This window comes from Bradyrhizobium sp. BRP20 (assembly GCF_020194215.1).
GTDB lineage: Bacteria > Pseudomonadota > Alphaproteobacteria > Rhizobiales > Xanthobacteraceae > Bradyrhizobium > Bradyrhizobium yuanmingense.
In genome coordinates, this window is record NZ_JADYVY010000006.1 from 1 (window position 1) to 227,146 (window position 227,146).

A 227,146-nucleotide genomic window follows, 5' to 3' on the forward strand; every position below is an offset into this window, starting at 1 on the left:
GGTGGTGCTGGCGGAGCCGGCGGCGCAGGGGGGGCAGGAGGTGCAGGCGGAGCGGGCGGCGCTGGAGGGGCCGGTGGGGCGATAATTGGCACGCTCGGCGACGTCTGGGCCAATCCCATCATGGTGGATGCACTCATCCACGCTCGCGAAGGGACAATCGTTGTTCCGGAGCGACCGACCTCTCCGTATTTTTACTACTACGCGCCGGCCTTGCCGGCGATCGAAGACCCAGCCCAATTGGATCGCTGGGAGCCGTGGGTGCGCGCCTACACGGCGGTCGGGGAGATGCTGCAGGGCATCACCCTTCAGGTGTCGGGCGCCGATCCGAACGCATTCCTGGTTCGCTCGCCCGCATACGTGATTGCGGAGTTAGGGCGTCCGGTCCAATCGACGTTTCAAGACCAGATTGAGATGGTCGTGAGCTGGGCCGAGCTGCGCAACGAACGCGCCACAGAAATCATAGCGCAGATCGATCCCCAGTATGCCTTCTGGTCCTCGATCGTCTACCTGCATCCCGAGAGGACCAGGCGGACATTCGAGCTCATCAACATGGTCCTGCAATTCTGCGTTTACGTGGAAATGCGCTTCAAGCATGCGCTGGGGTGCTCGCGTCCCGTGGAATACAACGCCCAGGTTCAGCCGATGATCACGACGCCGGGACACGGAAGTTTCCCGAGCGGACATGCGACGCAGGCTTACGCGGTAGCCTACGTGCTGAAACGGCTATTGAGCCTGCACAAGACGACATCCGGATTCCCGGAGATCGTCGAGCAGCTCGACCGGCAGGCCGCACGAATCGCAACCAATCGGGTCGTGGCCGGAGTCCATTTTCCAGTCGACAGCATGGCAGGGCGGATGCTGGGTATCGCCTTGGGCGAGTACTTCGTCGGCCGTTGTCTCGGGAGCACGGCAACCAAGAGCCGCAAATTCAACGCCAGCCACGCCGACAGTAACTCTCGCACGGATTTCAATCCCTTCCACGCTGACCAGGCGCTCAATGCCAACAAGTTCTATTCGGAAACCACAGGAGGGACTGTTACGCAGTCCCTCCTGATGAAGGAACTATGGGACAAGGCCTACTACGAAGTTTCGACAAGATTTCCGTAGGAAACACGTCCCTGCAACCGAAGTGGAGAGCATTCCATGGCCGAGGAATTGCCGAGATGCTTCGACCCGTACCTCCGGTACGCAATCGCGAGCGAATTTAAGAACTTCGATTTTTTCGACGAGCAGGAGTCCAAGCTATTCCTGTTCGTGGAGCTTAAGCACGCCGGGCTGGCCGATAATTTTGTGAGAGCCATGAGTCCTAGTGACTTCGGCGCCGAATTCGGGCTGACCAGCCCGAACTCGCGATATCTGACCATGCGGGCTTACATAAGGGCTGTCGAGAAGGACAGTTTCCGGGCGTGGGACGACAACGTATCCCGGGTCGAGCTGTCCCTCCCGTTGAAGCCGACGGCCATACAAAAGGGTGCGCAGCGCAACAGGTCCGCGAGCGAACAACCACCGACACCTCTCCTCATCGGCGTGATCGACGATGGCTGTCCGTTCGCGGCCGCTCAGTTTGTCAAAAGGATCGCGGGTGTCGCATCCGGGACACGCGTGCGCGGTGTCTGGGATCAGAACGAGCACGCAGGCCGAGTCCCGATCCCGGTAGGTGCCGACGTCTTTGGCGAGAAGCCGTTCGATTTCAATTACGGCCTCGAGTTCCTTCGAGACTCCATATCCGGCGTGGTTGGGCTCAACGACTGGATCCAGTTGCACAAGAGGGCAAACACGATCGACGAGGATGGCTGCTACGCGCGTGGAGGTTTCAAGACCCTCAAGCATCAGGCCTCGCATGGTGCACATGTAATGGATGTCCTCGCCGGACGCATTCCGCTCTCGGCACGCATCGCGCGCCGCGATCCGCCAAGTTGGCAGCCCGGAGATCCCCTGACCGATCCCGCTTGCGAAGCAGATATCGTGTTCGTGCAGTTTCCCGAGAGCTGCCTTCGTGACGCGACCGGCGTCTGGCTGAAGGGTTACGTCGCCGATGCAGTCGATTACATCATGTCATTTGTCGATTCTGGCACAACGAACGTGGTGATCAATGTCAGCTACGGGCCGACAACCGGACCTCACAACGGCACGTCGGAGCTCGAGGGCAAGCTGAGGGAGCTTGTCACCCACTATGACGGCGTTTCCGTAAGTCCAAAGCTCGACGTCTTCCTGCCTGCCGGCAACAACTATCTGAGCGATGGGCACATCCATTTCGTCAGGCAAACCATGGCAGAGCCCGACCATGTCGAATGGACGTGGCGCCTTCCCCCCGACAATACCGTGCTCTGCTTTGCCGAAGTCTGGATGAAGAAGAACTGCACGGACAATGTCATTGTTACGCTCACCTCGCCCGGCGGTCGTAGCTCCTCGTCGACTGCCGGTCCAGCGCCTCCCGGTCCCCCACCCCCGCCGCCCGCTGCACCGGCGCTTCCGCCCTATACCGGTGCGTATGCCCCCGTTGACTGGGGTGACAATAGGGTGTGGCTGATTGCGGTCGAGCCCACCATCGCGGGAGCCGGCATGGTGCCCGAGCATGGGAATTGGAAGATCAAGGTGGAGGGCATCGAGTTGGGGAGCGAGGTTCATGCCTATGTGGCACGTACCGATCCGAACATGAACATGCGCACGGGTGCGAAGCGTTCGTACTTCATCGACGCCGGATGGGAGGCGGGCCGCGCGGCCGAGGCCGGCTGCACGTATGCCGGTGGGGAATTTGACAAGACCGGCTCGCTTGTTTCTCGCCTGGGCACCCTCAACGGGATCGGTACGGACAGCGTCGCGGGTGTGCAGGTGGCCGGCGGCTACATTCTGTCGGCGCCGAAACGCAAGTCGCCTTATTCGTCGGCGGGCCCCGCACGAACCGGGCCGCTCCCACGGCGAGTTGGTCCCGACTATGCGCTGTTCTGCGACGAGTCAGATGCTCTGCAGGGTGTACGTGCCGGGGGCAATCGAAGCGGCGTGGTGTTTCGGCTCATCGGTACCAGTGCCGCCGCGCCGCAGCTGGCGCGATTGGTTGCGGATCGGCGACCGTTGACGGTGCACGATGCTCCAGCCAGTCCTCCGGACGAGAAGCGAGGTGATGGCGATCTCTATCCGCCGTGATGTGGGCGAAGAGCGCGCCAGCTGGAAGGGCATCCGGTCGGGGCAAGCTTCCGGCCGCCGCCGGCCTCGATGCAGAAGATCGCAGACACGCTCGCCAAGGAGAAGGCGCAGCTCTGGATCAACCACGACAACCGCCCAGCGCGACAGCCAGAGGATGGCGCCGGAGTTTTACCGACTGACCTTTCCCTGAGGCCGCTGCCACAAGGGTGGCAACAGCATCATGCTAGGGCCCGCGAAAGCTCCGTGACAGGAGAAGGTCGTGGGCGAGTGGGGCGGAGTTACGATCGCGCTTGTCTCGAGCAGCTTCGGCGGGACTGCCGCGGCCGTCACCCGCTACCTCATCGGCGGCGCCGATCCCGTCCTGCTCGCGGCCCTGCGTTGGGGGATCGGCTTTCTCTGCCTGTTGCCTTGCGCGTTTCTGCTCCGCGTGCGCTGGCCGCAGCGGCCGGACTGGCCCGCCGTGGCGCTGCTCGGCATCTGCTTCTTCGGCTTGTTCTTCACCCTCTACAACATTGCGCTGTCCTACACGACGGCCGCCCGCGCCAGTCTCGCGCTCGCGACGCTGCCGCTGCACACCATGTTGGTGGGCGCAGTCCTCGGCGTGGAGCGATTGACGGCGCGCAAGATGACGGGCGTGGGTATCGCTGTGCTCGGCGTGTCGGCGGCGCTGGCGGCTGGCCTCGCGCAAAGCCCACCGGGCGCATGGCGCGGCGAGTTGATCATGACCGGTGCGGTGTTCTGCATGGCGTTCTACAACGTGCTGTCGCGACCGCTGATGCAGCGCTCGAGCGCGCTCGGTTTTCTCACCGTCGGCATGGGCGTGGGCGCCGTCGTACTGGTGCTGGCGGGGTTGGCGAAAGGCAGCTTTGCAGCGCTCGAGCACTTCACGGCGGCGCAATGGATTGCCGGCGTTTATCTCGGCATCGGCGGCGGCGCGCTCGCCTTCATCCTCTGGGTCATGGCGCTGGCGCGGGCGACGCCGACCAGGGTCGCCAATACGATGACGGTCAATCCGATCGCCGCCGCTCTGTTGGCGGCGCTGCTGATCGGCGAGCCGATCACGCCCAATCTTCTAGCGGGGCTGGTCGCAGTGTTCGCCGGCATCGGGATTGCGACCAGCGAGTCGAAGGTGGCTTAGCCCTTCGGCGCGGTTGCTGTCGGCGGGCTCGCCTCCGGCGTCTTCTTCGGTTTCAGCGTGCCGGCATAGAACGAGATCAGCCAGACCAGGAGAATCGCGAGCAGATAAACGCCCCAGGCCTGCGGCGGCCTGGTCGCCCAGCGCAGGAGGCCGTTAAACGTGCGGGGCGGGCTGTCGTCGTCGCTCATGGCCCGCTTGTGCGCGAAAGCTCAGGTCTGGTCAATCCGGCCGCCGGCCGGCGCGGATCAGGAACAGCGCGGCCAGCGCCGAGAGGCTGAGCGCGGATGAGACGATCAGCACCTTGGCGCCCATGAGGTCGATGAGCAGGCCAAAGGCGAGCGGCGCCACCGCCTGCGCCATCCGTGCCGGCGCGCCGATGATGCCGAGGCGATAGCCGAAATCCTTCGGGCCGAAGATCGACAGCGGCAGGGTGCCGCGGGCGATCGTCAGAATGCCGTTGCCGGAGCCGTGGAACAACGCGAACGCGCTCGCCGCAGCGCCACCGAAAATCGCAACGATCACGGCGCCGAGCGGGTGGGTGAGGCTGGCGAGCCGCGTCGACCACAGCGGATGGAAACGGCTGAGGAAGCCGGCCTCCAGCATGCGGGCACCAACTTGCGCCGGCCCGATCAATGCGCCGGCCGCGATCGCCTCGGCTGGCGTTGCCCCCATCGTTTCCAGGATGCGCGGGAAATGCGCGGCCATCGCGCCGGTGACAGTCCAGACCGCCGCGAAGATGAAGGCCAGCAACATCATGGTGCGGTCGAGCGGCACATGCGGCTTCGCGGCCGCGGCTGCCGCCTGCTTGGCGCCCTTGATGACCGGCAGCATGAAGAAATTGAGCGGCAGGCCGATCAGGATATTGGCGGCGGCCCAGGCAAAACAGGTTTCGCGCCAGCCGATATGCGACAGGCCCCAGGCGGTGAGCGGCCAGCCGACGGTGGAGGCGAAGCCCGCCATCAGCGTGATGCCGGTGATCGGCCTGCGCGCCTCGGTGCCGTAGATGCGCCCCAAAGCGGCGAAGGCGGCATCGTAGAGCCCCATTGCCATGCCGATGCCAAGCACCAGCCAGGCGATCGCCATCACCATCACCGACTGCGAGATGCCAAGCAGCACGAGGCCGGCGGCAATGGTCACGTTGGACGCCGACAGCACCTGACGGCCGCCGACGAGATCGATCTGCCGTCCAATGCCCGGTCCCAGCATTGCGGAGATCACCAGCGCGGCCGAAAACGCACCGAAGATCCAGTTGGAGGAGACACCGAGCTCGCGTCCCATGGGATCGGCGAGTAGCGCCGGTAGATAATAGCTGGAGGCCCAGGCGAGGGTCTGCGTGGTGCCGAGCGCCAGGATGATCGGGAGCTGGTGCCGGGTCATGTCCCCGTATTTCTGATCGGCCGTGTCATCGGCGCATTTGCAGCTCGCGGCGAGAGCGCGTCAACCGGGTCTGCGGCATATTCGACCTGCTGCCCGCGGGGAGCCTTTGGGTTGTATGCAGATACCCCGCTTCCGCTCGTCACGAATGCACGCCATAATGGCGCATGCAATTGACCTCGCGCCTTACGCTGATGAACTGGCTGACCGGCCAGGGGCTCACGGGCCTGCCTGAAATTGAACTGCTCCGCGGCTTCTGCGAGCGTTGCTGCGCCGAGGGGCTGGAACTGTCGCGTGGCCTCGTCGTCATCGACACGCTGCATCCGATCTATGAAGGCCGCGGCTTCCGCTGGAGCGATCGTCCCAGCAACGAGAGCGATGCCTTCGAATACGGCTCGACCGCCGACGGCGACGCCGCCAAGAGCTGGCGCCGCTCGGTGTTCTTCCACATGCTCGAGAATGGCCACGACGAGATGGTGATCGATCTCGCCGATGCGCCGTCGATGGATTTCTCGCAGATCGGCGAGCTCGCCGAGAAGGGCCACAAGCACTATCTCGCCTTCGTCCACCGCTTCGGCGAGAACGGGGCGCTCGGCCTGATGGATTGCCTCTATTCCTGCTGGACCACCCGCCGCGCGAGCGGGTTCTCCGGACTGGAGCTGGAAGCGCTGCGCGATCTGGTTCCGGTGTTGGGGCTCGCGATCAAGTCGGCGCAGCAGGTCGACATCGCGCGCACGCTCGGCCGGGTCTATCTCGGCCGCGACGCCTCCGAGCAGGTGCTGCGCGGGCGCATCTCGCGCGGCGTCACCGAGCGCATCAATGCCGTGCTTTGGTATTCGGACCTGCGCGGCTCGACTGGCATCAGCGAGAGCATCGGTCCCGACGAGATCATCCCGTTCCTCAACGACTATGCGCAGGCCGTGATCGATCCGATCCACGAAGCCGGCGGCGACGTACTGAAGCTGATCGGCGACGGCGTGCTCGCGATGTTCTGGGGCGAGGACATGGCGGATGCGCGGCGGGCCGCGCTCCGCGCCGAGCACCTGTTCCGCAAGAATGTCGCTGCGCTGAACGAACGGCGGGCGGCGGAGGGCCGTCCGACCACGTCAGCCTATATCGGCCTGCATGTCGGCGAGGTCTTCTACGGCAATATCGGCAGCGAGGACCGGCTTGATTTCACCGTGGTCGGCCCGACCGTCAACGAGGTCAGCCGCATCGCCTCGATGAGCCGCTCGGTGGATCGCGAGCTCTTGGCCTCGTCCGAATTCTACAAGGGCCTAGATGCCGCCGGCCGCCGCTACCTCGTCTCCACCGGCCGCTACGCGCTGCGCGGCATCGGCCGCGCGCAGGATCTCTACACGCTCGATCCGGAAGTCGACGCGAGCGAGCCGGTCAGGGGCAGCTACGAGCGCTATCTGGCGGGTTAGTCTCCGCGGCCTCAACCGACGCCGTCATTGCGAGCGCAGCGAAGCAATCGAGGGTCCCTCAACGAAGGGACCTTGGATTGCGTCGTCGCTACGCTCCTCGCAATGCACTTGTGGTCAGCACCGCGCCGCCACCTCATCTCCCACCATGTCCGGCTGCCGGTCCAGTCCCACTGCCGGTGACAGCAGGATCACCAGCGCCTGCACGCCGAATAACGCCGCGGCGAGATAGAGGCATGCCTCCGCGCTCCAGAGGCCGCCGACGAGCGCGCCCAGCACTGAACCGAGCGGGCGGGCGCCGTAGCTCATGATGTTGATGGCGGAGACGCGGCCGAGCAGGCGCGGCGGCGTCACGGACTGGCGCAGCGTCGTGGTCGAGATCACCCATAGGATCGGGCCGACGCCGAGCAGGAAGAAGCTCAAGCCCGCGAGCCAGGGCGAGGGGACCAGCACCGTCAGCGCCATCACCAAGGCGGCGACAAAGCCGGTGACGGGGCCGAGCCCCACCACGGTGCCAAAGGCGATGCGCTTCATCACGCGCGTGGCGAGGAGCGCGCCGATCACCATGCCGACGCCGTACATCGTCAGCACCGTGCCGACACCGGCGGCGCTCAGACCGAGATGGCGCACGGCGTAGGGCACGAACACCGCGATCTGCAGGAACCAGCCGGTGTTGAAGATGAACTGGGTGATGAAGACCGGCCGCAGCAGCGGATGGTGAAACACGAAGGCCGCGCCCTCGCGGATCTCTTGGAGCGGATGCCGCCGGGGCGCCGGCGCACGTGCGGGCTCGTAGATGCCGGAGAGCAGCACGACCGCGATGGCCGAGAGCGCCGCGGCAAAGCCGAACGCCGGGCTCGCGCCCCACCACCCAACCAGCGCACCGCCGAGTGCAGGCCCGCTGGCGAAGGCGATGGTGCGCGCCAGCTCGATGCGCGCATTCGCCGCCGGCAACAGGTTGGAGCTCACCAGCGAGGGCACCAGCGCCGGTGCTGCCACGCTGTAAACGACGGTGCCGCACACGGCGGCGAAGCCGAGCAGGGCCAGCAGCGGCAGGTTGAGGGCTCCCAGCGTGAGCAGCAGCACGACGGCCGCGAGCGCCACCGCCCGCAGTGCCTCGGCGCTCGCCATCAGCCTGCGGCGGGAAATTCGGTCTGCAAACACGCCGGCGGGGATGGCGAACAGGACGAAGGGCAGGGTGAGCGCGGTCTGCAGCAGGCCGGTCTGGCCTTCGGCCACCCCCAGCGTCAGCACGGCGACGATGGGCGCTGCCGCGAGCGCGATCTGCTCGGCCGACTGCGCTGCGAGATTGGACCAGGCGAGGCGGTTGAAAGTGTCAGGAAGGCGAGGCGGCGTTGACATGGCGCATATCCCGTAGAGGCGAATTTGCGCCAATGTTGGCCCCCGATGACCACCAAACCCACCCGCTTCCCGACAAGAGGCGATTTCCGCGATCGGCGGCGGGAATGCCCGCCGCTAGATGCAGTTGCAAATGAGTTGCAATAAGAATGAACTTGGGTATTCTGCCGATATGGATGCCCGATCACCCCACATAACTCCCGACCTCGCCGGCTGGCGCGCTGATGCGCCCACCACCAAAAGCCTCGCTGAGGTTAATTCCACCGTTGCCATTCCCGCCGCGGGCCGCTGGTGGCGCCGGCTGCTGGCCTTCGTCGGGCCGGGCTACCTCGTCTCGGTCGGCTATATGGACCCCGGCAATTGGGCGACCGATCTCGCCGGCGGGTCGAAGTTCGGCTACACGCTGCTCTCCGTCATCCTGATCTCGAACTTGATGGCGATCCTGCTCCAGTCGCTGGCGGCTCGGCTCGGCATCGTCACCGACCGCGATCTCGCGCAGGCCTGCCGCGCCTCCTATCCCCGGGTGGTGAACTTCCTGCTCTGGCTCGCCTGCGAGGCGGCCATCATCGCCTGCGATCTCGCCGAGGTGATCGGCACGGCGATCGCGCTGAAGCTGCTGTTCGGCATTCCCCTGATTGGCGGCGCATTGATTGCAGCCCTCGACGCCTTCCTGCTGCTGCTGCTGATGAACCGGGGCTTCCGCTTCCTGGAGGCTTTCGTCATCGCGCTGCTGGTGGTGATCGCCGTTTGCTTCGCGGTGCAGATCGCGGCGGCGGCTCCGCCGGTGGCAGAGGTCTTGCGGGGCTTCGTGCCCAAGAGCGAGATCTTCACCAATTCCGACATGCTCTACATCGCGATCGGCATCATCGGCGCCACCGTGATGCCGCACAATCTCTACCTGCACTCCTCGATCGTGCAGACGCGCGCTTATGAACGCAACGACACCGGCCGGCGCGAAGCGATCAAATGGGCGACGACGGACTCGACCATCGCGCTGATGCTGGCGCTGTTCATCAACGCCGCGATCCTCGTCGTCGCTGCTGCGACCTTCCACAAGAGCGGCCATTCCGACGTGGCCGGGATTGAGCAGGCGTTCGAGCTGCTGTCGCCGCTGCTCGGTCTCGGCATCGCCTCGACGCTGTTCGCGGTGGCGCTGCTCGCCTCGGGCCTCAACTCGACGGTCACTGCGACGCTCGCCGGCCAGATCGTGATGGAGGGCTTTCTCGATCTGCGCCTGCCCAGCTGGGCGCGCCGCCTCTTGACCCGCGGCATCGCCATCATTCCCGTGATCATCGTCACCGCGATCTACGGCGAGCGCGGCACTGCGGATTTGCTGGTGTTCAGCCAGGTCGTGCTGTCGATGCAGCTGCCTTTCGCGGTGATTCCGCTGGTCCGCTTCGTCTCCGACCGCCGCAAGATGGGCAAGTTCGCGATCCCGATGTCGGTTGCCGCGGTCGCCTGGATCGTCGCGGGCATCATCGTGATTTTGAATCTGAAGTTGCTGGCAGATACGTTCTTTGGGTGAGTGGCGAATGGCGAGTAGCGAGTGGGGGCGTTCTCCTATTCGCTACTCGCCATTCACTAATCCTGCGGCTCGGACGCCGTGTCGCCCTGCGCGTCGATGCGCAGCCAGCCTGAGGGGGCGAGGCGCTGCTGCGGCAGGAAGCGGGCCTTGTAGTCCATCTTCTTGGAGCCTTCGATCCAGTAGCCGAGATAGACGTAAGGCAGCCCTTGCCGTCGCGCACGGGCGATATGGTCGAGGATCATGAAGGTGCCCATCGAGCGGCTGACCTGGCCAGGCTCGAAGAACGAATAGACCATCGACAGGCCGTCGCTGAGAACGTCGGTGAGCGCCACTGCGATCAGCTCCTCGCCGCGGCCGGTGATGCCGCTGTCGGGGCCGCGCTTGCGGTATTCGATGATGCGGGTCTCGACGTGGCTGTCCTCGACCATCATAGCGTAGTCGAGCACGGTCATGTCGGCCATCCCGCCGTGGCGGTGGCGGGCGTCGAGATAGGCGCGGAACACCGAATATTGCTCGGAGGTCGGCACCGCGCTGCGCTGCTCGCCGATGATGTCGGCGTTACGGGCCATCACCTTGCGGAAGTTGCGCGAGGGGCGGAACTCGTTGGCGATGACCCGGACCGAGACGCAGGCCCGGCACTGGTCGCAGGCGGGACGGTAGGCGATCGACTGGCTGCGGCGGAAACCGCCATGGGTGAGCAGGTCGTTGAGGTCACCGGCGCGGTCCCCGACCAGATGCGTGAACACCTTGCGCTCATGTCGGCCCGGCAAATACGGGCAGGGTGAGGGCGCCGTGAGGTAAAACTGGGGGGTGTCGCGCGAGTGCTGGGTCAAGGGACGTCGTGGGCCTCCGAAACAGGCATCAGCATCGCGCTCCAAAAGCCCCCGGTCAATCGATTAGCTCACCACGTCCGCGCCGCCTGCGGAGTGGGTATGCGAACCGAATTGTTGATCACGACCGTTCCCAGCACGAAATCGTGCAGCAGGCGACGGCGGCCGTTGAACAGGCCGACCAGCACCACGAACGGCGACAGGAACGAGACCGTCACCCAGAACAGCACGGCATGGGTGGCGCCGAGCACGAAGTAGCCGGGCGCGCCGTACCAGGTGCGCAGCTCCAGGTCCATCAGGCGCATGCCGACCGTGGCGGAGGACGCACCGCCGATGCTGGCGCCGTAATAGACGATAGCCCAGATCACGGAGGCCGGCCAGGCGATCCAGAACAGCGCCCAGCCGATGCCGAGGGTGACCACGCCGAACAAGGCGATGAAGATGTAGCCGAGGATCACCGGCACCGAGATCACGACCATGTCGATCAGGAAGGCGAACACCCGCCGCGTCGCGACGCCCCGGAACAGTTCCGGATGCAGGTCAGGGTCGTAGGCATGCGGTTGCATGGCGCCGTCATTGCGCCAGCCGCCTGAATTGCCCGAGTTGTACGACATGGTCCGTTCTCCCAGCGAAGCTCCCCTCGCAGGACATGGGAACAGGCCATGCCCGTGCCAAGGGCGCGCGGGCGGCAGCAAGCCGAAATATTCCGGCGATTCGGGGGCGGTGATCGGGCGGTCCTGTAGGGTGGGCAAAGGCGCGCTTGCGCCGTGCCCACCATTGCCCGCCGACTTACACGATGGATGAATCGGTGGGCCCGCTTCGCTTGGCCCACCCTACGACAGCTTACGTCTGGCCCCGCAGCTTCTCCGCCGCCTTCGGCGCAAAATAGCTCAGCACACCGTCGGCGCCGGCGCGTTTGAAGGCGAGCAGGCTTTCCATCATGGCACGGTCGCCGTCGAGCCAGCCGTTGTTCGCGGCTGCGGCGATCATCGCGTATTCGCCGGAGACCTGATAGGCGAAGGTCGGCATCGCAAACGTGTCCTTCACGCGGCGGACCACGTCGAGATAGGGCATGCCGGGCTTCACCATCACCATGTCGGCGCCCTCGGCGATGTCGAGCTCGACCTCGCGCAGCGCTTCATCGGTGTTGGCGCTATCCATCTGATAGGTGCGCTTGTCGCCGGTGAGCGTCTTGGCCGAGCCGATGGCGTCGCGGAACGGGCCATAGAAGGCGGAGGCGTATTTCGCGGCATAGGCCATGATCTGCACGTCGAGCAGGCCGGCGCGGTCCAGCCCCTCGCGGATCGCGGCGACGCGGCCGTCCATCATGTCGGAGGGCGCGATGATGTCGCAGCCGGCTTCGGCCTGCACCAAGGCCTGACGCACCAGCACTGCGACCGTCTCGTCATTCAGGATCTTGCCGTCGGAGATCAGGCCGTCATGGCCGTGGCTGGTGAAGGGATCGAGCGCGACGTCGCAGAGGATACCGATCTCCGGAAACTCCTTCTTGATCGCGCGCACGGCCTGGCAGACCAGGTTGTTCGGGTTGGTGGCTTCCGAGCCTTCCTCGTCGCGCAGGGACGGATCGGTGTAGGGAAACAGCGCGATGCAGGGGATGGTCAGCTTCATCGCGCGCTCGGCCTCGCGCACGGCCTGGTCGACGCTGAGGCGGTCGACGCCGGGCATCGAGGCGACCTGCTCGCGCTTGTTGGTGCCGTCGATCAGGAACAGCGGCCAGATCAGGTCGTCGGTGGTGAGGACGTTCTCGCGCACCATGCGCCGGGCCCACTCGGCCTTGCGGTTGCGGCGCGGACGGACGGTCAGATCGAGGGCATGCGGCACTGCCGTGCTGTCCCGGCGCGAAACGTCGCGCAATTCGATCGGACGTCCGTATTTGATCGCCATCATTCTTCCTCCGGCTGGAATTATTCTTATACCAGCTCGCATGGTTCCCGTCACCGCGGCTTGACCTGCCGCAAGGCAGATCTGAACCTGACTTGGGCAGCCGATTGATTTTGCGGGCCGAAGCAGCCAGAAGGGGCCATGTCCGAGATCTCCACCCGCGATGCGGCCCAAGGCGGCGCCAATGCCAGGGACGCTGCCCGTGACACTGCCCGAGAGAGCGCGCTCTCAGTGGCGGCGATCTCCTCGGAGCGCTCGGAGTCCGACGACAATGTCTGGACCCGACGGCTGGTGCTGTTCCTGCGGGTGATGGCGCTGCTCTCGATCCTGAAAGGCCTCTATCACTGGGCGCAGGTCACGGGCTTCGTCGGCGGCGAGGACGAGGCGTTCGAGAACCAGTCGATGGCCTGGCAGGCCGCGACGGTCTACTTCGCGGTGATCGAGCTCGTCGCCGCCGTCGGCCTCTGGCTGGCGACGCCCTGGGGCGCGGTGGTGTGGCTGACGACCGTGGTGTCGATGGCCGTGATCGAGCTGATGTTCCCGGGAATCTACGGCGGCAGCCTCGTCGTGGTCGGCGTCGAGGTCTTCATGCTTGCCGCTTATCTTGCGCTCGCCTGGATGGCCGCGCGCGAGCGGCCGCCGTAGCGCGCAGAGATTCACGCTCACGCTCTCGTGCCCCGGACGCAATGCAGCACGCCGAAGTTTGCGGCGTGATGCGTTGCAGAGCCGGGGCCCATCTTTCCGATATCTCGCTTTTGGCTTCTGGGATCCCGGGTCTGCGCGCCGCTTGCTGCGCTTGTCCGGGACAGGAGAATGTTGCGTTTGGTTGACCGCTGGTTGCCTAAAATTCGCGGTAAGTTTTCATTGACCAGCCGGTTCCGCCACAGCTCTTACGCGTGCGTTTCGAAACGGGGCGGGGCTGTTCTGGAATGCGACAACAGCGGCGGACGGAGGGTGAACAGGACCTTGCGAAGGTCAACAGAGGCTTTCAAAAAGTACTTGTGGCACAGGCTTAATGCGCAATTCACTGTCTTAAATTCATGATCTCTTTATTCTCTTATTTAAGCCGATCTTCAAACGCCCCTCTTAAGTTGCACCTATCAGACGGGACACAAGTTTCGTCGAATAAGTGTCGATAAAAACGACAACAGGGGAAGTGTCATGATGAAAGCCGTCGCAACTGCGGCAGATACCGCAGAGCGCGTCTCCGGCCAGCAGGGTTCGGTGCAGTCGCTCTATCTGGAAGCTTTGACTCTGGTGGAGCGGCTGCATCGCCGGCTCCTCGACGTGATCAAGGACGAATTCGATCGCCGCGGCCGCGCGGACATCAACTCGGTCCAGGCGCTCTTGCTCTACAACATCGGCGACAAGGAGCTGACCGCGGGCGAATTGCGCACGCGCGGTTACTATCTCGGCTCCAACGTCTCCTACAATCTGAAGAAGCTCGTCGAGCTCGGCTTCCTCGATCATCAGCGCTCGCGCGTCGATCGCCGCTCGGTGCGCATCCGCCTGACCCCGCAGGGCCAGGAAGTCCGCCGCATCGTCGATGCGCTCTACCAGAAGCACGTCAAGACGGTGGAGCAGGTCGGCGGCATCTCCGGCGACGAGTTTGCGACCCTCAACAAGTCGCTGCACCGCCTGGAGCGGTTCTGGACCGACCAGATCCTCTATCGCCTCTGAGTTCTAAAGGGATCTGGGCGAAGCCGGCCCGCAACAAGACCGGCAGCCCTCCCGAACGTGCCTGACTTCCCCAAGCGCGCTGGTCCGGAGTTGCCCCGGACCGGTGCGTTGATATTTTTTTGCACCTGCGAAAAAATCCCCCGGCAGCCAGGAACCAGTTCCGGGCTCGGCGCTTATCTTCTTCGGATCGGAGAAACGGCGATGCTGGTCGAGCGCGGGCTTCGGGTGATGAACGTGGAACTCGTCAGCGAGGCCTACGCCATCGCCGCGAACTACCTTCGCCGCTCCGGCGCAATCCCGGACACTCTCGTCACCGACGACCGCCTGCTTCACCTGATCGTCAAGCTGCTCCAGCAGGGCGAATTCAACAAGATCAGGCTGGCCAACAGGGCGATCGCCCGGTTCCAGGCGCAGACCGAGGCCAGAGCGGTTGCCTGATCAAAACCCCCAAGATCCCGACCAACCAGAGGATGCCATGGAAGCTGCCATCGACCGCATCATGCAGACCTACGACCTGCTCGCCAACCGCACCGCGGCGGCCAGCGCCGAGGCGCGTGAAAAGGTCACGAACTACCTCAACATCCTGATGGAAGCCGGCGAGACCGACACCCATAGGTTGACGGTCTGCGGCCTGACCTATCTGCGCCAGCTCGACGGCAGCGTCGACCCCGTGAAGGCGGGGTATACCGGGCTGTAAAACGACGCCGGCTGCCCCGGCGGCAGCTGGCAAGAAATAAGGCCCAAAGCGGCCCCACCCGGATATTGACGGGGAGCGGATCTCGCAAGACCGCTCCCGGGCTGAAAACCTCCAATCCCACCATATCTTGCATAAATATCAGGCCCGACCCGCAAATGCTTGGCCGCGGTCGGCCGATGTGGTAGATCGCGCGTGCTTCCGACCGCCACACCAGACCCGCCCGTAGCCCGCCAAAAGGCTGCGGCGGTGGAGATATTCGCAAGATGACCGCACCCAAGTCCGCCTCCGCGCCCGATTCGTTTTTCACCGCCTCGCTCGAGCAGGCCGATCCGGAAATCGCTGCCGCCATCAAGGGTGAGCTCGGTCGGCAGCGCCACGAGGTCGAACTGATCGCCTCCGAGAACATCGTCAGCCGGGCCGTGCTGGAAGCGCAGGGTTCGGTCATGACCAACAAATACGCGGAAGGTTATCCGGGCGCGCGCTATTACGGCGGTTGTGAGTGGGTCGACGTCGCCGAGAACCTTGCGATCGATCGTGCCAAGAAGCTGTTCGGCGCCAGTTTTGCCAACGTGCAGCCGAACTCCGGCAGCCAAATGAACCAGGCGGTGTTCCTGGCGCTGCTGCAGCCGGGCGACACCTTCATGGGTCTCGATCTCGCCGCCGGCGGCCATCTCACCCATGGCTCGCCCGTGAACATGAGCGGCAAGTGGTTCAAGGCCGCGCATTACACCGTGCGCCGCGAGGACCAGATCATCGACATGGATGCGGTGGCCAAGCAGGCCGAAGAGGTCAAGCCGAAGCTGATCATCGCCGGCGGCTCGGCCTATTCGCGCGCCTGGGACTTCAAGCGTTTCCGCGAGATCGCCGACAGCGTCGGCGCTTACCTGCTGGTCGACATGGCGCATTTCGCTGGGCTCGTCGCCGGCGGCGTGCATGCTTCCCCGGTGCCGTATGCGCACGTCACCACCACCACGACGCACAAGTCGCTGCGTGGTCCGCGCGGCGGCCTGATGCTGTGGAATGACGAGACGCTGACCAAGAAGCTCAACTCGGCGATCTTCCCGGGCCTGCAGGGCGGTCCTTTGATGCACGTGATTGCAGCCAAGGCGGTCGCCTTCGGCGAGGCGCTGCGTCCGGATTTCAAGGTCTACGCCAAGAACATCGTCGAGAACGCCAAGGCCTTGGCCGAGACGTTGAAGGGCCATGGTCTCGATATCGTCTCCGGCGGCACCGACAATCATCTGATGCTGGTCGATCTCCGGCCGAAGGGCCTGAAGGGCAACGTCTCGGAGAAGGCGCTGGTTCGCGCCGCCATCACCTGCAACAAGAACGGCATTCCGTTCGACCCGGAATCGCCCTTTGTGACCTCGGGCATTCGGCTCGGCACGCCGGCTGCGACCAGCCGCGGCTTCGGCGTGGCCGAATTCCAGCAGGTCGGCGGCATGATCGCCGAGGTCCTCAATGCGATCGCGCAATCCTCCGACGGCAAGGCGCCGCTGGTGGAGGCTGCGATCAAGGAACGGGTCAAGGCGCTCACCGACCGGTTCCCGATCTACCAGTAAGGCGCCGCATGATCCGGAAAAGTGGGTACCGGTTTTCCGAAGAGATCATGCGAAAATAAAGGTCACACGGATGCGCTGCCCGAACTGCAACAGTCTCGATACGCAGGTGAAGGACTCGCGTCCGACCGAGGACTCGTCCGTGATCCGCAGGCGGCGCGTGTGCGTCGCCTGCAATTTCCGCTTCACCACCTTCGAGCGCGTACAGCTGCGCGAGCTCACGGTGATCAAACGCAACGGCCGCCGCGTGCCGTTCGATCGCGACAAGCTGATGCGCTCGGTGCAGATCTCACTTCGCAAGCGGCAGGTCGAGCCGGAGCGCGTCGAGAAGATGGTCTCCACCATCGTGCGCGAGCTCGAGACCGGAGGCGAGGCCGAGATCTCCTCAGAGGTGATCGGCGAGACCGTGATGGAGCATCTGCGCACGCTCGACGACGTCGCCTATGTGCGCTTTGCCTCGGTCTACCGCAATTTCCGCGAGGCCAAGGATTTCGCCGACGTGCTCGGCGAGCTCTCCGGCGAGGAGGAAGCGCGGCTCGCCGCGATCCGCAAATGATCTTCCGCATCCTGGAAGACCAGTTCGCGCAGAAGGCCCGCGAGGCCAAGGATGCTGATCGCCGTTTCATGGAGCTGGCGCTTGCGCTCGGTCGGCGCGGGCAGGGCCGGACCTGGCCCAATCCGGCCGTGGGCGCCGTCATCGTCAAGGACGGCGTCATCGTCGGCCGCGGCTGGACGCAAGCAGGCGGACGTCCGCACGGTGAGCCCGAGGCGTTGCGGCGGGCGGGCGAAGCAGCGCGGGGTGCCACGCTCTACGTCACGCTGGAGCCGTGCTCTCATTTCGGCAAGTCGCCGCCTTGCGCCGATGCTGTGATCGCCGCCGGCATCAAGCGCGTGGTGGCGGCGATCGAGGACCCCAATCCGGAAGTTGCGGGCCAGGGCCATGCGCGCCTGCGCGCCGCCGGCATCAATGTGGACGTCGGTCTGTGCGCGGCGGAGGCCGCGTTCGACCATGCCGGCCATTTCCGCCGCATCCGGGACCAGCGTCCTCATGTGATCCTGAAGCTCGCGGTCTCGCCTGACGGCAAGATCGGTGCGGCCGGCGGCAAGCCGCTTGCGATCACGGGGGAGGCGGCACGCAACCGCGTGCATCTGCTCCGCGCGCAAAGCGATGCCATCCTGGTCGGCATCGGCACGGTGCTGGCGGATGATCCGCAGCTCAACTGCCGCCTGCCGGGCATGACGGCGCGCTCGCCGGTGCGCGTCGTGCTCGACCGGAGCCTGCGCATTCCCGCATCGAGCCAGCTGGTTCGGTCCGCGCGCGAGACGCCGCTTTGGGTGATCGCGTCCGAGCTTGCGGAAGCGGCCGCCGCGACGCGCCTTGGCGCGGCCGGTGCGCAAATCATGCGCATGCCTCCGGGGAGTGCATCCGGGCTCGATCTTTCGGCCGTGCTGCATGCGCTGGCGGACAAGGGCATCACACGGCTGATGGTCGAGGGCGGCAGCCGCGTTGCGGCATCGTTCGTCGCGGCCGATCTCGTCGACGAGGTCTGGCTGTTCCGCGGAGCGGAAGCGGTCGGCGAAGGCGGCGTCGATGCGCTCGATGCATTGCCCCTGTCGAAAATCACGCAGTCGCCGGCCTACAAGGTTCATGCTAGCGAGACCTGCGGCAAGGATAACCTCACCATCTACGAGCGCGCGTAATGTTCACCGGCATTGTCACCGATATCGGCGAGATCGTCAGCTTCACGCCAACGGCGCCGGGGCAGCTGCACCGGCTGCGGATCGCCTGCCGCTACGATCAGAGCACGATTGCGGACGGCGCCTCGATCGCCTGCAACGGTGTGTGCCTGACCGTGGTTGCCTCGGGCGTTGCGGATGGCAGGGACTCCAAGCAAAGGACCTGGTTCGACGTCGACACCGCGGCCGAGACGCTGGCGCTGACGACGGCCAAGCACTGGAAGGTCGGCACCAGGCTCAACCTCGAGCGCGCGCTGAAGATCGGCGATGAGCTCGGCGGCCATATCGTCGCCGGCCACGCCGATGGGATTGCAACCATCGTCAGCCGCGAGGACTTGCCGGATATGGCGCGTTTCGTGCTCTCGACGACGCGGGAGCTGGCCCGGTTCATCGCCACCAAGGGCTCGATCACGCTCGACGGCGTCTCGCTGACGATCAATACCGTTGCAGACGTGACCTTTTCGGTGCTGATCATTCCGCACACGCTTGATGTTACGACGATCGGCAGCTGGAAGGCGGGGGATGAGGTTAATATCGAGGTCGACCTGATGGCCCGCTACGCGGCGCGGCTGACGGAAATGACGGTCTCTTAGAACTTGGCTTACATGCTTCCGGCGACTACATAGCGCCGACCCCTTTCGAAACGGATTGAACGATGGCAGACGCGCGGCGCGCACCCCTGAAGGACCAAACCGACATTTCGGGCGCGCGCGCGCTGATTGTCGAGGCGCGGTTCTATGACGATCTCCAGGATGCGCTGCTGGACGGCGCGGTCGCGGAGCTGAAGGCGGCCGGCCTGACCCACGACGTCATCACGGTTCCCGGTGCGCTGGAGATCCCCGCGGCAGTCGCCATCGCGGTCGATGCCGCGGCGGCGAACGGCAGGCCCTATGATGCGGTGATCGCGCTCGGCTGCGTGATCCGCGGCGACACCATTCATTTCGAGATCGTCTCGCAGGAATCCTCGCGCGCGCTGATGGACCTCGCCGTGGCGCGAAAGCTGCCGCTCGGCAACGGCATCCTCACCGTCAACACCGAGGCGCAGGCCTGGGCGCGGGCGCGTGCCAGCGAGCTCAACAAGGGCGGCGATGCCGCGCGCGCCGCGCTTGCGATGCTGCGCATAAAACGCCGCCTGGCGCAGGCCTGAAGCCATGGCCGATAACACCAAGAAGCCGACAGGCGTTGTCGAGAAGAAGGCGAACCGGCGCGGTGCGGCACGGCTCGCAGCCGTGCAGGCGCTGTACCAGATGGACATCGCCGGTGCAGGCATCAACGACATCTTTGCCGAGTTCGAAAGCCATTGGCTCGGCAACGAGGTCGAGGGCGAGACGTATCTGCCGGCGGAAGCCGCCTTTTTCCGCGACGTCGTCTCCGGCGTCGTCCGCGACCAGAAGAAGCTCGATCCCCTGATCGACGAGGCGCTGTCGAAGGGCTGGCCCTTGAAGCGGATCGAGGCCATCCTGCGGGCGGTGCTGCGGGCAGGGGCCTATGAGCTCCAGCATCGCAAGGACGTGCCGGGCCGGGTGGTGGTCTCCGAATATGTCGACGTCGCCAACGCCTTCGTCGACCGTGAGGAGACTGGCATGGTCAACGCCGTGCTCGACCAGATCGGCCGCCAGTTTCGCGGCGACGAGTTCGGGCGGGGGTAGTTTCCCGCGAGGGCGGTGAAGTGATGCGAGACGACTGCCCCATTCTCCGTCGTCATCACCCGCGAAGGCGGGTGATCCAGTACGCTGCGGCCTATCGGGCTAACACGACTGTCTCTCGAATACTGGATCGCCCGGTCAAGCCGGGCGATGACAGCGGTGGATGGGGCTGACGCCGATGGAAACCACACAAAATCCCTCCGGCGAAGACTCCCTCATCGCGCGCTATTTCAAACCGCTGGCGACCGATCCCGGCGCGTTCGGGTTGGTCGACGACGCGGCGGTGCTGTCCTCGTCCGGCGAGGACATCGTCGTCACCACCGACGCGGTGGTGGAGGGCGTGCATTATCTTGCCGGCGATCCGCCTGACAACATAGCGCGCAAGGCGCTGCGGGTGAACCTGTCCGATCTCGCGGCGAAAGGAGCGACGCCGGCAGGCTTCGTGCTGACGCTGGCGCTGCGCAGCAAGGAGGATGCCTGGCTGCGTCCCTTTGCGGACGCGCTGGGCGAGGATGCGAAGACCTTCGCTTGTCCTCTGCTCGGTGGCGACACGGTGTCGACGCCGGGCCCGCAGATGATCTCGATCACCGCCTTCGGCCGTGTGCCTCAGGGGCGGATGATCGGCCGCACCGGCGCAAGGCCGGGCGACCGCGTCCTGGTCACGGGCACGATCGGCGATGCCGCGCTCGGCCTCGACGTGCTCAAAGGCGGGGCTGCCGCCAGCGCGCTGACCTCCGATCCCGCGGCACGGGATTTTCTGGTCTCGCGCTATCGGGTGCCGCAGCCACGCAACGTGCTGGCGCCGGCCCTGCGCGATCATGCCACCGCGGCGATGGACGTCTCCGACGGGCTCGCCGGCGATCTGACCAAGCTCTGCGCCGCCTCCGGGGTCTCGGCCTCGGTCGACGTGACGAGCCTGCCACTCTCTGCCGCGGCAGCCAGCCTTCGCGCCCGCAACGTCGCGTCTGTCGAGACGCTGCTTGCCGGGGGCGACGACTACGAGGTGCTCTGCACCGTTCCGCCGGCACAATGCGAGACGCTGATTGCCGCGGGGCAGTCCCTCGGCGTTGCCGTGACTGCAATCGGTACCATCACGGAGGGGCAGAAGCCGCTGCGCTTCCTGGACGGGCAGGGCCAGGATCTGCTTTTGACGCGGCTGTCCTACAGCCACTTCTAGGAATTGCTCCAAACCGGCATCTGAGTTCTCAGCGCTTGGTCCTAAATACCTGCCAAGATCGGCCTTTTCGGGCTGATCCGGCGTTGCACCCTCAATGTGATTTTGGCAAGCTCGCGGCCGACTGGAGCCGTCCCTTAAGGGCAAGGGGGCGGCTTTGTTCAAAATCAAGGCGCTTCACCGCACGACGGACAACAAAAGGCGCCGGGGGTACATCAAGGATCTGAGGCAAACATCACATGACAGCATTATGGTTGATAGTGCTCTGCGGAGCGCTTTCCGTCGCCTACGCGATTTGGGCGACGTCTTCGGTCTTGGGCGCGGATGCGGGGTCGCCGCGCATGCAGGAGATCGCAGGGGCGGTGCGCGAAGGCGCACAAGCCTATCTCCGGCGGCAATACACCACGATCGGTATCGTCGGCATCGTCATCTTCGTGCTGCTTGCCTATTTCCTCGGGCTCTATGTCGCGATCGGTTTCGCCATCGGCGCGATCCTGTCCGGCGCTGCGGGCTTCATCGGCATGAACGTCTCGGTCCGCGCCAATGTGCGCACCGCCCAGGCCGCGACGACGTCGCTGGCCGGCGGCCTGGAGCTCGCCTTCAAGGCGGGCGCCATCACCGGCCTTCTGGTGGCGGGTCTGGCGCTGCTCGGCGTGACGCTCTATTTCGGCTTCCTGGTCCATTCGCTGAAGCTCGCGCCGGATAGCCGCGTCGTCGTCGACGCCCTGGTGGCGCTCGGCTTCGGCGCCTCGCTGATCTCGATCTTCGCCCGTCTCGGCGGCGGCATCTTCACCAAGGGTGCGGACGTCGGCGGCGACCTTGTCGGCAAGGTCGAGGCCGGCATTCCCGAGGATGACCCGCGCAACCCTGCGACCATCGCCGACAACGTCGGCGACAACGTCGGCGACTGCGCCGGCATGGCCGCCGACCTGTTCGAGACCTATGCGGTGACCGCGGTCGCCACCATGGTCCTGGCGGCGATCTTCTTCGCCAAGACGCCGATCCTCGCCAACATGATGACACTGCCGCTCGCGATCGGCGGCATCTGCATCATCACCTCGATCATCGGCACCTTCTTCGTCAAGCTCGGGCCGAGCCAGTCGATCATGGGCGCGCTCTACAAGGGCCTGATCGCAACGGGCATCCTGTCGCTGATCGGCATCGCCCTGGTGATCTACTACCTGATCGGCTTCGGCAAGCTCGAGGGCGTCAACTACACCGGTCTGGCGCTGTTCGAGTGCGGCGTGGTCGGTCTCATCGTCACCGCCCTGATCATCTGGATCACCGAATACTACACCGGGACCGACTATCGTCCGGTGAAGTCGATCGCCCAGTCCTCGGTTACCGGCCACGGCACCAACGTGATCCAGGGCCTCGCCATCTCGATGGAAGCGACCGCGTTGCCTGCGATCGTCATCATCGCCGGCATCCTGGTCACCTACAGCCTCGCCGGGCTGTTCGGCATCGCGATCGCGACCGCCACCATGCTGGCGCTGGCCGGCATGATCGTCGCCCTCGACGCCTTCGGCCCCGTCACCGACAATGCCGGCGGCATTGCCGAAATGGCGGGACTGCCGAAGGAGGTGCGCAAGTCGACCGACGCGCTCGACGCGGTCGGCAACACCACCAAGGCGGTCACCAAAGGCTACGCGATCGGCTCCGCTGGTCTCGGCGCCCTGGTGCTGTTCGCGGCCTACAACGAGGACCTCAAGTTCTTCGTGGCCCGCTCCGCGCAGCATCCCTACTTCGCCGGCGTCAATCCGGACTTCTCACTGAACAATCCCTACGTCGTGGTGGGCTTGCTGTTCGGCGGTCTGTTGCCGTACCTGTTCGGCGCGATGGGCATGACCGCGGTCGGCCGCGCGGCCGGTGCGATCGTCGAGGAGGTCCGCCGCCAATTCCGCGAGAAGCCGGGCATCATGCAGGGCACCGACAAGCCCGACTACGGCAAGGCGGTCGACCTGCTCACGCGCGCGGCAATCAAGGAGATGATCATCCCCTCGCTGCTGCCGGTGCTGTCGCCGATCGTCGTCTACTTCCTGATCTATGCGATCGCGGGCGGCGGCGCGGCCGGCAAGTCGGCGGCGTTCTCGGCCGTCGGCGCCATGCTGCTCGGCGTGATCGTGACGGGCCTGTTCGTCGCGATCTCGATGACCTCGGGCGGCGGCGCCTGGGACAACGCCAAGAAGTACATCGAGGACGGTCATTTCGGCGGCAAGGGCTCTGATGCCCATAAGTCCGCGGTGACCGGCGACACCGTCGGCGATCCCTACAAGGACACGGCGGGACCTGCGGTGAACCCGATGATCAAGATCACCAACATCGTGGCCCTGCTGCTGCTGGCGATCCTGGCGCACTGAGCGGCGCTGACGCGACAAGAGAAAACCCCGCGGCGCAAGCCGCGGGGTTTTTGTTTTATTGATCCGACGCACTCACCACGTCATTGCGAGGAGCTCTTGCGACGAAGCAAATCCAGAATCGTTCCGCAGAGACAGTCTGGATTGCTTCGCTTCGCTCGCAATGACGGGGGAGGGACCTACTGGACGTCCATCTGCAGGCCTTCCTTCTGGATGATGCCGGCGAACTTCTTCGTCTCGGCGTCCACGAAGGCGGCGAACTGCTCGGGCGTGCCGTAGTCGGCGCGGGCACCCATGGCGGCGATCTGCTTCTTGACGTCCTCGCGCTCCAGCATCGCCTTGACCTGGAGATTGAGCGCGCCCAGCACCTCGGGTGAGGCGCCCTTCGGCAGGAAGACGGCGAACCAGGAGGACACGTCGAAATTCGCCAGCTCCGGCGCGCTCTCGCGCATGGTCGGCAGGTCTTTGGCGAGGTCGCTGCGCTCGGGCGTGGTGACGCAGAGACCGTTGAGCGTGCCGCTCTGCACCTGAGGCAGGGTCGGATAGAGATTGTCGAACAGGATCTGGATGTCGCCGGCAAGGGCGGCCTGGAGCGCGGGGCCGGCGCCGCGGAATGGGATGTGCGTCATCTTCAAGCCGGTGAGCTGGAGAAACCAGGCGCCGGTGAGGTGAGGGCTCTGGCCGACGCCGGAGGAGGCGTAGCTGAGCTTGTCCGGATTGGCCTTCAGATACGCGATCAGCTCGGGAATCGTTTTGATACCGGTCTTCGGATGCGCCGACACGATGTTCGGAATCCGGATCATGTTCGAGACCGGCTGAAGCTGGTCCGGCTTGTAGCTGAGGTTCTTGAAGATGCTGTAGGCGATCGCGTTCGGGCCGGGGTTGCCGACCAGGATGGTGTGACCATCCGGCTTGGCGCGCACGGCCTCGGCGGTGCCGATCGTGCCGCCGCCGCCGGAGCGGTTTTCCACCACAGTCGACTGACCCCAGGCGGTTTGCAGATGCGCGGCCAGGAGGCGGCCCATCACGTCCGTCGAGCCGCCGGCCGCGGCCGGCACGATGAGACGAACGTTTTCAGTGGGCTTCCAGTCGGCAAGGCTCGATCGCGGCAGAATCGCTGCGGCCGAAAGGCCGGCAGCACCGGCGAGCACACGACGGCGGGACAACAAAGGCTTATGCACGAATCCACTCCTGCTTCTTGCTTTGCGGGAACCGTAGGGAACGGCACGTGCGACCGCAAGTCGCGCGCGACGACAAGTGCCGCGCAGAGAGCGGCACGACGACGCAGGCGTAAGCTCATATACCTTGCGATGGAATTAAACGGCTTCAGGAGTCTCGTTCGACGCGCATTTTCGATCGAAGCGACAAGCCGCTTCGATGGAATCCTTCGACGGCCTCAGTTGAAGCTGAGCAGCTTGAACAGCGGGGTGAGGTAGCTCATCTCCTGACCCGACGTCGGCGTGGTGCGGCTGATGAAGTCGAAGATCTTGCCGTCCTGGAGACCGTAATTCGCAAGCCGGCGCACGCGCCGGGTCTTGTCGAAATAGACTGCGATGACACGCTGATCGACCACCTTCTGGTTCATGAAGGCGACCGGGCGCTCCGAGCGCTGCGAGATGTAGTAGAACACTTCACCGTCGAGGGTCGCGACCGTCGAAGGCGTGCCCATCACGATCAGCACCTGATCCTGGCTCGCGCCGATCGGAATCTGCTCGAGCGCGCCGGGCGGCAGGATGTAGCCTTTCTGGAACTGCTCGCCGGTGCAAGCTGCAAGGGCCGCGCCGATCACGGCGGTGGCCGCGAGCATGCGCAGGCCACGCCAGCAGGCATGAAGGCCGCGCCGGATATCCGCGCGCAGGCTGATCTGGTTCGTTGTCGTCATAGCGGAACTGATTCCGTCCCCTTGCGTCGCGCGAGGCGCTGAAGTACCGGGCTGGGCGTCTGAATGCAACTCGCGCGCGCCCGCTTGCGGAAACCACAATGCTTTGGCCGTTCAATCACTTCAGGAAACCCCGGCGAACCCCGCCCGGCACCATTGAGGCCATCTATGGCATGATCGTGACGCAGGCGCGAGAACCCCTGTTTTACCGGGACTTGGGTGTGCCCGATACGGTTAACGGGCGTTTCGACCTGTTGCTGCTGCATCTCTGGCTGCTGCTGCGCCGACTGCGCGCGGTTCAGGGCGCCGCGGATCTGTCGCAGGCGCTGTTCGACCGCTTCTGCGAGGACATGGACGACAATCTGCGCGAGATGGGGGTGGGCGACCAGACCGTGCCGAAGCGGATGCGGGCCTTCGGCGAGGCCTTCTACGGCCGCGTCCAGGCCTACGACCAGGCGATGGAAGCTGGCGGCGAGGCGCTGGCAGCGGCGATCTGCAAGAATATCTTGAATGGGACCGGCTTCGACCAGGCGGAGCGGCTCGCGGCCTATGCGAGGGCCAGCGAGGCCGATCTTGGTCGGACCGACGAGGCCGCGCTGCTGCGCGCGTCCTTCAAGTTTCCCCGGGCGCTGTCAGAGGATGTCACGCCATGAGCCGACCAGATACCGAGCGCGATCCCTGGCGGGCGCCCGTCATCGTTGCGCAAATCCCGGACGGGGGGCTGCATCGCGAGCTCGAGGCCTCAGTAGCCGAGCGGCAGGCGATGGCGGAGGTCGCGGGGTTGCGCGAGATCCTGTCCGCCCATGCCAGCTTCGATGTCGTGCCGAAAAGCGGGGGGCGGGTCCAGGTCACGGGCCTGGTTCGTGGCCGGATCGGCCAGACCTGCGTCGTCACGCTGGATCCGATCGAGAGCGAGATCGAGGAGGAGGTGGACCTGATGTTCGCCCCTGAGGCCGAGGCGCGCCGCCTGGCCGATCTGATCGAGGAGGGGCAGGACGACGAGGCGTCGCCCGAGGTTGCCGACCCGCCCGAGCCGATCACGGGCGGCATCATCGACCTCGGCCGGCTCGCCACCGACGTCCTGTTCCTGGCGATCGATCCCTATCCGCGCAAGGAGGGGGCGGTGTTCGAGGCGGAGGTCACCGCTCCCGACCCCGAAGACCATCCCTTCGCCGTGCTGAAGGCATTGCAGGACAAGAAGAAGGGCCAATGAGGGGCATTTTCGCTCGCGGCTGCCTTGCCAGGGGGCGCGAGCCATTTGCCCTGATGGTTTGAGACAGCTGTTTATCTGTCTGATTTCAATGTATTTCTCGCGAAATCCGCGGCCGGCGGCCGGATCGCCCCAAATGCAAAAGGCTGGGGGCAAGAGGTTGTTTCGGGGGTACAAAACGCTATTGTCGCGCCCCGGTCCGGGTGCGGCGTGGCGCTTGGCCGGCCGCCGTCCCGGTGGCGAACCCATTTTGCGGCCCCGCTGATCCCAAGACCGCACCAGACCAGGTTTCCAGGACTTACATGCCAAGCAAGGTTCGCATCGCGCTGGACGCCATGGGGGGCGATGTCGGCCCCGCCGTGGTCATTCCGGGCGCCGCCATCTCGCTTGGCCGGCATGGCGACACCGAGTTCCTGCTGGTCGGGGACCGCGCCAGGATCGAGCCCGAGCTCGACCAGCACCCGAAGCTGAAGGCCGCCTCCAAGATCGTCCATACCGACGTCGCCGTCAGCATGAAGGACAAGCCGAGCCAGGCGCTGCGGCGCGGCCGCAAGACCTCCTCGATGTGGCTCGCGATCGACGCGGTCAAGAAGGGCGAGGCGGACGTCGCGATCTCCGCCGGCAATACCGGGGCGCTGATGGCGATGGCGCGTTTCCACCTGCGCACCCTGCCGGGGATCGACCGGCCGGCGATCTCGGCGATCTGGCCGACCCGGCGCGGGGAGTCCGTCGTGCTCGACCTCGGCGCCACCCTCGGCGGCGATGCCCACCATCTGGTGTCGATGGCGGTGATGGGCGCGGCCAAGGCGAGCGTGCTGTTCAACAAGACCCGGCCCACGGTCGGGCTGCTCAATATCGGCGCCGAGGAGATCAAGGGGCACGAGGAGATCCGCGAGGCCAGCGAGATCCTCCGGGCGCGGAACCTGCCGGAGCTCGACTATATCGGCTTCGTCGAGGGCGACGGCATCGGCAAGGGGCTCGCCGACGTGATCGTCACCGAAGGCTTTAGCGGCAACATCGCGCTGAAGGCGGCCGAGGGAACCGCACGGCAGATGGCGGAATTGCTTCGTCACGAGATGCAGCGGAGCTGGATGTCCAAGCTCGGCTACCTCTTTGCGCGTAGCGCCTTCCAGGCCCTGCGCGATAAAATGGACCCCAACAAGTCCAATGGTGGCGTGCTGCTGGGACTGAACGGGGTGGTGGTCAAGAGCCACGGCGGAACCAACGCCGAAGGCTTTGCCTATGCGATCGATGTTGGCTATGAGATGGCTCACTACGATCTCCTGAACAAGATCAATCAGATGCTCAACCGCGAGGGTGGTGCACTCAAATTCGTGCAGCCCGCGCCGGAGGATGTTTCGTGACTCAGATTCGTTCGGTCGTGCTGGGCTGCGGCTCTTATCTGCCGGAGCAGGTGGTGACCAACGCCCAATTGGCGGCGCGCATCGATACCTCCGACGAGTGGATCGTGCAGCGCACCGGCATTCGCGAGCGGCACATCGCGGCCGAGGGCGAGTTCACCTCGCACCTCGCCATCAAGGCGGCACAGGCGGCGCTCCGCGATGCCGGCGTTGACGCGCAATCGATCGAGCTGATCGTGCTGGCGACCTCGACGCCCGACAACACCTTCCCCGCGACCGCCGTCGCCGTGCAGCACGGCCTCGGCATCAATCATGGCGCGGCCTTCGATCTGCAGGCAGTGTGCTCGGGCTTCGTGTTCGCGCTCGCCACCGCCGACAATTTCCTGCGCACCGGGGCCTACAAGCGCGCGCTGGTGATCGGCGCGGAGACCTTCTCGCGCATCCTCGACTGGAACGATCGCGGCACCTGCGTGCTGTTCGGCGACGGCGCCGGCGCCGTGGTGCTGGAGGCGCAGGAGCAGCCCGGCAATGCCGCGACCGACCGCGGCATCGTGACCACGCATCTGCGCTCCGACGGCCGCCACAAGGCAAAGCTGTTCGTCGACGGCGGGCCGTCCTCGACCCAGACCGTCGGCCATCTGCGCATGGAGGGCCGCGAGGTCTTCAAGCACGCGGTCGGTATGATCACCGACGTGATCGTCGATGCTTTCAAGGCAACCGGGCTCGATGCCGACGGCATCGACTGGTTCGTGCCGCACCAGGCCAACAAGCGAATCATCGACGCTTCCGCGCACAAGCTGCACATCGCGCCGGAGAAGGTGGTGCTGACGGTGGACCGTCACGGCAACACCTCGGCGGCCTCGATCCCGCTGGCGCTCTCGGTGGCGCGCAAGGACGGCCGCATCAAGAAGGGCGACATGGTCCTGCTGGAGGCCATGGGTGGCGGCTTCACCTGGGGCTCCGCGCTGGTGCGCTGGTAAGCCACACCGATAAAATTTTGCCGGAATCCGCGCCGATTATCGCGACGTGTGCATTGATGTGCGGTGTTGACCGCCGTATCGTAAGCTCATAATTTCAGACAAGAATTGTTCGCCGTGAGGTGGGGCAGGGCGATGAGCGAGACCAGCAAAACCGTAACGCGTGTCGATCTGTGCGAAGCCGTCTACCAGAAGGTGGGCCTATCGCGCACGGAATCGTCTGCCTTCGTGGAACTCGTGCTGAAGGAGATCACCGACTGCCTGGAGAAGGGCGAGACGGTGAAATTGTCCTCGTTCGGCTCCTTCATGGTGCGCAAGAAGGGCCAGCGCATCGGCCGCAACCCGAAGACCGGCACCGAGGTGCCGATCTCGCCGCGCCGCGTCATGGTGTTCAAGCCGTCGGCGATCCTGAAGCAGCGGATCAACGCCCAGCACCGTACCAACGGTGACGCCACCCAGGCTCAAGAAGAGGCGTAACCGCCTTTCGGAAAGGACTGGCCTTTGGACAAGGCGCCGGATGCGTTCCGAACCATCAGCGAAGTAGCGCAGGAACTCGACATTCCGCAGCACGTGCTGCGGTTCTGGGAGACCCGCTTCTCCCAGATCAAGCCGATGAAGCGCAGCGGCGGCCGCCGCTATTATCGCCCCGACGACGTCGACCTGCTCAAAGGCATCCGCCGGCTGCTCTACGGCGAAGGCTATACCATCCGCGGGGTGCAGCGGATCCTGAAAGAGCACGGCGTCAAATCGGTGCAGGGCCTCGCCGACAGCGCGGCCGCGGTCTCCTTTGGCGCCATCGAGGACGCGATCGGCGCGAGCCTGATGGAGCCCGAGGACGAGGCCCCCATCAAGGGCATCACCGACACCGACGATGACGACTATCAGGGCGATGAAGAGGAAGGCATCGACTTCCGCTTCACCGAGGTCGACGACGAGGAGATCCTCACCACCTTCCGCAAAGGCGGCGCCGCCGTGCCCGCCGGCCCCAGCGCGCTCGACCGCGAGCGGCTGGAGCGGGTCCTCGGCGATCTCGTCGCCTGTCGCGAGATGCTGGATCAGGCCCTGAAGGAGGGCTAGGGCGGTCCCCGGCTTTGCGGGGCAGTTCCGGCCCCGCTTGGGCGGATACACCAAAATGCTGCGGCCTCGCCTTGCGCAAAGCGGCGATCCTAGCTAATGGAACGGCATTCGGAGCGTGGCGCAGCCCGGTTAGCGCACTAGTCTGGGAGACTAGGGGTCGGAGGTTCAAATCCTCTCGCTCCGACCATTTTTTCAACCTCTGTCGGGTGACCGTCGGCGTGGAGCGTGCTCCGGCCGCGACGATGCCTGTGGCCAGAAGCGGGGCCTGCGGTGGGCGGTACATCGAAACGACGAAAACAACCCCATGCACAGTAGCGATGTCATTGAGTCATATTGTTTTTCCGAATCGCCGCGTCGGACAGTGGTAGGAGCTGATCGTCCAGAGGACAATCACGGTCGAGCGGTCGGCTAGAGCCTCAACTCTTCACCATCCTCCTCGCAACTCCGAAACTGTTCGGGTCCGATAAGAGTTTCGATTCGCGGCATCAGGACGCTTCCATTCAGGCGAGGGCAACATGTTTCAGTTATCGTGGAGCGAGATCTTCGTCCCGACGCATTCCATCATGGAAATGATCGTGCGGGGCACCATCATGTATCTCGGCATCTTCACCCTGATGCGGTTCATTTTGAAGCGACAAACCGGCGGACTCAGCATTCCCGATTTGCTTCTCGTCGTCCTGTTGGCGGACGCGGCGCAGAATGGCATGGCGGGCGAATACCACTCGATCACAGAAGGTATCGTGCTCGTTGCCACCATCATTTTCTGGAATCTAGCCATCGACTGGGTCGGGTATCACGTGCCTTTCGTGGAGCGGCTTGCTCGGCCGGCGCCGCTCCTGCTCATCAAAAACGGGCAGGTCCTTCGCCGCCACATGCGGCAGGAGCTGGTGACGATGGATGAGTTGATGAGCAAGCTTCGCGAGGAGGGGATAGCGAGTCCCTCGGACGTCGTAGAGGCATATATCGAGGGCGACGGAAATATCAGCGTGAAGAAGAAGGAAGCCTGACGACCTTCGTCTGCCCGCCGACATGATCGGCGTTGCGGGACTACTTGTTATTCTGCGAGGCTTCCGCCGGCTTCCCCAAAAGGCACAAGCGCTGATACCTCAAATACCCCATCGCCATCCCGTTGAAGGCGGTGAGTACTCGAGGTCATATCCACAAACGCGTCGGGTTTTCAATGTCACGGCCGTTCAAAAGCCGCCCGCTACAACACCTCGGCACGAACCTGAGCTACGCCGCGATTCGTAATCCCCAAGCTGCGCGCGGCAGCGAGCGAGAGATCGAGGACGCGGCCACGAATGAACGGGCCTCTGTCGTTGATGGTGACGATGACGCTGCTTCCTCCATGGGTCACGCGGACCTTGGTGCCGAACGGCAGGCTGCGATGCGCCGCCGTGAGGTGATTCCGATTGAATGTCGAACCGCTCGCTGTCTTGCCTTTGGAATATGAATAATAGGAGGCCTTTCCCGAAAAGACTCGATTGAAAGATCGCATGCCCGAGCGATCAGCCGATGGCTCTTGTGCGGTTGGAGGTGGCGCCTCAATCTGATCCTTCTTCGGCTGTTCGGGTCCAGCAGGCGCCGGCTCTGCCTGAGCCTTCGGAATGATGGACCACCGGTCATGGAAATCCTGTGCTGCAGCGCCGTTCGCGTTCAATCCGATCCAAGCAGGGACTGTCGCAATCGCCGCCATTCTGACGAGAAGATGCATTGTCGACCTCGTGAACGATTGAAGATCAAGCCGACAATGCAAGCTCAGAGGTCGCGTTCCTCAAGACGCGCAAAACGGTGATGACATACCGACATCGCGGAGCAAGAGCGTGCCTGACTGAGATTGACCACGCTCCGGTTCTGCCCGGCCTCAAATAATAATGATTTAATTTGTCAAAATTAAATATGCATAAATATTTAAATTGGCGAGGCGAGTTACCGCGCGACGACTGACGCGGTCGCGTCCCGGCGGAGGATGAGTCGCGCAAATACGATCAGCTTTGGACGCGGGCAGTGCGATCGTCATCAGGCCAGATGCGAAGCTCAAGAAGCATCGTGCGGAGCTAGATCGCAAGTGCCCTGGCTTGTCGCCCACCCAGCTCAAATACCCCACCACCATCCTTGTCGTCTCGTCCACCAGCACCTTCACCATTTTCTCCGACAGCATCTCGGCTGCGTTCAGCGCCGTGTTGTGCGCGATGGCTTCGATCGTGCTCACGCACATGAACGCTGCGAGCGCGGGGTCGAGCTTGCGCATCTCCTTCCGGTGACGTTCGAGATAGGCGCGCACGAGGGCGTGGATTTCGTGGCTGTAGGCCTCGACCTCGGCGAGGTGGCCGGAGCGGGGGATCTGCTCGGCGAGGACGCGGTGCAGATTCGGGTCGATGGAATGGGCCTCGATCGCGATCTTGACGGCCGGCGCGGTTGTCAAACTTCCCTTAACGGCTGCTGCTGCGTACCCGTCCCGCAAGCGACCTGCGGCACCGTTCCGGCGGCGCGCACTACAAGATGCTCGAGGGGGCCGGTGCTTTCCGGCGCCCTCTTTCCATCCACCGGACTCTCATGTGAAGGTTTCTCTACTCGCTTTGACCAGGATCTGTAGTAGGCAACCGCCGTCATGATCGCGATTCCCGCAGCTCCGACGAGCAGTTGAGCGAGGATGCCGTTCCCTGCCAACTGCAGGATGAAGTACCCGATGAAGGCCAGGAGAATGCCCACACAGAACACTTCGAGGGACTGCTGGCCGCACTTTACCAGGGGTCGCAAGATGGTGGCTTGTAGCCCGCGCGCATCGATCGGTATGAACCGGGCACCAAGGATAATCAGTACCATCAAATGAAGATAGCGGTAGGGCGCCAGATTGGTCTTGTCGTTGGGATTGAAAAGCTCGAACAAGGCAGGCGCAAACAAGGCCCGGAGCTGAGGCTGGTGAGCAGCTAACGTCATGATCGCCGCAAAAATCAAATAGGCAACCGCAACAACCAGCACGAACCTGGACCGCAGCAAGAAATGCAGACGCCCCGCACCGGTCAACGCGAGCCATGCGCCCGTAACAAACAGAAGCTGCCACGCCAGCGGATTGAAGTACCAGCTTCCCGACGGATAGGAAGGCAGGTTCCAATGGAATTGCCGCGCAGCCAGATATAACAGCACCGACCCGATCATGGCGGCGTCGGGAAATCTCAACATCAACCAGAGGATCGGAGGAAACAGGCCCATCAAGACGACGTACAGCGGCAGCACGTCCAAATTCAGAGGCTTGTATCGCAGCAAAAGCCCCTGCGTCATCATCTCGATCGGCGCGCTGGTGACCGGTCCGGCGTTGAACAGATCGATCAGATCAGGCGCGTTGAACCTCTCCGACAGGAAATGGATGAAAGCCAGGTAGATCATGAATAGCACGATATGGGCGGTGTAGATTTGCCATACGCGCCTGAAGAGCCTGCTCGTTCCGAACACAAAGCCTCGCTCCATTTTTCGGGTATAAACGAGCGCCGAGGTGTAGCCGGAGATGAACACGAACAGGTCGGCCCCGTCGCTGAATCCATAATTTCGGAACGAACACCACACCAGCACTGTGCCGGGCACATGGCCGAGAAACATCGCCCAGTTGGCGAGGCCGCGAAACAGGTCGAGACGCAAATCACGTTGCGGTGGTGGCAGCGCAAGCGCGAGCTTCATTCTGCTTTCCGTCGTGTCACGATTCACGATCGATGTCCGCGCCCCGGCACTCCGCCGGGATCGCTCACGCTAGATGGCAGGCAATACAACACCCATACGACAATGTTGGCGCGCTGAGGCCGGCGGGATATTGACCTGAGTCAAGCGGCCCGCCGAGAGCCCCGGTACTATGCATGGTAACTTGGTCCCGAACAAACGCGGTGCGCTTTGTGTCATCGGGCCTGGCGAAGTGGGCGCTTCCTCGATCCGTCGTGTTCGGACATTACGGTGACAGTGCTGGACTGCATTCTGGCGCGCCTCTCAGGGCGCAGGACGCTGCCTCATCCAAATGGGCGCGCTGTCGCCGATTTCCGTAATCTCAGGCTCCGCTACCTCAAATACCCCACCACCATCCGCGTCGTCTCGTCCACCAGCACCTTCACCATCTTCTCCGACAGCATCTCTCCGTTCAGCACGGTGTTGTGCGCGATGGCTTCGATCGCGCTCACGCACATGAATGCTGCGAGCGCGGGATCGATCTTGCGCATCTCCTTGCGGTGGCGTTCGAGATAGGTGCGCACGAGGGCGTGGATTTCGTGGCTGTAGGCTTCGACTTCCGCGAGGTGACCGGAGCGGGGGATCTGCTCGGCGAGGACGCGATGCAGGTTCGGGTCGATGTGATGGGCCTCGATCGCGACGGTGACGAGGCGGTGCACGGCCATCTCGATCGGCAGGTCGGCGACCTCCGCGAAGGCGGCGCGGACGACATTCATGATCGCATCATTGTGGCGATCGATCACGGCGGCGACGAGGGCCTCCTTGCTGGGAAAATATTGGTAGAGCGAGCCGACGCTGACGCCGGCGATCTCGGCGATGCGGTTGGTACTGGCCTTCTCGAAGCCTTCCTTGACCAGAATGCGAGCAGTTGCCTCGACCAGCGCGTCGACGGTGGCACGGGATCGCTCCTGCGAGGCATTTTTCCGGGGTGTTGTGGACGGTTTGCGGGCCACGGACTTGTGATCTGAATGCGAGTAGGAAAAGCGAGTGAATGCTCGCATTATATCGACCAATGGCGGCGGGTCGGCAACCCTCTTCGTCGCCGGGTCGAAACAGCCGGATGGGGATGTGGCGATGAGCGTTGCGAGACTTGTATCGGCCTTCCAATTCTGTCCGGGCGGCTGCGTATTCGGCGCGCGGGCGCCGCGCGATCCAGCACCAAGCCTGCAAAGCCGGGCCCTCAACCTGCTGCTGCGGCAGCTTCCCTACAAGCAGCAGCTTGCATCCGCCGAGGCGGTGCTGGCGCGTGTGCAGAAGCTGGCGCTGGCGCCGGCCTCTCACGAGCCGGTCGGGGTCGGCAACGTCGAGGTGACGCTGACCAAGATGGGCGGCTGGCCGGTCTACTACACCGAGCCGGCGTCAGGCCACGAGGGCTGCAACTACGTCATGTTCCTGCATGGCGGCGGCTACATCAACGAGATCGCGCCGGCGCATTGGCGCTTCATCGGTGAGATGACGCGCAAGGCGCGAATCTGCTGCGTCGTGCCGATCTACCCGCTGGCGCCGCGGGCGACCGCCAAGGACGTCGTGCCGGCGACGGCCGAGCTGCTGCGCATGCTGCTGGAAGACGCTGGCGATGCAAAAGTGACGGTCGTCGGCAATTCGGCCGGCGCTGGGCTTGCGCTCGCCGCCTGCCAATGGCTGCGCGATCGCGGTCATCGGCAGCCGAGCCGGTTGCTGCTGATCTCGCCCGCGGCCGATGCCTCGGTCGGCCGTCCGGAGCAGGTTGCGATCGCGGCGCGCGATCCGATCCAGGATATTCCGGGCATCGTCGAGGCCGCGCGGCTCTATGCCGGCGAGCTCGAAGTCGGCCATCCCTTCGTCAGCCCGCTCAACGGCAGTTTCCGCGGGCTCGCGCCGATGACGATTTTTTCGGGCACGCGCGATCTTCTGTATCCAGACAGCGTCGACCTTGCCGCAAGAGCGAGGGCGGTGGGCGTGCCGATCGAGCTGCATCTATTGCGCGAGCAACCGCACAACTTCGCGCTGATGCCGACGCCGGAAGGACGGCGGGCACGCGCGATCATCTTGCGTGAAGTGGCTTAGAGGGAGGGCGTGATCATTGTCACAGAGCGCCTGCCGTGATCGGTCTGGCGCTGGCAGTGTCCGCACGCAGGGATAAGCGGCCCCCGGGCGTTTCCTCTTGGATCGATCGTTCTGGTATCCGTGGTCTCGGTACCAGTGGTTTTGCGGGGCCTTAGGCGTGGCCCTTGATCTCGTAATGACCCGGCACGCATTTGTAGCGCTCGAGGCGCCAGTTCGCGTGATAGATCGGATGCTCACCCATCCACTTCGCGAGAGGCGCTTGTGCGCCGATCGCGCACTGCATTAGCGAAATCTCGGGTGTCATGTTGCTGTCTGTCACGATTTCCTCGACACAACTGCCTGAGCTGGCTGCGCCAAGCCGGCAAAGCACGGCAACGACGGTCACGAACATTCCTATCACCTCGTTGGTTGTTTCTGACCACGAAGAGGATGCAAGCGGAGTGCCAGAGCCTGTGACACGCAAACAACACGCTGGCCTGGCCGACTCAATCCAGCGTCCACCCCCATTTGGCGATTCGGATTGTAGAAAAATTGCCATTAACCCGAAGCCGGACAAATACGGGGAATCCGCTGGAAAATACTCAGGAATGATCGATTATCCGGGCCGTGTCGCCTATGAGCCACTTCACAAGGCCCGCGCGCAACATCGCGCGTAGTCCGCCCGCCGAAATTACCGAAGGCGAAGAGGGCAGCGCACGGCTTTTACCCGCGGATGTCGCGCTGCTACAGTTTTGCGCGCGCCGCGGTCAGCGGCGCCGTGACCAAGAAACACACCGACAAGGGGAGGGACCGAAGTCCCATGAAGGATTTTGCTGGAAAGATCGCAGTCATCACCGGCGGCGGCACGGGCATGGGGCGCGAGCTCGCGCGGCAGCTCGTGGCCGAGGGCTGCAACGTCGCCATGTGCGACGTCTCGGAGGCCGCGATGGCCGAGACCAAGCGGCTGTGCGAGGCCGAGAAGCTGCCGCAGGGGCTGCGCGTCACGACGCACGTCGCCGACGTCGCGATCGAGGACCATCTGAAGCGTTTTCGCGACGAGCTCGCCGAGCAGCAGCAGACCGACAGGATCCATCTGTTGTTCAACAATGCCGGCATTGGCGGCGGCGGCAGCCTGTTCACCAACACCCGCGAGCAATGGGAGCGCACCTTCAACATCTGCTGGGGCGGCGTCTATCTCGGCGTGCGCACCTTCCTGCCGATGCTGGTGGCCGCGGACGAAGCCCACATCGTCAACACCGCCAGCGTCAACGGCTTCTGGGCCTCGATCGGCATGAACCAGGCGCACACCGCCTACAGTGCGGCCAAATTCGCAGTGAAGGGATTCACCGAAGCGCTGATCAACGATTTGCGCCTGCATGCGCCGCACGTCAAATGCTCGGTGGTGATGCCCGGCCATATCGGCACCTCGATCGTCTCCAACTCGCGCAAGGTGCAGAGCGCCGACGGCTCGGAGCGGCTCAATGCCGATGAGGTCGCGCTGACCCGCAAGCGCATGGTCGCGGCCGGCGTGCCGGATGCCGACGGGATGTCGGACGAGGACATCCAGGCGGCGTTCGCCGAGCGCGCCCGCAGCTTCCTGGAGGATGCGCCGACGACGGCGGCAGAAGCCGCCAAGATCATCCTCGACGGGGTCAAGGCGGAGCGGTGGCGCATTCTGGTCGGCGAGGACGCCAAGCTTCTCGACGAGCGCGTGCGCGCCGCGCCGGAGCAGGCCTATGACCGTGCCTTCTTCGAAAGTATTACGCAGGAGGTCGGCTGGCGGCTTGGTTGAGGCCGCTGCCGGGGCGCCCACCCATCGCACCCGAGGAGGCACGTCAGCGCCGTCTCGAAGGAGAGGCGTGCGCGCACGCCGCCGCTAGGGGTCATATTCTTTAGCGCGCCCAGCAAGGCGCGCCGATATGGCTATGATGGTCGTCATGGCAAGAGATACTTGGACAATTCTAAGTGCCAGCTCCCGCCAATGTTCGTCGCGCACCATGATCTGTTGCAATGTCACGCATCCGTCATGACGTTGTTCAAGCGATGTTGATCTCACATGCCTGTAATGACGCGCGCGCCGGCTTGGTCGGCGACTTGAAATGGTTTAGTCAATCGGGGTAACGCGACGATTAGAGCGTAGCTCCCAATGATGCCCGCATGCCTCTCCGACGACTGGACCTTTTGCCCGGAGCGAGAGGACATTTCAGCTGAGTTCACGCGGCTGCTCGCGGCGGCCCAGGAGGGCGGCGCCACGATCGCGGAATGCCTGATGATCGCGCGGCAGCTGAAGCGCGGCGACGACCGCTCCTGGCACCGCGAGTGGAAGAAGCTGGCGCAGACCAATCGGCAGCGCGCGGAGACCGCGTTCGCGGAGGGCCACCGCGCCAGTGCGCAGCGCAATTGGCTGCGCGCCATGAACTATTATGGTGCCGCAGCGATGCCGCTCGATCCCGCCGACGAGCGCCGCTGGGTCGCCGTGCTGGCCATGCAGGAATGCGCGCGCCGCTATCTCGCCGCGCGCAGCCCGGCCGGCGAGGTGGTGACGATACCCTGGCTCGACGGGCACTCGCTGCAGGGATACTTCCTGCCCGCGCCATCGGGGAAGGAGCCGGCGCCGACCGTGATCTGCATCGGCGAGCCCGGCCACCGCAAGGAAGAATTTCTGTTCAAGCTCGTGCCGCACGCGCGCGAGCGTGGCTTCTCGATGCTGGCGCTCGACCTGTTCGGCGACCAGCGCGACGATTTTCTCGAGGCGCTATTGCGGCGCCAGGATCTCGAGAGCGCGATCCCCGGCGTCATGGATTATCTGGAGATGCGGCAGGACGTCGATTTCGCGCGGGTCGGGATCATCGCCGATGGCTGGGGCTCGTCCTTCGTGGCGCGCGCGGTGCTGCAGGAGCCGCGGCTTGCCGCCGCCGTCTGCGACGGCGGCCTGTGGGATCTGCACGAGCGGGCCTTTTTCGCCAGCCGATTCGCGATGAGCGACGTCAGCATCGTCCCTGTGCCGCATGCGCCGCTGATGGCCTCCAGCGCCGACTGCCCGGTGCTGATCACGCTCGGGGAGGACGGCTGGCTCAAGGCCGACCGGGCGCGTCAGCTCGTCCGGAATTCCCGGCTCGGCAGCTCGGATGTCACGCTGAAAGTGTTCACCGCGGCGGAGACCGGCGCCGCGCAGGCCCATGCCGACAATCCGAGCCTTGCCAACGAATATATATTCGACTGGCTGGAATCGCGGCTCCGTGGCGCGGGGCGGATCTAGCGGCGAGCCGTCAGAGGTCCAGGCTGAGGCGGACGCAGGCCTTTTCCAGCCGGGTCTTCAGCGTCGCGAGCTTGGTGGTGAATTCGGCGAGCTCGGCCTCGTCGAACTCCTGGAAGACGAATTCCTTGATGGTCTTGTACTGCTCGTTGAGGCTCGCCAGGTGCTTCTGCGTTTTCTCGGTCAGGGATAGCCGGACCACGCGCGCGTCGGTCGGCGAGGGGCGGCGGCGCAAAAGGCCCTTCTTCTCCAGCAGCTTGGACTGGGTGGTGACGAAGGACGGATCGACGTGGAGGAGCTTGGACACGACGTTGACCGGAATGCCGTCGTCCTTGTCGAGGTCCGAGATGGCCATCAGGATCAGCCATTGCGGTCCGCTGATGCCGAGCGTCCTCGCCCAGAACTGACGCAGCTCCTCGAGATACATGTTGATCGACGATATCTCCCAGGTGAATCGCCTGATGATATCCAGGTTGCCGATGGTGCGCAGGCGCGCGCCTTCCTTCCTCGTCGCGGACACAGCGTCACTCCCGCAAGCTGATTCTCTTTCCGGCTCATTTTCGGCGGGCATAGTCCACGCAACTCTGCTCTGACGCAAGTGCAGAGCAGGGTAATGGTGTCACGAAAACTACAAATATGACCCGATCAGGCTTTTTGGCTCAACACCGGTGTTGCGTTGCGGCCACAGGGTTAGTGAAACCACAAAGCTGATCTAATAAACTATTTTGATTAACGGAACGGCGCGGGCATATTGATCCCGACGGTGGGGGGTTCTCGATCGTCCCGTTGCAGGTGGTTCGCTCACGTCCCTCGCGAATGCAGGTACGTCCGAAAACGCGAAGCGGCCGAGCGGATTTGATGAAGAGACGGGGATCTGGGGGGCCTCACGGTCCGGTCTCCGTGAAATGAGCAACTTGGAGGTTTTAAATGAAAGTGGTGAAGAGCCTTTTGCTCGGCACTGCGGCGGGACTGATCGCCGTTGGTGGAGCTCAGGCGGCTGATCTTCCGGTCAAGGCCAAGGCAGTCGAATACGTGAAGATCTGCTCGCTCTACGGCGCGGGTTTCTACTACATGCCGGGCACCGATACCTGCATCAAGTTTGGTGGTTACATCCGCGCTGACATGCTTCTCGGCGGCGGCGGCGACTATGGCTTCAGGAACAGCTCGAGCAGTGTGAACGGCGGGTCCAACAACCGTCTGACCAACTACTACTACAGCCGCGCTCGTCTGGACTTCAACATCGATACCCGCACGGCGACCGAATACGGCGTTGTTCGCACCTACGCCGACCTGGTCGTCAGCTACGACTCCACGAACGTCACCGGCAGCAACCCGTCGGCGTTCTCGACCAGTTCGGCCTCGCTCGGTCTCTACCATGCGTTCATCCAGTTCGCGGGCTTCACTTTCGGCCGCACGGTCTCGATCTTCGACGCTCCCTGGCAGAGCTATCCGGCCGGCGGCCCCGATACCCTTCCGGGCGGCTCCAACCACGTCAACGGCGTGAACCAGGTTGCCTACACGGCTGACTTCGGCCAGGGCATCACTGCTTCGTTCGCGCTGCAGGACGAGACCTCGGCGAACAATGGTCAATCGAACCTCTGGAACGTGTCGTCGGGTACGGCGGCGCAGTTCGTGACCGGCGTCTATGGCGCCAGCGCCTGGGGCGGCACGCGCATGCCCGAGGTGATCGGTCAGGTTCGTGTCGACCAGGCCTGGGGTCTGGCGCAGATCTCGGTCGCGGCCCATGAGCTGCATTCAGCCTATTACGGCGCGACTGAAGTCACCGGTCATCCCTCCGACAAGTGGGGCTGGGCCGTGCAGGGCGCCTTGTCGATCAAGAACATCCCGACCGGCGCGGGTGACGTCATCAACCTGCAGGCCGTCTACACCGACGGTGCGACCCGCTACAACTTCCAGAGCCTGTTCCCGCAGAGCTTCTTCATGTTCAGCGGCAGCGGCAACGGCGCGTATCAGAGCACCGGGTTCGCCGGTCTCGCCGACGGCGTGTTCGGAACCGGTACCGGCATCGATACCGTCAAGACCTGGGGCTTCCGTGGCGGCTATACCCACAACTGGAGCCCGAACTGGGCCAGCGCCATCTACGGTGGCTACGCCCAGCTGAAGTACGGCAACACGGGCAAGGCCCTGATCTGCACCAACTTCGCCGCAATCGGGTTGGCCGGTTCGACCTGTAATCCGGACTTCAACTTCGCGGTGGTCGGTGTGAACACCGTGTGGACCCCGGTCAAGGGCCTGGCGTTCACTGCCGACTTGAGCTGGTCGCGTCTGGACCAGAAGTACTCCGGCTTCATCGCGAGCCCGGGCATTGCCAGCGCTGCGAAGCCGGCGGCCGTGTACGAGCTGAAGGACCAAGACTCGGTGAGCATGCTGCTGCGCGCTCAGCGCAACTTCTGATCATCGATCGCGCAAATCGATCGGAGACCCCCGGCGGGAAACTGCCGGGGTTTTTCATGGCAAGAGTTTCGGAAAATCGAATGCCGTTGCGGAACACGAAGGCGAGCCATGCGATTCCGTCGCGTCAAACTTATTTACTTACTTGAGCTACTAAGCTATATCACTGCCAGCCAGATACGAAAGTTGCGGCTCTTAGCTTCATGCTAAGCCTCCAGAAACCTCCGGCGATGCCCCGCCGGAGGTTTTTTGTTGTCCAGATGCCCGCAACGTCAGCCGCGTATCACGCGGGTGCGCGCCGCCGGCCGATAGGCGAGGCGGCTGTGGCCGGCGCAATAGGGCTGGCCGTCCGGCGCCGTGTTGCCGCAGAAGCAGAAATCGGCTGCGCCCGGCGTCGAGATCGGCCAGCGGCAGCGATTCTCCGACAGCTCCAGCAACGAGCAGCGGTTGGCCTCGTCGATTGGGCCGGCAAACACCGGCGCATCGGTCTCGCCATAGATCGAGGCGAGCATCTCGCATTGCAGCCGCGGCACGGCCTTGCGCATCCGCGCCGGCGCCAGGCCTTTGTCCTGGACCTTTCGGTCGTCGACCGTCCGGCCGCGCGTCAGATTGAGCCGCGACAATTTGCCGATCACCGCGTTGCGGCTGACGCCGATGTCGGCGGCGATCTCGCGACAGGAGAGGCCGGCCTCGAAGTGCTGCTTCAGGAGTTCGATTCGTTCGTCGGTCCAGGTCGGTGAGAGAACAGGCATTTGTCGGCGATCCCAGGTTGCAGATGTCGGCCATCCGCGGTCTCGAGATCCGCCCGCCTCACGTACCGGGTGCGCTCACGTCCTGCCATTGTCGCGGATCGACAGAAGACCGTCCTTGATGGCGAGACGGATGCCTTCCTCGATCAATGTCCGTGCGACGCCGGGAACGCTGGTGCCGTGGGTGCCCTGTCTCACCAGCTTCTCCAGATACGCGATGGTCGAGAGCGCCAAGGTTACGGGAATGCGGTCAGTCTCGGCTTTTTCGGTGGCCATGGCCCGAACGCTAGCCTCTTACTCGGGTACATAAAAGTAACGATTAAGACTCTATTTAGGTTCGGGGGTGGAAGTCAAATCAGCGCTGGGGCGGAAGCTCACGTGATTGGAATCGCTTGAGAATCGGACACATCACGACGCGCCGCCGGGAAGACCGGGCGGCGGCGTGATGTCGGCAGGTCAGGAAAGGGCGCGGCGGCTCAGCCGTGCACGATCGCCTTTTCGATCATGCAATGGATGCCTTTGGCGCCGTTGACGGTCTGGGTCACCCGGAGATCGGCGGCGAGGCTGCACAGCGTGTAGGCATCCTCGCGCGACAGATTTCGCGTTTCGCCGAGCAGCGCGATCATGTCGCGGAGCGCGCGCACCACGCATTGGTCGAGATCGGGGTCCATCGCCATGGTCATGTAATGCGTCGGCGTCTCGGCGCGGGGGTAGTCTAGCTTCAGGTCCTTGCGCAGCGTCAGGCGGAAGCGGCCCTGCAGCGCGGTCTCGATCGCGGTGACGCAGACCTCGCCGTCGCCCTGCACGCCATGGCCGTCGCCGCAGGAAAACATCGCCCCCGGCACGAACACCGGCAGATACAGCGTCGCACCGGCTCCTAGCTCCTTGTTGTCGAGATTGCCGCCCATCGCGCGCGGGATCAGCGAGGAGATGCGGCCCCAGGCTGGCGGCGGCGATACGCCCATCACGCCGAAGAACGGCTTCAGCGGCAGGTCGAGGCCCCACGGCATGCGGCCGACCATCGTGGTACGGTCGAGCGGAATGTTCAGGATCCGCGTCTCGTGGAAATCGTCGGGCAGGGTGCCGGACAGCGGCTTGATCATGTTCCAGCCCCAATCCTGCCGGAGCTGCACGTCGAGGATCTCGACCGCGAGCACGTCGCCGGGCTCGGCCCCTTCGATCGCGATCGGACCGGTGAGGATGTGGCCCGGCAGCATGCGTTCGCTCCTGGCATGAACCTCGTGCATCTCGGGCGGAATGTGAAACCTGTCGCGATCAGGCAGCATGTCGGGACCGCCGCTGATGGTGTCGACCGTCACCTCGTCGCCGCTGGCCACGGTGAGGACGGGCTCGAGTGCGGCTTCGAAGAAGCCCCAATGGCAGGTTTCGGGGCTGGAATGCAGGTGATGATGGGTCATTTGCCGCGTCCGGTTGGTTTGATCGGTCCGGGCTTGACCCGGCGATCGATCCTCTTTCAAGAAGGATTTCCGAACAAGGCCGTGCCGGCCAAGCCCGCGCATGGCAGGCACGATCATTCCAGCGAGGCTCCTCTGTTTTTCGCTCTCTCCAAGACCATCGGCGTCGCGCTGCTGCCGATCAATCTTCTGGTCGAGCTCGGAATTGTGTCTGTCGTGCTGATGGCGACGCGCTTTGCCGCGTTTGGCCGCCGGCTTGCCGTGACCACGCTGGTGCTGCTGGCGCTCGCGGCGTTCTCGCCGCTCGGCAATCTCCTGATCTACCCGCTGGAGTCGCGCTTCCCGGCGTGGGACGCCTCGCGCGGCGCGCCCGACGGCATCATCGTGCTCGGCGGCTCGGTCGACACCGATCTGTCGGCGGCGCATCGCACGCCGGTCGTCGCGCACGCGGCCGATCGTCTGTTTGCGCCGGCCGAGCTTGCGCGCCGCTACCCCAATGCGCGCATCGTCTTCACCGGCGGCTCCGCGAACCTGGTGTCGAGCGAGGCCAGGGAGGCCGACTATTCCGCGCCGATCCTGGAGAATCTCGGCATCGCGAAGGACCGCCTGATCCTCGAGCGTAACTCCCGCAACACCTGGGAGAATGCGATCTTCACCAAGCAATTGGTATCGCCAAAGCCCGGCGAGCGCTGGCTCCTGGTGACGTCGGCCTTCCATATGCCGCGCTCGATGGGAATCTTCCGCAAGGCCGGATTTGACGTCGAGGCCTATCCGGTGGACTGGCGGATGGGGGGACGTGAGGATCTATTCTCCTTCACCAACATGGGCGCGGACGGCTTGAGACGAACCGAAGTTGCGGTGCGCGAGTGGATCGGTCTTACCGCTTACCGTCTGATGGGCAGGATCTCCGAGTTGCTTCCGGGACCGGGCAGGGACTAGAACAAAGCCGCAAAACAAGAATACGCGGCGCACCATCGCCGGCGCGGAGGAAGCCATGCAACAGCAGAGTACGGGCAGGATCGACCTTGCCGGCCTCGTCGCCGATCTCAGCAGCCTGCTGCGGCTGAAGACGAACGTGATCGGCATGAAGCTCTTCGCGAGCGTCGCAGAGATGGAGGCGATCCCGAAGATCCGCCGCCCGAACGCAATTCACACCACCGACCAGATCGTCAGCATGGCTGCGCGCCTGGGCTGGACCGTCGGCATCACCGCCGACGATCTCGTAGGCGCCCAATGCCGCGCGGTGATCGGTCTTGCGCCGCAGGACGAGAAATGGCTCGCCGGCGAAAACTATGTCGGGGTCTGGCACGGCACGGCGGAGGACGCGCGCAAGCGCCAGGCGGCGCTGGACGTGGTTCCGTTCGGGCAATATCAGGCGCTCGCCGTCAGCCCGCTCGCGAGCGGCCGGCTCGATCCTCCCGATATCTGCCTCGTCTATGCGACGCCGGGGCAGATGATCATCCTGATCAACGGGCTGCAATATACCGGCTACAAGAAGTTCGAATGGGGCGTGGTTGGCGAGACCGCCTGCGCCGATTCATGGGGGCGGGCGCTCAAGACTGGGGAGCCCAGCCTGTCCTTGCCATGCTATGCCGAACGGCGCTATGGCGGCGTGCCGGACGAGGAGATGCTGATGGCATTGAAGCCCTCGCATCTCGCCAAGGCAATCGAGGGCATGAAGGCGCTGGCGAAGAACGGCCTGCGCTATCCGATCCCGCCCTATGGCATTCAAAGCGACGTCCGTGCCGGCATGGGCGTGAGCTACGCGAAGAAGTAAAGGCCGATCATGAGCTCTGCGAAATTCGACATCGTCGTCTACGGCGCAACCGGTTTCACCGGTCAGCTCGTCGCCGAATATCTGGCGGCGCACTACAAGGACGACACGGCGCTCAAATGGGCGATGGCGGGACGCAGCCTCGACAAGCTGACATCGGTGCGAGATGCGATCGGCGCGGCCACTGACACGCCGCTGATCGTCGCGGATGCGTCGGATGCGGCGTCGCTCAAGGCGATGGTGGCGCAAACCAAATCGGTGATCACGACGGTGGGCCCGTACCAGTTCTACGGCGAGGACCTGCTAGCGGCCTGCGTCGCTGCGGGTGTGGATTATTTCGATCTCTGCGGCGAGCCGGTCTGGATGCGGCAGATGATCGACAAGTACGAGGCTGCGGCCAAGGCGAGCGGCGCGCGTATCGTGTTCTCCTGCGGCTATGATTCCGTGCCGTTCGAGCTCGGCACCTTCTTCGTGCAGGAGGAAGCCAGGCGCGTGTTCGGCGCGCCGGCACCGCGCGTGAAGGGCCGCGTGCGCGACATGCGCGGCACGTTGTCAGGCGGCACGGCGGCGAGCGCGAAGGCGACCTTCGACGCCGTCGCCAAAGATCTCAGCCTCGTCGCCATCCTCAACGACCACTTCGCGCTGACGCCTGATTTCACCGGCCCGAAGCAGCCCAAGGGCAACAGGGCGGTCTTCGAGGAGGACCTGCAATCCTGGGCCGCGCCGTTCATGATGGCGCTGATCAACACCCGCAACGTCCATCGCTCCAACATGCTGATGGGCTTTCCCTACGGAAAGGACTTCGTCTACGACGAGATGGTGCTGACTGGCCCCGGCGAGAAGGGTGAGGCCAACGCCAAGCGCGTGATGGCGGCCAATGCCGAGAAGACCGGCCCGAACGCGCCGAAGCCGGGCGAGGGGCCGTCGAAGGAGGAGCGGGAGAACGGCCTGTTCAACCTGCTCTATGTCGCGATCGCCCCCGACGGCCGCATGGTCCGCGCCGGCGTCACCGGCGACCGCGATCCCGGCTACGGCTCGACCTCGAAGATGATCTCCGAATGCGCCATCTGCCTGCTGCGCGATGCGAGCGACGTTCCCGCCGGCTTCTGGACGCCGGGCGCAGCGATGCAGCACAAGCTGATCAAGCGGCTGCAGGACAATGCCGGGCTGACGTTCAAAGTGGAGAGCTAGGTTGGCTCTCGTAGGGTGGGCAAAGGCGCAACGCCCCGTGCCCACCATCTCTCGGTGGTGGGCACGCTGCGCTTTGCCCACCCTACGGCATCGTCTCTGTCACGCCGCCCGCGCATCGTACGCGTACATGAAGTCCATGCCCTTGGCGCCCAGCGGCAGCAGCCATTTCAGCATCTGATTGCGCATCCAGGCGCCGGTGGCGCTGAACTCGCGCTTGTTGTTGCCGTTGCGGCGGGCGATCGCGACGATCTTCTCGGTGCGCGGGCGGCGCTCGGCCTCGAAGGCCTGGAAGGTGGCGCCGAGCTCCTGGCCCTCCTGCATCAGCCGCGCAAATCGCATCGCGTCCTCCAGCGCCAGCGAGGCGCCCTGGCCGGCATGGGGGCTGGTCGCGTGCGCGGCATCGCCGATCAGAAGCGAACGCTTCCGCGACCAGGTCGGCAGGGTCGCTACGTCGAGCGTGTCGGTGACCACGATGTTCTCGGCCGCTTCGATGATGGCGGGGATCGGATCATGCCAGCCGTGATGGAAGCTGCGCAGATGCTGCTTCAGCGTCGCATGGTCGAGCGCGCGGAACGTCGCCGCGTCCATGCCGTGCGCCGGCTGCGTGCTCCACCACATCACGCCGTCTTTCGGATCGGAGCTGCAATAGCCGTAGCCGAAGAAGCCGCTCTGTCCGAAGGTCGTTTCGACGTGCTGGCCGATGGATCTGCCGTCGAGCACGGCGTGCGGCACGAAGCCGCCGAAGCCGATCAGGCCGGTGTCGAACGGCTGCGGGCCGTCGGGCACGACCTGGCGGCGCACGACCGAGTGCACGCCGTCGGCGCCGATCAGGAAGTCGCCTTCGGCGGTGGTGCCGTCGGCGAAGTAGGCGATGATCGGCTGGTCGCCGCGGTCCTCGATCTTGATCAGGCGCTTCTCGAAATAGAGCGAGACAGAGGCGCACCAGGCTTTGTCGATCAGGATCTCGTTCAGCGTGGCGCGCGCGATGTTGACGGCCGGCTGGCCGAAGCGCCGCGCCAGGTCGCGGTTGATTGAGCCGAGCTTCTCGCCGCCCTGCGAATAGAAGTTGAAGGCTTCCGCGACCGAGCCGCGGTCGATCAGCTGCTTCGCCAGCCCGATCTCGTCCAGGACATGCATGCCGTTCGGTGCGATCTGCAGGCCGCCGCCGGTCCCTTTCGAATAGGGCCAGGCCTCGTAGATCGCGGATTCGATGCCGGCGCGGCGCAGCAGGATCGCGGCGACGGGGCCGGCGATGCCGGCGCCGATGATCAGCGCCTTGCGGGGACGGTGGGCCATGGCTTGCTCCCGACGTTTCCGTGGTGCTAGGAGAAATTACGATCACTAAATATCTTAGTGACTAAGATATATATTGCCTAAGAGATGAGGTGGGCCTTGTCAAGGACGAAGGCGCGCGCTGCGCTGCTGCAGGAACTCGAGGACGCCATGCGCAGGTCCTCCGCGCAGGGCGTGCTCTACGGACAGACCGTTGCCAACGTTGCCGGAATTGCCAATTCCGATCTCGAATGCATGGACATCCTGTATCTCGAAGGCCGCGTCACGGCAGGGCGGCTCGCCGAGGTCACCGGCCTGACCACCGGTGCCATCACCGGTGTTGTCGACCGGCTCGAAAAGGCGGGCCTGGTGCGGCGCGAAAGAGACGAGAAGGATCGTCGCAAGGTCTTCATCACGGTCGTGCCGGAGGCGATCGCCGGCCTCGGCCAGTATTACGTGCCGATGCAGCAGGCGATGGAGAACGTCTGCAACGGCTATTCCGACGAGGAATTGCGGCTGCTGCTTCGCTTCTCCAATGAAGCATACAAGGGCACGCTCGCGGCGACCGAGGCCCTGAAAGGTCTGCTCGACACGCCGCCGGAAAAGCGGCCGGATCTCAAGCTGAAGAAGCGTCCTCGCCGGACCTGAGCTTGTAGGCTTGCGCGGCTGCGATCATCCCCCACACTGCGCCCAGCATCATCCAGAAGTGCCGCCAGTGGTCGGTATCGATCACGAAGCTTTCGCCGACGGTGCCGAGGAAGGCGGAAAAGACCGCGAGGTAGGCGCGCTGCCACGGCACACGGATGAAGACGTGGCGGAAACCCATGATGACGGTGGTGAAGACCAGCGCGGGATAGCACACGCCGGAGAGCCAGCCGCCGGACATGAAGCCGTTGAGGTAGGAGTTGTGGGTGTCCTCGGGGAAGTAGCGGTTGAATTGCAGTGGACCGATGCCGAACGGCAGATCGAGCGCCATCTCCGCACCCAGGATGTGCCGGCCGAACCGGCCAAAGCGGCCTTCGTCATAGCTCTGGCCGAAGCTCGCGCGCTGCTTGAACATCTCCGCCGTGGAATCGAGCGACAGCAGCACGGCGATCAGCGCGAGGCCGAGCACCGCGGCGACGATCGCCATGATGACGATGCGCGAGCGTTGCGCATTGGTGCGGCTGGTCAGCACCATCAGCGCCAGCATGAAGGCGGAGGTCAGCACCAGGCCGCCCCAGGCCGCACGCGAGAAGGCGAGCAGGATCGCCAGAGACATGATGCCGAAGGCGATGACGTTGCGGAATGCCTTGGCCAATTTATCGGAGACCACGCTCTGAAGCGCGAACAGCGCCGGCAGGATCAAGTAGGCGCCGAGCACGTTCGGGTCCTTGAAGGTGCCGCGCGCGCGGCCGTAGAGCGTCAAGAGGTCGTTGCCGCCGGGAATCAGGTGGAAGTAGCCGGCAATTGCCAGCAGCGAGGCAATCATCGCGCCGACCACGAGGCCGCGTCGCAGCATGTCGAGCCGGGCCTCGGTGTCCTCGGAGATGACCATGGCGAAGAACACCACGGTCACCGCCATGTACCAGGAGGTCGCGATCCAGCTCACCACCTCCGCCCGCTCGTACAGCGGAATCGCGCTGATGGTGTAGCCGACATTGAGCAGGATCAGTATCAACAGCAGCGGCATCAGCACGAGACGCAGGCGCAGGCCGGTGGCGAAAAAGGTGACGGTCGCGAGCAGCGTCGCGATCTCGTAAGGGCTCGGCTCGATGAAGACGATGGCGCCAGAGGCGCCGACCAGCCACACCAGCGCGCGCTGCAACGCCAGCACGCCGGGCGCGGCCGTTGCGGCTGCGTTCACTCCACCGGCTGTCGCCGCATACGCCATCACACGCTCATACGCTTACGCAACTCATGCGCCACAACACAGCCGTCATCGCCCGGCTTGACCGGGCGATCCAGTACTCCGCGGCGCCTATCGTGGAAACCACTAGCGCTACGGAGTACTGGATGCCCCGCCTACGCGGGGCATGACAGAGAAACTCAATACGCGTTCTCGTTCTTGGTCAGCAGCGAGATCGGCGTCTTCAGGAGAATGACGAGGTCGAACAGCACCGACCAGTTCTCGATGTAATAGAGGTCGAACTCAACGCGCTTCTGGATCTTCTCTTCGTTGTCGATCTCGCCGCGCCAGCCGTTGATCTGGGCCCAACCGGTGATGCCCGGCTTGACGCGGTGGCGGGCGAAATAGCCGTCCACGGCTTCGTCGAACAGCCGGCTCTGCAGCTTGCCCTGCACCGCATGCGGGCGCGGGCCGACCAGCGACAGATTGCCTGAAAACACCACGTTGAAGAGCTGCGGCAGCTCGTCCAGGCTGGTCTTGCGGATGAAGCGGCCGACGCGGGTGACGCGCGGATCGTTCTTGGTCACCACCTTCGAGGCGGTCGGGTCGGCCTGATGGTGGTACATCGAGCGGAACTTGTAGACGTCGATGCGCTCGTTGTTGAAGCCGAACCGCTTCTGTCGGAACAGCACCGGGCCGGGGCTGTCGAGCTTCACGGCGAGCGCAACCAACGCCATCACCGGCAGGGCTGCGAGCAGCGCAAGGCTGCCGACAATACGGTCGAACAGCCATTTCATCACCAGGTCCCAATCGGTGATCGGCGCCTCGAACACGTCGAGCGTCGGCACCTCGCCGAGATAGGAATAGGAGCGGGGCCGGAAGCGCAGCTTGTTGGTGTGCGCGGAGAGGCGGATATCGACCGGAAGCACCCAGAGCTTCTTCAGCATCTCCAGGATGCGGGTCTCCGCCGAGATCGGCAGCGCGAACAGCACGAGGTCGACGCGGGTGCGGCGGGCGAACTCGACGATGTCGTCGACCTTGCCGAGCTTGCGCGCGCCGGCGCAGGTGTCGAGCGCGCGGCTGTCGTTGCGGTCGTCGAACACGCCGAGCACGTGGATGTCGGAATCCTCCTGCGCCTTCAGCGCCTCGACCAGCTGCTCGCCGTTGCTGTCGGAGCCGACGATGATGGTGCGGCGGTCGAGCCGGCCCTGGCGCGCCCAGGCGCGGACCAGCGCGCGCAGCACCAGGCGCTCGGCAATCAACGCGGCGAGTCCGAGGAAGTAGAAGGCGGCGAGCCACAGCCGCGAGATTTCGCTGCCGAACTTGGCGAAGAAGGAGATGCCGATGAAGAGCAGGAAGACGAACGACCAGGACGAGATCATCCGCGTCATCTGCCGGAGCTGACCACGGAACAGCTGCACCTGGTAGATGTCGGCGGCCTGGAAGCAGACCACGGCGGCGATGGCGACGGCGATGACCTCGGCTGGATAGATCCAGCTGAACGCCCCCGCGAGCGGCATGACGTAGCCGAGATAGATTGCGATGCCGACGAGGCTCAGCAGCGCGAAATCGGCAAGGCGCACGAAGCCGGCGATCACGATCGGCGAATAGGCGCGGGCGACCTTCTGGTTGACGACATCGAGCGCGGCAGGCGAGAGCCGGCGACGGCGCTCCACGAAGGGCTGGTCAGCAGGCTTTGCCGCAGTGCTGGCCGCGGCATCGAGCATCGAGCGTGCGTTGAGCGGTTCCACGGGCGTTCACGTCCATTCCAGAACCCGCGGCACGGCATTGCGCGCCCGGGCAAGCATACCCTGGCGCTTCGATTATCGAACAAATCGGAAGATTCTCTAAAGCTGGACTTAAGGATGGTTAATGATTGGCAAATGCGTCGCGATAGCCGGCGAGCACGCCCTCGACCATCGCGGCTTGCGAGAAGTGCGCCGAGATGCGCTCGCGCAAGGAAAGTGCGCGTTGCGCGGTGGTTTGCGGATCGTCCAGCGCTGCGGCGATCGCCTCCGCCATGGCCTCGGGATCGCTCGGGCCGAACAGTGCGGGGCTGTCGACGCCCAGGATCTCGGGAATGCCGCCGATCTTGGATGCGATCATCGGAATGCCCGCGGCCCCGGCCTCGATCACGACATAAGGCATGGAATCGCCGCGCGAGGGGACGACGAGCAGCCGCCCCTTGGAGAAGCCGTAGCGCGCCTTGACGTGACCGATGAAGCGGATGGCGTTCGCGAGGCCAAGCCGCTCGACCTGCGCCTTCAGCGCGGCCGTCTCCTCGCCGTCGCCGCCGAGCGTGAGCGTGACCTTCTTGCCGCCCTCGTGCAGGCGCGCCACGGCATCGACCAGCAGGTCGGCGCCCTTGATGTGCCTGAACTCGCCGACATAGCACAGGTCGGTCGCATCCTCGGCGGTGATGACCGGCTCGAATTCCTCCGGCGTCACGCCGTTGAAGACGCAATGCACCACGCCCTTGGGCGTGCCGACGATACGCTGATAGGTGTCGCGCGCAAAGGCACTCTCGAACAGGAACAGGTCCGTGGAGTCCATCAGCGCGCGTTCGAGCCGCGCGTAGAACTCGCCCTTGAAGGTGTTGAGCGGATAATGCAGCGAGCCGCCATGCGGGGTGTAGATCCGGATCGTGTCGTCCGAGCGCCGCCGCATGCGGATGAAGGCACCGGCCTTGGCGCCGTGGCCGTGCAGCACGTCGGGCTTGAGCGTGGCGATGAGCCGCCGCATGCGGAGCCATACCAGGACGTCATCGGGCGACGGCTCGCGGCGGATTGCCATGCGGTGGACGCCGAGCTTCAGGCGCGGCGCAAGCTCGGTCAGCGCCTTGTCGGCGCGCTCGCCGCCGGTGAGGCTGTCGGCGAGGATGCCGACATGATGGCCGCGGTCGACCTGGCCGTTGGCGACGTCGAGGATGTGGCGGAAGATGCCGCCGACCGGAGCGCGCACGGCGTGAAGGATGCGAAGCGGCCGGTCGGGAGAGGGGGGCATGATCAAAACCAGCTCGACGGCGACTTGCCGAACAATTCTCGTGAAAAATCGAGATGGATTAAGGGGCCTCGTGGTTAACAAACGGTGACGGGTCGACGTGCACAAGGCGCGGGTCGTCACGATTAACCCAGCGGCAACCTTAATGGAGTGTAATCGCCCCGGTTGAGGTAGAGTCGCAGTGTTGCCCTGCGGGAGTGTTCGATGCGTTTAGCGTTCTGGCGTGCCGGCAAGGACAAGGCTGTGATCGCGCGGGCCGTCGCGAAGTCCAAAGGCGAAGCTGCGCCCAAGAGCGAAACGAGGGCCGAAAAGCACGAAGCGGAAGCCGAAAAGATCGAAGCCAAGGTTGAGGCCAAGATCGAAGCGAAGCCCGAAGCGAAGCCCGCGCCCGTCATCGCCAAGCCTGGGCAGGTCGAATCCGGCGACATCGACCTGCACGCGCTCGGTGCGGCCCTGGCGCGCAAGCGCGGCTGGGTCATCGTGCCGACGGTGCTGGCGCTCGTTGCCTCGCTCGCCATCGTCAATCTCGTCACGCCGCGCTACAAATCTGAAACCCGGATTCTGATCGACGGCCGCGAGAACGTGTTCCTGCGTCCGAACAGCGACCGCACCGAGGAGCGGCAGGCGCTCGATGCCGAGGCCGTCACCAGCCAGGTGCAACTGGTGCTGTCGCGCGATCTGGCGCGCGAGATCATCAAGAAGAACAAGCTCGCCGAGCGCCCCGAATTCGACCCGGTGCTGCAGGGCATCTCGCCGCTGAAATCGCTTGCCGCGCTCGTCGGCATCGTCCGCGATCCGTTCGCGATGACGCCGGAAGAGCGCGTGCTCGATTCCTATTACGAGCGACTTTCGGCCTACGCCGTCGACAAGTCGCGCGTGATCGTGGTCGAATTCCAGTCCGCCGATCCCGAGCTCGCCGCGCGCGTCGCCAACTCGATCGCCGACGGCTATCTCGTGCTGCAGCAGGCCGCGCGCCAGGAGCAGGCCAAGAACGCCAGCCAATGGCTGGCCGGCGAGATCGAGAGTTTGCGCAAGAAGGTCTCGGACGCCGAAGCCAGGGTCGAGGACTTCCGTTCCAAGTCCAGCCTGTTCGTCGGAACCAACAACACCACGCTGTCGAACCAGCAGATGGGCGAGGTCAATACCCAGCTCAACAATGCGCGCTCGATGAAAGCGGATGCGGAATCCAAGGCACGGCTGATCAAGGAGATGCTCCAGAGCGGCAAGCCGATCGAGGCGTCCGAGGTCGTGAACTCCGAATTGATGCGCCGGCTGTCGGAGCAGAGGGTGACGCTGCGGGCGCAGCTCGCCGAGCAATCGTCGACGCTGCTCGGCAATCATCCCCGCATCAAGGAGCTGAAGGCTCAGCTCGGCGACCTCGACAATCAGATCCGCGATGAAGCCGCCAAGATCTCGCGCTCGCTCGAGAACGACGCCCGCATCGCCAGCGGTCGGGTCGATGGCCTCACCGTGAGCCTCGAGCAGCTCAAGAAGCAGGCGGCCTCCACCAACGGCCAGGACGTCCAGCTCCGCGCGCTGGAGCGCGAGGCCAAGGCGCAGCGTGATCTGCTCGAGACCTATCTTGCCAAGTACCGCGAGGCCAACACCCGCGAGACCATCGACACCGCGCCGACTGACGGCCGCATCATCTCGCGCGCCATCGTCTCGAACACGCCGGCCTATCCGAAGAAGCTGCCGATCGTGCTGATCGCAACGATCGCAACGCTGCTGCTCTCGTCCGGCGTCGTCGTCACCGGCGAGCTGCTGCGCCAGACCGCGCCGGGCGCGGCAATGGGCTCCGCGCAGACGCCGGTGCGCCAGGAGCCGCTGGTCGTTCAGCGGGCCATCGAGCCCGTGGTCGACAGGGGCGGCGAACCAATGCTCGATCCGGTGTTGGCGGAGCCCGCGCCGCTGCAGCCGGAGATGGCGGCCGATTTGGATACGAGTGAATTCGCCGAGATCGAGCGTCTGGCCGACGATCTGCGTGCCGCGGGCGCTGCGGCCAAGAAGGTTACGGTGCTCGGCACGGCGCCGGGCGACGCCATCACGCTGTCGACGCTGACGCTGGCGCGGAACCTGGCGCGCGATGCACGCGTCGTCGTGGTCGATCTCGCCGTGTCCTCGCCGACCATTGCCGCAGTCTCCGCCGATGCGCAGGCTCCCGGCCTTGCCGAGCTGATGCAGGGCGAGGCCTCGTTCGCGCAAGTCATCACCCGGGACAAGCTGTCGCGGCTGCATCTGGTGATGGCCGGCCGTCCCGGTTTCGACCGCAGCCTGCTGCAGTCGCCGCGCGTCGCACTCGCGATCGACGCGCTGCTGCGCGCCTACGATCACGTGCTGATCGATGCCGGCAGCGCCTCGGACCTGCCGGCCGACCTGTTGACGGCCCATGCCCGCGCCGTCGTGGTGCCCGATGCGTCGATGGCGGCGGATGCGCGCGCGCAGATGTGCGAGCAGCTTAGAGCCGTCGGCTTCAGCGCGGTGGCGATGCTGAGCAAGCCGGTGCAGCCGTCCGATGCCGTCGAGACGCCGCGCGTGGTGGCGGCGTAGGCTTTCTTACCCTCTCCCCTTGTGGGAGAGGGTGGCTCGCCGCGTTAGCGGCGAGACGGGTGAGGGGTATCTCTCCGCGAGTTCACCTTTCCATTCGAGCTCGCGGAGGCATACCCCTCATCCGGCGCTTCGCGCCACCTTCTCCCACAAGGGGAGAAGGGAAGACAGCCGTGCAAGTGGAAAGAGCTACCCGAACGCCTGCCGTAGCCGGCGGGCCATGTCGAACAGCATCTGGTTCTGCTTCACCAGCCGCTTGCCGTGGCTGAGCGAGGACATCGCCATGGCCGCGAGCTTGCCGCGCGAGGTCAGGGGGACGAAGCTGTCGAAGATCGCCTCGTCGTCCTTGCAGAACATCCGCTTGTAATCGTCCGAGCCGATGCCGAGGTCGAGCGAGCGGTAGCCGCGTTCGCCGTAGCGGTCGATGATGTAGCGCATCAGGATCAGGCCGGGGCTGTAGCGGGCGTGCTCGGACATCGTGTAGGTGTTGAACATCATCGAGAAGCGCTCGCCGTCGGCGACGCCGGCGAAGATCGCGATCACCTCCTCGTCGCATTCGAGCGCATGGATGTCGATGACATGACCTTCGCCGCGCGGCGCGAGGCAGGCGCTGCGGACGAACTGCTCGACGCCAGGTTCGGCGAAGACGTTCGGCAGCTTCTGCTCCGCCATCCGCGCCGGCTTGACACGGAAGAACCAATCCAGCAGGCGAATGATGTCTGCGTCCGACGTCGCCAGGTGATAGCGGTAGCCGGCGAGGGACTGAAGCTTCTTCTCCTTGCTCTTGAGGCGGCGGCGGAGGGAATTGCTGATCCGCGAGGCCGGCGGGCCGCCCGGCTCCATCACCAGTCGCGGGCAACCGTTGATCGGGCGCTGCCGCGGCAGGGCTGCAAACGGGTTTTGCTGGTCGTGCCAGCGCTCGGGCTGCTGTGTCAGTGCGAGCACGTCGGCGTGCTCGCCGAGCGGCGCAAGCAGTGCATCGAGATCGGCGCTGGCGGCCTCTGCTGCGAACTCGGCGTTCCACAGGCCCATGTTGAAGGTTGTGTGCTTGCCGCCCATGAAGCCGGCGGTGCGCACGCCGTGGCCCTGCCGCAGCGAGAGCGGCAGCAGCAGGAGCGGGCGCCGATCGGCGTCGCGGGCGATCACAATGAACGGCCGGGCACCTTCACGGGCGCCGACCAGCCGCTGCCACGGATCGAGCAGGTCGAAGCGCTGGTAGGGCGTGAAGAGATGGCCGCTCGCCTCGAAGCCGCGCCAGACCGCCTCGGCCTCGGCGAGATCCGTGACGATCTCCACTCGCGCGATACGGCTCGCTCTCGACCGCGCTGGCGCTTCTGCCGTCCGGCTTTGCATCGCCGCAGCCATGGTCATTCGCGAAACCTGTCGAGAAATCGAAAATACGTATTTCGGCCCGTGGCCGACCTTTGCAAACAAAGGTCAACAAAGGGTAATGACTGGGGCGAGGGAACTGACCGCCGGCGCGCGCGAAGGGTGGGATTTTGGCTTCCGACGACAGATGGTTGGAACGGCTGCGCCTCGAGCTGGCCTGGTTCACCGGCCAGGCCATGCTGCGCAGTCGCGGTGCCGGCGCCATCCTGCGTTTCCGCTACGTGCGGCCTCGGCGGCGCGGATTTCAGCCGCTACGCGAGCACGAGATTACGCCGCAATTCCTCGATCGCGCCATCCGCGCGCTGAAGCGGTGGAACTACGATTTTCTCGGCATGGACGAGGTCTGCCGGCGCGCGGTGATGCTGCCGGAGAAGCGTCGCTTCGTGGCGCTGACCTTCGATGGCGCCGGCAAGGATCTCATCACCTTCGCCTATCCGGTGCTGGCGCGTCACGCCGTGCCTTTTACGATCTATGTGCCGACCGCTTTTCCCGACGGCGTCGGCGAGGCCTGGTGGCTCGCCCTGGAGCAGGTGATCGCGCGCGAGAGCCGCATCGACCTGATGATGGGCGACAAGGAGCAGCGCTTCACGGTCGCCGACAAGGCCGGGAAGCAGGCGCTGTTCTCGCATCTGGAGAGCTGGCTGCGCTCGCTGCCGCCGGCGGATCTGTCGGCCGCGATCGCCGATCTCTGTACGCGCTACCGGATCGACCTCGCCGCGCTCTCGCGCGAGGCGTCGATGGATTGGGAGGACCTCGCCAGGCTCGCCGGCGATCCGCTCGTGACGATCGGCAGCGCAACGGTGAACTATCCGATGCTGGCCAACATGAAGGACGCGGCCGCACTGCGCGAGATGACGATGGGCAAGGCCGTGGCGGAATCGGCTTTCAACCGCGAGATCAGGCATTTCGCCTATCCGTTCGGCGACCGCGCTTCGTTCCGGCGCAGCCACGTCGTGATGGCGGAGCAGGCGGGCTTCGCCAGCGCGGCCTCGACGATCCCGGGCATCGTGGAGGCGGAGGGACGGACGAACTTGCGCGCGCTCCCGCGGATCTCCTGGGACGGGCGGGTGCGCTCGCTGCGGATGCTGCGCGTGCTGGTGTCGGGCGCCGCTTTTGCGCCGGTGCGGCCGACCGGGAGCGCTACGAGCCAGACCTGAGGCGATCGGGCCGCTGCATCCAGCTCACGATCGGCATCGCCGGCAGCACCCAGCCCATGCCGACCACGACGTAGTAGATCGCCTGCCGCCAGCCGGATTCGGCGATCCACGGCATCTGCGCCGCCGCCATGCCGAGCAGGGCCCAAACGGTGGCCAGCACCAGGAGCAGGATGGCGCCGAGGAACTTGCGGGTGCGGATCGTCATGGCGGGAACTTTAAGGCTTTCGCGTTACTTGCGCTGCGGGAGCGGGGGACTATAAGGGGCACTCAACCGGGTTCAAGTCTCTTCGCCACAGGCTTGGTTTTGTCCTTGAAATGACGACGAATTCCGCCCCATCCGAGCCGCATCGCGCCGTGCGCTGGTGGCTGATCTGTGTGGCCGCGCTGATCGCACTGATGGTGCTGGTTGGCGGTGCGACACGGCTGACGGAATCGGGCCTATCGATCGTCGAATGGAAGCCGGTCACGGGCAGTGTTCCGCCGCTGTCGGAAGCGGCATGGGCCGAGGCGTTCGAGGCCTACAAGAAGATCCCGCAATATCGCGAGCTGAATTCAGGCATGAGCCTGTCCGAGTTCAAGACGATCTTCTGGTGGGAGTGGAGCCACCGGCTGCTCGGCCGCTTCATCGGCGTCGCCTATCTGCTGCCGTTCCTGTTCTTCCTCTGGCGCGGCGGACTGTCGGGTGAGCTGAAGCGCAGGCTGTGGCTGCTGTTTGCGCTCGGCGGCCTCCAGGGGGCGGTCGGCTGGTGGATGGTGGCCTCGGGCCTGACGGAACGCACCGAGGTGTCGCAATATCGGCTGGCGACGCATCTTTCGCTCGCGCTCCTGATTTTCGCGGGGATCGTCTGGACGGTGCGGCGGCTCGAGCAGCGGCCGCAGATCGCGGCGCCGGCTCGGCTGCGGTTCACGAGCGCGGTGCTGCTCGCGGTGACCTTCGTGCAGATCTATTTCGGTGCGCTGGTCGCGGGCTTGCGTGCCGGGCGGGCCTACAACACCTGGCCTGAGATCGATGGGGCGCTCATCCCCTCGGCGGAACGGCTGTGGTTCGAGACGCCGTGGTGGCGCAACATGTTCGACAATGTGCTGACGGTGCAGTTCGAGCACCGCATGACCGCCTACGTGTTGATCGTGCTGGCGCTGCTGCATGCGATCGACGCGGTGCGCTCGCGTGCAGGTGCGGCCGCGAGCGGCGCGTTGTGGCTGTTCGCGGCGGTGAGCGTGCAGGCGGTGCTCGGCATCCTCACGCTGCTCAACCAGGTGCCGATCGATCTCGCGCTGACCCACCAGGCGGTTGCGATCGTGGTGTTGACGCTGGCAGTGATGCAGGTGGAGCGGCTGGCGTCACGGCAGTCTGTGCAGGCGCAGCCGCGCGCGGTCCCCGTGGGTCAGCCCGGCTGATCACCATCAGCCCGGCTGATCAGCAATAGCCGTAGACGCCGCACGCATAGGGCAGGCGCCAGAAATAATCGACCTGTTTCCCGCCGTAATAGGCGCCCTGATAATCGTAGCTCCAGGGGCGGCCGTAATAGCCAGGCAAGGTGTGGGAGCCCGGCAGCAGCGGCGTGCCCGGCAGGTTGCGGATGTAGCTGCCGATGCCGTAGGCCGGCGAGATCAGCGCATCCGGATTGGTCTCGACATAGACCTGAGGTGGGTCCTGCGGCGGCCCGGCCGCGCGCCGCTTCGGCGTCGCCGGCAGATCGGCGGCAATGGCCGCCGAGGCCGTCAGCATCACAGCCAGAGCGGGCACCATCCAGCGCAGCATCGTCGGCTCCGAATCAAAGGGGCGATCCAAGCACGATGTATGAGGCAGATATGGTTAATGAGGGTTAACCGACGGCGGCCAAAACGGCCGCCGTCGTTCCCAGGCGCTACGTCCCCAGCGCCTGTTCCAGATCCGCGATCAGGTCTTCCTTGTCCTCGATACCGACCGAGATCCGGACCACGTCCGGGCCGGCGCCGGACTTGATCTTGGCGGCGTCGTCGAGCTGGCTGTGCGTGGTCGAGGCCGGATGGATCACCAGCGAGCGGGTGTCGCCGACATTGGCGAGGTGCGAGAACAACTGCAGCTTCGACACCAGGCTGACGCCGGCGTCATAGCCGCCCTTCAGGCTGAAGGTGAACACCGCGCCGGCGCCCTTTGGTGCGTATTTGCGCGCGAGCTGATTGTACTTGTCGCTCGGCAGCCCGGCATAGCTCACCGAGGCCACCGCCGGATGTCCCGCGAGGTATTCGGCAACGGCTTTGGCATTGTCGCAGTGCTTCTGCATGCGCAGCGGCAGAGTCTCGATGCCGGTCAGGATCATGAAGGCGTTGAAGGGCGACAACGCCGGTCCGAGGTCGCGCAGGCCCAGCACGCGGCAGGCGATCGCGAAGGCGAAATTGCCGAAGGTCTCCTGCAGCCGGATGCCGTGATATTCCGGGCGCGGCTCCGAGAGCATGGGGTACTTGCCGCCCGTGGACCAGTCGAAGGTGCCGGCATCGACGATGATGCCGCCGAGCGAGTTGCCGTGGCCGCCCAGGAATTTCGTCAGCGAGTGCACGACGATGTCAGCGCCATGATCGATCGGACGGATCAGATAGGGCGAAGCCAGCGTGTTGTCGACGATCAGCGGCACGCCCGCCTTGCGCGCCACGGTCGAGATCGCCTCGATGTCGGTGATGCTGCCGGCGGGGTTGGCGATGGACTCGATGAAGATCGCTTTCGTGCGCGGCGTCACCGCACGCTCGAAGCTCGCGATATCGTCGGGATCGGCCCACACCACGTTCCAGCCAAAGCTCTTGAAGGCGTGCGTGAACTGGTTGATCGAGCCGCCATAGAGCTTTCGCGCGGCGATGAATTCGTCGCCGGGTTGAAGCAGCTGCTGCAGCACCACGACCTGCGCGGCATGGCCGGAAGCGACCGCGAGCGCGGCCGTGCCGCCTTCGAGCGCGGCGACGCGCTCTTCCAGCACCGCATTGGTAGGATTACCGATGCGGGTATAGATGTTGCCGAACGCCTGCAGGCCGAACAGCGAGGCGGCGTGATCGGCATCGTTGAAGACGAAAGAGGTCGTTTGATAAATCGGAGTCGCGCGCGCGCCGGTGGTGGGGTCGGGCTGTGCACCGGCATGCACGGCGAGCGTTGAAAATCCCGGAAGGCGATCGCTCATTTGGGCGTCCTGTTCTTGTGGCCTGAAATTCGCGCGGCATGCTGATCGGCGCCGTGCCCGCCGTCAAGGCGCGGCGTCACATCGGAATCATTTTGGGAACGATCGTGCTGCGCATTGTCGCGTTTGCGAAACGAAGCCTTCGCAATCGCGTCAGCTTTGCTCGCTCTTGTTCTTCGCAGCGCGATCCGATGCGGCGGTGTCGCCACCGCCGACACTCATCCGATTGAGGGACAGCCTCATGCCCTGCGTCGGCGCCGGCGCGCGCTTGGAGCTGAGCGTGCGCGAATTCACGCCCATCCAGGAGATTTCTGACGACAGGCGGCCATATTCGATCTTGGGGCAGCGGTTCATGACCACCTTGATCCCGACTGATTCCGCTTTCGCGGCCGCCGCATCGTCGCGCGCGCCGAGCTGCATCCAGATCACCTTCGGCAGCGGGTCGAGCGTGAGCGCCTCCTCGACGACGGGCATGATGTGGCTGGAGTTGCGGAAGATGTCGACCATGTCGACGGGGCGGCCGATATCCGACAGTGATGCGACGAACGGCTTTCCGAGCAGCTCCTTGCCGACATGGCCGGGATTGACCGGGATCATGTCGTAGCCGCGCTGCATCAGGTATTTGAACGCGAAATAGCTCGGCCGCACATTGACCGGCGAGGCCCCGACCATCGCGATGGATTTCACGCTGTTGAGGATGCCGCGGATGTAATTGTCGGGATAGGCGTCGTGGTTCATCACTTATCTTTTCTTGTTGGCGGGGGTCATTCATCCCGCCATGTCGGCGCGCGCTTCTCGATGAAGGCGCCGATGCCTTCCTCGGCGTCGCGCGCCATCATGTTCTCGGTCATCACCTCTGCGGCATAGCGATAGGCGTCTGCAAGGCTCATCTCGGCCTGGCGGTAGAAGGCCTCCTTGCCGAGCTTGATCGTGTAGGCGGATTTCAACGCGACCTGTTGCGCGAGCTCGATCGCGGCGCCGAGTTCGGTGCCGGCGGGAACGACACGGTTGACGAGCCCGATCTCGCGGGCGCGGTCGGCCGTGACAGGCTCGCCCGTCAGCAGCATCTCCATGGCCTGCTTGCGCGGGACGTTGCGCGACAGCGCCACCATCGGGGTCGAGCAGAACAGGCCGATATCGACGCCGGGTGTAGCGAACTTCGCCTCGTGCGATGCGATCGCAAGATCGCAGCTGGCGACGAGCTGGCAGCCGGCAGCGGTCGCGATGCCCTGGACGGCCGCGACCACGGGCTTCGGCAGATGCACGACGGCCTGCATCATGGCGCTGCAGGCCGTCATGATCTGCGCAAAATAAGCCCGACCCCGATCCGGATCGGTGCGGCGCGCGGTCAGTTCCTTTATGTCGTGGCCGGCGGAAAAAGCGGGGCCGTTGGCCGCGATGACGGCCGCGCGGATGTGCTTGTCTTCCGCGATTGCGTTGAGGCTCGCATGCAGCTGTCCGATCATCGCCTCGGAAAGGCTGTTGCGCGCGGCTGGTCGGTTCAGCGTGAGCACGGCGACGCTGCCGACGATCTCGCGCAGCAGGATCGGCGGTTGCGGGGTGGGGGCGCGGGCGGCCTGAACGGACATTGACGCGACTTCCGCTAGATGATTGCAATTGGATGACACCGATAACTTAATGTAACAGGGCAGGCGAAGCGAGGGTGGGGACGGCATGGCGTTAGCGAAAATGAGCGTGGCGGAGCTCGAGCGGTTCCTCCGTGACGAGTTTCCCCAGGCCTTCAGCGGTGACGACATCACGATCGAGAGCGCGGACGGCCAGACCAGCCTCTTGCGCCAGCGCTACAGCGAACGGATGTTGCGGCCCGGCGGAACCGTGTCCGGGCCGACGCTGATGGCGCTCGCGGATTTCGCGATGTACGTGGTGCTGCTGTCCGCGATCGGGCCGATCGGGCTCGCCGTCACCACCAATCTCAACATCAACTTCCTGCGCAAGGGCCAGCCCGGGCAGGACGTGCTGGCCGAGGCCCGGCTGCTCAAGCTCGGCAAGCGCCTTGCGGTCGGGGAGGTGAACCTCTTGTCCGGGACCTCACCCGATCCGATCGCCCATGTCACCTCGACCTATTCCATTCCAAACGTTTGAGCTTTTTACAGGTAATATCGCACCATATTTTTAAGTTATTGAGTTTGCTTAGTTATTTTCGGCTCTGAGGCATTGACCGTTGCGCCGCTCTTCTCTAGAACCGCGCGCAGTCTGGTGCGGTGTTCGCGCCGATATCTCCCGTCCACGGAAACTCCGACATGAAAACCTTTTCGGCAAAGCCGGCTGAGGTGACGAAGAAGTGGGTGCTGATCGACGCCAAGGGTCTGGTCGTCGGCCGCCTCGCCACCATCGTCGCCATGCGCCTGCGCGGCAAGCACCTCCCGACCTACACCCCGCACGTCGATTGCGGCGACAACGTCATCATCATCAACGCGCAGCATGCGGTCCTCACCGGTCGCAAGCGCGAGCAGAAGACCTACTACAAGCACACCGGCTATGTCGGCCACGTCAAGGAGCGCACCGCGCGCCAGATCCTCGAAGGCCGTCATCCCGAGCGCGTGCTCGAGAAGGCCGTCGAGCGCATGATCCCGCGTGGTCCGCTCGGCCGCGTGCAGATGGGTAACCTCCGTGTCTACGGCGGCGCCGATCATCCGCACGAGGCGCAGCAGCCCGAGAAGATCGATATCGCCAAGTTGAACCGCAAGAACACGAGGGCCGCATAACATGGCCGAATCCATTCAGTCGCTCGACCAGCTCTCGCAGCTCAAGACGGCGGCCGCGCCCGAGGCGCCCAAGCACGAGAAGAAGGTCGACAAGTTCAACCGCGCTTACGCCACCGGCAAGCGCAAGGACGCGGTCGCCCGCGTCTGGATCAAGCCGGGCGCCGGCAAGGTCACCGTCAACTCGCGCGAGGTCGAGGTCTATTTCGCCCGTCCCGTGCTGCGCATGATGATCGAGCAGCCGTTCTCCGTGGCCCAGCGTTCGGGCCAGTACGACGTGATCTGCACCGTCGCCGGCGGCGGCCTGTCCGGCCAGGCCGGCGCGGTCCGTCACGGCATCTCCAAGGCGCTCACCTATTTCGAGCCGGAGCTGCGCTCCGTGCTCAAGAAGGGCGGCTTCCTCACCCGCGACTCGCGCGTGGTCGAGCGCAAGAAGTACGGCAAGGCCAAGGCCCGCCGGTCCTTCCAGTTCTCGAAGCGTTAATCGCTTTTGTCGCATTCGCCGCGAAAGCGGCTTCAATGAGATGCAAAAGGGCGCTGATTTCAGCGCCCTTTTTGTTGTTCGTTTGTATGCAAATTGATGGCGTGTTTCCTGAAAACTTAGGGACCGGCGAAAACCTGAATGGAACCCGCGAGACCTAGCGTCGCCTTCGGAAGGGCGCGCAAATCGGCTGGGCCGATCGCGTAACTGCTATGTTCTAGAGGGGGCCGACATGATGTCGCTCGATAGCATCACGCTCTATTTGGTCGCCACCATGGTCGCCGCACTGCTCGGCGCCATGATGGTGTTTTTCGGCAAGCAGGAGAACAGCCCGGCGCTGAAATGGTGGGGCACCGCCTATCTGCTCGGTGCCGCATCCGTCGCACTATGGACCGCGGCGGGCGACAGGCTGGGGCCGCACATTTACCTCGCACTGAACGCGGTCGGTTTCGTCGCCTGCGGCATGGTCTGGAACGCAGCGCGCATCTTCCACGGCCGCAACCCGAACTGGCCGGGGCTCGTGCTCGGCGCGCTCGCCTGGGTCGCGGCTGCGACGCTGCTCGATCCCGCTTCATCGATGCTGCGCATGCTCGTCGGTGCCGGCATCGTCTCGGTGTACGCGGCCCTGACGGCGAGCGAGCTCTGGACCGAACGGCGCAAGAGCGTGCAACGGCGCTGGCCCGCCTTCGTGATGCCGGTGATGCACGGCTGCGTGTTGATGCTGCCGATCCTGATCGGCAGCTTCCTGCGCCCGCATGATGCCGGCTTCTCCTCGAGCATCTGGGTCACCGTGTTCGCGGTCGAGCTCATACTCTATGCCGTCGGTACCGTGTTCGTGATCTTCATGCTGGTGTCGGAACGCACCGTCACCGCGCACCGGACGGCGGCATCGACCGATCCCTTGACCGGCATGCTCAACCGGCGCGGCTTCTCGGAGGCTTGTGCGCGCGTGATCGAGCGCGAGGCCAAGGCCGGGCGGCCGGTGACCGTGATGATCTTCGACATCGACCATTTCAAATCGATCAACGACCGCTTCGGCCATCCCGCCGGCGACGAGATGCTGAAGCTGTTCTCCACCGTCGTGGTCAGCAATTTGCGCATCTCCGACCTGTCGGGCCGCATCGGCGGCGAGGAGTTCGCCGCGCTATTGCCATGCTCACTGGAGGAGGGCGTGCTGGTCGCCGAGCGCGTGCGCGAGGCGTTCGAGACCTCCGGCGTCGTGGTCGACGAAGGTCCGGTCGATACCACCGTCAGCATCGGCGTTGCCGGAGGTCCGGCCGGCACCGAGCTGGAGGTGCTGCTGGCCTCGGCGGACACCGCGCTCTACCAGGCCAAGCGCGGCGGCCGCAACCGCGTCGAGGCGGCCGAGGAGCTGCCGCTGTCGCTGGAGAACTGGCGCCGCCAGAGCGCGGCGCGGACCGGCGCATCGCAGGCGCGTCCGGTCACCGCGTGAGCATGCAGGGCGGGCTTGCGGTAAATCTCTGTTTACCATTCGATCCCTACCATCGTGGTCATGGAATCGATCCGTCGACGGAATCCGCAAGCCGCCCTGATGTCGCTCGAAGCCGAAGCTGCCTCGGCCCGCGGCGGTTTCGCCTGTCTGTTCTCCACTGCGGACGAATACGAGAGCGCGCTGATCACCGAGCGTCGTGCGCAAGGCCGCTACACGCAGCAACGCAGCTACTGGCCGTTCGTGTTGTTCGCGGGTTGTGCGCTGATCGTCGCGGGCACGGTCCTGCTGTTCGCCTGACAGGCCTGCATTTCCAGACCGGGCAGGGCGCCGCTTCAGCGCCTTTTTCTTTGTCGCCATCTGCGGTAGACACGGCCATCAACAAAAGGGTGGAAAGCCGATGATCACCGAGATCGCGCAAATTGACGTCAAGCCGGGCAGCGAGAAGGATTTTGAGGCCGCCGTTGCCAAGGCCAAGGCCGCTTTCGGCCGCTCCAAGGGCTTTCACGGCTTCGAGCTGCACAAGTCGATCGAGAAGCCGCAGCGTTACCGGCTGATGGTGAAATGGGCGACGCTGGAGAACCACACTGTGGACTTCCGCGGCTCGGAGAATTTCACCGAATGGCGCGGCCTGGTCGGCCAGTATTTTGCCGCGCCTCCCGAGGTCGAGCACACCGAGACCGTGCTGACGACCTGAGGCTTTATCTCGGGAGCATGATCTTATCGGAAAACCGCTCCACACTTTCCGCTAACGCGGTCCTCCGGGTCCGGATCATGCTCTAGGCCGCCTCCGCGAGAGGCGACGCCTCGTAGGTCTTGACATGGTCGATCATGACCTTGGCGATCGCGACCAGCGGGAGCGCCAGCGCCAGGCCCCAGATGCCGAACACGACGCCCAGCAGGATCTGGAACGCGAACAGCGTGGCCGGCGGGATGTCGAGTGCCTGGCGCTGCAGGATCGGCGTCAGCACGTAGCTTTCCATGGCGTGCACGCCCATGAACAGCAGAAATGCCGACAAAGCGGGGATCCAGCCGGAGGCGAGGCTCGCCAACACCACGATGACGCCGGCGATGATGGCTCCCACCGTGGGGATGAAGGCGAGCAGGCCCGCCTGGATTCCTAGGATGAACGCGCCGGGGATGCCGATGACGGCAAGTCCGATCCAGGTTACGACACCGACCGCGATCATGACGATGATCTGGGCGATCAGCCAGCGCTCGAGCGTTTCAGCGATACGGTCGATGACGATGGCGAAACGGGTACAGTGCCGCGCCGGTGCCAGGAACAGCAGGCCGTCATGATAGACGCTGGGCTGGGCGGCGAAGGCCAGGCCCAGGAACAGCACGATGAAGATGTTGCCGACGCCGTGAATGGTGCCGAGCAGCAGCTTGAGGGTCTGGCTCACGATCGCCCCGCCGCTGGAGGCGAGCGTGCCGGCACTGGGCAGCGGAGCGCGCGAAGGCGTTGCCGGCGCGGGCGTTGCCTCCGAGGAGGTGTTGGCGGCGGGGTCCGAGGCAGCGTTGCCGAGGTCGAAGAAGCTGGTGTCGATGCCGTGGCTCTCGAGCAGGGACCTGACATTGGTGATCTGCGACTTGATGGTCTTGCTCAGCAGCGAGGCCTGTTCGGCAATGGTGGCGCCGCCGAGATAGGCGACGCCCGCGAGCAGCAAAGCGAGCGCAACGCAGACGATTGCAAGCCGGATCGTGTGAGGCAGCTGGACCCGGCGGCCGAGCGCATTGACCAGAGCGTTGAGACCGAGGCCGAGCAGCATGCCGGTGAAGATCAGCAGCAGGGTGGCGGCAAAATACCAGGTGAAGGCGAGCAGCGCGGTGAACAGAACGACGCCGATGCCTCCGGCCGCGATCGCCCAGGCCTGATCCCGCGCGAGGTCGGCACGGGAGCGAGATCGTTCATCTGCGGGAAAGGTCACATCGTATCCTGTCTTTGGTGGCTGCAATGGGAGCACTCTTTCGACAAACACGCTTCCGATCAAGAGCAGGGCTATCGCAGATCACTTTTGGCGGAGGCCTGCGCGCACGCCTCGTCCTTCGAGACGGCGCTTACGCGCCTCCTCAGGATGAGGCTAATCTGGATCAGTGCCTGTTGAAACTGTAGCCACGCACTCCGCCCTCATCCTGAGGAGCCCGCCTAAAGCGGGCGTCTCGAAGGATGACTGCAGGGAAAAGCCCCGATAGCCCCGCGATCAAGAGCGGCAACGCGCCGGTTTGACGCTGCCGCGCGAACGGTGCAGAGCGGTGGCGAAAAGGAAGTGAGGAGCGCTTGGGCGTTATCAGCAAGTGGGCCGGTCTGCTCGGGCTGTTGGCTTTGCTCGTCGGCGGCGACCAGATCCGGATCAACCGGCCGGACCACAAATACCGCCTAACGGTCGAGGTGACGACGCCCGCCGGGATCAAGACCGGGTCGGCCATTCTCGCTGTCGTGCCCGATCGCAACTATAACCGCAGCGGCCGCACCACGACGCGCGGGGAGGCCGTGTTCGTCGATCTCGGCCAAGGCAAGAACATCGTGGTCTTGCTGGCGCACCAGCAGGGCGCCAAGCTCGACCTCGACGACATCAACTATGTGGCGCTCCGCGCCTATGGCGCCGCGCGCGGCAACCGGGTGTCGTTCAAGGACATGAGCCGGCAGTCCGGCGTTGTCCCGGTGCAAGGGGAGCTCATCCCCGCGCTCGTGAGCTTTGGCGATCTCGGGGATCCCAACACCGCGCGCCTTGTCGCCAGCGACAAGGCAGAGATAATCCTGGGCGAGGGCTATGCGATCCGCGGCTTCTCCGCCGAGGTGGTGCCCAACGGGTTCTGGCCGATCGACTTCGGAGGCGTGCTCGGGGAGCCCGTGACGCGCGGAATCGAGGCCAAGCTTCCCTGGCTGACCGCGCCGGGCGAGACAGCGGCAATTGCGCTGAGGGCCGCGGGTCTGCCCGTGGAGGGCGGGTTGGACGCCCGGGAGGCATTTGCGCGAAAATAGCATTGCCGTCCCGCGATCCCCTCTGTTGAATTTGTTCCATCGGAGGGGCATCTTTGGGGAATCTTCTTATCGGGAGGCGCGGAACGACAGATGAGAAAGCCGGTCGTCGGCGTGATCGGAAATTCCTATCGCGTCGAGAATCGATTTCAGGTCCAGATGGTTGGCGAGCGAAACCTGCGCGCCGTGGCCGAAGTCTCCGGCGGCTTGCCGTTGATGTTCGCTGGAGCCCCCGACATCACGGATATCCCGGCGCTGCTCGATACCGTCGACGGCATCATCCTGACCGGGGCCCGGGCCAACGTTCACCCAACCCGCTTCAACGTCGATCCCTGCGAGAAGCACGAACCCTACGACATCCACCGCGACGAAGTTGCGCTGGCCCTGTCGGTCGCCTGCGTCGCCCGCGGCATTCCGCTGTTCGGCATTTGCCGCGGCCTGCAGGAGATGAACGTCGCCTTCGGCGGCTCGCTGCATCCCGAGATCCGCGAGATCCCCGGCCGCATGAACCACCGCATGCCCCGGCTCGAGAACGGCGAGATCCATCCCGATCCGACCGTGGTGTTCGCCGACCGCCACGACGTCGAGCTGACGCCCGGCGGCGCCTTCGCCACGATTCTCGGCTGCGAGAAGATCCGGGTCAATTCGCTGCACGGACAGGGCATTCTCGATCCCGGCAAGCGCGTGCTGATCGAAGGCATCGCCGAGGACGGCACCATCGAGGCGATCCGCATCGCGGAAGCCCCGAGCTTTGCCCTCGGCGTGCAATGGCACGCGGAGTACGACCCGCAGCACAATCCGATCAACCGCAAGCTGTTCGAGGCCTTTGGCGAGGCGCTGGTGACAAGGCAGAAGGCGGAGGCGTAGCCGCGGTCGTGTCCCGGACCAGCTGCAACGCGGAGCGTTGCGGCGCAGAGCCGGGAATCCAGCTTCTGCCACGTTGCGCACTCGGCTTGGACTGAGTAGGGCGGATTAGCCGAAGGCGTAATCCGCCATCTTTAGTTCATGGGGCAGCTGCAATGCCGAATTACCGCCGTGCATTTGTTCCAGGTGGCTGCTGATTCTTCACGGTCAATCTTCATGATCGTAGGCAGCGGCTGCTCGTCGAGCACATCGCAGCGCTGCGCGCGGCCGTTGCAGCGACCCGTCGGGACTATTCGTTCACTATCGATGCGTTTGTCGTGCTTACGGACCACCTTCATGCGGTCTGGACGCTTCCCCGCGGCGATGCCGACTTTTCGATGCGGTGGAGATTGATCAAAATGCGCTTCGCGAAGTCCCTGCCGAAGACAGAGCCTTTAACCGCTGTACAGATCGCAAGACGGGAGCGTGGCGTATGGCAGAACCGGTTCTGGGAGCACCTCATCCGCGACGAAACCGACTATGCACGCCATATCGAGTATTGCTACATCAACCCAGTCAAGCACGGATATGTGACCCGCGTGTTGGATTGGCCGCATTCGTCATTTCACCGAGATGTCGAGGCCGGACTGTTTCCGGCGGATTGGGCAGGAGATAGCAACGCGGATGGTAACTTTGGCGAACGTGCGTGAGCGTCGCACGCAGTAGGCGGATTACGCCTTCGGCTAATCCGCCCTACGAGGACTGTTTATCCAAGGTGCATCCCGAATTTCCGACGGAGTAAACCAATCAGTAGAATTGCTCCGTCCTGGTTTTTGCGGCTCTGATTTGTTCTTTGAGAACGAATTGGAGTCAGATGCAGAACGAAAGCTGATGGCCGCTCCGTGGCGCAGGATTTCTCTACCGTGTTAAATCGTAGATGCGCTCAGGCTGTGCCCAGCGAGAGCGCCGCGACCGGACTGCGTCCATCGGTCATGCCACCGGCACCAGCCTCACACCGCCCGCTCCATCCGTCGCGCGCGATAGGATTGCGTGACATCAGTGTCAGCTTGCGGAAGCTGCTCTCATCCTCATAGCCGGCAGCGCGCGCGATGGTCTTCATCGGCTGCGTCGTCGATTCCAGCAGGGTGCGCGCGTGCTCGACACGGCTGCGCATGATGAAGGATTGCGGCGGCTCGTGCGTGAGTCCTGGAATTTTCGGTTCAACGTACGCTCGCCGAGGCCGAGCGCCTCGGCAATCCTGCATGGGCATTCCCATTGCGTTGCACAATCGCAATGTTGATCTCCAAGCGCAGCATTGAGGTTCATGAGAAGAATTACCATATGCTCTGCAAGGGAGCCCGTGCCGTGCAGACCATGAAGGCGGCCCTCGTTGCGGCGATCACCGTCGTGGCTTTGAGCTGCTGCCTCCTTCCCAGCTCAGCGGAGGAGAGCAAGCGCGTAGCCCTTGTTGTTTCGATCGACGGGGCGATTGGCCCGGCGTCAGCCAGCTACGTCCGGGAGGCTTTGGCCATGGCGAGCGAACGGCGCGCCGAGGTCGTGCTTCTGAGGATGAACACGCCCGGCGGGCTCAATTCCAGCATGCGCGAGATCATCGCGGATGTGCTCGCCTCGCCCGTCCCTGTCATTGGCTACGTCGCTCCCTCCGGCGCCCACGCGGCGAGTGCGGGGACCTATATCCTTTACGCGACCCACATCGCGGCGATGGCACCAGGTACCAACATCGGTGCAGCGACGCCGGTCCAGATTGGCGGGCCGCTGCCGGGCCTGCCGAGCGGCACACCCGACAAGGATGGCAAAGACAAGAAGGATGAGCCGAAGGACGCGATGACGGCGAAGGCCACGAACGATGCCGTCGCCTTCATCCGAAGCCTCGCCGAGCTGCGCAACCGCAATGCGGAGTGGGCGGAGAGGGCGGTCCGCGAGGCCGCAACACTCTCCGCCAACGGCGCGCTGGAGGCACATGCCATCGATCTCGTCGCGCGCGATCAGGCTGAATTGCTGCGGCAGGTTGATGGCCGTGTGGTGGAGCTCGCAGGCGGCAGGACGCGACGCCTCGCAACAAAGGATGCTGTCGTCGAAGCCATCGAGCCCGGACGGATATCCCGGTTCCTGGCGGTCATCACCAACCCGAACGTGGCGTTCATTCTCCTGATGGTCGGCATCTACGGCCTGATCTTCGAGTTCATGTCTCCCGGAGCCGTCGCCCCCGGAGTTATCGGCGCGATCTGCCTGCTGATCGGCCTCTACGCGCTCAATTTGCTGCCGATCAACTATGCCGGCCTCGCCCTGATGCTGGTGGGACTCGTGCTTCTCACCGTCGAAGCCTTCAACCCGACCGTGGTGGTCGGCTTCGGCGGGATCATCTCTTTCGTGCTGGGAGCAATGATGCTCTTCAGGAGCGAGGCGCCTGGATACCAACTGTCCTGGTGGGTGATCGGCACCACTGCGGTCGTGTTCAGCGGCTTTGTTCTGATCGTGCTTGGCTCACTTCGGCGCGTCCGCAAAGCTCCTGCGCTGGTCGGCGCACAGGCCATGCGCGGCTTGCCCGCCGAGGTTCTCGACTGGAACGGGAACGAAGGTCATGTCTTCGCCCATGGTGAGCGCTGGCAGGCGCGCGGCGCCGAAACCTTCAAGCCCGGAGAGACGGTAGAGGTCGCCAATGTCGTCGACCTGACGCTGCTGATACGCCGCACACCCGCCCGGACAGGCGAGGGAGGTACATCATGACGCTGGAATATCTGACGTATGCGGCGCTTGCGCTGCTTGTCATCGTGTTTCTATCCCAGGCCATTCGAATCCTGCGCGAATACGAGCGCGGCGTCGTCTTCACGCTCGGCCGCTTTACCGGTGTGAAGGGCCCGGGCCTGATACTCCTCATCCCGATCGTGCAGCAACTCGTCAAGGTCGATCTGCGGGTGATGGTGCAGGTGGTGCCGCCGCAGGACGTGATTTCGCGGGACAACGTCTCCGTCAAGGTCAACGCCGTCCTGTACTTCCGCATCGTCGATCCCGAGCGCGCCATCATCAAGGTCGGCGACTACATGGCGGCGACCAGCCAGCTCGCCCAGACCACGTTGCGTTCGGTGCTCGGCAAGCATGAGCTCGACGAGATGCTTGCCGAGCGCGACCGGTTGAACGCCGATATCCAGGAGATTCTCGACAAGCAGACTGACGTCTGGGGCATCAAGGTCACCGGCATAGAGATCAAGGACGTCGATATCAACGAAACCATGGTTCGCGCGATTGCCAAACAGGCTGAGGCGGAGCGCTTGCGGCGAGCCAAGGTGATCAATGCGATGGGCGAGCAGCAGGCCGCCGAAAAGCTCGTCGAAGCCGGCCGGATTCTGGCGCAGGAGCCTCAGGCAATGCAGCTACGTTACTTCGCAGCTCTGCACGACATCGCCGGTGAACGCTCGTCGACCGTGGTGTTTCCGCTCCCCACCGGCCTGCTCGACCATTTGATGCCGCGACCTGACAACCCGTAACAGAAAGCGGCGAGGTGCTGATCGCGAGCGGGCGCCACGGCTCCGGCCGAGCTGCAGCGGGCGTTCACGGCGACGTGGTAGCGGTCGAGACCCCTCAAACGAAAAGGCGCCTCCTTCCGGAAGCGCCTTTTGCTTGTCGCGGATAGTTCGGACCGCTTAGCCCGAATAGTACATGTCGAACTCAACCGGGTGCGGGGTCATCTCGAAGCGCTCGACCTCGGTCATCTTCAGCTCGATATAGGCGTCGATGAAGTCGTCGTCGAACACGCCGCCGGCCTTGAGGAAGGCGCGGTCCTTGTCGAGGTTTTCGAGCGCCTCGCGAAGCGAGCCGCACACGGTCGGGATCTGCTTCAGCTCTTCCTTCGGCAGATCGTAGAGGTCCTTGTCCATGGCCGGACCCGGATCCATCTTGTTCTTGATGCCGTCGAGGCCGGCCATCAGCATCGCGGCGAAACCGAGATAGGGATTGGCGAGCGGATCGGGGAAGCGCACCTCGACGCGCTTGGCCTTCGGCGAGGCGGTGTAGGGGATGCGGCACGACGCCGAGCGGTTGCGCGCGGAATAGGCGAGCAGCACGGGGGCTTCATAGCCCGGGACCAGACGCTTGTAGGAGTTGGTCGACGGGTTGGTGAAGGCGTTGATCGCCTTGGCGTGCTTGATGATGCCGCCGATATAGTGGAGGCAGGTCTCCGACAGGTCGGCGTACTTGTTGCCGGCAAACACCGGCTTGCCGTCCTTCCAGATCGACTGGTGCACGTGCATGCCCGAGCCGTTGTCGCCGTAGACCGGCTTCGGCATGAAGGTGGCGGTCTTGCCGTAGATGTGCGCGACCTGGTGGATGCAGTATTTGTAGATCTGGATGTGGTCGGCCATCAGCGTCAGCGTGTCGAACTTCATGCCGAGCTCGTGCTGGGCGGAAGCGACCTCGTGGTGATGCTTCTCGACCTTGACGCCCATCTTGGCCATGGCGCCGAGCATTTCCGAGCGCATGTCCTGCACGGAGTCCTGCGGCGGAACCGGGAAATAGCCGCCCTTGGTGCGGACGCGGTGGCCGAGATTGCCGCCTTCATATTCGGTGTCGGAGTTGGTCGGCAACTCCGAGGAGTCGAGGCGGAAACCGGTGTTGTAGGGGGTGGAGGAGAAGCGCACGTCGTCGAACACGAAGAACTCGGCTTCGGGGCCGACGAACACGGCGTCGCCCACGCCCATCGACTTCACCATCGCCTCGGCCTTCTTGGCGATGCCGCGGGGGTCGCGGTTATAGGGCTCGCCGGTGGTCGGCTCGAGCACGTCGCAGGTGATGACCATGGTGGTCTCGGCGAAGAACGGGTCGATCGTCGCGGTCACCGGATCGGGCATCAGGCACATGTCGGACTCGTTGATCGCCTTCCAGCCGGCAATCGAGGAGCCGTCGAACATCGTCCCTTCGGCGAAGATGTCTTCATCGATCATGCTGACGTCGAACGTGACGTGCTGCCACTTGCCGCGCGGATCGGTGAAGCGCAGGTCGACGTACTTCACGTCGTTGTCCTTGATCGATTTCAGGACGTCTTTGGCGGTCTTCATGCATACCCCTTATGGCTCTGCGGGTCGGTTTCCAGGTGAGCAAGATTGTTCTCGCTTTTGGCGAGTTCGCGCGCGACCGCACAAATGAAATCAGGCCGCCGAAGCAGCCTTATTTCTTGTCAGAGTGTCGCAAAATGCGGGATAGCACCCGGTTCAGATAGCGTCCAGCCCGGATTCGCCGGTTCGGATGCGGATCGCCTCTTCGATGTTGGAGACGAAAATCTTGCCGTCGCCGATGCGGCCGGTCTGCGCGGCGCGGCGGATTGCGTCGATGGCGCGCTCGACCAGATCGTCGCCGATCACGATCTCGATTTTGACCTTCGGCAGGAAGTCGACGATGTATTCTGCGCCGCGGTAAAGTTCGGCGTGACCCTTCTGCCGGCCAAAGCCCTTGGCCTCGGTGACGGTGATGCCCTGCAGACCGACTTCTTGAAGCGCTTCCTTCACCTCGTCGAGCTTGAATGGCTTGATGATGGCTTCGATTTTCTTCACTGCGCGACTCCCGGCCTTTCGATCCAATAGCAACGTCTTCGTCAGGACGCGCATTTCTCAACGCACGATCTTGTCTTCTCTGTGCCGGGATCCCTGACCCGTCCGGCAACAGCGGCCGGCCACGCCCTTCAAGATGTCAGTGAGCACGACGAACCGAAGCGGCTTCCTCGAAAGCAGGGTCTATGCCAAGTTGCAAATGCCCTGATTATCGGAGCGTTATCAGCCTTTTAACGAGCATCTCTGAGTGATGGTGCCGACCTGCACAAAATACCGAAGACCGCAAAATAGGCAAACGGTTCAATATATGTTCATTTCGACGTTCCCACCGCCGGATCGGCGCAAAAGATGCCTGTTCAAGAGGCGTTTGTACTAGGAAGTGGCATGGAAGTTCTGACCAACGCCGAAATGCAGCGAGCCGACCAGCTTGCCATCGCGGCCGGCACGCCCGGTTTCAAGCTGATGCTCAGCGCCGGCCAGGCGGTCGCCGAGGCCGCCCATGCGCTGGTGGAGGAGGGGCCGATCCTGATCGTCGCCGGCCCCGGCAACAATGGCGGGGACGGTTTCGTGGCCGCGGCCGAGCTCGCCGCGCAGGGGCGCGAGGTTTCGGTGATCCTGATGTGCGAGCGGGACCAGCTCCAGGGCGATGCCGCCTCGGCCGCGCGCGGCTGGAAGCACCCGGTGCTGCCGTTCAACCCGCAGGCGATCGGCAGGCCTGCGCTGATCATCGATGCGCTGTTCGGCGCCGGCCTCAGCCGCACCGTGGATGGCGAAGCGCGCGCCATGATCGAGGCGATCAACGCCAACGGTGCCCCGGTGCTGGCGGTCGACCTGCCGAGCGGCATCAACGGCACCAGCGCGGCCGTGATGGGCGTGGCGGTGAACGCCACCGAGACCGTCACCTTCTTCCGAAAGAAGCCGGCGCATCTGCTGTTGCCCGGGCGCATGCATTGCGGCCGTGTGCGCGTTGCCGACATCGGCATCGATGCGCAGGTGCTGGAGGAGATCGCGCCGCAGACCTTCGAGAACGATCCGGATCTCTGGGGCGCGGCCTTTCCGGTGCCGCGCATCGATGGCCACAAATATGCGCGCGGTCACGTGCTCGCGGTCTCGGGCGACGCAGCCGCGACCGGCGCGGCACGGCTCGCCGCGCGCGGCGCGCTGCGCGCCGGCGCGGGCCTCGTGACGCTGGCGAGCCCGCGCGATGCGCTCGCGATCAATGCTGCCGCGCTCACCGCGGTGATGGTGCGCCCCGTCGATACCGCGGTCGAGTTCGGCGAGCTGCTCGGCGACAAACGCTACAACACCTGCATCATCGGCCCCGGTGCGGGCATCGGTGAGCGCACCTGCGATCTCGTCCACACCGCGCTTACCGCGCAGCGGCATCTGGTGCTCGATGCGGATGCGCTGACCAGCTTTGCCGCAACCCCCGAGCGCCTGTTCGAATCGATCAAGTCCTCGCAGGACAATGCGGTGGTGCTGACCCCGCACGAAGGCGAGTTTCCGCGCCTGTTCTCCGACCTCAGCAACAAGCATCCCGGCCGCTCCAAGCTCGAGCGCGTCCGCGCCGCCGCCGAGCGCTGCGGCGCCGTCGTGCTGCTGAAGGGCCCGGACACCACAATCGCCGCCCCCGACGGCCGCGCCACCATCGCCGCCAATGCGCCGCCCTGGCTCGCCACGGCCGGCGCCGGCGACGTGCTGTCCGGGATCATCGCCGGGCTCCTGGCGCAAGGCGTGCCGGCGTTCGAGGCCGCCAGCATCGGCGTCTGGATGCATGGCGAGGCGGGAAGCGAAGCTGGGCCGGGCCTGATCGCGGAGGATCTGACCGAGACGCTGCCGGCCGTGCACCGGCGGATCTATGACGCGCTGGGCATCGAATACTGAACGTTCACTCCACCCCGTACCAGCGCACCAGCCGCGGCGCGGCCCAGTCGGTCACGACGGATTCGATCAGCCAGCGTCCGGGCGAGGTCGCGGCGAACGCGATGCGCTGGGTCTGGCCAGGCTCGATCGCGAGCGTGTCGAGCCAATAGGGCTTCCAGCCGTCGTCGAGCTTGTCGAGCAGCCGGAAATGGTGGCCGTGCAGGTGAAACACGGTGGTGACCGGGGCGGGGTTCTGCAGCGCCAGGACCACAGTGCGGCCGGTCTTGGCGCGGAAGGCAGGGGCGGAGGCGGTGGAGAAGGTCGCGGGCCGTGCCCAGCCGGCATCGGCCGTACCGAGCGCGACATCGAACCGCAGGGCGCCTCTCAGCTCGAGCTTCTCGGGCAGATCATTCGGCGGGAGCGGTTGGGGCGGCGGCAGCGGAGCGCGCTTCAGCTTCCCGGAGACAGTCAGGTGTCCGACCTGGCGCACCGCCTTGCCGTCATGCAGCATAAACGGGGCCGAACTGGCCGCATCCACGAAGGCGTCGGTCCGCGCCCCCGGGGCCAGCACCAACGCGCCGTTGCGCGCGGGGAACGGCTCGGCCGGCTGGCTGTCGAGGGCCATCACACGGACTTCGTGGTTTTCCAATTTGATTGCGAGAACAGAGCGTTGCGAGCCGTTGATGAAGCGTAGCCGCAGCCGCTCGCCCGCCGAAGCTGAGAGTTCGAATGAAGTCTTGCCGTTGATTGTGTAAAGCGGCGTCGTGTCCTTCGGGTCCTGGCCCGGCGGGACCGCGGTGCCATCCGGCCGCAGGCGCCATTCCTGGATCAGCAGGAGCTCATCACGATCGACGGCGACCGGGCCGGTTTCGGCCACGATGATCGGAAGCGCGCGTGCGGGCTGCTGCAGGCGGTGCTCGAAGAGGCGGAAGTCGGCCAGCAGGGTGCCTGCATTAGGCACTGAAATAATTGATGTTTCTGTCGCATCCGGCGCTGCCGGGGCGCGGCCGCGGAGCGGGTCGGCGGCCATCGGCGCGTGGAGGCTGTACCAGACTGGCGCAATCGGCACAGGGAGGTTGTTGCTGAAGACCACCTGGCAGCGGTCGAAACGCTTGAGACGCACGTCTCTGAGGTGGCTTACGGCGGCCAGCTCCCAGATTGGTGTAGCCGGCTGACCCGGTCTCAAAGCCAGCGTTGCCGGTCTCGCCTGCAGCGCGAGCTGGGCCGTGACGGATGGGCCTGCACCGCCCACGATCAGCCCGGCTGCCGAGGCCCCTAAGCCGGCCAAAACCTCGCGCCGATGGGGAGCATGGATCCGCGTTGTCATGGCACGATCCGGACCACGCCGTGCTGGATAAGTCCAGCCGCAGTGCCTACTTGAAGCTTGCCTCCATCAGGCCATTTTTTTGCTGCGAACAGTCAGGCACATGCTATAAGCCCGGCCGCCCGCGGCATCGCGGCCGGTCTTGATGCGAATTCACGCGGGCGTGGCGGAACTGGTAGACGCGCTGGATTTAGGTTCCAGTGACGAAAGTTGTGGGGGTTCGAGTCCCTCCGCCCGCACCAAGCGCTTATCGCGTTTGCACGGATTACGAGGCCTGCTTCCGCGCGGATGATCATCCGCCTGGAGCGGGTCCGATGAACCACCGGCGTGAAGGCGTTTGCCTCGCGCCGGATCGATTAACGACAGCGTCCCGGCGCGCGACGTGCCGGGGCCGAACGAAAAGAAGATTGGACGCCATGCAGGTCACAGAAACCCTCTCGGAAGGTTTGAAGCACGAGTTCAAGATCAGCGTTCCCGCGTCTGATCTCGACGCCAAGGCCGGCGCCAAGCTCGTCGACCTCAAGGACAAGGTCCGTATCAACGGCTTCCGTCCGGGCAAGGTGCCGGTCTCGCATCTGAAGAAGGTCTATGGTCGCTCGGTCATGGCCGAGACCATCGACCAGACCATCCGCGACACCAACACGCAGCTGTTCTCCGAGCGCGGCTTTCGCCTTGCGACCGAGCCGAAAATCACCATGCCGAGCGAACAGGCCGAGGTCGAGGAGCTGCTGAGCGGCAAGACGGATTTGACCTACACGGTCGCCATCGAAGTAGTGCCGGCGATCGCGCTCGCCGACTTCAAGAGCTTCCAGGTCGAGAAGCCAGTTGCTGATGTCACCGACGCCGATGTCGACGAGGCGATCAAGCGCATCGCCGATTCCAACCGCACCTATGCCGCCAAGGGCGAGGGTACCAAGGCTGAGTCGGGCGACCGCGTTACCATCAACTTCACGGGCCGCATCAACGGCGAAATCTTCGAAGGCGGCACCGGCGAGGGCATCCAGGTCCTGATCGGCTCCAACACCTTCATTCCGGGCTTCGAGGAGCAGCTCATCGGCATCGGCGCGGGTGAGACGCGCACGCTGAAGGTGTCGTTCCCGAAGAACTACATGAACGACAAGCTCGCCGGCCAGCCGGCGGAGTTCGAGACCACCGCGACCCTGATCGAGGCGCCGCAGGACCTTGCGATCGACGACGAGTTCGCCAAGTCGCTCGGCCTGGAATCGCTGGACAAGCTCAAAGAGGCCGCGCGCGAGCGCCTGACCGCCGAGTTCGCCACCGCCACGCGCCAGCGCGTCAAGCGCGCGCTGCTCGACCGCCTCGACGAGGCGCATCGCTTCGAGGCGCCGCCCTCGCTGGTGGACGAGGAGTTCAGCCTGATGTGGAACTCGGTCAAGGCCGAGATGGACTCCGCCGGCAAGACCTTTGCCGACGAGGACACCACCGAGGACAAGGCAAAGGAGGAGTATCGCAAGATCGCCGATCGCCGCGTGCGGCTTGGCCTCGTGCTCTCCGAGATCGGCGAGAAGAACAAGATCACGGTGACCGATGACGAGGTCGGCCGCGCCGTGATCGAGCGCGCGCGCTCGATGCCCGGCCGCGAAAAGGAGGTCTGGGACTTCTACCGCAACAACGCCCAGGCGTTGGCCCAGCTTCGTGCGCCGATCTACGAGGACAAGGTGGTCGACTTCATCCTCGAGCTAGCCAACGTGACCGAGAAGAAGGTTTCGCGCGAGGACCTCTACAAGGACGACGACGCGGAAAAGACCGCGGCCTGAAGGGTTTGAGATAGTCCGCTATTAAGGATGATGAGCGAAGAGGCCCAGCTAGCCAGGTGGCCGGCTGGGCCTCTTTGTGCGAATCAGCTTCAACTGCCCCACGGATTAAGCCTTAATGCGCTGCGCACTTGTCAGAAGCGAAATGGGCTATATCTGTCGCTACGCCTTTCTGCTTCTTACCCAAGTTCCTGCATCACAGGACGTCCATTCGCCTTCCGGCAAATCCAGCCAAGCTGGCAAGCCAGCCCGGCGATGTCCGTCTCCGAAACCCTAGGTGACTCATGCGCGATCCGGTTGAAACCTACATGAACCTCGTGCCCATGGTGGTCGAGCAGACCAACCGTGGCGAGCGCGCCTACGACATTTTCTCGCGCCTTTTGAAGGAGCGCATCATCTTCGTGACCGGCCCGGTCGAGGACGGCATGTCGACGCTGATCGTCGCGCAGCTCCTGTTCCTCGAGGCGGAAAATCCGAAGAAGGAAATCTCGATGTACATCAACTCGCCGGGCGGCGTGGTGACGTCGGGCCTTGCGATCTACGACACCATGCAGTTCATCCGCCCGCCGGTCTCGACCCTGTGCACCGGTCAGGCGGCTTCGATGGGCTCGCTGCTGCTTTGCGCCGGCGAGAAGGACATGCGCTTCTCGCTGCCGAACGCGCGCATCATGGTGCACCAGCCCTCCGGCGGCTTCCAGGGCCAGGCAACCGACATCATGCTGCACGCCCAGGAGATCCTGAACCTGAAGAAGCGGCTCAACGAGATCTACGTCAAGCACACCGGCCAGACCTACAAGTCGATCGAGGATGCGCTGGAACGCGATAAGTTCCTCACTGCGAACGACGCCAAGGAGTTCGGCTTGGTCGACAAGGTGATCGATAAGCGCGCCGAGGAGCCGGCGCCGGCGAAGGCCCCGTAGCACTACTGAAGCGTCACGACGAGCCCTCGGTTTGCCGTGGACCCCTCAGGGCAGCGTTCACGTTAGGTGCGCGTGCGCACGGCGCAAAACGCGGTTTTGCGCCCTGCGACAAGCAGAAAGTTCCGCTTTCGTGCTTGTTTTTCGTGGCAATCCAGCAACGCCGGGGTGTTTTCCATCACTTCGCCCGTGCCAAGACCGGAAATCACGGTATTGTCACGGGTAGCCGGCGACCCCCGATTAGCGAATTCTTGATAGTCGGGTGACAGCATGGTTGGCTACGATTGATCGGCTATGATCGCGGGAGAATCGAGCCACCGTGATTCGCACGGAATGTAGTAAAGCGTAGGATCTTTTTTGGTACGGAATTTGCTCTACTTAAGCTTCATGCCGACCATCGTGTCGGAATGGAGCGATCGAGCGGAACGGGATCGAACCGCGGACGGAGATATGAATGAGTAAGGTCGGCACGAGCGACTCCAAGAACACGCTATATTGCTCGTTCTGCGGCAAGAGCCAGCACGAAGTCCGCAAACTGATCGCGGGTCCCACGGTCTTCATCTGCGACGAGTGCGTCGAGCTCTGCATGGACATCATCCGCGAGGAGAACAAATCCTCGCTGGTCAAGTCGCGCGACGGTATTCCGACGCCGAAGGAAATCTGCAAGGTGCTGGACGATTACGTCATCGGCCAGAGCCATGCGAAGAAGGTCCTGTCGGTCGCGGTGCACAACCACTACAAGCGCCTCAACCATCAGACCAAGCACAACGACGTCGAGCTCGCGAAGTCGAACATCCTGCTGATCGGTCCGACCGGCTCGGGCAAGACGCTGCTCGCGCAGACGCTCGCCCGCATCCTGGACGTGCCGTTCACGATGGCCGATGCGACGACGCTGACCGAAGCCGGCTATGTCGGCGAGGACGTCGAGAACATCATCCTGAAGCTGCTCCAGGCCGCCGACTACAACGTCGAGCGCGCCCAGCGCGGCATCGTCTACATCGACGAAATCGACAAGATCAGCCGCAAGTCCGACAACCCCTCGATCACGCGCGACGTGTCGGGTGAGGGCGTGCAGCAGGCGCTGCTCAAGATCATGGAAGGCACGGTGGCTTCGGTCCCGCCGCAGGGCGGCCGCAAGCATCCGCAGCAGGAGTTCCTGCAGGTGGATACCACCAACATCCTGTTCATCTGCGGCGGCGCCTTTGCCGGCCTCGAGAAGATCATCTCGGCGCGCGGTCGGTCGACCTCGATCGGCTTCGGCGCCCAGGTGCTCGCGCCGGAGGATCGCCGGACCGGCGAGATCTTCCGTCACGTCGAGCCTGAGGACCTCCTGAAGTACGGCCTCATCCCCGAGTTCGTCGGTCGTCTGCCGGTCGTGGCGACGCTCGAGGATCTCGACGAGACCTCGCTGAAGAAGATCCTGACGGAGCCGAAGAACGCGCTGGTGAAACAGTACCAGCGGCTGTTCGAGATGGAGAACATCGAGCTGACCTTCGCCGACGAGGCGCTTGGCGCGGTCGCCCGCAAGGCGATCGAGCGCAAGACCGGCGCGCGAGGCCTGCGTTCGATCCTCGAGGCGATCCTGCTCGAGACCATGTTCGACCTGCCGGGCCTGGAAGGTGTGGAAGAAGTCGTGATTTCCCGCGAAGTCGTGGAAGGCACGGCGCGTCCGCTCTACATCTATGCCGATCGGTCCGATCGTGCCGTCGAGAACGCCAGCGCCTGATCTGACGGCGCTGGAAAGCTCCAATCGTCTCCTCGAGTTGGCTGCGGAGCCGTGGTTCCGCAGCCGGTGTTGCGTCGCTTGCCGCGTTGCGTAAGCGCCTGATGGCGCGCGTTTTTCAATGACTTGACACCCCCCGGGTCGATAGCCACCTAATGTCGGCGGCGAGCGAAAATTCTCTTCAAGATTCGCCTCAGTTCCGTTCCGGCGAGCCGGTCCAACTTGTAGAGGACCGACCGGTTCTGCGGATCACCTCGGCACCTTGTGGCGGTTGCGCATGATCGCGGGCTGCGTGCAAGGGGGCAAAGCAAAAGGAAAAGGCCATGACCAATCCAAAACCCCGGCCAACAATCGTTCATGGCGAAGCACACGCCTATCCCGTGCTGCCGCTGCGCGACATCGTCGTCTTCCCGCACATGATCGTTCCGCTCTTCGTCGGTCGCGAGAAGTCGATCCGCGCACTCGAAGAGGTGATGAAGAACGACGCGCTGATCATGCTCGCGACGCAGAAGAACGCGTCCGACGATGATCCGGCGCCCGATGCGATTTACGAGACCGGTACGCTTGCCAGCGTGCTGCAGCTCCTGAAGCTTCCCGATGGCACCGTGAAGGTGCTGGTCGAAGGGCTCGAGCGTGCGCGCGTGGCGAAGTACACCGACCGCGCCGACTATTATGAGGCGACCGCCGTCGCGCTTGCGGACACCGACGCGAAATCGGTCGAGGCGGAAGCGTTGGCGCGCTCGGTCGTGTCCGACTTCGAGAGCTATGTGAAGCTCAACAAGAAGATCTCGGCCGAGGTCGTCGGCGTCGTGCAGGCGATCACCGATTTCGCCAAGCTCGCCGATACGGTCGCCTCGCATCTCGCGGTCAAGATCGCAGATCGCCAGGGCATACTGGAGACGCTGTCGGTCACCACGCGCCTGGAGAAGGTGCTGGGTCTGATGGAGAGCGAGATCTCGGTGCTGCAGGTCGAGAAGCGCATCCGTTCTCGTGTCAAACGACAAATGGAGAAGACCCAGCGCGAGTACTATCTCAACGAGCAGATGAAGGCGATCCAGAAGGAACTCGGCGACGACGACGGTCGCGACGAGCTCGCCGATCTCGAAGAGAAGATCTCGAAGACCAAGCTCTCCAAGGAAGCGCGCGAGAAGGCGCAGCATGAATTGAAGAAGCTGCGCCAGATGTCGCCGATGTCCGCGGAAGCGACCGTCGTGCGCAACTATCTGGATTGGCTACTGTCGATCCCGTGGAACAAGAAGTCTAAGGTGAAGAAGGACCTGGAGCAGGCGCAAGCCATCCTGGACTCCGATCACTATGGGCTGGAGAAGGTCAAGGAGCGTATCGTCGAGTACCTCGCGGTGCAGTCGCGCGCCAACAAGCTGACGGGGCCGATCCTGTGCCTGGTCGGGCCTCCCGGCGTCGGCAAGACCTCGCTCGGCAAGTCGATCGCGAAGGCGACGGGGCGCGAGTTCGTGCGCGTCTCGCTCGGCGGCGTGCGCGACGAGGCCGAGATCCGCGGTCACCGCCGCACCTATATCGGCTCGATGCCCGGCAAGATCATCCAGTCGATGCGCAAGGCGAAGTCGTCCAATCCGCTGTTCCTCTTGGACGAGATCGACAAGATGGGCGCCGATTTCCGCGGCGATCCGTCCTCGGCGCTGCTCGAGGTACTCGACCCCGAGCAGAACGGGACCTTCAACGACCACTATCTCGAGGTCGACTACGATCTGTCCAACGTGATGTTCATCACCACCGCGAATACGCTCAATATTCCGGGGCCCCTGATGGACCGCATGGAGATCATCCGGATCGCGGGCTACACCGAGAACGAGAAGGTCGAGATCTCGCGCAAGCACCTGATCCCGAACGCGGTGTCCAAGCATGGCCTGGACTCCAAGGAGTTCTCGATCGACGACGAGGCGCTGCTGCTTCTGATCCGCCGCTACACCCGCGAAGCGGGCGTGCGTAACCTGGAGCGTGAGCTCTCTACACTGGCCCGCAAGGCGGTGAAGGAGCTGATGATCTCCAAGAAGAAGTCGGTCAAGGTCACCGAGAAGACTCTGGAAGAGTTGCTCGGCGTGCCGAAGTACCGCTTCGGCGAGATCGAGAGCGAGCCGCAGGTCGGTATCGTCACCGGCCTTGCCTGGACCGATGTCGGCGGCGAGCTGCTGACGATCGAAGGCGTCATGATGCCCGGCAAGGGCAAGATGACGGTCACGGGCAATCTGCGCGACGTCATGAAGGAGTCGATCTCCGCGGCGGCGTCCTACGTCCGCTCGCGCGCGATCAACTACGGCGTCGAGCCGCCGCTGTTCGACAAGCGCGACATCCACGTGCACGTGCCGGAAGGGGCGACGCCGAAGGATGGCCCGTCCGCAGGTGTTGCGATGGCCACCGCGATCATCTCGGTCATGACCGGCATCCCGGTCCGCCATGATGTCGCGATGACCGGCGAGATCACGCTGCGCGGCCGCGTGCTGCCGATCGGCGGCCTCAAGGAGAAGCTGCTGGCTGCGGCCCGCGGCGGCATCAAGACGGTGCTGATCCCCGAGGACAACGCCAAGGATCTCACGGAGATTTCCGATGCGATCAAGGGCGGCATGGAGATCATCCCGGTCTCGCGCCTCGATGACGTCGTCGCCAAGGCGCTGGTGAAGAAGCCTACGCCGATCGTCTGGGAAGAGGACACCAAGGTGACGGTGAAGCCGGACGGCGATGAAGCCGCCGGCGGCCTGACCGCTCACTGAGATCGCAGCTCGAAAATGATGATAAAACGGCGCCTTCGGGCGCCGTTTTTGTTTGGGGAAGGGGAGGAGGCAATGCACGTCGATGGGCAATGCCATTGCGGGAAGGTCGCGTTCGAGGCCGAGGTCGATCCGGAGGCAGTCTCGGTCTGTCACTGCACCGATTGCCAGACGCTGACCGGCTCGCCGTTCCGCGTGACGGCCATCTGCACCAAGGCCGATGTCCGCCTGACCCGTGGCTCGCCCAAAATCTACGGCAAGCGCGGCGACAACGGCCGGATGCGCTTTCAGCATTTCTGTGCCGATTGCGGTTCCCCGCTGTTCACCAGCGGCGAGGGCGACCAGGCCGACGATTGGGGCATCCGTTGGGGCTCGATCCGCCAGCGGGATGCGCTGCGGCCGGTGAGGCAGATCTGGTGCCAATCGGCAGCGGTGTGGATCGACGCCGTGCCGCTGCTGCCCGGGCGGCCCAGGGATTGAAGTTGGCTGGCCGAGCCCGCCTTCGCCGTTGGGCTTCGGCGCGGCAACCTTCGATCGCTTCGCGCTTACGACCTTGCTGTGCTGGCTTGCCGAGCCGTAGCTCGCGAAGCGAGCGAAGGCTGGTGGGCGGTCACGGATTCGAACCGCGGACCCTCTCGGTGTAAACGAGATGCTCTAACCAGCTGAGCTAACCGCCCAATGGCGCCTCTTTAGCGCCCCGGCGGGGGCCGAAGCAAGGGCCGAGCGCGCCCGACCCGGCTGCAATTGCCGGCCCGGTGAGAGCTTTCATGCCGGACACGGCCAACCCTGCAGCAGGTCCGCTGCAGGGCAATCTTTCTCGCAGCGCGATCTCGACGTAAGGCCGAGGAGCCAGCGATCATGCTGCGGGTGTCAGGCTGTCTTGGTGAACATCGTCAGGACACCGTCGACGATGTTGATCGCGACGACTTGTGCCGAGCTCAAGCCCTTGGCCTTGAGCACGGAGGCGGCCTGCGGTGTGGCGTCGATGGACTGCCGAAGCGACTGGATGTCCGTCTCGCTCGTATGCGCCACGAGTTCATCGACCTTCGCGCGCACGGCCGGCTGCAGTTCCTTGACGTCTACAACCTGTATGCTCCGGATCACAGTGCTGGATTGCGTGGACGATTGCTCCGTGTCGGATTGCGACGATGCGCCCTGTGCCTGCACCAGGGCAGGTGTTCCCAGCGAGAGAGCTGCAACGAGGACGGATGCCGTGAAGCTGCGCATGGTCATGCCTTTTCCAGTTTGAGGAAGCGCGAACCTAGCGCGGAAATCTGGTTGGCATCTGATTCCGATGTGGCCGTTCGGTGAAACAATGCGGCCGCAATGCGCGCGGATGAGACGCTTGCGTCGGGTCCGGAGCCCAAAGCGCAACTCTGTTCCAGACTTTCATATTGACCGAATGCAGAAAGCAAAAGCCCCGGACGAACCGGAGCTTTGCCTTAGCGACGACCAGCAGTGGGGTGATCAGTACTTCGCCACGACGGGGCCTCCGCCCCAGTTGAAGCGATAGACCAGCTGGCTGCGAACGGCGTGAACCCATTTCTCGGAATCGATCGACGCTCCAACGGACAGACCCGTTGCCGTGTCGCGGACGGCGTTCGTTGCGGTGTCGAATTCAGAGAACCGATATTCGGTCTTCCAGAACAAGCCCGGCACGATCTTCAGCGCGTGTTCTTCGCCGGCGCCGATGAACCAGCCCCTGTAGGTACGCTTGTCCATGAACACGCCGCTTGGTCTTCCGAACGGCGCAGCGTTGAGGGTGAAATCGGTACGGTCAAAGCTGGCTTCGGTATAGCCGACTGAGAAATAGGTTAGGAGGCTCGGGGTCGCCAGCCAGCCGAGCCGGCCGCCGCCCGCCCAGGCCGAGCTCATCTTCTCTTCGCCCACGATCCCGAAGCGAGGCGGGCTGAGCTGGCCCTTGAGGCTGCCGATATCGTAGTCGCCGAATGCGCCGACGACGAAGGCCGCGCCCGCTGCCGCAAACTGGTAGTCGCAGCCGCCCTGCACAGTCCCGAAGAAGCCGCGGCCTCCGGTCGTTGCTGTATCGCTGAAGCGGGTTCTGGTGGGACCATCGATGTAGGTCGTGCTGTCCTGATTCCAGAGCCCATAGCCTCCGCCGCCGCCGACGTGGCAGCCGGTCCAATTCGTGAGCGGCGTGGGGGCCGGAGGCGCCTTCAGATAGGCAGGGGACGTCACATCGGCGGCGGGGCCGCTCGAATTGAAGCGGTAGACCAACTCGCTGCGGACAGTGTGGACGTACTTCTTCGAATCCTCGGAAAAGCCGATCGGCAATCCGCTCGCCGTATCCCGGATCGGATTTGTGCCGACATTGAAGTCGGAGAAGCGGTATTCCGTTTTCCAGAAGAGACCCGGCAGGAAGCCCAGCGCATATTCGGCGCCGGAGCCGATGAACCAGCCATCGTAGGTTCGCTTGTCCTGATAGAGGCCGGCCGCAACTCCGAAGGGCGGAAAGTTCAGATTGAAGTTCGTGCGGTCGAAAGTCGCTTCGGTGTAACCCGCCGAGACATAGGTCAGCAGGCTAGGCGTCGCCAGCCAGCCGAGACGGCCGCCGACCGCCCAGGCCGAGCTCATTTTCTCGTCGCCAACCATCGAGAAGCCGGAGGGAGTGAGCCGCCCGGTTAGACTGGCGAAATCATAATCACCGAAGGCGCCGATCACGAAGCGCTCGCTGGCCGCCGCAAACTGATAGTCGCATCCCGCCTGTACCGTCCCGAAGTACCCGCGGCCACCGGTGGTGATCGTATCGGCATTCTGAAAGCGGAGCGGACCGTCGACAAAAGTCGAATTTTCCTGATTCCACATGCCGTAGCCGCCGCCGCCCGCGACATAGCAGCCGGTCCAGTTGACGAAAGCTGCGGCGACAGCCGGTGGCTTGGCGTATTTGCGCGGAAGGTCGGCTGCCAATGCTGATCCGGAAAACGTCACCAATGCCACGAGGGCGGGCGCAACCTGCTTCATTCCAAACATTCCCATCCCACCAGACCGCGGCCAAGCGACCCCTCGCCAAGCCACAATCGACTCCTCGGACAAACATACGAAGTTTGATTCAGAATGCTGTTGCAGGAAGGCTACAATCGCGGAAAGTGTGCGGCTCGCCTGTGCATATCCAGCCGCGAGCCGGGCTTTTCGCGACACCGCGTTTCTGGTGTCGGTCTCGTGGGAGCAGAGGGTGCGAGCCTTGGCCCTTCGAAGGGACCGGATGGCGTCCAGCAGAACCTCTTTGCTAGCAGAGGGTTCTGACGGTTCGACGCGTGCAGTCCAGGGCTGCGGACATCGACAGCTTTCCGAAAGTCAGTCTCTGATCGGACGCGGCCCGGACGGGCCGGTACGCGCCGACGCGGCAATCCGTCGCGCGACCTCCAAGGCGCTCTCACACGTGCCTGACGTTAGGGCGCCCGCTTTTCGACCGAACAGGCTTCTATGATAGAGCAAGAATAGATGATGGAGCCTTGAATGGAACGACCCGCCGGGCACGCAGAGAACGCCGACCAGATCGCCTATTGGAACGGGCCGAGCGGGCAGCGCTGGGCCGATCGCCACGCGGCGCAGGAGAAGCTGCTCGGCCCTATTGCCGACGTGTTGATCGACCGCGCCAAGCCGAAGCCGGGCCAGCGCGTTCTGGATGTCGGCTGCGGCTCCGGCGCGACGACGTTGGCCTTCGCAAAGGCGGTGGCGCCCGATGGCTTCGCGCTTGGCCTCGACGTCTCCGAGCCGATGCTGGCGCAGGCGCGGGCGCTCGCGCCGAAGGGCCTGCCGCTCGACTTCGTGCTGGCGGATGCGACCGTTTATCCGTTCGAACCGGCGAGCTTCGATCTGCTCGCTTCACGCTTCGGCGTGATGTTCTTCGCCGATCCCATCGCGTCCTTCGCCAATCTGCGTCGCGCGCTGAAGCCGGCCGGCCGGCTCGCCTTCGCCTGCTGGCGGGAGCCGAAGGAAAATCCGTGGGCGATGACGCCGCTGATGGCGGTCTACAAGCACGTGCCCAAGATGCCGCCGGTTGGGCCGGAGGAGCCGGGCCCGTTCGCCTTTGCTTCGGAAGAGCGCGTCATGCGCATCCTGAAAGGCGCAGGATTCGCGGACGTCGCGATGGAGCCGCACAATCTGTCGATGGACATTGCTATCGGCGGCGGGCTCGAGGCCGCCGTCGACGGCTCTCTCCAGATCGGTCCCGCCAGCCGCGCACTCCAGGGCCATCCGCCCGAGACTTATGAAGCTGCCAAGGCTTCGATCCGCGAGGCGCTCGCGCCGTTCCTGAAGGAGCAGAGCGTGGCGCTCCAGGGCGCGATCTGGATCGTGACGGCGAAGGCGGGCTAGGGCGCAGCGCTCTCCACCGTCATTGCGAGCGAAGCGAAGCAATCCAGAATCCCTCCGCGGAGACAATCTAGATTGCTTCGTCGCAACGGCTCCTCGCAATGACGATGCGGAGGCAGAGTCGCCTCACACCACATCATCCGGCGCGAGCGCGCAGCCGTTGTCGGGATGCGTCTCGACCTGGAGCGTGGTGTGGCCGATGCGGAAGGATGTCTTGAGGAGCTCCGTCGTCTGCATCAGGAATGCGTCGTCGCTGCCTGCGGGCATAACGAGGTGGCAGGTCAGCGCCGTCTCGGTGGTCGAGATTGGCCAGACGTGGAGATCGTGAATCGCCGAGACGCCCGGTCGCGCCAGCAGGAACGCCCTGATTGCGGCGAGGTCGGTACCCTTGGGCGCGGCCGCCATCGACATGTCGATGGAGCCGCGCAAGAGGCTGGTCGTGCTCCAGAGGATGGTGGCGCAGATGATGAGGCTGGTGATGGGATCGAGCCAGAGCCAGCCGGTCCAGATGATCAGCGCGGCCGAGACCACGACGCCGAGCGAGACCGCGGCGTCGGCGGCCATGTGCAGATACGCGCCTTCGATGTTGATGTCGTCCTTGCGTCCGCCAGCGAACAGCAGGGCGGTAAAACCATTGATGAGGATGCCGATGCCGGCGACCACCATCACGGTGACGCCTGCGACCGGCTCCGGCTCGCGCAGGCGCAGGATCGCCTCCCAGCCGATCGCGCCGGTCGCGACCAGCAGGAACACCGCATTGGCCAGCGCCGCCAGGATGGTGGAGGCGCGAAAGCCGTAGGTGAAGCGGCCTTTGGGCGCGCGGCGGGCTGCGATCGAGGCGCCCCAGGCGATGACGAGGCCGAGCACGTCCGACAAATTATGGCCGGCATCGGCGAGCAGCGCGGTGGAGTTGCCGACATAGCCGTAAACCGCCTCGGCCACGACGAGCGCGGTGTTGAGCGTAATGCCGAGCGCGAACGCCTTGCCGAAACTGGCGGGCGCGTGGACATGGCCGTGTCCATGACCATGATCGTGTGTATGGCCATGCGCATGCGAGTGGCCCGCATGATCATGGTCGTGATGACCGTGGTGGTCGTGGCTGCCCAAATCTAGCGCTCCGCAGACGCCGCCAAATCAGGGGCCATTGTAGGCGTTTCCTTCGCCACGTCACGGCGGAACAGCACGTAGAGCGCCGGCAGCACCAGCAGCGTCAGGACGGTCGAGGAGAGAATGCCGCCGATCACCACGGTTGCGAGCGGCCGCTGCACCTCGGCCCCGGCGCCGGTGGCGAGCGCCATCGGCACGAAGCCGAGCGAGGCGACGAGCGCCGTCATCAACACCGGGCGCAGCCGTGTCAGCGCGCCTTCGCGCACGGCGTCCGCGACCGAGCGTCCCTCGCTGCGCAGACGCTCGATGAAGGCGATGATGACGAGGCCATTGAGAACGGCAACGCCGGATAGCGCGATGAAGCCGACGCCGGCGCTGATGGATAGCGGAATGTCGCGCAGCAGCAGCGCCGCGACGCCGCCGGTCAGCGCCAGCGGCACGCCGGAGAACACCAGCGCCGCATCCGCCGCCGATCCCATGCCCATGAACAGCAGCAGGAACACCAAGAGCAGCGCCACCGGAACCACGATCGTCAACCGCTTGGTGGCCGAGACCAGCTGCTCGAACTGGCCGCCCCAGCCGATCCAGTAACCCGGCGGCAGCTTGACTTTCTCGGCAACGGCCGCCTCGGCCTCCGCGACGAAAGAGCCGAGGTCGCGCGCACGGACATTGGCCGTGACGACGATGCGCCGCTTGCCGTTCTCGCGGCTGATCTGGTTCGGCCCCGGCGTCGCATCCACGGTGGCGACCGATGACAGCGGCACGTAGCGCATCTGGGTGAGGGGCGAGTTGGCCAGCGCCGTTCGAACGGCGCTGCCGGTTGCCGCGTCCTCGGCGGGCGGCAGCGGGATCGGGATCGCCCGGATCGCCTCGAGATTGCCGCGCAGGTGCTCCGGCAGGCGCACCACGATGTCGAAGCGGCGATCGCCTTCGAACAGCTTGCCGGCCGACTTGCCGCCGACCGCGATCTCGACGATGCCCTGCACCTCGGCGACGCTGAGGCCGTAGCGGGCAAGCGCCTGGCGATCGAGGCGCACGGTGAGGATCGGCAAGCCCGAGACCTGCTCGATCTTGACGTCGCTGGCGCCGCGGATGCCGCGGATCGCGGCCTCCACCTGCTTGGCGGCGCCTTGCAGGATGTCGAGGTCGTCGCCGAAGATCTTGACGCCGACATCGGTGCGGACGCCCGAGATCAGCTCGTTGACGCGGAACTGGATCGGCTGGGAGATTTCGTATGCGCTGCCGGGAATCTCGTCTGCAGCATGCTCGATGGCCTCGACCACCTCCGATTTCGACTTGCCCGGATCGGGCCATTCGGCACGCGGCTTCAGCATGACATAGCCATCGGTCTGCGCCGGCGACATCGGGTCGGTGGCGATCTCCGCGGTGCCGATGCGGGTGAAGAACTCCTTCACCTCCGGAATCTGCATGATGCGCTTTTCCAGCGCCTTCTGCAGGTCCAGCGACTGCGTGAGGCTGGTACCTGGAATCCGGATCGAGGCCAGCGCGACGTCCCCTTCGTCGAGACTCGGAATGAACTCGCCGCCCATGCGCGAGGCGGCGATGCCGCTCGCGGTCACGATGAGCGCGGCGGACAGGGCGACGGCGAGCCGGTTATCGATGGCAAAGCGGAGCAGGGGGAGATAGGCGCGCTTCGCCGCGCGCATGAATAGGTTTTCGTGCTCGGACACCTTGCCGGTGACGAAGATGGCGACGGCCGCCGGCACGAAGGTGATGGAGAACAGCACGGCCGCGCCCAGCGCCATCAGCACCGTCAGCGCCATCGGCGTGAACATCTTGCCCTCGACGCCGGTCAGCGTCAGCACGGGCAAATAGACCACGGCGATGATCAGCGTTCCGAACAGGCTCGGCTTGATGACCTCACTTGACCCGCGCAGGATCGCGCGCAGCCGTTCGGGCGTCGTCAGCAGCCCGCCTTTCTCGCGCTGAGCCACCGCCAGCATGCGCAGGCAGTTCTCGACGATGATCACGGCGCCGTCGACGATGATGCCGAAGTCGATCGCCCCCAAGCTCATCAGGTTGGCGCTCACCTTGGTCTCGACCATGCCGGTGATCGTCAACGCCATGGACAGCGGAATGACGCAGGCCGTGACCAGCGCGGCGCGGAAGTTGCCGAGGATCAGGAACAGCACGGCGACCACCAGCGCCGCGCCTTCCAGCAGGTTGTTCCGGACGGTGCGGATGGTGGCTTCGACGAGATCGGTGCGGTCGTAGACGGTCCGCGTCACGACGCCCTCGGGCAGCGATTTGGCGATGTCCTCCAGACGGGCTGCGACGCGGCGGGCCACGGTCCGGCTGTTCTCGCCGATCAGCAGCATGGCGGTGCCGAGCACGGTCTCCTCGCCGTTCCAGGTCGCAGCGCCCGTGCGCAAATCGCGCCCCTCGGTGACAGCAGCGACGTCCCTGATCCTGACCGGATTGCCGCCGCGCGAGCCGATGACGATGTCCTGGATTTCGCTGACAGTGCCGACCTGGCCCGGCGAGCGAACCAAATATTGCTCGCCGTTGCGCTCGATATAGCCGGCCCCGACATTGGCGTTGTTGGCGGCGAGCGCGGTCATCACGTCGCGGAAGCCGAGCCGGTAGGCCATCAGCTTGCCGGGATCCGGCAGCACGTGGAATTGCCGCTCGAAGCCGCCGATCGTGTTGACTTCGATCACGCCCGGCACGTTGCGAAGCTGCGGTCGGATGATCCAGTCCTGCACGGTGCGCAAGTCGGTCAGCGAATAGTCGCGGTCGCCCTGCGTCTTCGCGCCCGCCTTGGCCTCGAGGGTGTACATGAAGATTTCGCCGAGGCCGGTCGAGATGGGACTCATCGCGACCTCGACACCCGCCGGCAGCTGGTCTTTCACCTGCTGGATGCGCTCGCCGACGAGCTGCCGGGCGAAGTAGATGTCGGTGCCGTCCTTGAAGACGACCGTGACCTGGCTGAGGCCGTAGCGCGACAGCGAGCGGGTGTAGTCGAGCTTTGGCAAGCCGCCCATCGCAGTCTCGACCGGGAAGGTGATGCGTTGCTCGGTCTCGAGCGGCGAATAGCCGGGAGCGCGGGTGTTGATCTGGACCTGGACGTTGGTGATATCAGGCACGGCGTCGATCGGCAGGCGCTGGAAATTCCAGGCGCCAAAGGCGACGGCGCCGAGCGCGAGGACGAGGACCAGCCAGCGCTGCTGCAGCGAGACGGCGATGAGACGCTCAATCATGCTCGGCCTCGCCCTTGCCCATCTCCGCCTTCACGACGAAGCTGTTCTCCGCGACGTAATGCTCGCCGGCCGAAAGCCCGGCCTTGATCTCGACATGGCGCGGATCGGAATCGCCTGTTTCGACCGGGCGCGCCTCGATCTTGTCGCCGTCCTCGCGCACGAACACGATGGTCTTGTTCTCCAGCGTCTGGATCGCGCTGCGGCGCACGGCAACCGCGACATTGCGCGCCGCGAGGATCAGCCGCGCCGTGACGAACAGGCCGGGCCGCAGCCGTCCGTCCGGATTTGGCAGCACCACGCGCGCCAGCGCGGTCTGGGTCTCGCTTGAGCCGATCGGTGCGATGTAGGAGATCGTGCCCTTGATCTCGCCGCGGCCGTCGTCGGGATCGATCAGGACCTCGTCGTTGAGGCGGACGCGGCGGAGGTCCTGCCGGTAGATCGACAGGTCGACCCAGATGGTGGAGAGGTCGGCGACCACGAAGGCCGGCTTCTGCTCGGAGGCGTATTCGCCGAGCGAGATCTGCCGCTCGATGATGGTGCCGGCAATCGGCGCCTTCAGCTCGTAGACGGTGAGGCTCTGGTTGCTCTCGATCGCGGCGAGCAGGTCGTCCTTGCCGACCTTGTCGCCGATCCGCTTCTGGATGGATTTGGCGAGGCCCGGAAAGCGCGGCGTCACCTGCACCACGGCTTCCTGGTTGGCGCGCAGGATGCCGTTGAAGGCGAGCGTGTCGGTCAACGTGGCGCTGGCGGCTTCCGCCAGCGTGACGCCCGCGGCCGCCAGCTTGACGTCGGAGATGCGGATGCGGTCGGCGCCGTGCTCGTCCTGCTCGACATGGTCGTTCGGCTTCTTATGTTCGGAATGCTCGGCGTGTTCGCCGTGCTCGGTGTGCGCGAGCTTGTCTGCTGCGAGCAGGGAATAGCCGTAAGCGCCGAGCGCGGCGGCGACGATGGCTACAAGGATGGTGGAGGACGTCTTCATCGCGCGCTCTCCCGGGCCAGCGTAAAGGGATTGCCGACAAGGCCTTCGATGATGGCCACGCCGGCGTGGAAATTCTGCAGCGCCTCCTGCTCGCGCAGCCGCGCCTGGGTGACGCTGGCCTGGGCGTCGAGCACTTCGAGCAGGGTGAAGCGGCCCTGGCCATAGCCTTGCGAAATCGCCTCGGACGCTTCGACGGCCTTGGGAATTGCGGTCTCGCGCAGCACCGCGAGCTCGCGCAGCGATCCCTGCAGCGAGTCATAGGCGCGGCCGGCGATCACGATCAGCGCGTTGCGGTTGGCCTCGCGCTCGGCTTTGGTCTTGGCGAGGCTTTCCTGGGCCGAGAGGATGTTACCCTGGTTCTGGTCGAAGACGGGGATCGGCACGGAGACGGTCAGCCGCGCCGCATCGTCGCCCGTTTCGTTGAAGTGGCGCCAGCCAGCCGCGATCCGCACGTCCGGATAGGGCCTGAGCCGCGCCAGTAGCAGCTCGGCATTGCGCTGGGCGTAGACTGCGGTCCAGCGCACCAGCTGCGGATTGGCGTCGATGGCGGCAACCACGGCCTGGAACGCCGGCGGCCGCCCGGTGGTGTCGAGCCGGCCGGACACCTCGCCGAATTTGGCGGCGGGATCGCCCATCAGCACCGCAAGCTCGCGCCGGGCGCTCGCCAGCGTCGCCTTGAAGCGCTCGCGGTCCGCCTTCACCAGGGCGGAGGCGACCTCGGCGCGGCCGGTCTCGGCCGGCGAGGAGGCACCGGCCTCGACACGGCGGCGCAGAAGCGGCGTCAGGCGGTCGATCGCGGCGATCTGCTCGTCGAGGATCTGGATGCGCCGCTGCGCGCCGAGCACGCTGAGAAAGGCGATCGCGGTCTCCGACAGCACCTCCAGCCTGATCGCCTTGCGCTGGATCGCGGCGACCTCGACGCCGGCTGCGCCTGCGGCAATCCGCGCCTCGCGCTTGCCGAACAGCTCGAAGGCCTGGCTGATCTGGAGCGTGGTCTCCGCCGAGCGCGTTCCGCGATATCTGCCGGAGCCGAATGAATCGTCCTGTTCGTAGGACAGTTCCGGATTGAGCAGGGCGCCCGCCTGGATACGCTGGCCCGTGGCGATGCCGACGTCGCGCTCGGCTGCCGTCAGGCGCGGGCTCGCCGCCAGCGCGCGCGACAGCGCGCTTCGCATCGTTAAAGTCTGGGCGTGAGCCGGTGCAAGCGCCGATGCTGCAATCAGACACGCTGCCGCGCACGCGAGGCGCGCGGCCATTCCCCTGCAAAACATAAAATCGACCTGTGAAGGATGAACCTAATGGGCGCGCCGCGCCCGACCAATCCGTTCAGGCAATAGGTCTGGGAGGGGGAGAGTCGGTATCGGGCACAATTCCGGCGAGGCGGGGGGCCTGTTGCGGGCTCGGTGCCGACACGAGCGCGATCGCCGCGGTCGATGGTGCCGGCTGTGCCACGGTCAGCGAAAAGCAGCCGTGGCAATGATGTCCGCCGATGGTCTTGTGGTCGCCATGGCCGGTAGCGCCATCGAGGACCGCGGCGATCTCCGAACCGCCGCGGGGCGTGGTGACGTCGATGTCGTGCGCGCCGTGCAGAGCGCCCGCGAGCAGATAGACCGCCGCGATCAGCACGGACAGCAGCCCGCGCGGAAAACGCGAGCGGCGGGATCCTGAGGGCTGACGGTTTGCGAGCACGAGTTCACTCTGGTTGCGGACTGTGCCCGGCCTAGCATGGGTGCGGGAACAGTGTCGACCCGCAACATTGTTACGTCCCTGGAACAATTGCCGCAGCAGTGCATGCGCTGCCAGCGCCTCTCACTGGCGGATAATGACGCGCCGATGCGGCGCCATGGTTTCGAACGCGGGGGCCGGAGCGTCGCTGCCATTGTCACCTTCCATGGTGATGACCGCCCGACAGCTCGCCTCCATAGCCCGTTCCAGCCATTTGATGGCTTCGTCGATCCATTGGTCGTGGTGCTCGGGATCGGCGAGGGCCTTCTCCCGGAATGCATTCGCCTGATGCAGGCACGCCGTTCTGCGGTCCACCGCGCCTCTCCTGATCCGGAGGTTCCGCCCCGATCGCATCATTGATGATCCCGGATCCGGCGTCGTTAACATACGACAGGAGGAAACCTGCCGGCCGCAACGCGGAAAGGCCCCAGCCGGACGAGCCGGCTGAGGCCTCATGTGCTCACAATCTCTATCCCTAGGACTTGGACAGACAACCCGCATCCTCCAAGTTCGTTCCATACGATCTGTCCAATTTGGAACGTTCCTCATACCTCGCGATTAGCGAGAGAAGAGACTGAGGAGGACGGACAATGGACGGACTGATTTATCTGATCGGCTTGATCGTCGTCATCATGGCGATCCTGTCGTTCTTCGGCCTGCGCTGAGAGCGCCGCGATGACGGTCGAGACTCTGATGCGGGAAGAGGTCATGGAAGGCGGCTTGGCAGTTGAGGCGCCTCGAACCATCCAGTGGAGCTCGGTGTTCGCGGGCGCGCTTGCTGCGAGTGCAATGTCGTTCATCCTGATCGGTTTTGGTGTCGCGGTCGGCCTCGGTGTCAGTTCGGCCTCGCCGAGCTGGCGCGATGCGTCGGCGGCGCTGGCGCTACTCTCCGGGCTCTATCTGATCATCCAGGCGATCGTCAGTTTTGGATTTGGCGGTTACGTCGCCGGCCGGACCACCCGGTCCGAGCCAGCGCTCGCAACGATCGAGGATGACGGCGAGCGGCGGGACGGGCTTCACGGGTTGACCGCCTGGGCGCTGGCAGTCCTGGCCGGCGCCGCGCTGCTGGCCCTTCTCGGCGCTGCCGCGATCGACCGTTCCCCGATGCGCAGCTCGGCGAGCAACACCTCGGCCGCCGAGCCCCTGTTGAGCTATGAGCTCGACAAGCTGTTCCGCGCGCCGCGCCGCGCTCCGAACACCGACCTAAGGGAAGCGCGCGCCGAAGCCGGACGTATCCTGATGACGTCGTCCAGCCACAGCGGCGTCGCCGCCGATGACCGGACGTACCTCGTGCAGCAGGTCGCCGCGGTCACGGGACTGGCGGCCCCCGACGCCGAAAAGCGCGTTGACGCCCTGATCGCAGACGCGAAGACGGCGATCAACCGCGCGCGGCGCAACTCGATCATCGTGGCGTTCTCGGTCGCAGCCGCGACCCTGATCGGCGCCGCAGTGGCCTGGGCCGCGGCGGTTGCCGGCGGACGCCATCGCGATGGAGAGCCGTTGCCGAACTGGATGGCGAGCGCCAACCGCTTCCACCGCAACCCGCGCGCAATGCCGGTGCCGTAGGCCCCTCAACCAAATGGAAATGGCCGGGCGCAAGCCCGGCCATATTCGACTCTTCAGGAAGCGTCAGGCCTTCTCTTCCCAGATCATCGCCAGATGCACGATGGTCTGCACCGCCTTCTCCATGTCCTGCCGGCTGACCCATTCGAGCCGCGAATGGAACGCGTGCTCGCCGGCAAAGATGTTGGGGCAGGGCAGGCCCATGAAGGACAGGCGCGAGCCGTCGGTGCCGCCGCGGATCGCGGTGCGCATCGGGCGCAGGCCGGCGCGGCGGATCGCCTCGATGGCGTATTCGAGCACGTGCGGGTGACGATCGATCACCTGCTTCATGTTGCGGTACTGCTCCTTGACCTCGAACGTGTAGGTCGAGCGCGGGTAGTCCTTCATCACGTCCTTGACGATGCCCTCGAGCAGCGCCTCCTTCTCCTTCAGCCCTTCCTCGGTGAAGTCGCGGACGATGAAGGAGAGCGTCGCCTGTTCGAGCGCGCCGTCGATGCCGATCGGATGCACAAAACCCTGCTTGCCCGAGGTGGTCTCGGGCGAGCAGCCCTCCTTCGGCAGACGCTCGACGATGGCGGCGGCGATCTTGATCGCGTGCTCCATCTTGCCCTTGGCGTAGCCGGGATGGGCGCTGACGCCGTTGATGGTGATGGTGGCGCCGTCGGCCGAGAAGGTCTCGTCCTCGACGCAGCCGGCGCTCTCGCCGTCCATGGTGTAACCGAAATCGGCGCCCAGCTTGTTCAGGTCGACATTATCGACGCCGCGGCCGATCTCCTCGTCCGGCGTGAACAGGATCTTGATGGTGCCGTGCTTCACGTCGGGATTGTTGATGAAGAAATGCGCGGCATCCATGATCTCGGCGACGCCGGCCTTGTTGTCGGCGCCTAATAGCGTCGTGCCGTCGGTGGTGATGATGTCGTTGCCGATCTGGTTCTTCAGCGAAGGGTGCTCATTGAAGCGGATCACCTGGCTGGTGTCGCCGGGCAGCGTGATGTCGCCGCCGCGATAGTTCTTCACGATTTGCGGCTTGACGTCCTTGCCGGTGACGTCGGGCGAGGTGTCCATGTGCGAGCAGAAGCAGATCACCGGCACCTTCTTGTCGGTGTTGGCCGGGATCGTTCCGTAGACGTAGCCGTAATCGTCGAGATGCGCGTCCACAACGCCCATGGCCTTCAGCTCGGCAGCGAGCACGCGGCCGAGATCCTTCTGCTTCTCGGTCGACGGCGAGCTGGGGGATGCCGGATCGGACTGGGTGTCGATGGTGACGTAGCGCAGGAAGCGCTCGGTCACGGTATGCGAAAAGGAGAGGGAGGACATTCTGGTCAAACCGCCGGGTGTTCTTGAAGCTGGCGGTATATCAGAAAAGCGGGCCGTGATGCGGCCGCAACGGGCTCGGGGGCGGGCTTTAGCGGCCTCAGATCGCTTCCTTCAGTTCCTTCACCGGGCGGAACGCGACCTTCCTGGTGGCCTTGATGTGGATCGCTTCGCCGGTGGAAGGATTACGGCCGGTGCGGGCGGCGCGCTTGCGGACCTGGAGGATGCCGAGGCCGACGATGCGGACCCGGTCGCCCTTCTTGAGGTGCTTGGTGATCAGATCGACCATGTCGGTCAGCACGGCCTCGGCATGCTTTTTGGAGACATCCTGGCGCTCGGCAATGTCGGCGGCGAGGTGCTTGAGCGTGATCGTGGCGGGCGCGGCCGCCTTCTTCGCAGAATCCTTCTTAGCCGGATCCTTCTTAGCCATGTCTGGCCTCCTCGATCTTGCAGGTCGTCCAGAAGGGAGATGGCCCCTGACCCGCAAGTTCCCGGAGGCGTAGACGATTCGGGACCGGACTGACTACGCCGCCGGCGTTACCGAGGGCCGCGTTCGTGTGTGCCAGCAGTGGAATCCGCTGGTTTGAGCTGTGGATGCAACATCCTTGACTTCACCAGATCGGGCCTTTAAGTCCCCCCTCGTTCCGCAGACATTGCGTGTCACGCGGGAGTAGCTCAGTTGGTTAGAGCGCCGGCCTGTCACGCCGGAGGTCGCGGGTTCGAGCCCCGTCTCTCGCGCCATTTTTGGCAAATAGATCAAATAGTTGCTGTATTTTGCGGCCAAAAGCGCCGCTTGGACTGCCGTTTCATCCCGATCGCTTCCTCCCCGCCAGAATACGTTTATTTCGGCTTGGACTCCTCGATATGCGCGAGGATGCGCCGTGCGTCTGTGCTGCCGGCCTGCGCCGCCTTGGCCAGGAGCCGTCTGGCCTCGGCAAGGTCCCGTCGGCCGCCGATTCCGTTGGCGTTGCACCGGGCGAGATTGACCAGGGCTTCGAGTCCGCCCATCGCGGCGCCCCTCTGGTACAGCGCCCGAGCCAATTTCAGGTCTCGCCTGGCTCCCAGTCCCTTCTCGGCAAGCTCCCCCATCCTGTTGATGGCCGTCGCATCGCCGAGCTCGGCGGCCCGCTGGTACAACGCATAGGCCTTTGCGGGATCGCTGGCCGCGCCGATTCCACGCTCCTGCTGTAGGCCGAGGCTGACGAGTGCTGGCGCAATCTTCTTCTCGGCGGCCATCTCATAGTAGAAGCGCGAGCGGGCGGGATCTTTCTCGACGCCGTTGCCGTTCTCATACATCAATCCGAGCTCGTAGAGCGCGCGTGCGTTGCCGAGCTCGGATGCCGCCTTGTAGCTCGCCACCGCTCCTCCGTAATCGCGCATGGCGAACAGTGAACGCCCGAGCTGGTAGTGCAGGCGGTCCACCCCTGGCCACCGCTTGACCGCCTCCGCGCACGCCGCAACCGCGCTCGCCGCCTTTAGATTGTCGCGCGTCTCGCCTTGGTCGGCGCCGGCTGCCCTCAAATCCGCGAGCCCGGCAACGGCGTTGTCGCAGTGCTGCATGACGGCGGTATCGTCCTGGACGACTTGCTTGACGGGATGGAGATAGATCTTGTCCTTGGAAAGCTGACCATACATGTAGGGCGTCTGCTTCCGGTGCGTTGCCTGCCGAACCTCGTCGCGAACGTTGCGAAACACGAAGTTGATCTCGAGGTCGGCCTGCCGGAGGTATTTCAGCAGCGCCGCAGCGAAAGGGCTGTTCCGGCCTTCGCCTTCTTCCGCGGTCCGCCCCGGCTCCGCTGGAAAGAACACGAGCGTGTTGCGGATCGGTGTGCTTCCGGCTGAGGTCAGGGAAGAGCTGCTGCTGCGGCCATTCGGTATCGCAGGGAACGGGTTCTCCCGCATGGCATCCAGGATCACCAGACCCAGCCTGCGAGCCCGCCCTGCGGCAGCGGTCACCGCAGCCAGGGGAACGGTCTCTGCGTTGGCCGATTCAGGTGTGGCGAGATGCGCATCGACGGGGATCAGGTAACTGCCGACACCGGCGGCTGCGCTGTATCCGGCAAAATAGAAGATCGCGATGTCCGCAGCGGCGGACTTCTCGGTGAAGGCGACGAGCCCCACGCGCAGATCGTCGATGGTCGTGTTCTTGCGCAGATCGACATCGAAGCCGAGGCCGGCGAGACCCGCGGCAATGTCCTCGGCATCATTGACGGGAGAGCCGAGCGGCGGCGCGTTCGCGTAGCTCGCGTTTCCAATGACCAAGGCGACACGGCGGTTGGAAGCTTCTGCTTCGGCGTCGAAGAGAAGCCCGATGGCAATGAACAGTGCCAGCCAGCGCAAGTTGGAGTCGCGTCCCTTAGTCGATGCCCGAACGGAGCTGCCGCCTCATCCAGTCGCGGTCGGTGAGAAAATCGAGGCCGAGCAGACCATAGTCGACGCGCAGAAACCCGTCCACTCCAGACGACACCGCCGCGGGAGTCTGCCGCGCGACCTCCTGCGCCATCACGCCGACATAGAACCTCGCATCGCCCTTGTATCGATAGCGATAGAGGCGGAGGCCAGTATCGGTCCAGCCGAGTGCCGTAATGTCCTCCTTGAGGCGGATGTCCGATGGAATGGTGACGCGGCTCGCGGCATTCGAAGCGGCAGTCGAGGCCGCTCTGCTGGCCGCGCTTGATGCAGCGCTCGAGGCTGATCGGCTGGCAGCGTTCGACGCTGCGGCTGATGCCGCCTGCGATGCCGCCCGGCTTGCTGCGCTCGACGCGGCATTGCTGACCGCAGTCGAAACGGCATTGCTGACAACGTTGCCGACGACGTTGCTGACGACGCCGCTGACCACATTGCCGACATTCTGGTTCACGCGTGCAACTACTCGCCGATATTCGCGATTGCGAACCTTTTCCTCTTCCGAGCGGGTGTAGGCGGAAACCAGGAGCCCGCGCCTGCGCGCCTCGGTCACCGCGTTGATCATGCATCCCTTGGGATTGCCCTTGGACCGGCAAAGCTGGAATTGAAGCTGGACGTAGTCCGGGTATTTTTTGATGGATCTGGCGCACGCCCCGGAATCGCCGTCGAAGCAGGCGTTCACGTCGCTATCGTGCGCTGATTGCAGCATCAGTTCGGTGGAATTGACCGGTCGCAGGGCAAGGTCGCTGCCCGGCGGCAGGCGGTTATGGCGCGAGCTCGGATAGCGCTCGGCAAACCGGCCAACCACGCTCTTATCGCGTGATTCCTTCAGGACGTCCCATGCCTTCTCGACTGCCTCCGAATTGCCGGTGGTCGTCTCGGCCGAGGCGAGCTGATAGCTCGCCGGTGGCGGACCGGGCATGTCGATCTGCCCGGTGGCTTGGCCCGGCTTAGCCGATTTCTCGAGCGAAGCCAGCGCGACCCGGGCGCTCTCGACATGCTCGCCAAACGGATAGAGATCCAAATAGGCGCGGTAGGCCGCGAGCGACTTCTGTCGCTCGACGATCTTCCAGGCGTTCGTTTCAGCTGTCTGCAACTGCGCAATGCGCTGGTCGATTTCGGCCCTATGCGCGCTCGCCGGGAATTGCTGGGCGAAACGGCGCAAGGTCGCGATCTCGTTGGTCGAGCGGACGAACTCCCAGGCGAGCTGCTCGGCATCTGCTCCACCATCGCCGTTTGCGACCGCGGCGTCGCCGTTGAGATAGATGTCGCCCTTCGGCAGCGTCCCGTAGATTGCCGGCTCTTGTGTCCCGGTCTCCTTCCAGACTTCGTCGTGCACGATCCGGAAGAGATAGTTGATCTCGAGTTGCGGCGTTTCGACATGGCGCAGGAGCGAGCCGGAGTAGGGGCTATTCCGCCCGGTCCCATCGCTCGCCGTCGTGCCGGCAGCGGCCGCAAAGGCAACGAGCACGTTGTCGCTCACCTCGACAGGGGCAAGACCGCGCGTGTCGGCCGCGAAAGGCGTCGGGGAACGGGGTGTGCCGGACACTGGCGCGGCTGCCTTCGATGGCCGCGACGACAGCGCGCGTCCCGCGGCGGCGACCTTCGTCGTTTCAAACGGGTCGTTGCGGCAGGCGTCGAGAACCACGAGGCCGATGATCTTCGGCATCACGGAGATATCGATCAGGGTCTCGAGATTGATCGCCTCGGCATAGACATCGATCTCGGACTTGATTTCGGCATCGACCGGAATCAGCCAGTTCTTTCCGTCCATTTCGACGCCATGGCCTGCGAAGAAGATCACCGCCTTGTCGGCCGTCTTCGCAGCATTGCCGAATTCGATGAGGGCCTGCCGGAAATGATTGTAATCGAGGTCGGCGAGGTGCCTGACGGAATATCCCAGACGACCCAGCGACATCGCCATGTCGGCGGCGTCGTTGGCCGGGTTGATGAGTTTTGGGACCTTGCGATAGTTGCTGTTGCCGACAACGAGCGCGATCCTGTCTCCAGCGGTCGCCTGCAGTATTGTCGAAACGAGCATCGACAACGCTACGCAGCCGAGAACGGCGATCCGGCGTGCCAGATCCTGCAACGTGAAGAGGGGACGCAAGCTGGCGAGAACGAAAATCCCGAAATGGGCAGGCATCGGCAGAAACTCAGAAAATGAAAATCGCAGAAACGGGCTAAGGCGGCTTGTTCGTGGATTTTACATCAAGGGATGCTGGATGACGACATCAAAGGCCTCCGTGTTCAGGATTTCGTGAACCGGGAGTGGCGATGCTTCGACCAAGAGGCTGCACGTCGCGAGCGGTGAAACCAGTCGCGCTGCGCTGGTGTTGATGGCGCAGGCGGCCGAGGCCGGCGACATCTTCGGAGACTGCGGATGACCAGGACAGTCAAGTTCGCCCGTGCGCCAATTCTGGCCCTGCCGCTGCTCGTCGCTTTGTGCAGCGTGGCCCGCTGCAATGATCCGGCCGAGTCGTCACGCGACTCGATCATCCAGAACGTTCGAGAGGACGTGCGACGGCACATCCGGGCACGGGAAGCAGGCAAGCCTAAGAAAAGTCCGGAGCTGAGCCAGACGGCAACGCAGCGTGGTGCCACGAAGAAGCGAAACCGCTCGACGGTGGAGTAGTGGGATATCGGCGCGCGCCCTGCGTTGGGTTGCTTCTCGTATCCGGGCGTGTTGCTCGGCGTGCAGCGCGGCTTGGGAAAGTGTTGCAAATGAGCATCAGCTGGGCGCGCTTGATGGAGCCGAACCCCCAATTCAGCCAATCAGGTGAAGACGCCGCGGGTGCTTTGCAAATAAATTCGGCGCCTGAAGCTTGCGGGAATTTACCTCCCGCCAAGGCTCGGGGCTGAACCAGCAGGGGGCTGATCGAATACCATGAGGGCAGGAATTTTCCGCCGCGGCTTTGTCGTGGCCGTACCTTTTTTGCTTAGTCTGTTTGCGACGCGACCGGTCTCCGCACAGGAGGTCAATGTTCCGCAGCAAGTCATCAACAACACCGTTCAGAACATCATCCAGAACGTCCGCGACCAGATTCAGCATCGCAGGGTCGTTACTCCTCCTGGAATGCTGCGCTTCAGCGGCGAGGAGTCGGATTTCGACCGCCGTGATCCGTTCGCCGCAAGGGGTGTCAGCAATCCGTTCGGTGCCCTGGCCTACGCCAAGGCTCCGGCACTTGCAGCGCCGCCCCCGGCGGTCTGGCTTTACGGCGCGAACCTCGTCGGCAGTGGCGACAGTGCGCAATCGAGCGGGGTCCAGGTCAGCGTTGCGACGGTGACCGGCGCAGTCGATGTGACCAAGATCGGTATCTTCACTGCAACCGACGCGCTGACCTTCATCGGGACTGGCTCCCATTCGTGGGCGCACACCTTCACGAATGGTGGACTGACGACCGATGGTTCAATTCCATCGACTTCCGGCACCCTGTCGTATCTCAACGGCGGTTTCTCGACTGACTTCACCGCGCTTGCGAGCTGGACTCGCACCACATCCAATCTTCCCCTTGCCGCGACCGCGGACGGCACCGGCATCGCCTATACCTGGAACGGCCAATACCGGTTCGACTTCCCCTACACCGTGTGGTTCGAGCCCACGGTCGGCGTAACCTATTCGGAGGGCTATACCGCCAATTTCGGCAGCAAGACGGGCGATTCAACCGAATTTCACGGTGGCATGCGCGCCGGCTTCGAGACGGACTGGCTGGGCTTTAAGATCCAGCCGTCGATCTCGGGTCAGTACTACAGGATCGTTGACGCGAGCGGCGCCGGCGCCGTTGGAGGTGCGGTCCCCGTTGCGGCCGGCGTGATCGGTACTAATGGTCTTCGCGGTTCCGCAAAGGTCAACGTGCTCTGGACGCCGCAGCTGTCGTCCTACCTCGAAGTTCATGGCAGCAGCATCACCTTGCCGGACCCCCTGCTGCCTGGGGTTGGGGGATTCGGAACCTCGATCGCGGGTACTCAGGCCGCCCTTCGCTATACCTGGTAGAGCGATCTCGAAGACGGATGCCCGCCGTGCCCGGCGGGCATCTTCTTGCGCTCCTCTCGCGCCTGGCGGAGGCAACATCCCCCGCGGCGCCGTCGCATGGGTGAAACCGAACGAAAAGGCCGCCTGAAGGCGGCCGTTTGGTATCAAACCGGACCTTTTCGGTTGTTCAGCGAATCTCGGACGTGCCCGCGCTGGTCACCACCACCGGCTTGCCGGCCTTGATGACCTGGGTGGACTGGGCGGTCTGGCTGTAATCGGCATGGGTGCGGGCCGCAATCCCGAAGCCGGCCACGGCAATGCCGGCCACCAGCGCCACCACCACGATCTTCAGGTGGGTCGCACGATCAGCAGAATGAATTGAGTGGTTCATCTGAGCCTCCCGACGGGCTTTGCCGTCGTCTACGGGCTCATCTTCTAAGCGCCGTCTGTTTCCGGATGGTTTCGCGGGTTCCGCAAAATGGTTTCATCTCGCCCGGCCGGCAAGTTTCATTCGGACGGCCGCGATGGGCTGGTCTGGGGCGCCGTTTGGCCGCCCGATCGTCTTTCGGTGATCGCCGCCGAAGCCCGCTGATGTTGCAGCAACATACGGAAATATTGGAGCATTTCTAAGAGTCTTTCTAAGAAGCATTCAATTAGGGAATTCCCGCGCCCTCACATAAGCGTCACTGCAAGCGCATGCCGTCCCGGGACAGGCGGCATGACGCATCGAACATGCAGCTTTGGGGTGGCGCGTTGAACAGTCTTGGAATGCTGCGGTCGGCCGTGTTGGCGACCGCATCCGCTTGGGTTTTGATGCCTCAGGCATCGCTTGCACAATCGTCCGCGCAGAGTGGCGCGCAGAACATTCCGCCGGTGACGGTCACGGCGCCGGAAGCGCGCCGCCGCACCGCGGCGACGCCTCAGCGCCGCGCGACGCGGATCTCGGCGCAGACCCCTGCCTCGAACAGGCCGCAGCCACGGCGCGACGTCGGCTTCGTCGAGACGCCGCGCGGGCCGGTGAATGGCTATGTCGCCGGCCGCAGCTCGTCGGGCACCAAGACCAACACGCCGATCATGGAGACGCCGCAGGCGGTGTCCGTCATCGGTGCCGAGCAGATCCGCGACCAGAAGCCGAACAAGCTCGACGAGGTTCTGCGCTACACCGCCGGCGTGCGGGCAGGGACTTTCGGTACGGACACGCGCAACGATTGGTGGCTGATCCGCGGCTTCAAGTCCGAGGACATTGGGCTGTTCCTCGACGGCATGCAGCTGTTCTACACGTCCTATGCGAGCTGGAAGCTGCAGACGCCCAACATGGAGCGTGTCGAGGTGCTGCGCGGTCCGTCGGCGGTGCTGTATGGCGGATCGAGCCCGAGCGGCATCGTCAACGTCATCAGCAAGATGCCGCCGGCCGAACCGATCCGTTACATCGAGACCGGCGTCAACAACTTCGGCAACGCCTATGTCAGCTTCGACATGGGCGGTCCGGTTGCGACCAGTCCTGATAACGGCAAGCTGTTCGCGCGCGTGGTCGGCCAGGTCCAGAACGGCGGTACGCAGGTCAACTTCACACCTGACAACAACTACTTCATCGCGCCGTCGGTCACGTGGAAGCCCGATGCCGACACGACCTTCACGGTGCTGGCGTCGGCCTCGAAGCAGGATACCCGCGGCATCAACTTCCTGCCCTATCAGGGCACGGTGACCAGCGCGCCGTTCGGCAAGATCCCGACCAGCTTCTTCGTCGGCGATCCCAGTGTCGATAAGTTCACGCGCGAGCAGGAGATGCTCGGCTACCAGTTCGAGCGTCATCTCACCGACGATGTGACGTTCCGTCAGAACGCGCGCTTTGCGCATGTCGACATCACCTATCGCGGCTATGTCGGCAACGGCTGGGACAACATCAACACGGCGACGATGGGCCGCTATAACTGGTATGCGAAAAACACCGCGAATCAGGCCAATCTCGACAACCAGCTGGAGTATCGTTTCAACACCGGCGCCGTCAGGCACACGATGCTGTTCGGTGTCGATCTGCGGGGCTATCAAATCGACGATTACCAGGCCTTCGGGTTCGGTGTGCCCTCGATCAACGTCTTCAATCCGGCCTACGGAGGAGCTGAGGTTCCGCTACCCGGCTCGCCGTTCCGCAACTTCCTCATCACGCAGAAACAGGCTGGTACTTACGTTCAGGACCAGATGAAGCTCGGCAATTTCACGCTGGTGCTGAGCGGCCGCAATGACTGGGTCGAGACGACGCAGGAAGCCCGGGACACCGGCGCCACCGTCGCCAGCCGCGACGACAGCAGGTTCAGCGGCCGCGCCGGGTTGATCTACAATTTCGACAACGGCATCTCGCCTTACGTCTCCTATTCAACGAGCTACAATCCAATCATCGGCCTTAATGCGTCGAACCAGCTTTTCCTGCCGGAGACCGGTAAGCAGGCCGAAATCGGCGTGAAGGTCGCGCCGGTCGGATTCGACGGCTATTTCACCGTTTCGGCGTTCGACCTTGTCCGTCAGAATGTCCCGACAACGGTGCCGGGCAGCGTTCCGCTCCTGCAGAACCAGACTGGCGAGGTGACCTCGCGCGGCATCGAGCTCGAGGCGGTGGCCAATGCCACGAAGGAGCTGAAGTTCATCGGTGCCTTCACGGCCTATAATCTCTTTGTGAGCAAGGATCTCGATCCGACGCTCGTCGGCAAGACGCCGACCAACACGCCCGAACTCCTGGTGTCCGGCTGGGCCGACTACACCTTCAAGGACGGACCGCTCGCGGGCTTCGGCTTCGGCGGCGGCGTACGTTACATCGGCTCGTCCTGGGCCGATACCGCCAACACGCTCGAGGTTCCCGCGGTCGTGCTCGGCGATCTCGCGCTCCACTATGAATGGCAGAACTGGCGGACGGCGCTGAACGTGATCAACCTGACCGACAAGATCTATGTCGCAAGCTGCGCGTCGTCCACGTCCTGCTTCTACGGCGACCGTCGGCGCGTCACCGCCAGCGTCTCCTACAAATGGTGAGGGCAGCCGAGGGCAGGGCCGGAAGGCTCTGGGGCTCGGAGCAACCGATCGTGATGTTCGCCCGGCTCCGCCTGGGCGTCCGCTGATCCACCGTCAAGATGAGCTTCGCGGGCCATGCCCCCCGGCCCAAAGCTCATCCGGGCGCGGCGCGAGCGACCGGCAGGTCGCCGCCGCGCCCGCGACCGGCTTGGAGCCAATCGCGGGCACATTCGCCGGACGAGCCCTGGTCCTGTGATGACGCATGGCTCCTCCGATTACTCTGAGCTGTGGACAGGTCTTTCCTGCACCTGAGGCGGCCGCACCAGCATGGGTGTCCTGGCCGCGCCGATCGGCAAATCTGTCCCCGCGACATCGGGGGAAGTTGCCCCTGCGGCGCTGCACTGCCGCACCAAAAACCCGAGCATTTGGTCTGTCAGCGCGCAGCGATAGCGGCCTCGGCCCGAGTGCCGCAATCTCAGAACGGCTGACCTGCGAGACCGTGGCAGCCCTTGCTGGGTAGGACGATCTGCTCCATACCAGCCGCGGGGTGATTCCGGGATTTTCACCGTGCTGGGGGCGGCAAAGGGCCTGAAAAGAGCGTGTCTTGCGCCCATTGGTGCACTGCGCTAAGGCTCAGAATAATTCCAAATCGGACGAATCCGTGGCTGTCCCGAGGCTGCGGGAAAAGGGCTCGCCAATGAGCGGCATTCTGCAGAACTATCTTCCACTCGTCGTCTTTATAGGGGTAGCGGGCCTGATCGGCCTCGTGCTGCTGATCGCGCCGTTCATCGTGGCGTTCCAGCAGCCGGATCCCGAAAAGCTGTCGGCCTATGAGTGCGGCTTCAACGCCTTCGACGACGCCCGCATGAAGTTCGACGTCCGCTTCTATCTCGTCGCCATCCTCTTCATCATCTTCGATCTCGAGGTGGCGTTTCTGTTTCCCTGGGCGGTGGCGTTCGGCAAGCTTGGCGCGACCGGCTTCTGGTCCATGGTGGTGTTCCTCGCCGTGCTGACGGTCGGGTTCGCCTATGAATGGAAGAAAGGGGCCCTCGAATGGGATTGAACCCGTCTACACAGTCCGCAGGTCCGGTGATCGCACCGGCCCCGAAGGGTATTCTGGATCCTTCGACCGGCAAGCCGGTCGGGGCCAATGATCCGTTCTTCCTCGAGGTCAATTCCGAGCTGTCCGACAAGGGCTTCTTCGTGGCCGCGACCGACGACCTCATCACCTGGGCGCGTACCGGCTCTTTGATGTGGATGACCTTCGGTCTCGCCTGCTGCGCGGTGGAGATGATGCAGGTCTCGATGCCGCGCTACGACGTCGAGCGCTTCGGCTTCGCCCCGCGTGCCTCGCCGCGTCAGTCCGACGTGATGATCGTGGCGGGAACGCTGACCAACAAGATGGCGCCGGCGCTGCGCAAGGTCTACGACCAGATGCCCGAGCCGCGCTACGTCATCTCGATGGGCTCCTGCGCCAATGGCGGCGGCTATTATCACTATTCCTACTCGGTCGTGCGCGGCTGCGACCGCATCGTGCCGATCGACATCTACGTGCCGGGCTGCCCGCCCACGGCGGAGGCGCTGCTCTACGGCGTGCTGCTGCTGCAAAAGAAGATCCGGCGCACCGGCACCATCGAACGCTAAGGTTTTACGTCATGGACGACGCCAAGCTCGACGCCCTGGGGCAGACGATCGTTAGCGCGCTTCCGGGCGCCGCGACCGGTCACTCGGTGGCCTTCAACCAGCTCACCGTGGACGTCGAGGCCGCCAGGATCGTCGAGGTGGTCAAGTACCTCCGCGATGACCCGAACTGCCGGTTCGTCAACATCACCGACATCACGGCGGTGGACTATCCGGATCGCGAGAAGCGCTTCGACGTCATCTATCACTTCCTGTCGCCGACCTTGAACGCGCGCATCCGGCTCAAGGCGCAAGCCGACGAGACCACGCAGGTGCCCTCGCTGATCGACGTCTTCCCGGGCGCGGACTGGTTCGAGCGCGAAGCCTACGACCTCTACGGCGTGTTCTTCGTCGGCCATCCCGACATGCGCCGCATCCTCACGGACTACGGCTTCGAGGGCCATCCGCTGCGCAAGGATTTCCCGCTCACCGGATTCGTCGAGGTCCGCTACGACGATCAGGAGAAGCGGGTGGTGTACGAGCCGGTCCGCCTCAACCAGGAATTCCGCAAGTTCGACTTTTTATCCCCTTGGGAAGGTGCCGACTATCCGGTGCTTCCGGGCGATGAAAAAGCGGGGCCGAAGGTCTGATCATGAACGAGCAACCGCAGAATCTCCGTAACTTCACGATCAATTTCGGACCGCAGCACCCGGCGGCGCACGGCGTTTTGCGCCTCGTGCTCGAACTCGACGGCGAAGTGGTCGAGCGCGTCGATCCGCATATCGGCCTGCTTCACCGCGGCACTGAGAAGCTGATCGAGCAGAAGACTTATCTGCAGGCGATCCCTTATTTCGACCGGCTCGACTACGTCGCGCCGATGAATCAGGAGCACGCCTTCTGCCTCGCCGCCGAAAAGCTGCTCGGCATCGAGGTGCCGCGCCGCGGCCAGCTGATCCGCGTGCTCTATTGCGAGATCGGCCGCATCCTCTCGCATCTGCTCAACGTCACCACGCAGGCGATGGACGTCGGCGCGCTGACCCCGCCGCTGTGGGGCTTCGAAGAGCGCGAGAAGCTGATGGTGTTCTACGAGCGCGCCTCGGGCAGCCGCATGCATGCGGCCTATTTCCGTATCGGCGGCGTGCATCAGGACCTGCCGCAGAAGCTGGTCGACGACATCGAGGCCTGGTGCGATCCGTTCCTCAAGGTTGTGGACGATCTCGACCGTCTGCTCACCGCCAATCGCATCTTCAAGCAGCGCAACGTCGACATCGGCGTGGTGCCGCTCAAGGAAGCCTGGGAATGGGGTTTCTCGGGTGTGATGGTGCGCGGCTCGGGCGCGGCCTGGGACTTGCGCAAGTCGCAGCCCTATGAGTGCTACGCCGAGATGGATTTCGACATTCCGATCGGCAAGAACGGCGACTGCTACGATCGCTATTTGATCCGCATGGAAGAGATGCGCCAGTCCGTGCACATCATGAAACAGTGCATCCAGAAGCTGAACGCGCCTGACGGCAAGGGCCCGGTCGTCGTCGAAGACAACAAGGTCGCGCCGCCGCGCCGTGGCGAGATGAAGCGCTCGATGGAAGCGCTGATCCACCACTTCAAGCTCTACACCGAAGGTGTCCACGTGCCGGCCGGCGAGGTCTACGCCGCGGTCGAGGCGCCCAAGGGCGAGTTCGGCGTCTATCTCGTCGCCGACGGCACCAACAAGCCCTACAAGTGCAAGATCCGCGCGCCGGGCTTCGCGCATCTCCAGGCGATGGATCACATCTGCCGCGGCCATCTGCTGGCCGACGTCTCGGCGATCCTGGGCTCGCTCGACATCGTGTTCGGAGAGGTCGATCGGTGATGGCGCAGGCGCCAATCCAGTTTGACCGTGCCTCGGGGGCCCTTGAAGGGGCGAACCTGTGGGAGCGGACGGCTGCCTTGGCGCTGGTGACGGGATCGAAGATCTCCTCGCACTTCTCGCATATGGGCTACATCGCCTGCGCGAATTTGCTGCGCAAGACGCTGCCCGAGCGCAACATCGCGATCAGGCTCAATCCCGACGCGGTGTTCGAATTCCCTTACGGCGACGGCTATTGGAGCAAGCTGCTCAACCGCTCCTACATTTACGAGGACGAGCTCGAGCTCTTGTTCGCCGATTCCATCGACGTCGACTACACGCTGCTCGATTGCGGCGCCAATTACGGTTATTGGTCGGTGCTGGTCTCGAGCAAGCCGTTCGGCGCGCATAAGGCGATCGCGATCGAGCCGTCGGGCCAGAACTATTCGAAGCTCGCCAACAATGCCCGCATCAACGCTGGCCGCTTCGAGACCATGAAATGCGCGATCGGCGCGGCGCGCGGCACCGCGCGTCTGTCGGGTACCAAGCACGAGGCCTTCAGCATCGCCGGCGATCAGTCGGCGGGCGGCGAGGAGGTGCCGGTGATCGCGCTCGACAATTTGATCGAGGACGGCAAGGTCGCGGCCACCGGCAAGTACCTGATCAAGCTCGACGTCGAGGGCGTCGAGATCGAGGCGATCAAGGGCGGGGCACGGCTGCTTCAGGCCGACAGCGTCATCATGTGCGAGGAGCACGGCAGCGACCGCTCGCACGCCGTGTCGCGCTTCATCCTCGAACAGACCCCACTGAAGCTGATCGTGTTCGATCCGCGCAGCAACCGCATGGAAACCGTGACCGAGCTGTCGATCCTCGACCGCATCAAGGTCTCGACCCACGTCGGCTACAACGTTTTCGGCACCGCAAGCGCATTCTGGCAGGACAGGATCGAGGCCATGAACGCCAAGAACCTGGATACCAAGACCGCGCGCCGCATGCAGTGAGAGATTGAAGAGATGTCCGTTCGCCGATTAGCACCGAAGGAAGTCCAACCCGCGAGCTTTGCGTTCACGGAGGAGAACCTCGCATTCGCCCGGCAGCAGATCGCGAAATATCCCGAAGGCCGTCAGGCCTCCGCCGTCATCGCCATCCTCTGGCGCGCGCAGGAGCAGAACGAGGGCTGGGTGTCGGAGGCCGCGATCCGCGTCATCGCCGACATGCTCGACATGCCCTATATCCGCGTGCTGGAGGTCGCGACCTTCTACACCATGTTCCAGCTCGCCCCCGTCGGCAAGAAGGCTCACGTCCAGGTCTGCGGCACCACCCCGTGCCGGCTGCGCGGCGCCGAGGATCTGATCCACGTCTGCGAGCACCGCATCCATCACGAGCCCTTCCATCTCTCCAAGGACGGCAATTTCAGCTGGGAGGAGGTGGAGTGCCTGGGCGCCTGCGTGAACGCGCCGATGGTGCTGATCGGCAAGGACACCTATGAGGACCTGACCAAGGAAAGCTTCGGCAAGGTGCTCGATGGCTTCGCTTCGGGCAATCCGCCCAAGCCCGGTCCGCAGAACGGCCGCCAATTCTCGGCGCCGATCACCGGACCGACCACGCTCAAGGAGATCACCTGATGCGTGATCTCGCCATAACCGGAGGGACCGCGGCCGTGAAGAAATGGGGCTTCGTCGCCATGCACGCCGCGATCGCGGCTGCCTTCATGTTCCTGCTGCAGCGTTACTTCATGAACGCGTCGCAGGAGACCAGTCTGCTCTGGGCGCTGTTCTTCGCCGTCTGCGCCGCCGGACTTGCCTACAAGCAGTCCATTCGTTGATCGGAAAGCACTGATATGCTCGAGGACAAGGACCGCATCTTCAAGAACCTCTACGGCCTCCATGATTGGGGGCTCGAGGGTGCGCGGCGCCGCGGCGCCTGGGACGGCACCAAGAACATCATCGACAAGGGCCGCGACTGGATCATCAACGAGATGAAGGCCTCAGGGCTCCGCGGCCGCGGCGGCGCCGGCTTCCCCACCGGTCTCAAGTGGTCCTTCATGCCGAAGGAATCGACCGACGGCCGTCCCAGCTATCTCGTCGTCAACGCCGACGAATCCGAGCCCGGCACCTGCAAGGACCGCGAGATCATGCGGCATGATCCGCATCTGTTGGTCGAGGGCTGCCTGATCGCGAGCTTCGCGATGAACGCGCATGCCTGCTACATCTATGTCCGCGGCGAGTTCATCCGCGAGCGCGAGCGCCTTCAGGCCGCGATCGACCAGGCCTACGAGGCCAAGCTGATCGGCAAGGACAATCTCAACGGCTGGCCGTTCGACCTCTACGTCGCCCACGGGGCCGGCGCCTATATCTGCGGCGAGGAGACCGCGCTGCTCGAAAGCCTCGAGGGCAAGAAGGGTCAGCCGCGGCTGAAGCCGCCGTTCCCGGCGAATGTCGGTCTGTTCGGCTGCCCGACCACCGTCAACAACGTCGAATCCATCGCCGTTGCGCCCGATATCCTGCGCCGCGGCGCGGCGTGGTTCGCCGGCATCGGCCGCCCGAACAATGTCGGCACCAAGCTGTTCTGCATCTCCGGCCATGTCGAGCGGCCCTGCAATGTCGAAGAGGCCATGGGCATCCCGTTCCGTGAGCTGATCGAGAAGCATTGCGGCGGCATTCGCGGCGGCTGGGACAACCTCAAGGCCGTGATCCCCGGCGGCTCGTCGGTGCGCATGGTGCCGGCCGAGCAGATCATCGACACGCCGATGGATTTCGATAGCCTGAGCAAGCTGCGCTCGGGCCTCGGCACCGCCGCCGTGATCGTAATGGACAAGTCGACCGACCTGATCCGTGCGATCGCCCGCATCTCCTATTTCTACAAGCACGAGAGCTGCGGCCAGTGCACGCCGTGCCGCGAAGGCACAGGCTGGATGTGGCGCGTGCTGACCCGCATGGCCGAAGGCCGTGCCCATAAGCGCGAGATCGACATGCTGCTCGAGGTGACCAAGCAGGTCGAAGGCCACACCATCTGCGCGCTCGGCGACGCCGCGGCCTGGCCGATCCAGGGCCTGATCACGCACTTCCGCCACGAGATCGAAGCGCGCATCGACCAATATTCGCACAAGGCCGATGTCGACGACATCGGCGTCCGCGATCCCGTGAACATGGTCGCGGCGGAGTAAGAGACATGACCAAGCTCATCATCGACGGCAAAGAGATCGATGTCCCCGCCGAGTACACGCTGCTTCAGGCGTGCGAGGCGGCCGGCGCCGAGATTCCGCGCTTCTGCTATCACGAGCGGCTGTCGATCGCCGGCAATTGCCGGATGTGCCTCGTCGAGGTGAAGGGCGGCCCGAAGCCGGTCGCGAGCTGCGCCTGGGGCGTGCGCGATTGCCGTCCGGGCCCCAAGGGCGAGCCGCCGGAGATTTCGACGCGTTCGCCGATGGTGAAGAAGGCACGCGAAGGCGTGATGGAATTCCTCCTGATCAACCATCCCTTGGACTGCCCGATCTGCGACCAGGGCGGCGAGTGCGACCTGCAGGACCAGGCGATGGGCTATGGTGTCGACACCAGCCGTTTCGCCGAGAACAAGCGCGCGGTCGAGGACAAATATCTCGGCGCGCTGGTCAAGACCTCGATGAACCGCTGCATTCAGTGCACGCGCTGCGTCCGCTTTTCGGCGGAAGTCGCCGGCGCGCCCGAGATGGGCGCCACCGGCCGCGGCGAGGACATGGAGATCACGACCTATCTGGAGCACGCGCTGACGTCCGAATTGCAGGGCAACCTCGTCGACATCTGCCCGGTCGGCGCGCTGACCTCGAAACCCTATGCCTTCGCGGCGCGCCCGTGGGAGCTCGGCAAGACCCAGTCGATCGACGTCATGGACGGCGTCGGCTCTGCGATCCGCGTCGACACCCGCGGCCGCGAGGTGATGCGGATCCTGCCGCGCATCAACGAGGCCGTGAACGAGGAGTGGATCTCCGACAAGACCCGGCACGTGGTCGACGGCCTGCGCACTCAGCGTCTCGACCGGCCCTATATCCGCGAAGCCGGCAAGCTGCGCGCAGCGAGCTGGACCGAGGCCTTCGCCGCGATCGCCGCCAAGGCGGCGCGCACCGACGGCAAGCGCATCGGCGCGATCGCAGGCGATCTCGCCGGCGTCGAGGAGATGTTCGCGCTGAAGGACCTGCTCGGCAAATACGGCTCGGGCAATCTGGCGGTGCAGGGCGGCGACGCCTTCGATCCGGCGCTCGGCCGCGGCTCCTACATCTTCAATCCGACGCTCGCCGGCGTCGAGCAGGCGGACGCGCTGCTCATCATCGGCGCGAACCCGCGGAAAGAGGCGGCCGTGTTCAACGCCCGCATCCGCAAGCGCTGGCGTGCCGGCGGCTTCAAGGTCGGCGTGATCGGTGCCAAGGCCGACCTGACCTATGATTACGACCATCTCGGTGCCGGTACCGAGACGCTGGCCGAGCTCGCGGCCGGCAAGCATTCCTTCATGGACGTGCTGAAGAACGCTGAGAAACCGATCATCCTGGTCGGTGCGGGCGCGGCCGCCCGTCACGACGGCGCCGCCATTCTCGCCGCCAGCGCCAAGCTCGCGCTCGATGTCGGCGCAGTCAAGGACGGCTGGAACGGTTTTGGCGTGCTGCACGAGACCGCCTCGCGCGTCGGCGCGCTCGACATCGGCTTTGCCGCAACCAGCGGCGGCCTCAATGCTGCGCAGATGACGACCTTCGGCACGCTCGACTTGCTGTTCCTGCTCGGCGCCGACGAGATCAAGGCGCCTGACGGCACCTTCGTCGTCTATATCGGCACCCATGGTGATCGTGGCGCACACCGCGCCGACGTCATCCTGCCGGCGGCTGCCTACACCGAGAAGTCCGCGATCTACGTCAACACCGAAGGCCGCGTGCAGATGACGGGCCGCGCCGCGTTCCCGCCGGGCGAGGCCCGCGAGGACTGGGCGATCATCCGCGCGCTGTCGGAAGCGCTCGGCAAGAAGCTCGGCTACGACTCGCTTGCGCAGCTGCGCCAGGCGATGTTCAAGGCCGTGCCGCATTTCATCCGTCTCGACCAGATCGAGGCCGGCTCGGCCGACCAGATCAAGAAGCTGGCGGGCAAGGGCGGCTCGCCCGAGAAGGCGCCGTTCAAGCCTCTGGTCGAGGACTTCTATTTGACCAACCCAATCGCGCGTGCGTCCGCCGTGATGGCGGAGTGCTCGCGCCTCGCCTCCGGGCAGATGCTGACCGCAGCGGAGTGAGCGTGATCTGATGGAATTCTTCGAAAGCGCATTCTGGACCGGGTTCCTCTGGCCGCTGATCATCATGGTCGCGCAGAGTGTCCTCGTGCTCGTCGTCCTGCTGGTCGCGATCGCCTACATCCTGCTCGCCGACCGCAAGATCTGGGCGGCGGTGCAGATCCGCCGCGGCCCGAACGTCGTCGGCCCGTGGGGCCTGCTGCAATCCTTCGCCGACCTGTTGAAGTTCGTGCTGAAGGAGCCGATCATCCCGGCCGGCGCCAACAAGGGCGTGTTTCTTCTTGCTCCCTTGGTCTCATGCGTGCTCGCGCTCGCGGCCTGGGCGGTGATCCCGACCAATCTCGGCTGGGTGATCGCCGACATCAATGTCGGCGTCCTCTTCATCTTCGCGATCTCGTCGCTGTCGATCTACGGCATCATCATGGCCGGCTGGTCGTCGAACTCGAAGTATCCGTTCCTCGCCGCGCTGCGCTCGGCCGCGCAGATGGTGTCCTACGAAGTCTCGATCGGCTTCGTCATCATCACCGTGCTGCTCTGCGCCGGCACGCTGAACCTGACGGCGGTGGTCGAGGCCCAGCACGCGCGCGGTCTCGCCAGCCTGATCGGGCTGCCGCAGCTGACGATCCTGAATTGGTACGTCTGGCCGTTGTTCCCGATGTTCGTGGTGTTCTACGTCTCGGCGCTGGCGGAAACCAACCGTCCGCCCTTCGACCTCGTCGAAGCCGAATCCGAGCTCGTCGCCGGCTTCATGGTCGAGTACGGCTCGACGCCGTACCTCTTGTTCATGCTCGGCGAGTATGTCGCAATCGTCACGATGTGCGCGCTGGCGACGATCCTGTTCCTCGGAGGCTGGCTGCCGCCGGTGGACCTGCCGCCCTTCAACTGGGTACCGGGGATCATCTGGTTCTCGCTGAAACTGTTCTTCATGTTCTTCCTGTTCGCGATGGCGAAGGCGATCGTGCCGCGCTACCGCTACGATCAATTGATGCGCCTCGGCTGGAAGGTGTTCCTGCCGCTGTCGCTGGCGATGGTGATCGTGGTGGCCGGCGTGCTGCATTTCGCCGGCATCGCGCCGAAGTGAGGGCCGTCATGGGTATCAACGTCAACGCCACTGCACGCTCGCTTCTGCTGTCGGAATTCGTCTCGGCGTTCTTCCTCGCCATGCGTTATTTCTTTCAGCCGAAGCCGACGCTGAACTATCCGTTCGAGAAGGGCCCGATCTCGCCCCGCTTCCGCGGCGAGCACGCGCTGCGCCGCTATCCGAACGGCGAAGAGCGCTGCATTGCCTGCAAGCTGTGCGAGGCGGTCTGCCCGGCGCAGGCCATCACCATCGAGGCCGGCCCGCGCCGCAACGACGGCACCCGCCGCACCGTGCGCTACGACATCGACATGGTGAAGTGCATCTATTGCGGCCTCTGCCAGGAAGCCTGTCCGGTCGATGCCATCGTCGAGGGCCCGAACTTCGAGTTCGCGACCGAGACCCGCGAGGAGCTCTATTATGACAAGGCCAAGCTGCTCGCCAACGGCGACCGCTGGGAACGCGAGATCGCCAAGGCGATCGAGCTCGACGCGCCGTACCGGTGAGGTGAGGGCATGATCCTTCCCGCACTGTTCTTTTATCTCTTCGCCGGCGTCTGCGTCGCCTCGGCCGTGATGGTGATTGTCTCGCGCAATCCCGTGCACTCCGTGCTGTACCTGATCCTGGCCTTCGTCAACGCCTCCGGCCTGTTCGTGCTGATGGGCGCCGAGTTCCTCGGCATGATGCTGATCGTCGTCTATGTCGGCGCGGTCGCGGTGCTGTTCCTGTTCGTGATCATGATGCTCGATGTCGACTTCCTCGAGCTGCGCGAGGGCTTCATCGAGTACCTGCCGGTCGGCCTCGTGATCGGCGGCATCTTCATGTTCGAGTTGCTGCTCACCGTCGGCTTCTGGGTCATCAATCCCGGCGTCTCCAAGACGATCACGGCAGCGATCCCGGCCAACGTCAGCAACACCGAGGCGCTCGGTCTCGTGCTCTATACGAAGTACATCCACTACTTCCAGCTCTCGGGCATGGTGCTCCTGGTCGCCATGATCGGCGCCATCGTGCTGACGCTGCGCCACAAGGAGAAGGTCAAGCGGCAGGACATCAACGTTCAGAACGCGCGCACGCCCGACATCGCGATGGCGGTGCGCAAGGTGGCGCCGGGGCAGGGGCTCTCGGACGCGGATGCGGCGGAGTGGGTGAAATGACGATCGGGCTCGGACACTATCTGGCGGTCGGCGCGATCCTGTTCACGCTCGGCATCCTCGGCATCTTCCTGAACCGCAAGAACATCATCGTCATCCTGATGTCGATCGAGCTGATCCTGCTTTCGGTCAACATCAACCTCGTGGCGTTCTCGAGCTTCCTCGGCGACATCGTCGGCCAGGTCTTCGCGCTGCTGGTGCTGACGGTCGCGGCTGCCGAAGCTGCGATCGGTCTCGCCATCCTGGTGGTCTATTTCCGCAACCGCGGCTCGATCGCGGTTGAGGACGTCAATCTGATGAAGGGCTGAGCGCATGATCCGGAAAAGTGGACGCCGGTTTTCCGATCAGATCATGCGGAAAGAGTAAGTCATGGTTCAGGCAATTGTCTTTCTGCCTCTGCTGGGCGCCATTCTGGCTGGCCTGATCGCGCTGTTCGGCGCGCATGCCCGCAACCCCTCGGGCGACGAGCTCGAGCATCACGGCGACCACGGCCATGGCGCGCATGCCCATGCGTCCGACAAGATCAACGAGGATGCCTCCGTCATCCACGAGAGCCATCACGACGACGCTCACGACGATCACGGCCATGGCCCGACCGAGCCGCCGGCGGCGGGCTCGCGCGCAGCCGAGCTGATCACCACCGGGCTGCTGTTCGTCTCGGCGGCCTTGTCCTGGATGACGCTGGTCGACGTCGGCTTCATGCATCACGACTACAGGATCCAGCTGCTGCCCTGGATCTTCTCCGGCGATCTCCAAGTCTGGTGGACGCTGCGCGTCGATACGCTCACCGCCGTAATGCTGGTGGTGGTGACGACCGTGTCCTCGCTCGTGCACCTCTATTCCATCGGCTACATGGACGAGGACCCGAACCGGCCGCGCTTCTTCGGGTATCTCTCGCTGTTCACCTTCGCCATGCTGATGCTGGTGACGGCCGACAATTTGGTGCAGCTGTTCTTCGGCTGGGAAGGCGTGGGTCTCGCCAGCTATCTGCTGATCGGCTTCTGGTACCAGAAGCCCTCGGCCAACGCTGCCGCCATCAAGGCCTTCGTGGTCAACCGCGTCGGCGACTTCGGCTTCGCGCTCGGTATCTTCGCGGTCTTCATGCTGGTCGGCTCGACCGATTTCGAGACCATCTTCCACGCCGCGCCCGGCCTCACTGGCAAGACCATCAACTTCCTCGGTTGGCACGCCGACGCGCTGACCCTGACCTGTCTGCTGCTGTTCATGGGTGCGATGGGCAAGTCCGCCCAGTTCCTGCTGCACACCTGGTTGCCGGACGCGATGGAAGGCCCGACCCCGGTGTCGGCGCTGATCCACGCCGCGACCATGGTCACCGCCGGCGTCTTCATGGTGGCGCGCCTGTCGCCGCTGTTCGAGCTCGCCCCGAATGCCCAGGCCGTCGTGATGTTCTTCGGCGCGACCACGGCGTTCTTCGCCGCGACCATCGGCCTCGTCCAGAACGACATCAAGCGCATCGTCGCCTACTCGACCTGTTCGCAGCTCGGCTACATGTTCGTGGCGATGGGGGCGGGGGCCTATTCGGTCGGCATGTTCCACCTGTTCACCCACGCCTTCTTCAAGGCGCTGCTGTTCCTAGGCTCCGGCTCGGTGATCTACGCGATGCACCACGAGCAGGACATCCGCAACATGGGCGGCCTCTGGAAGAAGATTCCCTACACCTATGCCGTGATGGTGGTCGGCACGCTGGCGCTGACCGGCTTCCCGCTCACCGCCGGCTACTTCTCAAAGGACGCGATCATCGAGTCCGCCTACGCCTCGCACAATCCGTTCGCGGTGTACGGCTTCCTGATGACGATCATCGCCGCTGGCCTGACCTCGTTCTACTCCTGGCGCCTGATCTTCAAGACCTTCCACGGCGAGCCGCATGACGAGCATCATTACGAGGCCGCGCATGAGGCTCCGCTCTGGATCCTGATCCCGATCGGCGTGCTCGCGGTCGGCTCGTTCGTCGCGGGCCTGCCGTTCAAGGAGCTGTTCGCCGGTCACGGGGTCGAGGAGTTCTTCCGCGAGTCCGTGAAGATGAACCCGCACATCATCGAGGAGATGCACCACATCCCTCAGACCATCGCCTTCCTGCCGACGGTGATGATGGTGCTGGGCTTCCTCGTCTCCTACCTGTTCTACATCCGCCGGCCCTACCTGCCGGTCGAGCTCGCGAACACACAGCCGATGCTGTACCAGTTCCTGCTCAACAAATGGTACTTTGACGAGCTCTACGACTTCATCTTCGTCCGCCCGGCGAAGTGGATCGGCTACCAGCTCTGGAAGAAGGGCGACGGCTTCATCATCGACGGCTTCGGCCCCGACGGCGTCTCGGCCCGCGTGCTGGATGTCACCCGCAACGTCGTCAAGATCCAGACCGGCTATCTCTATCACTATGCATTCGCCATGCTGATCGGCGCCGCCGGCCTGATCACCTGGTTCATGTTCGGCTTTGGAGGCCAGTAAATGACAACCTGGCCCATTCTTTCGGTCACGACGTTCCTGCCCCTGGTCGGCGCGCTGATCGTCTATCTGAGCCGCGGTGACGACGAGGCGGCGCGGCGCAATTCGCGCTGGATCGCGCTCTGGACCACGCTGATCACCTTCGCGGTGTCGGTGATCCTGGTCATGCGCTTTGACCCCAGCAACCCCGACTTCCAGTTCGTCGAGAAGGCGAACTGGCTCGCCACCGGCATCACCTACCACATGGGAGTCGACGGCATCTCGCTGCCGCTCGTGATCCTCACCACCGCCGTGATGCCGTTCTGCATCATCGCGAGCTGGAAGGCGATCACCAACCGCGTCCGCGAATACATGATGGCATTCCTGATCCTGGAAACGCTGATGATCGGCACCTTCTCGGCGCTCGATCTCGTGCTGTTCTATTTGTTCTTCGAGGGCGGCCTGATCCCGATGTTCCTGATCATCGGCGTCTGGGGCGGTCCGCGCCGGGTCTATGCCTCGTTCAAGTTCTTCCTCTACACGCTGCTCGGCTCGGTCCTGATGCTGCTCGCCATCATGGCGCTGTATTGGAACGGCGGCACCACCGACATTCCGACTCTGATGCACACCGCCGTGCCGCGGAACCTGCAGACCTGGGCGTGGCTGGCGTTCTTCGCCTCCTTCGCGGTGAAGATGCCGATGTGGCCGGTGCACACCTGGCTCCCCGACGCGCACGTGGAGGCACCGACCGCGGGCTCTGTGGTCCTGGCCGCGATCCTCCTGAAGATGGGCGGCTACGGCTTCCTGCGCTTCTCGCTGCCGATGTTCCCGCTGGCCTCGCACGACTTCGCGCCGCTGGTGTTCACGCTCTCGGCCATCGCCATCATCTACACCTCGCTGGTGGCGCTGATGCAGGAGGACATGAAGAAGCTGATCGCGTACTCCTCGGTCGCGCATATGGGCTTCGTCACCATGGGCATCTTCGCCGGCACCATGCAGGGCGTCGCCGGCGGCGTGTTCCAGATGATCTCGCACGGCATCGTCTCCGGCGCGCTGTTCCTCTGCGTCGGCGTCGTCTACGACCGCCTGCACACCCGCGAGATCGCGGCCTATGGCGGCCTCGTCAACCGGATGCCGCTCTATGCGATGACCTTCATGGTGTTCACCATGGCCAATGTCGGTCTGCCCGGCACGAGCGGCTTCGTCGGCGAGTTCATGACGCTGCTCGGCACCTTCAAGGTCTCGATCCCGACCGCGTTCTTCGCCAGCTTCGGCGTGATCCTCTCGGCGGCCTACGCACTATGGCTCTATCGCAAGGTCGTGTTCGGAGCGCTGGTCAAGCCGCAGCTGGCGAGCATGAAGGATCTCACCTTGCGGGAGTGCGTCATTCTATTCCCGATGATCGCGCTGACGATCCTGTTCGGCGTCTATCCGAAGCCGGTGCTCGACATGTCGGCCGCTTCGGTCCAGCAACTCGTCAACAATTACAATACCGCCGTGACGGCCGTGAAGGCCGCCGCACTGCTCCAGTGATCGGGCAGGTCAGGATATCGCCATGAGCTTTTCGACTGCAGGTTATCAACTGGCGCCGGTGCTGCCCGAGCTCGTGCTCGCGGTCGGCGCGATGGCGCTTCTGATGCTCGGCGCCTATCGCGGGCAGGAGACGACCAAAACCGTCACCTCTCTGGCGGTGGTGCTTCTGATCGTGGTCGGTGCGCTCGTGTACATGCAGCCCGCGGGCAAACAGGTGACGTTCGGTGGCAGCTTTATCGTCGACGACTTCGCCCGCTTCATGAAGATCCTGGCCCTGATCGGCTCGGCCGTGACGCTGATCCTGTCGACCGAGTTCCTGTCCGACCCCTCGCGCCGGATTTTCGAATACGCCATCCTCGTGCTGCTCTCGACGCTCGGCATGATGGTGCTGATCTCGGCCGGCGACCTGATCTCGCTCTATCTCGGCCTCGAATTGATGTCGCTGGCGCTCTACGTCGTGGCGGCCTCGAACCGCGACAATGCCAAGTCGACCGAAGCCGGCCTGAAGTACTTCGTGCTCGGCGCGCTGTCCTCGGGCATGCTGCTGTACGGGGCGTCGCTGGTCTATGGTTTTACCGGCACCGTCAACTTCACCGGGATCGCCGCGGCCGCGACGGTTTCGAATGTCGGCCTCGTGTTCGGCCTCGTCTTCCTGCTCGTCGGCCTCTGCTTCAAGGTCTCGGCCGTGCCGTTCCACATGTGGACGCCTGACGTCTACGAGGGCGCGCCGACCCCGGTCACCGCCTTCTTCGCGTCGGCGCCGAAGGTCGCCGCGCTCGCCGTCTTCACCCGCGTGACGCTCACCGCATTCCCCGGCATCGTCTCGCAATGGCAGCAGATCCTGGTGTTCGTGTCGATCGCCTCGATGGCGCTGGGCTCCTTCGCCGCGATCGGCCAGAGCAACATCAAGCGCCTGATGGCCTATTCCTCGATCGGCCACATGGGCTTCGCGCTGGTCGGCCTTGCCTCCGGCACGGTGGAAGGCGCGCAGGGCGTGTTGATGTACATCGTGATCTATGTCGCGATGACGCTGGGCTCGTTCTCCATCATTCTCGCCATGAAGCGCAACGGCCAGGCCGTGGAGCAGATCAGCGATTTCGCCGGCCTGTCGCGCACCAATCCGCTGCTCGCCTTCATGTTCGCGATGCTGCTGTTCTCGCTCGCCGGCATTCCGCCGCTCGCCGGCTTCTTCGCCAAATGGTACGTCTTCGTCGCCGCCATCAAGGCGAACCTGTTCACGCTCGCCGTCATCGGCGTGCTGACCAGCGTGGTCGGCGCCTACTATTATCTCGCCATCGTCAAGACGATGTATTTCGACGAGCCAGCCGGCCGGGTCGATCCGGTCCGCATCGAAGTGCGGACGGTGCTGGCGGTCGCTGGCCTATTCAACCTGCTGTTTGCGCTGTTCGCGGGGCCCGTGGTGAGCGTCGCCTCCGCCGCGGCAAAGTCGTTGTTCTAGGATGGTCTTCGCGCTCGGTCCTCGCGCATCGGCTGCGGGCTACAGGCTCGCGGCGTTCGAACGGACCGGCTCGACCAATACCGAGGCGATCGAACACGCCAGGGCCGGCGAGCGCGGCCCGATGTGGTTCGTCACGTCCGAGCAGACCGCCGGCCGCGGCCGGCGCCAGCGCGCCTGGATCGCGCCGCGCGGCAATCTCGCCGCCAGCATCCTCGAAGTCATGGACGTCGCCCCCGCCGTCGCCGCCACGCTCGGCTTTGCCGCAGGGCTGGCCGAGGAGGCGGCACTGGAGAAGGTGAGCCTCGAGGCCGCGCTCCGTCTCGGCGAAGGCCGGCCCCGCTACGCGCTGAAATGGCCGAATGACGTGCTCGCCAGCGGCAAGAAGCTGGTCGGCATTGGCCTTGAGGCCGAGGCCGTCGGTGGCGGCCTTGCCGTCGTGGTCGGCATCGGGACCAATGTGGTCGCCGCGCCCGAGGGCACCCCGACGCCCGCGGTGTCGCTGGCCGCCCTCGGCGTCCAGATCAGCGCCGAGGAGCTATTCATGGCGCTGTCGGATGCCTGGGTCGAGTTCCGCGGCATCTGGGACAATGGCCGCGGCTTTGCCGAGATCCGCAGGCTCTGGCTAGAGCGCGCCGCCGGCCTCGGCGAAAAGGTTGCCATCCACACGGGAACCATGACGCTGGAAGGTGTTTTTGACACGATCGACGACACCGGCTGCCTGATCGTCCGCACCGCGGAGGGCCGCCTCGTTCCGGTGGCGGCCGGCGAGGTGTTCTTCGGGCCCGTCGCCTCGGTGGGAGCAGCGTGATGGCAAGGCCGGACGAATTGGTGTTTGCGCCGCTCGGCGGCGTCGGCGAGATCGGCATGAACCTGTCGATCTACGGCCTCGGCAACCGTCACCAGCGCGCCTGGCTTGCGGTCGATCTCGGCGTCTCCTTCGGCGATGAGGAGCATCTGCCCGGCATCGACCTGATCATGCCCGACATCTCCTTCCTGGAGAAGGAGCGCAAGAACCTGATGGGCCTCGTGCTGACCCACGCCCATGAGGATCATTTCGGCGCCATCATCGACCTCTGGCCGAAGCTGAAATGCCCGATCTACGCCACCAGGTTCAGCGCCGCGCTGTTCGAGGCCAAATGCGCCGCCGAGCGCAACGCGCCCGAGATTCCGGTCACCGTGGTGCCTTCAGGCGGCCGTGTCGATATCGGTCCGTTCAACGTCGAGTTCATTCCGGTCGCGCATTCCATTCCGGAAGCGCATGCGCTGGCGATCCACACCGACGCCGGCATCGTGCTGCACACCGGCGACTGGAAGATCGACCCGACCCCGACGCTTGGAGCCGCGACCGACGAGAAGCGGCTGCGCGAATTGGGCGAGCAGGGCGTGCTCGCCTTGATCGGCGATTCCACCAATGCCGTGCGCGACGGCCGTTCGCCCTCGGAGGCCGAGGTCGCCCGAACCATCATCGACCTCGTCAAATCCGCCAAGGGCCGCGTCGCGGTGACGACGTTCGCCTCCAACGTTGCTCGCGTCAAAGCGGTGGCTGACGCCGCGAGGGCCGCGGACCGCGAGGTCGTCGTGGTCGGCCGCGCCATGGAGCGCGTGGTGCAGGTCGCGCGCGAGACCGGCTATCTCGAGGGCGTGCAGAATTTCCGCTCGCCCGAGGTCTATGGCCACCTGCCGCAGGACAAGGTGCTGGCGCTGTGCACCGGAAGCCAGGGCGAGCCGCGCGCCGCGCTGGCCCGCATTGCCAACGACGACCATCCTGAAATCACGCTGAACCGCGGCGATAGCGTCATCTTCTCCTCGCGCACCATTCCCGGCAACGAGAAGGCGGTCGGCTCGATCATCAACAATCTGGTGCTGCAGGGCGTCGAGGTCATCACCGATCGCGATGCGCTGGTCCACGTCTCCGGCCATCCCCGCCGCGACGAGCTGCGCGATATGATCTCCTGGGTGAAGCCGCAGATCCTGATCCCGGTCCACGGCGAGGCCCTGCACCTGCATGAGCACGCCAAGCTCGCCCGCGCTGCCGGCGTGCCGCGCGTGCTGGTCTGCCGCAACGGCGACCTCGTCAAGCTCGGCCCCGGCGATCCCGGCATCGTCGGCGAGGTGCCGTCGGGACGTCTGTACAAGGACGGCACGATCCTGGAAGACTCTAAGTCCCGTGCCGTCGTGGAGCGGCGCCGCATGGGCTTTTCCGGCTGCGCCTTCGTCGCCATCGCGATGACCGCGCAGGGTGAGCTCGCCGGTGATCCCGAGCTCGATTTGGTCGGTATCCCCGAGAAGAACAGGGCCGGCGAGGCCTTCGACGACGTCGTCTTCGATGCCGTGATGTCGACCATCGAAGGCTTGCCGAGGGCGCGCCGGCGCGATCCGGACGCCTTGGCCGAGTCGGTGCGACGCGCTGTCCGGGCCGTGATCAACGAACATTGGGGCAAAAAGCCCCCCTGTCTGGTACATGTACTGACGGTATAGGGAGGGGAACATGTTGGGCCGGCTCAACCATGTCGCGATCGCGACCAGGGACGCGGTCAAGGCCGCGAAGATCTACGGTGCAGCCTTCGGCGCCCAGATTTCCGAGGCCGTGCCGCTGCCCGAGCACGGCGTCACCACCGTGTTCGCGACCCTGCCCAACACCAAGATCGAGTTCATCGAGCCGCTCGGTGAGGCCTCGCCGATCGCGAAGTTCATCGAGCGCAATCCCGACGGCGGCATCCATCACGTCTGCTACGAGGTCGTCGACATCGTCGCCTCGCGCGACACGCTGGTGAAGGAGGGCGCGAGGGTGCTCGGCGACGGCGTGCCGAAGATCGGCGCCCACGGCAAGCCGGTGCTGTTCCTGCACCCCAAGGATTTTTCCGGCGCCCTCGTCGAGATCGAGCAGGCATAGGGCCGCGTCATGGCCATCCAGATTTCAACCTGGCTCGCGATCTATTTCGTGCTCTGGTGGGTCATGCTGTTCGTGACGCTGCCGTTCGGCGTGCGTAGCCAGCATGAGGACGGTGTTGGCGCGCCCGGCACCGATCCCGGTGCTCCCATCCTCACCCGCATGGGGCACAAGCTGATCTGGACCACGATCATCTCGGCAATCGTGTTCGGCATTGGCCTTGCGGCCTATCATGCCGGCTATCTCTCGATCGAGCGCCTGTCGAAGATGATGGGAATGCCGTTTTAAGTTTTGATTGGCGTTGTTATGGGGTCACAAATGACATTTCAGCGTATCGTCATTGCGCTTCTGGTGCTGATCGTCGCAGGGCTCGGTGCCATCGGCTATTTCGAATGGCGGATGGCGGTGCAGGTGCGCACCCTGAAGGCGTTCGTCGAGGGCTATGTCTTCAACGAGGCCGTGCTGGCCTGCGAGCAGGCCAAAAGCTCGACGCCGTTCAAATGGAACGGCGGCAAGAGCACCTCGGTGATCGGCCTGAACTCGGTCAAGACGGACAAATACACGGTCAGCGCCAGCTACACGCTGGTCGCGGACAGCGTCTATTGCGACTACGATCCGATCAAGAGAAAGGCCGACATCGGCTCCAGCTTCCTGGAGCGGGAGACTTTCTAGCTAGATCGCGCGGCGCTGCCGGCCGGCGAAGAGACCGTAAACGAACAGCACGATGATCGCGCCGACCACGGCACCGATCAGGCCCGCACCCTCGCCAGGGCGATACCAGCCCAGCGCTTGCCCAAGATACGAAGCGACGAAGGCGCCGACGATGCCGAGGATGGTCGTCAGGATGAACCCTGAAGGTTCGTTGTCGCCCGGCATGATGAACTTGGCGATCACGCCGGCGAGAAAGCCAATGATGATGGTCCAGAGAATGCTCATGAGTACACCTTTTCGAGTTGAGCCGCTGCTTCTATGCGTCGGGCAGGCGTCCATCCGGCGTGTATTTGTCGATTGCGGAAGGAAGCTCGCGGGTTAGCCGTGAGACGATCTCCTCCTGGGAAAGCCCGGTTTGCTGCGCGAGCTTCTCCAGGACGTCGCTGCCGATGGCTTGCTTGAGCTCCGGCGGGGAGATCTCCTTGTTGGGGCCTGGCTTCACCCATGAATCGGCGATCTCGCCCTGCCCATTCTGGTTGAACCTCTCCAGGAGCTCGCCAATCCCGCCATTGAGCAGGCCCCCGATTCCGCCAGCGCCGAGCATGCCGCCGAGATTGCCGAGCATGCCTCCGAGCGGCTGCTGGCCGCCCGTGGACGGGCCGGCGCCGGCGCCTTTCAGCAGCTCCGCCAGCTTGTCGCGGTTCTGATATCCGGCGATGGCCAGCATCGCCAGCAGGGCAGTCATAGATGGCATTCCGCGGCTCATCGCTCGCTCCTTTTAGAAGGTCAGAAACCCAAAACCGTCTCAGCTTGCTTGGGTTCCTCAATCGACCAATCGGAGCTCGCGACCAAGCGTCCCAGCTTGGCCGCCACCAAAGCACCGGGTGGCAGACAACGTACATTGTGGCTACGATCCGATGAAAAGAATGGCCGGATCGGCTCGAGCTTGCCAGCATCGGGAGTAGCGATCCGGCCCAGACATGGGATGGGATCGCAATGACCGGGGACCGGGCAGGGGACTATCGGATTTTGCACGAGGCGGACTTGCGGGACTATCTCGCGGGCTTGCCTGATATCGCCGCGCTCCTTGGCGGCGAGGCGTCCTCCTGGGCGATCACCGAGGTGGGCGACGGCAACCTCAACCTCGTCTTCATCGTCAAGGGCGCGCGCGGCGGCATCGCCGTGAAGCAGGCGCTGCCTTACGTCCGCCTCGTCGGCGAGAGCTGGCCCCTGCCGCTGTCGCGCGCCCATTACGAATATCTGGCGCTGTCGCGCCAGGCCCAGCTCGCGCCCGGCCTGGTGCCGGCCGTGCTGCATCACAACGAGGCGCTGGCGCTGACGGTGATGGAGCTGCTCGAGCCCCACATCATCATGCGCAAGGGCCTGGTCGCGGCAACGCGCTATCCGCGTTTCGTCGACGATATCACCACCTTCATGGCGCGGACGCTGTTCTTCACCTCCGACCTCGCGCTGTCAGCGGCCGAGAAGAAGGAGGCCATCGCGGCCTTTGCCGGCAACCACGCGCTCTGCAAGATCACCGAGGACCTGATCTTCACCGATCCCTACCGCATCGCCGAGCAGAACCGCTGGACCGCGCCCTATCTCGACGGCCTCGCCGCGAGCTTGCGCGAGGATCTGGAGCTGCATGTCGCGGTATCCCGGCTGAAGCTGAAATTCATGGCGAGCCCGGAAGCGCTGATCCATGGCGACCTCCACACCGGCTCGATCATGGTCACGGACGGCCAGACCCGGGTGATCGACCCGGAATTCGCATTCTACGGTCCGATGGGCTTCGACATCGGCGCCGTGCTGGCCAATCTCCTGATGGCCTATTTCGCTTCCGCCGGCCACGAGCGCGCGCCGGGCGAACGGGCGGCATTCGAGGCCTGGGTGCTGGAGACGGTCGAGCAGGTCTGGACCGAGTTCGCCCGAAAGTTCCACGATCTCTGGCGGGCGGGAGGCACCGGCGATGCCTATCCGGTCTCGCTTTTCGCCGGCGAGCAGGGTGCCGTGCGGCTGGAAGCCGAGCGAAAAAGTTACGTGCAACGCCTGTTCGCCGACGCTGTCGGCTTCGCAGCCGCAAAAATCATCCGCCGCATCTTCGGCCTCGCCCACAACATCGATTTCGAGCTGATCGAGGACCCGCGCACGCGGGCGGTCAGCGAAGCCCGTGCCGTGCGGCTGGCGAGGGCGATGATGGTGGAGACGGCGTCGTTCCGGACCATCGCGGATGTGACGAATGCCGCGCGAAAACTGCGGGACTGGATGCCGGAATTGTCGGGCTGAAAGGGCCTCATGAGGAGCCCGCCCACGCTCCGTGATTGCGAGATGAGAGATCGTCCCCGGAACGTTAGTAAAGCCGCATCGGCAGCAGGACGCCGTCCGCGCCGGCCAGCAAACCCCAGGTCTCGTTGGCCGCGACCTCGAACTCCCGGCTCGCTGCCGCTCCGCCGTCCACCTTGAGGGTGACCTTGTACCTGCCGGGCGGCAGATCGAGCTTCTGGCTGTCCGGCAATTCGCCTGCGGCACCGTCGGAGTTCGCCAGGTCTTCGCCGGCGTGCGCCGCCAGATTGACGGCCTGGTCGGCGACGGTGATCACCGCCGCTTCATCCGTCTTGTTGCCGAGCATCAGCCTCACTTGCCCCGGCTTCGGCAGGAGGCCAATGGTCGCCGGGGCGAATTTGCGCCCCGACAGCTCGGCAATTGTCCTGTCGTCCTGACGTGAGAGCCGGAGCAGGACCGGTCCCTCTCTCGTCAGAAATGTAATCACGGCCCGGTCCGGCTCTGCCACCGCACCGTCTTTCTCCGTCCAGCCACGCTTGCCGAGTGCGTCGCGATAGAAGCCGAGCACAGAAGCGAAATCGCGCGGCGTCTCGGCGTAGATCGACCGGATCTGCGGCGAATCTTTCGCCGTCGCGAGGGCCCAGCCTTCGGGCAGCGGCAGGCCGGTATGCTCGGAGAGCTTGGCTTCGAAACGTGCTCCCGCACCGCGTGCCATCATCCCGACGGGGATGCTGAGCAGTCGTTCGACGAAATTGTCCAGAGTGTTATGGCTCCGGACCGCCCACCAGCTCTGGTCGACATTGTCGTTCGCGCCGGAGGTGCGACTCCAGCCTAATCGGATAGCGTCTGTCGCGCTCTCTCCACCGAGGCCGGCCGCGACCGGGCGCGCCAGCACGGCCGTAGTGGCGACCAGACCCGTGGCGAGCAGGGCACCTAGCGTTCGGCGATGCATTTTTGCGCCGTCCCTTGGGGCTCAGATAATGATCCTGAGCTTGGTCGCGTTGATCAGGAAAAATGTTCATCAATCCTTCTCGCCCGATGACGCACCGCGTCAATGCCCCCGCCGAAGGACTGCCTCAGGAACCGGCATCATTTGCCGTCAAAACGAAGCTTGCTTTCGGCAGGCGACGAATGATCAAATCACTTATCGGAATACGCCTGCGTCGGGGGACACATGATGTTCAAGACCATCGCGATCGTTGCCGGTTTGGGACTGGCGCTCGCCGCCACAGCCGAGGCGCAGACACCGCGCAAGGGCGGAACCATCCGCATGACGGCGCCCTACGGCTCGAGCTTCACCAGCCTCGACATTCACACCACGCAGCGCGCCCAGGATGAGATCTACGCCAAGGCCCTGCACCGTTCGCTGTACATCTGGAATTCGGCGGAAGGAAAGCCGGTGCTCGAGCTCGCCAAGGAGGATGTGGTCTCGGGCGGAGGCCTCGTTCACACCTTCAAGCTGCGCGACGACGCCTATTTCCACAGCGGCCGCAAGATGACAGCCGACGACATCATCTGGTCCTACAACCGTATCATGGACGGCAGCAAGGCCTATCCCGGCGCGCGTTACGTCCGTGTCATCGAGGGCGCAGCCGCAGTCGAGAAGGGCCAGGCCAAGGAAATCTCCGGCCTGAAGAAGATCGACGACTTCACCATCGAGATGAAGCTGACGGAGAAGGTCGATCCCGGCTTCTACTTCTTCACCGCGCTGACCTCGATCTATCCCGCCGACGAGGCCGCCAAGGAGAGCTTCATCCAGAAGCCGATCGGTCTCGGTCCGTTCAAGTTCGTCGAGCATGTGCCGGGATCGCGCATCGTCCTGGAGCGCTGGGACCGGTTCTACAAGCCCGGCAAGCCCTATGCCGACAAGATCGTGGTGTCGGTCATGGGCGAAGCCGCGGCGCGCGACGTCGCCTTCCGCAACAAGGAGATCGACACCTCGGTGCTGGGACCTGCGCAGTACGTCGCCTACCAATCCGACGCCGACCTCAAGGGCACCATCGTCGAGGTCGCCGAGGTGTTCACGCGCTACATGGGCATGAATCCCGCGGTCAAGCCGTTCTCCGACAAGCGCGTGAGGCAGGCGATCAATTACGCCATCGATACCGATTTGATCATCAACAAGCTGGTCAAGGGCAAGGCCTACCGCGCCACCAGCTGGCTGCCGCTGACCTCGCCGGCCTACGACAAGGCGATGAAGCCTTACCCCTTCGATCCCGCCAAGGCCAAGCAATTGCTCACCGAGGCCGGCTACGCATCCGGCTTCGAGTTCGAATGGACCACCAGCCAGAATGAAAGCTGGGGTCTGCCGATCGTCTCGGCCGTCATTCCGATGCTGGACAAGGTCGGCATCAAGGCCAAGGTCAAGCAGGTCGAGACCGCGGTGCTGGCCGAGGTGGTTCGCACCGGCGACTATCAGGCCTTCATCTATTCCCAGGCGAGCGGCCCCGATCCTCAGGCCGCGCTCAAATGCTTCCATTCGGCGACGCCGCAGGCGGCCTGTAACTACACGACCTACAAAAATCCCGACTTCGACAAGATCCTCGATGAAGCCGGACAGGCCGACGATCCCACAAAGCGCATCCAGCTGATGCAGAAGGCCAATGCGCTGCTCTACGAGGAGGCGCCGGTCTGGTTCTTCAACTACAACAAGGCGGTCATGGCGGTGCAGCCCTGGCTGAAGGGAATTCAGCTCAACGCGACCGAGCTGACCCACCAGAACGTCGAGGACCTCTGGGTCGACGAGACCTCGCCCGCGAAGTGACACGCGCGCTCCCGCCTAGCGCGACGGGCGAGGGAGGGAGCGGGGAAAAGTTGAGATGCTCGCGTTCCTGATCCGCCGCGTCCTGCAGACCATCCCGACCGTGCTCGCCGTGGTGCTGCTGGTGTTTGTGCTGTTCAGCGTCGTTCCCGGCAGCATCGTCTCGAGCATGAGCGATGACAGCGATCCGCAGGTCGAGCTGCGCATGAAGAAGCAGCTCGGCCTCGATCAGCCCGTCTATATGCGTTTCGGCACCTACATCGCCGGGCTCGCGACCGGCGATTTCGGAACCTCGTTCCGGACCCGTGAGCCTGTCACGACCATGATCGCCAAGCGGGCCTGGCCGACGCTGCAGCTGATCTTCGCATCCATGGCGTTTGCGATACTGCTCGGCGTGCCGCTCGGCTTCGTCGCGGCCTTGCGACCGGGCAGCCTCGTCGACACCGTCTCGATGATGCTGGCGGTGTCGGGCCTGTCATTGGCCAAGTTCTGGCTCGGACTGCTCTTGATGTACCTGTTCGCGCTCAAGCTCGGCTGGCTGCCGAGTTTCGGCTACGGTGACGGTGGCCTCAAATACCTGATCCTGCCCGCCGTGACGCTTGGCGTCTCGCCGATGGCGCTGCTGGCGCGGACGACGCGCGCCGCGGTGCTCGAGATCATGACCGCGGATTTCGTCCGCACCGCGCGCTCGAAGGGCATGAGCGAGACCAGGGTCGTCAAGTGGCACGTGATGCGCAACGCGCTCGTCCTCATCCTCACGACCATGGGCCTGCAGTTCGGCGCACTGATGGGGCAGGCGGTCGTGGTCGAGAAACTGTTCTCCTGGCCGGGCATCGGCTCGCTGCTGGTCGACAGCGTGCTCCAGCGCGACATTCCCGCCGTCCAGGGCTCCATCCTCGTCGTGGTGATGTTCTTTCTCGCGATCAATCTGTTGATCGACATGCTCTACGGCGTGATCGATCCCAGGATCAGATACGCATGAAGCTGCGCGCCAATCTCGTCATCGGCGGGTCGTTGTTCGCGCTGGCGATCGTCGTCGGCCTGCTCGCGCCATGGCTGGCACATACCGATCCCGTGATGGACGCCAACCTCATGAATGCGGAGGAGCCGCCGAGTTGGACCTGGTGGTTCGGCACCGACGCGCAGGGCCGCGACATCTATTCCCGTGTCCTCTACGGCGCGCGCGTCTCGCTGACGGTCGGCATCGTCTCCCAGCTCATCAACAGCGTCATCGGCGTGGCGCTCGGCCTCAGCGCCGGCTATTTCGGCGGCTGGTGGGACGATGTCGTCAACGCCCTGACCAATCTCATGCTCGCGATCCCCTCGCTGATTTTCGCGCTCGCCATCATGGCGGTGCTCGGTCCCGGCCTGACCAGCCTCTTGATCGCGCTCGGGCTGACCAACTGGTCGTTCACCTGCCGGCTCGCACGGGCCTCGGCGCTGTCGCTGCGGAGCCAGGGCTATGTGCAGGCGGCAACCGTGCTCGGCTACGGTGATATCCGCATCATGATCACGCAGCTCCTGCCGAACATGCTGGGGCCGATCGTCGTCATCGGCACGCTGGGCATGGGCAGCGCGGTCCTGTCCGAAGCCGCATTGTCGTTCCTCGGCCTCGGCGTCCGCCCGCCCTTTCCGAGCTGGGGCAGCATGCTGTCGGAAGCGCGCGAGCAGATCACGACGGCGCCGTGGCTTTCGATTTTTCCCGGCCTTGCCATCTTCCTGACCGTGCTCGGCCTCAATCTGCTCGGCGATGGCCTGCGCGACATCCTCGATCCGCAATCGCGGAGCCGGCGCACATGACAGGCAGCCCGCTGCTCGAGGTCGAGGATCTCCGCATCGATCTCGATGACGGATCAAGACGCGTTGCGGCAGCCGAAGGCATTTCATTCCGCATCGATCGCGGCGAGACCTTCGGCCTCGTCGGCGAATCCGGTTGCGGCAAGAGCATCACGGCGCTCGCTTTGATCGGCCTGCTGCGGCCGCCCTTGTCGATCGGCGGCGGCGTCATCCGGTTCCAGGGCCAGGAGATCCAGCACCTGTCCGCCGCCAGGCAACGGCAGCTGCGCGGCAATCGCATCGCCATGATCTTCCAGGAGCCGATGACGGCGCTGAACCCGGTCTCGCCGGTGGGGCGGCAGATCGCCGAGATGTTCGTGCTGCACAAGGGCAAGAGCTGGCGGGAGGCCAACCAGCTGGCTGTCGAGGCGCTCGCGAGCGTCCGCGTCCCCGCGCCGGAGCGGCGCGTGAAGGACTATCCGCACCAGCTGTCCGGCGGGATGCGCCAGCGCGTGATGATCGCGATTGCGCTCGCCTGCGGTCCGGACCTCTTGATCGCCGACGAGCCGACCACGGCGCTCGACGTTACCGTGCAGGCGGAGATCATCGAGCTGATGCGCAATCTGTGCGCCGAGCGCGGAACGGCGATCCTGATGATCAGTCACGATCTCGGCCTTGTTGCCAATGTCTGCCGCCGCGTCGCCGTCATGTATGCCGGCCGCATCGTCGAGGAGCGCGGCTCGGCCGACATCTTCCGAGCGCCCTCCCATCCCTATACGCAGGGCCTCGTCGACTCCCTGCCGCGTCTCGGCAGCCGTGCTGCGCTCGGCCGCAGCAGGCTGAAGGAGATCGCGGGCGTCGTGCCGGCGATCACGCGCTTCCCCGATGGCTGCCGGTTCAATCCGCGTTGCGCGCAGGCGACGGATATTTGCCGAACCACCGCGCCTCAGACGGAAGGGCTGGAGGCGGGCGGTTTCGTCCGGTGTCACCACCATGCATGAGCCAAAGGGGAGAGCGGATGACGATGTGATCCTCAGCGTGGAGGATCTCGCCGTTCATTTTCCGCTTGGAGGCGGCCTGCTGGGCCGCGGCCGTCGGCTGCTCCGCGCCGTCGACGGCGTCGACCTCAGGCTGAAGCGCGGCGAATGCCTCGGCCTCGTCGGCGAATCCGGCTCCGGCAAGTCGACGGTCGCATTGTCCATTCTGGGCCTGCTGACGCCGACGCGCGGCCGCATCGTGCTGGACGGGCAGGTCGTCACGAACCGGCAATCCGGAGACCGGAAAGCGCTCGCCCGCATCGTGCAGATCGTGTTCCAGGATCCCTACGCCTCGCTCAATCCGCGCCAGACCGTGCGCCGCACGCTCGAAGATCCCCTGCGCGTGCACGGCGTGACTGCGAAAAGCGAGATCGAGGACCGCCTCGCGACGATGCTCAGGCACGTCGGCCTGCGCCCCGAGCAGGCCGACCGCTATCCGCATGAGTTCTCCGGCGGCCAGCGCCAGCGCATAGGGATCGCCCGCGCCCTGATCCTCAACCCGAAGATCGTCATCTGCGACGAGCCCGTCTCGGCGCTCGACGTCTCGATCCGCGCCCAGATCATCAACCTGCTGCTGGAGCTGAAGGAGACGCTCGGCCTGTCCTACATCATGATCAGCCATGACCTCGGCGTCGTCGAGCACATGAGCGACCGCGTCGCCGTGATGTATCTCGGCCGCATCGTCGAGAACGGCCATTGGCGCGAGATTTTCGAGCGCCCCGCGCACCCCTACACGCAGGCCCTGATAGCGGCCATCCCCGATCCGCTGCGCCATGCTCCGCTGGCAACGACCGGCGGCGACCTGCCGAACCCGCTCAACCCGCCGAACGGCTGCGCCTTCAGCCCGCGCTGCCGTTACGCCGAGGCGGTGTGCCGGAGCGAGCCGGGACCGGCGCTGGGGACGCGGGCGGATGGGCATGCGGTGCGGTGCTGGCGGAGTGAGGAGATTGCGGGGCGGATGGCGTTAGTCTCGACCGAGGGCTGATGCGCCGAAGGCGCGTCTGGGCACACGCAAGGTAGCCAATCCGATCATAACAGAACAGAATGCCGGACCTCATCGGATGATGGACGAGACCGTGATGGATTCGCCGCAAGCAGGACCCTTTGCGCCGTTCGAATGGATGCTCGCTGCACGCTATCTACGTGCCCGTCGCAAAGAGGGGTTTGTCTCAGTCATCGCGGGGTTTTCGTTTCTGGGAATCTTGCTCGGGGTCGCCACGCTGATCATCGTCATGGCGGTGATGAACGGTTTTCGCACCGAACTTTTGGGCAAGATCCTCGGGTTCAACGGGCATATTGTGGCGCAGCCACTGGAGACCCCTCTGACGGACTGGAAAGATGTCGCCGAACGCATCGGCCAGGTGCAGGGTGTTCGGTTGGTGGTACCGGTTGTTGACGGCCCGGCACTGGCATCGTCGTCAAACGCTTCCGGCGTTTTGGTGCGCGGCATTCGGGCGGCGGATCTCGTTCAGCTTCCCTCGATAGCCAATGACATCAAGGAGGGCTCACTTGAACATTTTGACGAGAGCCAGGGCGTCGCCATCGGCCAGGGTCTTGCCGATCAACTCTCGGTCCATGCCGGTGACCATATCACGCTCGTTGCGCAACGCGGCGCAGTCACGCCCATGGGCATGATGCCGCGCGTCAAGAAATATCGAGTCGCGGCTGTCTTCGAGATTGGGATGTCCGAATACGACGCGGGCGTCATCTTCAGGCCGCTCGCAGAAGCGCAGGCCTTTTTCAACCGCAATCAGGACGTGACCGCGATCGAGGTTTTCACGGCCAATCCCGATCGGATCGACCTGTTTCGCAAGACGGTAGCGGAAGCGGCTGGTCGACCAATCTTCCTCGTTGACTGGTGACAGCGCAATACGACGTTCTTCAACGCGCTCGAGGTCCAACGAAATGTGATGTTCCTCATCCTCAGCCTGATCGTTTTGGTGGCCGCGCTGAACATCGTGTCCGGTCTGATCATGCTGGTGACGGACAAGGGCAGCGACATCGCGATCCTCAGGACCATGGGCGCCTCACGGGGCGCGATCATGCGGACGTTCATGATCACCGGCGCTTCGATCGGCGTGGCCGGAACGCTGGTCGGCTTCGGCGTCGGGCTTCTCGTCTGCAGGAATATCGAAGCGGTCCGGCAATTGATGTCCTGGCTGACGCGTACCGAGTTGTTCCCGCCAAAGCTTTATTTTCTGTCAGAACTGCCGGCGGAGATCGATCCCGTGGAATCCGCAGCGGTCGTGATCATGGCGCTGACCCTGTCATTCCTCGCAACGCTCTATCCATCGTGGCGAGCTGCGCGGCTCGACCCCGTCGAGGCTCTGCGACAGCGGGGCTAGTCACGGCAACGACGCGCGGAGGCTATACTAGTGACTGCGAGAGCCCCGAGCGAGTTCCTTACTTCCCCTCTAGGACGCTCCGAAGGGCCTTGAGGAGATAATCGGGCCTCCACGATTTTCCGACATTGACGGCGTCGCGCAATACTGGAGCGCGTTGGAGATCGGCGGCAACGTAGCCGCTGGCAAGAATGAACGGTACGGACATCGCCTGGAGCGCTTGCGCGACGGGGGTGACCCATTCGCCAGCGAGGTTGACGTCGAGGATGGCCGCGTCGGGCCGGTCAGCCTTGAGCAGCTTCAAAGCGCCATCAATGTCTGGGACGGGACCGATCACCTGGTATCCGGCAGCCCTCAACTGGGTGTCGAGCTCCAATGCGATGAGGTACTCATCTTCGACGACCAAGATTCGGGGAGCATCGTGCACAATGTGTCCCCGGGGGTTCAAGACTCCACAGGCGCGGTGATGTGAACCCTTAAACCGGTTGGCTCATACTTCAGTTCCACGGCGCCGCGTAAGCCCTGCACGGCGCTGAGCTCGATCAGCCTGGAGCCGAATCCGGAGCGAGTTGGCGAAGTAGCGGGTGGGCCGTTTTCCTCTCGCCAGTCGATGTGCAGGAAGGTCTTGCCCTGCTCTTCCGACGTGCGCCAGCTCAGGTGGACGAGCCCTCCAGAGTTGGAGAACGCTCCATATTTCAAAGCATTGGTGGCGAGTTCATGCAGAATGAGGCTCATCGGCACGACTTGCCGTGGGCTGAGGCGAACTGCTGGCCCGGCGATCAGCCGGTATCGCTCCGGACCGGCGGCCTTCAACGACTGCTCCACCAGAACACCCAGATCGGCTTCGGCGCTGCCGGCCAGGGCGAGGGTCTCGGCTTCGGCCACAGCTTGGAGCCGCCCCAAGAAGGCATCGCGGTACTCCTTGGCTGACCGGCCTTCCACATCGGTCTGATTGGCAAGAGAGCGAATGATCCCGAGGAGGTTCTTCATCCGATGGCGCGTTTCGGCGAGAAGAATGTCTTTTTGCGCCTCGCTGTGGCGCCTGTCGGTCACGTCCTCGAACAGGATCAAGATGCTGGTGCTGTTATTGTCGGGGTGAACGAGGCGACGCGCACTGACCAGCATTGTGCGCGGACCGATGGTCGGGAAGTCGGCTTTTACCTCGTATCCGACGACGGCGGTAGAACGGGGGATGATCTCGCCAACAAGGCGCCTGAGTTCGGGTATGTCCCACTGACCGTCGCCAAGGTTGAACAGGCTGCGCCCGACTGTGTCATCCCGAGCCACCCTGAAGGTTTCGTAGAACCCGCGATTGGCCGTAAGGACACAACCGCTCTGGTCAAGCACCAGCAACGGCTCCTCCAGGGTATCAACGATCCCTTGCGCCTGGACATGCTCGCTGCGCAGAAGCCGGTACAAGTCTTCGAGGTTCATTTCGGCCCTCACCCGAGGAGGTTTCGACTAGGCTAATATGGCGTGCGGTCGTTCACAACGGAATTGGGTTGGTCTGCTGGTGCCAGATGCTAATCTAAGGCACCCACCGAGTTCCCGCCGTTGCGGGGCGGGTTTATGAGTACGCGCCCTAGACGGTCATCGCGATTTTTCTCTTTACGGGTAGGGCGTTGAGTTGAACGGAAGTCCCGGGCCTCGGCACGCAACCTTCGGCTCCGTCAACTCCCGACGCCGCCGACCAGACGCGGGCGGTGATTTGCGAGCGGTTTCGCCGCGGGCAGGGCGCGTAGCCACACGCGAAAACTGACCACCTCCGGACAATCTGCCGTGCCTTCTGGCGCAACCAGCCAATCACCCGCGCCTGATCCCTCATCGATCCGTTCACAGCGATAGCCGGGATGGTGGCTCACGCCGCGACCGATCAAGAGGTCCACCTTTCCCTCGACGAGCTCATGCAGGCCGGCGGGCTGCAGCACGCTCAAGCCGATCTCCGCATGTGCGCTGCGAAACGCCGCAAGCTGGAGGCGGCGCAGGTCGTGACTTCCGTGCACCCCCACTTGCAGCAGCACCGTGCCTGACGGCTTCAATTGCGAGGTCGCCTCCGCAATGTGGCGAAAGCCTTCCGAGATCCCGGGCAGATACGCCCGGCCGGCCTCGGTGAGGATGAGCTGCTTATGCAGCCGCTCGAACAGCTGCACGCCGAGGCGCGCCTCCAGCGCTTTCACCTGCTGCCCCACGGCCGCGGGCGTGACGTGCAGCTCGTGCGCGGCCAGCTTGAAGCTGAGATGGCGCGCGGCGGCCTCGAAGGCGCGGAGCGCGTTGAGCGGGGGAAGGGCGTAGGTCATCGCAATTGCACTTTGACACCGATAGGCCGCGTCCTTGCAATAGATTTTCTTGCGCTGAACCGCAGCAATGATGCTTTGCGCTAGCGTGATGCCGCCGGATACGCTTGACGCGCAAAATCTGGAGAAACGTCATGTCGCCAGCTCACATCGTCAGCCACAATCCCGCAACGGTTCACCCGCCCGCCGGCGGCTACTGCATGGGCCTGGAGCTGAAGCAGCATCGCCGACTGCTGTTCATCAGCGGCCAGGTCCCTCAAAATTCCGACGGCACCGTGCCCGACGGCTTCGAGGCGCAATGCGAGCAGGCCTGGCGCAATGTCAGGGAGGTGCTGGCCGCGGCAGGTCTCGGAGTCGAGCACCTGGTCAAGGTCACCACGTTCCTGACGGACCGCAGTCAAGTCGTCGCCAACCGCGCCATTCGCCGCGGGTGCTCGGGGAGCATCAGCCGGCGCTGACGGTCGTGGTGGTCGAGACCGTCGACAGCAAATGGCTGCTGGAGATCGAGGCGATCGCCGCGGAATGAAGCGGTCGTCGATGTTGCAATGAGCCAATCATATCAGGTGTCCAATGGCTGAGATTCATCCGTTCTACCAGACGCATCGCCGCGCGATGGAGGCCGCCATGCGCGAGCGAATAGACCTTGCCGAACCGATGCTCCGCGAGCGCGCGCATCTCTCCGATATCGACGCAATCAGGCAGCAAGTGATGGACGAATTCGAGATCGTCCTCACCCAGATGCCCTATGTCGGCGGCGCGGGAAGCCGCATGAGCGATTTCTTCATGCGCCTGACCGGCTTCATGGCCATCAGTCGTGTGCTGCGGCGCCACGGCGTCCCGGTGCCCGTGATCGGCGAGATCGAGCGAGAAACCTATAAGGCGCAGCTGTTGACGGCACCCGAAGCCGAGCGTCTCGCCGCGGGGCGTCAGTTCATGTCGCCGGAGAACCAGGCCTTGATGCGCGAGCAGGCGGCAAGGAGCGTTACAGAGGCTCACCAAGCCGAGTTTCCGGAAGATTTCGTCTACGATTTCGTCGAGCCGGGTCCGCAGGACAGCTTCGAATTCGGCATCGACTACAAGGCCTGCGGCTTCTGCAAGCTCGCGGCGCGCCGCGGCGACACCGAGATCCTGCCGACCATCTGCGGCCTCGACTTCGTCGCCTACGCCACGCGAGGCATCCGCCTGGAACGGACCCAGACGCTGGCCGGCGGCGCCAGCCACTGCAATTTCCGCTTCTCGCGATTGCCATCAAACGCGAAGGCCGAGTGCTAGGCCGTATTCCTTCTGCCGCTACATCGTCATTGCGAGCGCAGCGAAGCAATCCAGAAATGCAGCCGCGGAAAGACTCTGGATTGCTTCGCTGCGCTCGCAGTGACGGGGGTGCACCGGCCTTTCGAAGCCGGCTGCCGATGATGACATCATACCCCTGTTTTGCCCGACGGAGCAAATCGGCTTCGTAAAATCCGCAAGTTTACGACGCCCGTCGGCAAGTCATTGATTCCGTTGGCGCCGGCTACTGTGCATGGGGTTGTTTTCGCACTTTTGTCTTGCCGGCCGTCTATTCCGCCGCTTTCTCCCTCAAGCGCTGCGCATAGACGTTGATGACCAGCGCCGCCAGGAGGATCAGGCCGCGGATCAGGATCTTCAGGAAGCTGTCGATGTTGACGTGGTCGAGGCCGTTATTGAGCACACCGAGGACGAAAAGCCCGACGATGGTGTTGCCAATGCCGCCGCGGCCGCCGAAGAGGCTGGTGCCGCCGACCACGACCGCGGCGATGGAATCGAGCAGGTAGGTGTCGAACTCGTTCTGCTGCGCACTGCCGAAATGGGCGACGCCGAGCATGCCGCCGAGGCCCGAGCACACCGCCGAGATCACCATGACCGCACCGAGGATCAGCTTGACGTTGAGGCCCGAATATTCGGCCGCCTCGCGATTGCCCCCGACCATGTAGACGTAGCGGCCGAAGCGCGTGTAGGTCAGCACCAGATGGCCGCCGAGCAGCATGATGGCGGCGACGATGACGATCCAGGGGATGCCGCCGATCGAGCCGGAGCCGAGCGTCGTGATCAGGCTCGGCACCTTGTAGGCGATCTGGCCGCGCACCAGCAGCGCGGAGATGCCGGCGGCGATCTGCATCATCGCCAGCGTCATGATGAAGGAGGGGATGCCGATCACGGTCAGCCCCACCGCGTTGACGAGACCGAGCAGGGCGCAGAGCAGGAGCGACAGGATGATCGCGACGGCGCCGGGCAGGGGGATGTTGGCGATGTTGACGTAGGATTCCTGCAGCGTGAAGTAGGCGACCGCAATGCCCGTGACGTTGGCGATGCTGGCGACCGACAGGTCGATTTCGGCGCAGAGGATCACGAAGGTGAGGCCGACGGCGATGATGCCCGTCACCGACACCTGGGTCAGGATGTTGCCGAGATTGTCGAGCGTCGCGAAGGAGGGGCTGGCGAAGGCGAAGAAGGCGGTGAGGAAGATCAGCGTCAGGAACGGGGCGATGTTGCGCATCTGCGAGCGCAGGAAGGGCGCAAGGCCCCGTGCCCGTTGTCCTGTCGCCAAAGCCGTCTCGCTGCTCATGTGCTTCTCCGTCACGCCGCTTCCAGCAGGCGGTCCTTGCTGACCGGCTCGTTCTTGAATTCACGCACCAATGCGCCGCGCTTGAGCACGAGGATGCGGTCGGCCAGCGACAGCACCGTTTCCGGCTCGGTCGACAGCACGATGATCGCGAGCCCCTTCGTTCTGAGGTCGCGCACGATGTTGATGACGTCGTTCTTGGCGCCGACATCCATGCCGCGGGTCGGCTCGCACAGCACCAGCAGCTTGGGCGGATAGGTCAGCCATTTCGCCAGCGCGACCTTCTGCTGGTTGCCGCCCGAGAGCATGCCGAGATCGAGACCGACCACTGGCGGCCTGATCTGCAGCTGCTCGACCTGGCGCTTGGCGATGTCGCGCTCCTGCGCCGGCTTGAGCAGCAGCGAGGAGATGCGGTCGAGAATGCTGATCGAGATGTTCTTGTAGACCGGCTCCTGGTGGAACAGCATGTCGCGCCGGCTCTCCGGCACCAGCGCCACGCCGGCGCGGCGCGCCGCCGCCGTGCTGGCGAACGTTTTCGTCACGCCTTCGACTGCAAGCGTCCCGCCGTCCGGCTTCAGCTTGCCGAACAGGACGCGCGACAGCTCCTGCTGGCCGCAACCCATGAAGCCATAGATGCCGAGCACCTCGCCGGCGCGGGCCTCGAACGAGACGTCCTGAAGGCTGCGGGACAGCGACAGCTGATCGACCCTAAGAATCACCTTGCTGTCGCTCGGTTGCGGCAGCATCAGGTCGTCGGTGTAGCTGTGCTCGAGCGCCTCGCCGCCGCGGCCGATCATGGCCTCGATCAGCGCGCACTTGCTGGTCGCGGCGCTCGCCGTCTCCGCAACCTTGCGGCCGTTGCGGAACACGGTCACCGTGTCGGACACCAGCAGGATGTCCTCGATGAAATGCGAGATGAAGACGATCGCAGTACCTTGCTCGCGCAGCCGCCGGAGCGCTTTGAACAGGCGCTCGACCTCGGGCGGGGAGAGGGCGGAGGTCGGCTCGTCCAGGATGACGATGCGCGCGCCGGAGAACAGCACGCGCGCGATCTCGATCAACTGCTGCAGCCCGATCGGAAGGTCGCCGAGCCGCGCCATCGGATCGACGTCGATGCCGAAGCGGGCGAGCTGCTCGCCCGCCTCGCGCGCCATCCGCCGCCATTGCACGAGGCCGAGGGCGTTGGTCGGCTGGTTGCCGAGAAAGACGTTCTCCGCGACCGTCAGGTCGGGCGCGACGCTGAGCTCCTGGTGCACCATGGCGATGCCGGCGGCATGCGCATCGCGCGCCGAGCGAAAATGCATCTCCTGGCCGTCGACCAGGAAGCGGCCGGAGAACTCGGTGTGCACGCCGGCGATGATCTTCATCAGCGTGCTCTTGCCGGCGCCGTTCTCGCCGACGAGACCGTGGATCTCGCCGGGATAAAGCGCAAAGTCGACACCACGAAGCGCTTCGACGCCGCCGAAGCTCTTCGTGATGCCCTGCAGTTCCAGGATGGGCTGTTGTCCCACGCTCATGAAAGATCTGGACGCTCAGATCAGGAAGTGATCCTGCATCCACTGCATCCCGGCCGCGTTCGCCTTGGTCACGACCGGACCGTCGGTGACGACGTTCTTCGGGATGCCCTGTCCGCTCTTCTCGCCGCCGACCACGGCGGAGACGCCCGCGACGATCGCGCCGCCATGGATGCGGCAGGACGGATTGCGGACGGTCGCGAACATGCGGCCTTCGCTGACCGCCTGGATCGCCGGCGGCATGGCGTCGACCCCGCCGATCAGGATGTTGGTGCGATTGCGCGCCTTCATTATGTTGGCGGCGGCCAGCGCCATGTCGTCATTGTGGAAGAAGGCCGCATCGATCTGCGGGTATTTGGTCAGATAGGTCTCCCAGAGACGGGCGGTCTTCGAGACGTCCCAATCGGCCGGCTGGGTGTCCAGCACTTCGATGCCCGGGAATTGCTTGACGACCGAGTTGAAGCCCTTGGCGCGGCCCTGCGCACCGGTGTGGCCGAGCGCGCCCTGCGTCATGATGATCTTGCCCTTGCCGCCCATGGCGTTGCACAGCGCCTGTGTCACCGAAGCGCCCATGAACTCGTTGTCGGGAGCGAGGAAGGAATGGACGTTGATCTGATCGAGCGGCGCGATCAGCGTGTCCATGTCGATCACAGGCGTGCCGGCATCGATCATCTTCTGCACCGGCTGGGTGAGGGTGCCGATGCCGAAGGCCTGGATCGCGACGAAGTCCCATTTCTGCGAGGCCATGTTGTCGATCGCCGCGCGCTGCTTCACCGCATCGAGCTGCCCGTCGAACCAGGTCACCTCGACATTGAACAGCTTGCCCCAGAATTCCGCCGCCTGCTTGCCTTGCGCGCACCAGGTGGCCTGGAGGCCGGCGTTGGAGAACGCCGCCTTCAACGGCTTCTCGCTGCGTCCGACTGCGGCCAGTGCGGGGTTTATGCCCATGCTGCCGAGGATGGCAGCTCCGGCGCCGGCGGCCGCAGCCGCCTGAAGAAGATCGCGCCTGGTCGTCGAGAAATCTTTCGTCCCGGACATCGCTCGCTCCCATATATTTTGTCGTCGGCGCGTCATTGGTAGCGCTACCGATCTCCGAAAGTCTCTCACAAGAGTTGTTCGCACTCAATCTGCATTCAGCCGCAGCGTCGTCGCAGCCCGTGCGTTGGTGCAGCGCAAAGCGTCAGGTGGCCGCGGCGGCGAATGCGTCGATCTCGGCGAGCAATGTATCCCAGGACTGCGCGATCTCGGGCGTCCATTCATCGCCGAGCAGATCGCGGAGCGCATCCCTGATGACGGCGAAGAACGCGATGAACAGCTCGCGCGGCGCGCCATAGGCGTCGTGCGAGGCGACCTCGCACGCGATTAGCCGGAAATGCCCGCGGCGCTCGCCGGCGAAGTCGAGAATCGCCTCGATCGTCAGCGCCAGCATCGACCCCTTCACGAGGTCACCGCCGTCCGTGCGGAACATCGCCTGCGTTTCCGGATGGAGATCGAACAGACGTCGATAGACGAACGGCGTGAGGTCGGCGCAGCGCGAGGCCGCACGTTCGAAGCTGTCGTGGATGGGATGAAAGGCCGCGTTCATCGACGGTTCAGCGCCGCGGGCAAAAAAAGAGCGGGGCCCTGGCCCCGCTCAAAAATTGTGTCGACCCTATTATCCCCGATCTTAAGATTTGATCTTGATTGACGGGGCGACGCTGCGTTTTGCGCGCCAGGGGCTCCTCCCGAGACTTGGACCACCAGGCCTCGACCTCGCGGTCAGCGCCTGAGCAAGAGGGATGCTAGATCAACTTTTCTCACTTGTCATCATTTTCGGCAACGAATGTTCAAAATAGGAGCAACTGACGAAACGATCGGGCTTCCGGCCCCCTAAATATATGACAGATATAAGAAATTTGTGGATGGCCGGGCGGGTTTTCCTGCCTCAGATGCCGGCCCGCCGGAGGGTGGGGTCGTCCGACCACAAGCTTGCGAGCAGTTTGCGCAGGGCCCAACAGGCGGTGGAACTGGCCTCGACTCGGCCGCGCCCGAGTGATTAGTTAGCGCACGAACGAATGGTCCGGCGGATGCGCGCACGTCTGCAAAAATTCCTGCCTCTGGTCCTGCTCGCCCTGGTGATGCAGGTGCTGGCGCCGATCGCCGCCTGTCTCGCGGCCGGCCAGGCTGCGGCCGATCCGTTCTCTGCAGGCGTCATCTGCCACAGCGCAAGTGAGCAGGGCGGCCCGGTCGACGAGACCGGGACACCGGCCGCAAAAGCTGGCGCATGTGCGCTTTGCTGCCTCGCGCACGCTGACGCCTCGCTTGACGCGCCGCCCCATGCGGCGTTCTCAACTCCCGTCCGCCCCATCGCCCGCATCGTCTGGCACGTGGCGAACGCGCCCGTCCTCGCCGCCATCGACGGTTCGAGCGCTTGGGCGCGCGCTCCCCCTCGCATTTCCTGATCCGCGAAACCTTCAGCTCCGCGCCGGCTTCGGCCGTGCCGGGATCGCTATGCACCGGCTCTCTGCCGGCATCAGGAATGACCTCATGCCTCGTACAGGCTTCTTTCGACTGCTTTCCGCACGCAAAATTCTGCTTGCCTCAGCTTCTGCCCTCGTTGTGCCATCCAACGCAATCGCGGAGGAAAACCGACGCGAGCTTCCTCCCGTCACAGTCGACGCGCCGCGGGAGAAACGGGCCTCTCCAGCCCGCGCACAGCGAACCGCCGCGCGATCAACGCGGGCCCGCGCGCCCGCAACTGCGCGTCCGCAACCGACGGCAGCTTCCGAAGGGGGCCTCGGTCCTGGTGCCCTGACGGTTCTCACCGCCCAGCAGGCACTGAGCGAGATCAACCAGACGCCGGGCGGCGTAGCGCTGGTCGCAGCGGAGGCCTACCGGAATTCGACTCCCGCCAGCACGATCAAGGATGTCCTGGACTACGTTCCCGGCGTGTTTGCGCAGCCGAAATGGGGTGACGACACCCGGCTTTCGATCCGCGGATCCGGCCTGTCGCGCAATTTCCATCTGCGCGGCGTGCAGCTTTACATGGACGGCATCCCGATCAATACGGCGGACGGCTACGGCGATTTCCAGGAGATCGACCCGACCGCCTACAAATACGTCGAGGTGTACAAGGGCGCGAACGCGCTGCAGTTCGGAGCCAATTCGCTGGGAGGCGCCGTCAACTTCGTGACACCATCGGGACGCGACCGATTTCCGAATGGAGTCTCGCTCGACGTGGGAGCCTTCGGCTTCAGGCGACTGCAGGCCAATGCAGGAGGCGCCAACGGGCCGTGGGATGGTTTCGTCACCGCATCAACGCAGGCCACGGACGGCTTCCGCGATCACAGCTTCGGCTCGGGCAACCGCGTGAGCGGCAATGTTGGCTACCAGTTCTCGCCGGATTTCGAGACGCGATTCTATCTTAACGCCAACGAGGTGCGGCAGCGCATTCCAGGAACCGTCACCAAGGCGTCTGCCTTGACCAATCCGGAGGCCGCGGCTCCGGCGAACGTTGCGCTGGACCAGCAGCGCAACATCGACACGATCAGGCTGGCAAACAAGACGACGATCCGATTCGACGACACCAGGTTGGAGTTCGGCGCTTTCGGCGTCGACCGGCACCTCATGCATCCGATCTTCCAGTGGCTCGATTATCGCTACAAGGATTATGGCGGCTTCGCGAAGGTTACGGACGACCGCATCATCGGCGGTTACCGCAACAGGCTGGTTGCGGGCGTCAACCTGTTGAACGGCAGCATCGACAACCAGCAGTTCGCCAACATTGCCGGACAGAAGGGGGCATTGCTGTCGTCGTCGATCGATCGCTCGGAGAACACCTCGGTTTACGTGGAGGACAGCTTCTACTTTCTGCCGAATGTCGCCGCGATCGCCGGCACGCAATTCCTGCATGCGACCCGCAATCGGCAGGACCGGTTTCTCAGCGACGGCGACCAGTCGGGAGCAACCCGCTTTGATCTGTGGTCGCCGAAGGCGGGCCTGCTGTGGCAGATCGACCCGACGTGGCAGGCCTTCGCCAATGTTTCGCGGAGCGCCGAAGTGCCGAGCTTCGGCGAGAGCGCGCGCGGTCCTGGCATTCCGACGATTCCGTTCACCAGCATCCGCCCGCAGATTGCGACGACCTACGAGATAGGGACCCGCATGCGACGGCCCGACTATTCGTGGGAATTGACCACCTATCGCGCCGATATCCGCGATGAGCTGCTGTGCCTGTACAGCGCGTTCGGCAATTGCAACGTGACCAATGCCGACCGAACCTTCCACCAGGGCGTCGAGGCGGGGGCAGGGGCAGCAATCTTCCGCGATATCTTCGTGACAGGAGGCGCGCCCGACAAGGTGTGGCTCAACCTCGCTTATACTTACAGCGATTTTCGCTTCGACAGCGACACGGCGTTCGGCAACAACCAGCTGCCCGGCGCGCCGCGTCACTATTTGCGCGCCGAGTTGCTCTATAAGCATCCGACCGGGTTCTATGCTGGTCCGAACGTCGAATGGGTGCCGCAGGCCTATTTCGTCGACAGTATGAACACGTTGACGACGGAGCCGTATGCACTGCTCGGATTGAAAGCGGGCTTCGACAATGGCGGACCGTTCTCCGCCTATATCGAGGGTCGAAACCTCACCAACAGGACCTACATTGCAAGCGCCAGTATCATCGATCGCGCCACCGCGACGTCGGCGTTGTTCGAGCCAGGTGCGGGCCGGGCGGTCTACACCGGAATGAGGTATCGATGGTAAAGCGCACTGAGGCTGCCGAAACCACCAAGACCGACCGTGCTCGATCAGATCAAAGCCGAGGGAACCAAATGAACAGGATCAATCTATCACTTCTCGCCGTCGCCATGCTGCTCGGCACCAGCGCGGGGGTCGCAGCCGAGGACGTCAAGGCCGGCGATCTCGTCATCTCGCAGGCCTGGAGCCGGGCGACGCCGGGCGGCGCCAAGGTCGCCGGCGGCTATCTGACCATCGAAAACAAGGGGAGCGCCGCCGACAGGCTGGTCAGCGTGTCCGCCGATATCGCAGGCAAGGCCGAGATTCACGAGATGGCCATGGACAACGGCGTGATGAAGATGCGCGCGCTCGACAAGGGACTGGCGATCGAGCCCGGCAAGACCGTGAAGCTCGCGCCCGGCGGCAATCATTTGATGCTTCAGGAGCTGAAGGGGCCGTTCAAGCAGGGCGACAAGGTGCCGGTGACGCTTCAGTTCGAGAAGGCCGGAAAGATCACCGTTGCGCTCGACGTCCAGGGCGTCGGCGCGCAAGCACCGGGCGGTGGGGGGCACTCGGGTCACATGGACATGAAGAAAATGCCGGATCATTCGGGAATGAAGATGAAATGAGACTGTTCTGGACTCTCGGGAGACCGAATATGTCGAAGCGATGCTGCCTGATTCTGATTGCCGCGGTCGCCGCATCACCAGTGGCGGCGCATGTCTCTCTCGAGACCAAGCACGCCACAATCGGCGCGTCCTACAAGGCGGTGTTCACCGTGCCGCATGGCTGCGCGGGCTCGCCGACGGTGAAGCTCCGCGTGCAGATTCCGGAAGGGGTCATCGCGGTGAAGCCGATGCCGAAGGCCGGCTGGACCATCGACGTCGTCGAGGGCAAATATGCGGGGGAATACGACTATCACGGCAACAAGCTCTCGTCCGGCGTCAAGGAGGTGGCGTGGTCCGGCGGTAAGCTGGCGGACAAGAACTATGACGAGTTCATCATGCAGACGGTGCTGACCGACAAGCTCAAGGCGAACACGACCTTGTACTTCCCAGTGGTTCAGGAATGCGAGACCGGCGTTCGTCGCTGGATCGAGATCCCAACCGAGGGGTCAAGCCATTCGCATGAGGGCAAGTCGCCGGCGCCTGGCGTCAAGCTCCTGCCGAAACCCTGATGCGCCTCCTCGCAGCGCTCGCGACGCTGCTCTTCGCTGCGGGCTTCGCGAGCGGTGCGCTCGCGCATGCGGCGCTGATCTCGGTCGAGCCGGCGAGCGGCAGCACGCTCGCGACCGCGCCCAAGGTGGTGGAGCTGCGGTTCAACGAACCGGTAACGCCGGGCGCGATCCGGCTGATCGACGGGACGGGCAGGGCGCGGGACGAGACGCGCGTCAGTGCGTCCGGCGACACGATTTCGATCCAGATGCCGGCGGATCTGCCTGAGGGGACCGCGGTCGTCAGCTATCGCGTGGTCTCGCAGGATGGCCATCCGATCGTGGGATCGGTGATGTTTTCAGTCGGCATGCCGTCGGAGACGAAGCCGTCCGCGAGTACTGACCATTGGTTGGCCGCGCTGATCTGGCTGGCGCGCGTTGGCCTGTATCTCGGTCTGTTCATAGGCGTCGGCGGTGTGTGGTTTGCGCGCTGGATATCATGGTCTCTGGCCGGCATGACCGTGCCGCGCATGGCACTCGCGGTCGGCCTTTCGAGCGCAGTGGTATCGCTCGGAGCGCTAGGCCTCGATCTCCTCGGCCTGCCGCCGGCGGCGCTCGCGACGGCCGCGCCTTGGAAGGTCGCGGTCGCAACCAGTGCCGGCCGCGCGTTTCTAGTTGCTGCCGCCGCGATGCTGTTCGCCTTGCTGGCGCTCCGCAGCGCATGGTCTTCGCGGGCTCTTGCGATCATTGCCATGGTCGGCGTGGGCCTGTCGCTCGCCATGAGCGGGCATGCCGCAACGGCGCCGCCTCGAATGATGATGCGCCCGGCGATGTTTCTTCACGGCCTGTGCGTTGCGCTATGGATCGGCGCTCTTGCTCCGCTCGCGGCTTTGCTGTCGAAGCCGACGCCGGCAACACTCGCCGTCGTGAAGCGCTTCTCGGGCATCGCCATGCCGGCGGTCGGCGTGCTGGCATTGACGGGCCTCGCCCTTGCGATTGTTCAGCTCGAAAAAGTTTCGGCGTTGGTCGAGACCCGCTATGGCCTCATCCTCTCGATCAAGCTCGGCCTGGTTCTCATGCTGCTCGCACTTGCGGCGCTCAACCGCTTCCGCCTCACTCCGGCACTCGCCCGCGATCGTGGAGCCCAGACCATCCTCAAGCGCTCGATCCTCCTCGAATGCGTGATCGCCCTCGCCATCTTTGCCGTCGTCGCCGGCTGGCGCTTCACGCCGCCGCCGCGAACGATCATTCCGGAGACGCCGTTGGCGATCCACATCCACGGCGACAAGGCGATGTTCCAGGTGCTGGTGTCACCTGGAAAGGTCGGCAAGGACGATTTCGTGCTCCAGCTCATGACCGGCGAGGGGACGCCCCTGGCGGCCAAAGAGGTGACGTTGACCCTCAGTCTGCCCGAGCGTGGCATCGAGCCGATGGAACGGGTCGCCTTGCTCGGGCCGGATGGCTACTGGCACGTGCGCAGGGTCGAGCTGCCCTTCGCCGGCCGCTGGCGTGTGCGGATCGAGGCGCTTGTGAGCGATTTCGAGAAGATCACGCTGGCGGATGAACTCGAGGTGCCGCCGCCCTAGGCTTACCGGCTTTGCTGAGCACGGTGCTCCTGAAGTCAAACCTGAAGGCAACGGAAAAATGACAGCTATTTCGCCGCGTTAGCGGCTTTTCCTCATTCCCGTCTTGTGTTTTCGCTCCCAATCCGGTTTCACTGCAGGCGATCACTGATTCCCAGAGTATTACCATGCGGTTGTCGCGGTTCTTTCTGCCCATCCTGAAGGAAAATCCGAAAGAGGCGGAGATCGTCTCGCATCGGCTGATGTTGCGTGCCGGCATGATCCGGCAGGAGGCGGCGGGCATCTATGCCTGGCTGCCGCTCGGCTTTCGCGTGCTGAAGAAGATCGAGCAGATTGTGCGCGAGGAGCAGAATCGCTCCGGCGCGATCGAGGTCTTGATGCCGACGCTCCAGCTCGCCGACCTCTGGCGCGAGAGCGGCCGCTACGACGCCTACGGCCCGGAGATGCTGCGCATCGCCGACCGCCACAAGCGCGAGCTGCTGTACGGACCGACCAACGAGGAAATGATCACCGAGATCTTCCGCGCCTATGTGAAGTCCTACAAGAACCTGCCGCTCAATCTCTATCATATCCAATGGAAATTCCGCGACGAGCAGCGTCCGCGCTTCGGCGTGATGCGCGGCCGCGAGTTCCTGATGAAGGACGCCTATTCCTTCGACCTCAACGAGGCCGCGGCGCGCGTCGCCTACAACAAGATGTTCGTCGCATACTTGCGCACCTTCGCGCGGATGGGGCTGAAGGCGATCCCGATGCGCGCCGAGACCGGCCCGATCGGCGGCGATCTCAGCCACGAGTTCATCGTGCTCGCCGAGACCGGCGAATCCGGCGTGTTCATCAATCGCGACGTGCTGGACCTGCCGGTGCCGGGCGAGGACGTGGATTATGAGAGCGACCTGACGCCGATCATCAAGCAATGGACCTCGCTCTATGCGGCGACCGAAGACGTCCACGATGCCGCGCGGTTCGAGCAGGAGGTGCCGGTGGACAAGCGGGTGAACACCCGCGGCATTGAGGTCGGCCAGATCTTCTATTTCGGCACCAAATATTCCGAGCCGATGAAGGCGCTCGTGGCGGGGCCTGATGGTGTCGACGTGCCGATCCATGGCGGCTCGTACGGTGTCGGCGTCTCGCGCCTGCTGGGTGCCATCATCGAGGCTTGCCATGACGATGCCGGCATCAAATGGCCGGAAGCGGTGGCACCGTTCCGCGTCTCGATCCTCAACCTGAAGCAGGGCGATGCGGCCGTCGATGCGGCCTGCGAGAAGCTCTATGCCGAGCTCACGGCCAAGGGCATCGACGTGCTCTATGACGACACCGATCAACGCGCCGGTGCCAAATTCGCCGCCGCCGACCTGATCGGCATCCCCTGGCAGATCATGATCGGGCCGAAGGGGCTCGCCGACGGCAAGGTCGAGATCAAGCGGCGCAGCGACGGCGCGCGCGAGACCATGTCGCCTGCCGACGCGGTTGCAAGACTTGTGGGCTGAGAAGGCTGATCGGCTGAATATTGTTCATCGCGCGATATCGCGGCCGCCAATCCGGCCACAATTGACCCCGAATCATGGGATTATCGAGCGATGGATGAGACCATGACCGAAACCGTGCAAACCGCGCCTTTCGCGCCATTCGAGTGGATGCTGTCGGCGCGCTATTTGCGGGCGCGGCGGAAAGAGGGATTCATCTCGGTCATCGCCGGGTTCTCCTTTCTCGGCATCATGCTCGGCGTTGCGACGCTGATCATCGTCATGGCCGTGATGAACGGCTTCCGCAAGGAACTGCTCGACAAGATCCTGGGCCTCAACGGCCACATCCTGGTCCAGCCCCTGGAATCGCCGCTGACCGACTGGAAGGACGTTGCCGACCGCCTCAGCCAGGTCGAGGGCATCCGGCTCGCGGCGCCGGTGGTTGACGGTCAGGCGCTGGCGTCATCGCCTTGGAACGCCTCGGGCGTCCTGGTGCGCGGCATCCGCTCCGACGATCTCAACAACCTCACCTCGATCGCCAAGAACATCAAGCAGGGCTCCCTCGAGGGCTTTGACGAAGGGCAGGGCGTTGCGATCGGCCGGCGCCTCGCCGATCAGCTTTCGCTGCATGCCGGCGACAGCATCACGCTGGTGGCGCCGAAGGGCGCAGTGACGCCTATGGGAACGACGCCGCGCATAAAACCGTACAAGATCGTCGCGGTGTTCGAGATCGGTATGTCCGAATACGATCTCGGCTTCGTGTTCATGCCGCTTGCCGAGGCGCAGGCCTATTTCAACCGCAGCAACGACGTCACCTCGATCGAGGTGTTCACGACCAACCCCGACAGGATCGACGCCTTCCGCAAGGCGGTGACGGAGGCGGCGGGCCGGCCGATCTTCCTGGTCGATTGGCGGCAGCGCAACTCGACCTTCTTCAACGCGCTCCAGGTCGAACGCAACGTGATGTTCCTGATCCTGACCATGATCGTGCTGGTTGCCGCGCTCAACATCGTCTCCGGCCTGATCATGCTGGTGAAGGACAAGGGCAGCGACATCGCGATCCTGCGCACCATGGGCGCCTCGCAGGGATCGATCATGCGGATATTCCTGATCACGGGCGCTTCGATCGGCGTGGTCGGCACGCTGGTCGGCTTCTGCGTCGGCCTCGTGATCTGCGTCAACATCGAATCGATCCGGCAATTCCTGTCCTGGCTGACCTCGACCGAGCTGTTCTCGCCGGAGCTCTACTTCCTGTCGAAACTGCCCGCCGAGATCGACGTGGGCGAGACCACGGCCGTCGTCATCATGGCGCTGACGCTGTCGTTCCTGGCGACGCTCTATCCGTCGTGGCGCGCCGCGCGCCTCGATCCCGTCGAAGCGCTCCGGTACGAGTGAGGGACTGATGGAGCAGCAGCAGGGGGCAGAAGATGTACCGGTCATTTATCTCCACGAGATAAAGCGGCAGTACTTGCAGGGCGAGGTGCCGCTGACGATCCTCGACGGCGCCAAGCTGGCGCTGTGGGCCGGCCAGTCCGTCGCCCTGGTGGCGCCGTCGGGCTCGGGCAAGTCGACGCTGCTGCACATCGCGGGGCTGCTGGAAGCCCCCGATTCCGGCGAGGTCTATGTCTCGGGCGCACCGACCTCGCAACTGCCCGACATCGAGCGCACCCAGCTGCGCCGCACCGATATCGGCTTCGTCTACCAGTCGCACCGGCTGCTGCCGGAGTTCTCGGCGCTCGAGAACGTCATGCTGCCGCAGATGATCCGCGGCCTGAAGAAGTCCGAGACCGTCAAGCGTGCCAAGGAGATCCTCGGCTATCTCGGCCTCGGCGACCGCATCACCCATCGTCCCGCCGAGCTGTCCGGCGGCGAGCAGCAGCGTGTCGCCATCGCCCGTGCGGTCGCCAACGCGCCGCGCGTGCTGTTTGCGGACGAGCCGACCGGCAATCTCGATCCTGGTACCGCCGAGCACGTGTTCCAGGCCCTGATGCAGCTGGTCAAGGCGACGCATGTGTCGATGCTGATCGCGACCCACAACATGGAGCTCGCCGGCCGCATGGACCGGCGGGTCTCGCTGTCGAACGGCCAGGTGGTCGAGCTCGACTAAAGAGCTCGAAAACAACCCCATGCACAGTAGCCAAGTGCTTGGTGAGACTTCCGAAAAAAATCGAAGACGGCGGTCCGTCGCCGCCTCACGATTCAGGGCCTGATCACCGTCAATTTGAACGGTCCGCCATTGGCGGCAGCATGCGCCACGGCTTCGTTGGCGTGGTCGAGATCGAAGGTCTCTGTCTCGTACTCTTCCAGCCGCAGCAGCCCGGCACGCACCAGTGCGATCAGGCGGCTGGCCGCATCGGGCGGATACATCCAGACGCCGTGGATGCTGATGCAGTTGCGCATGATCCAGGGGTAGGGCAGCTCGAGGCCCGGCCCGCCCGCCATGCCGACGCCACCCATCAGCACGACGCGTCCGTAAGCGCGGACCGTCATGACTGCCGCGCGCACGACAGTCGGGCTCACCGAGGGCGGCATGATGTCGAAGACGCAGTCGATCGGCCCCGGTGCGGCGCGCTTCATCGTCTCACGGTCGTCGTCCTCGTCACCCGAGAGCTTGACCGGCTTCACCCGCGCCCCGAAGCGGCGGACGAGGTCGGCGAGGATCCGTTCGTTGCGGCCCGGCGCGACCACGCAGGCTGCGCCCATCGCCAGCGCGACGGAGACGGCGGCGCTGCCGAAATTGCCGGTGGCGCCGCTCACCAGCACGGTCTCGCCCGGGCGAAGGTTTGCCGCAAGGAAGCCGCCATAGGGCACCAGCGACGTGCCCAGCGCGCACCATTGTTTCGCCTGCTCGGACGTGATCGGGCCGAGGGGTTTGACGTTCTCGGTCGGCACCCGCATCTGCTCGGCGAAGGAGCCGTGGCGAAAGTGCTGTTGCAGGCGCATGCCGCCGGGTCCCGCGGCGGTCAGGCCCTGCAGGGCGATATCCGGCGCCGCGGCGTCATCGCGCGAGCGCACTGTCGGATCGCAGAACACCCAGTTGCCGACGGCAAGCCTGGTCGCGTCCGGACCGATCGCGCGCACGCGGCCGATGCCGCCTGGGCCTGGAATGATTGGCAGGTCGAGCGCGTAGTTGCGCGTCCCGTCGAAGACCTCGTTCATGTAGGACAGCACGCGCGTCGCGACGACGTCGACGATGACCTCGCCGGTGCCGAGCACCGGTTCGGGGACAGTCTCGATCGCCAGCGGCGAGCCGAAGGATTTGAGTACGGCAGCTTTCATGATGTTCACCTCGACGTCGGGTGAGGTCCGTATGCGCTGCCCTGGCGGAAGTCAGGAAGGCCTGGTATTATCCTAGTATTTCATAGGCCCTCCATCGCCGGGACACCCGCCATGGTCGATCCACGCCGCGTTGAATTCGGGGACTTCCTGAGGTCCCGCCGCGAAAAGCTGTCGCCGAAGGCGGTCGGGCTTCCGGTGGGCCGGCGCCGGCGCACCGCGGGGCTGCGCCGCGAAGAAGTCGCGCAGCTCGCCGGCATCGGCGTCGACTGGTACATCCGTCTCGAGCAGGGCCGCACGGTCAGCCCGTCCGTGACCACCGTGGATGCGCTGGCCCGGGCCCTCCGTCTCAGCAAGGCCGAGCACGCCCACCTCAAGGCGCTGGCGCGCGAGCCCGCAAGGAGCCCCTTCACCCGCGAGATCGTGCCTCCGCCCATTCGTCGCATGATCGAGAGCCTGCATCAGCCGGCCTACATCACCGGCCGGCGCTGGGACGTGCTGGCCTGGAACGATGCGGCCGAGGAGGTGTTCGGGTTCGGGCGATTGCCGGAGCAGGATCGCAACACGCTGCTTCTTATGTTGACGAACAAGCAGACGCGAAAATCCTACGGCGCCGGCTGGACCGACGTAGCCAAGGCGATGGTGGCGATGTTTCGCGCCAATCACGACGTCTGGGCCGGCGATCCCGCCTTCACGGAGCTGCTGACGCGGCTGCGCGAGAGCAGTCCGGAATTCGTCGAATGGTGGGAGGCGCACGACGTTCGCAGCACCATCTCGGGCCGCAAGACCATGAACCATCCGACCAAGGGCGTGCTGCACTTCGAGCACACCAGCTTCCAGGCCAATGACGATCCCGCGTTGAAGCTCGTGATCTATACGCCGGTCTAAGCCGCCTTTGAGAGCGCGCTTCCGCCGCATCACGCCACGTCGGCTAAGCAGCATCCGGAGCACCCCCCTTGCGCCGGGGAACCTAAGGGCAATCCTACGGTTACCGTTTCATCGGTGTGCAGGTGGAGCGAGGGACGTGTTCGGGGATGAGCGATGACGACAACGACCGGGATGCCCTCGGCCGAACGCAACGCCGTCTTAGCCGCCCTCGGCGACCATATTCGGGAAATCGGTGACCCCGACGATCTCGCCTATGCGGCGGCGGAGCTGCTGGGCCGCAGCCTCAATGTCAGCCGGGCAGGTTACGGCACCGTCGATACCTCCGCAGAGACCATCACCATCGCGCGCGACTGGAATGCGCCTGGGATCTCGAGCCTGGCCGGCGTGCTGCGCTTTCGCGACTATGGCAGCTATATCGAAGACTTGAAGCGGGGTGAGACGGTCGTCTGCGCTGATGCTGAAAAGGACCCTCGCGTCGGCGACCGCGCCCGAGCTCTCGAGGCAATCTCGGCCCGCGCATTGGTCAACATGCCGATCTCCGAGCCCGACGGGGTCGTGGCGCTGCTCTACCTGAACAATGCAACGCCGCGCGAATGGAGCGCAGCAGAGCTAGAGCTCATCCGAGAGGTTGCCGAACGCACCCGCACCGCCGTCGAACGTCGCCGCGCCGAGAGCGCGGTGCGCGAGAACGAGGCGCGGCTCATCTTCCTCGACGCTCTCAACAAGGAAACGGCGAAGACGCGCGATGCCGACGGCGTCATGGCAGTGACGACGCGAATGGTCGGTGAGTATCTCGGCGTCTCCAACTGCGCCTATGCCGACATGGATCCCGATCAGGACGGCTTCACCATCCGCGGGGATTGGGCGGCCCCCGGTGCGATGCACATAGTGGGGCACTACAGTCTTGCCGACTTCGGCGAGAAGGCGGTGCGAGAGCTGGGCGCTGGGCGGCCCCTCATCATCAACGACAATCTGAAGGAGATCGCCCCCGAGGAAGCCGCCACTTTCCAGCGCATCGGGATCGGTTCGACGATCTGCATGCCCTTGGTGAAGGAAGGGCGCCTGACCGCCTTGATGGCCATTCATCACCGCGGCCCGCATCTGTGGACGCCGCGCGAACTTGCCTTGCTGACCGAGGTGACGGAGCGATCATGGGCGCACATCGAGCGCGTCCGATCCGAGCAGGCGGCGCGCGAAGCTGCCGAACGGCTGGTCCTCGCCAACAAGGCCGCCGGAATCGGCACCTGGGACTACGATCCGATCAACGATGTCCTTCGATGGGATAGCCGCTGCAAGGAGGTGTTCGGTCTCTCACCGAATGCCGAGGTCAGCTATGAGGGCTCATTCCTGAAAGGCATTCATCCCGACGACAGGCAGCGCGCTCATGAGGCCGCCTCGACCGCGTTACAGCCCAATTCTCCGGGAAGCTACAACATCGAATACCGGACCGTCGGTATCGAGGATGGCGTCGAGCGTTGGATCGCCGCAACGGGCCACACGATCTTTTCCAATGGTCAGGCCACGCGATTCATCGGGACTGTGCTGGATATCTCCGCCCAAAAGAAGACCGAGCGTCATCTCAGGATCCTCAACGACACAGGGGCATCAGTTGCCCGCGAACGCGATCTCGATAGGATCGTCCAGATCGTGACGGATGCCGGCGTCGAGCTGACGGGCGCCCAGTTCGGCGCCTTCTTCTACAACGTCCCGGCCGCGGACGGAGGCAGCTACATGCTGTACTCGCTGTCCGGCGCGCCGCGATCCGCTTTTGAAAACTTCCCGATGCCGCGCAATACCGCCGTGTTCGAGCCGACCTTCAAGGGCACGGGCGTGGTGAGGTCGGACGACATCCTGCAAGACCCGCGCTATGGCAAGAATGCGCCGCGGAAAGGCATGCCCGAGGGCCATCTCCCGGTCCGGTCATACCTTGCGGTCCCCGTGATCTCGCGCAGCGGCGAGGTGCTCGGTGGGCTTTTCTTCGGTCATGCGGAGGTCGGTCGATTCCACGAGGAGCACGAGGCCGCATTGCTCGGTATCGCCGGCCACGCCGCGACCGCGATCGACAATGCCGGGCTGCTGACCAGGCTCGAAACGCTCAATGCCGAGCTGGAGCAACGTGTCGCCGACGAGATCGCCGAGCGCATGAAGGCCGAGGAGCAATTGCGGCAATCGCAGAAGATGGAAGCCGTCGGGCAATTGACCGGAGGGATCGCCCACGACTTCAACAACATGCTGGCCGTCATCCTCGGCAGCTTGAATCTCGCCAAGCGGCGGCTCGGCAAGGGCGAGTTCAACATTGACCGCTTCCTCGATGGCGCCACGGATGGTGCGAACCGTGCCGCCACCTTGACGCAAAGATTGTTGGCATTCTCGCGGCAGCAGCCTCTTGCGCCCGAGGTCGTGGACATCAACAAGATGGTCGGTGAGATGAGTGAGCTGCTCGAGCGCTCGCTCGGCGAGCTCGTCCGTCTCGAGACGGTCCTCGCGGCTGGCCTATGGCGCGTCAAGGCAGACCCTGCGCAGCTCGAAAGCGCTCTCGTCAATCTTGCTGTCAATGCACGCGATGCCATGCCGAAGGGTGGCAGGCTGACGATCGAAACCGCCAACGCCTCGATAGATCGAAAATACGCCCGCGAATACGCGCTGCAGCCCGGGCAGTACGTGCTCATTGCGGTGACGGACAACGGCACGGGCATTGCGGCGGACGTGCTGGGAAAGGTCTTCGATCCGTTCTTTACGACCAAGGTCGTCGGCAAGGGGACTGGGCTCGGCCTCAGCCAGGTCTACGGCTTCGTGCGGCAGTCGGGCGGCCATGTCAAAATCTATTCGGAGGTGGACGTCGGCACGACCGTGAAGATCTATCTTCCACGCTTCGCGGGCGAGGGGCCTGTCTCAACTCCGTCGCACGGCGTGCCGCATCCCGGTGCAAGTCCGCAGAGCGAGACCATCCTCGTCGTCGAGGACGACGAGCGGGTCCGCGGCATCTCCTCCGAAAGCCTGCGCGAGCTTGGCTATACCGTCGTCGAGGCCGCCAGCGCCCGGGAGGCGATCGGCAAAATCGAAGGCGGTTTCGTTCCGGATCTGCTGTTCACCGACGTCGTCATGCCCGACATGACCGGTGCCGAACTCGCGGCCGAGCTGTCGAGACGATACCCGGATCTGAAAGTGCTGTTCACCACCGGCTACACGCGCAACGCGATCGTCCATAATGGCGTGCTCGATGCCGGCAAGCATTTACTTTCCAAGCCCTTTGCGATCGAGGACCTGGCCGCCAAGGTCCGCTCCCTGCTCGACGAGGGGTGAATGAATGTTGCGCGTTGAATCGTCCCCCGAGGCGATGTCCGACGTCATTTCAAGGCGACGGAGCGGGCCGAGGGTTTGTGCTGACGGTCAGTTGGGGGGCGGGCGTCCAAGGGCTCTCGGGCCAATGAGCTGCCTGCCAGGGAGCCGCTTTCCCAGGCGTCGTCGGCCAGGAGCTTGTCGGGCCCGGCGTCGGCAATGCGCAGGATGCCTTGAGCCGAGCCCATTGTGACGGCAGGCCCGCCAGGTCGAGCTCGAATGTCATGATGTCCGTCTTGTCGTCCGCGATCGGCGTGCTTTCGCGGACATGCAGGGAGCGGGAGGCCAGTATCGCCTTGACCATGTCGGGGTCGATGTTGCTGCGCCAGACCTCGTGCTTGCCGGTCCGCAGCGGAGATCCTCCGGCCGTCTTCTCCTTGTCGGCATCCGCCGTGATCAGGATCGTGCTCTTGCCGGCGGCCGTTTCGTCGACCTCGGCCGCAAATGTCAGCGGTGCGCCCTTGCTGCTTTCGCAAGACAGGCGCAGCTCCATCGTTCGGAACGCGGAGCCGTTCGCCTTCTTTGCGGTCGCGATCTTGCGGACGAACGGCCGGGCCTCCTTCTCCAGCGACCAGTTTGTCTCAGCTAGCGGTCGCGTGTCGATGCCGAAACCGTGGAGCTCGGATCGCGTCAGCACGTGCAGGCTTTCGAATTTCACCGTCCGGATCAGCGAATCGAGCTCGCGACCAATTCCCATCGCGGCGATGAACGCCGCGCGATCGCGGTCGGCGGCAAGGAGCCGGCGGCGCCTGTATTCCGCGACTGCCGCCGGATCGGGCCGTCCGTCGAAGGCGAGCACCAGCTTGGAATTATGGACCGCTATTGTGGCGTCGGGGGCGACCTCGCGCGATGCCGCCCCGAGAAACAGGTATGCGCAGGCCGAGTTGCACATGGCACGGGCGGTGGTGAGTTCGGCCTCGACCTCGCCGCTCGCGTTCTTGAGCTTCAGGCAAGCGGCGTCTCCCTGCGTGCCCGCGGCGCAGGCGGTCGCGATCGTCCGGCCGACCCTGGCGATCGCCTTGCGGCTGCGCAGCAACCGCGCGATCGCGTAGGACTGCTCGACGTTGCCGCCGGGCGAATGAACGTAAATCGGACGCTGCAGGTCCTTGACGCCGGCGAGGAAGCGGCGAATGCGCAGCGCAGCCTCCCGATCGATCTCGCCCTCGATGGCGATCCAGCGATCGCAGCCCGGCCCGCACGCATCGGGTGGTCCCTTGGCGAGATAGATCGTCAGCCTGGAGGCGAAGCCGGCTTTCTCGGCCGGCGCTGCTTCGGCACGCAAAGCGGCCGGGAGCAGCGAGGCCAGGAGGAGCAGGATACGGGCGAGCATGGCAGGATCGACTGCGCGAAGGAAGGCTAGGCCCGACGCTATCCGATGACCGGCGCGGTCACAACTTGCAGTCCCACGCCCATGCGGACAGACGGCCGGCCCCCGCAACCCCGATTCGAGAGCGTTCCGGCGCCTCGGTTCGCACCTCGCGGTAGCGAACTCCATCGCCCGACGCTGGCGGCGACGCGCATGCCGGTTAGCGCGGATTAGAGCAGAAGGGATGATCGTCTGAACGCGCGCGGGCGAGCGTGCGATTGATGCGAGCGCGAATGTGATGAAAGCGAGCGAAAACATGGCGACAATTTGGATGCGGAACTCAAGCGTGTCTTTGATTCTCCCATCACGCGAATGTGCGCGCGACGATGTTGCGCGCGCATGCAGTTTGTCTCGCCTCGGCGACATTGAAATTGCTGAAGACCCTTGTTTCAAAGGGTTTCCGCGCCCGTGCCGATAAACATTTGTTAGTGAGCAAGGTCCTTTCGATCGCACCTGTTGCCTCGTGGCTACAGCAATTCCGTCGATCGCTGTTATGACGACCCACGGCCGGGGGGCCCACTACTGAAGAAACTGGAACGGGAATCAAATGAAGAAGAATTTGTTGCTTGCAGCTGTCAGCCTGGTCGCGCTTGGTGCGACTGCGCCGGCACTTGCGGCTGATCTCGCGGCACGGCCCTACACCAAAGCACCGCCCGCGGCGATCGCTGCGGTGTACGACTGGAGCGGCTTCTACATCGGTCTCAACGGCGGCGGCGGTTCGGCTGACACGTCGTGGGATCTGGTCGGCTTCGGTCCGGAAGGCTCCCACAACTCGACCGGCGGCACCGTCGGTGGCCAGATCGGTTACCGCTTTCAGTCCGGCCAGTTCGTGTTCGGTCTTGAGGGCCAGGGCAACTGGGCCGACTTCTCGGGTGACAACATCAGCGCAATCACCGGTTTGCGGAACCGGACGCGCGTCGATGCGTTCGGTCTGATCACAGGCCAGGTTGGCTATGCCTGGAACAACGTCCTGCTCTACGCGAAGGGCGGTGCGGCGGTCGTCAGCAACAAGTACGACGTCTACAGCGTCGTGACGGGTGCGAATCTCGACCGGGCCGACGAGACCCGCTGGGGTGCCACGGTTGGCGCGGGCCTGGAGTTTGGTTTTGCTCCGAACTGGACGGTCGGCGTCGAGTACAACCACATCTTCCTCGGCGACCACAACGTCACCTTCGCCAGTGGCGCTGTCGAACGCATCGGGCAGGACATCGACATGGGTCTCGTCCGCCTGAACTACAAGTTCGGCGGCCCGATGATCGGCCGTTACTGAGACTGACCGCTCCACGTGAGTGGCTGACGAAAGCCCCGGCCTCGGCCGGGGCTTTTTTGCTGTTTGTCTTCAGCGAGTTAACCATCTCCTTTCGGCGGCTTCCGGATCGCTTGACTCCATAGAACGAAATGAGAACAATGTTCTTCATACGTTCCAACAAGGGAGCCGGCCATGTTCAGGGTTTTCGTGGAAGAAGCCGCCGCACTGGCGTCCATCACGCTGTTCGTCGGGATGATCGCGATCTGGGCCCAGGTCATTCCGCAGCTGTAGGCCGGCTTTCTCCGACCTCTTGGGGAAAAGCGGGACGACGCGCCCAAGCGGCCGCTCCGGCGTGGACTCTCAAGCTGTGAGACCCCACCATTGAGAGGCGAGTCGGCCGCGAGTGCATGATGCCTTGAGGCGCCGGAGACCGCTCCATCTCATCTGCAAGAGGCCGTCACGCGACCATGCCGAGCGCCGGATTTGTTCACCTTCACGTTCACTCGGCCTATTCGCTGCTCAAGGGCTCGATCAAGATCGCCAAGCTCGCCGAGCTTGCCAAGAAGGACCACCAGCCGGCGCTGGCGCTGACCGACACCGACAATCTGTTCGGCGCGCTGGAGTTCTCCGACAAGATGGCGAGCTCCGGCATCCAGCCGATCGTCGGCTGCGAGCTCGCCATCGATTTCGGCGATCAGGATCCCAACGCGCGCAACGCGATGGGACCCTCGCGCGTGGTGTTGCTCGCCGCGCAGGAGCGCGGTTATCGCAGCCTGATGCGGCTGAACTCGCGCGCGTTTCTGGAATCGCCGGACAGCCATGCTCCGTTCATCAAGCTCGACTGGCTCGAGGGCGAGACCGAGGGCCTGATTGCGCTGACGGGCGGGCCGGACGGGCCGATCTCGCTGGCGCTCGCCGGCGGCATGGCCGAGCTCGCCGGCGCGCGGTGCGAGCGTCTGGCCGCTCTTTTCGGCGACCGTCTCTACATCGAATTGCAGCGCCACAACGCCGAGAAGGAGCGGCGCGTCGAAGGCGGCCTGATCGACATCGCCTACGCCAAGGGACTGCCGCTGGTTGCGACCAACGAGCCGTATTTCGCAACCACCGACGATTACGAAGCACATGATGCGCTGCTCTGCATCGCCGGCGGCCGGCTGATCGCCGAGACCGACCGTGTGCAGCTGACGCCGGATCATCGCTTCAAGACGCGCGCCGAGATGGCGGTGCTGTTCGCCGACATTCCGGAGGCGCTGGCCTCGACGGTGGAGATCGCCGAGCGCTGCTCGTTCCGGCCGATGACGCGCAAGCCCATCCTGCCGTTCTTCACCGTCGGCGCCGCGGCGAGCTCGGATGCCGCCGCGGTCGAGGCGGCCGAGCTGAAGCGCCAGGCGGAGGAGGGGCTCGCCAACCGTCTGCGCGTGCACGGCCTCTCTCAGGGCACGACGGAAGAAGACTACAACAAGCGCCTGGCGTTCGAGCTCGACGTCATCATGCGCATGAAGTACGCGGGCTACTTCCTGATCGTGTCCGACTTCATCAAATGGGCCAAGGCTCACGGCATTCCGGTCGGGCCGGGCCGCGGCTCCGGCGCAGGCTCGCTGGTGGCGTGGGCGCTGACGATCACCGACCTCGACCCGATCAGGTTCGGCCTGCTGTTCGAGCGCTTCCTCAATCCGGAACGCGTCTCGATGCCGGACTTCGACATCGACTTCTGCCAGGACCGCCGCGGCGAGGTGATCAGTTACGTGCAGCAGCGCTATGGCCGCGACCAAGTCGCGCAGATCATCACCTTCGGTACGCTGCAGGCGCGCGGCGTGCTGCGCGACGTCGGCCGCGTGCTGCAGATGCCCTACGGCCAGGTCGACAAGCTGACCAAGCTGGTGCCGCAGAATCCGGCGGCGCCGGTGACGCTGGCCGCCGCGATCGAGAGCGAGCCGAAGCTGCAGGCGTTCCGCGACGAAGATCCCGTGGTGGCGCGCGCCTTCGACATCGCCCAGCGTCTCGAAGGCCTGACCCGCCACGCCTCGACCCACGCGGCCGGCATCGTGATCGGCGATCGCCCCTTGAGCGAGCTCGTGCCGCTCTACCGCGATCCCAAATCCGACATGCCGGTGACCCAGTTCAACATGAAATGGGTCGAGCCGGCGGGCCTCGTGAAGTTTGACTTCCTCGGCCTGAAGACGCTCACCGTGCTCGACGTCGCCTGCAAGCTGCTCAAGCCGCGCGGCATCGATGTCGATCTCGCCACGCTGCCGATCGACGATGCCGAGAGCTATCAGATGCTGGCGCGCGGCGACGTGGTCGGTGTGTTCCAGGTTGAAAGCCAGGGCATGCGGCGGGCGCTGATCGACATGCGCCCCGACCGTTTCGAGGACATCATCGCGCTGGTCGCGCTCTATCGGCCGGGCCCGATGGCGAACATCCCGACCTATTGCGCGCGCAAGCACGGCGACGAGGAGCCGGAATATCTGCACCCCGTGCTGGAGCCGATCCTGAAGGAGACCTTCGGCGTCATCATCTACCAGGAGCAGGTGATGCAGATCGCGCAGGTGATGTCGGGCTATTCGCTCGGCGACGCCGACCTGTTGCGCCGCGCCATGGGCAAGAAGATCCGCGCCGAGATGGACAAGCAGCGCGACATCTTCGTCGCGGGGGCGGTGAAGAACGGCGTGCCGAAGGGGCAGGCCGAGACCATCTTCGAGCTGCTCGCGAAATTCGCCGACTACGGCTTCAACAAGAGCCACGCGGCGGCCTATGCGCTGGTGTCCTACCACACCGCATACATGAAGGCGCATTATCCGGTGGAGTTCATCGCCGCGTCCATGACGCTCGATCTGAACAACACCGACAAGCTCTCCGAATTCCGCTCCGAGGCGCAGCGGCTCGGCATCAAGGTCGAGCCGCCGAACATCAACCGGTCGGGCGCGACCTTCGAGGTCGGCGAGAACACGATCTACTACGCGCTCGCCGCGCTCAAGGGCGTCGGCATCCAGGCGATCGAGCAGATCATCGCGGAGCGCACCCGGGGCGGCCTGTTCACCTCGCTCGCCGATTTCGCCGCGCGCGTCTCGCCGCGCGCGATCAACAAGCGCATCATCGAAAGTCTCGCCGCCGCCGGCGCCTTCGACACGCTGGAGCCGAACCGGGCGCGCGTCTTTGCCGGTGCGGATGCGATCCTCGCCGCCTGCCAGCGCGCGCATGAAGCTGCGACTATCGGCCAGAACGACATGTTCGGCATGTCGGCGGATGCGCCGACCATCATGCTGCCGCAGGTCGAGCCATGGCTGCCGGCCGAGCGGCTGCGCCGCGAATACGACGCGATCGGCTTCTTCCTGTCGGGACATCCGCTCGACGATTACGCGACCGTGCTGAAGCGGCTGCGGGTGCAGAGCTGGGCCGAGTTCTCGCGCGCCGTGAAGACCGGCGCCACCGCCGGCAAGGTTGCCGCGACCGTGGTCTCGCGCATGGAGCGGCGTACCAAGACCGGCAACAAGATGGGCATCATGGGGCTGTCCGATCCCACCGGCCATTTCGAGGCGGTGCTGTTCTCGGAAGGCCTTGCGCAATATCGCGACGTGCTGGAGCCGGGCGCGGCCGTGCTGCTGCAACTCGGGGCCGAGCTTCAGGGCGAGGACGTCCGCGCCCGCGTGCTGCATGCCGAGCCGCTCGATGATGCCGCGGCGAAGACGCAGAAGGGGCTGCGCATCTTCCTGCGCGACACCAAGCCGCTGGACTCGATTGCCAAGCGTCTCGCCGGGCCCGAGATGGCGGCTTCCAACGGCGGCGCGCCGAAGGTCGGCAGTCCCGGCATCGCACCGCGCGGAAACGGCGACGGCGAGGTCTCGCTGGTGCTGATGCTCGACCTCGAGACCGAGGTGGAGATGAAGCTGCCCGGCCGCTTCAAGGTCTCGCCGCAGATCGCCGGCGCGATCAAGGCGGTGGCAGGCGTCGTCGACGTGCAGCAGCTTTAGCTTCTCCGCCACGCGTTCCGGTTTTTGCAAAGTCGTCATACTGCATCGGTTGCAACCCTGCGCTGATTCCGACTAGCATGTCCCCGGGGAATGGAATGGGGCGTGTGATGCTGCGACAGGTTGCGTTGTTGTTGGCCGTTTGTGCCATGCTGACGGGGTGCGTCAGCAATCAGGTTGGGACGGACTTTGCGTCGGTGTCGAAAAAGGTTGGTCCTCCGCGCGCGGGGCACGCGCGTGTGGTGTTCCTGCAGGACAAGAGGAGCGGCTTGAGCATGGCCATTTGCGCCTGCGAGGTGAAGCTCGACGGTGCGCCGCTCGGAAAAGTCGTGGCCGGGAAATATGCCTATGCCGACCGGCCTGCCGGGCGTCACGACGTGCTGCTCACCGAGCTGATGTTTCCGGGCGAGACCAAGCGCGAGATCGTCATGGAGGCGGGCCGGACGCATTTCTACCTGATCAAGAGCAGCCCCCGGCACGATGCGGCCATGGGCGGCGCCGTGCTCGGCGGTTTGGCCGGACTTGCGGTCGTGTCCGTCGCGACGGCGGGCGAGGCCAATCTCGGGCCGGGCGAGCTCGTCGCGCTGGATGAGGCAACCGCGCGGACGAAGCTCGCGGAGCTGGAAGCCGTCGAGTAGGGCGCGCGGTACGACGACGTGCCTCTGATCGCGCTGGCGCAGGGGCTCTTTGGCGGGTTGATCTCGAATGCATGCAGGCGGACGCATGTTCGTGCAATCGTCGGGCGCGGAATGACCGGCCTTTCGGCTTGCAGCATAGCGCGCGGTGCAGCAATCATCGGTTGCATCAACTAACATTTGTTATTTCTTCATATCGGCGCACCTATCTTCGCGACGCTTCATTCGTCCACTGACCCGAGGAGACGTCACATGTGCGACAAGTGTTCTGACACTCTGCATCACCAATCTCTGCGCCAAGACTCTCTGCGCCAAGACTCTCTGCGCCAAGACATCGCGCCGTCGCGGCGATCGGCGATGCTGTTTGGCGCCGCCGCGTTCGGCATGACCTTCGCCGGTGGAGCTTTCGCAAGTGGCGCCTTGGCCAAGGACGCCAAGCAGCCGCCAAAGCCGCAGAACGTGCTGTCGCCCGACGCGTCGCTGAAGCGGCTGATGGAAGGCAATGGGCGCTACGTCGCCGGCGTGTCGCGACGTCACGATTTCAAGCACGAGCGCGAGGCGCTGGCCGGCGGACAGAATCCGTTCGCGGCCGTGCTGAGCTGCGCCGACTCGCGCATCGCACCGGAATATGCGTTCGACGCGGGGCGCGGCGACCTCTTCGTCTGTCGCGTCGCCGGAAATTTTGCCGGCACCGAGACCATCGCAAGCATGGAATATGCGGTGGCGGTGCTGAACACACCGCTGATCCTCGTGCTCGGCCATGATGCCTGCGGCGCGGTCGACGCGACGCTGAAGGCGATCAAGGACAATACGTCGCCGCCGGGGCACATTCCCTCGTTGGTCGATGCGATCGCGCCCGCCGCAAAGGCGGCGATGCAGCAGGGCGGGGACGTGCTCAACAAGGCGATCCGGCAGAACGTGGTCGACAACATCGCCAAGCTGAAGACGGCTGCGCCGATCCTCAATGCGGCCGCGGAGCAGGGCAAGCTGAAGGTCGTCGGCGGCATCTACCGGCTAACCACTGGCACGGTCGATCTGATCGCCCAGGGCTGAACGGGCCGAGGAGCCTTGTGCCGCAGTGCGGTCGCGAGGCTTGCAGGCCTCACGTGGAGGTTCGAGGTTTGACGTGAGGTTTGGCGTGGAGGTTTGAGTTGGGCGGCGGCGCCATGCCGCCGCCTCAATCCGCGCTTTTCGTTCAAGTGCCATTCAGCTGGCCGCGCGCCTGATATGCGGTATATGCGGTGGCCACCTCAACGACAAAAGCAGGCACAAGCCATGCGTGGGACGCTCAAAGTCTTCCTCTGCCTTCTCCTGCCGATGGCGGTCCTTGCCGCGGGCGCGCCGCATCAGGCGCGCGCCCAGCAGCAGGAAAAGCGCATCGCGCTCGTGGTCGGCAACGGCGCCTATGCCAAATCGCCGCTGGCGACCACCGCGAACGATGCCGGCCTGATCGCACAGACGCTCCAGGCGGCCGGCTTCGACGTGGTCGGCGCGCGCGATCTCGACGGCGACACGCTGCGCAAGAGCTTGCGCGATTTCATCCAGAAGGCCCAGGCGTCGGGCCCGAGCACCGTCGCGATGATCTATCTTGCCGGCTACGGCGTGCAGCTCGCCGGTGAGAACTATTTCATCCCGGTCGATTCCAACATCAGCCGCGACACCGACATACCGACCGAGGCCCTGCGCATCAGCGACTATGCGCGCCAGCTCGCATCTAGTCCGCTCAAGGCCAATATCGTCGTGCTCGACGCGGCGCGAGCGCAGCCCTTCATCGAGGGCGGTCAGCCGATCGCGAGCGGTCTGGCGCTGGTCGAGCCCGAAGCGAACATGCTGATCGCCTTCAATGCCGCGCCCGGCACGGTGGCGCCGGAGGAGCCTGGGCCCTACGGCATCTACGCGCAGTCGCTCGCCGAGATGATCCGCGCCGGCGGCCTGCCGCTGCCCGAGGTGTTCGACCGTGTCCGCCTGCGCGTCAACGAGGCCTCCAAGGGCGCGCAGGTGCCCTGGAACGAGCAGAAGATCTCGGCGCCATTCTCGTTCTTCGAGCGCGCGCCCGATGCGCCGCCGCAGGCTGCGCCCGACCAGGTCGCCGCGATCCGCAGCAAGCCGATCCGCGATCTCGGCGTGCAGGATGCCTATGCCGCCGCGCTCGAGCGCGACACGCTGGCGGCCTATGAGGAGTTTCTCGCGGCCTATCCGAACGATCCCCTCGCCAAGCGCGTGATGGCCATCGTTGCCGCACGCCGTGAAGCCATCACCTGGCGGCGGACCTACCGGACCGACACGCCTGAGGCCTATTGGTCGTATCTGCGCCGCTATCCGCGCGGGCCGCATGCGGCGGATGCGCGGCGCCGCCTTGCGATCCTCACCGCGCCGCCCGAGCCGCCGCCGACCTTCGCGATGATCGACTACGACGTTCCGCCACCGCCGCCGGAGGAGGTGATCTATGTCGATCGCCCGGTGCTGTATTTCAGCGATCCCGATTTCGGCTTTGCGCCGCCACCGCCGCCGCCGGTCTATTATCTGCCGCCGCCGCCGCCGGATTTCGTCGTGCTGCCGCCGCCGCTGCCCGTGGTCGGCCTGTTCGTGCTGCCGCAGCCGGTGTTCGTGCCCATTCCGGTGTTCGTCAGGCCGCCGGTCTATGTCGCGCCGCCGCCGAACAACATCATCTACCAGAACATCCACAACACCACGGTCATCAACACCGTCATCAACCGCCCGCCGGCGCCGCCGCCGGTCGCGGGACCGGCGCCCGGCCCTGGGATCGGACCCGGCAATCTGGCGCCGGCGGTTGCGGGCCGCGCCACGCCGGCAGGTCCGGCCGTGCCGCAGGCGGTGGTTCAGCGCGCCGCCCTGATCCAGCAGGGCAAGGCACCGATGCCGCCGAGCGCGACCATCCAGCCGACGGCGAGGCCAGGTATCGCGACACCAGCTCCTGCCAATGTCGCCCCTGGCACGACAGCGCCGCCGCCCGCCGGCGCCAAGCTGCCGCAGGCCAATACTGTGCCGCCGCCGGGAGCTCCCAGCAGCCCGCCAGCCGGAGCGGCGCCCGGAGCTGGGACGCCCGGAGGCACACCCAGTCCGACCGCAAACGCTCCTGCCGGCAGCGCCGCTACAACCCCGCAAGCGCTGGCCCCGACCAAGCCGCCGCCAGCCAATACGGTGCCGGCGCCAGGATCTCCGGGCAGCCCGCCGGCCGGAGCGCCGCCCGCGACGGGGACGCCCGGCGGCACGCCCAGTCCGACCGCGAACGCACCCACCGGCAACGCCGCAGCAACCCCGCAAGCGCTGGCCCCGACCAAGCTGCCCCCGGCCAATACGCTGCCCGTGCCCGGCACCCCCGGCGGACCGCCGCCGGCCAGGGCAGGGGCTGCGCCCGGGTCTGTCCCATCCCCTGGCAAGCCCGCCGCGACCGCCACGGCACCGAGCGGCAATGTCCCGCCGTCGCAGCCGAACGCAGCAACGACGCCCAATCAGCCGCCGGCTTCCGGAACCGCGACGAGCCCGTCCGCGGCCCTGCCCAGGCCGCCGGGGACGACGACCCCGCCTGACCTGCGCGGCAGGCCCGGCGGGACCCAGCCGGGCGCTTTGCCGCCGCCGAGCGCGGCCACCGGCAAGCCCGCGGCCCCGACTGCGGTCAAACCCGCGATACCTCCGCCGCCGCCTGTCGCGGCGCGGACACCGTCCGGAGTCCAGGATCGTCGGCCCGCGCCACCGCCGCCGCAGGCCGCCAGGCCCGCCGCTCCGCCGCCGCCTCCTCAGGCTCTGGCAAGGCCGACGCCGCCGCCTCCGCCGCGCGTTGCGCCAGCTCCGCCGCCGCGAGCGGCGCCTCCGCCCGTGGCTGTGGCGCGGCCGGCGCCGCCGCCACCTGTTGCCCGGCCGGCGCCGCCTCCGCCAGTGATGGCGCGGCCGGCACCACCTCCGCCGCCGGTCGCGCGGCCAGCGCCGCCGCCGCCACCACCTCCGGTCGCCCGACCGGCGCCGCCGCCGATGGCCGCTGCGCCGCATGCGGCTCCGCGGCCGGCCGGCCCGCCACCGAAGAGCTGCCCGCCAGGCCAGCCCAGGTGTTAGGAGGCTCAAGGGGCAGGGGACGCTGGGATGCGACAGCAGCCGAGAGGCGTCCCCAAAGGCCGTTATTTCCTTGCTTCTGGCCGAAATGGCGCTATATAGCGCGCCATCTCACACGGAAACATGGCTCACAAGGCCGTCCGGTGGCAGCCGGGGCGTGAACGCTCCGTTTTGCTCACACGTTTCCGGAGGAACCAACCGGAGAATTAGAACGATGGCACTGCCCGATTTCACTATGCGTCAGCTGCTCGAAGCTGGCGTGCACTTTGGTCACCAGTCTCACCGCTGGAATCCGAAAATGGCTCCGTTCATTTTCGGCACCCGCAACAACATCCACATCGTCGACCTCGCCCAGACCGTGCCGATGCTGCACCAGGCCCTCCAGGCCGTCAGCGACACGGTGGCCAAGGGCGGCCGCATCCTGTTCGTCGGCACCAAGCGCCAAGCGCAGGACGGCGTTGCCGACGCGGCCAAGCGCTGCGCGCAGTATTTCGTCAATTCGCGCTGGCTCGGCGGCACGCTGACCAACTGGAAGACGATCTCGGCTTCCATCAAGCGCCTGCGTCACCTCGACGACGTGCTCTCGGGCGGCGAAGCCAATTCCTACACGAAGAAGGAGCGCCTGACGCTGCAGCGCGAGCGCGACAAGCTCGACCGCTCGCTCGGCGGCATCAAGGACATGGGCGGTCTGCCCGACCTGATCTTCGTGATCGACACCAACAAGGAAGACATCGCGATCCAGGAAGCCCAGCGGCTCAACATCCCGGTCGCTGCGATCGTCGACACCAATTCGGACCCGAAGGGCATCACCTATGTGGTGCCGGGCAATGACGACGCCGGCCGCGCCATCTCGCTGTACTGCGATCTCGTCGCGCGTGCGGCGATCGACGGCATCTCGCGCGCGCAAGGCGATTCGGGCATCGACGTCGGCGCCTCGGCCCAGCCGGTCGCCGAAGAGCTGCCGGCGGCGTCTTCGAGCGGCTTCCAGGGCCTTGCGGGTCCTCGCGGCACTGCCGACGACCTCAAGAAGCTCCCGGGCGTGTCGGGCGCGATCGAGAAGAAGTTCAACGACCTCGGCATCTTCCACTATTGGCAGCTCGCCGAGCTCGACCACGACACCGCGCACACGATCGGCGAAGAAGTCGGTCTGCCGAGCCGTGCGGATGCCTGGGTGGCCAAGGCCAAGGCGCTGACCGCGGAAGCGGAATAGTTAAAAAGAGCGATGGGTTGGCCGGATAGGATCCGGCCACCATTTCAGTTGACGCGAATTCCTGAGATGGACCGCGGCGGGGCGATTGATGCCGCGCCGCGGCAAACCGGCAGGCACAAAGGATTCTCAACGATGGCAACGATCACAGCTGCGATGGTCAAGGACCTGCGCGAATCAACCGGCGCGGGCATGATGGACTGCAAGGCCGCGCTCACCGAAAACGACGGCAACATGGAAGCGGCGCAGGACTGGCTGCGCAAGAAGGGCCTGTCCAAGGCCGCCAAGAAGTCGGGCCGCGTCGCCGCCGAGGGCCTGATCGGCGCGCTCACCAAGGGCACCAAGGGCGTCGTGGTCGAGGTCAACTCCGAGACCGACTTCGTTGCGCGCAACGGCCAGTTCCAGGGCCTGGTCAAGATGATCGCCCAGGTCGCGTTCGACGTCGGAGCGGACGTCGAGAAGATCAAGGCCGCCAAGGTCGGCGACGTCACGATCGAAACCGCCATCAATGATGCGATCGCCACCATCGGCGAGAACATGACGCTCCGCCGCGCCGCCGCGCTCGAGGTGAGCCAGGGCGTTGTCTCGCACTACGTCCATGGTGCCGTCATCGACGGCGCCGGCAAGATGGGCGTGATCGTGGCGCTGGAATCGCCGGGCAAGGCCGATGAGCTCGCAGCGCTCGGCCGTCAGATCGCGATGCACATTGCGGCCGCCAACCCGCTGGCGCTCGATCCGTCCGGCCTCGATCCGGCCGTGGTCAAGCGCGAGAAGGACGTACTGGCCGACAAGTACCGTCAGCAGGGCAAGCCCGAGAACGTGATCGAGAAGATCGTCGAGTCCGGCCTCAAGACCTACTACAAGGAAGTCTGCCTGCTCGAGCAGGCCTTCATCCACGACACCGGCAAGTCGGTGGCGCAGGCGGTGAAGGAGGCCGAGGGCAAGGTCGGCGGCGCTGTGAAAATCGCGGGCTTTGTGCGCTATGCTCTCGGCGAGGGAATCGAGAAGCAGGAAAGCGACTTCGCGGCCGAGGTCGCCGCGGCCAGCGGCAAGAAGTAACCGCCGGAAGTTCCTTCCGGCGTGCCGCCGGAAGCGGCGCCCGGACAAGGAAAGTGCTCATGACTGATCCGGTCTATCGTCGCGTCGTGATCAAGCTGTCCGGCGAGTATCTCGCGGGACAGCAAGGCTTTGGCATCGATCAGCCGACCGTCGACCGGGTTGCGGCCGATCTGATCGCGGCCCGCCATCTCGGCACCGAGGTCGCGGTCGTGATCGGCGGCGGCAACATGGTCCGCGGCGTCGAGGTCTCATCGCGCGGGGTGTCGCGCACCACCGGCGACACCATGGGCATGCTCGCCACCATGATGAATTGCCTCGCGCTGGAAGCGGCGATAGAGCGCAAGGGAACGCCGGCCCGGACGCTGTCGGCCTTCGTCATGCCCGAGATTTCCGAGCTGTTCACCCGCACTGCGGCACATAAATACCTGGCCGAAGGCCGGATCGTGCTGCTCGGCGGCGGGACAGGCAACCCGTTCTTCACCACCGACACGACCGCGGTACTGCGGGCCGCCGAGATCGGCGCGCAGGCGGTCCTGAAGGCGACGAATGTCGACGGGGTCTACTCGGCCGATCCGAAGCAGGATCCGACCGCGACGCGGTTCGACCGCCTGACGCATTCGCAGGCGATCGAGGGCGGTTACAAGGTGATGGATGCGACCGCCTTCGCGCTTGCCCGCGAGACATCGCTGCCTATCATCGTATTCTCGATCGCGGAGCCGGGCTCGATCGGCGCGATTCTGCGTGGCGTCGGCCACGGAACCATCGTCGCCGGCTGACGGCTCATCTGGCGCGCCGAACGGACGGTGCGGAGCGGTCGCCGGGATTTTGAAGGAGAAACGTGATGGCCACGGGTAATTTCGATCTCAACGAAGTGAAGCGTCGCATGCAGGGCGCCGTCGCCTCGCTCAAGCACGAGCTCGGCGGCCTACGCACGGGACGCGCCTCCGCCTCGATGCTCGATCCGGTGCAGGTCGAGGCTTATGGCAGCCACATGCCGCTCAATCAGCTCGCCACCGTCAGCGTGCCGGAGCCGCGGCTGATCTCGGTGCAGGTCTGGGACAAGTCGATGGTCAAGGCCGTCGAGAAGGCGATCGTGGATTCCAATCTCGGCCTGTCGCCCGCGACCGAGGGCCAGGTGCTGCGCCTGCGGATTCCCGAGCTCAACGAGGAGCGCCGCAAGGAGCTGGTGAAGGTCGCGCACAAATATGCCGAAGCCGCCAAGGTCGCCGCGCGCCATGTCCGCCGCGACGGTCTCGACGTGCTCAAGAAGCTCGAGAAGAATCACGAGATGTCGGAGGACGACCAGAAGCGTCACGCCGACGAGGTACAGAAGGCGACCGACGGCACCATCGCCGAGATCGACCAGTTGCTGGCCGCCAAGGAAAAAGAAATCCTCACCGTCTAAACCGCGATGAGTATCATCATCGCGCTCTAGACTATTGTTCGCGCATGATTTTGTCGGAAAACCGCTTCGCACTTTTCCGGATCATGCTTTAAGGCATCGCCTTCATGTCCAACGCCGCCGCGCCCGCAACGGAAGGACCCGACAGGTCCGAGGCGCCTGCGCATGTCGCCATCATCATGGACGGCAACGGGCGTTGGGCGGCCGCGCGCGGTCTGCCGCGTGCGGAAGGGCATCGCCGCGGCGTCGACGCGCTGCGCCGCGTGGTGCGCGCCTCGCACGAGCTCGGCATCCGCTATCTCACCATCTTCTCGTTCTCGTCGGAGAACTGGTCGCGCCCGGCAAGCGAGATCGGCGACCTGTTCGGCCTGCTGCGGCGCTTCATCCGCAACGACCTGGCGAGCCTGCATCGCGACGGCGTCAAGGTCCGCATCATCGGCGAGCGCGAGGGGCTCGAGAGCGACATCTGCGCCTTGCTGAACGAGGCCGAGGAGCTGACGCGCGACAACACGCGCCTGACGCTGGTCGTCGCCTTCAACTACGGCTCGCGGCAGGAGATTGCGAAGGCGGCGCAGAAGCTGGCCCGCGAGGTCGCCGAGGGCAGGCGGGATCCTGCCACGATCGACGCCGAGACGCTTGGCGCGCATCTCGATGCGCCCGACATCCCAGACCCTGATCTCATCATCCGCACCAGCGGCGAGCAGCGCCTGTCGAACTTTCTGATGTGGCAGGCCGCCTATAGCGAGCTCGTGTTCGTGCCGATCCATTGGCCCGACTTCGACAAGGCGGCGCTGGAAAGCGCGATCGCCGAATTTGCCAGGCGCGAGCGCCGTTTCGGCGGCCTGGTTGCGAAGACCGCCTCGTGAACGAACCCGATCCTGCATCGGCGGGCGCCAAGCCTGCCCCGAGCAATCTGGTGATGCGGGTCCTCGCAGCGCTGGTGCTGGCGCCGCTGGCCATCGCGATCGCCTATGCCGGTGGCTGGTTGTGGGCGCTTCTCGTCACCCTGGTCTCGATCGGGCTGTTCGCGGAATGGCTGATGGTGGTGGGCGCAGCATCGGCCGCGCTGACCGGGGCAGGGACGGTCGTGATCGCCATGATGGGAGCCTCCGTCGCTTTCGGCGCGCTCAAGACCTCCGTCGTCACCGGCCTCATTGGCGGTGCCATCGTGACGCTGATCGCCCGGGGCAAGTTCTTGTGGGCGGCGAGCGGGTTTGCCTATGCGGCGGCGGCGCTGCTGGCCTCGATCCTGGTGCGCAAGGATCTCGTCAACGGCTTCTCCGCGCTGATGTTCGTGCTGCTCGTGGTGTGGGCGACCGACATCGGCGGCTATTTCGCCGGACGCAGCATCGGCGGCCCGAAATTATGGCCACGCGTGAGCCCGAAAAAGACCTGGGCCGGCGCGCTCGGCGGCTTTGCGGCGAGCCTTGCGGTCGCTGCCGGCTTCGCCGCCTGCGGGATCGGAAAGCTGGTTCCGCTGCTGCTCGTCGGCGCCGTCCTGTCGGTGGTGTCGCAGCTCGGCGATCTCTTCGAATCCGCCGTGAAGCGGCGCTTCGGTGTCAAGGATTCCAGTCACTTAATTCCCGGCCATGGCGGGCTTATGGACCGCCTGGACGGTTTTGTCGCCGCCATCCTGGCGGCCTGGTTTATCGGCTTTTTCCGCCATGGTGTGCATAGCGCCGGAAGCGGTCTTATGGTTTGGTGAGGATATGAGCGCCGTTCCCTTGCGTAACAACAGGCTTGCTGCGTCCGACATTCGCAGCGTCACGGTCCTCGGTGCCACCGGCTCGATCGGCGACAGCACGATGGATCTCTTGCGCGCCTCGCCCGAGCGCTACCGTGTCGAGGCGCTGACGGCGAACGGCAATGTCGCAGCGCTCGCCAAGCTCGCCAAGGAATTCAACGCGCGCTATGTCGCGATCGCCGACACCTCCAAGCTCGCCGAGCTCAAGGCTGCGCTCGCGGGCACCAGTACCGAATGCGGCGCCGGCGAAAGCGCGGTGATCGAGGCCGGCGCGCGTCCGGCCGACTGGGTGATGGCGGCGGTCAGCGGCGCTGCCGGGCTGAAGCCGGCGCTCGCCGCGGTCGATCGCGGCGCGCATGTCGCGCTCGCCAACAAGGAGTGCCTGGTCTGCGCCGGCGACTTCTTCATGCAGCGCGCGGCAAAAGCCGGCGCCTGCATCTTGCCGGCCGATTCCGAGCACAACGCGCTGTTCCAGGCGCTGAGCTCAGGCAATCGCGACGAGCTCGTCCGCGTCATCATCACCGCCTCCGGCGGCCCGTTCCGGACCTGGAAGCCCTCAGACATCGAGCAGGCGACGCTCGAGCAGGCCCTGAAGCATCCGAACTGGAGCATGGGCCAGAAGATCACGATCGATTCGGCCTCGATGATGAACAAGGGGCTCGAGGTGATCGAGGCGTCCTACCTGTTCGCGCTCTCGCCGGACGAGATCGACGTGCTGGTTCATCCGCAGTCGATCATCCACGGCATGGTCGAGTTTTCCGACCGCTCGGTGGTGGCCCAGCTCGGTGCGCCCGACATGAGGACGCCGATCGCCCATTGCCTCGGCTGGCCCGATCGAATCAAGGGCCCGGCGGCCAAGCTCGACCTTGCCAAGATCGGCCAGCTGACCTTCGAAGCGCCGGACTTTGAGCGCTTCCCCGGACTGCGGCTGGCCTACGAATCGCTCCGGACCGGGAAGGGCGCGACCACCGTCTACAATGCCGCCAACGAGGTCGCCGTGGCCGCCTTCATCGGCGGCAAGATCCGGTTCGGTGCGATTGCCCGGCTGGTCGAGGCGACCCTCGAGGATTGGATCAAAGGCGGCAACCAGGCGCCTCTGACCTCCGCAGACGATGCAATCTCTGTTGACCATGTTGCGCGAAATAGGGCTGCCGCCCTATTGCCTCAAATTGCCTTAAAGGCATCCTAGTTGGTTCGGGACCAGGGCCTTGCGGCGCTGGGTGAGGGAATTCGATGATCGACTTTTTCGTCCATAGTTTCAATACGTTGAGCCATGGGCTCCTCGGCTACGCGGTTCCCTTCCTGTTCGTCCTGACCATTGTCGTGTTCTTCCACGAGCTCGGCCATTTCCTGGTCGCGCGCTGGGCGGGCGTACGCGTGTTAACCTTTTCGCTCGGCTTCGGCCCCGAACTGGTCGGCTTCAACGACCGCCATGGCACCCGCTGGAAGATCTCGGCGATCCCGCTCGGCGGCTACGTCAAATTCTTCGGCGACGAGAGCGAGGCCTCGACCCCATCGGCCCAGACGCTGGCGGCTATGTCGGCCGAGGAGCGCGCCGGCAGCTTCCACCACAAGAAGGTCGGTCCCCGGGCGGCGATCGTCGCGGCCGGACCAATCGCCAATTTCATCCTGGGCGCGCTGATCTTCGCCGGAATGGCGCTCTATTACGGCAAGCCGAGCACGATCGCCCGGGTCGACGGTGTCGTCGCCAACGGCGCGGCGGCTGCCGCCGGCTTCAAGGTGGGCGACGTCGTCATCCAGATCGACGGCAAGCCGATCGAGAGCTTTGCCGACATGCAGCGAATCGTTGCGATGAACGCCGGTTCGGCTCTTACCTTCCAGGTGAAGCGCGACGGCGCCGTCGTCTCGCTGACCGCGACCCCGGCGCTGCTGGAGCGCAAGGACCCGTTCGGCAACAGCCACCGTCTCGGCGTTCTCGGCATCGAGCACAAGTCGCAGGCCGGGGAGGCCTCGACTACCCCGGTCGGCGTCGGTGAAGCGCTCAAGATCGGCGTCGAGCAGGTCTGGTTCATCATCACCAGCACGTTCAAGTTCCTGGGCTCGCTGTTCGTCGGCCAAGGCAATCCGAACGAGGTCAGCGGCGTCCTGGGAATCGCGAAAATGTCGGGGCAGGCGGCCAGCGCCGGGTTCCAGTTCGTGATCAATCTCTGCGCGGTGCTGTCGGTGTCGATCGGCCTTTTGAACCTGTTCCCGATCCCGCTGCTCGATGGCGGCCACCTGATGTTCTATGCGGCCGAGGTGGTCCGGGGCCGGCCTTTGTCCGAGCGGACCCAGGAAATGGGGTTCCGAATCGGGCTTGGCCTGGTGCTGATGTTGATGGTGTTTGCGACCTACAACGACATCCTGCGGATGGCAGCTTCCTGATAGGGGCTTTTTTGTGGCGTTGCTGTTGAGCAACGTCTTGGAATGAAATTGAAATTACGGCGCTTTCGGCCGTTTGCGGCGTCGGCGAAATTGGCTACAAGCGGCCTGAACTTGGGGAATCTCCGGACCGGCGTTGGGGTTGGGTCTGGCAGGGAATGATAAGGGCGCGTTGCGCGATGAAGTTTGGACTGCGACTCCGGGGGGGCTTGCTCGCGACCCTGATCTTGTTCGGCGCGCCGGTGGTTGCCCCGGTTGGGGCTGTTTTCGTGTCTTCGTCTGCGCTCGCTCAGACCGTTCAGTCGATTTCCGTCGAAGGGAATCGCCGCGTCGAGGTGGAGACGATCCGCTCCTATTTCAAGCCTGGTCCCGGCGGCCGGCTGGATCAGGCCGCCATCGACGACGGCCTCAAGGCGTTGATCGAGACCGGCCTGTTCCAGGACGTCAGGATCAACCGCGGTTCCGGCGGCCAGCTCATCGTCTCCGTGGTGGAAAACCCGGTGATCGGCCGCATCGCCTTCGAGGGCAACAAGAAGATCAAGGACGAGCAGCTCACCGCTGAAGTCCAGTCCAAGGCCCGCGGCACCTTCTCCCGCGCCATGGTGCAGTCGGACACGCTCCGTATCGCCGAAATCTATCGCCGCTCCGGCCGCTACGACGTGCGCGTCACGCCCGAGATCATCGAGCAGCCGAACAACCGCGTCGACCTGATCTTCACGGTCGAGGAGGGCGTCAAGACCGGCGTCCGGTCGATCGAGTTCGTCGGCAACAATGCCTTCTCGTCCTACCGCCTCCGCGACGTGATCAAGACGCGCGAGACGAATTTGCTGAGCTTCCTCGGCAGCGGTGACGTCTACGATCCCGACCGCGTCGAAGCCGATCGCGACCTGATCCGCCGATTTTACCTCAAGAACGGCTTCGCGGACGTGCAGGTCGTCGCGGCGCTGACCGAGTACGATCCGGAGAAGAAGGGCTTCAACGTCACCTTCAAGATCGAGGAAGGTCAGCAATACCGCGTCGGCGCGGTGGATTTCCGCAGCAGCATTCCGAACTTCGATCCGAGCTCGATGCGCGCCTATTCGCGCCTCAATGTCGGCTCGCTCTACAACGTCGAATTGGTCGAGAAGTCGGTCGAGGAGATGCAGATCGAAGCCTCCCGCCGCGGCTATGCCTTTGCCGTGGTCCGGCCCGGCGGCGACCGCAACTTCGAAGCGCACACAGTGTCCGTCGTGTTCAACATCGACGAGGGCCCGCGCACCTATATCGAGCGCATCAACCTGCGCGGCAACACCCGCACGCGCGACTACGTGATCCGCCGCGAGTTCGACATCTCGGAAGGCGACGCCTACAACCGCGCGCTGGTCGACCGTGCCGAGCGGCGCCTGAAGAACCTCGACTATTTCAAGAGCGTGAAGATCACGACCGAGCCGGGCTCGTCGAGTGACCGCGTCATCCTGATCGTCGACATGGAAGAAAAGTCGACCGGCGACTTCTCGGTCTCGGGCGGTTACTCCACCACCGACGGCGCGCTGGCCGAAGTCTCGATCTCCGAGCGCAACCTGCTTGGTCGCGGCCTGTTCGCCAAGGCTGCGGTGACCTATGGCCAGTATGCGCGCGGCTACTCGCTGTCGTTCGTCGAGCCGTACCTGCTCGACTACCGCGTCGCGCTCGGCCTCGACCTCTATCAGCGTGAGCAGAAGTCCAACAGCTACATCTCCTACGGCACCAAGACGCTCGGCTTCTCGCCGCGCCTCGGCTTCTCCTTGCGTGAAGATCTCTCGCTCCAGGTGCGCTACTCGATCTATCGGCAGGAAATCACCCTGCCGGGCTACCTGGCGAACTGTAACAACGTGGTTGGTTCGGCGGCCTTCAATCCCAGCCCGGCCTTCTCTGCTGCCACCGGTATACCTCTGGATCCGTCCACCAACGGCCTCGGCTGCTACAACGATGGCGAAGCCTCGCTGCCGGTGCGCAAGGAGCTCGCCAACGGCAAGACGCTGACTTCGGCGCTCGGCTACACGCTGACCTACAACACGCTGGACAACAACAAGAACCCGACCGACGGTCTGCTCGTCGACTTCCGGCAGGACTTCGCCGGCGTCGGCGGCGACGTCTCCTATCTGAAGTCCGTCGTCGACGCGAAGTACTACACTCCGCTCGTGTCCGACATCGTCGGCCTCGTCCGCTTGCAAGGCGGCATGCTGAACAAGATCGGCACCGATCTGCGCATGCTCGACCACTTCCAGATGGGCCCGAACCTCGTCCGCGGCTTCGCCCCGAACGGCATCGGTCCGCGCGACTTGAACCCGTTCGGCACGCAGGATGCGCTCGGTGGCACCCAGTATTGGGGTGCTTCGTTCGAATTGCAGATGCCGTTCTGGTTCCTGCCCAAGGAAGTGGGTCTGAAGGGCGCCGTCTATGCCGACGCCGGCGGCCTCTACGACTACAAGGGACCGACGAGCTGGACCACCACCAACGAGGTCAATGCGCCGGGATGTATCCCGTCGAGCATCAATCCCTCGAGCACGGGGACCTGCACCGGTCTCGTCTATGACGACAGCAAGGTCGTTCGCTCGTCGGTCGGTGTCGGCGTGATCTGGCAGTCGCCGTTCGGACCGCTGCGCTTCGACTACGCCGTGCCGCTCAGCAAGGGCAAGTACGACCGCACGCAGGAATTCCGGTTCGGCGGCGGCACCACGTTCTAATTCGATCAGCACGGCACGATCCGGATCACCGGAACCGGTTTCGGAAAGGGATCGTGCCGATCCAGGACATGAGGCATGATGCGGCCTGACCGCTTCATGCCGAAGCCGGACCGCGACGGGGTGGAATGGCGCAGCCGATCTTCTTCACAAAGCCGCCTGCCGCAGCGTTGGCCGACATTGCCACGCTGACAAAGGCGCAGCTGGTCGACCCCGGGAGGGGCGGCCACGTCATCACGGGCCTTGCTTCGCTCGACGAAGCGGGCCCGATGCATCTGGCGTTCTTCGACAACCTCAAATACGCCGATCAGCTCAGGGCGACCAAGGCGGGGGCCTGTCTGGTCAGTCCGCGCTTCGAGGCCGAGGTGCCCGAACATGTGGCCGTGCTGCGGGTGGCGCAGCCATTCCGCGCCTTTGTCCGGATCGCGCGGGAATGGCACGCCGACGCGCTGCGGCCGCAATCCTGGGTCGGCAACGACGGTATCGCGCCATCGGCCATCATCGATCCCACGGCCCGGCTCGAGGACGGCGTGGTCGTCGACCCCCTGGCCGTGATCGGCCCGGACGTCGAGATCGGCAGTGGCACTGTGATTGGCGTCGGTGCGGTGATCGGTCCCGGCGTCAAGATCGGCCGGGATTGCAATGTCGGCGCCCGGACCGCTATCCAGTGCGCCCTGATCGGCAACAACGTGCTGATCCATCCCGGCTGCTCGATCGGCCAGGACGGCTACGGCTTCATCTTCTTCGGCCCCGAGGGCCATCTGAAGGTGCCGCAGACCGGGCGCGTGCTGATCCAGAACGACGTCGAGGTCGGGGCCAACACCGCGATCGACCGCGGGTCCTTGCGTGACACCGTGATCGGCGAGGGGACCAAAATCGACAATCAGGTCCAGATCGGCCACAATGTGACGATCGGCCGGCACTGCCTGCTCGCGGCCCAGATCGGGCTCGCCGGCAGCCTGACCATCGGCGACAACGTGGCGCTCGGAGCGAAGGTTGGCATCAACAATCACCTCAAGATCGGCGACGGGGCGCAGGTGACGGCGATGAGCGCGGTCAAGGACGACATCCCGCCAGGCGGCCGCTGGGGCGGGCACTTCGCCAAGCCGACCAAGCAATGGTTCAAGGAGATCATCGCGGTGGAGCGGCTGGTACGCGACAGCAAGGCCGATCCGAAGGACGAGGGACGGGAATGACGGCGGAATCACCTGTTAAGTTCGAGCTGGTGGACATCAACGCGATCCTCCAGACACTGCCGCACCGCTTTCCGATGCTGCTGATCGACCGCGTGATCAACATCCGCGCCGATTACAGCGGCATCGGCATCAAGAACGTCACCTTCAACGAGCCGGCGTTCCAGGGACATTTCCCCGAGCGTCCGGTCTATCCCGGCGTCATGATGATCGAGGCGATGGCGCAGACCGCGGGCGTGATCGGCATCAAGTCGGTCGAGGGCACCGAGAAGCCGCGGGCGGTCTATTTCCTCACCATCGACAAGTGCAAGTTTCGCAAGCCGGTACTGCCGGGCGACACGATCGAGTATCACATGCGCTCGCTCGGCCGCCGCAAGACCATGTGGTGGTTTCACGGCGATGCAAAGGTCAACGGTCAGGTCGTTGCCGAAGCCGACGTCGGCGCCATGCTGACCGATTGAGCGGCACTGGGCTCAGGTGCAATCGTAGCGGCTGCCGGTCGTCTCCCGCCTGATAGTCCGGTTGAAGAACTGGCCCATGGAGGGCGCGCCGAGGAGGCGTTCGACGGTGTCGGCCGTCACGCCGCAATAGCGGTGATAGGCGCCGTTGCTCGCGACGATCAGGTCCTGCTGCGCGCGATCGTAACAGACCCGCTGAAGCACCGTGCTGCGGGTGATGTCCCGGCACTCGAATGTCCGCAGATCGACCAGGCGGTGTTCGCCGATCTCGACCGCCTCCGACACGATCGGAGTATCCGCGAGCTGCGCCAGCAGAAGGATCAGGGCCCTGACCACGATCGTTGAAGCTCCGCATGAACCTGACGACGGGACGGGAAGGCCGCGTTATCCGGCACTTGAAACACGGCGAGATGATACGTCACTGGACAGATCGGGCATAGTCGCGCTAACCAGCCGAAAACCGAGCGACTTCAATACATAACCCGACCTTCTTGACGAGTAAGATTGGCTTGATGAGCAAGATTGATCCCACCGCGCGGATCGCGGACGGCGCCGTGATCGGCGAGGGCACCGAGATCGGACCCTATTGCATCATCGGCCCGAACGTCGTCATCGGCACGAACTGCAAGCTGATCGGGCATGTGCACATCACGGCGCAGACCACGATCGGCGACGGCTGCACCATCTATCCGTTCGCTTCGCTGGGCACGCCGCCGCAATCGCTCAGCTATCGTGGCGAGCTGACACAGCTCAGGATCGGCGCGGGCTGCACCATCCGCGAATCCGTCACAATGAACGCGGGTACCGTCGCTGGCGGGGGCGTCACCTCGGTTGGCGACCGCTGCTATTTCATGAACTGCAGCCACGTCGGCCACGACTGCCATGTCGGCAACGACGTGATCTTCGCGACCTCGGCAACGCTCGGCGGCCATTGCGAGATCGGCGACTTCGTCTTCATCGGCGGCCTGTCCGCCGTGCATCAGTTCACCCGCATCGGACCGCAGGTCATGGTCGGCGGCGTGTGTGGCGTGCGCGACGACATCATTCCGTTCGGTCTCGTCAACGGCCAATATGCCGTGCTCGAGGGCCTCAATCTGATCGGCATGAAGCGTCGCAAGTTCACCAAGCAGCGGCTTGCCACCGTGCGTGCGTTCTACCAGAAGCTATTCCATGGCGCCGGCACCTTCGCCGAGCGGCTGGAGGCGGCGCGGCCGCTCGCGGGCGAGGACCCCGCGATCGCCGAAATTCTCGACTTCATCGGCAAGGGCAAGCGCCCGCTCTGTCTTCCCGCCATCGCGAAGTGATCTTGGAGTGACCTTGGGATGGCCGCGGGCACGACATCGGCGGCTTTGCAGGTTTCGTCACCAGTCGGCATCGTCGCCGGGGGCGGAGCCATGCCGTTCGCGGTTGCCGAGTCGCTCGCCGCGCACGGCATCACGCCGGTGCTGTTTCCGCTGCGCGGGGCCTGCGATCCCCAGCGGGTGGAGAAGTTCCGGCATCGCTGGATCTCCGTCGGCCAGCTCGGACGCGCGATGCGGCTGTTCCGCGAGGAGGGCTGCCGCGACCTGATCTTCATCGGCACGTTGGTGCGGCCTTCGCTGTCCGAGATCCGGTTCGACTTCACGACGCTGCGCCTGCTCGGCAACGTCATCCGCGCCTTCCGTGGCGGCGACGATCATTTGCTGTCGGGTGTGGGCCGCATCCTCGAGCAGGACGGCTTCCGGATGGTCGGCATCAAGGACGTCGCGCCGGATCTCCTGATGCCCGAGGGCTGCATCAGCCGCGCCTGGCCGAGCGATGCCAGCAAGGCCGACATCGCGCGCGGCCGGGCGGTGCTGACCGCGCTCGGCCCGTTCGACATCGGCCAGGCCGTGGTCGTGATCGATGGCCACGTGGTGGCGGTCGAGGACATCGAGGGCACCGACGCGCTGCTCGCCCGCGTCGCGAGGCTGCGCGAGGAGGGCCGCATCCGCGCCGCCACCGGACGCGGTGTGCTGGTGAAGGCACCGAAGAGCGGCCAGGACCTGCGCTTCGACCTGCCGACGATCGGTCCGCGCACCATCGAGGGCGTCGCGGCTGCCGGCCTTGCCGGCATCGCCGTCATCGCGGGCAACACCATCGCCGCCGAGTCGCAGGCGATGATCGCGCTTGCCGATGCCAAATATCTCTTCGTCATCGGCCTGCCCGCGTGATGTCGCGTGATCCCAAGCGCAAGATCTTCCTGATCGCGACGGAGGAGTCCGGCGACAGGCTCGGCAGCGCCTTGATGAAGGTGCTGCGCCAGCGCCTCGGCGACGGCGTGCAGTTCGTCGGCGTCGGCGGCCGCACTATGACGCGCGAGGGCCTGGAATCGCTGTTTCCGATCGAGGAGCTCTCGATCGTCGGGTTTGCCGCGGTGGTGCAGCAATTGCCGAAGATCCTGCGGCTGATCCGGCAGACCGCCGACGCAGTGACCGAGGCCGCGCCCGACGTGCTCGTCATCATCGACAGCCCCGACTTCACCCATCGCGTCGCCCGCCGCGTGCGCGCGCGCAATCCCGCGATCCCGATCGTCGACTACGTCTCGCCGCAGCTCTGGGCATGGCGGCCAGGACGGGCGCGGACCATGCTCGGCTATGTCGACCACGTGCTTGGCCTGCTGCCGTTCGAGCCCGAGGAATACCGCAAGCTCGGCGGCCCGCCCTGCAGCTATGTCGGCCATCCCCTGATTGAGCAATTGGGCTCGCTGCGGCCGAGTGCGGAGGAGCAGGCGCGCCGCGACAGTGAGCCGCCGGTGCTGCTGGTGCTGCCCGGCAGCCGCCGCAGCGAGGTCAGGCATCATCTCGACGTGTTCGGCGCAACGCTCGGTCGCTTAAGGGGTGAGGGCTGTGCGTTCGAACTGATGCTGCCGACCATGCCGCATCTCGAAGCCACCATCCGCGAAGGCATCGCGAGCTGGCCGGTCAAGCCTCAGATCGTGATCGGCGAGAACGAGCGGCGTGCGGCCTTCCGCATCGCTCACGCCGCGCTGGCGAAATCCGGCACGGTGACGCTCGAGCTCGCGCTGTCGGGCATTCCGATGGTGACGGCCTATCGCGTCGGCGCGATCGAGGCGTTCATCCTGCGACGCGCGATCCGTGTCTCCTCGGTGATCCTTGCCAATCTCGTGATCGGCAAGGATGTCATTCCCGAGTATTTGCAGGAGGAATGCACGCCGGAGAAGCTGGCGCCGGCGCTTCGGGACGTGCTGACGGAGTCTCCGCTGCGCCGGCAGCAGGTCGAGGCCTTCGCCAGGCTCGATCAGATCATGTCGACCGGCAACACATCGCCGAGCGTGCTCGCCGCCGACATCGTGCTCGCAACGATGCGCCAGGGTCGGCGAACGAGCCAGGGTGTTTCATAGAAGTCTGCTTGAGCCGCCCCCTCCAAAGCGTGAGCTGCCCTCCAAAGAGCAGACGCCAAGAAACGCAACAGCGAAGGCGTGAGTTACGCTAAAGCGACGTGGATCACTCCTGTTGCGAAGGCAGACTAAAGTGAAACGCCGCCCCCCGTGGTTCATTGGCACCAGTCCAAAGTCGTCCTCCGTGCGCCTCGATGATCGATTGGCAAATCGACAAGCCCATGCCGGTTCCGTCCGGCTTGGTGGTGTAGAAGGGCTCGAACAGGCGGTCAACGATTGCGACGTCAAGTCCAGGTCCGGTATCCCGTACGGCGACAACAACGAGATTTGAAGCATCTGCAGCCGTGCTGATCCGCAACTCTCGTCCCCCAACGTCGACACAGTTCATTGCCTCGATCGCGTTGAGGATCAAATTGAGAACCACCTGTTGCAGCTGAACGCGATAGCCCTGCACGAGCGGCAAGCCCGGAGCGAGGTCGGTCTGGATCGAGACATCATGTTTGAGCAGCTCGCTACGGGCTATGGTGATCACATCCAGGATTGCGCCATTGACATCGACGCTCTCCTTCGGCGCCGGAGCTTTCTTGATCAAGGAACGGATCCAACTGATGATCTCGCCGCCTCGCTTGGCTTCTGCGACGATGGATGCGAGCGCCTGCTGTGCCTTTTCGAAATTCGGAGATTGTGTTCCTAGCCAGTTGAGTGCGGCCTCTGCGTTGCAGAGCACCGCGGTGATTGGTTGGCTTAGTTCGTGCGTCACCGACGCCGTGACCTGGCCCATTGCCGCCGCGCGATTGGCGTGTGTTAGTTCAGCCTGCATCTCGCGGAACGTCTCGGCGGTTCGCTTGCGTTCGGTGATGTCGCGGCTCAGACAAATGATTCGTGACTGTCCGACTTCGCAGAACTCGCGCATACGAACTTCGACGGGAAACACAGTGCCATCCTTTCGGCAATAGCGCCTCTCGAGCGTAGCGATGCCGCCGGCCTTGAGACGCTCGCGGTTGCGACGCCAAGTCGCTTCATCCATCTCCAGATCGAACAAGGCCGCAGTTGCTCCAACCAGTTCGGTCCGGCTGTAGCCGAGACTTTCGCAGGCATTCCGATTCACATCGAGAACGTGACCATCTTCACTGTGCAGCATGAACGTATCGGTCGCGTGGTCCACGAAGGTACGGAAACGGGCCTCGCTCTCGATCAGCGCCTGTTCGGCGCGCTTGCGCTCCGTGATGTGGCGCCCCACACCTCGGTAACCCACGAAGTTCCCTGTCTTGTCAAAGATGGGCAGACCAGAGACGGAAATATAGCGCTTGCCGCCGTCGGGCATCGGCCGCGCGAGCTCGAAATCGCGAAACGGGAGGTGAGCGTCGAGTATCTCCCGGTGTTTGCGCCAGCCATCTGCGTCAGGTTCGAGATACGGGACCTCCCATCGTGTCCTGCCGATCTCGGAGACCGGCGGCTCGGGAAGCGTCTCGGCGAACTCCTGGCGGATGAAGCGATGCTCCGCGTCCGTTTCCCAGTACACATCGAAGGAGAATTGCACCAGCGTGCGAAAGCGCTCCTCGCTCTCGCGCAGTGCCTCCTCGGGGCGCTTGCACTCATTCGAATCGAGGGCGACCGACGGCACTTCAATCGCATGTTGCATGATCATCTCTTGCTCACGCGTGATGGATCAATCGACAGATTTCTCGTGCCGGATCGCGTCCCCCCGGAGCCGATCAAGATCGATCGGGAATATGCCTTTGGCGACTATACTCCCGTATACAGGGCTTCTCTATAGCGACGTGGCTGTGACGACCCCGAGCCGAAACAACGCGAGCTAAAACCCGGTTCCATCAACGTATGCGTGTGAGGTGGGCCCTGTTTCTGTCTCGCGGGTGGCCGACGCTTATTTGCAAAGTAACGACGCGGCCGACATGGACGGGAGGGCAAGGACGTTCGTGGTGAGCTCTTAACCAGTGTTTCTGACCGCCTCAGCCAGAATGGCGTAAAGCTGCTGCCGGCTGAATTCCTTTGGCAGCTCCCTCTCTGCTGTACTCGGCGACACCCTCCGCGCGATGGGACGGGCGCAGGCGGCCGACGACGGCCTCAGCTTCGGGGCCGGCCTTATCTGGGGCTGCGCTGTGGGCGGCTTGTGGCCGCGCTTCAGGCCCAGACGGTTCAGCATACCGCATACCGCGTTACGACTGCAGCCGAGATGGCGCGCAATCTGCGCCGCGCTCTGCCCCGCGGACCAGAGCCTTTTGAGAAGCGCTATGTCTTTCGCATCCCAGCCCATCAGAGATAGTATAACGGCGACTGCCAGACACCGGCTAGTCTAGTCTTCGTCCGGCTCGCGCACGACCGCCGGTTCGTCGGCATCATCTTGCTCATCCTCGTCTTCGTCCTCCTCGTCTTCATCCTCCTCGTCTTCATCGGGGTCCCTGGGTGGCATCACGATGCGCATCCGCATGAGCAGTTTCCTGGCTGTGGTGGAAAATGCTTCGGAGGTGTGTTGCTTCATGGCATTGTGCTCCTCGAAAATTAGCGCAGTCGCCAGATTCTTGGCCGGCATATGCCGGTGCCGGGGCGCGACCGCCGCAAACGCGATGCAGGTCGGGTAGACTGCACGATCAGCGGGCGGCGGGCCATGCAACAGGCAGCGTTTTCGGCTACTTGATGCCCGAGGACCCATTGGGCTCTATGTTCACCAAAACCTCGCCGGCAGCGATTTCAGGAACTCCAAGTTCGAGGTCCGGTAGACTGGCTTGAACAAATGCCAGTATCTTGGCGTTCGCTGCGTTGGCGCTTTCGCGGTCGTCAAATATCATCACCGCGATACCGACACCGTCGCCCGCATCCAGCACATGGTAAGATTTGAATCCCTGCGATTGTCTTAGGATCTCACCAACGCCGCTCTTGGCGCGACGAGCGGCGTCCGCGACCGAACGAACCTTGCTGTACTTGCGAATGACCATGTACATGGGGCCACCACGCGCCATACGCTCCTGCGCATCAAAGCATTTCGGTCCCGCTCGGACTAGTGCCAACTTCCGGGATGGGCCACAGCGTCCGGCTGGCGGACCGCAACGCGCCTGTCCAATGAGCCGTCCTCGCCCGAAGCGGCGAGGTGCTGAGGCTCAGGAGCCCTCGAACTTGAACGATACGTTGAGCTTGGCGCGATAGGCCTCAACTTTTCCCTTGTCATCCAGTTGCATATCGAGCTTGACGACTTCTGCAATGCGGAGATCTCGGAGAGATTTAGCAGCTTGCTCGACTGCGTTAGCGGCCGCCTTCTCCCATGAGTCGCTGCTAGTACCGACCAGTTCAATGACCTTGTAGACGCTATCGGGCATGTTCGTCCTCCTAATCGGTAGGAGCAGGAAGTCTAGCACTGAGATCTCGACGCTGATACATCTCGGGGATGCCGCGGAAAGGGTCCGATTGGCTGTCACTTTCCTGTTCGACCCAAAGAAGAACTCGGGTCGTCCTGTCGGAGATTATGTTCGCATTTTCAGCCCGGACGAACGCGGACAGGTATCTTCTTCGCGCTCTCCGGCTTCCGAGTATAATTTGCGCGCCTAAGTCGTCATTGCCGCCAAGGTTCCGATCCATGAAGCGATGGCACCGCGTAAGCATCAGTAGCTTGGTGATTGCCCTGAGTCTGGTGTGTGCCGGAGCCCTGGTGGTCAATCAATCGCACGTGCCATCAGAAGCCATAGCCTCATCGGTCACACGTACTCCGGAGCTTATTGAGCGTGCGTGGCACCTGCCCGTGGCAGCAACATTTGAAGGACACGTTGATTGGCAGTCAAATGGCTCTCGCTGCGGACCTGCCGCTGTTGCAAATGCGTATCGGTCCCTTGGCGAGGCGGCAAGGACGGAAGGCAAGGTGTTGGCCGGGACGTGGAGTTGCTGGACAGGCGTATGCATCATGGGGCTCACGCTTGACGAACTGGCCAACATCGCCCAGTCCAACACCAGCCGGAAAGTTACTGTCTTGCGCGATCTCAGCGAAAATGAGTTTCTGGAGCATCTCCGTCGCTCCAACGATCCGCGGCGACGCTACATCGTGAATTTCGATCGCGCTCATATTTTTGGTGCTGGTAGTGGACACCATTCCCCAATTGGGGGCTATTTCGAAGCCGAAGACCTCGTTTTCGTGCTCGATGTCAATTTCGATTTCCAGCCGTGGCTAGTCGAACGGAAGCGGCTGTTCGACGCTGTAAATACGTTTGACGGCGATAAGAAGAGGGGACTGCTGTTCATAGAGTAACATCCCGCTCCAGGTCGCACCGTGGCCCTTAGCCGGATAATTTGAGGCAGCTTGGATGTCGGCTATCGGCGGTGGACAGAACGCGGAGGCCGTCCTTGCCTCGACTGGCGCTTGTGCGCCCTATGACGGCCCGCACTTGCCCCCGGGGTCTCGCTCCACGCGTACACTGAGCGCGACATACTGACCCCGGGAGGACATTTGGGCGGCAACCAGGCGGACGACCCGCTAACCCGGGACCGCATGCGACCCGTGAATTGGCCACTTCCGGCGCCCGCGCAACTCGCCGTAGACGCAGAGCAGGCCGAGTGTTCTATTTCGGAGTGCCGGTCTGGCTACCCGAACCCGTGGTCTGCTCACTTCCCGGTCGGCCCGGAGGATGCGCCGAAGCGGCCGGCTTGTCTTGATCGGCCACGTATCCGGACTCTCCGGAGTTGCGGGTCTTGATCCCTTTGTCCGCATCGCGCTGCATCTGCTCGTTGGGCTGGCCAGCCTTGAGCTCCCGGTCCACGTCGCGCTTCATCTCCTCCTTGGTTTGCTCACTGGGTGCGGCCTTTTGCTGTTGGGCCGTTGCTTGGAAGCTCATTGCGCTTCCGGCAACTACAATCAATGCGAGAATTGCTGTTCGCATGCTTCTCCTCCACGGCTTGCTCCGGCCCCTAAACGCGCGAACCTCCCAAGGTTTCCTAGTTCCAATCACTATTGTCGAACGTCACGTAGGGCTAAGCAAAGGGCACTCGAACGGTCTTATGCGCACCGGCCTAGGCGAGTCCGCCATCAACCCTGAAACACTGGCTGGTGATGCGCTGGCTTTCGTCGGAGGCGAGGAACAGTGCCATATTGGCAATGTCTTCGGGCGTTACCGCATCGGGCACCGCCTGGCGCGAGCGTATCTCGGCGATGACCCGATCGTCCGGATACCACAGCCTGCGCTGGCGCTCGGTGATGACCATGCCCGGCGCGATCGCGTTGACGCGAATGCGGTCGGGACCGACGGAGCGCGCCAGCGAGTTGGTGAAGCCGACGATCGCCGCTTTCGCCGCGGCGTAGACCGGCAGTGCCGGCGCGCCGCGCATCCAGGCGATCGACGACATGTTGATGATCGAGCCGCCGCCGCGCGCCTGCATCTGTGGCACCACCGCTTGCGCCGCGAAGAAGACGTGCTTGAGATTGACGCCGATCATCCAGTCGAACTCGGACGGCGTGACCTCGGCGAGAGCCTGGCGCTGATCGTTGGCGGCGTTGTTGACGAGAACGGCGGCGTCGCCAAGCGAGCGGCGGGCTTCTGCCATCGCGCTGCGCAGGGCATCGATGTCGAGGAGATCGCAGGGCACGAACAGCGGCGCAGGCCCGGACGAGGCCGCTATTTCCCGCACCAGGGCTTCGCCGGCGTCCTTATCGATGTCGAAGAAGGCGACCCGGGCGCCTTGGCCCGCGAAGGCCCGGACGAAGGCGGCGCCGATGCCGCTGGCGCCTCCGGTGATCAGCACCACGCTGCCGGCTAGGCTGGAATAGGTCGTCTTCGTCATGCGATCAGGCGCTCCGTCTCGGGGTCGAACAGGCAAATGCGGCGGGTGTCGAGCGCGAAGGCGGCGGACGTGCCGGGCGCGGGGCGGATATCCGGCGAGACTCGTGCCATCGCGGGCTCGCCGCCGAGCCGCAGGAGCACCATCGTCTCGGCGCCGGTGGGCTCGACCAGCTCCACCGGCGCCTCGACGAGGACAGGCGCTTCGCTGGAAAACGTGCGGCTCCCCTCAGCGATGCATTCCGGCCTGATTCCGAACACCACCTTGCGCCCGACAAAGGGTGCTGCGGCGTCATATCCCCTCAGGCGCAGACGAAGCTCGTCGGGCCGTCCCGCGCCGATCACGACGACCGGACCGTCATTTTCGGCCTCGAGCCGCGCCGGCATGGTGTTCATCGGCGGCGAGCCCATGAAGCGTGCGACGAACAGATTGGCGGGATAGCGGTACACGGTGTCGGGATCGGCGAATTGCTGCACGCTGCCCTGATGCATCACGGCGATCCGCGTCGCCATCGTCATCGCCTCGATCTGGTCGTGGGTGACGTAGACGATGGTGGCGCCGATGCGCTGGTGCAGGCGCTTGATCTCCATCCGCATCTCGACGCGCAGCTTGGCATCGAGATTGGAGAGCGGTTCGTCGAACAGGAAGAGCAGGGGATTGCGCACCAGCGCGCGTCCCATCGCCACTCGCTGGCGCTGGCCGCCGGACAATTGCGAGGGCTTGCGGCCGAGCAGCGGCTCGATCTGGAGCAGTTTTGCGACGTGGCCGACCGCAGCGTCCTGCTCGGCTTTGGGAACGTGACGGCATTCCATGCCGAAGGTGATGTTCTGGCGCACGGTCATCGAGGGATAGAGCGCGTAGGACTGGAACACCATGGCGATGTCGCGGTCCTTCGGCGCGACGTCATTGACCACGCGGCCGCCGATTTCGATCGTTCCCGCGCTCGGGCGGTCGAGCCCGGCGACGATGTTGAGCAGGGTGGACTTGCCGCAGCCGGACGGGCCGACCAGCACGGTGAACTCGCCGCTCTCGATGTCGAGCGCGATGTCCTTCAGCACCTCCAGATTGGCGTAACGCTTGGACAGGGCGCGAATGCTCAGTGCTGCCATGACAACTCCATCATTTCACGGCCCCGGCAGTCAGGCCGCGGACGAAGTACTTGCCGCCGAGCAGGTAGATCAACAGCGTGGGCAGCGCGGCGATGATCACCGCTGCGCTCTGCACGCCATGCTGCGGGATATCCGCGACGGCGGCGGACAGCGCGATAAGCGCTGCGGTGACGGGCTGCTGCTGGCCGGTGGTGAACGTCACGCCATAGAGGAACTCGTTCCAGATATGGGTGAACTGCCAGATCACCGTGACGATCAGGATGGGACCTGAGAGCGGCAGGATGATGCGCCAGAAGATGCGGAAGAAGCCGGCGCCGTCGATGCGGGCGGCCCTGATCAGTTCATGGGGAATGGCGACATAATAATTCCGGCAGAACAGCGTGGTGAATGAGAGCCCCTGAATGGTGTGAATCAGCACGAGGCCGGTCAGCGTGTTGATGAGGCCGATGTCCCGCAGCACGATGGTCCAGGGCAACAGGCGCATCTGCTGGGGGAGGAACAGGCCAAGCGTCACGATGCCATAGATCCAGTTGTCGCCTCGGAAGCGCCAGAGCGACACGGCGTAACCGGCGATTGCGCCGAGCAGGGTGGAGAAGATCGTGGCGGGAATCGTGACCAGCGCGGAGTTCAGCATGTAGGGCCGGATGCCGGCGCAGGTCTCGGCGACACAGAAGCCGCTCCAGGCTGCGGCGTAGTTGCTCCAGGACAGATGCTGCGGCCAGCCGATCATCGATCCCTGCGCGATCTCCTCGTTGGTCCGCAGCGAGTTCAGCACCACGACCACGAGCGGCGCGAGCCAGGCCGCGGCGATCAAGAAGACGGCGAGATAGATCAGGATCCGGGTCGGTGCGAAGCTGCGGTCAGGCATGGGCGCCTCGCCGTCGCTGGATGTATCGCCACGCCGCGTAGGGCAGCAGCACCGCGAGAAGAATGAGCAACATCAGCACGGCCGCCGCCGCGCCGCGGCCGAGCAGGCTGCGCTGGAACATCAGGTCGTAGACGACGAGTGCCGGCAGCTGGGTCGCGATTCCTGGTCCGCCGTTGGTGAGTGCGCGCACGAGATCGAAGGTCGAGATCGCGAACTGCAACTGGATCACCACGACGGTGACCGTGATCGGCCACAGCGACGGCAGGATGATACGCCGGTAGGTTCGGACCGGTCCCGCGCCGTCGATCTGCGCGGCCTTGATGATGTCGGGATCGACCGAGCGAAGGCCGGCAAGGAACAGCGCCATGGCAAAGCCGCAGGATTGCCAGATCGCGGCGATGACAATGGTCCAGATCGCCATGTCGCGGTCGATCAGCCAGTCGAACTTAAAGGAGGTCCAGCCGAGGTCGTGCACCAGCTTCTGGATCCCGAGACCGGGATTGAGCAGCCAGCTCCAGACCGTGCCGGTGACCACGAAGGACACCGCCAGGGGATAGAGGAAGATGGAGCGCAGCACGTTCTCGCCACGAATGCGCTGATCGAGCAGGATCGCGAGGATGAGGCCGGTCGCTGCGCTCAGCAGCACGAAAGCGCTGCCGAACAGCAGCAAATTGTCGAAGGCGATTTGCCAGTTGCGCGATGCCGTGACCGCCGTGTAGTTGCGCAAGCCGACCCAGCCCGCAACGGGAACGAGGGTGGACGGCGTGAACGAGATCCAGATCGTCCAGAGCGAAAACGAGACGAGGTGCGCCGCCGACAGCAGCAGCGGCACCCAGATCGTCAGATATTCGGGCAGCCGGCGCACCCATTCGGGAAGAGCCGGCCGGCCCGGCCTCATCGTGGCGGCATTGCTCAACGCGCGCCCTCGACGGCCTCGGCGAGGCGGGTGGCTGCCTGCTCCGGCTTGATCGTCTTGTTCTTCACGTACTCCGTGATTACGTCGATCATCGCCGCGGTCATTCCGTTTTCCTGCGCCATGTTGTGCGCCATGCTGAGGACGGCCTGATTGCTGGCGATGGCCTCCTTCAAGGCCTTCGAGGTTGTTCGTTGCCCCTCCGACCAGCCTTCGCCTGATAGATCGACGTCAGTGCGCACGGGGATGGAGCCGGTGATCTGCGAGTACATGGTCTGGATCGCCGGATCCATGACGAGCTGAGCCATCAGGGTCTGGCCGGCTTGCAGGTCCGCCTCCTTGCGCTGCCAGAAGATGAAGGCGTCGGCATTCAACAGGAAGACCGGCTTGCCGTTGTCGCTCGGGCCTGGCGCAATCATGAAGTCCTCGAGCTTGAATCCGGCATTGCGCAACACGCCCTGCGCCCATCCGCCCATGATCATCATGCCCATGTCGCCGTCGATGAAGCGCTTCAGGTTGGTCGAGAAATGCTGGGCGCCGACGTTGGGGTCCATCCAGTCGGCGATCTTGCGCACCTGGGCGAACGCGGCCTTGATCTCCGGACCCTCGAGGGCCTTCTTCTCGAGATTCATGATGGCCGCGCGATAGGCGAGCGGACTGATGCCCGCGAGAGCCGCCTCGAATTTCTGTCCGTCGTCCGGGCGGGTGCCGCCATTGGCGATGGGAGAAGCGACTCCGCCCGCCTTCATCTTTTCGGCGAGGTCGTTGAAGTCGGCCCAGGTGACGGGGACCTTGTCCGCCTTCGCCTTGTCCATCGCGCGCTTGGACAGGAAGAGCATGTTGGTGCTGTAGATCTGTAGCGGCAGCGCAATCCATTTGCCGCCGGGCTTGTGCAGCTTTGCAAGGTCCGGAGCGACAACCTTCTCGTAGCCGGCGGCCGCGACGAGGGCATCGAGATTTACGGTGGGCGCAATCTTCGACCAGGCCGCAATCTCGGGCCCCTTGAGCTGCGAGCAAGCCGGCGGATCGCCGGCCATGATCTGCGCGCGCAGCTTGTTCATCATCTCGGTGGTGAAGCCGGGGACGGGCGAGTGCTGCCAAACGCCGCCCTTCTCCTCGAATTTCTTGCCGAGCGCCGTAATGGCCGCCCCGTCGCTGCCCGCCGACCATTGCGAGATCGCGGTCAGTCGCGGCTTGGCCGCGCCTTGCGCGCGGGCAAGGTGCGGAAATGCGAGCGCGGCAGCGGAGCCAGCGAGCAGACGACGCCTTGTTGTTGTGATCGGCATGGCAGTTCCTCCCGGTGTGAAATCTTTCGCGCTTTATAGGCCGTTTGGGCTCAGCGCATGTCAGGCCGCCTCCGTCGATGCCGCGGGCATGCCGCCACGGCTGGCGAGACAAAAGGCGGCGAAGGCGAGCGCAGCCTGCGGATCGTTGCCGGTCGACGGCGGCACGAAGGCGAGGGAGACCTGCGCCAGTTTGCGTCCGCCCAGCAGGCAGGCGTCGATGCCATCGACCAGTGCTTGCCGATCCTCTTCAGCGAGAAGCGACGGCCAGCCGCTGATTGCAACGCCGCCGCACGGCTTGACGTTCAGCGTATTGCCGATCGCAAGGCCGAGCCGGAACAGCCGACGGCGCAAATCCTGCCGCACGCGCGATGAGATCGGGACCGTGTTGACCCATTCGTTGCCGAGCTGGAGCAGCTCGGTCTCGGAAACGCCGAGAAGCGCAGCCAGCGCGGGAATCGACGTATAGGCCTCGACGCAGCCGTGATGTCCGCAGCGGCAGCGCGGTCCGTCAGGCCCGAACACCATGTGGCCGAGCTCGATCGGCTGCAGAGCATCGGTCTCGGCCGGATCATCCATCCAGGCGCCGGCGACGCCGTGGCTGACGAGCACGAACAGATGCGTGTCGTTGAACGGGTAGTTTTCCGTGCGGCAGCGGTTAAAGGTGGCATGCGCGACGACCGAATTGGTGAATTCGAGCGGCACGCCGGCGAACATCTCGCCGAACATGTCGCTGATGCGAGCGACGTCGCAGGGAATGATCGGATTGGCCGATATGCTGAGACGGCCGAGGCCGGGAATCGAGACGCCGATCTGCGAGAGGGTGATCCGGCGGCGCCGCGTCCAGTCGCGCAACAACGTCATCGCTTCGCGAAATGCCCGGCCGACGGTCTCGACGTCAGGCGTCTTCGGGAGCGGCACACGCTCGGTGTAGTGCAGCTCACCCGACAGGCCGCCGACCCCGACGCTGAGCCGCTGCGTCGTCAGCTCGAAGGCTGCCAGCGCCACCGCGTGGTCCAGCGACACGAGACCGGTCGGGCCGCCGACGTAAGGGGCAGGGCGCCGCACCTCCTCGATCAGGCCTTCGGCCTTCAGGTCAAGCAGGATGCGCGACAGGCTCGCTTCCGACAGACGCACGGCCTTGGCCAGTGGCGGACGAAACGAGCCGCCCGACTGAAGCAGATGAGTCAAAATGGCAGCGCGCGTCTGCCGCCGACTTCTCGGCTGCTCCGGCATTTCCATCCCTGTCGTCATTCTTACTTAGAGTAAGAATGCGCGCGGAGCATTTCGGCTGTCAAGGCGCTTGCCGCCGTGAGCATGGACTTGTTGTTGTGCGCGGCAGCACGAGGAAAGTGCGGGCGCAAAACAAAACGGCGCCATCTTGCGATGGCGCCGCTGCGAAAGCGTGATGGCCTGACGTTAGCGCTTGTCGATCGGCACGTAATCGCGCTTGGCGACGCCGGTGTAGAGCTGGCGCGGGCGGCCGATCTTCTGCTGGGGATCCTCGATCATCTCGCTCCACTGGCTGATCCAGCCGACGGTGCGGGCGACCGCGAACAGCACGGTGAACATCGAGACCGGGAAGCCCATCGCCTTCAGCGTGATGCCCGAATAGAAGTCCACGTTCGGGTAGAGCTTGCGGTCGATGAAGTACTGGTCGCTGAGCGCGATCTTCTCGAGCTCCATCGCCACCTTCAGCATCGGATCGTCGCCATGGCCGGTCTCCTTGAGCACGGCATGACACATCTTCTGCATGATCTTGGCGCGCGGATCGTAGTTCTTGTAGACCCGGTGGCCGAAGCCCATCAGGCGGACTTCGGAATTCTTGTCCTTCACCTTGGCGATGAACTCGGGGATCTTGTCGACCGTGCCGATCTGATAGAGCATGTTCAGCGCGGCTTCGTTGGCGCCGCCATGGGCCGGGCCCCAGAGGCAGGCGATGCCGGCCGCGATGCAGGCGAACGGGTTGGCGCCCGAGGAGCCGGCGATGCGCACCGTCGAGGTCGAGGCGTTCTGCTCGTGGTCGGCGTGCAGGATGAAGATCTTCTCCAGCGCGTCGGCGAGCACCGGGCTGACCTTGTAGTCTTCGCAAGGCACCGCGAAGCACATGTTCAGGAAGTTCTCGGCAAAGCCGAGCGAGTTCTTCGGATAAACGAAGGGCTGGCCGACGGTGTATTTGTAGGCCATCGCAGCCAGCGTCGGGATCTTCGCGATCATGCGCATGGAGGCGATCATGCGCTGCTTCGGATCGTTGATGTCGGTGCTATCGTGATAGAACGCGGCGAGGGCGCCGACGGCGGCAACCATGATCGCCATCGGATGGGCATCGCGGCGGAAGCCCTGGAAGAAGCGGGCCATCTGCTCGTGCACCATCGTGTGATGGGTCACGCGGTAGTCGAAATCCTTCTTCTGCGCGGCGGTCGGCAGGTTGCCGTAGAGCAGGAGGTAGCAGGTCTCCAGGAAGTCGCCATGCTCGGCGAGCTGCTCGATCGGGTAGCCGCGGTATTCCAGCACGCCCGCGTCGCCGTCGATATAGGTGATCTTGGACTGGCAGCTCGCGGTCGAGGTAAAGCCCGGATCGTAGGTGAACAGGCCGGACTGGCCGTAGAGCTTGCCGATATCGATGACGTCAGGCCCGACGCTGCCGCTGAGGATCGGAAGATCGAAATTCTTGTTTCCGACCGTCAGCGTCGCGGTCTTTGGGCTTTCTTTTGCGTCCATCAGAGGTCCCCGATGTGTGGTGAGACGGGCCGGAGCCGGAGACCCCCAGGGCGACCATGGGGGCAGGCCGGATGTTCCAGAATGTGGGGGAGATGGGTATATTATTGCTATGTGCGCTGCAAGATCGCCGCACGCATGGTCGACTTACGTCGTAGACTGATCCCTAAGCCGGCCGAGGCTTTCCTGGCGTCCAAGCACCTCCAAAACCTCAAATATACCAGGGGACGTCGTCCGTCCGGTGAGCGCCGCCCTAAGCGGCTGGGCGACCGCGCCGAGCTTGAGACTATTTTCCTCGGCAAAGGCGCGCAGCGCCGCTTCCGTGGTGGCGCCGCTCCACGTCTCGACTTTCTCCAGCGCGGAATGAAGCTGGCCGATCAGCTTGCGGTTCTCGGGCGTCAACAGCGCCTGCGCCTTGGGATCCGGCGCCAGCGGCCGGTCGGCGAAGATGAAATGGGCGCCGTCGATCAGCTCGATCAATGTCTTGGCGCGCTCCTTGAGCGCCGGCATGGCCTTGAGCAGCTGCGCGCGCGTGGTGTCGTTTAACTTGGCCTTGATCTCGTCGCGGCTCGGCACGACGTGGTCGAGCACGTCCTCGAACATCTTCACGAGCGATTGATCGTCGGCGTGGCGGATGTAGTGCCCGTTGAGGTTTTCCAGCTTGGCGAAATCGAAGCGGGCGGCGGCGCGGCCGACGCTGCCGAGATCGAACGCGTCGATCATCTCCTCGGTCGAGAAGATCTCCTGGTCGCCGTGGCTCCAGCCGAGCCGGACCAGGTAGTTGCGCAGCGCAGCCGGCAGGTACCCCATCGCGCGGTAGGCATCGACGCCGAGCGCGCCGTGCCGCTTGGAGAGTTTCGAGCCGTCCGGGCCGTGGATCAGCGGAATATGGGACATGCTGGGCAGCTCCCAGCCCATCGCATCGTAGATCTGCTTCTGGCGCGCGGCGTTGATCAGGTGGTCGTCGCCGCGGATCACATGGGTGACGCCCATGTCGTGGTCGTCGACCACCACGGCGAGCATGTAGGTCGGGTTGCCGTCTCCGCGCAGCAGGACGAGATCGTCGAGGTTCTCGTTCTGCCAGACCACGCGGCCCTGGACCTGGTCCTCGATCACGGTCTCGCCGGTCTGCGGCGCGCGCAGGCGGATGGTGGGCTTGACGTCGCTCGGAGCCGTCGCCGCGTCGCGGTCGCGCCACATGCCGTCATAGAGGCGGGTGCGCCCCTCGCTGCGCGCCTTCTCGCGCATGGCGGCGAGCTCTTCGGCGGTGGCGTAGCAGCGGTAGGCCTTGCCATCGGCGAGCAGCTGCTCGGCAACCTCGCGGTGCCGGGCGGCGCGGGCGAACTGGTAGATGACCTCGCCGTCCCAGCCGAGCTCGAGCCACTTCAGCCCGTCGAGGATGGCGCCGATCGCCGCCTCCGTGGAGCGTTCCCGATCGGTATCCTCGATCCGCAGCAGCATCTTGCCGCCGTGCTTCTTGGCATAGAGCCAGTTGAACAGCGCCGTGCGGGCGCCCCCGATATGGAGGAAGCCGGTCGGCGAGGGAGCGAAGCGCGTGACGACGGAATCGGACATTCTTGGCAGGGCCTATGCATTGGAGGCGGTGGTGTATAGCAGGAACGGGACATAACTAAAGGGCGACGGCGGACCCGGCAGGCCTTGCTTAAGCTCTTGTAAGCTCTTGGCGCGGCCACGCGAATTTGGCAGAAGGACCGCTGATTTCCCTACAGGATTTTCGTAATGACAGAACCGGTGGCAGCTGAGGTTGGGCGCGATTTCATTCGTGACATCATCCAGGCCGACCTCGATCAGGGCAAATACAAGGAGATCGTGACCCGGTTCCCGCCGGAGCCGAACGGCTACTTGCATATCGGCCACGCCAAGTCGATCGCACTCAACTTCGGCGTCGCCCAGGAGTTTCCGGGCCGCTGCCACCTGCGCTTCGACGACACCAACCCGGTCAAGGAAGAGCAGGAATATATCGATTCAATCCAGGCCGACGTGCGCTGGCTCGGCTTTGACTGGGGCAAGAACCTGTTCTTCGCCTCGGACTATTTCGACCGCCTGTACGAATGGGCGGAGCAGCTGATCCGCGACGGCCTCGCTTATGTCGACGACCAGACCCAGGAGGAGATCCGCCTCTCGCGCGGCACGTTGACCGAGCCCGGCAAGAATTCGCCGTTCCGCGAACGCTCCGTGGAGGAGAACCTCGACCTGTTCCGCCGCATGAAGGCGGGCGAATTCCCCAACGGCGCGCGCGTGCTGCGGGCCAAGATCGACATGGCCGCGGGCAACATCAATCTGCGCGACCCAGTGCTGTACCGCATCCTGCATGCGCACCATCCGCGCACCGGCAACGCATGGTGCATCTACCCGAGCTACGACTATGCCCACGGCCAGTCGGATGCCATCGAAGGCATCACGCATTCGATCTGCACGCTGGAGTTCGAGGACCACCGACCGCTCTACGACTGGTTCATCGAGAAGCTGCCGGTGCCCTCACAGCCGCATCAGTACGAATTCGCGCGGCTGAATCTCACCTATACGCTGCTGTCCAAGCGCGTGCTGACCCAGCTCGTCCGCGACGGCCATGTCGCGGGCTGGGACGATCCGCGCATGCCGACCATGGCGGGCATGCGTCGCCGCGGCGTGCCGCCGGCTGCACTTCGCGAGTTCGTCAAGCGCATCGGCGTCGCCAAAGCCAACAGCGTGGTCGATGTCGGCATGCTGGAGTTCTGCATCCGCGAGGAGCTGAACCGCACGGCGCAGCGGCGCATGGCGGTCTTGAAGCCGCTCAAGGTGGTGATCGAGAATTATCCGGAAGGGCAGACCGAGGAGCTCGAGGCGATCAATCATCCCGACGATCCCTCGGCCGGCACGCGGAAGATCACGTTCGGCCGTGAGCTCTATATCGAGCAGGACGACTTCATGGAGAACCCGCCGAAGAAGTTCTTCCGCCTGTCGCCTGGCAACGAGGTGCGGCTGCGCTATGCCTATTTCGTCAAGTGTACCGGCGTGATCAAGAACGACAAGGGTGAGGTGGTGGAGCTGCGCTGCACCTATGATCCCGCGACCAAGGGCGGCAACGCGCCCGACGGCCGCAAGGTCAAGGCGACCATGCACTGGCTGCCGGCGGCGGCCTCCAAGCCGGCGGAGATCCGCATCTACAACCAGCTGTTCGCCAATCCGAGCCCGGATGCCTCGAACTTCGCGACCGATCTCAACCCGAACTCGCTGGAGATCCTCGCCGATGCGCGGGTCGAGGCGTCCGTTGCGGAGAGCAATTCGACCGAGCCGATGCAGTTCGAGCGCCAGGGCTATTTCGTGCGTGACAAGGACTCGACGCCCGGCAAGCCGGTGTTCTCGCGCACGATCGGTCTGCGCGACACGTTCGCGAAGGAAGTCGCCAAGGGTTGAGAAGGGCTGAGCAGGACATGAGCAGCGAGGCCGACGCCATCGTTTCCGCCATCATCGCGAAATGGTGCGCCGGCTTCGCGACGCTCGATGCGGCCGCGCTGTCCTCGCTCTATGCGAAGGACGCATTCTTCTTCGGCTCCAACCCGAAGCTCTATCGCGGCCGGGACGGCGTCGCCGAATACTTCAACGGCCTGCCGCGCTGGCGCAGGCCAAGCGCCGCGTTCTCCGATGTGCACGCCGCGCAGGCCGGCCCTGATCTGATCAACATGGCCGCGACCATCACGTTCGATCTCGCGGGCGAGCGGGATGATCTCGTCGTCAAGATGAGCTGGGTCATCATCCGCGAGGACGGCGAGTGGAAGATCGTCAATCACCACGCCTCCTCGCAGGCGCCGCTGATCTAGCAACGGGCGCCAGCCCGGAGAAAAGTAGGGCGCTCTTCGCCTGTTCCCGATCCGTACCGCTATTCGTGCAGCCGCACGGTCCGGTAGCCTCCGCAGCCGTCGCGTATCGTAAGGTGCAGGGGAATGGCGGAGCCGGGCCGGCCAGGACGGTCCCAGGGAGTTGCCGGGACGTGGCCGGTCGGCCGCGCGGCCGGCGGTTTTGCGCCGGTGGGCTTTGGCATCTGGCCGGCGATCATCGAGACGCTGCGCCAATGGGCTCGGGGCGAGGCCGGGCCTGGCCGGCTGTTGCCGTGGGTGCCGGTCGCCTTCGGCGGCGGCATTGCGCTTTATTTCGCCGCCGATCATGAGCCGGTGCTGTGGGTGGTTGCCGCCACAGCCATCGCGCTAATGCTCGGCGCGGTGCTGCTCCGGCGGAGCCGGCTGTTTGCGCCCGCCATCATGCTCGCGGCGGTCGCGGCTGGTTTTGCCGTGGCGACCTGGAAGACCGCGCGTATCGCGCACACCGTTTTGGCAAAACCGCTCTATTCGGTGTCGCTGTCGGGCTTCGTGGAAGCGCGCGACATCCGCGAGCGCACCGACCGTTTCGTGCTGCGCGTCAGCGCGATGGAGGCGCAGCGCAGCGACGTCAAGCTCGAGCGCGTCCGCCTCTCGGTGCGCAAGGGCACGGCGCCTGAGGTTGGCAGCTTCGTGCAGCTGAAGGCGCGGCTGCTCCCGCCGATCTCGCCGGTGCGCCCCGGCAGCTATGATTTCTCGCGCGACATGTTCTTCCAGGGCATCGGCGCCTCCGGCTTCGTGATGGGCGCGATCACGGCGTCCACACCGCCGGATGGCGGCGGCCTGCGGCTGCGCTATGCCGCCTTCATGCAGGGCCTGCGCGACGCGATCGACGCGCGCATCCGCGCAACGCTCGAAGGCGACAACCGCGCGATTGCGACGGCGCTGCTCACGGGGCGGCGCGATGCGATCACCGCGCCCGTGAACGATGCCATGTTCGTCTCGGGACTCGGCCATGTGCTGTCGATCTCCGGCTATCACATGGCGGTCGTCGCCGGCGTCGTCTTCTTCGCGGTGCGCGCGCTGCTGGCCTTGATCCCGGGGCTGGCGGCCGGCTCTGCCATCAAGAAATGGTCGGCCGCCGCGGCGCTGGTCGCGGCCGCGTTCTACCTGTTGCTGTCGGGCGCGGAGGTTGCGACGCAAAGATCGTTCTTCATGACGGCGGTGGTGCTGATCGCAGTGATGGTCGACCGCCGCGCCATCACCTTCCGCACGCTGGCGGTTGCCGCGCTGATCGTGCTTGCGGTCGCGCCGGAGGCGTTGGTGCATCCAAGTTTCCAGATGTCGTTTGCGGCAACGCTCGGGCTGGTGGCGCTGGTGCAGATCGGCATGCCGAACCTGCTCGCCTCGCCCGATCATTCCGCGACGGCGCGGATCGCGTTGTGGGGCGGCCGCGAGATCGCGATGCTGTTCCTGGCCTCGCTGATCGCGGGGCTCGCGACCACGCCATACGCCGCCTTCCACTTCCATCGCGTGACCCCATACGGCGTGCTCGCCAATCTCGGCGCCATGCCGGTGGTCTCGGCGCTGGTGATGCCGGCCGGGCTGTTGGGGCTGCTCGCGGCGCCCTTCGGGCTCGACGGCGTGTTCTGGTGGTTGATGGGGATCGGCATCGAGTGGATGGTCCTGGTCGCGCGCTGGGTGGCGGCTCTGCCGGGCGCCGTCGGCCGCATTCCCGCCTTCGGGATCGCGCCGCTGATCGCAGCGAGCCTCGGGCTCATCGTGATGGGCCTGTTGCGCACGCCCTTGCGCTGGTCCGGCGCCCTGGTGCTGCTGGCAGCGATCCTCTGGGGACTGTCGGTGCGGCAGCCCGATATCCTGATTGCCGGGGATGGCGCGAGCGTCGCGGTCCGGGGCGGGGATGGGCGCTTGCAGGTGATCCGCGCCAGCAAGGACAGCTTCCTGCTGAAGGAGTGGTTGGCTGCCGATGCCGATCCGCGCGATGCCGGCAACGCCTCGTTGGCGAGCGGGGTGTCGTGTGACGAGTCCGGCTGCGTGGCGCCGCTCGCGGACGGACGACTGATCGCGTTGGCGACGCGTATCGACGCGCTGGCCGATGATTGCAGCCGCGCCGCGCTGGTGGTGACGGCGCGGCCTGCGCCACCCGATTGCGCGGCGATGGTGGTCGATCGGGCGCGTCTTGCCAGTCAGGGCGCACTGGCTCTGACGAGACGCGGCGAGGGCTTTTCGGTGCAGGCGGTGAGGACGAGGGGAGCAAGCCGTCCCTGGCTGCCGGCCGGCGCCGGCGAGGGAGATTTCGACGGCAGCCTCGTGCCGAAGGCGGCCGTGCCCCGCAACCGGGACGCAACGCCATCGGAGGCCGACTTGCAGGCCGACGATTGACGCGGATCACAAATACCAGGCCAGCACGGCGTCAAGCCTTCCGTTGCCGATAACCGGCAGGGCCACCATTCGGCTCAGCCCGGCTGCGCAGGCTTCGGAGCCGGCGATCGAGCCGTCAGAGGTGAGATCGTCGTTGAGCGCGGGCATGCCGGCGGCCCAGGCGCCGCCGATGCTGCCTTCGCCCCTGGCGATGGACTGCGCCGCATAGCGTGCGGCGAGGTCGGTCTGCGCGCTGCAATCGCCGGCGCGAAAGACCAGCGCCGAACGGTCCTCGTTCGGGACCCAGATCTCGAAGCGTCGTGCAATCGGCGTTGCCTGCGCGGAGAGGAATGTCAGAACCCAGGTCTGGTCGGTACCGGTTCGGTAGGGCACGCCGACGCCGAGATTGATCCCGACCTTGGCGGCGTCCTCCCAGCGCAGGAAGCTCTTGGCGTCGTGCAAGTCCTTGATGATCAGCGGCAGGCCCGCCTTCCAGGTGCGTCCGGGCAGGCCGAAGCCGCGCGGAAATCTGGTGTGGCGGGAGTTGAATTCGAACATGTCCGCGGTGCCGTAATAGCCATCGACGAGCCCCATCTCATGCGAGAGATCAGGATCGTTGTGCCAGAGTTCGATCGCGCCGACATGCGCCTCGTCGTCGCCGCAGAACAGCACCAGCACGGCTTGCAGGAATTCGCCCGCGAACACCGGCACCGCCACGCCGCAGGTGAGGCTGGCCGCAGCGGCCTGATCGGTCCGCTTGAAATAGGAGTTGGCGAATTTCGTGAGGATGACGGGGTGGCCACAGGCCCAGGCCTTGCCTGGAAGTCCCTCGTCATATCCGAAGTGCAGCTCTTCGCTGACGGCTTTGAACGCGGACAGCCCATCGTCGTAGAGGCCGCCGCCGAATTCCAGCCGCATGCGCGTCCGGTCGGGTACCCAGAGTTCAACGACGCGAATGAAGGTCTTCATCGAGCGTGTCCGCCGCCTCAAACCACGACAGCATCGGTCATTTGGCTGCGGAGCGGACGTTCAAAATGCGGGCAGCACGGCCCAAACTTCGTGCGACGACGAGGCGCGGCGGTGGGCTCGCCGATCGAATGTCCTGAAACACAAACTTGCCGGGCTCGCCGGCCTCGGCCGGCGACGGCAATTTCAATCCCGGGCTCGGCCTGTCGGCCGAAGGGCGTCAGCCGATCGGCAGGCGCGTGATCGTGGGCCGCGTGTCGGCGACGATCTGCGGCTTGTGCTCGCGCTCGGGGGCTGCCTGCGTCACCGGCAATTGCAGCACGGTCGCGCGCTGGCCTTCGACGAGCTGCGTCACCAGCACGTATTTGCCGTCGGGGAATTCGATCGCGTCATGATGGCGATCGGGAATGTGCGGGTCGATCTTGCCGAACTTGCCGACGCGAGAGTTCACGGTGCGCGTCCAGATCCAGCGGTTGTCGTAGCGGACATTGTCGGCGAAAGCGAGCTCCGTCCCCGGCAGCAGACAGACCGCGACGGAGGGATCGGCTTCGGAAGCGAAACCGCGCGTCGAGGTGCCGCGGAAGGTTGTCGTGACGATCGTCTCGCCGACTTCGGCGGGGCGCGTCGCGACGGCATGCAGGCTGTAGTCACACATCGGGTGCTCCTCATGCTGGGATAGCGACCCGCGTCTCTTTCGAGGCGCAGGCCTCTATCAGAGTGGAAGCATACAACGCTCTGCTCGGTTATGGGCAAATCTGCGGCTCGCGTCCGCAGCGCGCGATCACATTATCTTTCCCGGATTCGATAGGAACAAACCTCGCGTCCTTGCATTCGGCCGGAGCTATCAGCACTGCCGGCACAACTCTACCGGTGAAGCAGAGCGAGATTGCTGCGCGCCTGCGCGGGCGAATGTCGCGCGGGAAGATGGACCGGACAGCCGGCGCAGAACCAGAGAAACCGTCCAGCCGGAGCGGACAAGTATCCGCTCCGATCCTGGATGCCGATGCCGATCGAAACGCGCGCGGCGCTTGATGTTTCCCGTATCAGTACTTCCGGTAAAGCCCGATCAGCTTGCCCTGGATCTTCACGCGGTTCGGCGGAAGAATGCGGACCTCGTAGGCGGCATTGGCGGGCTCGAGCGCGATCGAGGCGCCGCGGCGGCGGAAGCGCTTGAGCGTGGCCTCCTCGTCGTCGATCAATGCCACCACGATGTCGCCGGTATTTGCGGTCTCGTTGCGCTGGATCAGCGCCATGTCGCCGTCGAGGATGCCGGCCTCGACCATCGAATCGCCGCGCACTTCGAGCGCGTAGTGCTCGCCCGAGCCGAGCATGTCCGGCGGCACGCTGATGGTATGGCTGCGGGTCTGCAGCGCCTCGATCGGCGTGCCGGCGGCGATGCGGCCCATCACGGGCACCGCGACGGGGCGCTCGCCCTCGTCCGCGGGCGGGCTGGAGCTCGCGCGCACCTTGCCGAGATTGCCCTCGATCACGCTCGGGGTGAAGCCACGGCGATTGCCGGCGGCGGCCTGGAGCTCGGGCAGTTTGATCACCTCGATGGCACGGGCACGGTTGGGCAGGCGGCGAATGAAGCCGCGCTCCTCGAGCGCAGTGATCAGGCGATGGATGCCTGACTTCGAGCGCAGGTCGAGCGCATCCTTCATCTCGTCGAAGGACGGCGGCACGCCGCTTTCCTTCAGACGTTCGCTGATGAACCGCAGAAGCTCGTATTGTTTGCGCGTCAACATCTCGACCAAAGTCCCCCGGTTGATGTCGTTCGATTCCGACACGATGAAGTCGGCACTAAGCCGCTACATCCTCGAAACAAATCATGAACGGACACTATATGTTCGATATGTGTTCCGCAACTGCTTAATTTATGGTGAACGCGGCCAAGCTCGCGGAATGCGTGTGGCTGGGCGGCTCAGACGGGCAGCCGGAGCACCTCGCAAGGCGTGCCGGCCTCGGCCTTCGGCGCGAACGGTGCGCGCACCAGAAGTACCTGTGCCGCAGCGAGATTCGCAAGAAGGGAGGAGTCCTGATGGCTGACCGGAAGGGCGACGCGCGTGCCGTCGTCGCGCTCCTCCAGCCGCGCACGCAGATAGTCCTCGCGCTGGTCGTTGGCGGCGAGATCGCGGCCCAGCACGGCGCGCTCGCGCCGATGATGAATCGCTGAACGGCCCGACAGGGCGCGAATCAAGGGGACCATGAACAGGAAGGCGCACACGTAGGACGACACGGGATTGCCGGGCAGGCCAATCACGCGCATCGCGCCTATCCGACCGTGCATCATCGGCTTGCCCGGCCGGATCGCGATCTTCCAGAACGCCATCGCGATGCCTTCGCCCTTGAGCGCCTGCTGGACCAGGTCGTGGTCGCCGACCGAGGCACCGCCGGTCGTGATCAGGATGTCGGCGCCGCTCTCGCGCGCGCGGCGGATGCCGGCGGACGTCGCCTCCAGTGTATCGGCGGCAATTCCGAGGTCGATGGTCTCGGCGCCCTCGCTGCGGGCGAGCGCATGCAGGGCATAGCCGTTGGAATAGACGATCTGGCCGCGACCAGGCGTGGTGCCCGGCATCACGAGCTCGTCGCCGGTGGCGAGAACGGCAACCCTCGGGCGGCGGATGATGGCGAGATGCGGATGATTCATTCCGGCGGCAAGGGCGAGATCGCGCTCGGTGAGGCGGATTCCCTTGCGCAGCAGCACGTCGCCTTCGCGGAAGTCGACGCCTGCAGGGCGGATGTGCCGGCCGAAAATGGCGGCTTCCTTGATCGTCACATGTTTGCCGTCGGCAGCTGTGTCCTCCTGGATCACGACGGCATCGGCGCCGTCGGGAACGACGCCGCCGGTGAAGATCCGCACGGCTTCGCCGGGGCCGACGCTTCCCGCGAGCGGCCGGCCCGCCGCGACCTCGCCGACGACGGTCAACCTCGAATCGTTTGCCGCGTCGGCCGTGCGCACGGCATAGCCGTCCATCGCCGACATCGCCTCCGGCGGCTGCGTGCGCCGCGCCGCGACATCGCGGGCTAGCACACGATGGTAGGCCTCGTCGAGGCAAACCATCTGTTCAGCCAGCGGCTCGACGCCGGCCAACACCGCGGCAAGCGCGTCAGAAACCGGCATCAGGGCCACGGGCGAACTCCGCAACAAATCAGGACTGGGTCGGCAAGTTCTAGCCGAGCGGAGGAGCTGAAGCAAAAGGCCTCCCTTGCCAGCCAGGAACCACACTTCCTTTTGGTCTCGACCCGGCTTATCTTCTGCCAATGACAGAACTGCTCGAAAAGGCGCTGAAGGCCGTGCGGCGGCTTCCTGCGGATAGCCAGGACGAGATTGCACGCGCCATGTTGGCGTTGAGCGACGCCGGAGAGGAGGCTGAGGAAGTCGATCCCGGTCATCTTGCGGCGGTCCTCGAGGGGCTCACGCAGGCGAACCTCCGGCAATTTGCGTCTGACGCCGAGATCGAAGCCGCCTTTCGCCGCTTCGAGCGATGAAGCTCAGATTTACGCAACGCGCGGCCAAGGATCTGATTGAGATTGCCGATTATGTTAGGGAGCACAGCCCCAAAGGCGCATTGCGCGTGCGCGCTGCGATCCTTGAATCCCTTCGAGATCTTGTTCGCTTTCCGCAACTTGGACGACGGCAGGAGGTCGAGGGCGTGCGCAAGCTGGTAACGCGGCGGTACCGTTACCTGGTTTACTACCGGCTGGAGGTAGAGGCCGGCGAAATCGTCGTTCTTGCGATCAAGCATCCCGCACAGGAACGCGAGCACTCTGACGTCTGAGCGGGCTCAACTCCGCCGCGGCATGATGCGGAAGGCGAGACAGACCGGAACGAGGATTGCCATGGCAAGGACGAGAATGACGAGCGCCACGGCCAACATCGTTCAACGCCCCGTCGGATCGCCCGGACTGATGTCCGCGACGTCGGGCGGCTTGGGACCCTGATCCTTGTCCGGCAGCGGGTCCGCCTGGGATTTTAGGTCGGCGGCCTTGCTGATCAGCTTGGCGGAGAGGTCAGAATCCGAGGTGGTTCTGGCGAATTCGAGCAGGAGAGAGGCTTGCTTGGTGAGATAGGTCTTGCCCAGCACGTCGATCAGTCCAATGTAGAAGTCCCAACGGACTCATGAGTCCGAAGGGTGGTGTTCCGTTCCCGGAACTCTGTATAAAAATGCACAAAGTGATCAGGTTCCACATTTTCAGCAGTTTTTGTTCCGGCAAGTGAGCGCGCTCCGGGCTTTCCCGCGGCTCAGATCCCCAGTGCTTTCAATGCGTTCCCGACATCACGCGGCGAGATGACATGCACGGCGGTCAAGCCGCGCGCCCGTGCTCCCTCGATGTTCTCGGCGAGGTCATCGAAGAACACGATGCGCTCGGCCGGCACGCCGATCGCCGCCACGACATGGTCGAAGGCCTCGGCATCCGGTTTGCGCAGGCCGATGCTGGAGGACAGATACAGCTCGCGGAAATGGCCGAGCAGACCGGCATATTCCTTCGAGAAATGGTCGACGTGCGGCCGATTGGTGTTGGAGAAGGCGTAGAGCGGCATCTGCTTCGCCGCGCGCGGCAGCAGCTCGGCGATATCAGGCATCTCGCCGGCGAAAATCGCGTTCCAGCCTTCCAGGAATTGCGCATCCGAGATGCCGATCCCGAGCGAGGACCGCAGCGAGGCGAAATAGTCCGCATCGCTGATCTTGCCCATCTCGTGCAACCGGTAGGCCTCGTCGCGCACATAGCGCGCGATGATGGCCTCGGGCTGGCAGCCGGCATGTCCCGCCCAGCAGGCGATCGCCTTGGAGAAGTCGATGTCGAGCACAACGCGCCCGAGGTCGAACAGCAGCGCATCCGCGCTGCCGGGAGAGAGCGATGTCATTGCGTCCTTCACTTCGGTATGGCGCGTCAGTAACGATAGGGCTCGTGGTCGAACAGCGGGAACGCGCTGAACACGCTGGGCGCGTTGGTGGCGGCCGCCGGATGCAGGCAGGATTTGTCGAGCTCGGCGAATGAGGTGGCGCCCAGGAGGCCGAGGCAGCGCAGCACCTCGTCTTCGAGCAACTCCAGCATCCGCGCGACGCCGGCTTCGCCGGCTGCCGCCAGCGCCCAGCATTGCAGCCGGCCGATGCCGACGAGGTCGGCGCCCGCCGCGATCGCCTTGACGATGTCGGTGCCGCGGCAAAAGCCGCCGTCGACCATGATCCTGGCGCGGCCCTTCACGGCGTCGACGATCTCCGGCAGCACGTGCATGGCGCCGCGGCCGTGGTCGAGCTGGCGTCCGCCATGGTTGGAGACGTAGATCCACTCGACGCCGTGATCGAGCGCGATCTGCGCATCCTCGGCCGTGGCGATACCCTTGAGGATCAGCGGAATTTTGAACGTGTCCTTGATCATCTTCACGGTCCGCCACTCCAGGCCCTTCTGGAAATCGCCGCCGGTGGCGCGCAGGCGGCTCTCGCGAACGTAGCGCTTGGCGATGTCACGTTCACGACGGCTGTAATGGGCGGTGTCGACGGTCAGGCAGAAGGCGGCATAGGCGTTCTTCTCGGCCCGGCTGACGACGTCGGCGACGAAGGCATCGTCGCCGCGGACATAGAGTTGATAGAGACGCAGTGCATCGGGGGCAGCCTCGGCGGTCGTCTCGAGGCCGGGCTCGGACACCGAGCTCAGCATGTGCGCCGCGCCGAACCCGCCCGCAGCGCGCGCGACGCTCGCCGCGCCATCCGGATCGAAGATCTCGAGTGCGCCGACGGGAGCCAGCACCACCGGCAGACGCAGCTTGCGGCCGAACTGCTCGACGCTGCCATCGATCCTGCGCACGTCGCGCAGCACGCGCGGGCGGAAGGCGATCTCGTCGAGCGCCATGCGGTTGCGCCGCATCGTGGTCTCGGTCTCGGCGGCGCCGATGATGTAGTCCCAGGCATTCTGGTTGAGGTTGGCGCGCGCCTTCCGGATGAACTCGTGCAGGTTCTGGAACGGCTCGTCGCTGGCGCCGAGCTCGACGTTCCGTTCCGGCCGGATGCGGGGCGCTTCATTCATTGTTGTCCTCCCGAGAATTTGAAGTCTTGTCGCCATCGCCTATCGCGTCCGGCCCTCCAAAACCATCCTAAAATCGCATAGCTGCGAAGCGTGGGCGGCCCGGACCGGTGTCGTGTTGCTTGGAAACAGTTTCGGAACGTTGCCAAAAGTTTAGGCCAAGGCGAAGGGATTTCTTCGGTGTACCCGCCAGCGCGGCATCCCGGCCTTGAAGAAACCAGAATGGTATTGTGAGAGATGGACTGGATCGCCATTTGCATGGCGTCTCCCAGCCTCAAGAGAAACGCCAAGCACAAAAGGCACCTTCATGCGGAAAACCCTGCTGTTCCCCCTGGGCACGCTCACGGGAGCGTGCCTGACCCTTCTGGTAGCCAGCCCGCAGGGCGGCGTATGGGCAGCGCGGGCGGCAGTGAGTGCGGGTGATGCTTATTCCCAGCTCAATCTGTTCGGCGCGGTGTTCGAGCGGGTCAAGGCCAGCTATGTCGAGAAGCCGGACAATGCCAAGCTGATCGAGGGGGCGATCACCGGCATGGTGACCTCGCTCGACCCGCATTCGCGCTACATGAACGCCAAGGCCTGGACCGAGATGCAGGAGACCACCTCCGGCGAGTTCGGCGGGCTCGGCATCGAGGTCACGATGGAGGATGGCCTCGTCAAGGTCGTCTCGCCGATCGACGACACGCCGGCTTCGAAGGCCGGCATCATGTCCGGCGACCTCATCGGCAAGATCGACGGCGAGGCCGTGCAGGGCATGACGCTCGAGCAGGCGGTCAACAAGATGAAGGGACCGGTCGACACCAAGACCAAGCTGACCATCATCCGCAAGGGTGCGGATGCGCCGCTCGAGGTTGCGATCACGCGCGAGATCATCCATGTGCGTCCGGTGCGCTTCCGCGTCGAGAACGGCGACATCGGCTATATCCGCATCACCTCGTTCAACGAGCAGACCGCCGACGGCCTGAAGAAGGCGATCGCCTCGGTCTCCAAGCAGGTCCCGCCGGAGAAGCTCGCCGGCTACGTGGTTGATCTGCGCAACAATCCGGGCGGCCTGCTCGACCAGGCCGTGTCGGTGTCGAGCGCCTTCTTGCAGCGCGGCGAGGTCGTTTCGACCCGCGGCCGCAGTCCGGAAGAAACCCAGCGCTTCACCGCCCATGGCGGCGACCTCACCAAAGGCAAGCCGATCGTGGTGCTGATCAACGGCGGCTCGGCCTCGGCCTCGGAGATCGTTGCCGGTGCGCTGCACGACCACAAGCGCGCGACGTTGATCGGCACGCGATCGTTTGGTAAGGGCTCGGTGCAGACCATCATTCCGCTCGGCTCCGGCAATGGCGCGCTGGCGCTGACCACGGCGCGCTACTACACGCCGTCGGGCCGCTCGATCCAGGCCCAGGGCATCGCGCCCGACATCGAGATCCTCCAGGACGTGCCGCCCGAGCTGAAGGGGCGGATGGACACCATGGCGGAATCCCAGATGCGCGGGCATCTGTCGGCCGACGGCACCGAGCAGACCGGATCGCAGTCCTACGTTCCGCCGGAAGAGAAGGACGACAAGGCTCTGCACGCAGCCTACGACTTCCTCCACGGCGTTACGGCAAATGCGGTCGCCGCCAAGCGCGCGACGAAGGCTGCAGTGCCGAACTAGATCTTACGACGTTCCGGATCATGTTTCGCCCGGGAGCGGAGGACCGCTTCCGGGCGATTTCGTTTGCAGCGCCGTTTCGACCTAACCGACCTCGCGGCGGCGGCTCTCGCTGCCTTCGCGCCGGGCGAGCCGGCTGCGGTGCAGTGCGAACAGCTCCAGCATCTTGTCGGCGGGTTTGGCGGCGCTGAACAAATAGCCCTGCATCTCGGAGCAGCCGAGCGTGCGCAGCAGGCGCTGCTGCTCCTCGGTCTCGACACCCTCGGCCGTCGTGGTCATGCGACGGGCGGCCGCCAGGTTGACGACGGCTTGAACGATGCTGGCGGAGCCGTCGGGACGGGCGATGTCCTCGACGAAGCAGCGGTCGATCTTGATCTTGTCGAACGGGAAGCGGTGCAGATAGCTCAGCGACGAGTAGCCGGTGCCGAAATCGTCGAGCGCGATGCGCACGCCGATGGCGCGGAGCTGGTGCAGGATGGCAAGCGCGGCATCGTCGTCGCGGATCAGGACTGCCTCGGTGATCTCGAGCTCGAGCCGGCTCGCCGGCAGGTTCGACGCGGCGAGCGCCGCCATAATCTTCAGCGCCAGCGTGCCGCTCTTGAACTGCACCGGCGAGACGTTGACGGCGAGGCGGATGTCGTCGGGCCAGCTTGCCGCGTCCCGGCACGCGGTCGCCAGCACCCATTCGCCGATCTCGTTGATCAGGCCGGTGTCTTCGGCGATCGGGATGAAATCCGCCGGCGAGACCCAGCCGCGCTCGGGATGGCGCCAGCGCACCAACGCCTCGCAGCCGGTGATGCGGTCGTCCTTCAGGCCGAGGCAGGGCTGGTAATACACCTCGAGCCCGCCTTCGCGATCTCCTTGCGCGATGGCGTGGCGCAGGTCGCCCTCGAGGTCGCGGCGTTCGCGGACCTTGGCGTCCATGTCCGGCTCGAAGAAGCGGTAGGTGCGGCGCCCGGCGGACTTGGCCGCGTACATTGCCATGTCCGCGTTCTTCAGGATCTGGTCGAGCGCCGTGCCGTGTTCCGGCGCGAGCGCGATACCGATGCTGGCGTCGCTGGTGAGATGATGGCCCATGCAGTCGACCGGCGTGCGGATGGTTTCGAAGACGCGCGCGACGAGCTCGTTGACCTGATCCAACGACGTTACCGCGCCCTGCACGATGGCGAATTCGTCGCCGCCGAGTCGCGCCACGAAGTCTGCGGGACCCGCACAGCGGCGGAGGTTGGTCGCGATCGATTTCAACAGCTCGTCGCCGACGAGATGGCCGAGCGCGTCGTTGACGCCCTTGAACTCGTCGATGTCGATGTAGTGCACCGCGGTCTGCTCGCCGTCGCGCGCCGCGGCCAGCTCCTGCCGCAGATGCTCGTGGAACATGGCGCGGTTGGGCAGGTCAGTCAGCGCGTCGTAATGGGCGAGGTGGGTGATGCGCTCCTCGATGCGCCGGCGCTCCGTGATGTCCTCGTGGGTCGCCACCCAGCCGCCATCCGCGAGCGGCTCGTTGAGGATGTGGATCGAGCGGCCGTCGGCGGTATCGACCACCATGGAGTTGCGGAGATGGATGTCCTTCAGGACACGCGCGACGTAGGCATCGACGTCGCCGGTGAACGAGCCGGTTGTCTTGCGATGGGCGATGATGTCGCGGAAGCTGCAGCCGGGCTTCACGACCTCGGCCGACAAGCCGTACATCTCGATGTAGCGCTGATTGCAGACCACGAGCCGCTGCTCCGAATCGAACAGCAACAGGCCCTGCGTCATGTTGTTGACGGCGCGGTCGAGCCGCTGCTTCTCCAGCGTCAGCTGTTCGCGCGAAAGGCGGTGCTGCTCCAGCAGCTTGCGCACGACGGCAATCAGCACGCCTGCGATCGCGAGCGCGGAAGAGGCTGCGATCGAGATCAGAATGCCGATCTGCTCGCGCCAGTCAGCCAAGGCCGCTGCGCGCGTCGTGGTGGCCATCACCAGGATCGGGAAGTGGGGCAGGGCACGGGAGGAGATCAGCCGGTCCTCGCCGTCGACGGGGCTGTTGAAGCGGCCGGCGAAATGATCGAGCCCGAACACCCTTTGATGCTCGAACGGTCCGGTCTTGAAGTTTCGCCCCATCAATTCGCCGGACTGCGGATAGCGGGCGAGCAGTGTGCCGTCGCGATGCAGCATCGAGATCGTCGCGCCTTCGCCGAGCACCACGGAGGCGAAGAATTTCTCGAAATTGGCGGGCTCGATCCCGCGTCCGACCACGCCGAGGAACTCGCCGCGTGGCCCGACGACCCTCCGGGCCACCAGAATGGTCCACGCACCGGAGACGCGGCTGTGCAGCGGCTCGATCAGGACATCAGGTGCATTGGGATCGTACTTGAAAGTGCGGAAGTAGGCGCGATCGGCGACATTCACCTTGGGCGTCGGCCATGCGGTCGACGAATTGATCAGATTGCCTTCGGCATCGATGATGTTGAGACCGCCCATATAGGGCAGCGCCTCGATCTTCGACCGCAGCATCCGGTGCACGTCCTCGCCCGAGAGGCGCTTGCGATACTCCTCTCCGGTGGTAATTCCGGTGGTGCGGACGTAGTCGACGAAACCCTTCTGGATGACGGCGAAATCCTGCAATTGCTGATCGAAATGATGAGCAAGCAGCAGCACGGTGTTTTCCAGCTCGCGACCGGAATTGCGCAGCGCCCGCTCCCGGAAGTTCTGCGCCATCAGGACCGAGCCTATGGCGATGGCCGCGATCAGCAGCGTGCCGCCAACCACAAGCCAGCGGATCGGGCCGCTGCGCACGAAGACCTGGTCAAAGAGACGACTGCCGAGTTTCATCTTCATGCTGGATTCGTTGCCGCGCACACGTCAGGATCAATTCAGGACCCCGAGAACATCCGTTGGTTTACGGTGACGGTGTGGAAGCAAAGTTAGGAAGCGCGGTTAACGAGACGTGAATACCCGCGCGCAAAAGCAATCCATGCGCGCGGCGCGAAAGTGGGGCGCTAACGCAAGCCCGCTTCAGGCGCGGTAATGGCCGGATTTGCCGCCGAGCTTCTCGACCAGATGGATGCCCTCGATGCGCACGCCGCGCTCGACGGCCTTGATCATGTCGTAGATGGTGAGGCAGGCGACCGACACCGCCGTGAGCGCCTCCATCTCGACGCCGGTCGGTCCCGTCACCTTCACGGTGGCCCGTACCACGCAGCCCGGCAGCTTGGCGTCAGGCTCGATATCGACAATGACCTTCGACAGCGCGAGCGGATGGCAGAGCGGGATCAGCTCCGAGGTGCGCTTGGCGGCCATGATGCCGGCGATGCGCGCGGTGCCGAGCACGTCGCCTTTCTTGGCGTTGCCGGACACGATCAGATCGAGCGTCGTCTTGGTCATGACAACGCGGCCCTCGGCGACCGCCAGCCGCTCCGTCGCTGGCTTGTCCGAGACGTCGACCATCCGCGCCTCGCCGGAGGCGCCGATATGGGTGAGGGCGGGGCCGGCCTTTGCTTTGGCCTGCTTCGTTTTGGCTGAAATGGTCTTCGCCGGCTTGCGCGCCATGTCAGCGCGTGCCCGCCGCGCGCGCCGTCGCCGCGCGCGCGAGCAGCGCGCGCGTCGCCGCCGTGACGTCGGCCTGCCGCATCAGGCTCTCGCCGACCAGGAACGTCGACATACCGACGCGCTCGAGCCGGGCGAGGTCGGCGGGCGTGAAGATGCCGCTCTCGCCGACCATCAGCCGGTCCGAAGGGATCAGCGGCGCCAAGGCCTCGCTGGTCGCGAGCGTGGTTTCGAAGGTCCGAAGATTACGGTTGTTGACCCCGATCATCGGCGAGCGAAGTCTCAGCGCCCGGTCGAGCTCGGCGCGGTCATGGATCTCGATCAAGACGTCCATGCCGTAGGCGAGGGCGGCGTCTTCGAGGTCTCTTGCCGCGGCGTCATCGAGCGCCGCCATGATGATCAGGATGCAGTCGGCGCCGTGTGCGCGGGCCTCGACCACCTGATAGGGATCGAACAGGAAATCCTTGCGCAGCACGGGGAGCGAGGTTGCTTCGCGCGCGGCTACCATGAAGTCGAGATGGCCCTGGAACGAGGGCGTGTCGGTCAGCACCGACAGGCAGGCAGCGCCGCCGGCTTCATAGGCCTTTGCGAGTGCCGGCGGGTCGAAATCGGCGCGAATGAGTCCCTTGGAGGGCGAGGCCTTCTTGATCTCGGCAATCAGCGCGTAGCCGCCCTTGGCGTGCTTTGCCTTGATCGCGCGCAGGAAGCCGCGCGGCGCGGAGGCGGCCTTGGCCTGCGCCTCGACGGTGGAGAGCGGACGCGCTCGCTTCGCCGCCGCGATCTCCTCGCGCTTGTAGGTCTCGATCTTGGTCAGGATGTCGGACATGCGGGAGTTCAGCTCTTGGAGATCGTGACCAGGTGCTTCAGCTTCGCGTTGGCCGCGCCGCTGTCGATCGAGCGGACGCCGATCGCGACGCCCTCCTTGAGGTCCTTGGCGCGGCCGGCCACGACCAGCGCGGCGGCTGCGTTGAGCAGCGCCACGTCGCGATAGGGGCTCGGCTTGCCGTCGAGCACGCTCTGCAACGCGATCGCGTTGGCATCGGCGTCACCGCCTTTGAGCGCACCGGCCTCGCAACTCGGGAGCCCGGCTTCCTCCGGCGTCACCTCGAAATTCCGGATCTCGCCGTTGTGGAGCGCGGAGACGAAGGTCGGGCCGGTGAGGGTGATCTCGTCGAGACCATCGGACCCGTGCACCACCCAGGCGGAGTCGGAGCCGAGATTCTTCAGCACCTGCGCCAGCGGCTGTACCCATTGCCTGGAGAACACGCCGACCATCTGCCGTTTCACGCCGGCCGGATTCGACAGGGGACCGAGCAGATTGAAGATCGTGCGCGTGGCGAGCTCGACCCGGGTCGGGCCGACGTTCTTCATGGCGGGATGGTGGGCGGGGGCAAACATGAAGCCGATGCCGCATTCGCGCACGCAGCGGCCGACCTGCTCCGGCTTGAGATCGATCTTCACCCCGAGCGAGGCCAGCACGTCGGCGGCGCCCGAGCGCGACGACAGCGCGCGGTTGCCGTGCTTGGCCACGGGCACGCCGGCGCCCGCGACGATGAAGGACGCGCAGGTCGACACGTTGACCGAGCCGGAGCCGTCGCCGCCGGTGCCGACGATGTCGACCGCCTCCGGCGGCGCCTGTACGGTCAGCATCTTCGCGCGCATCGCCGCGACCGCGCCGGTGATCTCGTCCACGGTCTCGCCGCGCACCCGCAGCGCCATCAAGAGCCCGCCCATCTGCGAGGGCGTGGCCTCGCCGCTCATCATGGCATCGAAGGCGGAAGCGGCTTCGTCACGCGACAGGCTGGCGCCGGTCGCCACTTTTCCAATGATCGATTTCAGGTCGTCCATCGCGTGCTTTCAACTCACTGGTTCGCGCCGGTCACCTGCGCGAAGGCGGCCTGATTAATGGTGGTCCCGATGTCGGTTTCAAGCTTGTTGACGTAGGAAGCGACCTGCTCCTCGGTCTGGGCGCGGTCGAGGCTCTCCTTGAGCTTCTTGACCGCGTCCGAGGCAATGTCGACCGCAGGATCGACGATGTCGGTGACGCGGAAGACGATCACCTCGCTGCCGCCGCTCACGGCCGTCTGTCCGATGCCGTCCTTGGCGGTGCGGAAGGCGGCCGCCACGACGGTGCCGGCCACGCCGGCGGGCGAGTCGTCGCGCTTGAAGCTGGCCGCGGTCTCGACCTTGGCGCCGACGGCGGCGGCCTCGTCGGCGAGCTTGCCGCCCGCATCGAGCTTCTGCACCATCTCGGTCGCCTTGGCCTTCAGCTTGGCGGCGATCTGGTCCTGGCGCCATCGCGCCTCGACCTGATCGCGGACCTCGTCGAGATTGCGGTCGCGCGAGGGGGTGATGGCGAGCACGTCGTACCAGACATAGCCGCCTTTGAACGAGATCGCGTCGTTGTCGACGCCGACATCGGTGTTGAAGGCCTGCGATACCACGTCGAGGCCCTGCGGGATGCTGGCGACCGGCTGGCCGTTCGGGGCGCGACCGGAGCGGTCGACGGCCTCGATGGTCACGGCGGTGAGGCCGAGCTTCTGCGCCGCGTCGATCACGCTGGAGCCGCCGCCACGCTCGTCTTCCATCTTGTCGCGGAGGTCGGCGACCTTGACGCGTGCACGCTCAGTCGCGATCTCGCGCTTGATGTCGCCGGCAAGCTTGGCGTAGTCGGCCTCGGCGCCCGGCTCGATCTTGTCGACCCTGACGATCGCGACGCCGAGCCCGCTCTGGATCGGCTGGCTGATCTCGCCGGCAGGCAGCGCGAACGCGGCATCGCCGACGGCGGGCGCGAGCGAAGACTTAGTCACAAGCCCCAGGTCGACGTCGGAGGCGCTCAGCCCGCGTTCCTTGCCGATGTCCTCGAACGACGTGCCGCCGACGAGGCGCTCGCGAGCGGCCTGCGCTTCGGCAACGTTCGGAAAGACGATCTGCTGGATCTGGCGCTTCTCAGGCGTGCCGAGCCGGTCCTTGCGCTGCTCGAACATCTTCCGGGCATCCTCGTCCGAGACCTCGGTCCATTTGCCGATTTCTTCCGGCGAGACCACGACGAAGGAGATCTTGCGATATTCGGGCGCGCGGAACTGGACCTTGTGATCCTCGAAATAGGCGGCAAGCGCCTCGGGCGAGGGCGGGTCGATCGGACCGGCCTGCGCGGCGTCGAGCCGGACGAATTCAATCGAGCGTTGTTCGTTCTGGTAGCGCGTCAGGACGTCGACCATGGCCTTCGGGGGCTCGAGGCCGGCGCCGACCGTGCCGGTGATCTGCCGGCGCAGCGATACTTTGCGCTGCTCGGCGACATAGCGCTGCTCGGTGTAGCCGAAATTGCGGATCAAGGCTTGGAAGCGATTGGGGTCGAAATTGCCGCCGATACCCTTGAAGTTGGGGTCGTTCATGATGAGCTGGCGGATCTGCTCGTCGGATTGGCCGAGGCCGAGCCGGCGCGCCTCTTCGTCGAGCGCGGCCTCGGCAATGGTCTGCTGCAGCACCTGGCGGTCAAGGCCGAACGCGCGCGCTTGGTCGGGCGTCAACGGACGGCCGAACTGGCGGCTGATCTGTTGCAGGCGGTCGGTGTAGATCTGGCGGAACTCGTTGAGCGAGATCTCGGTGCTGCCGATCTTGGCGACCGTGGACTGGCCGAAGCCCTTGAAGATGTCGGCAATGCCCCAAATGCCGAAACTGATGATCAACACGCCCATCACCACGGCCATAACGATCTTGCCGAGCCAGTTCGATGAGGCCTTGCGTATTCCTCGGAGCATTTGGTCCAACTTGTTTGGTCAGGAGGGGAACGGGAGCGCGTCTTAATGCAGATTCCGCAAAAGCGCGTCACCAAATTGATAGATCATCATAAAGTGGCGGCTTTCCCCCCGCAACCTCGCCCCGGGCGACCACTTGAGGCTGCGGCGAAAGGGCCTCTGGTCTCTGGAACTGCAGGAGCACCTCTGCTAGCGCATGAACAAACCTCATTCTGCTGGACATTGACATGACCGACGCCATCCGACCGCTGATCGCGGGCAATTGGAAAATGAACGGCCTGAAAGCCCAGGCTGCTGAATTCGACGCCATGCTCAACGGCGCGGCAGACGTGGCTGGCAAGGCCGACCTGCTGGTCTGCCCGCCGGCGACCCTGGTTGCGGCGTTCGCCGAGAAGGCGCGCGGCAAGAAGGTCGCGGTCGGGGCCCAGGACTGCCACCCCAAGGCCTCCGGCGCCCACACCGGCGATATCGCCGCCGAAATGCTCGCCGATGCAGGCGCGACCGCCATCATCGTCGGCCATTCCGAGCGCCGCGCCGACCACGGGGAGGGCGACGCGCTGATCCGGAAGAAGGCCGAGGCGGCCTGGCGCGCCGGGGCCGTTGCGATCGTCTGCATCGGCGAAACGCAGGGCCAGCGCGACGCCGGCCAGACCCTGGACATCCTGCGCGGCCAGCTCGACGGCTCGCTGCCAGATGGCTCGGCGGCGACCAATCTGGTCGTGGCCTATGAACCGGTCTGGGCGATCGGCACCGGGCTGACCCCCACAGCCAAGGATGTCGAGCAGATTCATGGGTTTATCCGGGAACTCCTGACCATCAGGTTCAAGGCTGAGGGCGCGACGATGCGAATCCTCTACGGCGGCTCGGTCAAGCCCTCGAACGCGGCCGAACTGATGGCGGTGAAGAACGTCAACGGGGCTCTGGTCGGCGGTGCCAGCCTGAAGGCGGCCGATTTCCTTGCGATCGGTAAGGGCTGCCCCTAGCTAAGTCCAAACCGCGGGACCGGGCCCGATCGGGGGTGGCAATGCCACCTCCGATCGTGTAACACCGCGCAACTTCAGGAAAACCCGCGAAGCGCGATCGGCCGCCGTCAGGCGCCGCCCGCTTGTGACGGAAGGATATCATGCAGACCGTTGTCATCGTCATCCACCTCATGATCGTCGCCGTCATGATCGGTGCCGTCCTGCTCCAGAAGTCGGAAGGCGGGGGCCTCGGCATGGGCGGCGGCGCGGGCTTCATGTCGAGCCGCGGCACGGCGAACCTTCTGACGCGGACCACCGCGATCCTGGCCGTCGGCTTCTTCCTCACCAGCCTGTTCCTGTCCTGGTATGCCGGTTACGACCGCAAGCCGTCGTCGATCATCGGCCAGCCCTCGCAGACCCAGCCGGCCGGCGGGTCGCCCATCGCGCCGCCGACCTCGGGCGGCATCCTGGATTCGCTGAAGAAGGCCGACGAGCAGCAGCAGGCGCCGGCTCCGACCGGTCCTCAGGTGCCGCGCTCGCAATAAAGCAGGGGGGCCATGCAGGGCGGTGGCTACCGTCCTGCATCAACAATCCCCATCAAGGCACTGTCATCACTCTTCGTTTCGGCTCACCCACAGGCCCGCAAAATCTTTGGGGCGGAATACGAATCGCTTTGGCGAATCGTATTTAGGGGATTAGAGGTTAAGTCCCATGGCGCGGTACATATTCATCACCGGCGGCGTGGTTTCTTCGCTCGGCAAGGGTCTGGCTTCGGCGGCACTGGGTGCCCTGCTGCAGGCCCGAGGCTACAAGGTCCGCCTCCGCAAGCTCGACCCCTATCTCAACCTCGATCCCGGAACGATGTCGCCGTATCAGCACGGCGAAGTGTTCGTGACCGATGACGGCGCGGAGACCGATCTCGATCTCGGTCACTACGAGCGCTTCACCGGCCGTCCCGCGACCAAGGCCGACAACATCACGACCGGACGCATCTACCAGGACATCATCTCCAAGGAGCGCCGCGGCGATTATCTCGGCGCGACCATCCAGGTGGTTCCGCACGTCACCAATGCCATCAAGGAATTCGTCCTCGACGGCAACGACGATTACGACTTCGTGCTGGTCGAGATCGGCGGCACCGTCGGCGACATCGAGGGCCTGCCGTTCTTCGAGGCGATCCGCCAGCTCAAGAACGAGCTGCCGCGCGATCACGCCGTCTACATCCATCTGACGCTGCTGCCCTATATTCCCAGCGCCGGTGAGCTGAAGACGAAGCCGACGCAGCACTCCGTGAAGGAGCTGCGCTCGATCGGCATCCAGCCGGACATCCTGCTCTGCCGCACCGACCGCGAGATCCCGAAGGAGGAGCGGCGCAAGCTCGGGCTGTTCTGCAACGTGCGCGAAAGCGCCGTGATCGAGGCGCGCGACGTCGACAACATCTACGCGGTCCCCGAGGCCTACCACAATGCGGGCCTGGACGACGAAGTGCTCGCTGCCTTCGGCATCGGCTCGCGGATTCCGCCGGAGCTGCGCAGCTGGCAGGAGATCAACGAGCGGATCCGCAATCCCGAGGGCAACGTCACCATCGCCATCGTCGGCAAGTACACCGGCATGAAGGATGCGTATAAGTCGCTGATCGAGGCGCTCTCGCATGGCGGCATCGCCAACAAGGTGAAGGTCAATCTCGACTGGATCGAGAGCGAGATCTTCGAGAAGGAGGATCCGGCGCCGTTCCTCGAGCACGTCAACGGCATCCTGGTGCCCGGCGGATTCGGCCAGCGCGGCGCAGAGGGCAAGATCAGGGCGGCGCAGTTCGCGCGCGAGCGCGACGTGCCGTATTTCGGCATCTGCTTCGGCATGCAGATGGCGGTGATCGAGGCCGCGCGAAACCTCGTCGGCATCGAGGACGCCAACTCCACCGAATTCGGCCCGACCAAGGAGCCGCTGGTCGGCCTGATGACGGAATGGCTGCGCGGCAACGAGCTCGAGAAGCGCTCGCAGGCAGGCGACCTCGGCGGCACGATGCGGCTTGGCGCCTATCCTGCAACGCTCAATCGCGGCAGCCGCGTCTCGCAGGTCTATGGCGGCGCGACCGAAATCTCCGAGCGTCACCGCCATCGCTACGAGGTCAACACCGCCTACAAGGACCGCCTCGAGCAGCACGGCTTGAAGTTCTCAGGCCTCTCGCCCGACGGCGTGCTGCCTGAAATCGTCGAGTACGAGGATCACCCCTGGTTCATCGGCGTCCAGTTCCACCCCGAGCTGAAGTCGCGCCCCTTTGAGCCGCATCCGCTGTTCGCTTCGTTCATCGAGGCGGCGGCGAAGCAGAGCCGGCTGGTGTAGCCGGCTCGGTCTGCCCTGACAAAGTCTTGCTCGCACGTCCGGCTACGCGGCCGCGATGTCCATCCTGCGGCAGAAGCAAGATGCCTTGATCGGCACCTCCGCGCGCGACTGGGCGAGGTCAAGTCGCTGCTTGATCAGCGGCCTCTCGGCGCTGTCGCCACGCCGCATGAGACATTCGTGCAAGCCGTGAAGCGACCACAGATTGTCGGGATGCTGGCAGGCCCGGCTCAGCTTTCCATTCAGGCCGAGATCGGAACGGTACACGGCCTCGGCTTCCTCGATTCGTCCCTGCTCCAGCAGCAGCGCGCCGAGTGCGTGACGCGGTGGCTGCATCCATCCCCACGGCTCGTCATAGGGCAAGGCGTCGCTGAGTGCGACCGATCTGCGCAGCTCAGCGAACGCGAGGTCGTAATTGGCTTTGCG

209 protein-coding genes, 4 tRNA genes and 3 pseudogenes (1 of these 216 cut by a window edge) are annotated in these 227,146 nt (G+C 64.6%); 129 read left to right on the forward strand and 87 right to left on the reverse strand.

The features are described from left to right. From I6F33_RS15695 to I6F33_RS15705, 3 genes are all read left to right on the forward strand, one after another. Window positions 1-1,107: phosphatase PAP2 family protein (locus I6F33_RS15695; protein ID WP_225143238.1), on the forward strand; the 1,107-nt coding region annotated here is incomplete at its 5' end. A 36-nt stretch (window positions 1,108-1,143) separates the two neighbouring features. Beyond that, window positions 1,144-3,144 (forward strand): hypothetical protein, encoded by a 2,001-nt coding sequence (locus I6F33_RS15700; RefSeq protein ID WP_036014987.1) that lies wholly within the window; start codon window positions 1,144-1,146, stop codon window positions 3,142-3,144. Window positions 3,145-3,403: 259 nt separating this feature from the next. Further along, window positions 3,404-4,282, forward strand: coding sequence for a DMT family transporter (locus I6F33_RS15705; RefSeq protein WP_036014986.1), 879 nt, complete (start codon window positions 3,404-3,406; stop codon window positions 4,280-4,282). Here the strand turns inward: I6F33_RS15705 and I6F33_RS15710 are convergent. Together I6F33_RS15710 and I6F33_RS15715 are read right to left on the reverse strand one after the other, a co-directional pair. Continuing rightward, window positions 4,279-4,470, reverse strand: a complete 192-nt coding sequence (locus tag I6F33_RS15710) for a hypothetical protein (protein WP_225113058.1) — start codon at window positions 4,468-4,470, stop codon at window positions 4,279-4,281. The two genes, I6F33_RS15705 and I6F33_RS15710, sit on opposite strands and share 4 nt — an antisense overlap. Before the next feature lie 31 nt (window positions 4,471-4,501). Next, window positions 4,502-5,659: an MFS transporter gene (locus I6F33_RS15715; RefSeq protein ID WP_036014984.1), complete on the reverse strand. Its 1,158-nt coding sequence runs from the start codon at window positions 5,657-5,659 to the stop codon at window positions 4,502-4,504. 164 nt (window positions 5,660-5,823) lie between these two features. On the opposite strand from I6F33_RS15715, the gene I6F33_RS15720 reads away from it, so the two are divergent. After that, a complete protein-coding gene (locus I6F33_RS15720; RefSeq protein WP_036014983.1) occupies window positions 5,824-7,083 on the forward strand; it encodes an adenylate/guanylate cyclase domain-containing protein in 1,260 nt (419 codons plus the stop codon). Between the two features lie 114 nt (window positions 7,084-7,197). Here I6F33_RS15720 and I6F33_RS15725 read toward each other — a convergent pair whose 3' ends face one another. Beyond that, window positions 7,198-8,442, reverse strand: a complete 1,245-nt coding sequence (locus tag I6F33_RS15725; protein ID WP_036014982.1) for an MFS transporter — start codon at window positions 8,440-8,442, stop codon at window positions 7,198-7,200. 169 nt (window positions 8,443-8,611) lie between these two features. On the opposite strand from I6F33_RS15725, the gene I6F33_RS15730 reads away from it, so the two are divergent. Further along, window positions 8,612-9,964: an Nramp family divalent metal transporter gene (locus I6F33_RS15730; protein WP_036014980.1), complete on the forward strand. Its 1,353-nt coding sequence runs from the start codon at window positions 8,612-8,614 to the stop codon at window positions 9,962-9,964. Between the two features lie 56 nt (window positions 9,965-10,020). Here the strand turns inward: I6F33_RS15730 and I6F33_RS15735 are convergent, their stop codons facing one another. The 3 genes from I6F33_RS15735 to hemB form a co-directional block, all read right to left on the reverse strand. Then, entirely contained in the window at window positions 10,021-10,797 is a 777-nt protein-coding gene (locus I6F33_RS15735; protein ID WP_036014979.1) for an arginyltransferase, read from the reverse strand. 68 nt (window positions 10,798-10,865) lie between these two features. Then, entirely contained in the window at window positions 10,866-11,408 is a 543-nt protein-coding gene (locus I6F33_RS15740) for an RDD family protein (protein ID WP_036014977.1), read from the reverse strand. A 229-nt stretch (window positions 11,409-11,637) separates the two neighbouring features. Then, entirely contained in the window at window positions 11,638-12,699 is a 1,062-nt protein-coding gene (hemB, locus tag I6F33_RS15745; protein ID WP_036025484.1) for a porphobilinogen synthase, read from the reverse strand. A gap of 138 nt (window positions 12,700-12,837) precedes the next feature. Here hemB and I6F33_RS15750 point away from each other — a divergent pair, with 138 nt between their 5' ends. The 12 genes from I6F33_RS15750 (at window position 12,838) to I6F33_RS15805 (ending at window position 23,549) form a co-directional block, all read left to right on the forward strand. Continuing rightward, window positions 12,838-13,341: a DUF6163 family protein gene (locus tag I6F33_RS15750; protein ID WP_025036697.1), complete on the forward strand. Its 504-nt coding sequence runs from the start codon at window positions 12,838-12,840 to the stop codon at window positions 13,339-13,341. 516 nt (window positions 13,342-13,857) lie between these two features. Next, a complete protein-coding gene (locus I6F33_RS15755) occupies window positions 13,858-14,376 on the forward strand; it encodes a transcriptional regulator LdtR (protein ID WP_025036696.1) in 519 nt (172 codons plus the stop codon). Window positions 14,377-14,577: 201 nt separating this feature from the next. Next, on the forward strand, window positions 14,578-14,814 hold the full coding sequence (locus tag I6F33_RS15760) for a hypothetical protein (protein WP_036010478.1): 237 nt from the start codon (window positions 14,578-14,580) through the stop codon (window positions 14,812-14,814). Between the two features lie 37 nt (window positions 14,815-14,851). Next, window positions 14,852-15,073, forward strand: a complete 222-nt coding sequence (locus I6F33_RS15765) for a hypothetical protein (RefSeq protein WP_025036694.1) — start codon at window positions 14,852-14,854, stop codon at window positions 15,071-15,073. A 263-nt stretch (window positions 15,074-15,336) separates the two neighbouring features. Then, complete coding sequence (gene glyA, locus I6F33_RS15770) at window positions 15,337-16,635, forward strand: serine hydroxymethyltransferase (RefSeq protein WP_036010474.1); 1,299 nt, start codon at window positions 15,337-15,339, stop codon at window positions 16,633-16,635. 70 nt (window positions 16,636-16,705) lie between these two features. Next, complete coding sequence (nrdR, locus tag I6F33_RS15775) at window positions 16,706-17,188, forward strand: transcriptional regulator NrdR (protein WP_011087793.1); 483 nt, start codon at window positions 16,706-16,708, stop codon at window positions 17,186-17,188. Next, entirely contained in the window at window positions 17,185-18,333 is a 1,149-nt protein-coding gene (ribD, locus tag I6F33_RS15780) for a bifunctional diaminohydroxyphosphoribosylaminopyrimidine deaminase/5-amino-6-(5-phosphoribosylamino)uracil reductase RibD (protein ID WP_225143240.1), read from the forward strand. Before nrdR ends, ribD begins: the two co-directional genes overlap by 4 nt. Continuing rightward, window positions 18,333-18,962, forward strand: coding sequence for a riboflavin synthase (locus I6F33_RS15785; RefSeq protein ID WP_057029743.1), 630 nt, complete (start codon window positions 18,333-18,335; stop codon window positions 18,960-18,962). The genes ribD and I6F33_RS15785 overlap by 1 nt, the downstream gene beginning before the upstream one ends. A gap of 62 nt (window positions 18,963-19,024) precedes the next feature. Continuing rightward, complete coding sequence (gene ribH, locus I6F33_RS15790) at window positions 19,025-19,516, forward strand: 6,7-dimethyl-8-ribityllumazine synthase (RefSeq protein ID WP_057029742.1); 492 nt, start codon at window positions 19,025-19,027, stop codon at window positions 19,514-19,516. A gap of 4 nt (window positions 19,517-19,520) precedes the next feature. Then, entirely contained in the window at window positions 19,521-20,018 is a 498-nt protein-coding gene (nusB, locus tag I6F33_RS15795) for a transcription antitermination factor NusB (protein ID WP_036010453.1), read from the forward strand. Between the two features lie 175 nt (window positions 20,019-20,193). Then, the gene (gene thiL, locus I6F33_RS15800; RefSeq protein ID WP_225143241.1) at window positions 20,194-21,192 is read left to right on the forward strand and encodes a thiamine-phosphate kinase; all 999 of its coding nucleotides are present in this window, start codon (window positions 20,194-20,196) and stop codon (window positions 21,190-21,192) included. Between the two features lie 236 nt (window positions 21,193-21,428). Beyond that, window positions 21,429-23,549, forward strand: coding sequence for a sodium-translocating pyrophosphatase (locus tag I6F33_RS15805; protein ID WP_036010450.1), 2,121 nt, complete (start codon window positions 21,429-21,431; stop codon window positions 23,547-23,549). 176 nt (window positions 23,550-23,725) lie between these two features. On the opposite strand, the gene I6F33_RS15810 is transcribed toward I6F33_RS15805, so the two are convergent. After that, complete coding sequence (locus I6F33_RS15810) at window positions 23,726-24,727, reverse strand: tripartite tricarboxylate transporter substrate binding protein (protein WP_036010447.1); 1,002 nt, start codon at window positions 24,725-24,727, stop codon at window positions 23,726-23,728. A gap of 215 nt (window positions 24,728-24,942) precedes the next feature. Beyond that, window positions 24,943-25,428 (reverse strand): outer membrane protein assembly factor BamE, encoded by a 486-nt coding sequence (locus I6F33_RS15815; RefSeq protein ID WP_225143242.1) that lies wholly within the window; start codon window positions 25,426-25,428, stop codon window positions 24,943-24,945. Between the two features lie 98 nt (window positions 25,429-25,526). Between I6F33_RS15815 and I6F33_RS15820 the strand changes: the two genes are divergently transcribed. The 8 genes from I6F33_RS15820 to I6F33_RS15855 all read left to right on the forward strand — a co-directional run bounded on the left by I6F33_RS15820 (window position 25,527) and on the right by I6F33_RS15855 (window position 31,057). Next, window positions 25,527-26,078, forward strand: a complete 552-nt coding sequence (locus tag I6F33_RS15820; protein WP_225143243.1) for a ubiquinol-cytochrome C chaperone family protein — start codon at window positions 25,527-25,529, stop codon at window positions 26,076-26,078. Further along, window positions 26,075-26,638, forward strand: coding sequence for a DUF177 domain-containing protein (locus I6F33_RS15825; protein ID WP_225143244.1), 564 nt, complete (start codon window positions 26,075-26,077; stop codon window positions 26,636-26,638). Before I6F33_RS15820 ends, I6F33_RS15825 begins: the two co-directional genes overlap by 4 nt. A gap of 299 nt (window positions 26,639-26,937) precedes the next feature. Then, window positions 26,938-27,999 (forward strand): phosphate acyltransferase PlsX, encoded by a 1,062-nt coding sequence (gene plsX / locus I6F33_RS15830; RefSeq protein WP_225143245.1) that lies wholly within the window; start codon window positions 26,938-26,940, stop codon window positions 27,997-27,999. Continuing rightward, a complete protein-coding gene (locus I6F33_RS15835; protein WP_036010434.1) occupies window positions 27,996-28,976 on the forward strand; it encodes a beta-ketoacyl-ACP synthase III in 981 nt (326 codons plus the stop codon). The genes plsX and I6F33_RS15835 overlap by 4 nt, the downstream gene beginning before the upstream one ends. A 132-nt stretch (window positions 28,977-29,108) precedes the next feature. Then, window positions 29,109-29,450, forward strand: a complete 342-nt coding sequence (locus I6F33_RS15840; RefSeq protein ID WP_036010431.1) for an integration host factor subunit alpha — start codon at window positions 29,109-29,111, stop codon at window positions 29,448-29,450. A gap of 24 nt (window positions 29,451-29,474) precedes the next feature. Next, window positions 29,475-30,050, forward strand: a complete 576-nt coding sequence (locus I6F33_RS15845; RefSeq protein ID WP_057029740.1) for a MerR family transcriptional regulator — start codon at window positions 29,475-29,477, stop codon at window positions 30,048-30,050. Between the two features lie 109 nt (window positions 30,051-30,159). Then, window positions 30,160-30,237: transfer RNA gene (locus I6F33_RS15850), tRNA-Pro, on the forward strand. 328 nt (window positions 30,238-30,565) lie between these two features. Then, window positions 30,566-31,057, forward strand: coding sequence for a DUF421 domain-containing protein (locus tag I6F33_RS15855; protein WP_036010407.1), 492 nt, complete (start codon window positions 30,566-30,568; stop codon window positions 31,055-31,057). Between the two features lie 200 nt (window positions 31,058-31,257). Here I6F33_RS15855 and I6F33_RS15860 read toward each other — a convergent pair whose 3' ends face one another. The 4 genes from I6F33_RS15860 to I6F33_RS15875 form a co-directional block, all read right to left on the reverse strand. After that, complete coding sequence (locus I6F33_RS15860; RefSeq protein ID WP_036010404.1) at window positions 31,258-31,764, reverse strand: septal ring lytic transglycosylase RlpA family protein; 507 nt, start codon at window positions 31,762-31,764, stop codon at window positions 31,258-31,260. 165 nt (window positions 31,765-31,929) lie between these two features. Continuing rightward, the gene (locus I6F33_RS15865) at window positions 31,930-32,475 is read right to left on the reverse strand and encodes a hypothetical protein (RefSeq protein WP_225125132.1); all 546 of its coding nucleotides are present in this window, start codon (window positions 32,473-32,475) and stop codon (window positions 31,930-31,932) included. Continuing rightward, window positions 32,472-33,725, reverse strand: coding sequence for an OpgC domain-containing protein (locus I6F33_RS15870; RefSeq protein ID WP_063822468.1), 1,254 nt, complete (start codon window positions 33,723-33,725; stop codon window positions 32,472-32,474). The genes I6F33_RS15865 and I6F33_RS15870 overlap by 4 nt, the downstream gene beginning before the upstream one ends. Window positions 33,726-34,093: 368 nt before the next feature. Further along, window positions 34,094-34,714, reverse strand: coding sequence for a TetR/AcrR family transcriptional regulator (locus tag I6F33_RS15875; RefSeq protein WP_036010401.1), 621 nt, complete (start codon window positions 34,712-34,714; stop codon window positions 34,094-34,096). Between the two features lie 121 nt (window positions 34,715-34,835). Between I6F33_RS15875 and I6F33_RS15880 the strand changes: the two genes are divergently transcribed. Further along, window positions 34,836-35,807: an alpha/beta fold hydrolase gene (locus tag I6F33_RS15880; RefSeq protein WP_083235130.1), complete on the forward strand. Its 972-nt coding sequence runs from the start codon at window positions 34,836-34,838 to the stop codon at window positions 35,805-35,807. A gap of 151 nt (window positions 35,808-35,958) precedes the next feature. Here the strand turns inward: I6F33_RS15880 and I6F33_RS15885 are convergent, their stop codons facing one another. Further along, window positions 35,959-36,198 carry a hypothetical protein gene (locus tag I6F33_RS15885; RefSeq protein ID WP_025036674.1) on the reverse strand — a complete coding sequence of 80 codons (240 nt, stop codon included), beginning with the start codon at window positions 36,196-36,198 and terminating at the stop codon, window positions 35,959-35,961. A 408-nt stretch (window positions 36,199-36,606) separates the two neighbouring features. On the opposite strand from I6F33_RS15885, the gene I6F33_RS15890 reads away from it, so the two are divergent. Further along, window positions 36,607-37,578 carry an SDR family oxidoreductase gene (locus I6F33_RS15890; protein WP_036025445.1) on the forward strand — a complete coding sequence of 324 codons (972 nt, stop codon included), beginning with the start codon at window positions 36,607-36,609 and terminating at the stop codon, window positions 37,576-37,578. A gap of 354 nt (window positions 37,579-37,932) precedes the next feature. Further along, on the forward strand, window positions 37,933-39,045 hold the full coding sequence (locus I6F33_RS15895) for a S9 family peptidase (protein ID WP_036010398.1): 1,113 nt from the start codon (window positions 37,933-37,935) through the stop codon (window positions 39,043-39,045). A 10-nt stretch (window positions 39,046-39,055) separates the two neighbouring features. Here I6F33_RS15895 and I6F33_RS15900 read toward each other — a convergent pair whose 3' ends face one another. Further along, entirely contained in the window at window positions 39,056-39,562 is a 507-nt protein-coding gene (locus I6F33_RS15900; RefSeq protein ID WP_036010395.1) for a MarR family winged helix-turn-helix transcriptional regulator, read from the reverse strand. A gap of 407 nt (window positions 39,563-39,969) precedes the next feature. Between I6F33_RS15900 and I6F33_RS15905 the strand changes: the two genes are divergently transcribed. Further along, complete coding sequence (locus I6F33_RS15905) at window positions 39,970-41,457, forward strand: porin (protein WP_036025433.1); 1,488 nt, start codon at window positions 39,970-39,972, stop codon at window positions 41,455-41,457. 269 nt (window positions 41,458-41,726) lie between these two features. Here I6F33_RS15905 and I6F33_RS15910 read toward each other — a convergent pair whose 3' ends face one another. The 3 genes from I6F33_RS15910 to I6F33_RS15920 form a co-directional block, all read right to left on the reverse strand. Then, entirely contained in the window at window positions 41,727-42,206 is a 480-nt protein-coding gene (locus I6F33_RS15910; protein ID WP_225143246.1) for a GcrA family cell cycle regulator, read from the reverse strand. Window positions 42,207-42,281: 75 nt separating this feature from the next. Then, window positions 42,282-42,479, reverse strand: a complete 198-nt coding sequence (locus I6F33_RS15915; RefSeq protein WP_024341172.1) for a hypothetical protein — start codon at window positions 42,477-42,479, stop codon at window positions 42,282-42,284. Window positions 42,480-42,679: 200 nt separating this feature from the next. After that, window positions 42,680-43,621, reverse strand: a complete 942-nt coding sequence (locus tag I6F33_RS15920; RefSeq protein ID WP_225143247.1) for an acetamidase/formamidase family protein — start codon at window positions 43,619-43,621, stop codon at window positions 42,680-42,682. A 168-nt stretch (window positions 43,622-43,789) separates the two neighbouring features. On the opposite strand from I6F33_RS15920, the gene I6F33_RS15925 reads away from it, so the two are divergent. From I6F33_RS15925 to I6F33_RS15935, 3 genes are read left to right on the forward strand one after another with little or no spacing between them, the layout of a single operon-like run. Beyond that, complete coding sequence (locus tag I6F33_RS15925) at window positions 43,790-44,557, forward strand: YdcF family protein (RefSeq protein ID WP_036010382.1); 768 nt, start codon at window positions 43,790-43,792, stop codon at window positions 44,555-44,557. Window positions 44,558-44,612: 55 nt separating this feature from the next. Beyond that, complete coding sequence (locus I6F33_RS15930) at window positions 44,613-45,395, forward strand: DUF169 domain-containing protein (RefSeq protein WP_225143251.1); 783 nt, start codon at window positions 44,613-44,615, stop codon at window positions 45,393-45,395. A 9-nt stretch (window positions 45,396-45,404) separates the two neighbouring features. Further along, entirely contained in the window at window positions 45,405-46,583 is a 1,179-nt protein-coding gene (locus I6F33_RS15935) for a trans-acting enoyl reductase family protein (protein WP_225143259.1), read from the forward strand. 99 nt (window positions 46,584-46,682) lie between these two features. On the opposite strand, the gene I6F33_RS15940 is transcribed toward I6F33_RS15935, so the two are convergent. Beyond that, complete coding sequence (locus tag I6F33_RS15940; protein ID WP_225143260.1) at window positions 46,683-47,879, reverse strand: FAD-dependent monooxygenase; 1,197 nt, start codon at window positions 47,877-47,879, stop codon at window positions 46,683-46,685. Window positions 47,880-48,026: 147 nt separating this feature from the next. Between I6F33_RS15940 and I6F33_RS15945 the strand changes: the two genes are divergently transcribed. After that, complete coding sequence (locus I6F33_RS15945; RefSeq protein WP_050995948.1) at window positions 48,027-48,503, forward strand: MarR family transcriptional regulator; 477 nt, start codon at window positions 48,027-48,029, stop codon at window positions 48,501-48,503. Here I6F33_RS15945 and I6F33_RS15950 read toward each other — a convergent pair. The 3 genes from I6F33_RS15950 to I6F33_RS15960 form a co-directional block, all read right to left on the reverse strand. After that, on the reverse strand, window positions 48,472-49,728 hold the full coding sequence (locus tag I6F33_RS15950; protein WP_225143262.1) for an O-antigen ligase: 1,257 nt from the start codon (window positions 49,726-49,728) through the stop codon (window positions 48,472-48,474). The genes I6F33_RS15945 and I6F33_RS15950 overlap by 32 nt on opposite strands. 155 nt (window positions 49,729-49,883) lie before the next feature. Further along, entirely contained in the window at window positions 49,884-51,434 is a 1,551-nt protein-coding gene (locus I6F33_RS15955; protein WP_225140081.1) for an undecaprenyl-phosphate glucose phosphotransferase, read from the reverse strand. A gap of 118 nt (window positions 51,435-51,552) precedes the next feature. After that, complete coding sequence (locus tag I6F33_RS15960) at window positions 51,553-52,686, reverse strand: glycosyltransferase family 4 protein (protein ID WP_225140080.1); 1,134 nt, start codon at window positions 52,684-52,686, stop codon at window positions 51,553-51,555. 201 nt (window positions 52,687-52,887) lie between these two features. Between I6F33_RS15960 and I6F33_RS15965 the strand changes: the two genes are divergently transcribed. Continuing rightward, window positions 52,888-55,233, forward strand: a complete 2,346-nt coding sequence (locus I6F33_RS15965; RefSeq protein WP_225140079.1) for an exopolysaccharide transport family protein — start codon at window positions 52,888-52,890, stop codon at window positions 55,231-55,233. Between the two features lie 186 nt (window positions 55,234-55,419). On the opposite strand, the gene I6F33_RS15970 is transcribed toward I6F33_RS15965, so the two are convergent. After that, window positions 55,420-56,601, reverse strand: coding sequence for a GNAT family N-acetyltransferase (locus tag I6F33_RS15970; protein WP_225125141.1), 1,182 nt, complete (start codon window positions 56,599-56,601; stop codon window positions 55,420-55,422). Window positions 56,602-56,729: 128 nt separating this feature from the next. Between I6F33_RS15970 and I6F33_RS15975 the strand changes: the two genes are divergently transcribed. Further along, window positions 56,730-57,776: a polysaccharide deacetylase family protein gene (locus I6F33_RS15975; protein WP_225113083.1), complete on the forward strand. Its 1,047-nt coding sequence runs from the start codon at window positions 56,730-56,732 to the stop codon at window positions 57,774-57,776. Here I6F33_RS15975 and I6F33_RS15980 read toward each other — a convergent pair. After that, window positions 57,760-57,981: a DUF2842 domain-containing protein gene (locus tag I6F33_RS15980; protein ID WP_036010340.1), complete on the reverse strand. Its 222-nt coding sequence runs from the start codon at window positions 57,979-57,981 to the stop codon at window positions 57,760-57,762. The two genes, I6F33_RS15975 and I6F33_RS15980, sit on opposite strands and share 17 nt — an antisense overlap. Before the next feature lie 110 nt (window positions 57,982-58,091). Here I6F33_RS15980 and I6F33_RS15985 point away from each other — a divergent pair, with 110 nt between their 5' ends. Then, entirely contained in the window at window positions 58,092-59,174 is a 1,083-nt protein-coding gene (locus I6F33_RS15985; protein ID WP_109143558.1) for a COX15/CtaA family protein, read from the forward strand. Between the two features lie 19 nt (window positions 59,175-59,193). On the opposite strand, the gene I6F33_RS15990 is transcribed toward I6F33_RS15985, so the two are convergent. From I6F33_RS15990 to I6F33_RS16005, 4 genes are all read right to left on the reverse strand, one after another. Beyond that, window positions 59,194-59,538 (reverse strand): hypothetical protein, encoded by a 345-nt coding sequence (locus tag I6F33_RS15990; RefSeq protein WP_225143266.1) that lies wholly within the window; start codon window positions 59,536-59,538, stop codon window positions 59,194-59,196. A 106-nt stretch (window positions 59,539-59,644) separates the two neighbouring features. Further along, window positions 59,645-60,925, reverse strand: coding sequence for an O-acetylhomoserine aminocarboxypropyltransferase (locus I6F33_RS15995; RefSeq protein WP_036010324.1), 1,281 nt, complete (start codon window positions 60,923-60,925; stop codon window positions 59,645-59,647). Between the two features lie 150 nt (window positions 60,926-61,075). After that, window positions 61,076-61,660: a CoA-binding protein gene (locus I6F33_RS16000; protein ID WP_036010322.1), complete on the reverse strand. Its 585-nt coding sequence runs from the start codon at window positions 61,658-61,660 to the stop codon at window positions 61,076-61,078. Window positions 61,661-61,686: 26 nt separating this feature from the next. Next, window positions 61,687-62,511: an enoyl-CoA hydratase gene (locus I6F33_RS16005; RefSeq protein WP_225130780.1), complete on the reverse strand. Its 825-nt coding sequence runs from the start codon at window positions 62,509-62,511 to the stop codon at window positions 61,687-61,689. Window positions 62,512-62,596: 85 nt separating this feature from the next. Here I6F33_RS16005 and I6F33_RS16010 point away from each other — a divergent pair, with 85 nt between their 5' ends. From I6F33_RS16010 to I6F33_RS16035, 6 genes are all read left to right on the forward strand, one after another. Beyond that, complete coding sequence (locus tag I6F33_RS16010; RefSeq protein ID WP_024341189.1) at window positions 62,597-63,025, forward strand: PaaI family thioesterase; 429 nt, start codon at window positions 62,597-62,599, stop codon at window positions 63,023-63,025. A gap of 158 nt (window positions 63,026-63,183) precedes the next feature. Then, a complete protein-coding gene (gene rplM / locus I6F33_RS16015; protein ID WP_018642440.1) occupies window positions 63,184-63,648 on the forward strand; it encodes a 50S ribosomal protein L13 in 465 nt (154 codons plus the stop codon). A 1-nt stretch (window position 63,649) separates the two neighbouring features. Next, on the forward strand, window positions 63,650-64,129 hold the full coding sequence (rpsI, locus tag I6F33_RS16020) for a 30S ribosomal protein S9 (protein WP_018642439.1): 480 nt from the start codon (window positions 63,650-63,652) through the stop codon (window positions 64,127-64,129). Between the two features lie 229 nt (window positions 64,130-64,358). After that, complete coding sequence (locus I6F33_RS16025; RefSeq protein WP_225143269.1) at window positions 64,359-65,579, forward strand: diguanylate cyclase; 1,221 nt, start codon at window positions 64,359-64,361, stop codon at window positions 65,577-65,579. A 60-nt stretch (window positions 65,580-65,639) separates the two neighbouring features. Continuing rightward, window positions 65,640-65,876, forward strand: coding sequence for a hypothetical protein (locus I6F33_RS16030; RefSeq protein WP_036010312.1), 237 nt, complete (start codon window positions 65,640-65,642; stop codon window positions 65,874-65,876). 100 nt (window positions 65,877-65,976) lie between these two features. Further along, complete coding sequence (locus I6F33_RS16035; RefSeq protein ID WP_025036647.1) at window positions 65,977-66,273, forward strand: antibiotic biosynthesis monooxygenase; 297 nt, start codon at window positions 65,977-65,979, stop codon at window positions 66,271-66,273. Window positions 66,274-66,355: 82 nt separating this feature from the next. Here the strand turns inward: I6F33_RS16035 and I6F33_RS16040 are convergent, their stop codons facing one another. After that, window positions 66,356-67,507, reverse strand: coding sequence for an AI-2E family transporter (locus I6F33_RS16040; protein ID WP_225143271.1), 1,152 nt, complete (start codon window positions 67,505-67,507; stop codon window positions 66,356-66,358). A gap of 350 nt (window positions 67,508-67,857) precedes the next feature. Here I6F33_RS16040 and I6F33_RS16045 point away from each other — a divergent pair, with 350 nt between their 5' ends. The 3 genes and pseudogenes from I6F33_RS16045 (at window position 67,858) to I6F33_RS16055 (ending at window position 70,112) form a co-directional block, all read left to right on the forward strand. Further along, entirely contained in the window at window positions 67,858-68,562 is a 705-nt protein-coding gene (locus tag I6F33_RS16045) for a hypothetical protein (RefSeq protein WP_225143273.1), read from the forward strand. A 90-nt stretch (window positions 68,563-68,652) separates the two neighbouring features. Next, on the forward strand, window positions 68,653-69,426 hold the full coding sequence (locus I6F33_RS16050) for a gamma-glutamyl-gamma-aminobutyrate hydrolase family protein (RefSeq protein ID WP_036025392.1): 774 nt from the start codon (window positions 68,653-68,655) through the stop codon (window positions 69,424-69,426). A 152-nt stretch (window positions 69,427-69,578) separates the two neighbouring features. Next, window positions 69,579-70,112: pseudogene (locus I6F33_RS16055) on the forward strand (transposase). Between the two features lie 233 nt (window positions 70,113-70,345). Here I6F33_RS16055 and I6F33_RS16060 read toward each other — a convergent pair. Then, window positions 70,346-70,576, reverse strand: coding sequence for a hypothetical protein (locus I6F33_RS16060; RefSeq protein WP_249786998.1), 231 nt, complete (start codon window positions 70,574-70,576; stop codon window positions 70,346-70,348). Between the two features lie 191 nt (window positions 70,577-70,767). On the opposite strand from I6F33_RS16060, the gene I6F33_RS16065 reads away from it, so the two are divergent. Together I6F33_RS16065 and I6F33_RS16070 are read left to right on the forward strand one after the other, a co-directional pair. Continuing rightward, the gene (locus tag I6F33_RS16065) at window positions 70,768-72,150 is read left to right on the forward strand and encodes a nodulation protein NfeD (RefSeq protein WP_225143275.1); all 1,383 of its coding nucleotides are present in this window, start codon (window positions 70,768-70,770) and stop codon (window positions 72,148-72,150) included. Then, window positions 72,147-72,908, forward strand: coding sequence for a slipin family protein (locus I6F33_RS16070; RefSeq protein WP_036010294.1), 762 nt, complete (start codon window positions 72,147-72,149; stop codon window positions 72,906-72,908). Before I6F33_RS16065 ends, I6F33_RS16070 begins: the two co-directional genes overlap by 4 nt. 156 nt (window positions 72,909-73,064) lie before the next feature. On the opposite strand, the gene glnA is transcribed toward I6F33_RS16070, so the two are convergent. Together glnA and I6F33_RS16080 are read right to left on the reverse strand one after the other, a co-directional pair. Next, window positions 73,065-74,474, reverse strand: coding sequence for a type I glutamate--ammonia ligase (glnA, locus tag I6F33_RS16075; RefSeq protein WP_036010292.1), 1,410 nt, complete (start codon window positions 74,472-74,474; stop codon window positions 73,065-73,067). A gap of 153 nt (window positions 74,475-74,627) precedes the next feature. Next, window positions 74,628-74,966 carry a P-II family nitrogen regulator gene (locus I6F33_RS16080; protein ID WP_007603495.1) on the reverse strand — a complete coding sequence of 113 codons (339 nt, stop codon included), beginning with the start codon at window positions 74,964-74,966 and terminating at the stop codon, window positions 74,628-74,630. A 381-nt stretch (window positions 74,967-75,347) separates the two neighbouring features. Here I6F33_RS16080 and I6F33_RS16085 point away from each other — a divergent pair, with 381 nt between their 5' ends. After that, complete coding sequence (locus I6F33_RS16085; RefSeq protein ID WP_036010289.1) at window positions 75,348-76,847, forward strand: bifunctional ADP-dependent NAD(P)H-hydrate dehydratase/NAD(P)H-hydrate epimerase; 1,500 nt, start codon at window positions 75,348-75,350, stop codon at window positions 76,845-76,847. A 4-nt stretch (window positions 76,848-76,851) separates the two neighbouring features. On the opposite strand, the gene I6F33_RS16090 is transcribed toward I6F33_RS16085, so the two are convergent. Beyond that, window positions 76,852-78,153, reverse strand: coding sequence for a multicopper oxidase family protein (locus I6F33_RS16090; protein WP_036010287.1), 1,302 nt, complete (start codon window positions 78,151-78,153; stop codon window positions 76,852-76,854). A gap of 154 nt (window positions 78,154-78,307) precedes the next feature. Between I6F33_RS16090 and I6F33_RS16095 the strand changes: the two genes are divergently transcribed. From I6F33_RS16095 to I6F33_RS16105, 3 genes are all read left to right on the forward strand, one after another. Further along, window positions 78,308-78,392, forward strand: a tRNA-Leu gene (locus I6F33_RS16095). A gap of 174 nt (window positions 78,393-78,566) precedes the next feature. Then, entirely contained in the window at window positions 78,567-79,928 is a 1,362-nt protein-coding gene (gene tig, locus I6F33_RS16100; RefSeq protein ID WP_036010284.1) for a trigger factor, read from the forward strand. A 281-nt stretch (window positions 79,929-80,209) separates the two neighbouring features. Continuing rightward, window positions 80,210-80,845 (forward strand): ATP-dependent Clp protease proteolytic subunit, encoded by a 636-nt coding sequence (locus tag I6F33_RS16105; RefSeq protein ID WP_025036638.1) that lies wholly within the window; start codon window positions 80,210-80,212, stop codon window positions 80,843-80,845. A gap of 62 nt (window positions 80,846-80,907) precedes the next feature. Here I6F33_RS16105 and I6F33_RS16110 read toward each other — a convergent pair whose 3' ends face one another. Continuing rightward, window positions 80,908-81,114, reverse strand: a complete 207-nt coding sequence (locus I6F33_RS16110) for a hypothetical protein (protein WP_141697650.1) — start codon at window positions 81,112-81,114, stop codon at window positions 80,908-80,910. A 182-nt stretch (window positions 81,115-81,296) separates the two neighbouring features. On the opposite strand from I6F33_RS16110, the gene clpX reads away from it, so the two are divergent. The 3 genes from clpX (at window position 81,297) to I6F33_RS16125 (ending at window position 85,789) form a co-directional block, all read left to right on the forward strand. Next, window positions 81,297-82,568: an ATP-dependent Clp protease ATP-binding subunit ClpX gene (gene clpX / locus I6F33_RS16115; protein WP_008547851.1), complete on the forward strand. Its 1,272-nt coding sequence runs from the start codon at window positions 81,297-81,299 to the stop codon at window positions 82,566-82,568. Window positions 82,569-82,888: 320 nt separating this feature from the next. Beyond that, window positions 82,889-85,312 carry an endopeptidase La gene (gene lon / locus I6F33_RS16120; RefSeq protein ID WP_036010279.1) on the forward strand — a complete coding sequence of 808 codons (2,424 nt, stop codon included), beginning with the start codon at window positions 82,889-82,891 and terminating at the stop codon, window positions 85,310-85,312. Between the two features lie 72 nt (window positions 85,313-85,384). Next, a complete protein-coding gene (locus I6F33_RS16125; RefSeq protein ID WP_036010277.1) occupies window positions 85,385-85,789 on the forward strand; it encodes a GFA family protein in 405 nt (134 codons plus the stop codon). Window positions 85,790-85,909: 120 nt separating this feature from the next. Here I6F33_RS16125 and I6F33_RS16130 read toward each other — a convergent pair. The 3 genes from I6F33_RS16130 to I6F33_RS16140 form a co-directional block, all read right to left on the reverse strand. Further along, a tRNA-Val gene (locus I6F33_RS16130) sits at window positions 85,910-85,986 on the reverse strand. 193 nt (window positions 85,987-86,179) lie between these two features. Continuing rightward, a complete protein-coding gene (locus tag I6F33_RS16135) occupies window positions 86,180-86,542 on the reverse strand; it encodes a hypothetical protein (protein ID WP_051057016.1) in 363 nt (120 codons plus the stop codon). Window positions 86,543-86,776: 234 nt separating this feature from the next. Beyond that, window positions 86,777-88,468 (reverse strand): outer membrane protein, encoded by a 1,692-nt coding sequence (locus tag I6F33_RS16140; protein ID WP_225113092.1) that lies wholly within the window; start codon window positions 88,466-88,468, stop codon window positions 86,777-86,779. A 318-nt stretch (window positions 88,469-88,786) separates the two neighbouring features. Between I6F33_RS16140 and I6F33_RS16145 the strand changes: the two genes are divergently transcribed. Continuing rightward, window positions 88,787-89,647 (forward strand): class I SAM-dependent methyltransferase, encoded by an 861-nt coding sequence (locus tag I6F33_RS16145; protein WP_225113093.1) that lies wholly within the window; start codon window positions 88,787-88,789, stop codon window positions 89,645-89,647. A gap of 123 nt (window positions 89,648-89,770) precedes the next feature. Here the strand turns inward: I6F33_RS16145 and I6F33_RS16150 are convergent, their stop codons facing one another. From I6F33_RS16150 to I6F33_RS16175, 6 genes are all read right to left on the reverse strand, one after another. Next, window positions 89,771-90,751: a cation diffusion facilitator family transporter gene (locus tag I6F33_RS16150; RefSeq protein ID WP_036010229.1), complete on the reverse strand. Its 981-nt coding sequence runs from the start codon at window positions 90,749-90,751 to the stop codon at window positions 89,771-89,773. 2 nt (window positions 90,752-90,753) lie between these two features. Then, entirely contained in the window at window positions 90,754-93,972 is a 3,219-nt protein-coding gene (locus I6F33_RS16155; protein ID WP_036010226.1) for an efflux RND transporter permease subunit, read from the reverse strand. Further along, window positions 93,965-94,951, reverse strand: a complete 987-nt coding sequence (gene ihpB / locus I6F33_RS16160; protein ID WP_036010224.1) for a divalent metal ion exporter adaptor subunit IhpB — start codon at window positions 94,949-94,951, stop codon at window positions 93,965-93,967. Before ihpB ends, I6F33_RS16155 begins: the two co-directional genes overlap by 8 nt. Next, window positions 94,948-96,222, reverse strand: a complete 1,275-nt coding sequence (gene ihpA / locus I6F33_RS16165; protein ID WP_036010223.1) for a divalent metal ion exporter subunit IhpA — start codon at window positions 96,220-96,222, stop codon at window positions 94,948-94,950. The genes ihpB and ihpA overlap by 4 nt, the downstream gene beginning before the upstream one ends. Before the next feature lie 55 nt (window positions 96,223-96,277). Further along, window positions 96,278-96,640 carry a hypothetical protein gene (locus tag I6F33_RS16170; RefSeq protein ID WP_036010221.1) on the reverse strand — a complete coding sequence of 121 codons (363 nt, stop codon included), beginning with the start codon at window positions 96,638-96,640 and terminating at the stop codon, window positions 96,278-96,280. 120 nt (window positions 96,641-96,760) lie between these two features. Further along, window positions 96,761-96,991, reverse strand: coding sequence for a hypothetical protein (locus I6F33_RS16175; protein ID WP_051057014.1), 231 nt, complete (start codon window positions 96,989-96,991; stop codon window positions 96,761-96,763). 360 nt (window positions 96,992-97,351) lie between these two features. Between I6F33_RS16175 and I6F33_RS16180 the strand changes: the two genes are divergently transcribed. After that, window positions 97,352-98,242, forward strand: coding sequence for a hypothetical protein (locus I6F33_RS16180; protein WP_036010217.1), 891 nt, complete (start codon window positions 97,352-97,354; stop codon window positions 98,240-98,242). Between the two features lie 63 nt (window positions 98,243-98,305). On the opposite strand, the gene pepT is transcribed toward I6F33_RS16180, so the two are convergent. Continuing rightward, complete coding sequence (gene pepT, locus I6F33_RS16185) at window positions 98,306-99,556, reverse strand: peptidase T (RefSeq protein WP_036010215.1); 1,251 nt, start codon at window positions 99,554-99,556, stop codon at window positions 98,306-98,308. 97 nt (window positions 99,557-99,653) lie between these two features. Next, window positions 99,654-99,983, reverse strand: coding sequence for an HU family DNA-binding protein (locus I6F33_RS16190; RefSeq protein WP_036010212.1), 330 nt, complete (start codon window positions 99,981-99,983; stop codon window positions 99,654-99,656). Between the two features lie 234 nt (window positions 99,984-100,217). Here I6F33_RS16190 and I6F33_RS16195 point away from each other — a divergent pair. Next, window positions 100,218-100,294, forward strand: a tRNA-Asp gene (locus I6F33_RS16195). 99 nt (window positions 100,295-100,393) lie between these two features. On the opposite strand, the gene I6F33_RS16200 is transcribed toward I6F33_RS16195, so the two are convergent. Next, a complete protein-coding gene (locus tag I6F33_RS16200) occupies window positions 100,394-101,893 on the reverse strand; it encodes a caspase family protein (protein WP_051057011.1) in 1,500 nt (499 codons plus the stop codon). A 16-nt stretch (window positions 101,894-101,909) separates the two neighbouring features. Then, window positions 101,910-104,105 carry a caspase family protein gene (locus I6F33_RS16205; protein ID WP_109143575.1) on the reverse strand — a complete coding sequence of 732 codons (2,196 nt, stop codon included), beginning with the start codon at window positions 104,103-104,105 and terminating at the stop codon, window positions 101,910-101,912. Between the two features lie 237 nt (window positions 104,106-104,342). Here I6F33_RS16205 and I6F33_RS16210 point away from each other — a divergent pair, with 237 nt between their 5' ends. Next, window positions 104,343-104,594 (forward strand): hypothetical protein, encoded by a 252-nt coding sequence (locus tag I6F33_RS16210; RefSeq protein WP_225113098.1) that lies wholly within the window; start codon window positions 104,343-104,345, stop codon window positions 104,592-104,594. Between the two features lie 252 nt (window positions 104,595-104,846). After that, a complete protein-coding gene (locus tag I6F33_RS16215; RefSeq protein WP_225143278.1) occupies window positions 104,847-105,953 on the forward strand; it encodes an autotransporter outer membrane beta-barrel domain-containing protein in 1,107 nt (368 codons plus the stop codon). Between the two features lie 166 nt (window positions 105,954-106,119). On the opposite strand, the gene I6F33_RS16220 is transcribed toward I6F33_RS16215, so the two are convergent. After that, a complete protein-coding gene (locus I6F33_RS16220; protein ID WP_036010204.1) occupies window positions 106,120-106,323 on the reverse strand; it encodes a hypothetical protein in 204 nt (67 codons plus the stop codon). Between the two features lie 377 nt (window positions 106,324-106,700). Here I6F33_RS16220 and I6F33_RS16225 point away from each other — a divergent pair, with 377 nt between their 5' ends. From I6F33_RS16225 to I6F33_RS16330, 22 genes are all read left to right on the forward strand, one after another. After that, window positions 106,701-108,956, forward strand: a complete 2,256-nt coding sequence (locus I6F33_RS16225; protein WP_225143280.1) for a TonB-dependent siderophore receptor — start codon at window positions 106,701-106,703, stop codon at window positions 108,954-108,956. 676 nt (window positions 108,957-109,632) lie between these two features. Next, window positions 109,633-109,998 carry an NADH-quinone oxidoreductase subunit A gene (locus I6F33_RS16230; RefSeq protein WP_008136158.1) on the forward strand — a complete coding sequence of 122 codons (366 nt, stop codon included), beginning with the start codon at window positions 109,633-109,635 and terminating at the stop codon, window positions 109,996-109,998. Then, a complete protein-coding gene (locus I6F33_RS16235; RefSeq protein ID WP_225143511.1) occupies window positions 109,995-110,579 on the forward strand; it encodes an NADH-quinone oxidoreductase subunit B family protein in 585 nt (194 codons plus the stop codon). Before I6F33_RS16230 ends, I6F33_RS16235 begins: the two co-directional genes overlap by 4 nt. A gap of 11 nt (window positions 110,580-110,590) precedes the next feature. Then, window positions 110,591-111,205: an NADH-quinone oxidoreductase subunit C gene (locus I6F33_RS16240; protein ID WP_036010195.1), complete on the forward strand. Its 615-nt coding sequence runs from the start codon at window positions 110,591-110,593 to the stop codon at window positions 111,203-111,205. 2 nt (window positions 111,206-111,207) lie between these two features. After that, on the forward strand, window positions 111,208-112,404 hold the full coding sequence (locus I6F33_RS16245; protein WP_036025346.1) for an NADH-quinone oxidoreductase subunit D: 1,197 nt from the start codon (window positions 111,208-111,210) through the stop codon (window positions 112,402-112,404). Further along, window positions 112,404-113,381 (forward strand): FkbM family methyltransferase, encoded by a 978-nt coding sequence (locus I6F33_RS16250; protein ID WP_036025345.1) that lies wholly within the window; start codon window positions 112,404-112,406, stop codon window positions 113,379-113,381. The genes I6F33_RS16245 and I6F33_RS16250 overlap by 1 nt, the downstream gene beginning before the upstream one ends. A 12-nt stretch (window positions 113,382-113,393) precedes the next feature. Then, window positions 113,394-114,005, forward strand: coding sequence for an NADH-quinone oxidoreductase subunit NuoE (gene nuoE / locus I6F33_RS16255; protein ID WP_225125163.1), 612 nt, complete (start codon window positions 113,394-113,396; stop codon window positions 114,003-114,005). Then, window positions 114,005-114,205, forward strand: a complete 201-nt coding sequence (locus tag I6F33_RS16260; protein WP_225143282.1) for a hypothetical protein — start codon at window positions 114,005-114,007, stop codon at window positions 114,203-114,205. Before nuoE ends, I6F33_RS16260 begins: the two co-directional genes overlap by 1 nt. 15 nt (window positions 114,206-114,220) lie before the next feature. After that, on the forward strand, window positions 114,221-115,546 hold the full coding sequence (nuoF, locus tag I6F33_RS16265; protein ID WP_036025343.1) for an NADH-quinone oxidoreductase subunit NuoF: 1,326 nt from the start codon (window positions 114,221-114,223) through the stop codon (window positions 115,544-115,546). A 5-nt stretch (window positions 115,547-115,551) separates the two neighbouring features. Next, window positions 115,552-117,627 (forward strand): NADH-quinone oxidoreductase subunit NuoG, encoded by a 2,076-nt coding sequence (gene nuoG / locus I6F33_RS16270; protein ID WP_225143284.1) that lies wholly within the window; start codon window positions 115,552-115,554, stop codon window positions 117,625-117,627. A 10-nt stretch (window positions 117,628-117,637) separates the two neighbouring features. After that, window positions 117,638-118,705: an NADH-quinone oxidoreductase subunit NuoH gene (nuoH, locus tag I6F33_RS16275; protein WP_085969087.1), complete on the forward strand. Its 1,068-nt coding sequence runs from the start codon at window positions 117,638-117,640 to the stop codon at window positions 118,703-118,705. Window positions 118,706-118,719: 14 nt separating this feature from the next. Further along, on the forward strand, window positions 118,720-119,208 hold the full coding sequence (gene nuoI, locus I6F33_RS16280) for an NADH-quinone oxidoreductase subunit NuoI (protein WP_027550624.1): 489 nt from the start codon (window positions 118,720-118,722) through the stop codon (window positions 119,206-119,208). 9 nt (window positions 119,209-119,217) lie between these two features. Continuing rightward, window positions 119,218-119,856: an NADH-quinone oxidoreductase subunit J gene (locus I6F33_RS16285; protein WP_036010173.1), complete on the forward strand. Its 639-nt coding sequence runs from the start codon at window positions 119,218-119,220 to the stop codon at window positions 119,854-119,856. Continuing rightward, the gene (gene nuoK / locus I6F33_RS16290) at window positions 119,853-120,161 is read left to right on the forward strand and encodes an NADH-quinone oxidoreductase subunit NuoK (RefSeq protein WP_036010170.1); all 309 of its coding nucleotides are present in this window, start codon (window positions 119,853-119,855) and stop codon (window positions 120,159-120,161) included. Before I6F33_RS16285 ends, nuoK begins: the two co-directional genes overlap by 4 nt. Before the next feature lie 61 nt (window positions 120,162-120,222). Next, on the forward strand, window positions 120,223-122,322 hold the full coding sequence (gene nuoL / locus I6F33_RS16295) for an NADH-quinone oxidoreductase subunit L (protein ID WP_057029439.1): 2,100 nt from the start codon (window positions 120,223-120,225) through the stop codon (window positions 122,320-122,322). Next, window positions 122,323-123,831: an NADH-quinone oxidoreductase subunit M gene (locus I6F33_RS16300; protein WP_225143295.1), complete on the forward strand. Its 1,509-nt coding sequence runs from the start codon at window positions 122,323-122,325 to the stop codon at window positions 123,829-123,831. 22 nt (window positions 123,832-123,853) lie between these two features. After that, window positions 123,854-125,290 carry an NADH-quinone oxidoreductase subunit NuoN gene (nuoN, locus tag I6F33_RS16305; RefSeq protein WP_225143297.1) on the forward strand — a complete coding sequence of 479 codons (1,437 nt, stop codon included), beginning with the start codon at window positions 123,854-123,856 and terminating at the stop codon, window positions 125,288-125,290. 1 nt (window position 125,291) lies between these two features. Next, complete coding sequence (locus tag I6F33_RS16310) at window positions 125,292-126,098, forward strand: biotin--[acetyl-CoA-carboxylase] ligase (protein ID WP_128265624.1); 807 nt, start codon at window positions 125,292-125,294, stop codon at window positions 126,096-126,098. After that, entirely contained in the window at window positions 126,098-127,768 is a 1,671-nt protein-coding gene (locus I6F33_RS16315) for a ribonuclease J (protein ID WP_225143299.1), read from the forward strand. The genes I6F33_RS16310 and I6F33_RS16315 overlap by 1 nt, the downstream gene beginning before the upstream one ends. 10 nt (window positions 127,769-127,778) lie before the next feature. Then, window positions 127,779-128,183 carry a methylmalonyl-CoA epimerase gene (gene mce, locus I6F33_RS16320; protein WP_225143301.1) on the forward strand — a complete coding sequence of 135 codons (405 nt, stop codon included), beginning with the start codon at window positions 127,779-127,781 and terminating at the stop codon, window positions 128,181-128,183. Window positions 128,184-128,192: 9 nt separating this feature from the next. Next, window positions 128,193-128,468: a DUF1467 family protein gene (locus tag I6F33_RS16325; RefSeq protein WP_025036606.1), complete on the forward strand. Its 276-nt coding sequence runs from the start codon at window positions 128,193-128,195 to the stop codon at window positions 128,466-128,468. 30 nt (window positions 128,469-128,498) lie between these two features. After that, entirely contained in the window at window positions 128,499-128,852 is a 354-nt protein-coding gene (locus I6F33_RS16330) for a hypothetical protein (RefSeq protein ID WP_036025327.1), read from the forward strand. Here the strand turns inward: I6F33_RS16330 and I6F33_RS16335 are convergent, their stop codons facing one another. Continuing rightward, window positions 128,853-129,116, reverse strand: coding sequence for a GlsB/YeaQ/YmgE family stress response membrane protein (locus I6F33_RS16335; protein WP_024341246.1), 264 nt, complete (start codon window positions 129,114-129,116; stop codon window positions 128,853-128,855). A gap of 31 nt (window positions 129,117-129,147) precedes the next feature. Further along, window positions 129,148-129,597 (reverse strand): YidB family protein, encoded by a 450-nt coding sequence (locus tag I6F33_RS16340; RefSeq protein WP_225143304.1) that lies wholly within the window; start codon window positions 129,595-129,597, stop codon window positions 129,148-129,150. A 230-nt stretch (window positions 129,598-129,827) separates the two neighbouring features. Between I6F33_RS16340 and mtnK the strand changes: the two genes are divergently transcribed. Continuing rightward, window positions 129,828-131,117, forward strand: a complete 1,290-nt coding sequence (gene mtnK / locus I6F33_RS16345) for an S-methyl-5-thioribose kinase (protein ID WP_225143306.1) — start codon at window positions 129,828-129,830, stop codon at window positions 131,115-131,117. A gap of 64 nt (window positions 131,118-131,181) precedes the next feature. Here the strand turns inward: mtnK and I6F33_RS16350 are convergent, their stop codons facing one another. Then, window positions 131,182-132,066, reverse strand: a complete 885-nt coding sequence (locus I6F33_RS16350; protein WP_225143309.1) for a hypothetical protein — start codon at window positions 132,064-132,066, stop codon at window positions 131,182-131,184. Between the two features lie 225 nt (window positions 132,067-132,291). Between I6F33_RS16350 and I6F33_RS16355 the strand changes: the two genes are divergently transcribed. The 6 genes and pseudogenes from I6F33_RS16355 to I6F33_RS16380 all read left to right on the forward strand — a co-directional run bounded on the left by I6F33_RS16355 (window position 132,292) and on the right by I6F33_RS16380 (window position 139,033). Then, on the forward strand, window positions 132,292-133,878 hold the full coding sequence (locus tag I6F33_RS16355) for an ABC transporter substrate-binding protein (protein WP_036010252.1): 1,587 nt from the start codon (window positions 132,292-132,294) through the stop codon (window positions 133,876-133,878). Window positions 133,879-133,933: 55 nt separating this feature from the next. After that, a complete protein-coding gene (locus I6F33_RS16360; protein WP_057029432.1) occupies window positions 133,934-134,857 on the forward strand; it encodes an ABC transporter permease in 924 nt (307 codons plus the stop codon). After that, the gene (locus I6F33_RS16365; protein WP_036010134.1) at window positions 134,854-135,675 is read left to right on the forward strand and encodes an ABC transporter permease; all 822 of its coding nucleotides are present in this window, start codon (window positions 134,854-134,856) and stop codon (window positions 135,673-135,675) included. The genes I6F33_RS16360 and I6F33_RS16365 overlap by 4 nt, the downstream gene beginning before the upstream one ends. Continuing rightward, entirely contained in the window at window positions 135,672-136,652 is a 981-nt protein-coding gene (locus I6F33_RS16370) for an ABC transporter ATP-binding protein (protein WP_225143311.1), read from the forward strand. The genes I6F33_RS16365 and I6F33_RS16370 overlap by 4 nt, the downstream gene beginning before the upstream one ends. Then, window positions 136,645-137,673 (forward strand): ABC transporter ATP-binding protein, encoded by a 1,029-nt coding sequence (locus I6F33_RS16375; RefSeq protein WP_225113109.1) that lies wholly within the window; start codon window positions 136,645-136,647, stop codon window positions 137,671-137,673. Before I6F33_RS16370 ends, I6F33_RS16375 begins: the two co-directional genes overlap by 8 nt. Window positions 137,674-137,752: 79 nt before the next feature. Further along, window positions 137,753-139,033: pseudogene (locus I6F33_RS16380) on the forward strand (lipoprotein-releasing ABC transporter permease subunit). A gap of 58 nt (window positions 139,034-139,091) precedes the next feature. On the opposite strand, the gene I6F33_RS16385 reads toward I6F33_RS16380, so the two are convergent. The 3 genes from I6F33_RS16385 to I6F33_RS16395 all read right to left on the reverse strand — a co-directional run bounded on the left by I6F33_RS16385 (window position 139,092) and on the right by I6F33_RS16395 (window position 141,327). Continuing rightward, complete coding sequence (locus I6F33_RS16385; RefSeq protein WP_249786997.1) at window positions 139,092-139,436, reverse strand: response regulator; 345 nt, start codon at window positions 139,434-139,436, stop codon at window positions 139,092-139,094. A 38-nt stretch (window positions 139,437-139,474) separates the two neighbouring features. Further along, window positions 139,475-140,464, reverse strand: a complete 990-nt coding sequence (locus I6F33_RS16390; protein WP_225143325.1) for a sensor histidine kinase — start codon at window positions 140,462-140,464, stop codon at window positions 139,475-139,477. A 236-nt stretch (window positions 140,465-140,700) separates the two neighbouring features. Continuing rightward, window positions 140,701-141,327 carry a LysR family transcriptional regulator gene (locus tag I6F33_RS16395; protein ID WP_225143327.1) on the reverse strand — a complete coding sequence of 209 codons (627 nt, stop codon included), beginning with the start codon at window positions 141,325-141,327 and terminating at the stop codon, window positions 140,701-140,703. 131 nt (window positions 141,328-141,458) lie between these two features. Here I6F33_RS16395 and I6F33_RS16400 point away from each other — a divergent pair. Continuing rightward, a pseudogene (locus I6F33_RS16400) lies at window positions 141,459-141,850 on the forward strand (RidA family protein). A 44-nt stretch (window positions 141,851-141,894) separates the two neighbouring features. Further along, the gene (locus I6F33_RS16405) at window positions 141,895-142,596 is read left to right on the forward strand and encodes an L-2-amino-thiazoline-4-carboxylic acid hydrolase (RefSeq protein ID WP_225143331.1); all 702 of its coding nucleotides are present in this window, start codon (window positions 141,895-141,897) and stop codon (window positions 142,594-142,596) included. 286 nt (window positions 142,597-142,882) lie between these two features. Here the strand turns inward: I6F33_RS16405 and I6F33_RS16410 are convergent, their stop codons facing one another. From I6F33_RS16410 to I6F33_RS16425, 4 genes are all read right to left on the reverse strand, one after another. Further along, window positions 142,883-143,908, reverse strand: a complete 1,026-nt coding sequence (locus tag I6F33_RS16410) for an ABC transporter permease (RefSeq protein WP_225125179.1) — start codon at window positions 143,906-143,908, stop codon at window positions 142,883-142,885. 11 nt (window positions 143,909-143,919) lie between these two features. Then, the gene (locus tag I6F33_RS16415; protein WP_225125180.1) at window positions 143,920-145,422 is read right to left on the reverse strand and encodes a sugar ABC transporter ATP-binding protein; all 1,503 of its coding nucleotides are present in this window, start codon (window positions 145,420-145,422) and stop codon (window positions 143,920-143,922) included. 15 nt (window positions 145,423-145,437) lie between these two features. Then, complete coding sequence (locus I6F33_RS16420; protein ID WP_036010114.1) at window positions 145,438-146,457, reverse strand: sugar ABC transporter substrate-binding protein; 1,020 nt, start codon at window positions 146,455-146,457, stop codon at window positions 145,438-145,440. Window positions 146,458-146,599: 142 nt separating this feature from the next. Beyond that, a complete protein-coding gene (locus I6F33_RS16425) occupies window positions 146,600-147,004 on the reverse strand; it encodes a globin (protein ID WP_225143333.1) in 405 nt (134 codons plus the stop codon). Window positions 147,005-147,485: 481 nt separating this feature from the next. Here I6F33_RS16425 and I6F33_RS16430 point away from each other — a divergent pair, with 481 nt between their 5' ends. The 8 genes from I6F33_RS16430 to I6F33_RS16465 all read left to right on the forward strand — a co-directional run bounded on the left by I6F33_RS16430 (window position 147,486) and on the right by I6F33_RS16465 (window position 156,435). Then, entirely contained in the window at window positions 147,486-147,860 is a 375-nt protein-coding gene (locus I6F33_RS16430; protein WP_193374985.1) for a DUF2946 family protein, read from the forward strand. 85 nt (window positions 147,861-147,945) lie between these two features. Next, window positions 147,946-150,156, forward strand: coding sequence for a TonB-dependent receptor (locus I6F33_RS16435; RefSeq protein ID WP_225143335.1), 2,211 nt, complete (start codon window positions 147,946-147,948; stop codon window positions 150,154-150,156). A 104-nt stretch (window positions 150,157-150,260) separates the two neighbouring features. Continuing rightward, window positions 150,261-150,758 (forward strand): copper chaperone PCu(A)C, encoded by a 498-nt coding sequence (locus I6F33_RS16440; protein ID WP_225143513.1) that lies wholly within the window; start codon window positions 150,261-150,263, stop codon window positions 150,756-150,758. Window positions 150,759-150,787: 29 nt separating this feature from the next. Then, entirely contained in the window at window positions 150,788-151,306 is a 519-nt protein-coding gene (locus I6F33_RS16445) for a YcnI family protein (protein WP_036010104.1), read from the forward strand. Next, on the forward strand, window positions 151,306-152,868 hold the full coding sequence (locus tag I6F33_RS16450) for a copper resistance CopC/CopD family protein (RefSeq protein WP_036010101.1): 1,563 nt from the start codon (window positions 151,306-151,308) through the stop codon (window positions 152,866-152,868). The genes I6F33_RS16445 and I6F33_RS16450 overlap by 1 nt, the downstream gene beginning before the upstream one ends. Window positions 152,869-153,032: 164 nt before the next feature. Further along, window positions 153,033-154,352 carry a proline--tRNA ligase gene (gene proS / locus I6F33_RS16455; protein WP_225143337.1) on the forward strand — a complete coding sequence of 440 codons (1,320 nt, stop codon included), beginning with the start codon at window positions 153,033-153,035 and terminating at the stop codon, window positions 154,350-154,352. A 90-nt stretch (window positions 154,353-154,442) separates the two neighbouring features. Then, window positions 154,443-155,723 (forward strand): lipoprotein-releasing ABC transporter permease subunit, encoded by a 1,281-nt coding sequence (locus I6F33_RS16460; protein WP_036010095.1) that lies wholly within the window; start codon window positions 154,443-154,445, stop codon window positions 155,721-155,723. A gap of 7 nt (window positions 155,724-155,730) precedes the next feature. Further along, window positions 155,731-156,435, forward strand: a complete 705-nt coding sequence (locus tag I6F33_RS16465; RefSeq protein ID WP_036010093.1) for an ABC transporter ATP-binding protein — start codon at window positions 155,731-155,733, stop codon at window positions 156,433-156,435. A gap of 92 nt (window positions 156,436-156,527) precedes the next feature. On the opposite strand, the gene I6F33_RS16470 is transcribed toward I6F33_RS16465, so the two are convergent. After that, window positions 156,528-157,607 carry a zinc-binding alcohol dehydrogenase family protein gene (locus tag I6F33_RS16470; protein WP_225143338.1) on the reverse strand — a complete coding sequence of 360 codons (1,080 nt, stop codon included), beginning with the start codon at window positions 157,605-157,607 and terminating at the stop codon, window positions 156,528-156,530. 111 nt (window positions 157,608-157,718) lie between these two features. On the opposite strand from I6F33_RS16470, the gene I6F33_RS16475 reads away from it, so the two are divergent. Together I6F33_RS16475 and I6F33_RS16480 are read left to right on the forward strand one after the other, a co-directional pair. Continuing rightward, entirely contained in the window at window positions 157,719-158,492 is a 774-nt protein-coding gene (locus I6F33_RS16475) for a helix-turn-helix transcriptional regulator (protein WP_109143604.1), read from the forward strand. Window positions 158,493-158,645: 153 nt separating this feature from the next. After that, window positions 158,646-161,795: a GAF domain-containing protein gene (locus tag I6F33_RS16480; protein ID WP_225143341.1), complete on the forward strand. Its 3,150-nt coding sequence runs from the start codon at window positions 158,646-158,648 to the stop codon at window positions 161,793-161,795. A 49-nt stretch (window positions 161,796-161,844) separates the two neighbouring features. On the opposite strand, the gene I6F33_RS16485 is transcribed toward I6F33_RS16480, so the two are convergent. Further along, on the reverse strand, window positions 161,845-163,161 hold the full coding sequence (locus tag I6F33_RS16485; protein ID WP_225143344.1) for a hypothetical protein: 1,317 nt from the start codon (window positions 163,159-163,161) through the stop codon (window positions 161,845-161,847). A 583-nt stretch (window positions 163,162-163,744) separates the two neighbouring features. Here I6F33_RS16485 and I6F33_RS16490 point away from each other — a divergent pair. The 16 genes from I6F33_RS16490 (at window position 163,745) to fabZ (ending at window position 185,267) form a co-directional block, all read left to right on the forward strand. After that, entirely contained in the window at window positions 163,745-164,467 is a 723-nt protein-coding gene (locus tag I6F33_RS16490; RefSeq protein WP_109143607.1) for an outer membrane protein, read from the forward strand. A 446-nt stretch (window positions 164,468-164,913) separates the two neighbouring features. Beyond that, a complete protein-coding gene (gene dnaE, locus I6F33_RS16495) occupies window positions 164,914-168,417 on the forward strand; it encodes a DNA polymerase III subunit alpha (protein ID WP_225143346.1) in 3,504 nt (1,167 codons plus the stop codon). 146 nt (window positions 168,418-168,563) lie between these two features. Next, the gene (locus I6F33_RS16500) at window positions 168,564-169,052 is read left to right on the forward strand and encodes a DUF2846 domain-containing protein (RefSeq protein ID WP_225133842.1); all 489 of its coding nucleotides are present in this window, start codon (window positions 168,564-168,566) and stop codon (window positions 169,050-169,052) included. A gap of 354 nt (window positions 169,053-169,406) precedes the next feature. Further along, the gene (locus I6F33_RS16505; protein ID WP_128265646.1) at window positions 169,407-170,102 is read left to right on the forward strand and encodes a carbonic anhydrase; all 696 of its coding nucleotides are present in this window, start codon (window positions 169,407-169,409) and stop codon (window positions 170,100-170,102) included. Between the two features lie 222 nt (window positions 170,103-170,324). Then, on the forward strand, window positions 170,325-173,120 hold the full coding sequence (locus I6F33_RS16510) for a caspase family protein (protein ID WP_225143348.1): 2,796 nt from the start codon (window positions 170,325-170,327) through the stop codon (window positions 173,118-173,120). Between the two features lie 211 nt (window positions 173,121-173,331). Next, window positions 173,332-174,327, forward strand: a complete 996-nt coding sequence (locus I6F33_RS16515; RefSeq protein ID WP_036010040.1) for a 30S ribosomal protein S2 — start codon at window positions 173,332-173,334, stop codon at window positions 174,325-174,327. Window positions 174,328-174,459: 132 nt separating this feature from the next. Beyond that, the gene (tsf, locus tag I6F33_RS16520; RefSeq protein WP_225112543.1) at window positions 174,460-175,383 is read left to right on the forward strand and encodes a translation elongation factor Ts; all 924 of its coding nucleotides are present in this window, start codon (window positions 174,460-174,462) and stop codon (window positions 175,381-175,383) included. A gap of 59 nt (window positions 175,384-175,442) precedes the next feature. Further along, window positions 175,443-176,159 carry a UMP kinase gene (gene pyrH / locus I6F33_RS16525; RefSeq protein WP_036038914.1) on the forward strand — a complete coding sequence of 239 codons (717 nt, stop codon included), beginning with the start codon at window positions 175,443-175,445 and terminating at the stop codon, window positions 176,157-176,159. Window positions 176,160-176,224: 65 nt separating this feature from the next. Next, complete coding sequence (gene frr / locus I6F33_RS16530) at window positions 176,225-176,788, forward strand: ribosome recycling factor (RefSeq protein ID WP_025036556.1); 564 nt, start codon at window positions 176,225-176,227, stop codon at window positions 176,786-176,788. A gap of 104 nt (window positions 176,789-176,892) precedes the next feature. Further along, a complete protein-coding gene (locus I6F33_RS16535; RefSeq protein ID WP_036010029.1) occupies window positions 176,893-177,651 on the forward strand; it encodes an isoprenyl transferase in 759 nt (252 codons plus the stop codon). Continuing rightward, window positions 177,648-178,490, forward strand: coding sequence for a phosphatidate cytidylyltransferase (locus tag I6F33_RS16540; protein ID WP_036010026.1), 843 nt, complete (start codon window positions 177,648-177,650; stop codon window positions 178,488-178,490). The genes I6F33_RS16535 and I6F33_RS16540 overlap by 4 nt, the downstream gene beginning before the upstream one ends. Before the next feature lie 4 nt (window positions 178,491-178,494). After that, window positions 178,495-179,718 carry a 1-deoxy-D-xylulose-5-phosphate reductoisomerase gene (gene dxr, locus I6F33_RS16545; RefSeq protein ID WP_225125195.1) on the forward strand — a complete coding sequence of 408 codons (1,224 nt, stop codon included), beginning with the start codon at window positions 178,495-178,497 and terminating at the stop codon, window positions 179,716-179,718. A gap of 44 nt (window positions 179,719-179,762) precedes the next feature. Beyond that, entirely contained in the window at window positions 179,763-180,914 is a 1,152-nt protein-coding gene (gene rseP / locus I6F33_RS16550; RefSeq protein ID WP_036010021.1) for an RIP metalloprotease RseP, read from the forward strand. A 176-nt stretch (window positions 180,915-181,090) separates the two neighbouring features. Continuing rightward, entirely contained in the window at window positions 181,091-183,616 is a 2,526-nt protein-coding gene (gene bamA / locus I6F33_RS16555; protein WP_036010019.1) for an outer membrane protein assembly factor BamA, read from the forward strand. Window positions 183,617-183,741: 125 nt separating this feature from the next. Beyond that, the gene (gene lpxD / locus I6F33_RS16560) at window positions 183,742-184,809 is read left to right on the forward strand and encodes a UDP-3-O-(3-hydroxymyristoyl)glucosamine N-acyltransferase (protein ID WP_225143350.1); all 1,068 of its coding nucleotides are present in this window, start codon (window positions 183,742-183,744) and stop codon (window positions 184,807-184,809) included. After that, window positions 184,806-185,267, forward strand: coding sequence for a 3-hydroxyacyl-ACP dehydratase FabZ (gene fabZ / locus I6F33_RS16565; protein ID WP_036010015.1), 462 nt, complete (start codon window positions 184,806-184,808; stop codon window positions 185,265-185,267). Before lpxD ends, fabZ begins: the two co-directional genes overlap by 4 nt. Before the next feature lie 12 nt (window positions 185,268-185,279). Here the strand turns inward: fabZ and I6F33_RS16570 are convergent, their stop codons facing one another. Continuing rightward, complete coding sequence (locus I6F33_RS16570; RefSeq protein ID WP_036010013.1) at window positions 185,280-185,600, reverse strand: KTSC domain-containing protein; 321 nt, start codon at window positions 185,598-185,600, stop codon at window positions 185,280-185,282. Between the two features lie 176 nt (window positions 185,601-185,776). On the opposite strand from I6F33_RS16570, the gene lpxA reads away from it, so the two are divergent. The 3 genes from lpxA to lpxB are packed head-to-tail and all read left to right on the forward strand — an operon-like array spanning window position 185,777 to window position 188,646. Then, a complete protein-coding gene (lpxA, locus tag I6F33_RS16575) occupies window positions 185,777-186,568 on the forward strand; it encodes an acyl-ACP--UDP-N-acetylglucosamine O-acyltransferase (protein ID WP_036010011.1) in 792 nt (263 codons plus the stop codon). Between the two features lie 18 nt (window positions 186,569-186,586). After that, on the forward strand, window positions 186,587-187,456 hold the full coding sequence (locus I6F33_RS16580) for an LpxI family protein (protein WP_036010009.1): 870 nt from the start codon (window positions 186,587-186,589) through the stop codon (window positions 187,454-187,456). Further along, window positions 187,456-188,646 carry a lipid-A-disaccharide synthase gene (lpxB, locus tag I6F33_RS16585; protein ID WP_036010007.1) on the forward strand — a complete coding sequence of 397 codons (1,191 nt, stop codon included), beginning with the start codon at window positions 187,456-187,458 and terminating at the stop codon, window positions 188,644-188,646. The genes I6F33_RS16580 and lpxB overlap by 1 nt, the downstream gene beginning before the upstream one ends. Before the next feature lie 103 nt (window positions 188,647-188,749). Here lpxB and I6F33_RS16590 read toward each other — a convergent pair whose 3' ends face one another. The 5 genes from I6F33_RS16590 to I6F33_RS16610 form a co-directional block, all read right to left on the reverse strand. Further along, entirely contained in the window at window positions 188,750-190,291 is a 1,542-nt protein-coding gene (locus I6F33_RS16590; protein WP_225143352.1) for a PAS domain-containing sensor histidine kinase, read from the reverse strand. 300 nt (window positions 190,292-190,591) lie between these two features. Next, window positions 190,592-190,918 (reverse strand): GcrA family cell cycle regulator, encoded by a 327-nt coding sequence (locus tag I6F33_RS16595; protein WP_036010004.1) that lies wholly within the window; start codon window positions 190,916-190,918, stop codon window positions 190,592-190,594. Window positions 190,919-190,957: 39 nt separating this feature from the next. After that, window positions 190,958-191,143, reverse strand: a complete 186-nt coding sequence (locus I6F33_RS16600) for a hypothetical protein (RefSeq protein ID WP_036025247.1) — start codon at window positions 191,141-191,143, stop codon at window positions 190,958-190,960. Between the two features lie 148 nt (window positions 191,144-191,291). Next, complete coding sequence (locus I6F33_RS16605; protein ID WP_036009997.1) at window positions 191,292-191,603, reverse strand: hypothetical protein; 312 nt, start codon at window positions 191,601-191,603, stop codon at window positions 191,292-191,294. 156 nt (window positions 191,604-191,759) lie between these two features. Further along, window positions 191,760-191,975: a dodecin family protein gene (locus I6F33_RS16610; protein ID WP_035699963.1), complete on the reverse strand. Its 216-nt coding sequence runs from the start codon at window positions 191,973-191,975 to the stop codon at window positions 191,760-191,762. A gap of 257 nt (window positions 191,976-192,232) precedes the next feature. On the opposite strand from I6F33_RS16610, the gene I6F33_RS16615 reads away from it, so the two are divergent. Further along, window positions 192,233-192,895, forward strand: coding sequence for a phytochelatin synthase family protein (locus tag I6F33_RS16615; protein WP_074447994.1), 663 nt, complete (start codon window positions 192,233-192,235; stop codon window positions 192,893-192,895). A gap of 310 nt (window positions 192,896-193,205) precedes the next feature. On the opposite strand, the gene I6F33_RS16620 is transcribed toward I6F33_RS16615, so the two are convergent. The 9 genes from I6F33_RS16620 to gltX form a co-directional block, all read right to left on the reverse strand. After that, window positions 193,206-193,523 (reverse strand): hypothetical protein, encoded by a 318-nt coding sequence (locus tag I6F33_RS16620; RefSeq protein ID WP_141697647.1) that lies wholly within the window; start codon window positions 193,521-193,523, stop codon window positions 193,206-193,208. Window positions 193,524-193,653: 130 nt separating this feature from the next. Beyond that, window positions 193,654-194,421, reverse strand: coding sequence for an SDR family NAD(P)-dependent oxidoreductase (locus tag I6F33_RS16625; RefSeq protein ID WP_036025234.1), 768 nt, complete (start codon window positions 194,419-194,421; stop codon window positions 193,654-193,656). Then, the gene (locus tag I6F33_RS16630) at window positions 194,418-195,527 is read right to left on the reverse strand and encodes an ABC transporter ATP-binding protein (protein WP_074447993.1); all 1,110 of its coding nucleotides are present in this window, start codon (window positions 195,525-195,527) and stop codon (window positions 194,418-194,420) included. Before I6F33_RS16630 ends, I6F33_RS16625 begins: the two co-directional genes overlap by 4 nt. 10 nt (window positions 195,528-195,537) lie before the next feature. Further along, window positions 195,538-196,395 carry a carbohydrate ABC transporter permease gene (locus tag I6F33_RS16635; protein WP_036025225.1) on the reverse strand — a complete coding sequence of 286 codons (858 nt, stop codon included), beginning with the start codon at window positions 196,393-196,395 and terminating at the stop codon, window positions 195,538-195,540. After that, window positions 196,388-197,311, reverse strand: a complete 924-nt coding sequence (locus I6F33_RS16640) for a carbohydrate ABC transporter permease (protein WP_036025222.1) — start codon at window positions 197,309-197,311, stop codon at window positions 196,388-196,390. Before I6F33_RS16640 ends, I6F33_RS16635 begins: the two co-directional genes overlap by 8 nt. Then, entirely contained in the window at window positions 197,308-198,594 is a 1,287-nt protein-coding gene (locus I6F33_RS16645) for an ABC transporter substrate-binding protein (RefSeq protein WP_036025220.1), read from the reverse strand. The genes I6F33_RS16640 and I6F33_RS16645 overlap by 4 nt, the downstream gene beginning before the upstream one ends. A 60-nt stretch (window positions 198,595-198,654) precedes the next feature. After that, window positions 198,655-199,833, reverse strand: coding sequence for an ROK family transcriptional regulator (locus tag I6F33_RS16650; RefSeq protein ID WP_225143515.1), 1,179 nt, complete (start codon window positions 199,831-199,833; stop codon window positions 198,655-198,657). A 177-nt stretch (window positions 199,834-200,010) separates the two neighbouring features. Beyond that, window positions 200,011-201,312 carry a citrate synthase gene (gene gltA, locus I6F33_RS16655; RefSeq protein WP_036009984.1) on the reverse strand — a complete coding sequence of 434 codons (1,302 nt, stop codon included), beginning with the start codon at window positions 201,310-201,312 and terminating at the stop codon, window positions 200,011-200,013. A 144-nt stretch (window positions 201,313-201,456) separates the two neighbouring features. After that, complete coding sequence (gene gltX, locus I6F33_RS16660; protein ID WP_109143623.1) at window positions 201,457-202,884, reverse strand: glutamate--tRNA ligase; 1,428 nt, start codon at window positions 202,882-202,884, stop codon at window positions 201,457-201,459. 165 nt (window positions 202,885-203,049) lie between these two features. Here gltX and I6F33_RS16665 point away from each other — a divergent pair, with 165 nt between their 5' ends. The 3 genes from I6F33_RS16665 (at window position 203,050) to I6F33_RS16675 (ending at window position 207,527) form a co-directional block, all read left to right on the forward strand. Next, window positions 203,050-204,726, forward strand: a complete 1,677-nt coding sequence (locus I6F33_RS16665; protein ID WP_036009979.1) for a glutamine--tRNA ligase/YqeY domain fusion protein — start codon at window positions 203,050-203,052, stop codon at window positions 204,724-204,726. A 17-nt stretch (window positions 204,727-204,743) separates the two neighbouring features. Continuing rightward, entirely contained in the window at window positions 204,744-205,130 is a 387-nt protein-coding gene (locus tag I6F33_RS16670) for an SgcJ/EcaC family oxidoreductase (protein WP_036009976.1), read from the forward strand. Window positions 205,131-205,253: 123 nt separating this feature from the next. Further along, the gene (locus tag I6F33_RS16675) at window positions 205,254-207,527 is read left to right on the forward strand and encodes a ComEC/Rec2 family competence protein (protein WP_225143355.1); all 2,274 of its coding nucleotides are present in this window, start codon (window positions 205,254-205,256) and stop codon (window positions 207,525-207,527) included. Window positions 207,528-207,533: 6 nt separating this feature from the next. On the opposite strand, the gene I6F33_RS16680 is transcribed toward I6F33_RS16675, so the two are convergent. From I6F33_RS16680 to glp, 4 genes are all read right to left on the reverse strand, one after another. Beyond that, a complete protein-coding gene (locus I6F33_RS16680; RefSeq protein ID WP_225143358.1) occupies window positions 207,534-208,475 on the reverse strand; it encodes a GAF domain-containing protein in 942 nt (313 codons plus the stop codon). A 217-nt stretch (window positions 208,476-208,692) separates the two neighbouring features. After that, window positions 208,693-209,127: a hypothetical protein gene (locus I6F33_RS16685; RefSeq protein WP_225143360.1), complete on the reverse strand. Its 435-nt coding sequence runs from the start codon at window positions 209,125-209,127 to the stop codon at window positions 208,693-208,695. A 388-nt stretch (window positions 209,128-209,515) separates the two neighbouring features. Further along, window positions 209,516-210,217 carry a transcriptional repressor LexA gene (gene lexA, locus I6F33_RS16690; protein WP_036009965.1) on the reverse strand — a complete coding sequence of 234 codons (702 nt, stop codon included), beginning with the start codon at window positions 210,215-210,217 and terminating at the stop codon, window positions 209,516-209,518. A 176-nt stretch (window positions 210,218-210,393) separates the two neighbouring features. Further along, window positions 210,394-211,602 carry a gephyrin-like molybdotransferase Glp gene (gene glp / locus I6F33_RS16695; protein ID WP_225140021.1) on the reverse strand — a complete coding sequence of 403 codons (1,209 nt, stop codon included), beginning with the start codon at window positions 211,600-211,602 and terminating at the stop codon, window positions 210,394-210,396. 131 nt (window positions 211,603-211,733) lie between these two features. Between glp and I6F33_RS16700 the strand changes: the two genes are divergently transcribed. Together I6F33_RS16700 and I6F33_RS16705 are read left to right on the forward strand one after the other, a co-directional pair. After that, window positions 211,734-211,961, forward strand: coding sequence for a hypothetical protein (locus I6F33_RS16700; protein ID WP_109143629.1), 228 nt, complete (start codon window positions 211,734-211,736; stop codon window positions 211,959-211,961). Next, window positions 211,958-212,251, forward strand: a complete 294-nt coding sequence (locus I6F33_RS16705) for a type II toxin-antitoxin system RelE/ParE family toxin (RefSeq protein WP_109143630.1) — start codon at window positions 211,958-211,960, stop codon at window positions 212,249-212,251. Before I6F33_RS16700 ends, I6F33_RS16705 begins: the two co-directional genes overlap by 4 nt. Before the next feature lie 102 nt (window positions 212,252-212,353). On the opposite strand, the gene I6F33_RS16710 is transcribed toward I6F33_RS16705, so the two are convergent. The 3 genes from I6F33_RS16710 to I6F33_RS16720 form a co-directional block, all read right to left on the reverse strand. Beyond that, window positions 212,354-212,557, reverse strand: coding sequence for a hypothetical protein (locus tag I6F33_RS16710; RefSeq protein WP_036009959.1), 204 nt, complete (start codon window positions 212,555-212,557; stop codon window positions 212,354-212,356). Window positions 212,558-212,715: 158 nt separating this feature from the next. Further along, window positions 212,716-213,339, reverse strand: coding sequence for an HAD family phosphatase (locus I6F33_RS16715; protein WP_225143362.1), 624 nt, complete (start codon window positions 213,337-213,339; stop codon window positions 212,716-212,718). A 26-nt stretch (window positions 213,340-213,365) separates the two neighbouring features. Next, window positions 213,366-214,499: an alpha-hydroxy acid oxidase gene (locus I6F33_RS16720; RefSeq protein ID WP_225140019.1), complete on the reverse strand. Its 1,134-nt coding sequence runs from the start codon at window positions 214,497-214,499 to the stop codon at window positions 213,366-213,368. 304 nt (window positions 214,500-214,803) lie between these two features. On the opposite strand from I6F33_RS16720, the gene I6F33_RS16725 reads away from it, so the two are divergent. Next, on the forward strand, window positions 214,804-216,138 hold the full coding sequence (locus I6F33_RS16725; protein WP_225125221.1) for a S41 family peptidase: 1,335 nt from the start codon (window positions 214,804-214,806) through the stop codon (window positions 216,136-216,138). 81 nt (window positions 216,139-216,219) lie between these two features. On the opposite strand, the gene I6F33_RS16730 is transcribed toward I6F33_RS16725, so the two are convergent. The 5 genes from I6F33_RS16730 to I6F33_RS16750 form a co-directional block, all read right to left on the reverse strand. Next, a complete protein-coding gene (locus tag I6F33_RS16730; protein ID WP_225143365.1) occupies window positions 216,220-218,952 on the reverse strand; it encodes an EAL domain-containing protein in 2,733 nt (910 codons plus the stop codon). Window positions 218,953-219,129: 177 nt separating this feature from the next. Beyond that, a complete protein-coding gene (moaC, locus tag I6F33_RS16735; RefSeq protein WP_036025198.1) occupies window positions 219,130-219,663 on the reverse strand; it encodes a cyclic pyranopterin monophosphate synthase MoaC in 534 nt (177 codons plus the stop codon). Window position 219,664: 1 nt separating this feature from the next. Beyond that, window positions 219,665-220,486 (reverse strand): indole-3-glycerol phosphate synthase TrpC, encoded by an 822-nt coding sequence (trpC, locus tag I6F33_RS16740; RefSeq protein WP_225143367.1) that lies wholly within the window; start codon window positions 220,484-220,486, stop codon window positions 219,665-219,667. An 8-nt stretch (window positions 220,487-220,494) separates the two neighbouring features. Beyond that, entirely contained in the window at window positions 220,495-221,508 is a 1,014-nt protein-coding gene (gene trpD / locus I6F33_RS16745; RefSeq protein ID WP_225143368.1) for an anthranilate phosphoribosyltransferase, read from the reverse strand. A 14-nt stretch (window positions 221,509-221,522) separates the two neighbouring features. Beyond that, a complete protein-coding gene (locus tag I6F33_RS16750; RefSeq protein ID WP_225143370.1) occupies window positions 221,523-223,421 on the reverse strand; it encodes a SurA N-terminal domain-containing protein in 1,899 nt (632 codons plus the stop codon). Between the two features lie 224 nt (window positions 223,422-223,645). Between I6F33_RS16750 and tpiA the strand changes: the two genes are divergently transcribed. The 3 genes from tpiA (at window position 223,646) to I6F33_RS16765 (ending at window position 226,723) form a co-directional block, all read left to right on the forward strand. Continuing rightward, window positions 223,646-224,401, forward strand: a complete 756-nt coding sequence (gene tpiA, locus I6F33_RS16755) for a triose-phosphate isomerase (protein WP_225143372.1) — start codon at window positions 223,646-223,648, stop codon at window positions 224,399-224,401. 140 nt (window positions 224,402-224,541) lie between these two features. After that, window positions 224,542-224,925, forward strand: coding sequence for a preprotein translocase subunit SecG (gene secG / locus I6F33_RS16760; protein ID WP_036009912.1), 384 nt, complete (start codon window positions 224,542-224,544; stop codon window positions 224,923-224,925). Window positions 224,926-225,091: 166 nt separating this feature from the next. After that, entirely contained in the window at window positions 225,092-226,723 is a 1,632-nt protein-coding gene (locus tag I6F33_RS16765; protein WP_036025189.1) for a CTP synthase, read from the forward strand. A 42-nt stretch (window positions 226,724-226,765) separates the two neighbouring features. Here the strand turns inward: I6F33_RS16765 and I6F33_RS16770 are convergent, their stop codons facing one another. After that, window positions 226,766-227,146, reverse strand: partial view of a hypothetical protein gene (locus I6F33_RS16770; protein WP_225143373.1) — the 3' end only. The gene runs 1,278 nt beyond the window's last position; only the last 381 of its 1,659 coding nucleotides appear in the window; its start codon lies off the right edge, out of view; the stop codon is at window positions 226,766-226,768.

Coding starts and splice junctions, on each gene's coding strand:
- I6F33_RS16050 (WP_036025392.1), top strand. CDS start 68,653: ATGAGAAAGCCGGTCGTCGGCGTGATCGGAAATTCCTATCGCGTCGAG.
- I6F33_RS16110 (WP_141697650.1), bottom strand. CDS start 81,114: ATGCTGTCACCCGACTATCAAGAATTCGCTAATCGGGGGTCGCCGGCT.
- I6F33_RS16125 (WP_036010277.1), top strand. CDS start 85,385: ATGCACGTCGATGGGCAATGCCATTGCGGGAAGGTCGCGTTCGAGGCC.
- lpxD (WP_225143350.1), top strand. CDS start 183,742: ATGGCGCAGCCGATCTTCTTCACAAAGCCGCCTGCCGCAGCGTTGGCC.
- I6F33_RS16350 (WP_225143309.1), bottom strand. CDS start 132,066: ATGCATCGCCGAACGCTAGGTGCCCTGCTCGCCACGGGTCTGGTCGCC.
- I6F33_RS16750 (WP_225143370.1), bottom strand. CDS start 223,421: ATGCTCCGAGGAATACGCAAGGCCTCATCGAACTGGCTCGGCAAGATC.
- I6F33_RS16665 (WP_036009979.1), top strand. CDS start 203,050: ATGACAGAACCGGTGGCAGCTGAGGTTGGGCGCGATTTCATTCGTGAC.
- I6F33_RS16395 (WP_225143327.1), bottom strand. CDS start 141,327: ATGACCTACGCCCTTCCCCCGCTCAACGCGCTCCGCGCCTTCGAGGCC.
- I6F33_RS16145 (WP_225113093.1), top strand. CDS start 88,787: ATGGAACGACCCGCCGGGCACGCAGAGAACGCCGACCAGATCGCCTAT.
- I6F33_RS15785 (WP_057029743.1), top strand. CDS start 18,333: ATGTTCACCGGCATTGTCACCGATATCGGCGAGATCGTCAGCTTCACG.
- I6F33_RS15825 (WP_225143244.1), top strand. CDS start 26,075: ATGAGCCGACCAGATACCGAGCGCGATCCCTGGCGGGCGCCCGTCATC.
- I6F33_RS15725 (WP_036014982.1), bottom strand. CDS start 8,442: ATGTCAACGCCGCCTCGCCTTCCTGACACTTTCAACCGCCTCGCCTGG.
- I6F33_RS15995 (WP_036010324.1), bottom strand. CDS start 60,925: ATGAGCGATCGCCTTCCGGGATTTTCAACGCTCGCCGTGCATGCCGGT.
- I6F33_RS16010 (WP_024341189.1), top strand. CDS start 62,597: ATGGCGTTAGCGAAAATGAGCGTGGCGGAGCTCGAGCGGTTCCTCCGT.
- I6F33_RS16225 (WP_225143280.1), top strand. CDS start 106,701: ATGCTGCGGTCGGCCGTGTTGGCGACCGCATCCGCTTGGGTTTTGATG.
- I6F33_RS16260 (WP_225143282.1), top strand. CDS start 114,005: ATGCGTGATCTCGCCATAACCGGAGGGACCGCGGCCGTGAAGAAATGG.
- tpiA (WP_225143372.1), top strand. CDS start 223,646: ATGACCGACGCCATCCGACCGCTGATCGCGGGCAATTGGAAAATGAAC.
- I6F33_RS16595 (WP_036010004.1), bottom strand. CDS start 190,918: ATGGGCTGGGATGCGAAAGACATAGCGCTTCTCAAAAGGCTCTGGTCC.
- I6F33_RS16245 (WP_036025346.1), top strand. CDS start 111,208: ATGAACGAGCAACCGCAGAATCTCCGTAACTTCACGATCAATTTCGGA.
- I6F33_RS16440 (WP_225143513.1), top strand. CDS start 150,261: ATGCTGCTCGGCACCAGCGCGGGGGTCGCAGCCGAGGACGTCAAGGCC.
- I6F33_RS16625 (WP_036025234.1), bottom strand. CDS start 194,421: ATGACGAAGACGACCTATTCCAGCCTAGCCGGCAGCGTGGTGCTGATC.
- I6F33_RS16485 (WP_225143344.1), bottom strand. CDS start 163,161: ATGCTCGCCCGTATCCTGCTCCTCCTGGCCTCGCTGCTCCCGGCCGCT.
- I6F33_RS16505 (WP_128265646.1), top strand. CDS start 169,407: ATGCTGTTTGGCGCCGCCGCGTTCGGCATGACCTTCGCCGGTGGAGCT.
- I6F33_RS15870 (WP_063822468.1), bottom strand. CDS start 33,725: ATGAAGCTCGCGCTTGCGCTGCCACCACCGCAACGTGATTTGCGTCTC.
- glnA (WP_036010292.1), bottom strand. CDS start 74,474: ATGAAGACCGCCAAAGACGTCCTGAAATCGATCAAGGACAACGACGTG.
- fabZ (WP_036010015.1), top strand. CDS start 184,806: ATGACGGCGGAATCACCTGTTAAGTTCGAGCTGGTGGACATCAACGCG.
- mce (WP_225143301.1), top strand. CDS start 127,779: ATGTTGGGCCGGCTCAACCATGTCGCGATCGCGACCAGGGACGCGGTC.
- I6F33_RS15860 (WP_036010404.1), bottom strand. CDS start 31,764: ATGCATCTTCTCGTCAGAATGGCGGCGATTGCGACAGTCCCTGCTTGG.
- I6F33_RS16090 (WP_036010287.1), bottom strand. CDS start 78,153: ATGACAACGCGGATCCATGCTCCCCATCGGCGCGAGGTTTTGGCCGGC.
- I6F33_RS16515 (WP_036010040.1), top strand. CDS start 173,332: ATGGCACTGCCCGATTTCACTATGCGTCAGCTGCTCGAAGCTGGCGTG.
- I6F33_RS16310 (WP_128265624.1), top strand. CDS start 125,292: ATGGTCTTCGCGCTCGGTCCTCGCGCATCGGCTGCGGGCTACAGGCTC.
- I6F33_RS15885 (WP_025036674.1), bottom strand. CDS start 36,198: ATGTTCGTGACCGTCGTTGCCGTGCTTTGCCGGCTTGGCGCAGCCAGC.
- I6F33_RS16645 (WP_036025220.1), bottom strand. CDS start 198,594: ATGCCGATCACAACAACAAGGCGTCGTCTGCTCGCTGGCTCCGCTGCC.
- I6F33_RS16675 (WP_225143355.1), top strand. CDS start 205,254: ATGGCGGAGCCGGGCCGGCCAGGACGGTCCCAGGGAGTTGCCGGGACG.
- I6F33_RS16060 (WP_249786998.1), bottom strand. CDS start 70,576: ATGCGCAGCCGTGTCGAGCACGCGCGCACCCTGCTGGAATCGACGACG.
- I6F33_RS16220 (WP_036010204.1), bottom strand. CDS start 106,323: ATGAACCACTCAATTCATTCTGCTGATCGTGCGACCCACCTGAAGATC.
- I6F33_RS15970 (WP_225125141.1), bottom strand. CDS start 56,601: ATGACCATGGCTGCGGCGATGCAAAGCCGGACGGCAGAAGCGCCAGCG.
- I6F33_RS15815 (WP_225143242.1), bottom strand. CDS start 25,428: ATGACGACAACGAACCAGATCAGCCTGCGCGCGGATATCCGGCGCGGC.
- I6F33_RS16465 (WP_036010093.1), top strand. CDS start 155,731: ATGGAGCAGCAGCAGGGGGCAGAAGATGTACCGGTCATTTATCTCCAC.
- I6F33_RS16450 (WP_036010101.1), top strand. CDS start 151,306: ATGCGCCTCCTCGCAGCGCTCGCGACGCTGCTCTTCGCTGCGGGCTTC.
- I6F33_RS16205 (WP_109143575.1), bottom strand. CDS start 104,105: ATGCCTGCCCATTTCGGGATTTTCGTTCTCGCCAGCTTGCGTCCCCTC.
- I6F33_RS16725 (WP_225125221.1), top strand. CDS start 214,804: ATGCGGAAAACCCTGCTGTTCCCCCTGGGCACGCTCACGGGAGCGTGC.
- I6F33_RS15755 (WP_025036696.1), top strand. CDS start 13,858: ATGATGAAAGCCGTCGCAACTGCGGCAGATACCGCAGAGCGCGTCTCC.
- tig (WP_036010284.1), top strand. CDS start 78,567: ATGCAGGTCACAGAAACCCTCTCGGAAGGTTTGAAGCACGAGTTCAAG.
- dxr (WP_225125195.1), top strand. CDS start 178,495: ATGAGCGCCGTTCCCTTGCGTAACAACAGGCTTGCTGCGTCCGACATT.
- clpX (WP_008547851.1), top strand. CDS start 81,297: ATGAGTAAGGTCGGCACGAGCGACTCCAAGAACACGCTATATTGCTCG.
- I6F33_RS15840 (WP_036010431.1), top strand. CDS start 29,109: ATGAGCGAGACCAGCAAAACCGTAACGCGTGTCGATCTGTGCGAAGCC.
- I6F33_RS16405 (WP_225143331.1), top strand. CDS start 141,895: ATGGCTGAGATTCATCCGTTCTACCAGACGCATCGCCGCGCGATGGAG.
- I6F33_RS16605 (WP_036009997.1), bottom strand. CDS start 191,603: ATGTACATGGTCATTCGCAAGTACAGCAAGGTTCGTTCGGTCGCGGAC.
- I6F33_RS15805 (WP_036010450.1), top strand. CDS start 21,429: ATGACAGCATTATGGTTGATAGTGCTCTGCGGAGCGCTTTCCGTCGCC.
- nusB (WP_036010453.1), top strand. CDS start 19,521: ATGGCCGATAACACCAAGAAGCCGACAGGCGTTGTCGAGAAGAAGGCG.
- I6F33_RS15855 (WP_036010407.1), top strand. CDS start 30,566: ATGTTTCAGTTATCGTGGAGCGAGATCTTCGTCCCGACGCATTCCATC.
- I6F33_RS16415 (WP_225125180.1), bottom strand. CDS start 145,422: ATGAGCGTGGGACAACAGCCCATCCTGGAACTGCAGGGCATCACGAAG.
- I6F33_RS15820 (WP_225143243.1), top strand. CDS start 25,527: ATGCTTTGGCCGTTCAATCACTTCAGGAAACCCCGGCGAACCCCGCCC.
- proS (WP_225143337.1), top strand. CDS start 153,033: ATGCGGTTGTCGCGGTTCTTTCTGCCCATCCTGAAGGAAAATCCGAAA.
- I6F33_RS15985 (WP_109143558.1), top strand. CDS start 58,092: ATGACGACGAATTCCGCCCCATCCGAGCCGCATCGCGCCGTGCGCTGG.
- I6F33_RS15905 (WP_036025433.1), top strand. CDS start 39,970: ATGAAAGTGGTGAAGAGCCTTTTGCTCGGCACTGCGGCGGGACTGATC.
- rseP (WP_036010021.1), top strand. CDS start 179,763: ATGATCGACTTTTTCGTCCATAGTTTCAATACGTTGAGCCATGGGCTC.
- I6F33_RS16475 (WP_109143604.1), top strand. CDS start 157,719: ATGGTCGATCCACGCCGCGTTGAATTCGGGGACTTCCTGAGGTCCCGC.
- nuoK (WP_036010170.1), top strand. CDS start 119,853: ATGACGATCGGGCTCGGACACTATCTGGCGGTCGGCGCGATCCTGTTC.
- I6F33_RS15710 (WP_225113058.1), bottom strand. CDS start 4,470: ATGAGCGACGACGACAGCCCGCCCCGCACGTTTAACGGCCTCCTGCGC.
- I6F33_RS15980 (WP_036010340.1), bottom strand. CDS start 57,981: ATGACGATCCGCACCCGCAAGTTCCTCGGCGCCATCCTGCTCCTGGTG.
- I6F33_RS16390 (WP_225143325.1), bottom strand. CDS start 140,464: ATGAACCTCGAAGACTTGTACCGGCTTCTGCGCAGCGAGCATGTCCAG.
- ribH (WP_057029742.1), top strand. CDS start 19,025: ATGGCAGACGCGCGGCGCGCACCCCTGAAGGACCAAACCGACATTTCG.
- I6F33_RS16765 (WP_036025189.1), top strand. CDS start 225,092: ATGGCGCGGTACATATTCATCACCGGCGGCGTGGTTTCTTCGCTCGGC.
- I6F33_RS15950 (WP_225143262.1), bottom strand. CDS start 49,728: ATGGCGTATGCGGCGACAGCCGGTGGAGTGAACGCAGCCGCAACGGCC.
- I6F33_RS16510 (WP_225143348.1), top strand. CDS start 170,325: ATGCGTGGGACGCTCAAAGTCTTCCTCTGCCTTCTCCTGCCGATGGCG.
- I6F33_RS16035 (WP_025036647.1), top strand. CDS start 65,977: ATGATCACCGAGATCGCGCAAATTGACGTCAAGCCGGGCAGCGAGAAG.
- I6F33_RS15760 (WP_036010478.1), top strand. CDS start 14,578: ATGCTGGTCGAGCGCGGGCTTCGGGTGATGAACGTGGAACTCGTCAGC.
- I6F33_RS15880 (WP_083235130.1), top strand. CDS start 34,836: ATGAGCGTTGCGAGACTTGTATCGGCCTTCCAATTCTGTCCGGGCGGC.
- I6F33_RS16720 (WP_225140019.1), bottom strand. CDS start 214,499: ATGAATGAAGCGCCCCGCATCCGGCCGGAACGGAACGTCGAGCTCGGC.
- I6F33_RS15895 (WP_036010398.1), top strand. CDS start 37,933: ATGATGCCCGCATGCCTCTCCGACGACTGGACCTTTTGCCCGGAGCGA.
- I6F33_RS15960 (WP_225140080.1), bottom strand. CDS start 52,686: ATGCCCCCCTCTCCCGACCGGCCGCTTCGCATCCTTCACGCCGTGCGC.
- nuoE (WP_225125163.1), top strand. CDS start 113,394: ATGTCCGTTCGCCGATTAGCACCGAAGGAAGTCCAACCCGCGAGCTTT.
- I6F33_RS16410 (WP_225125179.1), bottom strand. CDS start 143,908: ATGAGCAGCGAGACGGCTTTGGCGACAGGACAACGGGCACGGGGCCTT.
- I6F33_RS16470 (WP_225143338.1), bottom strand. CDS start 157,607: ATGAAAGCTGCCGTACTCAAATCCTTCGGCTCGCCGCTGGCGATCGAG.
- I6F33_RS16335 (WP_024341246.1), bottom strand. CDS start 129,116: ATGAGCATTCTCTGGACCATCATCATTGGCTTTCTCGCCGGCGTGATC.
- I6F33_RS16325 (WP_025036606.1), top strand. CDS start 128,193: ATGGCCATCCAGATTTCAACCTGGCTCGCGATCTATTTCGTGCTCTGG.
- I6F33_RS16670 (WP_036009976.1), top strand. CDS start 204,744: ATGAGCAGCGAGGCCGACGCCATCGTTTCCGCCATCATCGCGAAATGG.
- ihpA (WP_036010223.1), bottom strand. CDS start 96,222: ATGTTTTGCAGGGGAATGGCCGCGCGCCTCGCGTGCGCGGCAGCGTGT.
- I6F33_RS16030 (WP_036010312.1), top strand. CDS start 65,640: ATGGAATCGATCCGTCGACGGAATCCGCAAGCCGCCCTGATGTCGCTC.
- pepT (WP_036010215.1), bottom strand. CDS start 99,556: ATGTCCTCCCTCTCCTTTTCGCATACCGTGACCGAGCGCTTCCTGCGC.
- I6F33_RS15915 (WP_024341172.1), bottom strand. CDS start 42,479: ATGGCCACCGAAAAAGCCGAGACTGACCGCATTCCCGTAACCTTGGCG.
- I6F33_RS15730 (WP_036014980.1), top strand. CDS start 8,612: ATGGATGCCCGATCACCCCACATAACTCCCGACCTCGCCGGCTGGCGC.
- I6F33_RS15945 (WP_050995948.1), top strand. CDS start 48,027: ATGCGCAGGTCCTCCGCGCAGGGCGTGCTCTACGGACAGACCGTTGCC.
- moaC (WP_036025198.1), bottom strand. CDS start 219,663: ATGGCGCGCAAGCCGGCGAAGACCATTTCAGCCAAAACGAAGCAGGCC.
- rplM (WP_018642440.1), top strand. CDS start 63,184: ATGAAAACCTTTTCGGCAAAGCCGGCTGAGGTGACGAAGAAGTGGGTG.
- I6F33_RS16135 (WP_051057016.1), bottom strand. CDS start 86,542: ATGACCATGCGCAGCTTCACGGCATCCGTCCTCGTTGCAGCTCTCTCG.
- I6F33_RS16590 (WP_225143352.1), bottom strand. CDS start 190,291: ATGATCATGCAACATGCGATTGAAGTGCCGTCGGTCGCCCTCGATTCG.
- I6F33_RS16630 (WP_074447993.1), bottom strand. CDS start 195,527: ATGGCAGCACTGAGCATTCGCGCCCTGTCCAAGCGTTACGCCAATCTG.
- I6F33_RS16580 (WP_036010009.1), top strand. CDS start 186,587: ATGGCCGCGGGCACGACATCGGCGGCTTTGCAGGTTTCGTCACCAGTC.
- lpxA (WP_036010011.1), top strand. CDS start 185,777: ATGAGCAAGATTGATCCCACCGCGCGGATCGCGGACGGCGCCGTGATC.
- I6F33_RS16700 (WP_109143629.1), top strand. CDS start 211,734: ATGACAGAACTGCTCGAAAAGGCGCTGAAGGCCGTGCGGCGGCTTCCT.
- I6F33_RS15890 (WP_036025445.1), top strand. CDS start 36,607: ATGAAGGATTTTGCTGGAAAGATCGCAGTCATCACCGGCGGCGGCACG.
- I6F33_RS16240 (WP_036010195.1), top strand. CDS start 110,591: ATGGACGACGCCAAGCTCGACGCCCTGGGGCAGACGATCGTTAGCGCG.
- nrdR (WP_011087793.1), top strand. CDS start 16,706: ATGCGCTGCCCGAACTGCAACAGTCTCGATACGCAGGTGAAGGACTCG.
- I6F33_RS16190 (WP_036010212.1), bottom strand. CDS start 99,983: ATGGCTAAGAAGGATCCGGCTAAGAAGGATTCTGCGAAGAAGGCGGCC.
- ribD (WP_225143240.1), top strand. CDS start 17,185: ATGATCTTCCGCATCCTGGAAGACCAGTTCGCGCAGAAGGCCCGCGAG.
- nuoG (WP_225143284.1), top strand. CDS start 115,552: ATGACCAAGCTCATCATCGACGGCAAAGAGATCGATGTCCCCGCCGAG.
- I6F33_RS16435 (WP_225143335.1), top strand. CDS start 147,946: ATGCCTCGTACAGGCTTCTTTCGACTGCTTTCCGCACGCAAAATTCTG.
- gltX (WP_109143623.1), bottom strand. CDS start 202,884: ATGTCCGATTCCGTCGTCACGCGCTTCGCTCCCTCGCCGACCGGCTTC.
- I6F33_RS16105 (WP_025036638.1), top strand. CDS start 80,210: ATGCGCGATCCGGTTGAAACCTACATGAACCTCGTGCCCATGGTGGTC.
- I6F33_RS16730 (WP_225143365.1), bottom strand. CDS start 218,952: ATGAAGATGAAACTCGGCAGTCGTCTCTTTGACCAGGTCTTCGTGCGC.
- I6F33_RS15990 (WP_225143266.1), bottom strand. CDS start 59,538: ATGCTGCGCTGGATGGTGCCCGCTCTGGCTGTGATGCTGACGGCCTCG.
- I6F33_RS16155 (WP_036010226.1), bottom strand. CDS start 93,972: ATGATTGAGCGTCTCATCGCCGTCTCGCTGCAGCAGCGCTGGCTGGTC.
- trpD (WP_225143368.1), bottom strand. CDS start 221,508: ATGGACGACCTGAAATCGATCATTGGAAAAGTGGCGACCGGCGCCAGC.
- gltA (WP_036009984.1), bottom strand. CDS start 201,312: ATGGACGCAAAAGAAAGCCCAAAGACCGCGACGCTGACGGTCGGAAAC.
- I6F33_RS16370 (WP_225143311.1), top strand. CDS start 135,672: ATGACAGGCAGCCCGCTGCTCGAGGTCGAGGATCTCCGCATCGATCTC.
- I6F33_RS16680 (WP_225143358.1), bottom strand. CDS start 208,475: ATGAAGACCTTCATTCGCGTCGTTGAACTCTGGGTACCCGACCGGACG.
- I6F33_RS16285 (WP_036010173.1), top strand. CDS start 119,218: ATGATCCTTCCCGCACTGTTCTTTTATCTCTTCGCCGGCGTCTGCGTC.
- I6F33_RS16715 (WP_225143362.1), bottom strand. CDS start 213,339: ATGACATCGCTCTCTCCCGGCAGCGCGGATGCGCTGCTGTTCGACCTC.
- I6F33_RS16600 (WP_036025247.1), bottom strand. CDS start 191,143: ATGAAGCAACACACCTCCGAAGCATTTTCCACCACAGCCAGGAAACTG.
- I6F33_RS16300 (WP_225143295.1), top strand. CDS start 122,323: ATGACAACCTGGCCCATTCTTTCGGTCACGACGTTCCTGCCCCTGGTC.
- I6F33_RS16025 (WP_225143269.1), top strand. CDS start 64,359: ATGATGTCGCTCGATAGCATCACGCTCTATTTGGTCGCCACCATGGTC.
- lpxB (WP_036010007.1), top strand. CDS start 187,456: ATGTCGCGTGATCCCAAGCGCAAGATCTTCCTGATCGCGACGGAGGAG.
- I6F33_RS16685 (WP_225143360.1), bottom strand. CDS start 209,127: ATGTGTGACTACAGCCTGCATGCCGTCGCGACGCGCCCCGCCGAAGTC.
- I6F33_RS16180 (WP_036010217.1), top strand. CDS start 97,352: ATGACGGTCGAGACTCTGATGCGGGAAGAGGTCATGGAAGGCGGCTTG.
- nuoH (WP_085969087.1), top strand. CDS start 117,638: ATGGAATTCTTCGAAAGCGCATTCTGGACCGGGTTCCTCTGGCCGCTG.
- I6F33_RS15930 (WP_225143251.1), top strand. CDS start 44,613: ATGCAACAGCAGAGTACGGGCAGGATCGACCTTGCCGGCCTCGTCGCC.
- I6F33_RS15765 (WP_025036694.1), top strand. CDS start 14,852: ATGGAAGCTGCCATCGACCGCATCATGCAGACCTACGACCTGCTCGCC.
- bamA (WP_036010019.1), top strand. CDS start 181,091: ATGAAGTTTGGACTGCGACTCCGGGGGGGCTTGCTCGCGACCCTGATC.
- frr (WP_025036556.1), top strand. CDS start 176,225: ATGGCCACGGGTAATTTCGATCTCAACGAAGTGAAGCGTCGCATGCAG.
- mtnK (WP_225143306.1), top strand. CDS start 129,828: ATGACCGGGGACCGGGCAGGGGACTATCGGATTTTGCACGAGGCGGAC.
- I6F33_RS15700 (WP_036014987.1), top strand. CDS start 1,144: ATGGCCGAGGAATTGCCGAGATGCTTCGACCCGTACCTCCGGTACGCA.
- I6F33_RS16460 (WP_036010095.1), top strand. CDS start 154,443: ATGGATGAGACCATGACCGAAACCGTGCAAACCGCGCCTTTCGCGCCA.
- tsf (WP_225112543.1), top strand. CDS start 174,460: ATGGCAACGATCACAGCTGCGATGGTCAAGGACCTGCGCGAATCAACC.
- glyA (WP_036010474.1), top strand. CDS start 15,337: ATGACCGCACCCAAGTCCGCCTCCGCGCCCGATTCGTTTTTCACCGCC.
- nuoN (WP_225143297.1), top strand. CDS start 123,854: ATGAGCTTTTCGACTGCAGGTTATCAACTGGCGCCGGTGCTGCCCGAG.
- rpsI (WP_018642439.1), top strand. CDS start 63,650: ATGGCCGAATCCATTCAGTCGCTCGACCAGCTCTCGCAGCTCAAGACG.
- I6F33_RS16480 (WP_225143341.1), top strand. CDS start 158,646: ATGACGACAACGACCGGGATGCCCTCGGCCGAACGCAACGCCGTCTTA.
- dnaE (WP_225143346.1), top strand. CDS start 164,914: ATGCCGAGCGCCGGATTTGTTCACCTTCACGTTCACTCGGCCTATTCG.
- I6F33_RS16620 (WP_141697647.1), bottom strand. CDS start 193,523: ATGCGAACAGCAATTCTCGCATTGATTGTAGTTGCCGGAAGCGCAATG.
- I6F33_RS16490 (WP_109143607.1), top strand. CDS start 163,745: ATGAAGAAGAATTTGTTGCTTGCAGCTGTCAGCCTGGTCGCGCTTGGT.
- I6F33_RS15910 (WP_225143246.1), bottom strand. CDS start 42,206: ATGCCTGTTCTCTCACCGACCTGGACCGACGAACGAATCGAACTCCTG.
- I6F33_RS16650 (WP_225143515.1), bottom strand. CDS start 199,833: ATGGAAATGCCGGAGCAGCCGAGAAGTCGGCGGCAGACGCGCGCTGCC.
- I6F33_RS15750 (WP_025036697.1), top strand. CDS start 12,838: ATGTCCGAGATCTCCACCCGCGATGCGGCCCAAGGCGGCGCCAATGCC.
- I6F33_RS16425 (WP_225143333.1), bottom strand. CDS start 147,004: ATGAACGCGGCCTTTCATCCCATCCACGACAGCTTCGAACGTGCGGCC.
- I6F33_RS16610 (WP_035699963.1), bottom strand. CDS start 191,975: ATGCCCGATAGCGTCTACAAGGTCATTGAACTGGTCGGTACTAGCAGC.
- I6F33_RS15940 (WP_225143260.1), bottom strand. CDS start 47,879: ATGGCCCACCGTCCCCGCAAGGCGCTGATCATCGGCGCCGGCATCGCC.
- lexA (WP_036009965.1), bottom strand. CDS start 210,217: ATGTTGACGCGCAAACAATACGAGCTTCTGCGGTTCATCAGCGAACGT.
- I6F33_RS16445 (WP_036010104.1), top strand. CDS start 150,788: ATGTCGAAGCGATGCTGCCTGATTCTGATTGCCGCGGTCGCCGCATCA.
- I6F33_RS16070 (WP_036010294.1), top strand. CDS start 72,147: ATGACGCTGGAATATCTGACGTATGCGGCGCTTGCGCTGCTTGTCATC.
- I6F33_RS16210 (WP_225113098.1), top strand. CDS start 104,343: ATGACCAGGACAGTCAAGTTCGCCCGTGCGCCAATTCTGGCCCTGCCG.
- I6F33_RS16005 (WP_225130780.1), bottom strand. CDS start 62,511: ATGTCCGTTCAGGCCGCCCGCGCCCCCACCCCGCAACCGCCGATCCTG.
- I6F33_RS16250 (WP_036025345.1), top strand. CDS start 112,404: ATGGCGCAGGCGCCAATCCAGTTTGACCGTGCCTCGGGGGCCCTTGAA.
- I6F33_RS16315 (WP_225143299.1), top strand. CDS start 126,098: ATGGCAAGGCCGGACGAATTGGTGTTTGCGCCGCTCGGCGGCGTCGGC.
- I6F33_RS15715 (WP_036014984.1), bottom strand. CDS start 5,659: ATGACCCGGCACCAGCTCCCGATCATCCTGGCGCTCGGCACCACGCAG.
- I6F33_RS16215 (WP_225143278.1), top strand. CDS start 104,847: ATGAGGGCAGGAATTTTCCGCCGCGGCTTTGTCGTGGCCGTACCTTTT.
- I6F33_RS16230 (WP_008136158.1), top strand. CDS start 109,633: ATGAGCGGCATTCTGCAGAACTATCTTCCACTCGTCGTCTTTATAGGG.
- ihpB (WP_036010224.1), bottom strand. CDS start 94,951: ATGAAGACGTCCTCCACCATCCTTGTAGCCATCGTCGCCGCCGCGCTC.
- trpC (WP_225143367.1), bottom strand. CDS start 220,486: ATGTCCGACATCCTGACCAAGATCGAGACCTACAAGCGCGAGGAGATC.
- nuoL (WP_057029439.1), top strand. CDS start 120,223: ATGGTTCAGGCAATTGTCTTTCTGCCTCTGCTGGGCGCCATTCTGGCT.
- I6F33_RS16705 (WP_109143630.1), top strand. CDS start 211,958: ATGAAGCTCAGATTTACGCAACGCGCGGCCAAGGATCTGATTGAGATT.
- I6F33_RS15740 (WP_036014977.1), bottom strand. CDS start 11,408: ATGTCGTACAACTCGGGCAATTCAGGCGGCTGGCGCAATGACGGCGCC.
- I6F33_RS15920 (WP_225143247.1), bottom strand. CDS start 43,621: ATGACCCATCATCACCTGCATTCCAGCCCCGAAACCTGCCATTGGGGC.
- I6F33_RS16430 (WP_193374985.1), top strand. CDS start 147,486: ATGCGCGCACGTCTGCAAAAATTCCTGCCTCTGGTCCTGCTCGCCCTG.
- I6F33_RS16355 (WP_036010252.1), top strand. CDS start 132,292: ATGTTCAAGACCATCGCGATCGTTGCCGGTTTGGGACTGGCGCTCGCC.
- I6F33_RS15965 (WP_225140079.1), top strand. CDS start 52,888: ATGCGTTTAGCGTTCTGGCGTGCCGGCAAGGACAAGGCTGTGATCGCG.
- plsX (WP_225143245.1), top strand. CDS start 26,938: ATGCCAAGCAAGGTTCGCATCGCGCTGGACGCCATGGGGGGCGATGTC.
- I6F33_RS15935 (WP_225143259.1), top strand. CDS start 45,405: ATGAGCTCTGCGAAATTCGACATCGTCGTCTACGGCGCAACCGGTTTC.
- I6F33_RS16375 (WP_225113109.1), top strand. CDS start 136,645: ATGCATGAGCCAAAGGGGAGAGCGGATGACGATGTGATCCTCAGCGTG.
- I6F33_RS16635 (WP_036025225.1), bottom strand. CDS start 196,395: ATGCCTGACCGCAGCTTCGCACCGACCCGGATCCTGATCTATCTCGCC.
- I6F33_RS16085 (WP_036010289.1), top strand. CDS start 75,348: ATGGAAGTTCTGACCAACGCCGAAATGCAGCGAGCCGACCAGCTTGCC.
- pyrH (WP_036038914.1), top strand. CDS start 175,443: ATGACTGATCCGGTCTATCGTCGCGTCGTGATCAAGCTGTCCGGCGAG.
- I6F33_RS16360 (WP_057029432.1), top strand. CDS start 133,934: ATGCTCGCGTTCCTGATCCGCCGCGTCCTGCAGACCATCCCGACCGTG.
- thiL (WP_225143241.1), top strand. CDS start 20,194: ATGGAAACCACACAAAATCCCTCCGGCGAAGACTCCCTCATCGCGCGC.
- I6F33_RS16615 (WP_074447994.1), top strand. CDS start 192,233: ATGAAGCGATGGCACCGCGTAAGCATCAGTAGCTTGGTGATTGCCCTG.
- I6F33_RS15720 (WP_036014983.1), top strand. CDS start 5,824: ATGCAATTGACCTCGCGCCTTACGCTGATGAACTGGCTGACCGGCCAG.
- I6F33_RS16000 (WP_036010322.1), bottom strand. CDS start 61,660: ATGAACCACGACGCCTATCCCGACAATTACATCCGCGGCATCCTCAAC.
- I6F33_RS16365 (WP_036010134.1), top strand. CDS start 134,854: ATGAAGCTGCGCGCCAATCTCGTCATCGGCGGGTCGTTGTTCGCGCTG.
- I6F33_RS16420 (WP_036010114.1), bottom strand. CDS start 146,457: ATGTCCGGGACGAAAGATTTCTCGACGACCAGGCGCGATCTTCTTCAG.
- nuoF (WP_036025343.1), top strand. CDS start 114,221: ATGCTCGAGGACAAGGACCGCATCTTCAAGAACCTCTACGGCCTCCAT.
- I6F33_RS16500 (WP_225133842.1), top strand. CDS start 168,564: ATGCTGACGGGGTGCGTCAGCAATCAGGTTGGGACGGACTTTGCGTCG.
- I6F33_RS16340 (WP_225143304.1), bottom strand. CDS start 129,597: ATGAGCCGCGGAATGCCATCTATGACTGCCCTGCTGGCGATGCTGGCC.
- I6F33_RS16330 (WP_036025327.1), top strand. CDS start 128,499: ATGACATTTCAGCGTATCGTCATTGCGCTTCTGGTGCTGATCGTCGCA.
- I6F33_RS16535 (WP_036010029.1), top strand. CDS start 176,893: ATGTCCAACGCCGCCGCGCCCGCAACGGAAGGACCCGACAGGTCCGAG.
- hemB (WP_036025484.1), bottom strand. CDS start 12,699: ATGGCGATCAAATACGGACGTCCGATCGAATTGCGCGACGTTTCGCGC.
- secG (WP_036009912.1), top strand. CDS start 224,542: ATGCAGACCGTTGTCATCGTCATCCACCTCATGATCGTCGCCGTCATG.
- lon (WP_036010279.1), top strand. CDS start 82,889: ATGACCAATCCAAAACCCCGGCCAACAATCGTTCATGGCGAAGCACAC.